General features: G+C 63.3%; 221 protein-coding genes and 2 tRNA genes (1 of these 223 running past the window's edge). 136 read left to right on the top strand and 87 right to left on the bottom strand.

What is annotated here, in order from left to right; translation table 11 throughout:
* Positions 1-687, bottom strand: partial view of an undecaprenyl-diphosphate phosphatase gene (locus E4M07_RS07635; RefSeq protein WP_136657723.1) — the 5' portion only. Its footprint begins 120 nt before the window's first position; the window shows 687 of its 807 coding nt (coding positions 1-687); the start codon lies at positions 685-687; the stop codon falls past the left edge of the window.
* A 181-nt stretch (positions 688-868) separates the two neighbouring features.
* Here E4M07_RS07635 and E4M07_RS07630 point away from each other — a divergent pair, with 181 nt between their 5' ends.
* From E4M07_RS07630 to E4M07_RS07615, 4 genes are all read left to right on the top strand, one after another.
* A complete protein-coding gene (locus E4M07_RS07630) occupies positions 869-1,561 on the top strand; it encodes a glutathione S-transferase family protein (protein ID WP_136657722.1) in 693 nt (230 codons plus the stop codon).
* 3 nt (positions 1,562-1,564) lie between these two features.
* The gene (queG, locus tag E4M07_RS07625) at positions 1,565-2,716 is read left to right on the top strand and encodes a tRNA epoxyqueuosine(34) reductase QueG (RefSeq protein ID WP_136657721.1); all 1,152 of its coding nucleotides are present in this window, start codon (positions 1,565-1,567) and stop codon (positions 2,714-2,716) included.
* A 15-nt stretch (positions 2,717-2,731) separates the two neighbouring features.
* Positions 2,732-3,616, top strand: coding sequence for an SDR family oxidoreductase (locus E4M07_RS07620; RefSeq protein ID WP_136657720.1), 885 nt, complete (start codon positions 2,732-2,734; stop codon positions 3,614-3,616).
* A gap of 80 nt (positions 3,617-3,696) precedes the next feature.
* Positions 3,697-4,599, top strand: a complete 903-nt coding sequence (locus tag E4M07_RS07615) for an alpha/beta fold hydrolase (protein ID WP_136657719.1) — start codon at positions 3,697-3,699, stop codon at positions 4,597-4,599.
* Positions 4,600-4,612: 13 nt separating this feature from the next.
* Here the strand turns inward: E4M07_RS07615 and E4M07_RS07610 are convergent, their stop codons facing one another.
* Entirely contained in the window at positions 4,613-5,191 is a 579-nt protein-coding gene (locus E4M07_RS07610; protein WP_206057198.1) for a LuxR C-terminal-related transcriptional regulator, read from the bottom strand.
* Positions 5,192-5,285: 94 nt separating this feature from the next.
* On the opposite strand from E4M07_RS07610, the gene E4M07_RS07605 reads away from it, so the two are divergent.
* From E4M07_RS07605 to E4M07_RS07560, 10 genes are all read left to right on the top strand, one after another.
* The gene (locus E4M07_RS07605; protein WP_136657718.1) at positions 5,286-6,578 is read left to right on the top strand and encodes an acetylornithine deacetylase/succinyl-diaminopimelate desuccinylase family protein; all 1,293 of its coding nucleotides are present in this window, start codon (positions 5,286-5,288) and stop codon (positions 6,576-6,578) included.
* A gap of 64 nt (positions 6,579-6,642) precedes the next feature.
* Positions 6,643-8,133, top strand: a complete 1,491-nt coding sequence (locus E4M07_RS07600; protein ID WP_136657717.1) for an ABC transporter substrate-binding protein — start codon at positions 6,643-6,645, stop codon at positions 8,131-8,133.
* Between the two features lie 65 nt (positions 8,134-8,198).
* The gene (locus E4M07_RS07595; protein ID WP_136657716.1) at positions 8,199-9,149 is read left to right on the top strand and encodes an ABC transporter permease; all 951 of its coding nucleotides are present in this window, start codon (positions 8,199-8,201) and stop codon (positions 9,147-9,149) included.
* A gap of 29 nt (positions 9,150-9,178) precedes the next feature.
* Positions 9,179-10,015: an ABC transporter permease gene (locus tag E4M07_RS07590; protein ID WP_169054175.1), complete on the top strand. Its 837-nt coding sequence runs from the start codon at positions 9,179-9,181 to the stop codon at positions 10,013-10,015.
* Complete coding sequence (locus tag E4M07_RS07585; RefSeq protein WP_136657715.1) at positions 10,015-11,661, top strand: dipeptide ABC transporter ATP-binding protein; 1,647 nt, start codon at positions 10,015-10,017, stop codon at positions 11,659-11,661. Before E4M07_RS07590 ends, E4M07_RS07585 begins: the two co-directional genes overlap by 1 nt.
* Entirely contained in the window at positions 11,658-13,121 is a 1,464-nt protein-coding gene (locus E4M07_RS07580; protein WP_136657714.1) for an aldehyde dehydrogenase family protein, read from the top strand. The genes E4M07_RS07585 and E4M07_RS07580 overlap by 4 nt, the downstream gene beginning before the upstream one ends.
* Positions 13,122-13,142: 21 nt before the next feature.
* Positions 13,143-13,889, top strand: coding sequence for an SDR family oxidoreductase (locus tag E4M07_RS07575; RefSeq protein ID WP_136657713.1), 747 nt, complete (start codon positions 13,143-13,145; stop codon positions 13,887-13,889).
* 285 nt (positions 13,890-14,174) lie between these two features.
* The gene (locus tag E4M07_RS07570; protein WP_136657712.1) at positions 14,175-14,663 is read left to right on the top strand and encodes a (2Fe-2S)-binding protein; all 489 of its coding nucleotides are present in this window, start codon (positions 14,175-14,177) and stop codon (positions 14,661-14,663) included.
* A 112-nt stretch (positions 14,664-14,775) separates the two neighbouring features.
* Complete coding sequence (locus tag E4M07_RS07565; protein ID WP_136657711.1) at positions 14,776-17,118, top strand: xanthine dehydrogenase family protein molybdopterin-binding subunit; 2,343 nt, start codon at positions 14,776-14,778, stop codon at positions 17,116-17,118.
* Positions 17,119-17,142: 24 nt separating this feature from the next.
* Positions 17,143-17,940 (top strand): xanthine dehydrogenase family protein subunit M, encoded by a 798-nt coding sequence (locus tag E4M07_RS07560; protein WP_136657710.1) that lies wholly within the window; start codon positions 17,143-17,145, stop codon positions 17,938-17,940.
* Positions 17,941-18,009: 69 nt separating this feature from the next.
* Here E4M07_RS07560 and E4M07_RS07555 read toward each other — a convergent pair whose 3' ends face one another.
* Positions 18,010-18,654: a L,D-transpeptidase gene (locus E4M07_RS07555; protein WP_136657709.1), complete on the bottom strand. Its 645-nt coding sequence runs from the start codon at positions 18,652-18,654 to the stop codon at positions 18,010-18,012.
* A gap of 236 nt (positions 18,655-18,890) precedes the next feature.
* Here E4M07_RS07555 and E4M07_RS07550 point away from each other — a divergent pair, with 236 nt between their 5' ends.
* Entirely contained in the window at positions 18,891-19,385 is a 495-nt protein-coding gene (locus tag E4M07_RS07550; RefSeq protein ID WP_136657708.1) for an MmcB family DNA repair protein, read from the top strand.
* A gap of 6 nt (positions 19,386-19,391) precedes the next feature.
* Here the strand turns inward: E4M07_RS07550 and E4M07_RS07545 are convergent, their stop codons facing one another.
* Entirely contained in the window at positions 19,392-21,197 is a 1,806-nt protein-coding gene (locus E4M07_RS07545) for an acyl-CoA dehydrogenase family protein (RefSeq protein WP_136657707.1), read from the bottom strand.
* A 188-nt stretch (positions 21,198-21,385) separates the two neighbouring features.
* Here E4M07_RS07545 and E4M07_RS07540 point away from each other — a divergent pair, with 188 nt between their 5' ends.
* On the top strand, positions 21,386-22,354 hold the full coding sequence (locus E4M07_RS07540; RefSeq protein ID WP_169054125.1) for a helix-turn-helix domain-containing protein: 969 nt from the start codon (positions 21,386-21,388) through the stop codon (positions 22,352-22,354).
* Here E4M07_RS07540 and E4M07_RS07535 read toward each other — a convergent pair.
* The 3 genes from E4M07_RS07535 to hrpB all read right to left on the bottom strand — a co-directional run bounded on the left by E4M07_RS07535 (position 22,351) and on the right by hrpB (position 26,811).
* Entirely contained in the window at positions 22,351-22,917 is a 567-nt protein-coding gene (locus E4M07_RS07535; RefSeq protein ID WP_136657705.1) for an ActR/PrrA/RegA family redox response regulator transcription factor, read from the bottom strand. The genes E4M07_RS07540 and E4M07_RS07535 overlap by 4 nt on opposite strands.
* 74 nt (positions 22,918-22,991) lie before the next feature.
* Positions 22,992-24,305, bottom strand: a complete 1,314-nt coding sequence (locus E4M07_RS07530) for an ActS/PrrB/RegB family redox-sensitive histidine kinase (protein WP_281404977.1) — start codon at positions 24,303-24,305, stop codon at positions 22,992-22,994.
* Positions 24,306-24,324: 19 nt separating this feature from the next.
* The gene (hrpB, locus tag E4M07_RS07525; RefSeq protein ID WP_136657704.1) at positions 24,325-26,811 is read right to left on the bottom strand and encodes an ATP-dependent helicase HrpB; all 2,487 of its coding nucleotides are present in this window, start codon (positions 26,809-26,811) and stop codon (positions 24,325-24,327) included.
* A 125-nt stretch (positions 26,812-26,936) separates the two neighbouring features.
* On the opposite strand from hrpB, the gene E4M07_RS07520 reads away from it, so the two are divergent.
* From E4M07_RS07520 to E4M07_RS07500, 5 genes are all read left to right on the top strand, one after another.
* Positions 26,937-27,686: an SDR family oxidoreductase gene (locus tag E4M07_RS07520; RefSeq protein ID WP_136657703.1), complete on the top strand. Its 750-nt coding sequence runs from the start codon at positions 26,937-26,939 to the stop codon at positions 27,684-27,686.
* 6 nt (positions 27,687-27,692) lie between these two features.
* Positions 27,693-28,319 (top strand): LysE family translocator, encoded by a 627-nt coding sequence (locus E4M07_RS07515; protein ID WP_136657702.1) that lies wholly within the window; start codon positions 27,693-27,695, stop codon positions 28,317-28,319.
* Positions 28,320-28,358: 39 nt separating this feature from the next.
* Complete coding sequence (locus E4M07_RS07510; RefSeq protein WP_136657701.1) at positions 28,359-28,916, top strand: hypothetical protein; 558 nt, start codon at positions 28,359-28,361, stop codon at positions 28,914-28,916.
* Positions 28,917-29,118: 202 nt separating this feature from the next.
* Complete coding sequence (locus E4M07_RS07505; protein WP_136657700.1) at positions 29,119-29,574, top strand: carboxymuconolactone decarboxylase family protein; 456 nt, start codon at positions 29,119-29,121, stop codon at positions 29,572-29,574.
* A complete protein-coding gene (locus tag E4M07_RS07500) occupies positions 29,564-30,478 on the top strand; it encodes a sigma-70 family RNA polymerase sigma factor (RefSeq protein WP_136657699.1) in 915 nt (304 codons plus the stop codon). The genes E4M07_RS07505 and E4M07_RS07500 overlap by 11 nt, the downstream gene beginning before the upstream one ends.
* 1 nt (position 30,479) lies before the next feature.
* On the opposite strand, the gene E4M07_RS07495 is transcribed toward E4M07_RS07500, so the two are convergent.
* Positions 30,480-32,012: a SulP family inorganic anion transporter gene (locus E4M07_RS07495; RefSeq protein WP_136658455.1), complete on the bottom strand. Its 1,533-nt coding sequence runs from the start codon at positions 32,010-32,012 to the stop codon at positions 30,480-30,482.
* A gap of 313 nt (positions 32,013-32,325) precedes the next feature.
* Between E4M07_RS07495 and deoC the strand changes: the two genes are divergently transcribed.
* The 5 genes from deoC to E4M07_RS07470 all read left to right on the top strand — a co-directional run bounded on the left by deoC (position 32,326) and on the right by E4M07_RS07470 (position 37,903).
* Complete coding sequence (deoC, locus tag E4M07_RS07490; protein ID WP_136658454.1) at positions 32,326-33,318, top strand: deoxyribose-phosphate aldolase; 993 nt, start codon at positions 32,326-32,328, stop codon at positions 33,316-33,318.
* Positions 33,319-33,333: 15 nt separating this feature from the next.
* The gene (locus E4M07_RS07485) at positions 33,334-35,718 is read left to right on the top strand and encodes an aldehyde dehydrogenase family protein (protein ID WP_136657698.1); all 2,385 of its coding nucleotides are present in this window, start codon (positions 33,334-33,336) and stop codon (positions 35,716-35,718) included.
* Positions 35,708-36,421, top strand: a complete 714-nt coding sequence (locus tag E4M07_RS07480) for a GntR family transcriptional regulator (RefSeq protein WP_136657697.1) — start codon at positions 35,708-35,710, stop codon at positions 36,419-36,421. The genes E4M07_RS07485 and E4M07_RS07480 overlap by 11 nt, the downstream gene beginning before the upstream one ends.
* 42 nt (positions 36,422-36,463) lie before the next feature.
* On the top strand, positions 36,464-36,982 hold the full coding sequence (locus E4M07_RS07475; protein WP_136657696.1) for a CAP domain-containing protein: 519 nt from the start codon (positions 36,464-36,466) through the stop codon (positions 36,980-36,982).
* 96 nt (positions 36,983-37,078) lie between these two features.
* Entirely contained in the window at positions 37,079-37,903 is an 825-nt protein-coding gene (locus tag E4M07_RS07470) for an aspartyl/asparaginyl beta-hydroxylase domain-containing protein (RefSeq protein ID WP_246660388.1), read from the top strand.
* On the opposite strand, the gene E4M07_RS07465 is transcribed toward E4M07_RS07470, so the two are convergent.
* The 3 genes from E4M07_RS07465 to E4M07_RS07455 are packed head-to-tail and all read right to left on the bottom strand — an operon-like array spanning position 37,904 to position 40,691.
* Positions 37,904-39,259, bottom strand: coding sequence for an aminotransferase class III-fold pyridoxal phosphate-dependent enzyme (locus tag E4M07_RS07465; protein ID WP_136657695.1), 1,356 nt, complete (start codon positions 39,257-39,259; stop codon positions 37,904-37,906).
* Positions 39,256-39,915 carry an HAD-IA family hydrolase gene (locus tag E4M07_RS07460; protein ID WP_136657694.1) on the bottom strand — a complete coding sequence of 220 codons (660 nt, stop codon included), beginning with the start codon at positions 39,913-39,915 and terminating at the stop codon, positions 39,256-39,258. The genes E4M07_RS07465 and E4M07_RS07460 overlap by 4 nt, the downstream gene beginning before the upstream one ends.
* The gene (locus E4M07_RS07455; RefSeq protein ID WP_136657693.1) at positions 39,912-40,691 is read right to left on the bottom strand and encodes an IclR family transcriptional regulator; all 780 of its coding nucleotides are present in this window, start codon (positions 40,689-40,691) and stop codon (positions 39,912-39,914) included. Before E4M07_RS07455 ends, E4M07_RS07460 begins: the two co-directional genes overlap by 4 nt.
* 140 nt (positions 40,692-40,831) lie before the next feature.
* Here E4M07_RS07455 and E4M07_RS07450 point away from each other — a divergent pair, with 140 nt between their 5' ends.
* The 5 genes from E4M07_RS07450 to E4M07_RS07430 are packed head-to-tail and all read left to right on the top strand — an operon-like array spanning position 40,832 to position 46,618.
* On the top strand, positions 40,832-41,767 hold the full coding sequence (locus E4M07_RS07450) for a tripartite tricarboxylate transporter substrate-binding protein (RefSeq protein ID WP_136657692.1): 936 nt from the start codon (positions 40,832-40,834) through the stop codon (positions 41,765-41,767).
* 58 nt (positions 41,768-41,825) lie between these two features.
* Positions 41,826-42,371, top strand: a complete 546-nt coding sequence (locus E4M07_RS07445) for a tripartite tricarboxylate transporter TctB family protein (protein WP_136657691.1) — start codon at positions 41,826-41,828, stop codon at positions 42,369-42,371.
* A gap of 9 nt (positions 42,372-42,380) precedes the next feature.
* Complete coding sequence (locus E4M07_RS07440; protein WP_136657690.1) at positions 42,381-43,871, top strand: tripartite tricarboxylate transporter permease; 1,491 nt, start codon at positions 42,381-42,383, stop codon at positions 43,869-43,871.
* Positions 43,864-45,348 (top strand): aldehyde dehydrogenase, encoded by a 1,485-nt coding sequence (locus tag E4M07_RS07435; protein WP_136657689.1) that lies wholly within the window; start codon positions 43,864-43,866, stop codon positions 45,346-45,348. The genes E4M07_RS07440 and E4M07_RS07435 overlap by 8 nt, the downstream gene beginning before the upstream one ends.
* A 10-nt stretch (positions 45,349-45,358) precedes the next feature.
* Positions 45,359-46,618: a Tm-1-like ATP-binding domain-containing protein gene (locus tag E4M07_RS07430; RefSeq protein WP_136657688.1), complete on the top strand. Its 1,260-nt coding sequence runs from the start codon at positions 45,359-45,361 to the stop codon at positions 46,616-46,618.
* Here E4M07_RS07430 and E4M07_RS07425 read toward each other — a convergent pair.
* The 3 genes from E4M07_RS07425 to E4M07_RS07415 all read right to left on the bottom strand — a co-directional run bounded on the left by E4M07_RS07425 (position 46,615) and on the right by E4M07_RS07415 (position 48,573).
* Positions 46,615-47,331: a pentapeptide repeat-containing protein gene (locus tag E4M07_RS07425; RefSeq protein WP_169054123.1), complete on the bottom strand. Its 717-nt coding sequence runs from the start codon at positions 47,329-47,331 to the stop codon at positions 46,615-46,617. The two genes, E4M07_RS07430 and E4M07_RS07425, sit on opposite strands and share 4 nt — an antisense overlap.
* Before the next feature lie 110 nt (positions 47,332-47,441).
* Positions 47,442-48,119: a L,D-transpeptidase gene (locus E4M07_RS07420; protein WP_136657686.1), complete on the bottom strand. Its 678-nt coding sequence runs from the start codon at positions 48,117-48,119 to the stop codon at positions 47,442-47,444.
* A 4-nt stretch (positions 48,120-48,123) separates the two neighbouring features.
* On the bottom strand, positions 48,124-48,573 hold the full coding sequence (locus tag E4M07_RS07415; protein ID WP_136657685.1) for a DUF411 domain-containing protein: 450 nt from the start codon (positions 48,571-48,573) through the stop codon (positions 48,124-48,126).
* 263 nt (positions 48,574-48,836) lie between these two features.
* On the opposite strand from E4M07_RS07415, the gene E4M07_RS07410 reads away from it, so the two are divergent.
* The 6 genes from E4M07_RS07410 (at position 48,837) to E4M07_RS07385 (ending at position 53,285) form a co-directional block, all read left to right on the top strand.
* Positions 48,837-49,091 (top strand): hypothetical protein, encoded by a 255-nt coding sequence (locus E4M07_RS07410; protein WP_136657684.1) that lies wholly within the window; start codon positions 48,837-48,839, stop codon positions 49,089-49,091.
* A gap of 182 nt (positions 49,092-49,273) precedes the next feature.
* On the top strand, positions 49,274-49,858 hold the full coding sequence (locus E4M07_RS07405) for a DedA family protein (protein ID WP_136657683.1): 585 nt from the start codon (positions 49,274-49,276) through the stop codon (positions 49,856-49,858).
* 134 nt (positions 49,859-49,992) lie between these two features.
* Entirely contained in the window at positions 49,993-50,376 is a 384-nt protein-coding gene (locus E4M07_RS07400) for a phasin family protein (RefSeq protein WP_136657682.1), read from the top strand.
* An 83-nt stretch (positions 50,377-50,459) separates the two neighbouring features.
* The gene (locus E4M07_RS29305; protein ID WP_206057197.1) at positions 50,460-50,702 is read left to right on the top strand and encodes an SDR family oxidoreductase; all 243 of its coding nucleotides are present in this window, start codon (positions 50,460-50,462) and stop codon (positions 50,700-50,702) included.
* A 13-nt stretch (positions 50,703-50,715) separates the two neighbouring features.
* Positions 50,716-52,107: a bifunctional enoyl-CoA hydratase/phosphate acetyltransferase gene (locus tag E4M07_RS07390; RefSeq protein ID WP_136657680.1), complete on the top strand. Its 1,392-nt coding sequence runs from the start codon at positions 50,716-50,718 to the stop codon at positions 52,105-52,107.
* The gene (locus E4M07_RS07385; RefSeq protein WP_136657679.1) at positions 52,107-53,285 is read left to right on the top strand and encodes an acetate/propionate family kinase; all 1,179 of its coding nucleotides are present in this window, start codon (positions 52,107-52,109) and stop codon (positions 53,283-53,285) included. Before E4M07_RS07390 ends, E4M07_RS07385 begins: the two co-directional genes overlap by 1 nt.
* 57 nt (positions 53,286-53,342) lie before the next feature.
* Here the strand turns inward: E4M07_RS07385 and E4M07_RS07380 are convergent, their stop codons facing one another.
* The 9 genes from E4M07_RS07380 to E4M07_RS07340 form a co-directional block, all read right to left on the bottom strand.
* On the bottom strand, positions 53,343-54,239 hold the full coding sequence (locus E4M07_RS07380) for an RDD family protein (RefSeq protein ID WP_136657678.1): 897 nt from the start codon (positions 54,237-54,239) through the stop codon (positions 53,343-53,345).
* On the bottom strand, positions 54,236-55,267 hold the full coding sequence (locus E4M07_RS07375; RefSeq protein ID WP_136657677.1) for a stage II sporulation protein M: 1,032 nt from the start codon (positions 55,265-55,267) through the stop codon (positions 54,236-54,238). The genes E4M07_RS07380 and E4M07_RS07375 overlap by 4 nt, the downstream gene beginning before the upstream one ends.
* Entirely contained in the window at positions 55,264-56,577 is a 1,314-nt protein-coding gene (locus E4M07_RS07370; RefSeq protein WP_136657676.1) for a DUF58 domain-containing protein, read from the bottom strand. Before E4M07_RS07370 ends, E4M07_RS07375 begins: the two co-directional genes overlap by 4 nt.
* A gap of 1 nt (position 56,578) precedes the next feature.
* Positions 56,579-57,535 carry a MoxR family ATPase gene (locus tag E4M07_RS07365; protein ID WP_136657675.1) on the bottom strand — a complete coding sequence of 319 codons (957 nt, stop codon included), beginning with the start codon at positions 57,533-57,535 and terminating at the stop codon, positions 56,579-56,581.
* Positions 57,504-58,823, bottom strand: coding sequence for a hypothetical protein (locus E4M07_RS07360; protein WP_136657674.1), 1,320 nt, complete (start codon positions 58,821-58,823; stop codon positions 57,504-57,506). The genes E4M07_RS07365 and E4M07_RS07360 overlap by 32 nt, the downstream gene beginning before the upstream one ends.
* Positions 58,813-59,604: a hypothetical protein gene (locus E4M07_RS07355; RefSeq protein WP_136657673.1), complete on the bottom strand. Its 792-nt coding sequence runs from the start codon at positions 59,602-59,604 to the stop codon at positions 58,813-58,815. Before E4M07_RS07355 ends, E4M07_RS07360 begins: the two co-directional genes overlap by 11 nt.
* Complete coding sequence (locus E4M07_RS07350; RefSeq protein WP_136657672.1) at positions 59,591-60,052, bottom strand: DUF805 domain-containing protein; 462 nt, start codon at positions 60,050-60,052, stop codon at positions 59,591-59,593. The genes E4M07_RS07355 and E4M07_RS07350 overlap by 14 nt, the downstream gene beginning before the upstream one ends.
* Positions 60,053-60,490: 438 nt before the next feature.
* A complete protein-coding gene (locus tag E4M07_RS07345) occupies positions 60,491-61,390 on the bottom strand; it encodes a hypothetical protein (protein WP_136657671.1) in 900 nt (299 codons plus the stop codon).
* Positions 61,391-61,667: 277 nt separating this feature from the next.
* Entirely contained in the window at positions 61,668-62,342 is a 675-nt protein-coding gene (locus tag E4M07_RS07340) for a hypothetical protein (RefSeq protein WP_136657670.1), read from the bottom strand.
* A gap of 182 nt (positions 62,343-62,524) precedes the next feature.
* Between E4M07_RS07340 and E4M07_RS07335 the strand changes: the two genes are divergently transcribed.
* On the top strand, positions 62,525-63,454 hold the full coding sequence (locus tag E4M07_RS07335; protein ID WP_136657669.1) for a hypothetical protein: 930 nt from the start codon (positions 62,525-62,527) through the stop codon (positions 63,452-63,454).
* 329 nt (positions 63,455-63,783) lie between these two features.
* On the opposite strand, the gene E4M07_RS07330 is transcribed toward E4M07_RS07335, so the two are convergent.
* Both E4M07_RS07330 and E4M07_RS07325 read right to left on the bottom strand, forming a co-directional pair.
* Positions 63,784-63,859 (bottom strand) — tRNA-Ala (locus E4M07_RS07330).
* Positions 63,860-63,980: 121 nt separating this feature from the next.
* Positions 63,981-64,379 carry a TIGR02300 family protein gene (locus tag E4M07_RS07325; RefSeq protein ID WP_136657668.1) on the bottom strand — a complete coding sequence of 133 codons (399 nt, stop codon included), beginning with the start codon at positions 64,377-64,379 and terminating at the stop codon, positions 63,981-63,983.
* A 348-nt stretch (positions 64,380-64,727) separates the two neighbouring features.
* Between E4M07_RS07325 and aroA the strand changes: the two genes are divergently transcribed.
* The 3 genes from aroA (at position 64,728) to rpsA (ending at position 68,591) form a co-directional block, all read left to right on the top strand.
* Positions 64,728-66,095 carry a 3-phosphoshikimate 1-carboxyvinyltransferase gene (gene aroA, locus E4M07_RS07320; protein WP_136657667.1) on the top strand — a complete coding sequence of 456 codons (1,368 nt, stop codon included), beginning with the start codon at positions 64,728-64,730 and terminating at the stop codon, positions 66,093-66,095.
* Positions 66,095-66,742 (top strand): (d)CMP kinase, encoded by a 648-nt coding sequence (gene cmk / locus E4M07_RS07315; protein ID WP_136657666.1) that lies wholly within the window; start codon positions 66,095-66,097, stop codon positions 66,740-66,742. The genes aroA and cmk overlap by 1 nt, the downstream gene beginning before the upstream one ends.
* Positions 66,743-66,884: 142 nt before the next feature.
* A complete protein-coding gene (gene rpsA / locus E4M07_RS07310; protein WP_136657665.1) occupies positions 66,885-68,591 on the top strand; it encodes a 30S ribosomal protein S1 in 1,707 nt (568 codons plus the stop codon).
* A gap of 79 nt (positions 68,592-68,670) precedes the next feature.
* Here the strand turns inward: rpsA and E4M07_RS07305 are convergent, their stop codons facing one another.
* Entirely contained in the window at positions 68,671-69,513 is an 843-nt protein-coding gene (locus E4M07_RS07305; RefSeq protein ID WP_136657664.1) for a LysR substrate-binding domain-containing protein, read from the bottom strand.
* Positions 69,514-69,604: 91 nt separating this feature from the next.
* Here E4M07_RS07305 and E4M07_RS07300 point away from each other — a divergent pair, with 91 nt between their 5' ends.
* The 3 genes from E4M07_RS07300 (at position 69,605) to E4M07_RS07290 (ending at position 72,789) form a co-directional block, all read left to right on the top strand.
* Positions 69,605-70,624 carry a permease gene (locus E4M07_RS07300; RefSeq protein WP_136657663.1) on the top strand — a complete coding sequence of 340 codons (1,020 nt, stop codon included), beginning with the start codon at positions 69,605-69,607 and terminating at the stop codon, positions 70,622-70,624.
* Positions 70,625-70,716: 92 nt separating this feature from the next.
* Positions 70,717-71,049, top strand: coding sequence for a DUF6665 family protein (locus E4M07_RS07295; RefSeq protein WP_136657662.1), 333 nt, complete (start codon positions 70,717-70,719; stop codon positions 71,047-71,049).
* A 102-nt stretch (positions 71,050-71,151) separates the two neighbouring features.
* On the top strand, positions 71,152-72,789 hold the full coding sequence (locus E4M07_RS07290) for a tetratricopeptide repeat protein (RefSeq protein ID WP_136657661.1): 1,638 nt from the start codon (positions 71,152-71,154) through the stop codon (positions 72,787-72,789).
* 3 nt (positions 72,790-72,792) lie between these two features.
* Here the strand turns inward: E4M07_RS07290 and E4M07_RS07285 are convergent, their stop codons facing one another.
* Together E4M07_RS07285 and aspT are read right to left on the bottom strand one after the other, a co-directional pair.
* Positions 72,793-74,388 carry a bifunctional aspartate transaminase/aspartate 4-decarboxylase gene (locus E4M07_RS07285; protein WP_136657660.1) on the bottom strand — a complete coding sequence of 532 codons (1,596 nt, stop codon included), beginning with the start codon at positions 74,386-74,388 and terminating at the stop codon, positions 72,793-72,795.
* A 17-nt stretch (positions 74,389-74,405) separates the two neighbouring features.
* Positions 74,406-76,118 (bottom strand): aspartate-alanine antiporter, encoded by a 1,713-nt coding sequence (gene aspT / locus E4M07_RS07280; protein ID WP_206057196.1) that lies wholly within the window; start codon positions 76,116-76,118, stop codon positions 74,406-74,408.
* A gap of 288 nt (positions 76,119-76,406) precedes the next feature.
* On the opposite strand from aspT, the gene E4M07_RS07275 reads away from it, so the two are divergent.
* From E4M07_RS07275 to E4M07_RS07260, 4 genes are all read left to right on the top strand, one after another.
* On the top strand, positions 76,407-77,636 hold the full coding sequence (locus E4M07_RS07275) for a YcaO-like family protein (RefSeq protein WP_206057195.1): 1,230 nt from the start codon (positions 76,407-76,409) through the stop codon (positions 77,634-77,636).
* A complete protein-coding gene (locus tag E4M07_RS07270) occupies positions 77,633-78,436 on the top strand; it encodes a TfuA-like protein (protein ID WP_136657658.1) in 804 nt (267 codons plus the stop codon). The genes E4M07_RS07275 and E4M07_RS07270 overlap by 4 nt, the downstream gene beginning before the upstream one ends.
* Before the next feature lie 32 nt (positions 78,437-78,468).
* Positions 78,469-79,734 (top strand): hypothetical protein, encoded by a 1,266-nt coding sequence (locus tag E4M07_RS07265; protein WP_136657657.1) that lies wholly within the window; start codon positions 78,469-78,471, stop codon positions 79,732-79,734.
* 96 nt (positions 79,735-79,830) lie between these two features.
* Positions 79,831-80,427, top strand: coding sequence for a pentapeptide repeat-containing protein (locus tag E4M07_RS07260; protein WP_136657656.1), 597 nt, complete (start codon positions 79,831-79,833; stop codon positions 80,425-80,427).
* 21 nt (positions 80,428-80,448) lie between these two features.
* Here E4M07_RS07260 and E4M07_RS07255 read toward each other — a convergent pair whose 3' ends face one another.
* Positions 80,449-82,224 carry a tetratricopeptide repeat protein gene (locus tag E4M07_RS07255; RefSeq protein WP_136657655.1) on the bottom strand — a complete coding sequence of 592 codons (1,776 nt, stop codon included), beginning with the start codon at positions 82,222-82,224 and terminating at the stop codon, positions 80,449-80,451.
* A 13-nt stretch (positions 82,225-82,237) separates the two neighbouring features.
* Entirely contained in the window at positions 82,238-82,810 is a 573-nt protein-coding gene (locus E4M07_RS07250; RefSeq protein WP_169054122.1) for a GNAT family protein, read from the bottom strand.
* A gap of 266 nt (positions 82,811-83,076) precedes the next feature.
* On the opposite strand from E4M07_RS07250, the gene E4M07_RS07245 reads away from it, so the two are divergent.
* Complete coding sequence (locus tag E4M07_RS07245) at positions 83,077-84,414, top strand: adenylate/guanylate cyclase domain-containing protein (protein ID WP_136657653.1); 1,338 nt, start codon at positions 83,077-83,079, stop codon at positions 84,412-84,414.
* Positions 84,415-84,641: 227 nt separating this feature from the next.
* Positions 84,642-85,472 carry a class I SAM-dependent methyltransferase gene (locus tag E4M07_RS07240; RefSeq protein ID WP_136657652.1) on the top strand — a complete coding sequence of 277 codons (831 nt, stop codon included), beginning with the start codon at positions 84,642-84,644 and terminating at the stop codon, positions 85,470-85,472.
* Here the strand turns inward: E4M07_RS07240 and E4M07_RS07235 are convergent.
* The 3 genes from E4M07_RS07235 to E4M07_RS07225 all read right to left on the bottom strand — a co-directional run bounded on the left by E4M07_RS07235 (position 85,469) and on the right by E4M07_RS07225 (position 87,942).
* On the bottom strand, positions 85,469-86,644 hold the full coding sequence (locus E4M07_RS07235) for an adenylate/guanylate cyclase domain-containing protein (protein ID WP_136657651.1): 1,176 nt from the start codon (positions 86,642-86,644) through the stop codon (positions 85,469-85,471). The two genes, E4M07_RS07240 and E4M07_RS07235, sit on opposite strands and share 4 nt — an antisense overlap.
* Positions 86,645-86,827: 183 nt before the next feature.
* The gene (locus E4M07_RS07230) at positions 86,828-87,157 is read right to left on the bottom strand and encodes a GYD domain-containing protein (RefSeq protein ID WP_169054121.1); all 330 of its coding nucleotides are present in this window, start codon (positions 87,155-87,157) and stop codon (positions 86,828-86,830) included.
* A gap of 164 nt (positions 87,158-87,321) precedes the next feature.
* Positions 87,322-87,942, bottom strand: a complete 621-nt coding sequence (locus E4M07_RS07225) for a ribonuclease D (RefSeq protein ID WP_136657649.1) — start codon at positions 87,940-87,942, stop codon at positions 87,322-87,324.
* A 228-nt stretch (positions 87,943-88,170) separates the two neighbouring features.
* Here E4M07_RS07225 and E4M07_RS07220 point away from each other — a divergent pair, with 228 nt between their 5' ends.
* The 3 genes from E4M07_RS07220 (at position 88,171) to E4M07_RS07210 (ending at position 91,994) form a co-directional block, all read left to right on the top strand.
* The gene (locus tag E4M07_RS07220) at positions 88,171-89,697 is read left to right on the top strand and encodes a YifB family Mg chelatase-like AAA ATPase (RefSeq protein WP_136657648.1); all 1,527 of its coding nucleotides are present in this window, start codon (positions 88,171-88,173) and stop codon (positions 89,695-89,697) included.
* A gap of 189 nt (positions 89,698-89,886) precedes the next feature.
* Positions 89,887-90,903, top strand: coding sequence for a hypothetical protein (locus tag E4M07_RS07215; protein WP_136657647.1), 1,017 nt, complete (start codon positions 89,887-89,889; stop codon positions 90,901-90,903).
* Positions 90,904-91,178: 275 nt separating this feature from the next.
* Positions 91,179-91,994: an EF-hand domain-containing protein gene (locus E4M07_RS07210; protein WP_136657646.1), complete on the top strand. Its 816-nt coding sequence runs from the start codon at positions 91,179-91,181 to the stop codon at positions 91,992-91,994.
* Positions 91,995-92,123: 129 nt separating this feature from the next.
* Here the strand turns inward: E4M07_RS07210 and E4M07_RS07205 are convergent, their stop codons facing one another.
* The 3 genes from E4M07_RS07205 to dut form a co-directional block, all read right to left on the bottom strand.
* Positions 92,124-92,381: a YjhX family toxin gene (locus E4M07_RS07205; RefSeq protein ID WP_136657645.1), complete on the bottom strand. Its 258-nt coding sequence runs from the start codon at positions 92,379-92,381 to the stop codon at positions 92,124-92,126.
* Between the two features lie 215 nt (positions 92,382-92,596).
* Positions 92,597-93,571 carry a cysteine synthase A gene (cysK, locus tag E4M07_RS07200; RefSeq protein WP_136657644.1) on the bottom strand — a complete coding sequence of 325 codons (975 nt, stop codon included), beginning with the start codon at positions 93,569-93,571 and terminating at the stop codon, positions 92,597-92,599.
* Between the two features lie 197 nt (positions 93,572-93,768).
* Positions 93,769-94,248 carry a dUTP diphosphatase gene (dut, locus tag E4M07_RS07195; RefSeq protein WP_136657643.1) on the bottom strand — a complete coding sequence of 160 codons (480 nt, stop codon included), beginning with the start codon at positions 94,246-94,248 and terminating at the stop codon, positions 93,769-93,771.
* A 93-nt stretch (positions 94,249-94,341) separates the two neighbouring features.
* On the opposite strand from dut, the gene E4M07_RS07190 reads away from it, so the two are divergent.
* Both E4M07_RS07190 and E4M07_RS07185 read left to right on the top strand, forming a co-directional pair.
* A complete protein-coding gene (locus tag E4M07_RS07190; RefSeq protein ID WP_136657642.1) occupies positions 94,342-95,931 on the top strand; it encodes a peptide chain release factor 3 in 1,590 nt (529 codons plus the stop codon).
* 23 nt (positions 95,932-95,954) lie between these two features.
* Complete coding sequence (locus E4M07_RS07185) at positions 95,955-97,043, top strand: DUF2855 family protein (RefSeq protein ID WP_136657641.1); 1,089 nt, start codon at positions 95,955-95,957, stop codon at positions 97,041-97,043.
* On the opposite strand, the gene E4M07_RS07180 is transcribed toward E4M07_RS07185, so the two are convergent.
* Together E4M07_RS07180 and E4M07_RS07175 are read right to left on the bottom strand one after the other, a co-directional pair.
* Positions 97,033-97,938 carry a pirin family protein gene (locus tag E4M07_RS07180; protein WP_136657640.1) on the bottom strand — a complete coding sequence of 302 codons (906 nt, stop codon included), beginning with the start codon at positions 97,936-97,938 and terminating at the stop codon, positions 97,033-97,035. The genes E4M07_RS07185 and E4M07_RS07180 overlap by 11 nt on opposite strands.
* Positions 97,939-98,056: 118 nt before the next feature.
* Positions 98,057-98,527 carry an Lrp/AsnC family transcriptional regulator gene (locus tag E4M07_RS07175; protein WP_136657639.1) on the bottom strand — a complete coding sequence of 157 codons (471 nt, stop codon included), beginning with the start codon at positions 98,525-98,527 and terminating at the stop codon, positions 98,057-98,059.
* Positions 98,528-98,656: 129 nt separating this feature from the next.
* Here E4M07_RS07175 and E4M07_RS07170 point away from each other — a divergent pair, with 129 nt between their 5' ends.
* Positions 98,657-98,872: a DUF6356 family protein gene (locus E4M07_RS07170; protein WP_136657638.1), complete on the top strand. Its 216-nt coding sequence runs from the start codon at positions 98,657-98,659 to the stop codon at positions 98,870-98,872.
* A gap of 287 nt (positions 98,873-99,159) precedes the next feature.
* Entirely contained in the window at positions 99,160-99,966 is an 807-nt protein-coding gene (locus tag E4M07_RS07165; protein ID WP_136657637.1) for a class II glutamine amidotransferase, read from the top strand.
* On the opposite strand, the gene coaBC is transcribed toward E4M07_RS07165, so the two are convergent.
* From coaBC to ubiE, 3 genes are read right to left on the bottom strand one after another with little or no spacing between them, the layout of a single operon-like run.
* Positions 99,948-101,336, bottom strand: coding sequence for a bifunctional phosphopantothenoylcysteine decarboxylase/phosphopantothenate--cysteine ligase CoaBC (gene coaBC / locus E4M07_RS07160; protein ID WP_136657636.1), 1,389 nt, complete (start codon positions 101,334-101,336; stop codon positions 99,948-99,950). The two genes, E4M07_RS07165 and coaBC, sit on opposite strands and share 19 nt — an antisense overlap.
* Before the next feature lie 51 nt (positions 101,337-101,387).
* On the bottom strand, positions 101,388-102,959 hold the full coding sequence (gene ubiB / locus E4M07_RS07155) for a 2-polyprenylphenol 6-hydroxylase (protein ID WP_136657635.1): 1,572 nt from the start codon (positions 102,957-102,959) through the stop codon (positions 101,388-101,390).
* Positions 102,960-102,996: 37 nt separating this feature from the next.
* Entirely contained in the window at positions 102,997-103,773 is a 777-nt protein-coding gene (gene ubiE, locus E4M07_RS07150; protein ID WP_136657634.1) for a bifunctional demethylmenaquinone methyltransferase/2-methoxy-6-polyprenyl-1,4-benzoquinol methylase UbiE, read from the bottom strand.
* Positions 103,774-103,916: 143 nt separating this feature from the next.
* Here ubiE and mutM point away from each other — a divergent pair, with 143 nt between their 5' ends.
* From mutM to E4M07_RS07115, 7 genes are all read left to right on the top strand, one after another.
* Positions 103,917-104,807: a bifunctional DNA-formamidopyrimidine glycosylase/DNA-(apurinic or apyrimidinic site) lyase gene (mutM, locus tag E4M07_RS07145; protein ID WP_136657633.1), complete on the top strand. Its 891-nt coding sequence runs from the start codon at positions 103,917-103,919 to the stop codon at positions 104,805-104,807.
* A 38-nt stretch (positions 104,808-104,845) separates the two neighbouring features.
* Positions 104,846-105,619 carry an enoyl-CoA hydratase gene (locus E4M07_RS07140; RefSeq protein WP_136657632.1) on the top strand — a complete coding sequence of 258 codons (774 nt, stop codon included), beginning with the start codon at positions 104,846-104,848 and terminating at the stop codon, positions 105,617-105,619.
* Between the two features lie 148 nt (positions 105,620-105,767).
* The gene (gene rpsT, locus E4M07_RS07135; protein ID WP_136657631.1) at positions 105,768-106,034 is read left to right on the top strand and encodes a 30S ribosomal protein S20; all 267 of its coding nucleotides are present in this window, start codon (positions 105,768-105,770) and stop codon (positions 106,032-106,034) included.
* A gap of 866 nt (positions 106,035-106,900) precedes the next feature.
* The gene (gene dnaA, locus E4M07_RS07130; protein WP_136657630.1) at positions 106,901-108,340 is read left to right on the top strand and encodes a chromosomal replication initiator protein DnaA; all 1,440 of its coding nucleotides are present in this window, start codon (positions 106,901-106,903) and stop codon (positions 108,338-108,340) included.
* A 294-nt stretch (positions 108,341-108,634) separates the two neighbouring features.
* A complete protein-coding gene (gene dnaN, locus E4M07_RS07125) occupies positions 108,635-109,753 on the top strand; it encodes a DNA polymerase III subunit beta (RefSeq protein ID WP_136657629.1) in 1,119 nt (372 codons plus the stop codon).
* 10 nt (positions 109,754-109,763) lie between these two features.
* The gene (gene recF / locus E4M07_RS07120; protein ID WP_136657628.1) at positions 109,764-110,909 is read left to right on the top strand and encodes a DNA replication/repair protein RecF; all 1,146 of its coding nucleotides are present in this window, start codon (positions 109,764-109,766) and stop codon (positions 110,907-110,909) included.
* 27 nt (positions 110,910-110,936) lie between these two features.
* Complete coding sequence (locus E4M07_RS07115; RefSeq protein ID WP_136657627.1) at positions 110,937-111,701, top strand: molybdopterin-synthase adenylyltransferase MoeB; 765 nt, start codon at positions 110,937-110,939, stop codon at positions 111,699-111,701.
* A 22-nt stretch (positions 111,702-111,723) separates the two neighbouring features.
* On the opposite strand, the gene E4M07_RS07110 is transcribed toward E4M07_RS07115, so the two are convergent.
* Positions 111,724-112,725, bottom strand: a complete 1,002-nt coding sequence (locus E4M07_RS07110) for a D-glycerate dehydrogenase (protein ID WP_136657626.1) — start codon at positions 112,723-112,725, stop codon at positions 111,724-111,726.
* A gap of 252 nt (positions 112,726-112,977) precedes the next feature.
* Here E4M07_RS07110 and E4M07_RS07105 point away from each other — a divergent pair, with 252 nt between their 5' ends.
* Positions 112,978-113,478: an SH3 domain-containing protein gene (locus E4M07_RS07105; protein WP_246660421.1), complete on the top strand. Its 501-nt coding sequence runs from the start codon at positions 112,978-112,980 to the stop codon at positions 113,476-113,478.
* Between the two features lie 34 nt (positions 113,479-113,512).
* Here E4M07_RS07105 and E4M07_RS07100 read toward each other — a convergent pair whose 3' ends face one another.
* From E4M07_RS07100 to E4M07_RS07080, 5 genes are read right to left on the bottom strand one after another with little or no spacing between them, the layout of a single operon-like run.
* On the bottom strand, positions 113,513-114,850 hold the full coding sequence (locus tag E4M07_RS07100) for an FAD-binding oxidoreductase (protein ID WP_169054120.1): 1,338 nt from the start codon (positions 114,848-114,850) through the stop codon (positions 113,513-113,515).
* Positions 114,851-114,856: 6 nt separating this feature from the next.
* Positions 114,857-116,416 carry a trimethylamine methyltransferase family protein gene (locus tag E4M07_RS07095; RefSeq protein WP_136657624.1) on the bottom strand — a complete coding sequence of 520 codons (1,560 nt, stop codon included), beginning with the start codon at positions 116,414-116,416 and terminating at the stop codon, positions 114,857-114,859.
* Positions 116,413-117,906 (bottom strand): aldehyde dehydrogenase, encoded by a 1,494-nt coding sequence (locus tag E4M07_RS07090; RefSeq protein WP_136657623.1) that lies wholly within the window; start codon positions 117,904-117,906, stop codon positions 116,413-116,415. The genes E4M07_RS07095 and E4M07_RS07090 overlap by 4 nt, the downstream gene beginning before the upstream one ends.
* The gene (locus tag E4M07_RS07085; RefSeq protein WP_136657622.1) at positions 117,903-118,811 is read right to left on the bottom strand and encodes a dihydrodipicolinate synthase family protein; all 909 of its coding nucleotides are present in this window, start codon (positions 118,809-118,811) and stop codon (positions 117,903-117,905) included. Before E4M07_RS07085 ends, E4M07_RS07090 begins: the two co-directional genes overlap by 4 nt.
* Positions 118,812-118,818: 7 nt before the next feature.
* Positions 118,819-119,520, bottom strand: coding sequence for a GntR family transcriptional regulator (locus tag E4M07_RS07080; protein WP_136657621.1), 702 nt, complete (start codon positions 119,518-119,520; stop codon positions 118,819-118,821).
* A gap of 147 nt (positions 119,521-119,667) precedes the next feature.
* Between E4M07_RS07080 and E4M07_RS07075 the strand changes: the two genes are divergently transcribed.
* From E4M07_RS07075 to E4M07_RS07045, 7 genes are all read left to right on the top strand, one after another.
* On the top strand, positions 119,668-120,402 hold the full coding sequence (locus E4M07_RS07075; protein ID WP_136657620.1) for an SDR family oxidoreductase: 735 nt from the start codon (positions 119,668-119,670) through the stop codon (positions 120,400-120,402).
* Positions 120,399-121,133 (top strand): SDR family oxidoreductase, encoded by a 735-nt coding sequence (locus E4M07_RS07070; protein WP_136657619.1) that lies wholly within the window; start codon positions 120,399-120,401, stop codon positions 121,131-121,133. Before E4M07_RS07075 ends, E4M07_RS07070 begins: the two co-directional genes overlap by 4 nt.
* Before the next feature lie 121 nt (positions 121,134-121,254).
* Entirely contained in the window at positions 121,255-121,989 is a 735-nt protein-coding gene (locus E4M07_RS07065) for a hypothetical protein (RefSeq protein ID WP_136657618.1), read from the top strand.
* Between the two features lie 115 nt (positions 121,990-122,104).
* Complete coding sequence (locus E4M07_RS07060) at positions 122,105-122,602, top strand: MarR family transcriptional regulator (protein ID WP_136657617.1); 498 nt, start codon at positions 122,105-122,107, stop codon at positions 122,600-122,602.
* A 66-nt stretch (positions 122,603-122,668) separates the two neighbouring features.
* On the top strand, positions 122,669-123,676 hold the full coding sequence (locus tag E4M07_RS07055) for a TAXI family TRAP transporter solute-binding subunit (RefSeq protein WP_136657616.1): 1,008 nt from the start codon (positions 122,669-122,671) through the stop codon (positions 123,674-123,676).
* A gap of 104 nt (positions 123,677-123,780) precedes the next feature.
* Positions 123,781-125,751: a TRAP transporter fused permease subunit gene (locus E4M07_RS07050; protein ID WP_136657615.1), complete on the top strand. Its 1,971-nt coding sequence runs from the start codon at positions 123,781-123,783 to the stop codon at positions 125,749-125,751.
* Positions 125,748-127,304, top strand: coding sequence for a sulfatase-like hydrolase/transferase (locus E4M07_RS07045; protein ID WP_136657614.1), 1,557 nt, complete (start codon positions 125,748-125,750; stop codon positions 127,302-127,304). Before E4M07_RS07050 ends, E4M07_RS07045 begins: the two co-directional genes overlap by 4 nt.
* Positions 127,305-127,310: 6 nt before the next feature.
* Here the strand turns inward: E4M07_RS07045 and E4M07_RS07040 are convergent, their stop codons facing one another.
* From E4M07_RS07040 to E4M07_RS07010, 7 genes are all read right to left on the bottom strand, one after another.
* Positions 127,311-127,889: a TetR family transcriptional regulator gene (locus tag E4M07_RS07040; protein WP_136657613.1), complete on the bottom strand. Its 579-nt coding sequence runs from the start codon at positions 127,887-127,889 to the stop codon at positions 127,311-127,313.
* Positions 127,890-128,004: 115 nt separating this feature from the next.
* Positions 128,005-129,216: a cytochrome P450 gene (locus E4M07_RS07035; protein ID WP_136657612.1), complete on the bottom strand. Its 1,212-nt coding sequence runs from the start codon at positions 129,214-129,216 to the stop codon at positions 128,005-128,007.
* Positions 129,217-129,335: 119 nt separating this feature from the next.
* On the bottom strand, positions 129,336-129,749 hold the full coding sequence (locus tag E4M07_RS07030; RefSeq protein ID WP_136657611.1) for a hypothetical protein: 414 nt from the start codon (positions 129,747-129,749) through the stop codon (positions 129,336-129,338).
* Positions 129,746-130,003 carry a hypothetical protein gene (locus E4M07_RS07025; RefSeq protein WP_136657610.1) on the bottom strand — a complete coding sequence of 86 codons (258 nt, stop codon included), beginning with the start codon at positions 130,001-130,003 and terminating at the stop codon, positions 129,746-129,748. The genes E4M07_RS07030 and E4M07_RS07025 overlap by 4 nt, the downstream gene beginning before the upstream one ends.
* A gap of 79 nt (positions 130,004-130,082) precedes the next feature.
* The gene (locus E4M07_RS07020; protein WP_136657609.1) at positions 130,083-131,357 is read right to left on the bottom strand and encodes a glycosyltransferase; all 1,275 of its coding nucleotides are present in this window, start codon (positions 131,355-131,357) and stop codon (positions 130,083-130,085) included.
* Positions 131,354-132,325 carry an NAD-dependent epimerase/dehydratase family protein gene (locus E4M07_RS07015; protein ID WP_136657608.1) on the bottom strand — a complete coding sequence of 324 codons (972 nt, stop codon included), beginning with the start codon at positions 132,323-132,325 and terminating at the stop codon, positions 131,354-131,356. Before E4M07_RS07015 ends, E4M07_RS07020 begins: the two co-directional genes overlap by 4 nt.
* Positions 132,326-132,558: 233 nt before the next feature.
* Positions 132,559-133,029, bottom strand: a complete 471-nt coding sequence (locus E4M07_RS07010) for a hypothetical protein (protein WP_136657607.1) — start codon at positions 133,027-133,029, stop codon at positions 132,559-132,561.
* 188 nt (positions 133,030-133,217) lie between these two features.
* Between E4M07_RS07010 and E4M07_RS07005 the strand changes: the two genes are divergently transcribed.
* Positions 133,218-134,084 carry a cation diffusion facilitator family transporter gene (locus E4M07_RS07005; RefSeq protein WP_136657606.1) on the top strand — a complete coding sequence of 289 codons (867 nt, stop codon included), beginning with the start codon at positions 133,218-133,220 and terminating at the stop codon, positions 134,082-134,084.
* A gap of 40 nt (positions 134,085-134,124) precedes the next feature.
* Here E4M07_RS07005 and E4M07_RS07000 read toward each other — a convergent pair whose 3' ends face one another.
* Entirely contained in the window at positions 134,125-135,156 is a 1,032-nt protein-coding gene (locus tag E4M07_RS07000) for a LacI family DNA-binding transcriptional regulator (RefSeq protein WP_136657605.1), read from the bottom strand.
* A gap of 85 nt (positions 135,157-135,241) precedes the next feature.
* Between E4M07_RS07000 and E4M07_RS06995 the strand changes: the two genes are divergently transcribed.
* Positions 135,242-136,423, top strand: a complete 1,182-nt coding sequence (locus E4M07_RS06995) for a phytanoyl-CoA dioxygenase family protein (RefSeq protein ID WP_136657604.1) — start codon at positions 135,242-135,244, stop codon at positions 136,421-136,423.
* A 23-nt stretch (positions 136,424-136,446) separates the two neighbouring features.
* Here the strand turns inward: E4M07_RS06995 and E4M07_RS06990 are convergent, their stop codons facing one another.
* Positions 136,447-136,920, bottom strand: a complete 474-nt coding sequence (locus E4M07_RS06990) for an SRPBCC family protein (protein ID WP_136657603.1) — start codon at positions 136,918-136,920, stop codon at positions 136,447-136,449.
* A 237-nt stretch (positions 136,921-137,157) separates the two neighbouring features.
* On the opposite strand from E4M07_RS06990, the gene E4M07_RS06985 reads away from it, so the two are divergent.
* Entirely contained in the window at positions 137,158-138,408 is a 1,251-nt protein-coding gene (locus E4M07_RS06985) for an adenylate/guanylate cyclase domain-containing protein (RefSeq protein WP_206057193.1), read from the top strand.
* A 33-nt stretch (positions 138,409-138,441) separates the two neighbouring features.
* On the opposite strand, the gene mutS is transcribed toward E4M07_RS06985, so the two are convergent.
* Positions 138,442-141,165, bottom strand: coding sequence for a DNA mismatch repair protein MutS (gene mutS / locus E4M07_RS06980; RefSeq protein WP_136657602.1), 2,724 nt, complete (start codon positions 141,163-141,165; stop codon positions 138,442-138,444).
* A 304-nt stretch (positions 141,166-141,469) separates the two neighbouring features.
* On the opposite strand from mutS, the gene E4M07_RS06975 reads away from it, so the two are divergent.
* A complete protein-coding gene (locus E4M07_RS06975; RefSeq protein ID WP_136657601.1) occupies positions 141,470-143,755 on the top strand; it encodes an NADP-dependent malic enzyme in 2,286 nt (761 codons plus the stop codon).
* A gap of 77 nt (positions 143,756-143,832) precedes the next feature.
* Here E4M07_RS06975 and E4M07_RS06970 read toward each other — a convergent pair whose 3' ends face one another.
* From E4M07_RS06970 to E4M07_RS06950, 5 genes are all read right to left on the bottom strand, one after another.
* The gene (locus E4M07_RS06970; protein ID WP_246660420.1) at positions 143,833-144,645 is read right to left on the bottom strand and encodes a GNAT family N-acetyltransferase; all 813 of its coding nucleotides are present in this window, start codon (positions 144,643-144,645) and stop codon (positions 143,833-143,835) included.
* Positions 144,646-144,839: 194 nt separating this feature from the next.
* Positions 144,840-145,835 (bottom strand): MDR family oxidoreductase, encoded by a 996-nt coding sequence (locus tag E4M07_RS06965; RefSeq protein ID WP_136657599.1) that lies wholly within the window; start codon positions 145,833-145,835, stop codon positions 144,840-144,842.
* A gap of 38 nt (positions 145,836-145,873) precedes the next feature.
* Positions 145,874-146,389, bottom strand: a complete 516-nt coding sequence (lspA, locus tag E4M07_RS06960; RefSeq protein ID WP_136657598.1) for a signal peptidase II — start codon at positions 146,387-146,389, stop codon at positions 145,874-145,876.
* 2 nt (positions 146,390-146,391) lie between these two features.
* Positions 146,392-147,228: an RNA methyltransferase gene (locus E4M07_RS06955; RefSeq protein WP_136657597.1), complete on the bottom strand. Its 837-nt coding sequence runs from the start codon at positions 147,226-147,228 to the stop codon at positions 146,392-146,394.
* On the bottom strand, positions 147,225-148,307 hold the full coding sequence (locus E4M07_RS06950; protein WP_136657596.1) for a class I SAM-dependent methyltransferase: 1,083 nt from the start codon (positions 148,305-148,307) through the stop codon (positions 147,225-147,227). The genes E4M07_RS06955 and E4M07_RS06950 overlap by 4 nt, the downstream gene beginning before the upstream one ends.
* Before the next feature lie 146 nt (positions 148,308-148,453).
* Between E4M07_RS06950 and E4M07_RS06945 the strand changes: the two genes are divergently transcribed.
* Complete coding sequence (locus E4M07_RS06945) at positions 148,454-148,903, top strand: carbon monoxide dehydrogenase subunit G (RefSeq protein ID WP_136657595.1); 450 nt, start codon at positions 148,454-148,456, stop codon at positions 148,901-148,903.
* Here the strand turns inward: E4M07_RS06945 and E4M07_RS06940 are convergent.
* The 4 genes from E4M07_RS06940 to sppA all read right to left on the bottom strand — a co-directional run bounded on the left by E4M07_RS06940 (position 148,900) and on the right by sppA (position 151,645).
* Entirely contained in the window at positions 148,900-149,868 is a 969-nt protein-coding gene (locus E4M07_RS06940) for an ornithine cyclodeaminase family protein (protein WP_136657594.1), read from the bottom strand. The two genes, E4M07_RS06945 and E4M07_RS06940, sit on opposite strands and share 4 nt — an antisense overlap.
* A gap of 20 nt (positions 149,869-149,888) precedes the next feature.
* Complete coding sequence (locus tag E4M07_RS06935; RefSeq protein ID WP_136657593.1) at positions 149,889-150,230, bottom strand: DUF1049 domain-containing protein; 342 nt, start codon at positions 150,228-150,230, stop codon at positions 149,889-149,891.
* A gap of 141 nt (positions 150,231-150,371) precedes the next feature.
* Positions 150,372-150,656 carry an integration host factor subunit beta gene (locus E4M07_RS06930; RefSeq protein ID WP_136658449.1) on the bottom strand — a complete coding sequence of 95 codons (285 nt, stop codon included), beginning with the start codon at positions 150,654-150,656 and terminating at the stop codon, positions 150,372-150,374.
* Positions 150,657-150,676: 20 nt separating this feature from the next.
* Entirely contained in the window at positions 150,677-151,645 is a 969-nt protein-coding gene (gene sppA, locus E4M07_RS06925; protein ID WP_136657592.1) for a signal peptide peptidase SppA, read from the bottom strand.
* 246 nt (positions 151,646-151,891) lie between these two features.
* Here sppA and lptC point away from each other — a divergent pair, with 246 nt between their 5' ends.
* The 6 genes from lptC (at position 151,892) to ptsN (ending at position 157,146) form a co-directional block, all read left to right on the top strand.
* Positions 151,892-152,560 (top strand): LPS export ABC transporter periplasmic protein LptC, encoded by a 669-nt coding sequence (gene lptC / locus E4M07_RS06920; RefSeq protein WP_136657591.1) that lies wholly within the window; start codon positions 151,892-151,894, stop codon positions 152,558-152,560.
* A gap of 60 nt (positions 152,561-152,620) precedes the next feature.
* On the top strand, positions 152,621-153,145 hold the full coding sequence (locus E4M07_RS06915) for an LptA/OstA family protein (protein WP_246660386.1): 525 nt from the start codon (positions 152,621-152,623) through the stop codon (positions 153,143-153,145).
* Positions 153,146-153,275: 130 nt separating this feature from the next.
* Positions 153,276-154,103: an LPS export ABC transporter ATP-binding protein gene (gene lptB / locus E4M07_RS06910; protein ID WP_246660385.1), complete on the top strand. Its 828-nt coding sequence runs from the start codon at positions 153,276-153,278 to the stop codon at positions 154,101-154,103.
* A gap of 142 nt (positions 154,104-154,245) precedes the next feature.
* Positions 154,246-155,766, top strand: a complete 1,521-nt coding sequence (rpoN, locus tag E4M07_RS06905; RefSeq protein ID WP_136657589.1) for an RNA polymerase factor sigma-54 — start codon at positions 154,246-154,248, stop codon at positions 155,764-155,766.
* 269 nt (positions 155,767-156,035) lie between these two features.
* Positions 156,036-156,608, top strand: a complete 573-nt coding sequence (raiA, locus tag E4M07_RS06900; protein ID WP_136657588.1) for a ribosome-associated translation inhibitor RaiA — start codon at positions 156,036-156,038, stop codon at positions 156,606-156,608.
* A gap of 73 nt (positions 156,609-156,681) precedes the next feature.
* Entirely contained in the window at positions 156,682-157,146 is a 465-nt protein-coding gene (ptsN, locus tag E4M07_RS06895; protein ID WP_136657587.1) for a PTS IIA-like nitrogen regulatory protein PtsN, read from the top strand.
* A gap of 67 nt (positions 157,147-157,213) precedes the next feature.
* Here ptsN and E4M07_RS06890 read toward each other — a convergent pair whose 3' ends face one another.
* Both E4M07_RS06890 and E4M07_RS06885 read right to left on the bottom strand, forming a co-directional pair.
* On the bottom strand, positions 157,214-157,468 hold the full coding sequence (locus tag E4M07_RS06890; protein WP_136657586.1) for a DUF1150 family protein: 255 nt from the start codon (positions 157,466-157,468) through the stop codon (positions 157,214-157,216).
* A gap of 86 nt (positions 157,469-157,554) precedes the next feature.
* Positions 157,555-157,980: an Hsp20 family protein gene (locus E4M07_RS06885; RefSeq protein WP_136657585.1), complete on the bottom strand. Its 426-nt coding sequence runs from the start codon at positions 157,978-157,980 to the stop codon at positions 157,555-157,557.
* Between the two features lie 149 nt (positions 157,981-158,129).
* Here E4M07_RS06885 and E4M07_RS06880 point away from each other — a divergent pair, with 149 nt between their 5' ends.
* On the top strand, positions 158,130-159,083 hold the full coding sequence (locus E4M07_RS06880; protein WP_136657584.1) for a nucleoside hydrolase: 954 nt from the start codon (positions 158,130-158,132) through the stop codon (positions 159,081-159,083).
* A 6-nt stretch (positions 159,084-159,089) separates the two neighbouring features.
* Here the strand turns inward: E4M07_RS06880 and E4M07_RS06875 are convergent, their stop codons facing one another.
* Positions 159,090-159,995, bottom strand: a complete 906-nt coding sequence (locus E4M07_RS06875) for a ribokinase (RefSeq protein ID WP_136657583.1) — start codon at positions 159,993-159,995, stop codon at positions 159,090-159,092.
* A 99-nt stretch (positions 159,996-160,094) separates the two neighbouring features.
* Between E4M07_RS06875 and E4M07_RS06870 the strand changes: the two genes are divergently transcribed.
* The 27 genes from E4M07_RS06870 to pnp all read left to right on the top strand — a co-directional run bounded on the left by E4M07_RS06870 (position 160,095) and on the right by pnp (position 189,504).
* Positions 160,095-162,929, top strand: a complete 2,835-nt coding sequence (locus tag E4M07_RS06870; RefSeq protein WP_136657582.1) for a [protein-PII] uridylyltransferase — start codon at positions 160,095-160,097, stop codon at positions 162,927-162,929.
* Complete coding sequence (gene murJ, locus E4M07_RS06865) at positions 162,926-164,497, top strand: murein biosynthesis integral membrane protein MurJ (RefSeq protein WP_136657581.1); 1,572 nt, start codon at positions 162,926-162,928, stop codon at positions 164,495-164,497. The genes E4M07_RS06870 and murJ overlap by 4 nt, the downstream gene beginning before the upstream one ends.
* A 1-nt stretch (position 164,498) precedes the next feature.
* Positions 164,499-164,888: a VOC family protein gene (locus E4M07_RS06860; protein ID WP_136657580.1), complete on the top strand. Its 390-nt coding sequence runs from the start codon at positions 164,499-164,501 to the stop codon at positions 164,886-164,888.
* A gap of 79 nt (positions 164,889-164,967) precedes the next feature.
* Positions 164,968-166,032: a tryptophan--tRNA ligase gene (trpS, locus tag E4M07_RS06855; protein ID WP_136657579.1), complete on the top strand. Its 1,065-nt coding sequence runs from the start codon at positions 164,968-164,970 to the stop codon at positions 166,030-166,032.
* 77 nt (positions 166,033-166,109) lie between these two features.
* Positions 166,110-166,601 carry a universal stress protein gene (locus tag E4M07_RS06850; protein WP_136657578.1) on the top strand — a complete coding sequence of 164 codons (492 nt, stop codon included), beginning with the start codon at positions 166,110-166,112 and terminating at the stop codon, positions 166,599-166,601.
* Positions 166,602-166,728: 127 nt separating this feature from the next.
* Positions 166,729-167,295, top strand: coding sequence for a NifU family protein (locus E4M07_RS06845; protein ID WP_136657577.1), 567 nt, complete (start codon positions 166,729-166,731; stop codon positions 167,293-167,295).
* 27 nt (positions 167,296-167,322) lie between these two features.
* Positions 167,323-168,168 (top strand): alpha/beta hydrolase, encoded by an 846-nt coding sequence (locus tag E4M07_RS06840; protein WP_169054119.1) that lies wholly within the window; start codon positions 167,323-167,325, stop codon positions 168,166-168,168.
* Positions 168,149-168,829: a tRNA (adenosine(37)-N6)-threonylcarbamoyltransferase complex dimerization subunit type 1 TsaB gene (gene tsaB / locus E4M07_RS06835; RefSeq protein ID WP_136657575.1), complete on the top strand. Its 681-nt coding sequence runs from the start codon at positions 168,149-168,151 to the stop codon at positions 168,827-168,829. The genes E4M07_RS06840 and tsaB overlap by 20 nt, the downstream gene beginning before the upstream one ends.
* A gap of 47 nt (positions 168,830-168,876) precedes the next feature.
* Positions 168,877-169,317 carry a GNAT family N-acetyltransferase gene (locus tag E4M07_RS06830; protein WP_246660419.1) on the top strand — a complete coding sequence of 147 codons (441 nt, stop codon included), beginning with the start codon at positions 168,877-168,879 and terminating at the stop codon, positions 169,315-169,317.
* Between the two features lie 41 nt (positions 169,318-169,358).
* The gene (locus E4M07_RS06825; protein ID WP_136657573.1) at positions 169,359-169,787 is read left to right on the top strand and encodes a Fur family transcriptional regulator; all 429 of its coding nucleotides are present in this window, start codon (positions 169,359-169,361) and stop codon (positions 169,785-169,787) included.
* Positions 169,788-169,840: 53 nt separating this feature from the next.
* Positions 169,841-170,644 carry a lysophospholipid acyltransferase family protein gene (locus E4M07_RS06820; protein ID WP_136657572.1) on the top strand — a complete coding sequence of 268 codons (804 nt, stop codon included), beginning with the start codon at positions 169,841-169,843 and terminating at the stop codon, positions 170,642-170,644.
* Positions 170,645-170,824: 180 nt separating this feature from the next.
* A complete protein-coding gene (gene miaB / locus E4M07_RS06815; RefSeq protein ID WP_136657571.1) occupies positions 170,825-172,249 on the top strand; it encodes a tRNA (N6-isopentenyl adenosine(37)-C2)-methylthiotransferase MiaB in 1,425 nt (474 codons plus the stop codon).
* Entirely contained in the window at positions 172,246-173,304 is a 1,059-nt protein-coding gene (locus E4M07_RS06810) for a PhoH family protein (protein ID WP_136657570.1), read from the top strand. The genes miaB and E4M07_RS06810 overlap by 4 nt, the downstream gene beginning before the upstream one ends.
* 8 nt (positions 173,305-173,312) lie before the next feature.
* Positions 173,313-173,828, top strand: coding sequence for an rRNA maturation RNase YbeY (gene ybeY / locus E4M07_RS06805; protein WP_136657569.1), 516 nt, complete (start codon positions 173,313-173,315; stop codon positions 173,826-173,828).
* Between the two features lie 6 nt (positions 173,829-173,834).
* Positions 173,835-175,010, top strand: coding sequence for a hemolysin family protein (locus E4M07_RS06800; RefSeq protein ID WP_136657568.1), 1,176 nt, complete (start codon positions 173,835-173,837; stop codon positions 175,008-175,010).
* Positions 175,011-175,157: 147 nt separating this feature from the next.
* Positions 175,158-176,744, top strand: a complete 1,587-nt coding sequence (lnt, locus tag E4M07_RS06795) for an apolipoprotein N-acyltransferase (protein WP_136657567.1) — start codon at positions 175,158-175,160, stop codon at positions 176,742-176,744.
* Between the two features lie 163 nt (positions 176,745-176,907).
* Complete coding sequence (locus E4M07_RS06790; RefSeq protein WP_136657566.1) at positions 176,908-177,327, top strand: helix-turn-helix domain-containing protein; 420 nt, start codon at positions 176,908-176,910, stop codon at positions 177,325-177,327.
* Positions 177,328-177,552: 225 nt separating this feature from the next.
* Positions 177,553-178,833 (top strand): methionine adenosyltransferase, encoded by a 1,281-nt coding sequence (gene metK, locus E4M07_RS06785; RefSeq protein WP_136657565.1) that lies wholly within the window; start codon positions 177,553-177,555, stop codon positions 178,831-178,833.
* Between the two features lie 41 nt (positions 178,834-178,874).
* On the top strand, positions 178,875-179,579 hold the full coding sequence (locus E4M07_RS06780; protein WP_136657564.1) for a tRNA (guanine(46)-N(7))-methyltransferase TrmB: 705 nt from the start codon (positions 178,875-178,877) through the stop codon (positions 179,577-179,579).
* A gap of 164 nt (positions 179,580-179,743) precedes the next feature.
* Positions 179,744-180,355 (top strand): ribosome maturation factor RimP, encoded by a 612-nt coding sequence (gene rimP / locus E4M07_RS06775; protein ID WP_246660384.1) that lies wholly within the window; start codon positions 179,744-179,746, stop codon positions 180,353-180,355.
* Between the two features lie 43 nt (positions 180,356-180,398).
* Positions 180,399-182,042: a transcription termination factor NusA gene (nusA, locus tag E4M07_RS06770; protein WP_136657562.1), complete on the top strand. Its 1,644-nt coding sequence runs from the start codon at positions 180,399-180,401 to the stop codon at positions 182,040-182,042.
* A 19-nt stretch (positions 182,043-182,061) separates the two neighbouring features.
* Positions 182,062-182,715 (top strand): RNA-binding protein, encoded by a 654-nt coding sequence (locus tag E4M07_RS06765; protein WP_136657561.1) that lies wholly within the window; start codon positions 182,062-182,064, stop codon positions 182,713-182,715.
* Complete coding sequence (infB, locus tag E4M07_RS06760; RefSeq protein ID WP_136657560.1) at positions 182,712-185,279, top strand: translation initiation factor IF-2; 2,568 nt, start codon at positions 182,712-182,714, stop codon at positions 185,277-185,279. The genes E4M07_RS06765 and infB overlap by 4 nt, the downstream gene beginning before the upstream one ends.
* Before the next feature lie 110 nt (positions 185,280-185,389).
* On the top strand, positions 185,390-185,803 hold the full coding sequence (gene rbfA / locus E4M07_RS06755; protein WP_136657559.1) for a 30S ribosome-binding factor RbfA: 414 nt from the start codon (positions 185,390-185,392) through the stop codon (positions 185,801-185,803).
* On the top strand, positions 185,803-186,738 hold the full coding sequence (truB, locus tag E4M07_RS06750; protein WP_136657558.1) for a tRNA pseudouridine(55) synthase TruB: 936 nt from the start codon (positions 185,803-185,805) through the stop codon (positions 186,736-186,738). The genes rbfA and truB overlap by 1 nt, the downstream gene beginning before the upstream one ends.
* Before the next feature lie 136 nt (positions 186,739-186,874).
* Positions 186,875-187,144: a 30S ribosomal protein S15 gene (rpsO, locus tag E4M07_RS06745; protein WP_136657557.1), complete on the top strand. Its 270-nt coding sequence runs from the start codon at positions 186,875-186,877 to the stop codon at positions 187,142-187,144.
* 233 nt (positions 187,145-187,377) lie between these two features.
* Positions 187,378-189,504 carry a polyribonucleotide nucleotidyltransferase gene (gene pnp, locus E4M07_RS06740; protein WP_136657556.1) on the top strand — a complete coding sequence of 709 codons (2,127 nt, stop codon included), beginning with the start codon at positions 187,378-187,380 and terminating at the stop codon, positions 189,502-189,504.
* 75 nt (positions 189,505-189,579) lie between these two features.
* Here the strand turns inward: pnp and fabI are convergent, their stop codons facing one another.
* The 3 genes from fabI to fabA all read right to left on the bottom strand — a co-directional run bounded on the left by fabI (position 189,580) and on the right by fabA (position 192,208).
* The gene (gene fabI / locus E4M07_RS06735; RefSeq protein ID WP_136657555.1) at positions 189,580-190,392 is read right to left on the bottom strand and encodes an enoyl-ACP reductase FabI; all 813 of its coding nucleotides are present in this window, start codon (positions 190,390-190,392) and stop codon (positions 189,580-189,582) included.
* Between the two features lie 9 nt (positions 190,393-190,401).
* Complete coding sequence (gene fabB, locus E4M07_RS06730) at positions 190,402-191,625, bottom strand: beta-ketoacyl-ACP synthase I (protein ID WP_136657554.1); 1,224 nt, start codon at positions 191,623-191,625, stop codon at positions 190,402-190,404.
* 73 nt (positions 191,626-191,698) lie between these two features.
* Positions 191,699-192,208: a 3-hydroxyacyl-[acyl-carrier-protein] dehydratase FabA gene (fabA, locus tag E4M07_RS06725; RefSeq protein ID WP_136657553.1), complete on the bottom strand. Its 510-nt coding sequence runs from the start codon at positions 192,206-192,208 to the stop codon at positions 191,699-191,701.
* 260 nt (positions 192,209-192,468) lie between these two features.
* Here fabA and irrA point away from each other — a divergent pair, with 260 nt between their 5' ends.
* The gene (gene irrA / locus E4M07_RS06720) at positions 192,469-192,906 is read left to right on the top strand and encodes an iron response transcriptional regulator IrrA (RefSeq protein ID WP_136657552.1); all 438 of its coding nucleotides are present in this window, start codon (positions 192,469-192,471) and stop codon (positions 192,904-192,906) included.
* A 15-nt stretch (positions 192,907-192,921) separates the two neighbouring features.
* On the opposite strand, the gene E4M07_RS06715 is transcribed toward irrA, so the two are convergent.
* Positions 192,922-194,166 carry a DNA recombination protein RmuC gene (locus E4M07_RS06715; RefSeq protein ID WP_136657551.1) on the bottom strand — a complete coding sequence of 415 codons (1,245 nt, stop codon included), beginning with the start codon at positions 194,164-194,166 and terminating at the stop codon, positions 192,922-192,924.
* Positions 194,167-194,267: 101 nt separating this feature from the next.
* Here E4M07_RS06715 and def point away from each other — a divergent pair, with 101 nt between their 5' ends.
* The 5 genes from def to E4M07_RS06690 all read left to right on the top strand — a co-directional run bounded on the left by def (position 194,268) and on the right by E4M07_RS06690 (position 197,833).
* Positions 194,268-194,792 carry a peptide deformylase gene (gene def, locus E4M07_RS06710; RefSeq protein WP_136657550.1) on the top strand — a complete coding sequence of 175 codons (525 nt, stop codon included), beginning with the start codon at positions 194,268-194,270 and terminating at the stop codon, positions 194,790-194,792.
* Positions 194,793-194,846: 54 nt separating this feature from the next.
* Positions 194,847-195,761, top strand: a complete 915-nt coding sequence (gene fmt / locus E4M07_RS06705) for a methionyl-tRNA formyltransferase (protein WP_136658447.1) — start codon at positions 194,847-194,849, stop codon at positions 195,759-195,761.
* Positions 195,706-196,518 carry a tRNA pseudouridine(38-40) synthase TruA gene (gene truA / locus E4M07_RS06700; protein ID WP_169054118.1) on the top strand — a complete coding sequence of 271 codons (813 nt, stop codon included), beginning with the start codon at positions 195,706-195,708 and terminating at the stop codon, positions 196,516-196,518. The genes fmt and truA overlap by 56 nt, the downstream gene beginning before the upstream one ends.
* 1 nt (position 196,519) lies before the next feature.
* Entirely contained in the window at positions 196,520-196,924 is a 405-nt protein-coding gene (gene arsC, locus E4M07_RS06695) for an arsenate reductase (glutaredoxin) (protein ID WP_136658445.1), read from the top strand.
* Positions 196,925-197,074: 150 nt separating this feature from the next.
* Positions 197,075-197,833: a TerC family protein gene (locus tag E4M07_RS06690; RefSeq protein WP_136657549.1), complete on the top strand. Its 759-nt coding sequence runs from the start codon at positions 197,075-197,077 to the stop codon at positions 197,831-197,833.
* On the opposite strand, the gene E4M07_RS06685 is transcribed toward E4M07_RS06690, so the two are convergent.
* Positions 197,815-199,029 (bottom strand): serine hydrolase domain-containing protein, encoded by a 1,215-nt coding sequence (locus E4M07_RS06685; protein ID WP_136657548.1) that lies wholly within the window; start codon positions 199,027-199,029, stop codon positions 197,815-197,817. The two genes, E4M07_RS06690 and E4M07_RS06685, sit on opposite strands and share 19 nt — an antisense overlap.
* Positions 199,026-200,522, bottom strand: coding sequence for an NAD(P)/FAD-dependent oxidoreductase (locus tag E4M07_RS06680; protein WP_136657547.1), 1,497 nt, complete (start codon positions 200,520-200,522; stop codon positions 199,026-199,028). Before E4M07_RS06680 ends, E4M07_RS06685 begins: the two co-directional genes overlap by 4 nt.
* A gap of 182 nt (positions 200,523-200,704) precedes the next feature.
* Between E4M07_RS06680 and E4M07_RS06675 the strand changes: the two genes are divergently transcribed.
* Entirely contained in the window at positions 200,705-201,064 is a 360-nt protein-coding gene (locus E4M07_RS06675; protein WP_136657546.1) for a DUF1801 domain-containing protein, read from the top strand.
* 6 nt (positions 201,065-201,070) lie between these two features.
* On the opposite strand, the gene E4M07_RS06670 is transcribed toward E4M07_RS06675, so the two are convergent.
* The 4 genes from E4M07_RS06670 to dapD form a co-directional block, all read right to left on the bottom strand.
* On the bottom strand, positions 201,071-201,640 hold the full coding sequence (locus E4M07_RS06670) for a hypothetical protein (protein WP_136657545.1): 570 nt from the start codon (positions 201,638-201,640) through the stop codon (positions 201,071-201,073).
* The gene (gene dapE / locus E4M07_RS06665) at positions 201,637-202,818 is read right to left on the bottom strand and encodes a succinyl-diaminopimelate desuccinylase (RefSeq protein WP_136657544.1); all 1,182 of its coding nucleotides are present in this window, start codon (positions 202,816-202,818) and stop codon (positions 201,637-201,639) included. Before dapE ends, E4M07_RS06670 begins: the two co-directional genes overlap by 4 nt.
* A gap of 77 nt (positions 202,819-202,895) precedes the next feature.
* Entirely contained in the window at positions 202,896-203,297 is a 402-nt protein-coding gene (locus E4M07_RS06660) for a DUF805 domain-containing protein (RefSeq protein ID WP_136657543.1), read from the bottom strand.
* A 17-nt stretch (positions 203,298-203,314) separates the two neighbouring features.
* Positions 203,315-204,172 (bottom strand): 2,3,4,5-tetrahydropyridine-2,6-dicarboxylate N-succinyltransferase, encoded by an 858-nt coding sequence (gene dapD / locus E4M07_RS06655; protein ID WP_136657542.1) that lies wholly within the window; start codon positions 204,170-204,172, stop codon positions 203,315-203,317.
* A gap of 238 nt (positions 204,173-204,410) precedes the next feature.
* On the opposite strand from dapD, the gene E4M07_RS06650 reads away from it, so the two are divergent.
* The 3 genes from E4M07_RS06650 (at position 204,411) to E4M07_RS06640 (ending at position 206,307) form a co-directional block, all read left to right on the top strand.
* Entirely contained in the window at positions 204,411-205,253 is an 843-nt protein-coding gene (locus tag E4M07_RS06650) for an LOG family protein (RefSeq protein WP_136657541.1), read from the top strand.
* Between the two features lie 83 nt (positions 205,254-205,336).
* Entirely contained in the window at positions 205,337-205,708 is a 372-nt protein-coding gene (locus E4M07_RS06645) for a hypothetical protein (RefSeq protein ID WP_206057192.1), read from the top strand.
* A 62-nt stretch (positions 205,709-205,770) separates the two neighbouring features.
* Complete coding sequence (locus tag E4M07_RS06640) at positions 205,771-206,307, top strand: copper chaperone PCu(A)C (RefSeq protein ID WP_136657539.1); 537 nt, start codon at positions 205,771-205,773, stop codon at positions 206,305-206,307.
* Between the two features lie 48 nt (positions 206,308-206,355).
* On the opposite strand, the gene E4M07_RS06635 is transcribed toward E4M07_RS06640, so the two are convergent.
* Positions 206,356-207,063, bottom strand: coding sequence for a pyrimidine 5'-nucleotidase (locus E4M07_RS06635; RefSeq protein WP_136657538.1), 708 nt, complete (start codon positions 207,061-207,063; stop codon positions 206,356-206,358).
* An 81-nt stretch (positions 207,064-207,144) separates the two neighbouring features.
* Here E4M07_RS06635 and E4M07_RS06630 point away from each other — a divergent pair, with 81 nt between their 5' ends.
* From E4M07_RS06630 to E4M07_RS06620, 3 genes are all read left to right on the top strand, one after another.
* On the top strand, positions 207,145-208,050 hold the full coding sequence (locus tag E4M07_RS06630; RefSeq protein ID WP_136657537.1) for a DMT family transporter: 906 nt from the start codon (positions 207,145-207,147) through the stop codon (positions 208,048-208,050).
* Between the two features lie 75 nt (positions 208,051-208,125).
* A complete protein-coding gene (locus E4M07_RS06625; RefSeq protein ID WP_136657536.1) occupies positions 208,126-208,557 on the top strand; it encodes a MarR family transcriptional regulator in 432 nt (143 codons plus the stop codon).
* Between the two features lie 54 nt (positions 208,558-208,611).
* Complete coding sequence (locus tag E4M07_RS06620) at positions 208,612-209,043, top strand: hypothetical protein (protein WP_136657535.1); 432 nt, start codon at positions 208,612-208,614, stop codon at positions 209,041-209,043.
* 24 nt (positions 209,044-209,067) lie between these two features.
* On the opposite strand, the gene E4M07_RS06615 is transcribed toward E4M07_RS06620, so the two are convergent.
* Together E4M07_RS06615 and argB are read right to left on the bottom strand one after the other, a co-directional pair.
* Entirely contained in the window at positions 209,068-209,616 is a 549-nt protein-coding gene (locus E4M07_RS06615) for a GNAT family N-acetyltransferase (protein ID WP_136657534.1), read from the bottom strand.
* A gap of 6 nt (positions 209,617-209,622) precedes the next feature.
* The gene (gene argB / locus E4M07_RS06610) at positions 209,623-210,528 is read right to left on the bottom strand and encodes an acetylglutamate kinase (protein WP_136657533.1); all 906 of its coding nucleotides are present in this window, start codon (positions 210,526-210,528) and stop codon (positions 209,623-209,625) included.
* Positions 210,529-210,777: 249 nt separating this feature from the next.
* Here argB and E4M07_RS06605 point away from each other — a divergent pair, with 249 nt between their 5' ends.
* Together E4M07_RS06605 and msrB are read left to right on the top strand one after the other, a co-directional pair.
* Complete coding sequence (locus E4M07_RS06605; protein ID WP_136657532.1) at positions 210,778-212,190, top strand: MFS transporter; 1,413 nt, start codon at positions 210,778-210,780, stop codon at positions 212,188-212,190.
* 110 nt (positions 212,191-212,300) lie between these two features.
* Complete coding sequence (msrB, locus tag E4M07_RS06600; RefSeq protein WP_136657531.1) at positions 212,301-212,798, top strand: peptide-methionine (R)-S-oxide reductase MsrB; 498 nt, start codon at positions 212,301-212,303, stop codon at positions 212,796-212,798.
* On the opposite strand, the gene E4M07_RS06595 is transcribed toward msrB, so the two are convergent.
* The 5 genes from E4M07_RS06595 to rpmH all read right to left on the bottom strand — a co-directional run bounded on the left by E4M07_RS06595 (position 212,786) and on the right by rpmH (position 216,678).
* Positions 212,786-213,529: a CDP-alcohol phosphatidyltransferase family protein gene (locus E4M07_RS06595; RefSeq protein ID WP_136657530.1), complete on the bottom strand. Its 744-nt coding sequence runs from the start codon at positions 213,527-213,529 to the stop codon at positions 212,786-212,788. The genes msrB and E4M07_RS06595 overlap by 13 nt on opposite strands.
* A 64-nt stretch (positions 213,530-213,593) precedes the next feature.
* Positions 213,594-214,253, bottom strand: a complete 660-nt coding sequence (gene yihA, locus E4M07_RS06590) for a ribosome biogenesis GTP-binding protein YihA/YsxC (RefSeq protein WP_136657529.1) — start codon at positions 214,251-214,253, stop codon at positions 213,594-213,596.
* A 16-nt stretch (positions 214,254-214,269) separates the two neighbouring features.
* Positions 214,270-216,111 (bottom strand): membrane protein insertase YidC, encoded by a 1,842-nt coding sequence (yidC, locus tag E4M07_RS06585; RefSeq protein WP_169054117.1) that lies wholly within the window; start codon positions 216,109-216,111, stop codon positions 214,270-214,272.
* A complete protein-coding gene (gene rnpA / locus E4M07_RS06580; RefSeq protein ID WP_136657527.1) occupies positions 216,111-216,512 on the bottom strand; it encodes a ribonuclease P protein component in 402 nt (133 codons plus the stop codon). The genes yidC and rnpA overlap by 1 nt, the downstream gene beginning before the upstream one ends.
* A gap of 28 nt (positions 216,513-216,540) precedes the next feature.
* On the bottom strand, positions 216,541-216,678 hold the full coding sequence (gene rpmH, locus E4M07_RS06575) for a 50S ribosomal protein L34 (protein WP_136657526.1): 138 nt from the start codon (positions 216,676-216,678) through the stop codon (positions 216,541-216,543).
* Positions 216,679-217,021: 343 nt separating this feature from the next.
* Here rpmH and E4M07_RS06570 point away from each other — a divergent pair, with 343 nt between their 5' ends.
* From E4M07_RS06570 to E4M07_RS29040, 10 genes are all read left to right on the top strand, one after another.
* Positions 217,022-217,855: a DUF547 domain-containing protein gene (locus E4M07_RS06570; RefSeq protein ID WP_136657525.1), complete on the top strand. Its 834-nt coding sequence runs from the start codon at positions 217,022-217,024 to the stop codon at positions 217,853-217,855.
* Positions 217,856-218,026: 171 nt separating this feature from the next.
* Positions 218,027-218,839 carry a TVP38/TMEM64 family protein gene (locus E4M07_RS06565; protein ID WP_246660383.1) on the top strand — a complete coding sequence of 271 codons (813 nt, stop codon included), beginning with the start codon at positions 218,027-218,029 and terminating at the stop codon, positions 218,837-218,839.
* 82 nt (positions 218,840-218,921) lie between these two features.
* A complete protein-coding gene (locus E4M07_RS06560; protein WP_136657524.1) occupies positions 218,922-220,349 on the top strand; it encodes an FAD-dependent oxidoreductase in 1,428 nt (475 codons plus the stop codon).
* A 107-nt stretch (positions 220,350-220,456) separates the two neighbouring features.
* On the top strand, positions 220,457-221,995 hold the full coding sequence (locus E4M07_RS06555) for a HAMP domain-containing sensor histidine kinase (protein ID WP_136657523.1): 1,539 nt from the start codon (positions 220,457-220,459) through the stop codon (positions 221,993-221,995).
* Positions 221,996-222,091: 96 nt separating this feature from the next.
* Positions 222,092-222,168, top strand: a tRNA-Arg gene (locus E4M07_RS06550).
* A gap of 965 nt (positions 222,169-223,133) precedes the next feature.
* Positions 223,134-223,400: a transposase gene (locus tag E4M07_RS06540; protein ID WP_136657522.1), complete on the top strand. Its 267-nt coding sequence runs from the start codon at positions 223,134-223,136 to the stop codon at positions 223,398-223,400.
* 434 nt (positions 223,401-223,834) lie between these two features.
* Positions 223,835-224,179, top strand: a complete 345-nt coding sequence (locus E4M07_RS06535; RefSeq protein ID WP_136657521.1) for a protease inhibitor Inh/omp19 family protein — start codon at positions 223,835-223,837, stop codon at positions 224,177-224,179.
* 212 nt (positions 224,180-224,391) lie between these two features.
* Positions 224,392-224,544 carry a hypothetical protein gene (locus E4M07_RS29045; protein WP_169054116.1) on the top strand — a complete coding sequence of 51 codons (153 nt, stop codon included), beginning with the start codon at positions 224,392-224,394 and terminating at the stop codon, positions 224,542-224,544.
* 60 nt (positions 224,545-224,604) lie between these two features.
* Positions 224,605-224,808, top strand: coding sequence for a hypothetical protein (locus tag E4M07_RS06530; RefSeq protein WP_136657520.1), 204 nt, complete (start codon positions 224,605-224,607; stop codon positions 224,806-224,808).
* 10 nt (positions 224,809-224,818) lie between these two features.
* Positions 224,819-224,989: a hypothetical protein gene (locus tag E4M07_RS29040; protein WP_169054115.1), complete on the top strand. Its 171-nt coding sequence runs from the start codon at positions 224,819-224,821 to the stop codon at positions 224,987-224,989.
* Positions 224,990-225,308: the final 319 nt, after the last annotated feature.

Raw genomic sequence — 225,308 nt, 5'->3', positions numbered from 1 at the left:
GGTGATAAACGCCGCGACAAAGCCAACCGCGATCACCGTCACGTCGTCGGCCGAGAGCTGATTGTAGTTCCTGTAAAGGTCATAGGTGAAGGCGCCGGCCATGGTCGGCATGGCCAGAAAGAACGAGAACTCCGCCGCCGAGCGCTTGTCGGTGCCGAGCAGCAGCGCGCCGGCGATGGTGGCGCCCGACCGCGAGGTACCGGGGATCATCGCCAGACACTGGATGAGGCCGATCTTGAAGGCGAGCGCCAGCGGAAAGTCCATCACGTCCGTGTAGCGCGCCGGCCTCTTGATGCGGTCCACCGCCATCAGCACGAAACCGCCGATGATCAGCACGATGCAGATCAGCAGCGGCGTTTCGAAGAGCACCGTTTTGATGAAACTGTAGGCGATGACGCCGATCACGGCCGCCGGCAGGAAGGCGAGCACGATCGCGAAGACGAACCGCCGTGCCCGGCGGTCGGTCGGGAAGGCCAGAAGAAGCTGCCAGAGCCGTGTGAAATAGACAGAAAGGATCGCCAGGATCGCGCCGAGCTGGATCAGCACCTCGAACGTCTTGCCGGTCGATTCGAAGCCCAGGAAATGGCCCGCGAGCAGCAGGTGGCCGGTGGAGGAAACGGGCAGGAATTCGGTCAGGCCCTCGATCAGGCCGAGCAAGAGAGCGCCGATGATCGTCTGTTCAGCCATCCATACCCCTGTGCTCAGCCCCGATTTTGCGATGAAACCGCGCCGGACCGGCGCCGTGCGACTCTCCGCTGCGCATCTTGTTCAAACGCTTTCATTTGAACAAGATGCGCTCTATAGCTTTTTCGCCCGTTTTTGCCAGATATTTTTAGCGAATCAGCTTTGCAGACGAGATTGAGAAGGCATGCCGACCCTTTATCACCACCCGATGTCCGCCGCATCCCGATTCGTCAGGCTGGTGCTCAGCGAATATGATCTTGAGGCCGACCTGGTCGAGGAGCGCCCCTGGGAGCAGCGGCCGGATTTCCTGGCCCTCAATCCGGCGGCGACATTGCCCGTCTATGTCGACGATTCGCTGCAGGCGGTCTGCGGCGCCACGGTCATTTCCGAGTTCATCGACGAGGTTTTCGGGGTCTTCAAGCGCGACCGGCGGCTCCTTCCGGACGAACCGTTCCGGCGCGCCGAGGTGCGCCGCCTGACCGAGTGGTTCCTCGTCAAGATGGAGCAGGACGTCACCCGCTACCTGGTGCGCGAGCGCGTCTTCAAGCTGCTCATGCCGAAGGAGAACGGCGGCGGCGCGCCCGATTCCAAGGCACTGCGCGCCGCACGCGCCAACATACACCAGCATATGCGCTATCTCGACTGGCTGACCGCCAGCCGCGACTGGCTCGCCGGAAACACGATGAGCTACGCCGATTTCGCCGCCGCCGGCGCGCTTTCCGCGCTCGACTATCTCGGCGAGATCAAGTGGGGCGAGACCGCCAATGCCAAGGAGTGGTACCAGCGCATGAAGTCGCGCCCCTGCATGCGCCCGCTGCTGGCCGATCGCGTTTCCAGGATCGCCCCGGTTTCGCAATATGCGGATCTGGATTTTTGAACAATGTCGGCGCATCCCCAAACCCCGTCAAAGGCGGAAAGGCTGAAGGCCTTTCTGGTCGGGGAAGCGCGCGCCGCCGGCTTTGATATCGCCCGTATCGTCGCGCCGGATGCCATCGGGGACTTCGCACCTTCCGGCCTCGATGCCTATCTGGAGGCCGGCCGCCACGGCACCATGACGTGGATGGAGGAGACGCGGGACCGGCGCTGCGATCCGCGGGTCCTGTGGCCGCATACCCGTTCCATCCTGATGCTCGGCATGAATTACGGGCCCGATCGCGATCCGCTGGAGGTGCTGGCGCGGCGCGACAGGGCGGCGATTTCGGTCTATGCGCAGAACCGCGACTATCACGACCTGATCAAGGGCAGGCTGAAGGGCATTGCCGGCCGCTTTGCGGCGCGTGCCGGGGCCGACGTCAAGGTGTTCGTCGATACCGCGCCGGTGATGGAAAAGCCGCTTGCCGAGAAGGCCGGTGTCGGCTGGCAGGGCAAGCACAGCAACCTCGTCAGCCGCGACTTCGGGTCCTGGCTCTTCCTCGGCTCCATATTCACCACAAAGGTACTGCCGCCCGATCCGCCTGAGAGCGACCATTGCGGGTCCTGCCGCGCATGCCTCGATATCTGCCCGACGGACGCCTTCCCGGCGCCCTATCAGCTCGATGCGCGGCGCTGCATCTCGTATCTGACAATCGAGCACAAGGGGCCGATCCCGCATGAATTCCGCGCCGCCATGGGCAACCGCATCTTCGGCTGTGACGACTGTCTTGCCGTGTGCCCCTGGAACAAGTTCGCCAGCGACGCGCGCGAGGCCAAGCTGCGGGCGCGCGACGATCTGAAGGCGCCGCGGCTTGCCGACCTCGCCGGGCTTGACGATGCCGCATTCCGTGCGCTGTTTTCCGGCTCGCCGGTCAAGCGTATCGGACGTAACCGGTTCATCCGCAATGTGCTGATCGCCTGTGGAAACTCCGCCGACCCGTCGCTGGCGGACATCTGTCGCCGAAACCTCGACGACGACAGCCCCGAGGTGCGCGGTGCCGCGGTCTGGGCGCTTTCGCGCCTTCTCGGCCCCGATGCTCTTGCGTCCCTGAGAGCCCGTGCGGCCGATGAATCGGATGACACGGTGCGCGACGAATGGCATAGAGCCCTGGCAATGTAACAGGAAGTCGAGGCGATGCGTCTTTTCATCTTCGGCGCCGGCTATTCCGGCCGGGCGATTGCAAAGGAACTGGCCGGCCGGGCCGAATGGACGGGCGGGACCAGCCGCAGTGCGGACAATTTTCCCGCACTCGACGCAATCGGCATCGACCCGTTCCTGTTTGATGGAAAGGACCTGGCCAAAGACCTTGAGACCGCGCTTGCCGGCGTCACCCACCTGATCCAGTCCATCGCGCCGGACGAGGACGGTGATCCGCTGCTGCGGCTGGCCGGATCCGGTCTGCGGCGGCTGATGCCGGAACTCGAATGGGCGGGCTATTTGTCGACGGTCGGCGTCTACGGCGATCACGGCGGGGCCTGGGTTGACGAGCAAACCGACTGCAAGCCGGTGTCGCGCCGCTCTCTCGACCGTCTCGACGCCGAAAGGGCATGGCAATCCGCACTGCGCGAAACCGGCGTTCCGGCGGCTGTCCTGCGGCTCTCCGGGATTTACGGCCCGGGCCGCAACGCCTTCGTCAATATAGACCGTGGAAAGGCCCGCCGCCTGGTCAAGCCCGGCCAGGTCTTCAACCGCATCCACGTCGCCGACATTGCCGGCGCGACCGCGCATCTGATCGATCAGCGCGCCGGCGGCATCTGGAACGTCACCGATGATCTGCCGGCCCCGCCGCAGGACGTGGTCGTTTATGCCTGCCGGAAAATGGGCGTCGAACCGCCGCCCGAAATCGATTTCGAGACCGCCGATCTGTCGCCGATGGCGCGGTCCTTCTATGGCGAATGCAAGAGGGTCTCCAACCGCAAGGTGAAAGGCAGCGGTTATGGCCTGCGCTATGCAGACTACCGCGCGGCCCTGGATGCGCTCTGGCGGGACGGCAACTGGGCCGGGTCGAGCGAGTCGTGATGTTCTCTTGGCCGGGCGGGTGCTTTGTGCGACCATCGCCGCAAAGCCGTTGGGAAATCATGAATTGGGGAGGATCCGCGATGCTTGGATGGCTGAGACACCTTGCGACCGTTTTTGCTGCAGTGCTCCTGGTGGCGGTTGCGTACGGCACCGTGCACGCCGCCGAAAAGACCATACTTTTCCGGGTTGACGGCAAGTCGGTCGTCGGAACCCTCGAAACGCCGGACAATGCGACCGGACCGGCTCCTGTCGTCCTGATGCTGCACGGCTTTACCGGCTCGCGCGACGAGCTTCCCGTCAAGGACACCGATGAGGGTGTGTTTGCGCGCACGGCCCGCCAGTTGGCGGAAAACGGCTATGCCAGCCTGCGTATCGATTTCCGCGGCTCGGGCGAGAGCCAGGGCGCCTGGGAAGACACCACATTCTCCGGCCAGATTGCCGACGCCGTGGCGGCGATCGACTGGCTGAAGAACAGCCGGGATGTGGACGGCGACAACATCTCGATCCTCGGCTGGAGCCAGGGCGGGCTGATCGCCGCGCACGCCGCGGCCGAGCGGCCTGAAGTCAAATCGGTCGTCCTTTGGGCGCCGGTGACCAATCCGCTCGCCACCTATACGGGCCTGCTCGGCAGCGACACCGTGATGAAGGCCATTGCCGGGGAGCCCGAGACGCCGCATACCGTGAAGCTGCCCTGGGGCGTCGACACGACGCTCAAGGGTGCCTTCTACCAGGAGCTGCCGGTCACCAGCCCGGCGGCCGCCATCTCGGCCTATGAAGGCCCCCTGATGGTCATCGTCGGCACGAAGGACACGCTGGTCGTGCCGCAGCCGGCGGCCGGTCAGGTCCTGTTGAACTATCATCCCGGCAAGCAGCAGCTCGTCGTCTTCGAGACCGACCATGTCTGGGACGCCTTTTCCGGCCCGGTGACGCTCGACGGCCAGATGATACCGACGACGCTGAAATGGCTCGAGGAAAACCGCTAGACCGCGGCCCGCTCTAAACGGGCGCACCGCCCAGATGCGCCAGCAGCTCGGTCACGTTGCTGGCGTTGAACTTCTTCAACAGCCGTGAGCGGTAATATTCGACGGTGCGCGGCGATATGCCGATGAGGCGGGCGATCTCCTTGCTCGTCTTGCCGCCCAACAGGTGCGTGACGATCTGTCGCTCGCGCGCCGACAACTCCAGCAAGGGCCTGTGTTCCGAGATATCGGCATAGCTCAAAATCGCCCTTTGCAGCGGCTCGTCCGGGGTAAGACTGTGGGCCCTGAAGCGGCACCAGAACAGGCTGCCGTCCTTGCGCGGCATGATCCGCTCGTCGGTGTACTGGCCGCCGACCTTCAGGGTCTGCAGGCCGATATCGCGGATCTGCTCGAAGTCGTCATTGGACGCGTATAGCACCCGGAAGGACTGGCCGATCAGCTCGTCCTTCTCGTAGCCGAAAATGTCGGCGAAGGTCCGGTTGCAGGCGCGGATGATACGGTTTTCCGTCAACACGAGCCCGATCGGCGCGTTGTCGAACGCCAGGTCGCACAAGGTGCGGTAATCGGGGTCATCCGGTTTCGGACTGTTCGGCACTTCGTAATCCTACGGTATTGCGGCAACCGGCATCTGCCGGAAATATTTGTTTCTTGTACTGAAATTCAACGGGTTTGCGTAGGGGTACGATGTCATGAGCGAGGCCGGTGTGGCGGTGGCAGCCTTTACGGATGAGATCACGGCGCGTCGCGACGAGCTGATCGCGCTGACCCAGGACCTCATCCGCATTCCCACGCTCAATCCGCCCGGCGAGGCCTATCTCGAAATCTGCGAGTATCTTGCCGCCCGCCTGCGGGCGCGCCGCTTCGAGATCGAGATGGTCAGGGCCTTCGGTACGCCCGGCGACAGCGACAAGTATCCGCGCTGGAACGTCGTCGCCCGCCGCGAGGGCCGGATGCCGGGTGCCTGCGTGCATTTCAACTCGCACATCGATGTCGTCGAGGTCGGCCACGGCTGGACCACCGATCCCTTCGGCGGCGAGCTGATCGACGGCAAGATCTACGGGCGCGGCTCCTGCGACATGAAGGGCGGGCTTGCCGCATCGATCATTGCCGCCGAGGTGTTCATCGACACCCATCCGGATTTTGCCGGCGCCGTCGAGATCTCCGGCACCGCAGACGAGGAAACCGGCGGTTACGGCGGTGTCGCCTATCTCGCGGAAAAGGGTTTCTTCGACCCGGAACGGGTCCAGCACGTCATCATCCCGGAGCCGCTCAACAAGGACCGTGTCTGCCTCGGTCACCGCGGTGTGTGGTGGGCGGAAATCGAGACCAAGGGCCACATCGCCCACGGCTCCATGCCGTTCCTCGGCGATTGCGCGGTGCGTCACATGGGCGCCGTTCTTCAGGAGTTCGAGACCAGCCTCTATCCGGCGCTGGCCCAGAAGCGCACCGCCATGCCCGTGGTCCCGGAAGGGGCGCGGCAGTCGACGATGAACATCAACTCGATGCATGGCGGACAGGCCGAGCCGGAACCCGACTTTACCGGATATCCCTCGGCCTGCGTCCCCGATTCCTGCCGCATGATCATCGACCGGCGCTATATCATCGAGGAGAACTCCGACGAGGTCCGCCAGGAGATGATTGATCTTCTGGACAAGGTCAGCGCCGAGCGCGAAGGATTTTCCTACGATTTGCGGGAATTGTGGCATGTCAGCCCGACCATGACCGACGAGAATGCGCCGGTTGTCCGCTCGGTATCCAAATCAATCGAGAAGGTGCTCGACAAGAGCCCCGAATACGTCGTTTCACCGGGAACCTACGATCAAAAACACATCGATCGCATCGGCCGGCTGAAGGATTGCATCGCCTACGGGCCGGGAATTCTGGATCTGGCGCACCAGCCGGACGAATATGTCGGCGTCGACGATATGATCGATTCGGCCAAGGTCATGGCCTTGTCGTTGAAGGACCTGCTCGGCGCTTGATGTGCCGCAGTGCAAAAACTATGGTCGCGGTGAATAACAGGGAACCGTAACTGGAGGAAAAACGATGACATCAGCTTTTAAGGCGCTGGCTTTCGCGGGAGCACTCGCGGTCTCGACCGCGCTTTCGCCGGCCGCTTTCGCGGCCAAGACGGACATCACGGTCGGCGCCCAGCTCGAGCCGCCGAATCTCGATCCGACATCCGGCGCGGCGGGAGCGATCGACACGGTCACCTATTCCAACATCTTCGAAGGCCTGACCCGATTCGGCCCCGACGGCAGCATCAATCCGGGGCTTGCCGAATCCTGGACGATTTCCGACGACGGCAAGGTCTACACATTCAACCTGCGCAAGGGCGTTAAGTTCCATGACGGGTCGGACATGACCGCCGACGACGTCAAATTCTCACTTGAGCGCATCGGCGCGGAAGAATCGACCAATGCGCAAAAGGCGCTCTATGCCGATATTGAATCGGTGGAAGTCGTCGATCCGCACACCGTCAAGGTGACGCTGTCCAAGCCGAACGGCAGCATGCTCTTCAACCTGGCCTGGGGCGATGCCGTGGTCGTCGCGCCCGAGACCATCGCCAACAACGCCACCAACCCGGTCGGGACCGGCGCCTTCGTCTTCAAGGACTGGGTCCAGGGCGACCGCGTCGAACTGGAGCGCAATCCCGATTACTGGGGCGAGCCGGCGAAGCTTGAAAAGGTGACGTTCAAGTTCATTTCCGACCCGAACGCGGCCTTCGCCGCCGTCATGGCCGGCGATGTCGATGCCTTCATGCCGTTCCCGGCGCCCGAGAACCTGCCGCAATTTGCAGCCGATCCCCGCTTCCGGGTGATCGCCGGTTCGACGGAAGGCGAGACCATCCTGTCGACCAACAACAAGATGCCGCCGCTGGACAATCCCAAGGTGCGCGAGGCCATCGCCCACGCGATCGACCGCCAGGCGATCATCGACGGAGCCATGTTCGGATACGGGACGCCGATCGGCACCCATTTCGCGCCGCACCACCCGTCCTATCTCGACCTGACGGCGCAGTCGAACTACGACCCGGAAAAGGCCAAGGCACTGCTCGCCGAGGCCGGCCATCCGGACGGCTTCAAGACGACGCTGAAGCTGCCGCCGCCGTCCTATGCGCGCCGTGGCGGCGAGATCATCGCCTCGCAGCTGCGCGATATCGGCATCGAGACCGAGATCAGCAACCTGGAATGGGCGCAGTGGCTTGAGCAGGTGTTCAAGGGCAAGGACTACGGGCTGACAATCGTCTCCCACACCGAGCCTTTCGACATCGGCATCTACGCCCGTCCGGAATACTACTTCCAGTATGACAGCCCGGAGTTCCAGAAGATCATCGAGGATCTCAACAACACGGCCGACCCGGAAGAGCGCGACCGGCTGGTCAAGGAAGCCCAGAAGAAGATCGCCGACGACTATGTCAACGGCTACCTCTTCCAGCTTGCCAATACCGGCGTCGTCAACGCCAAGCTGCAAGGCGTCTGGGAAAATGCCCCGACCCAGGCAGCCGACATGACCTCGGTCTACTGGGAAGACTGATCCGCAACAGACCGGGAGCCGCGCTGCGGCTCCCGTCGCCATCGTGACGAATTCGAACCGGTTCCATGCTTCCCTACACGATCAAACGGCTGGTCTCGCTGACCATCAGTCTCATGGCTGCGAGCCTGGTGATCTTTTTCGTCATAGAGGTGGTGCCGGGCGACCCGGCATCCTTCATGCTCGGGCTCAACGCGTCGCCGGAAACGGTCGCGGCGCTTCGTGACAGCCTCGGACTGAACGCGCCGGCGCCGGTCCGCTACTGGCAATGGATCACCGGCCTCGTGCAGGGCGAGTTCGGCATCAGCTACACCTACAAGGTGCCGGTAAGCGAACTGATTGCCGACCGGTTCTGGGTGTCGATGCCACTGGCCATCTATGCGCTGGTCCTGTCGACGGCGATTGCCTTCCCGGTGGGCGTTATTGCCGCCGCCAAGCGCAATTCACCGACCGATGTCTCGATCATGGGCGTGACCCAGCTCGGCGTTGCGGTCCCGAACTTCTGGTTCGCGATGCTTCTCGTCCTCTTGTTCGCGATTTCGCTGCGCTGGTTTTCCGCAGGCGGCTTTCCGGGGTGGGAGGCCGGATTCCTCGCCTGCATGAAGGCGCTGACCCTGCCGGCTATCGCGCTCGCCCTGCCGCAGGCGTCGATCCTTGCCCGCGTCATGCGCTCCTCGCTGCTCGACACGCTCGGCGAGGATTTCGTCCGCACCGCAAGGGCCAAGGGGCTGACCCGGCGCCAGGCGCTCTGGCGCCACGCGCTCAGGAACGCGCTGATCCCGGTCCTGACCATCATCGGGCTGCAGTTTTCCTTCCTGCTCGCCGGCGCGATCATCATCGAGAACGTATTCTTCCTGCCCGGGCTCGGCCGGCTGGTGTTCCAGAGCATCACCCAGCGTGATCTCATCGTCGTCAAGAGCGTCATCTTCCTTCTCGTCTTCGCGGTCATCCTCGTCACCTTCATCGTCGACGTCACCTACGCCATCGTCGATCCGAGGCTGCGGAGGGCGCGCACGTGAGCGATCTCAAAGTCGAGCCCTCGCTGCGCATGGGCATGGTGCTTGCCGCGTTGCGCACCCCGAGCTTCCTGATCGGGCTGGCGCTGACGCTCGTCTTCCTGTCCGCCGCGCTGCTTTCCTTCGTCTGGACGCCCTATGACGTCACCGACCTCGAAATCGCCAACAAGCTGAAGACGCCTTCGGCAACCCACTGGTTCGGAACCGACGCCTTCGGCCGCGATATCTTCTCCATGGTCATGATCGGCGCGCGGACCTCCATTGCCGTCGCCCTGATCGCCGTCGGCATCGGCATCGTGATCGGCGTGCCGCTCGGCCTGCTGGCGGCGGCCCGGCACGGCGCGCTGATCGACGAGGTCGTCATGCGCGCCAACGATCTCGTCTTCGCCTTCCCGGCGCTTCTGATGGCGATCATGATCACCGCCGTGTTCGGCCCGAGCGCCGTCAACGCGATCATCGCCATCGGGATTTTCAACATTCCCGTCTTCGCCAGGCTGTCGCGCGGCGCCGCCCTGTCGCTCTGGCAGCGTGACTATGTGCTCGCCGCCCGTGTTTCCGGCAAGGGCCGCACGCTCATCTCCGCCGAGCACATCCTGCCCAACATCACCAATCTCCTGATCGTCCAGGGCACGATCCAGTTCTCCCTCGGCATCCTCGCCGAGGCGGGCCTTGCCTATGTCGGCCTCGGCACGCAGCCGCCACTGCCGAGCTGGGGCCGCATGCTCTCCGAAGCGCAGACGATGATCTATATCGCGCCGCACCTGGCGATCTTTCCGGGCCTTGCCATTGTCTTCACCGTTCTCGGGCTCAACCTGATGGGCGACGGGCTGCGCGATATCTTCGATCCAAAGCTCAGGCGGGCGCGCTGATGGCCTTGCTGGAAATCGAAAAGCTGAATCTTTCGATCAAGGGCACACCTATTTTGCGTGACGTCGGCCTCGGCGTTGATTCGGGTGAGGTGCTGGGCGTCGTCGGCGAATCGGGATCGGGCAAGTCGATGACCGCCATGGCGATCATGCAGCTGCTTCCGGTCGGCACCGAATGGAGCGGCGCCATCCGCCTCGGCGGAAAGGCGCTGGAGACCTTCGGCGAGAAGGACATGTGCGCTTTGCGCGGCAACGATATCGGCATGGTCTTCCAGGAACCGATGACGGCGCTCAACCCGGTGCAGACCATCGGCGACCAGGTGGCCGAGACGATCCTGGTGCATTCCGGCAAGTCGCGGCGCGAGGCCCGGCGCATCGCCCGTGAAGCGCTCAACCGAGTCGGTCTTCCCGAGGACCGGTTCCCGCTCAGCCGCTACCCGCACGACCTTTCGGGCGGCCAGCGCCAGCGCGTGGTCATCGCCATGGCCATAGCCCTGCGGCCCAAGCTGCTGATCGCCGACGAGCCGACGACGGCGCTGGATGTGACGACGCAGGCGCAGATACTCAAGCTCTTGAAGAAGCTGGTCGACGAGGACGGCATGGGGCTTATCCTGATTACCCATGATCTGGCGGTCGTGGCCGACATGGCGGACCACATCGCCATCATGAAGGACGGCGAGGTGGTCGAGGCCGGAGACACGCTGACCCTGTTCCGCAAGATGAGCCACCCTTACACAAAATCGCTGTTCGAGGCATCGAGCCACGTTCCCTCGCGCAGCCCGGTGCATGTGCCGGGGCGCGGCAAGCCGGTCATCGAGGTTTCCGGCGTCGTGCGCGACTATCCGCTGCCGCGCCGTTCGCTGTTCGCCGCGCCCGGCCATTTTCGCGCGGTCGACCATGTCTCGCTGGCCATCCGGCGGGGCGAGAATGTCGGTCTGGTCGGCGAGAGCGGCTGCGGGAAGTCGACTCTGACGCGCGCCATCCTGGCACTGGACCCGGTCCAGTCCGGAGAGATCAGGCTGAACGGCGGTGTCTTCTCGACCCATGGACACGGGCCGGATCGCGATATGCGCCGCCGGGTCCAGGTGGTTTTCCAGGATCCCTACAGCTCGTTCAATCCGCGCCACCGGGTCGACCGGCTGATCACCGAGCCGTTCTTCCTGCTCGACGAGCAGCCGGATCCGCCGGAACGGCGCCGCCGCATCAACGAGGCCCTCGTCAATGTCGGGCTCCAGCCATCCGATTCGCAAAAATACATCCATGAGTTCTCCGGCGGCCAGCGCCAGCGCATCGCGATCGCCCGCGCCTTGATCATCGAGCCGTCATTGATCGTCCTCGACGAGGCCGTTTCGGCGCTCGATGTATCGATCAGGGCGCAGATCCTGGATCTTCTGGCCGATCTGTCCGACCGCCTCGCTATTTCCTATCTTTTCATATCGCATGACCTGTCGGTGGTGCGCGCCATCACCGACCGGGTTTTGGTCATGAAATCGGGTAAGGTGGTCGAGGAGGGCCTGACGGAGGACGTGTTCCGCAATCCGCGGCATCCCTACACCCAGGAACTGCTGGCGGCGACGCCGGTGCTCGACGAGGCGCTGAAGGCCCGCGAGGCGCGCGCTGCGGCAAACGGATCGGGAGCATCCTCATGAATTTGCGCGAAAGGCTGGGTTTCGATCCGGCCAGTGTCTTTATCGCAGGCGAATGGGCCGCGCCGGCCGGCGGACGCACGCTGGCGCTGGAAAATCCGTCCACCGGCGAAACCGTCGGTGAAATCGCCCGCGGCGAAGCCGCCGACATCGACCGGGCGGTCGGTGCGGCGCAAGCCGCCCTCAACGGTGAGTGGGGCGCGCTGACCGCGCTGGAGCGCGGCCGCATCCTGACCCGCATGGGCCAGCTTGTCCTTGAGAATGTCGAGCTTTTGACCGAGCTTGAGGCCGCGGACGTCGGCAAGCCGCTTTCCCAGGCCCGCAATGACGCGATCGCTCTGGCCCGTTACCTGGAGTTCTACGGCGGCGCGGCCGACAAGGTGCACGGACAGACGATCCCCTATCTCGACGGCTACACGGTCTACACGCTGCGCGAGCCGCATGGCGTCACCGGGCACATCGTGCCGTGGAACTACCCGATGCAGATCATCGGCCGCTCTGTGGGCGGGGCGCTCGCCATGGGCAATGCCGCCGTTCTCAAGCCGGCCGAGGAGGCCTGCCTGACGGCGCTCGCCTTCGCCCAGATCGCAAACGAGGCCGGATTGCCGAAGGGCGCGCTCAACGTCGTGCCCGGGCTGGGCGAGGAGGCCGGCGCGGCTCTGACGGCCCATGCGGGCGTCAACCACATCTCGTTTACCGGATCGGTCGGCGTCGGATCGCTGGTCCAGGCCGCCGCTGCGGCGAATGTGGTTCCCGTCACGCTCGAGCTCGGCGGCAAGTCGCCGCAGCTTGTCTTCGACGATGCCGATATCGACAAGGCGCTGCCGTTTCTCGTCAATGCCGGCATCCAGAACGCCGGCCAGACCTGCTCGGCGTCGTCGCGTATTCTCGTGCAGCGGGGCGTCTACGACGACGTTGTCGCGCGCATGGCCGAACGCTATGCCGGCCTGCGTGTCGGGCCGGCCGCCGGGGACCTGGATGTCGGGCCGCTGATCTCCGCCCGCCAGAAGGAGATCGTCACCGGTTTTCTGGACCTCGCCCGGCAGGACGGCCTGACGATCGCTGCGCGCGGCAGCCTGGCCGGTGACGCGCCCGCCGGAGGGCATTATGTCGAGCCGACGCTGGTCGCCGGTGTTTCGCCCGGTCACCGGCTTGCCCGGGATGAGATCTTCGGCCCGGTTCAGGTGGTCATTCCGTTTGACGACGAGGACGAGGCCGTTGCCATTGCAAACGGCACCGACTACGGCCTTGTCGCGGGCGTTTGGACGTGCGACGGCGGCCGCCAGATGCGCCTTGCCAGGAAAATCCATGCCGGACAGGTGTTCATCAACAATTACGGTGCCGGCGGCGGCGTCGAGCTGCCTTTCGGCGGCATGGCGAAATCCGGCCACGGCCGGGAAAAGGGATTCGAGGCGCTGTACGGGTTTTCCGTCTTGAAGACCGTCGCCGCCCATCACGGATAGGAAGTTCGCGGAGGAAACGACATGAGACTGGACGGCAAGACCGCCATTGTGACCGGCGGTGCCTCGGGGTTCGGTGCCGGCATCGCCAGCAAGTTCATTGCCGAAGGCGCCCGCGTCATGGTTGCCGACATCAATGGTGAAGCAGCGGACAGCTTTGCCGGGGAACTGGGCGGCGGTGCCGTCGCCCAGGCCGTCGACGTCTCGGATTCGATCAGCGTCGAAGCGATGGCGGATGCGGCACTCGCAGCCTTCGGCCACGTCGACATTCTGGTCAACAATGCCGGCATCACCCATCTTCCGACGCCGCTCGAAGAGGTCACCGAAGAGGAATTCGACCGCGTGCTCGCCGTCAACGTCAAATCCGTCTACCTGACGGCCCGGTCCATCGTGCCGCAAATGAAGCAGCGCGGCAGTGGCGCCATATTGAACGTGGCATCGACGGCCGGTGTGAGCCCGCGCCCGAAGCTCAACTGGTACAACGCCTCGAAGGGCTGGATGATCACCGCCTCCAAGACCATGGCGGTCGAACTCGCGCCGCACGGCATCCGCGTCAACGCAATCTGTCCGGTTGCCGGCGAGACGCCGCTGCTGAAGAGCTTTCTCGGCGAGGACACGCCCGAGATGCGGGCGAAATTCCTGTCGACCATTCCCATCGGCCGCTTCTCGACCCCCGAGGATATGGGCAATGCCGCCTGTTACCTGTGTTCGGACGAAGCATCCATGGTCACCGGCGTTGCGATGGAAGTCGACGGCGGCCGCTGCATCTGACGGACGGGCGCCGGTCGGCTGACCGGCGTCCTTTAGCCTTTAGTCCAATAGACGACTGTTCGGTCACCTTTTTCGAGCCGGCTATCCTGTTCAGGCTTGACACAATGTGGCTGTGCTGGCTCCATTGAATTAGACGAATTCAAAATTGGTGCCGCGGGATCCCCGCGCGTGCCCAATGATTGCATACCGGTCCGGTGCACACGGCTCTTGTCAAACGGCCGCACCGCCGTAAATGCAAATCCAACGGCATAAGATCCATGCCGAAGCGTATCTGGGAGGAGTTAGATGGCAAGCATATCGATGACTGTGAACGGTCGCGAGGTCAGCGGCGATGCCGAGGACCGAACGCTACTGGTTGAGTTTCTGCGGAACAATCTTGGTCTGACCGGAACGCATGTCGGATGCGACACGTCGCAATGCGGCGCCTGCGTCGTTCATGTCGACGGCGAGGCGGTCAAGTCGTGCACGATGCTGGCCGCCCAGGCCGCGGGATCGGCAGTCACTACAATCGAGGGTCTTGCGGCCGGCGGTGAACTGCACCCGGTTCAAAAGGCGTTCCATGAGAATCACGGCCTGCAATGCGGTTTCTGCACGCCGGGAATGATCATGGCGGCGACGGACATGATCCGCCGTCACGGCGCGTCCCTTGACGAAAAGACCGTGCGCGAAGAGCTCGAGGGCAATATCTGCCGCTGCACCGGTTACCACAATATCGTCAAGTCCATCCTGGCCGCCGCCAACGAAATGGGCGGCGCGCAGCAGGCTGCCGAATAAGGTCAATTTACGCGGAGCGGCCGGCCGGTCTTCAGGGTAGACCCCTGGAAATGCGCGGGGGAGCGCGCATCGCCCGGATCCGGCAACGCCCGCCGAACGGAGGAATTTTCCAATGGGTGCTGAAGGAATTGGCGCAAGGATTGCGCGCAAGGAAGACAAGCGTTTCATCACCGGCAAGGGCCGCTATACGGACGACATGGTGGTTCCGGGCATGAAGCACGCGATGTTCGTGCGCAGCCCGCACGCGCATGCGAAGATCAACGGCATCGACAAGAGTGCGGCGCTTGCCGTGCCCGGTGTCATCGACGTCCTGGACGGACAACAGCTGACGGAAGACGGCATCGGCAGCCTCATCTGCGGTTGGGCGATCACTTCCAAGGACGGCTCGCCGATGAATATGGGCGACTGGCGTCCGCTGGCAACCGGCAAGGTCCGTTACGTCGGCGATGCCGTCGCGATCGTCGTTGCCGACACACGGGCCCAGGCCCGCGAGGGCGCCGAAAAGGTGGAAGTGGACTACGAAGAGCTGCCGTCGGTCACCGATTCCACGGCGGCGATTGCCGAGGGCGCACCGCAGATCCATGAAAACGCGCCCGGAAACCAGATCTTTGACTGGGAACTCGGTGACAGCACGACGGTGGATGCTGCACTTGCCAGTGCGGCGCATATCACCGAGATGGACGTCGTCAACAACCGGCTGATCCCCAACGCCATGGAGCCGCGTGCGGCGCTCGGCCACTACAATTCGGCCGAAGATCACTACACCTGCTGGACGACATCGCAGAACCCGCATGTCGCCCGCCTTGTGATGAGCGCCTTCTACAACGTCGCGCCGGAAAACAAGCTGCGGGTGATCGCGCCGGATGTGGGCGGCGGCTTTGGTTCCAAGATCTACATCTATCCCGAGGAAATCGTCTGTCTCTGGGCGTCCAAGCGCACCGATGTGCCGGTCAAATGGGTGGCAGACCGGACCGAATCCTTCATGTGCGATGCCCACGGCCGCGACCACGTGTCGAACATCAAGATCGCCTTTGATTCGGAAAACCGCATCACGGCCATCAAGGTCGATACGCTGGCCAATATCGGCGCTTATATGTCGCTGTTTTCATCGGCCACGCCAACCTATCTGTACGCGACCCTGTTGTCGGGCCAGTACAACGTTGCGAACATTCATGCGAATGTCCGAACGGTCTACACCAACACCGCACCGGTCGATGCCTATCGCGGCGCGGGACGTCCTGAAGCCTGTTATCTGATCGAGCGGGCGATGGAGACGGCGGCGCGCGAACTTGGCGTCGACCCGGCGGAACTGCGGCGCAAGAACTTCATCACGGAGTTTCCGCACCAGACCCCGGTCATCATGGCCTATGACGCCGGCGATTTCGGAGCCTCTCTCGATGCCGCGATGCAGGCGGCCGATTACAGCGGCTTTGCCGCCCGCAAGGCGGAAGCGGCGGGACGCGGCAAGCTGCGCGGCATCGGCTTGAGTTGCTATATCGAGGCTTGCGGCATCGCACCGTCCCAGGCGGTCGGATCGCTGGGCGCCGGCGTCGGCCTGTGGGAATCGGCCGAGGTCCGGGTCAACGCGGTCGGCACGATCGAGGTGCTGACCGGCTCGCACAGCCACGGCCAGGGCCATGAGACAACCTTCGCACAGCTTGTCGCGGACCGGCTCGGTGTGGGCATCGACACGGTCTCCATTGTCCATGGCGACACCGACAAGGTGCAGATGGGCATGGGAACCTACGGCTCCCGTTCCGGCGCCGTGGGCATGTCCGCGATCTCGGTCGCGCTCGACAGGGTCGAGGCGAAGGCCAAGAAGATCGCCGCACATCTTCTCGAGGCCGATGAGGCGGATATCGTCATTGAGGGCGGTGAACTGAAAGTGGCGGGAACCGACAAGACCCTGCCCTGGTTCCAGATGGCGCTTGCCGCCTACACGGCGCACAATCTGCCCGAAGGAATGGAACCCGGACTGAAGGAGACGGCGTTTTTCGACCCGGCCAACTTCACGTTCCCGGCCGGCTGTTACATCTGCGAGGTGGAGGTCGACCCCGACACCGGCGTGACGGACGTCATCCAGTTCGTCGCCGCGGATGATTTCGGCACCATCATCAATCCGATGATTGTCGAAGGGCAGGTGCATGGCGGCGTGGCCCAGGGTATCGGCCAGGCGCTGCTCGAGGGCTGCGCTTACGATCCGCAGTCCGGGCAGTTGCTGACCGCCAGCTACATGGACTACACCATGCCACGGGCCGACGACCTTCCGTCCATTGACGTATCGACCACCAAGACCGAGAGCCCGTCGAACCCGCTGGGCATGAAAGGTTGCGGCGAGGCCGGAGCCATCGGTTCTCCGCCGGCGGTGATCAACGCCATCACGGATGCGATCGGCAACAACGATCTGACCATGCCCGCGACGCCGCAGGCGGTGTGGGCGGCGATCAACGGCTGAGTTCGCAGAGGAAAGGACACTGACATGTACAAGACAAATTACCATCGTGCTTCCTCTGTCGAAGAAGCCGCAAGCCTGATCGCCGGCGCCGACGACGGCAAGCTTCTTGCTGGCGGCCAGACGCTCATCCCCACGATGAAGCAGCGCCTTGCGGCGCCCAGCGACGTCGTGGACCTGCGCCACATCGCCGACCTGAAGGGCATCTCGGTTGCAGGCAGTCAGGTGACCATCGGCGCGGGCACCACCCACGCGGATGTCGCCAACTCGGCGGAAATCCGCAGCGCCTGTCCGGCGCTCGCCGACCTTGCTTCGCATATCGGCGATCCGCATGTCCGCAACATGGGAACCATCGGCGGCTCCATCGCCAACAACGATCCGGCGGCGGACTATCCGGCGGCCATGGTTGCGCTTGGCGCCACCATCCACACCAATAGCCGCGAAATCAGTGCCGACGATTTCTTTGTCGGCATGTTCGAGACGGCGCTGAACGACGGCGAAATCATCACGGCCGTGAGCTTCAATGCTCCGGAAAAGGCGGCCTACCAGAAGTTCCCGAATCCGGCTTCCCGCTACGCGATGACCGGTGTTTTCGTGGCTAAGGGGGCCGGCGGTGTCCGGGTCGGCGTCACCGGTGCCGGCAGCGACGGGGTCTTCCGCGCTACCGATATGGAAGCGGCGCTGGGCGCCAATTTCTCGGGCGGCGCGCTCGATGCAACGTCGGTCGATTCTTCCGGTATGCTGTCGGATCTGCACGGCTCGTCCGACTACCGTGCCAATCTGGTCAAGGTCATGGCGCGCCGCGCCGTGGAAGCGGCGGGCTGACCGGACAAACCGCAAACGAAAACCGCCCGGATCGTCCGGGCGGTTTTTTCATGCCGGAAAGGCCGCGGCCTACTGGATGACGACGACCTTGGAGTCCTTGCCGGGCTTTACCCGTGAATAAAGGTCGATGACATCCTGGTTCATCAGCCGGATGCAACCGGACGAAGCCGCCGTGCCGATCGACTTCCATTCCGGCGAGCCGTGCAGGCGGTACAGCGTATCCTTGCCGTTGTTGTCGAACAGGTAGAGCGCCCGTGCACCCAGTGGATTTCTCAGACCCGGCGCCTGCCCGCCATCGGCGTATTTCTTCAGCCGCGGCTCGCGGGCGATCATTTCCTTTGGCGGATGCCAGCGCGGCCAGGGCTGCTTCCATTTGATGTAGGCCTCGCCCTCCCAGGCAAAACCGGCGCGGCCGACGCCGATTCCGTAACGCACCGCCCGGTTGCCCGGCAGGATGAAGTAGAGGTGGCGCTGCTTGGTGTTGACGATGATGGTCCCCGGCTTTTCCTTGGAGAAATAGCTGACGATCTGGCGATGGTACTTTTTCGGCACCCTGTCGATCGGGACCGCCGGGATCGTGTAGCCGCCGTCCTGAACGGAACCGTATTCGCTGGTGTATATCTGTCGTGAGATTTCAGGCCCGCCGCTTACGCATCCGGAAAGAACGAGCAATGCCGCCACGCTCAGTCCTGAAATAGTCTTGCGAAATCTCATCGTTGCCCCTCTGCGATCTATTTCGCCGGAATGTGAACCGGACGATTTACAATTATGGTTTATTTTTTATTACACTCGTCAATTCAAGGTCTGCAGGCACGTAAATATTTCGTGAGCGCGCACTTGCCGGGCGATTATGGCATTCGTGCAACGGCCCGCCGGGCTTGCCAAGCAGCACGCGCCGTGCCAGCCTGCACCGTGAACATTGACAGAACATCCGCAAGGCCACCCGTAACATGCCGATCGTCTCACCCCATCCGGAACCGACCCTGGTCGACGGCCGCCAGTCGGAGCGCGCATTGCTCGTGCGCCGGGGCGTTCAGCGCCTGTTCGTCGAGCTGAGGCACGCCGTATTGCCGGAACTCGGTCTGGCAAGCGGCCGGCGCGCCGATTTGATCGCGCTGTCGGACAAGGGCGAGTTCTGGATTGTCGAGATCAAGTCGTCGGTCGAGGATCTGAGAGCCGACAGTAAATGGCCGGATTACCGCCGGCATTGCGACCGGCTTTTCTTTGCCACCCATCCGGGCGTCCCGCTGGACATCTTCCCGCAGGATTGCGGCATGATCCTGTCGGACGGTTACGGCGCCGAGATCGTCCGCGACGCGCCGCTGCACAAGCTCGCGCCGGCGACGCGCAAGGCGTTGACGCTGCGTTTCGCCAGGACCGGTGCCGACCGCCTGCTGATCGCCGAGCAAACGGCTTATCAACAGGCGGACGGCGCCGCCGATTAGCAGTCCTCAGACCGCAACGACCCGGGCGATCCGCCCAAGATAGTCATCGTCCCAGGTCACCGGCCGGTCGGCCAGCCGTTTGAGGTGGAAGAACGCCGCCGCTTCGAGCTTGCTCTCGCTGCCCGTGTCGCTCTTCTGGTGGTCGCCCTCACGCAACGCGCAAAGATAGTAGAAGATGTCGCACATGCGCTCGCCGACACCCTGTATCTTCAGCGTCTGCAGGTCGTGCGACGATGCCTTGAGGTCCGCCACCGATTCCCTGAGCTCGGCGAGCAGTGACTTCACCGTGCGCTTTTCCGCCGTAAGGCGCTCGGGCAGTTTCTCGACCTCTTCGCCAAGCACTGCGAAATAGGCCTCGTCATGGGCATATTTGTGGATGTCGCGCAGGACCTGCATGTAGAGCGTGTTGTGCGAACCTTCCCAGTTCTCGAGGATGACGCTCTCGCGGAACAGGCGCGGCAGGTGCGAAGTCGTCTCGATCGCGCCGTTGCCGCCCATCGTGTCGATGGCGTGGTGGGTGCAGTCGACGACGCGCCGCGAGATGACGCTCTTGCCGAGATTCGACATCAGCCGCACGAAGGCGGCGCGCGCCGGATCGGTCGTCTTGCCGAGATCGATGGCATCCTGCATAGCGATCAGCGCGTAGGTTCCGGCGAGATCGGCGACGATCTCGGCCTTGATCGTCGCTAGGTTTTCCCGGACAAGCGGGTAGTTGATGATCCGCTCGCCGAAGGCGTGGCGGGTGTCCGCATAGGCGCGGGCGATCTGGTAGGCGCGGTTGGCGAAGCCGAGCACCGCGGTCGCAAGCGCGATGCGCGAGTGGTGGATGACCATTTCCATCAGCCGGTTGAAACCGCGCTCCACCGGTCCCAGCGCGATGGCGTAGGCATCGTGGAAATCGATTTCCGACGAGGCGAGGGGCCGTGTGCCCATCTTCTCCTTCAGGCGGCGGAACGTGTAGTCGTTGCGGCTGCCGTCCGGCTTGCGCTCCGGCACCATGAAGACTGCAAGCCCCCGGGTTCCGGGCTGGTCCGTATCGTAGCGGGCGCTGATGACGAGCAGATCCGCATCGGCATTCGAGCAGAACCATTTCTCGCCGCGGATCCGCCAGTGGCCGTCCTCGTCCTGCCAGGCAAGCGTCGCGTTGGCGCCGACATCGGAGCCGCCCTGGACCTCGGTCAGGAACTGTGAGGCCGTCAGGTTCTCGTCGTAGCCCAGCGCCTCGAGCCCGGCGACATAGGCGTCCCGGCCGGGAAAGTCGTCGATCGCGCGCAGCAATCGGGCGGTCTCGAAATTGCAGATCACCGGGCAGTTGTGGCCAGCCTCGCCGGCATGGTTGGACAGGAAGTAGAAGCTCATGCCCTCGCGCAGTCCGCCGGTCCGGGCAAGACGAGCAACGAGGTCCGTGCCGTAGATGATGTTGCCGGAACGCGCGTAGCTCGGATGGTGGAGAACCTTGTCCTCCCGTTCGCCGATACCGTTGTAGTGCTGCAGGGTCGGATTGTTGAAACGGGCATCGTTTTCGGCGACCGCCGGCTCCAGCTCCGTCGGGATGCGCGCACCGAAGGCGCACAGGTCCTCGTGGACGGCGGCGTAGTCCATGCCGAGGTGATAGCGCACGGTGTGCTGAAAGTCCGTGTCGGCGAGATAGACGTTTTCGGCAATCCGCTCCATCCACAGGCGCATGTTGCCACGCCCGAAATCATGGCCGGGTTGCGTTTCCGACAGCGTTTGCTTCGGCTCCCCGGCCGGCTTTCCGCCACCCGGTGTCGGTCCGCTGTCAAACGCCTTGCGCGCGCTGCTGCTCATCATGTCTCCAATCCGGTTAAGATGGCTGTTGGACAATCCTCCCGCCGGACGCGCCTGCCCTCAATGGCCGCAACGGACAAAGCAATGGGCAAAACCGCCAGGCACGCCCCTTTGCAGCCGCGACTTGTCCGTGGATGGCTTGCCGTGCAAGATCGGTCCATGGACGCATCGGCGCCGGCCTGCGGGTCGGCATGAAGAAAATCGTTGTTTACGCGCCGCAGAACGCCGTCGGCATGAGCATCATGCTGATTGCGGAAATGTGCTGGTATGCGGCCCAGAAAGCTGGGGCATCCGGCGGCGGGTCCGCCAGCGTCGACGTGGTCAGCCCGGCGGGCGCGGACCTAGTCTGCGCCAACGCGATGCGACTGCCGGTTTCGGACGACCTGTCGATGCTGAGCAGCGCCGATGCGGTCTTTATTGCAGCGTTCTGGGGCGACGCGGCGGCGGCGGCAGGCGCCAATCGCGCGCTCACGCCTTTGCTCGAGGCTGCCGCGGACCATGAGGTGCCGATCGCGGCCGTCAGCACCGGCACGATCCTGCTCGCCGAATCCGGCCTTCTCGACGGCAAGGTCGCGACCACCTATCCGCCCTACCGGGATGTCTTCGAGAAGCGGTTTCCCGCCGTCCGTCTGCGGCCTCAGCGCGCCATGACCGATGCCGGCGGGCTTTACTGCGCCAACGGTATACCCGCAGGCTGCGACGTGACGATCTCGATCATCGAGCTGCTGTTCGGCCCGGATGTGGCCCGTGACACGGCACAGGCGTTCCTCACCGGCTTCAGCCGCAACTATTCGGTCGCCAATATCGCCTTCGACGGCCAGAAATATCACGGCGACCGGCAGGTGCTGACGGCGCAGCAATGGATGGAGCGCAATTACGGCGGGCCGGTGCGGCTGGAGGCCCTGGCCGCGGATGTCGGCATGAGCCCGCGCAACTTTACCCGCCGTTTTAAAAAGGCGACCGGCGAGAGCCCGCACGATTATCTTCGGAGAGTCCGCATCGAGGCGGCCAAGGACCTGTTCCGCGACCGCGACCTGTCGATCTCCGAGATTGCAGACCGGGTCGGCTACCGCGATCCCGGCTCGTTCCAGAAGGCCTTTCGCGCGCAGACCGGTCAGACACCCGGCGAATTCCGCGAGCGTCTGAAGCAAGCCGTCTAGCGCGGCGCTCGTTTGGCGAGGATCCGCTGCAGGGTGCGCCGATGCATGTTGAGCCGGCGCGCCGTTTCCGACACGTTGCGGTCGCACATCTCGTAAACCCGCTGGATGTGCTCCCAGCGCACGCGGTCGGCCGACATCGGGTTTTCCGGCGGCTCGACCTTCTCGCCCGGCTTGCGGGTCAGCGCCGCGAAAACCTCGTCGGCGTCGGCGGGCTTTGCAAGATAGTCTATGGCGCCCAGCTTCACGGCGTTGACGGCGGTCGCGATATTGCCGTAGCCGGTCAGCATGACGATGCGCGTGTCGTCTCGCGCCGCGCGGATCTCCTCGATCAGCTCCAGGCCGTTGCCGTCGCCCAGGCGCAGGTCCACGACCGCGAATTTCGGCGGCTGCGACTTGATCGCGGCGCGGCCGGCGGCGACCGATTCGGCAAGTTCCACCGCAAAACCCCGGCTCTCCATCGCGCGGCCGAGGCGGCGCAGGAACGGTCCGTCGTCATCGACGATCAGCAGCGTCGCATCCTCGCCGATCAGTTCATTGTCGTTGTTGTTCGGTTGCGTAGTCATGGCTGGAGCGATCCCTCAACTCAAATCACGCTACCACATAAGGCCCCCGGCAAAAAAAGCCAATATGGCCGCCCTCAGCCGGCGGGATGCTCCATGGCTGCGCGGGGCCAGGTCACGGTCACCGTCGCGCCTTTCCCGCTTTCGCGATTGGCGAAATTCAGCGTCGCACCGGAACGCTCCAGCAGCGTTTTTGCGATGAACAGCCCCAGTCCGAGACCGCCGGCGCTCGGCTCGCTCGAATGACCGCGCTGGCTGACATAGGGATCGCCGATACGCGACAGCACGTCCTGCGGAAAACCCGGCCCGTCGTCGCGAATCCGGATGACCACCCGTTCGGGGTCGCATTCGCTCTCGACTTCGACCGTGGTCCTGGCGAAATCGACGGCGTTTTCCAGAAGGTTCCCGAGGCCGTGGATGATCCCCGGATTGCGCTTTCCGACCGGTTCACCCTCGGATCCCACCTTGCGCGAGACCTTGATGTCGACGCCGAATTCGCGGTGCGGCGCGATCACTTCCTCGATCAGCGACGACAGCGGCAGTCGGCTCATATGCGCCTCGTCGGACGAGGAGAGTGTCGCGAGCCGGCGCATGATGTCGCGGCAGCGTTCGCTCTGGGAGCGTAGCAATTGCACGTCTTCGCCGAAGCGCTCGTCGCCGCCCAGTGCACGCTCCATCTCCCGGGCGACGACGGTGATCGTCGCCAGCGGCGTCCCGAGTTCATGTGCTGCAGCGGCCGCCAGCCCGTCGAGCGCCGACAGGTGCTGCTCGCGCTGCAAGGTGAACTCGGTCGCCATCAGCGCGTCGGCGAGTTCCTCGGCCTCCGCCGAGACCCGGTAGGCATAAAACGCCGCAAACGCCGCCGTCGAGACGATGGCGATCCAGTTGCCGGCGATCAGCACCAGCGGCGCCTCGAACCGCTCGCCCGGATACCAGGGCAGCGGCCGGTGGTAGAAGGCAAGCACGGTGACCGCCGCCACCGCGATGACGCCGAGCGCCACGATGTTGCGCACCGGCAGCGAGGCGGAGGCGACGATGACCGGAACGCAGATCAGCACCGAGAACGGGTTGGCAAGCCCGCCGGTGATGAACAGCAGGCCGAAGAGCTGCAGGATGTCGAGGCCGAGGATCACCGTCGACGTCGCCGGGCTGAGACGATGTGTCGCGGGATATCTTATGCGCAGGGCGATGTTGAGCAGCGCCAGGCAGGCGATCAGCAGAAAGCACGACGCCACCGGCAGCGGAAAGCCGAATCCGTAGGCGACGCCGAGAACGGTGACGCTCTGGCCGATGATCGCCAGCGTGCGCAGGCGGATGAGTGTGCGCATCCGCAGGTGGTTGGCGTGGCGGGTTTCCGCCGGATGGTCCGTGTAGCTCATGTTGGCCTGCATTCCGTGGTTTTCCTAGACCTTAGCGCTTGCGCGGATGATTGACACGGCGGGTCGCCTCGGCCGCAGCCGGGTCTTCCGGCCATGGGTGCTTCGGATAGCGGCCGCGCATCTCGGCGCGCACATCCGCCCAGGAGCCCTTCCAGAAGCCCGGAAGGTCGCGCGTCGTCTGGATCGGCCGTTGCGCCGGCGACAGCAGTTCAAGCACCAGGGGCACGTCGCCGCCGGCCAGCATGGGGTGCCGCGACTGTCCGAAAAGCTCCTGAACCCGGACGGCGAGCACCGGCTCGTCGCCGTCATAGCGGATCGGCAGATTCGAGCCCGCGGGTGTCTCGAAGTGGGTCGGCGCGAGCCTGTCGAGTTCCCGGTGCAGTTCGAACGGCACCAGCGCCATCAGGCCGTTGGACAGATTCGCCGCCTCGATCTGGGAAAACCCGGTGACACCGGCAAGGAACGGCGCGAACCAGGCGTCGGCGGTTTCAAGCAACGCCGCGTCCGACACGTCCGGCCATGGCGCGCCCTTCTGACGGTACAGCCAGCCAAGGCGGCTGCGCAGCTGTTGTGTCGCCCTGGACCAGGGAAGGGCGTCGATGCCGAGTGTCCGCAGCCCCGAGACAAGGGCTTCGCAGACCGCGGCCTGCGGCGGGTTCGCGAGGGGACGTTCCTCCAGCACGAGTTCGCCGAGCTTGCGCGAGCGTCGGGCTTTGACACGGCGCGTCTTGCGGTCGAATGAAACCGTGTCCGTTTCCGCGATGCGATCACCCAGCACGGCCTCGATGGTTTCCGCGTCGATCCGCGCCGCCGAGAGGATGCGCTGTGAAGCCGCCGGACCGGTCAGTTCCGGCACGACGATGTAACGCTCCCTTGCAAGGTTGGAATGGTCCTCCACAAAGGCGCCGCGGCCATTGGCAAGGCCGAAGCGTGCCCGTCCATCGGACGATCCCCGGCCGCGCGCCACGCGGTCGGCGAACCCGGCAAGCAGCAGCGGCCCGGCCTCCGGCGGCGGGCCGTCGGTGGATTTGCCGGGGTCGTCTCCGGTTGCCGCCCTGGCAATACGCCGTGCCAACGCCCGGGCGCTTTGCGCCCGCTTGCCGCGGTCGTCGCGCAATCGCCGCCAGCGCTCGTCGAGATCGATAGCGTTGCCGCCGAGGCCCTGCTCGCCCATCAGCACGGCGAGTTCGGCCGCGTCCGCGGACATGTTCCGTTCGGCGGCGGCAACCACCATGGCGGCGTCGCGCACCGGCAGACCGAGCCCGCGCATGGTCTCGCCGGTCTTGGTCAGCCGGCTGTCTCCGTCCAGCGCGCCGAGCGACTGCAGCAGCGCGCGCGCCTCGGCGACGGCTGGCGCGGGAGGCGGGTCGATAAAGCGCAGGCTCGCGGGGTCCGTCACGCCCCAGGCGGCACAGTCGAGGATCAGATTGCTGAGATCGCTGGCGAGGATCTGCGGCGGCGTGAAGGCCGGCAGTGCCGTCGTCTGCTCCGCCCGCCAAAGCCGAATGGCGACACCCGGCTCGGTCCGTCCGGCGCGGCCGGCCCTTTGGTCCGCGGAGGCGCGCGACACCCGCACGGTCTCGAGCCTGGTGATGCCGGTGGACGGCTCGAACACCGGCAGTCGCTGCCGGCCGCTGTCGATCACGATGCGCACCCCGTCGATGGTGATCGAGGTCTCGGCGATCGACGTCGCGAGAACCACTTTTCGGGTGCCGGGCTCCGGCGGGCGTATCGCCGCATCCTGCTCCTTGCCGCTGAGGTCTCCGAAGAGCGGCGCGATGACCGCATCCCCCGGACCGGCTTCCCGCAGCAGCTCCGCCGTGCGGCTTATTTCGCGCCGGCCCGGCAGGAAGGCGAGGATCGATCCACCTTCGCTTTCCAGCGATCCGATGATGGCGTCCCGCATCGCCTCTTCGATCCGCTCGCCCTGGCGGCGGTCGCGGTAACGGACATCCACGGGGTAGGCGCGGCCCTCGCTTCGGATGACTGGCGCGCCGCCCAACAGTTCACGCACGCGATCGACGTCCAGCGTCGCGGACATGACAAGGATGCGCAGATCCTCGCGCAGCGCCGACTGGACGTCGAGCGCCAGCGCGAGGCCGAGATCGGCGTCGACGGAGCGCTCGTGGAATTCGTCGAACAGCACCGCCGCGATGCCCGGCAGGTCCGGATCGGCGAGGATCATGCGGGTGAAGATGCCCTCGGTGACGACTTCGATGCGGGTCCTGCCTGAGATCCGCGTGTCGAGCCGCGTCCGGTAGCCGACGGTGGCGCCGACCTCCTCGCCGATCAGCCGCGCCATCTGGCGGGCGCTCGCTCTGGCGGCGAGACGCCGGGGCTCGAGGACAATGATCTTCCCGTCGCCCCGCCAGTCCGCCGACAAAAGGTGCAGCGGAACCAGCGTCGTCTTGCCGGCGCCCGGCGGCGCGGCGAGCACCGCCGACGCGTGTTTATCGAGCGCCGCCATCAACGCCGGCACGGCCTCGCTGACGGGAAGTTCGGGCAGGGTCCACTTCATCGGCCTGCTCTAGCAGCAGGACCGTCAACCGGCAATCGCGGTGCCACAATTCGGACCCGACCCTCGCTATCGCGCGCCTTGTGCGTTACATAGGAACCAAACTGCAATACCCCTCGGAGAAGACGATGAGCGAACAGCCCGGCCGCAAGACACTCGTCCTGACCGGCGCAAGCCGTGGCATCGGCCACGCGACCGTCAAACGGTTCTCGGCCGACGGCTGGCGCGTGATCACCTGCTCGCGGCAGGATTTTGCCGAGAACTGCCCCTGGCCCGCGGGCCCCGAGGATCACATCAAGATTGATCTCTCGGACCCCGAGGATGTCGGCAGCGCGGTCGCCGAGATCCGTCACCGGCTGGACCGGGAGGGCGGGCAGCTCCATGCGCTGGTCAACAATGCCGGCATCTCGCCGAAAACACCCGAAGGCGCGCGGCTCAATTCGATGGAAACGCCGATGCACACCTGGCGCGACGTGTTCCAGGTGAACTTCTTCGCGCCGATCCTGCTCGCGCGCGGCCTGTTCAAGGAACTCGCGGCGGCCAGGGGATCGGTCGTCAACGTCACCTCGATCGCCGGTTCGAGGGTGCACCCCTTCGCCGGCACCGCCTACGCGACCTCGAAGGCGGCGCTCGCCTCGCTGACGCGCGAAATGGCCGCCGATTTCGGCCCGCACGGCATCCGTGTCAACGCCATCGCGCCGGGCGAGATCGAAACGGCCATCCTGTCGCCCGGAACCGAGAAGATCGTCGAGAACATCCCGCTGCGCCGCCTGGGCTCCACCGACGAAGTGGCCGAAACCATCTTTTTCCTGTGTTCCGATGCCTCGTCCTACGTGTCGGGCAGCGAGATCCACATCAATGGCGGCCAGCACGTCTGACGCACGATGATCGACCAGACGACCCTCATAACCTATCTCGCCGTCCTGCTCGGCTTCGTCTTCATTCCGGGACCGGCGGTCCTGTTGACCCTGGCGCGCGCTTCGAGCGGCGGCACGCGGGTCGGCATCGCCACCGGCCTCGGCATCGCGGTCGGCGACATCATCCACACGGCGATGGTCGTTCTGGGTCTCTCGGCGGTGATCCTCGCCTCGGCGTTCCTGTTCAACCTCGTCAAGTATCTCGGCGCCGCCTACCTGATCTATCTTGGCATTCGCGCGATCCTTGAAAGGCCGCACGATCCGCACCTTTCCGCCGCGCCGCGCATGACGCCCGCCCGGGCGCTGCGCCAGGCGATCCTCGCCGAGGTGCTCAATCCGAAATCCGCGATGTTCTTCCTCGCCTTCCTGCCGCAATTCGTGAACCCCGCGAACGGTGCGGTTGCCCTGCAACTGACGATCCTCGGCGTGCTCTTCGTCGCCTTGGGGCTGTTGAGCACCGTCGTCGTTGCCGTCAGCGCCGGCAGCGTCGGTTCGTTCCTGCGCCGCAACCCCGGCATCTTCCGCTGGCAGGGCAAGTTCACCGGCACGATCTTCTGCGCCCTGGGCGTGCGGCTGGCGCTGCAGGAGAAGTAGCGCACAAAAGGTGCCGATTCAGAGCGGAGCTTTGATAGCGTGGGTGTTTCGGAAATTGATTTCACCGTCACAATGCGCAAGGGAAGCGCGATTGTAGGCCTTGTTGTCTCCCTGGCGTTGTCATGGTTTTCGTTTGCACAATGGGCTCCTGATTTAGGGCTGGGCGCGGTCTATTTGACGCTGGAGCCATCCGATCGGAAGTACGAGACTGCAAGATGGATAAGTTTGTTTGGCGCTCCTTTTTTTGTCTGGAGCATTTTGCACTATCTGATGAGAGCCTATAAGCCTTTCATTTATCTACATATATCCAAAGATGGAATTCGATTGCCAAAAGACTTCATCCCCTGGTCGGATTATGTTTCGCACAAAGTTGTCTACCGTGAGCGCCGCTTCTTAAGTAAAATGCCTGAATTCAACTGGGTAGGATTTGAAGTCAAAAATCCCTCCAATTACAGAAAACGGGATGGTGCATTCATCAGCAGGAAGTTGGCGAAGGACTACCCCGTCCATTTGATGCTTGCATGGCCCGATCGCACGGTATCTGAAATCGATTTTGCTATTTCTAGACTTCATCGACGGTTCAATGCCGAAACCTGACATTGTCGTATGGCGACCGCTATCCACTGGCTAATTCAGAGGCAGTATGCACGTCTGGCTGACAGCGGTTCTGGCTGGCGTTGCAGGAGAAGAAAAGTGCCGCAGGCACCGGCTAACGATTTTCGAAAAATATTCCATCCGATGTCACACGCGGCCCTGCTGTCTCGTCTATCTCCGCACAACCCGAAAATGGAGATTTTTGATGCAGGAACGATTTGACTATTTTAGAGCCGCGCCGGAGCCCATGAAGGCCATGGTGGCGTTTGAAAACGCGGTCAGCGGCAGCGGACTGGAGCGCAGCCTCATCGAACTGGTCAAGACCCGGGCGTCCCAGATCAACGGCTGCGCCTATTGCATTCACATGCACACCAAGGACGCGCGGGCAGACGGCGAGAGCGAGGAACGGCTCTATCTGCTGTCGGCCTGGCGGGAATCGTCCCTCTACACGTTGCGCGAGCGGGCGGCCCTCGAATGGACCGAAGCGCTCACGCTGATAGCCGAGACGGCGGCGCCCGATGACGTCTATGAGCGCCTGCGCGCGCAATTTGCCGAAGAGGAGACGGTGAAGCTGACGCTGCTGATTGGCGCGATCAACGTCTGGAACCGGATCGCCGTCGGCTTTCGCAGCCAGCATCCGGTCGTGTCCGATGCCGCCTGAGACCGATCCGCCGGATCGCGCCGCCGCCTTCGAGGCGGAGCGTGGCCGGCTGACCGGTCTTGCCTATCGCATGCTGGGCTCGATGACCGACGCGGAGGACGTCGTTCAGGATGCCTGGCTGCGCTGGGACGGGGCGACGCGGCAGGATATCAGCAAACCCGGCGCCTATCTTTCGAGGATCGTGACCCGGCTGTGTCTCGACCGGCTCAAGCAGGCCCGGCACCGCCGCGAGGTCTATGTCGGTCCCTGGTTGCCGGAGCCGGTCCTTTCCGATCCGGCTGCCGCCGGTGAACCGGACCTGATGGTCGAAAAGGACATTTCCTATGCGCTGATGTTGGCGCTCGAACGTTTGTCGCCGCTCGAGCGTGCCGCTTTCATCCTCTACGATATCTTCGACATGCCCTTTGGCGAGATCGCTACCGTGCTCGGCCGCGGTGAGCAGGCCTGCCGGCAACTGGCCAGCAGGGCGCGCGCCCATATCCGCAAGTCCCGCCCGCGCTTCAAGGTGCCGCCTGACGAGGCCGACAGCGTTGCCGCCGCCTTTTTCGCCGCGTCGAAGAGCGGTGACCTGAACGCGCTTGGCCGTCTGCTGGCGGAAAACGCGGAGCTGCATTCCGACGGCGGCGGCCGCAAGCTCGCCGCGCTGAACGTTATTTACGGTGCGCGAAAGGTGGCGCGCTTTTACGCCGGTCTGGCCCGCAAACCGGCCTACAGGCCTCCATTGTGGTCGCGGCGCATGCGCATCAACGGCCTGCCGGCGAACCTGACAATCGAGGCCGACGGCTCGCGGCAGGTGACCCTCGTCGAACTGGACGGTTCCACGGTGGTTTCCGTTTACCTGGTCTGCAATCCCGACAAGATCGAACCGCTTTGGCGGCAGCTGGGCGAGCCCGGAGCCGGCTAGACTAATGCGCGCCGCCGAAGCGGCCGATGCGCACCCCGTAATGCACGGCGATGCCGTAGTCGGGATCGTCGTCCGAATCGACCATCAACTGGCCGGCGCGGGCGAGCAGCATGTGGCAGTCGCGCGACAGGTGTTTCAGCTCCAGCCGGGTGCCGTGTTCCTGGTAGCGGGCCGCCAGCGCATCGATGGCCTGCAGAGCCGACTGGTCTACGATCCGCGATTCCATGAAATCGACGACGACGCGTTCCGGGTCCGTTTTCGGATCGAAAAGTTCGAGAAAGCCGGTGGCGGAGCCGAAGAACAGCGGGCCCTCGATGCGGTAGGTCTTGGTGTCGTCGGCAGTTTCCGTCTTGGCGCGGATGCGCGTCGCATTGTTCCAGGCATAGGCGAGGGCGGAAATGATCACGCCGGCAACGACAGCGATGGCAAGGTCGGTGGCGACCGTGATGATGGTGACCAGCACGATCACCGCAGCATCGGTGCGCGGCACCCGCGCGATGATGGTGAAGCTCTTCCAGGCGAAGGTGCCGATCACCACCATGAACATGACGCCGATGAGCGCTGCGAGCGGGATCTGCTCGATCAGCGACGAGGCGAACAGGATGAAGCTGAGCAGCAGGAGCGCCGCGGTGACGCCGGAAAGGCGCGTGCGTGCGCCGGAGCCGACATTGATCATCGACTGGCCGATCATGGCGCAGCCGCCCATGCCGCCGAAGAAGCCGGTGACGACATTGGCCGAGCCCTGCGCCATGCATTCCTGCGACGCGCCGCCGCGCGTGCCGGTTTTCTCGCCGACAAGGTTGAAGGTCAAAAGGCTCTCGATCAGGCCGATGGCGGCGAAGATCACGGCGTAGGGAAAGATGATCTTCAGCGTCTCCAGATTCATCGGCACGGCCGGTATCGAGAAGGTCGGCAGGCTGCCGCTGATCGATGCCATGTCGTCAACCCGCGGCACCGGAATGTCGAAGGCGATGACGAGGCCGGCGACCACGAGGATGGCGGCAAGCGGTGCCGGCACGATCTTCGTTACCTTCGGAACCACGTGGATAACCAGCATGGTCAGCGCGACAAGGCCGAGCATGTAGACGAGCGGCAGGCCGCCGATCCACTGCTTGACGCCGTCCGGGCCGGTCACCTTGAACTGCTCGAACTGCGCCAGGAAGATAACGATCGCCAGGCCGTTGACGAAGCCCAGCATGACCGGATGCGGCACCAGCCGGATGAACTTGCCGAGTTGGAGGATGCCGGCGGCGATCTGCAGGATGCCCATCAATACGACCGCGGCAAAGAGATATTCGACCCCGTGCGTGGCGACCAGCGACACCATGACGACGGCAAGCGCGCCGGTGGCGCCCGAGATCATACCGGGCCGGCCGCCGAACAGCGACGTGATCAGGCAGACGATGAAGGCGGCGTAAAGCCCGGTCAGCGGGTGGACGCCGGCAACGAAGGCGAAGGCCACCGCCTCCGGCACCAGCGCCAGCGCCACGGTCAGCCCCGAAAGGGTCTCGATGCGGATGCGGTCCGGCGTCATGGGCACGCGGAATTCGCTGGACGAGCGGACGAGGGGCAGCGCTTGGCTGAGCGCCGCGTAAGCGGGTTTGAACAAGGGATCGGGTCCGTTATTGGTGTTCGTATGGGCGAGTATCGAGTCTCTTATTGCACTGCACAATAGAAATGGCCAGCCCAAAAAGAGCCGCGCATGGCTGCCGTGCGCCGGGCGCTTAAATCGATTTAGGCCGATTGAGGCGCGGCGGCGGAGTTCAAGCCGGAAAAAAGCACGGCACAAGCCCCTTGACTCTAAGTGTGATCACACATATCACTTGCCCATGTCTGAAATTATCCCCATGGGCGAAACCGGAACCTCAGCCCCCGGTCTCCACGGCAATGCGATTGCCCGCAATCCCGGCCAGGCGCTCGAGCTCGACTGGGTCAACGAGATCCAGGTCAACCGCTCGGCGGTCGAGCGCCGCTGCACAACGCTCGGCGGGCGCCGCTCGGTCAAGAAGGACGCGCAGGCCGGCTGGCTGCTGAAAGCCATCACCTGCATGGATCTCACCACGCTGAACGGCGACGACACTGCGGCGCGGGTGCGACGGCTTTGCGCCAAGGCGCGGCAGCCGGTCAGGCCGGACCTGCTCGAGGCGCTCGGCGTTGCCGATCGCGGCATCACCACCGGTGCGGTCTGCGTCTATCACCGCTTCGTCGCCGAGGCCGTCGACGCGCTCGACGGCACCTTCATTCCCGTCGCCGCCGTATCGACCGGCTTTCCTGCCGGTCTCTCGCCGCACGACACCAAGCTGCGCGAGATCGAGGCATCGGTCGCCGACGGCGCCAGGGAGATCGACATTGTCGTCACCCGCGAACACGTGCTGACCGGCAACTGGCAGGCGCTTTACGACGAGATGCGCGATTTCCGCGCCGCCTGCGGCGAGGCCCATGTCAAGGCGATCCTCGCCACCGGCGACCTTCGCACCCTGCGCAATGTCGCCCGCGCGTCGATGGTCTGCATGATGGCCGGCGCCGATTTCATCAAGACCTCGACGGGCAAGGAAACCGCAAACGCGACCCTTCCCGTCAGCCTCGTCATGCTGCGCATGATCCGCCACTACCAGGAGCGCACTGGCCACCTGGTCGGCTTCAAGCCGGCCGGCGGCATATCGACGGCCAAGGACGTGCTTGCCTACCAGGTGCTGATGAAGGAGGAGCTGGGGCGGCGCTGGCTCGAGCCGGATCTGCTGCGCTTCGGCGCATCGTCCCTGCTTGCCGATATCGAGCGCCAGCTCGAACACCACGTGACCGGCCGCTACTCGGCCTATAACCGCCATCCGATGGCCTGATACGAGGCACGCGATATGTCTGTTGCGAACTATTTCGAATCCCTGGATTACGGCCCGGCGCCCGAGGCCGACACCAACGTCCGCGACTGGCTGAAGAGCCACGACGCGTCCTTCGGCCATTTCATCGACGGCGCGTTTCGTCCGTCGAAAGACGGAAAGACACTTTCCACCCATGAGCCGGCGACCGGCGACGAACTGGCGAAGATCGCTCAAGGGTCGGCGGAGGACGTCGATGACGCTGTTGCGGCCGCTGCAAAGGCGCAAGAGCCCTGGGAAGCGCTTGGCGGCAAGGGCCGCGCCCGCCATATCTACGCGCTGGCCCGCATGGTGCAGCGTCACGCCCGCCTCTTTGCCGTGCTCGAGGCGCTCGACAACGGCAAGCCGATCCGCGAGACCCGCGACCTCGACATTCCGCTGGTCGCCCGCCATTTTTACCACCATGCCGGCTGGGCCGAATTGCAGGATACCGAGCTTGCCGACCACAAGCCCATCGGGGTCGTCGGCCAGATCATCCCGTGGAACTTTCCGCTGCTGATGCTCGCCTGGAAGGTGGCGCCGGCGCTGGCGCTGGGCAACACGGTTGTCCTGAAGCCGGCCGAGGCGACGCCGCTGACGGCGCTGCTCTTCGCCGAGCTCGCTGCCCGTTCCGGCCTGCCTGCCGGCGTCCTCAACGTCATTACCGGCGACGGATCGACCGGTGCCGCCCTCGTCAAGCATGACGGCGTCGGCAAGATCGCCTTCACCGGCTCGACCGAGGTCGGCCGCATCATCCGTGCCGAGACCGCCGGCAGCGGCAAGTCGCTGACCCTGGAACTCGGCGGCAAGTCGCCCTTCATCGTCTTCGATGACGCCGACATGGAAAGCGCCGTCGAGGGGGTCGTCGACGCCATCTGGTTCAACCAGGGCCAGGTCTGCTGCGCCGGCTCGCGCCTTCTGGTCCATGAGGGCATCCACGACCGTTTCATCGCGCGCCTGAAGGAGCGCATGAATTCGTTGCGCGTCGGACACCCGCTCGACAAGGCGATCGACATGGGCGCGATCATCGAGCAGAGCCAGCTCGAGCGCATCAGCGCCCTCGTCGGCAAGGGTGTCGAGGAGGGCGCCGAAGCCTATGTGCCGGACATCGCGACGCCCGACAGGGGCTGCTTCTACCCGCCGACCCTTCTGACCGGCGTCGAGCCGGCGTCGACGGTGGCGACGGAGGAGATCTTCGGCCCGGTCATGGTGGCGATGTCCTTCCGCACGCCCGACGAGGCGGTGGAGCTCGCCAACAACACCCGCTACGGGCTGGCGGCCAGCGTCTGGAGCGAGAACATGAACCTGGCGCTCGACATCGCGCCGCAATTGAAGGCCGGTGTTGTGTGGGTCAATGCAACAAACCTCTTCGACGCCGGTGTCGGGTTCGGCGGCTACCGCGAATCCGGCTATGGCCGCGAGGGCGGTCTGGAGGGCGCCTATGAATACCTCAAGCCCAAGGCCTGGGCGGCGCGCAAGCCGCGCAAGCCGGCGCCGCCCGTGCCCGTGGTCGAGGCGACGGACAGTTTCGAGCCGATGGCCGTCGACCGCACCGCCAAGCTCTATGTCGGCGGCAAGCAGGTGCGGCCGGACGGCAACTATTCGCTGACCGTCATTTCGCCCAAGGGCAAGGTGATCGGCGAGATGGGCGAGGGCAACCGCAAGGATATCCGCAACGCCGTCCAGGCGGCCCGCAAGGCATCCGGCTGGGCCACGGCCTCGACACATCTGCGGGCGCAGATTCTTTATTATCTCGGCGAGAATCTCTCGGCCCGCACCGGCGAGTTCGTCGCCCGCCTGTCCGCCATGACCGGCGTCAAGAAAAGCGATGCCGAGCGGGAAGTCGAAACCGCGATCGACCGGTTCTTCACCTATGCCGCCTGGGCCGACAAGTTCGACGGCGCCGTCCACAGTCCGCCCCTGCGCGGCGTTGCGCTCGCCATGAACGAGCCGATCGGCGTTGCCGGCGTGATCTGCCCGGACGAGGCCCCGCTCCTGAGCTTCGTCAGTCTCGTCGCGCCATTGATGGCGATGGGCAACCGCGTCGTCGCCGTTCCGAGCGAGCGCTACGGCCTGATCGCCGCCGACTTCTACCAGGTGCTGGAGACCTCCGACGTGCCGGCCGGCGTCATCAACATCGTTACCGGCTACACGAAGGAGCTTGCCAAGACGCTCGCCGACCATGACGACGTCGACGCGATCTGGGCTTTCGGCGGTTCCGACGTCTCGGAGATGGCCGAGGCCCGGTCGGTCGGCAATATGAAGCGCACCTTCGTCGACAACGGCCTGGCCACCAACTGGTACGACCCGAAGGTTGCCGAAGGCCGGCTTTTCCTGCGCAACGCCGTCCAGGTCAAGAACATCTGGATTCCCTATGGCGAATAGGATGGAATGGCCGGCGCAATCCGGCAGTCTCGAGACGGTCGAACGCGCCACGCTGCAGGAGCAGATCTACCGGCAGCTTCGCGACCGCATCATGTCCGGCTTCTTCCAGCCGGGACAGGCCCTGAGCACTCGCTCGGTGGCGGAAGCCGTCGGGGTGTCTGTCATGCCCGTGCGCGACGCCCTGCGCCGGCTCGAGGTGGAGAACGCGCTGGTCGTCGGCCACAACCGCGCCCTGGAAATTCCCCGTCTCGATATCGCGACGCTGAGCGAGATCAGCGCCACGCGGATCGCACTGGAGGGACTCGCCGTCGAGCGCGCGCAGCCGGCGTTTGTGGCAGCCGATATCGGCGCACTCAAAGATCATTGCGAAACGATGAGCGGCAGCATCGACGCCGGCGACATCGACGGCTATCTCGGCGCCAACTGGGCGTTCCACAGCCACATATACCGCCGCGCCTCGGATGGCATACTTCTGTCATTCATCGAGAGCCTCTGGCTGCGCATGGGTCCCTATTTCCGCCTGACTGCCGGCGATCGGGAGCATCTGGACAATGCGATGATAATCCATCATGACATTGTCGGTGCACTGGAGAAGGGAGATGCGGCTTCCGCCCGTTCCGGAATTGTCGCCGATATCGAGGCGGCGACCGGCGACCTGACCGATTGGCTTGCCAAAGACACCGGCAGCGCGGCGGCCTCTTAGGAACCGATGATATCACGGGATGCGAACTGTTCATCCGGGCGGATGGCTGTCCGGCGTGCGGCTGTTGCAGCGGTTGCCGGCCTGTTGCTGGCGGTCCTGTCCGGCTGCAGCCTCACCGGCGACAATAGCGCCGAGGTGACGGATGTTCCGGTCAACCGCGGTGCGGCCCTCACCGAGATCAACGCCTACCGGTCGAGCAACGGACTGCCGCCCGTCGTGCTCGACCCGCAGCTCGACGCCCTGTCGCAGGACATGGCGCGCACCATCGCCCGCAACGACAGCATGAACACACGCCTGCACAGCGCCAGGGGACTGTCCGGCCGGCTCGATCGCGGCGGCTATCCGACCTATGCGGGCGCGGAAAACCTCGGTGCCGGATACCGGACCTTCGACGAGGCGATGGTCGGCTGGAAGGGGTCCGCCGATCACGACAAGAACCTTTTGAACAAATACGTCACCCGCATCGGTATCGCCCGGACCCAGCGGCCGGACGGCAAGTACCGCAATTTCTGGGTGTTGATCCTCGCCAGGCCCGTGGCAGACGGGCGTCCGGTTCTTTAGCTATCCGCCAATTGTGAACTTGGATCCGAATGGGCGTGACTCCCATCCGACAATCCGTTAGACGAACTGCGTCGAGAACGTATCGGTTGCCGTTTCATGCAAGAAATTTCAGAAGAAGAAGTGATCCCCATGCGCAAGCGCGTCTCCCGCGTCCTGAGGATCGTCCTCCCGCTTGCCATTCTCCTTTATTTCATCCCCGTCCTGACCATTTTATTCCTGGTTTGCGGGCTGCTCGATATCAGTCGGCACCGCCGCATCACCAAGCCGATCGCGAAGCTGTATTTCACCGGAAACGGCATTCCGACCTGGCTGTTGTCGCCGCTCAATCTGTTCTTCGACCTGATTTCCTGGCGCAACAAATATGTCTACAGCCTCGAGGACTTTCCGCCAGAGGAGCGGGCGGAAATCGAGAGCGTGCTGAACACGTTCAAGGACAAGAAGGAAGCGATTATCGCCGACGTCCGGCAGAGGATGGGCGACAAGAAGCGCGGCATGCTGTTTTACAAATGGTATGACAAGAACACCGATGACGCGGTGCCGGAATTCAACGAGGATTTCACCTATGTGAAAACCATCGGCCTTTCCGCATTCAGCGAAAAGGAATTCACGTCGCGCCATTTCGGTCCGTTGCGCCTGACCGTGCGGGTCCTCTACAACCTGTCTGCTTTCAAGAGCGACAAGGTCTATATCGAGGTCGACGGCAAGAAGCACTTCTGGCACGACGACCCGCTCTTTATCTTTGACGACACACTCGAACATTGCTCGATAAACGACGAGGACCGGGAGCGGTACTGCGTGTTTGTCGATGTCCTGCGCCCGTCCAGCTTCACCGGGCTGCAAAACGCGATGATGCGCGTCCTGCAGACGATCCTCATCAATTTCAACGGCATCTTCTACAAGAACTGGTCGTTCCTGAAATAGCTAGCCGGCCGCCGCAAGACCGGCATCGAGGCCCGCCAGAATGCGATCGACATCCTCGGCGCCGATAATCAGCGGCGGCGACATCAGGATGTTGTGGCCGGACACACGCACCATGACGCCGTTTTCATAGGCCGTCTGGGCAACGCTCGCCGCGATGGCCTTGTCGACCGGTTTCTTGCTCGCACGGTCGCCGACCAGCTCCACCGCCGTCATCAGCCCGTGGCCGCCGCGCACGTCGCCGACAAGCGCGTGTTTCTCCTTCAGCTTCAGAACGCCGGCAAACATCTGGTCGCCGCGTGCCGCGGCGTTTTCCGCGACATTGAGCCGCTTGGTCTCTGCAAGGCAGGCGATTGCCGCCGCGGCGCCGACCGGGTGGGCGGAATAGGTGTAGCCGTGGCCGATATTGGCGGTGCCGGTGGTGTCGTCCTCGAAGGTCTCCGCAATGGCCTCCGAGATCATCACCGCGCCGAACGGGAAGTAGCCGTTGGTGATTGCCTTGGCCAGGCACATCATGTCCGGCTTGACGCCCCAGTGGCGGGAACCCGACCAGTCGCCGGTGCGGCCGAAGCCGGTGATGACCTCGTCGGCGATCAGCAGGATGCCGTTTTTCGAGCAGATCTCGCGCACCCGCGGCATGAAGCTCTCATGCGGCGGGATGATGCCGCCTGCGCCGAGAACCGGCTCCATGATGAAAGCGGCGATGGTCTCCGGTCCCTGGAAGGCGATCTCGTCCTCCAGCGCCTGCGCGCACAGTTCGGCGAGCCGCGCCGGGTCGCTCTCGTTGAACGGGTTGCGATAGGTGTAGGGCGACGGGATGTGGAAACAACCCGGCAGCATCGGCTCATAGGCGGTGCGGAACCGCGCGTTGCCGTTCACCGATGCGCCGCCTGTATGGGTGCCGTGATAGCCCTTTTTCAGCGACAGGAACTTGGTGCGCCCCGCTTCGCCCCGGACCTTGTGATACTGGCGCGACAGGCGCAGCGCCGTTTCCACCGAGTCGGAGCCGCCCGAGGTGAAGAAGGCGCGGCCGAGGCCGTCGGCGCCGAACCACTCCTGCAGTTCCCAGGAAAGCTCGATGGCGGCGTTGTTGGAGGTGCCGGCGAAGGCCGAATAGTAGGGCAGCGCGTCGAGCTGGCCGGCAATCGCCTGTTTGACCGGCTCGCACGAATAGCCGAGATTGACGTTCCACAGGCCGCCGACCGCGTCGATGGTCTCGTGCCCGTCGATATCGGCGATGCGCACCCCCGACGCGCCGGTGATGATCTTCGGCGTCTTAGCCCTGAGCTGTCCCGGATGGCCCATCGGATGCCACAGGAACTTGGCATTGTTTTCCTTCAGGAAATTCGAGTCCTTCATGAGATCTCTCCGGTGATGTCGAGCAGGCCGAGCGCTTGTGCATAGCCGGCTGCGGGCTTCGATACGTCGAAATGAACTGTTTTCATGCCGACCGCCCTGGCGCCGGCAATGTTGCGGGCCTGGTCGTCGACGAAGACGCAGTTCTCGGCCGCCGTTTGCAACGCCGCGATGCAATCCTCATAGGCACGGCGGTCGGGCTTGAGGATGTGGGTGTAGGTGGCGTCGTGGATAACGTCGAACGTCTGCAGGAACGGCAGTTTCTTGCGGAAATCCGCGCCGTAGAACAGGTCGAGCTCGTTCGAGAGGATGGCGAGCGCGACACCCGCCCGATGGGCCGCATCGATGGCGGCGATCGCTTCGGGCCTGATGACCGCAAGGGGATCGGCGCCGCGTGCCGCGATGACGAACTGCGCCATATCGGTCCAGTCTTCACCCGCCAGTTCCGCCACTTCGCGCGTGCGCTGCTGCCAGTATTGCCGTTCGGTGATTTCATCGGCCTGCATCGACTTCCAGAGCGGGTCGCCGTCCGGGTCGAACGGGCCGCGCCAGGTCAGCGTTCCTTCCGCCAGGCCGAGCGCCTGTTCCGTCAGCCGGTGCGTTTCGAATAGCGTCCGGGTGACGACACCGCCGAAATCGAGAACCAGCGCCTTTTTCATGCCGCCGTCCCCGCGACCTGGCCCTCGGGCGCCACGCCGCCCCAGGCCCGGGTGATGTCGTTCGCCGCCTGCCGGATGATCGCGTGCGCCGTTTGCCGGAATGCAGCCGTCACCCGCGAACAGGGGGTCGCGATCCCGACCGCACCGGTCACACGGCCATCCGACGCGAACACCGGCGCCGCCATGCCGTAGACATCGTCCTCGAAGCCGCGGTCTATTTCCGCAATGCCGGTTTCGCGGATGTCGTCGAGACGCGAGAGGATTTCGGCGGGATCGGTAATGGTATGATCGGTATAACTCTTCAGCGCACCCGACAGCGCCCGTTCGGCATCCCTTGCCGGCATATGGGCGAGGCAGGCGAGGCCCGATGCCGAGGCGTGCAGCGGGATCCGCTCGCCGGCATCCATATAGACGCGCATCGCGTGCGCGCTGGTTTCGATGAAATCGATCGTTTCGAGATGATTCCTGCCGAGCAGCAGCAGGTGCACCGTCTCGCCGCTTTCCTGCGACATGCGTTCCAGGATCGGCCGGGCAGAGGCGCGCTGCGGAAGCGTCGCTTCCCTTATGTGCGCGAGCCGCAGCAACGCGGGACCGAGGCGGAAATCGCGGGTCTTCACATTTTGCTCAACGAAGCCGCGATCGGCCAGTGCCGTCATCAATCGCAGCACGGTCGCCTTGTCGTAACCGGCCATGCGCGCCAGATCGCTCAACCCGATCTCGGACTGCGACTCCGAGAAAAAATCCAATAAAGACAGTGCTTTATCAATCGTTCCCATGGTTTTGAGACTGCGCCTCCTCAAGCTTCGTCTGTTTTTTCTTGACAGATTAACGGATTCAATTCAAGCTAAAAATAAACCAGCGGTTCAAATATTAAACCGAACAACGAATGACAGGATGCTTTTCCAGGGAGGATGATATGCGCAGACTGATTTCGACCGCCGCGATCGCGGCACTCACTGTTACGGGCCTCGGGGTGACAACGGCGATGGCCGAATATCCGGAAAAGCCGGTGTCCTTTGTGGTGCCGTTCCCGCCGGGCGACCTCGAGGACGTCATCACGCGGATGATCGCCGAGGATTTCCAGGAGAAATACGGCGTCGCCGCGGCCGTCATAAACAAGCCGTCCGATGGCGGGCCGTTCCCCGGCGCCGCCGAAGTGGCGGTCGCGCCTGCCGACGGTTACACGATCGGCTCCTTCGTCGTCGGCATCCCGGTGGTCGGACCGCAGGTCGGCATTCCCGAACTCAACCCGGACCCGTTCGAGCCGCTCGGCATCTTTGTCACCTATCCCTTCGTCATGGCGTCGGCCAAGAACAGCGGCATCGACACCGTCGAGGACCTGAAGGGCACCGACGATAAGGTGCTCGGTCATTTCGGCTCCTTCCTCATTCCCACCCAGGTCTCCTTCGCACTTGCCAAGCAGATGGGATTCGAATGGGGCTCCGAGGCGGCCTTTGACGCGCTGGACTGCAACACGCTGGCATCCGGCGACGTCGATGTGATCAACACCACGCTGCAACTCATCCTGCCGTGCCTCGAGGACGTCAACGTCATTGCCTCGATCACCGGCGACCGCATCTCCAAGACGCCTGATACGCCGACTGTCGGCGAACTCGAGCCGAGCCTTGCAATCGCGCTCTGGAACGGCCTGTTCGTCCACAAGGACACGCCCCAGGATGTGCGCGACAAGATCATCGCCGTCGCCAGCGAGACCGTGATGTCCGACCGGGCCCAGGAGGTCGCCAAGAACACCGGCGCCCAGATCTACTGGCTCGGGGCCGATGAATCGGCGGCGCAGATCCAGAAGGATATCGCCACCACGGCTGCCATCGAAAAGATGCTGGCCAACTAAGTCCCGTGCGGCCGTTGCGCAAGCAGCGGCCGCCGCCCGGCTCAGTGGAGCGATTGCCATGACGGACCGGACGCCCGACGTCGACGACATTGCCGCCTCCGAACGGCTTGGCGGCGACCGCTACTTTGCCATTGCCATACTGGTGATTTCGGCCGGCCTGCTCGCCCTGATCGGCGACCAGACGCAGTGGAAGGCCGGCAAGGGCCTGTTGAATCAGCCTGCGTTCTGGCCCGGAATAGGCCTGATCGGCATGACCGCCTGCGCCGCGCTCTATTTGGCCCAGTCCCTGGCCGCCCGGCGCATAGCCGCCTGGGACAGGCGCGAGTTCTTCGTGTGGATCCGCTGTCTCGAATACCCGCTCTGGTTCATGGCCTATGTGTTCATCGTGCCGGTCGTCGGCTACCTGCCGACTACGGTCCTCTTCTGTCCGCTGCTGGCACGCCGCGCGGGCTACCGCTCGGCGCGGGCGCTTTTGTCCGCGGCGCTGATGGGTGCCGTCATCGTCGTCCTCTTCAAGGCGTTGCTGCAGGTTCGTGTTCCGGGCGGCGCGCTTTACGAGGTCCTGCCCGACGGGCTGCGCAATTTCATGATCCTTTACCTGTGAGCAACGGCCATGGACGTTATTCTTGACGGACTTTCGATCTTGGCCCGCTGGGATGTCGTCGCGGCGCTGCTGATCGGCTCGATCGGCGGTGTCATAATAGGCGCGATCCCGGGCGTGGGCGCAGCCGTTGCCATCGCGATACTGCTGCCCGCCACCTTCTCCTTCGATCCGATCGTCGGGCTGACGGTGCTGCTCGGCATCTATGGATCGTCCATGTATGGCGGCTCGATCCCGGCGGTCCTGATCAATACGCCGGGGACCGCGGTCAACGCGCTCACCACCTATGACGGCTATCCGATGACCAGGCGCGGAGAGGGGCGCCGCGCCCTCAGCCTCGCCTATTCGGCCTCGTTCTTCGGCGGCATCTTTTCGGTCCTGTGCCTCATCATTTTGTCGCCGCTGCTGGCGTCCATCGCCCCGCATTTCGGCTCGCGCGAGATATTCCTGGCGGCGCTTCTGGGCCTTGTCCTGGCCGTGGTCGTGCACCGCGGCCAGACGGTGATCGCCGCCTTTCTGGTGTTCTTCGGCATCTTCATCAACACCATCGGCCTGCATACGGCGACGCTCACGCGCCGCTTCACGTTCGACCTGAATTTCCTCGCCTCAGGCATCGACCTCATCGTCGTCGTCCTCGGCCTCTTTGCGCTCAGCCAGGCGTTCGTCCTGCTTGTCGGACGCGACGACAGCCCCAAGGCCGCGCCGGTCAGCGGCGGACTTTTCCAGGGATTGGGCGAACTGTTCAAATATCCGGGCACCGCCTCGGCATCGTCCGGCTTCGGCGTCGTGATGGGCATGATCCCCGGCGTCGGCGAATTCATGGCCCAGTTCCTTTCCTACACGTTCGCGCAGCGCCGCTCGAAGACGCCGGAGAAGTTCGGCGACGGCGCGCCCGAGGGACTGATTGCCTCAGAGGCCGCGAACAATGCCGTTCCGGGCGCGGCGATGATCCCGCTGCTGGCGCTCGGTGTTCCGGGCGAGGCGCTGACCGCGATGATGTTGTCCGTCTTCTACGTCCACAATGTCGTGCCCGGACCGCAGCTCTTCCAGAACCAGATGGACTTCGTCATGGCGCTCTATCTGGCGCTCTTGATCCTCAACGTGATGGTGCTGGTCTTCCTTCTGTTTTCCACCAACACGCTGCTGCAGGTCATTCGCATCCCGACACGGTTCCTCGGCGTCATGATCCTGACGCTCGCTTTCGTCGGCGTCTACTCGCTGCGCAACAGCGTCTGGGACTGCGCCATCGCGGCGGTGTTCGGGTTCATCGGCTTTGTTCTGAAGCGGCTGCAATTGCCCATCGTCCCGATCATCCTCGGCATGGTGCTCGGCCGCATCATGGAGGTGAAGCTGCGTGCCTCCATGGCACGGGTCAAGACACCGCTCGATTTCATCGACCGGCCGATCGCCTTCATCCTCTTCTGCGCCATCGTGATTATCATCGCCATGCATGTCCGCGGTCTGTTGAAGAACCGCAAACAGGAAAGAACCGAAAATGCTTGACCAGCAACGCATCGACGCCCTGCGTCAGGAACCCGTTGCCGCGCAGAAGCTGTTTATCGACGGCAAGTGGCAGGGCGGGAGCGGCGGTGCGCTCGAGGTGCTGAGCCCGATTGACGGCACGGTGCTGACCACGATCGAGCGCGCCACGGCCGATGACATGACGCGGGCGGTGGCCGCCGCGCGCAGCGCCTTCGATGACGGGCGCTGGTCGCGCCTGGCGCCGGCCGCCCGCAAGAAGGTGCTGCACCGGCTGGCCGATCTCATCGAGCGCGAGGCGCTCGCCCTGTCGGTGCTCGGCGTGCGCGACAACGGCACCGAAATCAACATGGCCTTCAAGGCCGAGAGCGGGTCGGCCGCCGGCACCTTCCGCTACTATGCCGAGGCCATCGACAAGGTCTACGGCGAGATCGCGCCGACGGATGAGAACATCCTGGCGCTGGTCCACAGGGAGCCGGTCGGCGTGGTCGGCGCCATCGTGCCGTGGAACTTCCCGCTGATGATCGGCGCCTGGAAGATCGCCCCGGCGCTGGCGGCCGGCAACAGCATTGTGCTGAAGCCGGCGGAAACCGCGTCGCTGTCGCTGCTGCGGCTGGCCGAGCTCGCCTCGGAGGCCGGCCTGCCCGATGGCGTTTTCAATGTCGTGACCGGCAAGGGCTCCGTCGTCGGCGAGGCGCTTGCCCTTTCCATGGATGTCGATGTCCTGGCCTTCACCGGCTCCGGCGCCACCGGCCGGCGCCTGCTCGAATACGCGGCGCGCTCGAACCTGAAGCGCTGCTATCTGGAACTCGGCGGCAAGTCGCCCAACATCGTCTTTGCCGATGCGCCGGATCTCGACAAGGCCGCCAATATCTCCGCCTCCGGCATCTTCCGCAATTCGGGCCAGGTCTGCGTTGCCGGTTCGCGCCTGCTGGTGCAGCGCGACATCCACGACGATTTCGTTGCGGCTCTTGCGCAAAGGGCCGAGGCCTTCAGGGTCGGCGACCCGCTCGACCTTCAAAGCGACATCGGTGCCGTCAACAGCCTTGCCCAGCTCGAGGGCGATCTCGAATTCGTCGCTACGGCCGAAAAGGAGGGTGCCCGCCGCGTCACCGGGGGCGACAGGATCCTGGAGGAAACGGGCGGATACTACATGCAGCCGACGATCCTCACCGGCGTCGGCCGCCGCGATACGATCGCCCAGGAGGAGGTGTTCGGTCCGGTGCTTGCGGTGATTCCCTTCGATACCGAGGAAGAGGCCGTCGCCATTGCCAATGACAGCAATTTCGGCCTGGCCGGCGCGGTCTGGACCTCCGACCTTTCCCGTGCCCACCGCATGGTGCGGTGCGTCAAGACGGGCGTCATTCACGTCAACACCTACGGCGGCGCCGACGCGACCGTTCCGCTCGGCGGCGTCAGGCAGTCGGGCAACGGGCATGACAAGTCGCTGCATGCGCTGGATAAATATATTGATCTCAAGACTGCCTGGATCCAGCTTTAGGGGGTTTCCCATGTCGGACAAGACGATCCTCATCATAGGAACCTATGACACCAAGGATGACGAGCTGAACTATGTGGCGTCCCGCATCAAGGCGCAGGGCGGCCAGGTTCTGACCATGGATGTCAGCGTGCTCGGCGATCCGTCGACGCCGACGGACTATTCCAAGCATGCGGTCGCCGAGGCCGGCGGATCGACGATCCAGGCAGCGATCGATTCCGGCGACGAGAACACCGCCATGCAGATCATGGCCGAGGGCTGCGCCGCCCTGTGCCTGAGGCTCTGGCACGATCGCATGTTCGACGGCCTGATCATGCTCGGCGGATCGATGGGCACGGACCTGGCGCTCGACGTGACCGCCGCCCTGCCGGTGGGTGTTCCGAAGTATATCGTCTCGACGGTCTCGTTCTCGCCGATGCTGCCGCCGGAACGCCTGGCTCCGGATGTGCAGATGATCCTGTGGGCCGGCGGCCTCTACGGGCTCAATGCCATTTGCAGATCCTCCCTTTCGCAGGCCGCTGGCGCTGTGCTCGGCGCCGCGCGTGCGGTCGAATATCCGCCGCGGGACCGCCCCCTTGTCGGCATGACAAGCCTTGGCTCGAGCGCGTTGCGCTACATGCTGCGCCTGAAGCCGGCGCTGGAGGAGCGCGGCTTCGATCTCGCCGTGTTCCACGCGACAGGCATGGGCGGGCGCGCCTTCGAGGGCCTTGCCGCCCAGGGCGCCTTCGCCTGCGTGATGGACTTCTGCACCCAGGAGGTCGGCAACCACATCCACGGCTCGAACATCTCCGCCGGCCCGGACCGACTGACGGCGGCCGGGCGCCGGGGCGTGCCGCAGATCGTCTCCGCCGGCTGTTACGACCTTGTCGATATCGTCGCCTGGCAGGGCGTGCCGGAAAAATGGTCCGGCCATCCGAGCCACACGCATAACCGGCTCATTAATTCGGTGGTGCTGAACGAGGAGGAGCGCCGCGCCGTTGCCCGCGCCCATTGCGAGCGCCTTGCCTCGGCGCAGGGTCCGACGGCCTTCGTGATGCCGAACAAGGGGTTCGGCGAATGGGACCGGGAAGGCGCCGACCTGCACGATCCGCAGGGGCTTGACGCCTTCCTGGCTGAAATGCGCAGCCAGGTGCCGTCAAATGTCGACTTCCGTGAACTGGACTGCCACATCAATGACGACGCATTCGCCGACACGGTCCTTGAGATATTCGACGGCTGGCGCGATGCGGGTGTCGTCGCGAATTCTTCAAACGGGGAAGGGCCGGCGCCCTAGTTCACCGCCTCGTCGTCGCACGGCCAGCTTTCCGGCCGCTTGAGACCATCCGGCAGGGTCGTTTCGGCATCGCCGCAGCTCAGTTCGAGCTGGGCATCGGAAAGACCCAGCGCGTCGCTCAGGTCCTGGCCTTCGAAGCGCGCCAGGAACAGATAGGCCGAATCGAAATTGATTCCGCTTCCCAGGTCGGCGTCGCGGAAATCCGCACGGGCCAGGATCGCAAAATCGAAATCGACATTTTCCAGACTTGCGCCGGCAAACTGAGCCCGGCCGAGTTCAGCCTTGGAGAAATTGACATTGGTCATGGTGGATCCCGAAAAATCCGCCCTTTGCATCTCGGCTTTCTCGAAATTGCTGTCGGTGAGGTTCGTCTTGTGGAAGCGCGTCCGGTATCCCAGCGCGCCGTTCAAATTGGTGCCGACAAGGCTGGCGCTGTCCAGATGCGATCGGACCAGGTTGGCCTTTGTCATATTCGCGCCATCGAGATTGGAGTCGCGCAGATCCGTGGTTGAAAGGTCGGTGCCGGTCATGTTCGCGCCGGACAGGTTGGTGCCGCGGAGAATGAGATTTTGTTTCCGGCAACCCGTCCAGTCGACGCCCGGGCCAGGATTGTCCGAACACCCGGCCACTGCCGGCGTGGAAATTCCCGTCAGCGCGGCAAGCGCCGCCGTGGCAACGAAAGTGGGGACGAGGCTGTGGCGTGAGACGGACATGGGATCGCTCCAAGGGGTCTGCGGCAAGTATACAGACCGGTTTGATGGCATCATAATGAAAGATATGTGTGCGGAGCCGGCTGTTGCAAGCCGGTTCCGCACACGGTCTTTCAGATAACTAGTATTTTTGCGTCCTTCGGCACCCGGCCGTAGAGATGAATGACGTCCTGATTCATCATCCGTACGCAGCCGCTCGACACCGCCTTGCCGATCGTCCAGAACTCCGGCGTGCCGTGGATGCGGTAGAGCGTGTCGACATTGCCCTGGAAGATGTAGAGCGCCCGTGCTCCCAGAGGGTTGTTGAGGCCCGGCGGCATGCCGCCGTTCCGGACGCTCCAGCGCTCGAGCTCCGGCTGGCGCCGGATCATGCTGTCCGGCGGGGTCCACTTCGGCCATGCCTGTTTCCAGGCGACGCGTGCCCGCCCGGACCATTCGAATCCGGCGCGCCCGAGCCCGACCCCGTAGCGTGTGGCGCGCCCGTTGCTTTCCACCAGGAAGAGGTAGAACGAACGCGTGTCGACGACGATGGTGCCCGGCGTTTCGGGCCCCCGATAGGCCACCTGCCGGCGGTAATACTGTTTGGGCACGCGGCTTATGTCGACCGCCGGAATGGGAAAGCGCTCGTCGCGGACCGGTCCGTACATCAGCGTATAGTTGCCGCTGGCGCGCGGCAGCACGACATCGCCGTCCGGCTCCGCCGTCGTTGTGCACCCGGCAAGGGCCAGCCCGCAAAGACTGGCCGAGCCCGCGAGGAACCGTCTGCGGCCGGGATCCGTTGCAGTGTTCATGGCCCTACTTCCCGACTTCGAGATAGACCTGCGGCGGTTTGCCCTGGTCGTGGCTGAATGAGTAGACCGTGTAGCGCGCCGACGGCTCGTCGCCCATCCCGGGCGAGCCGGCGGGCATGCCCGGGACCGAAATGCCGCGGACGGCCGGTCGCTCGCTCAGCAGCTTGTCGACCGCTGCCGGCGGTACGTGACCCTCGATGACATAGTCGCCCGCAACGGCCGTGTGGCAGCTCTGCAGCTGGTCGGCCACGCCGGCCTGTTTCTTGACCGGGTCGAGGTCCTCTACGTCGCGGACAGTCACGTCGAAACCTTCCGCGCGCATGATTTCGGTCCAGGCGTGGCAGCAGCCGCACCACGGCGTCTTGAAGACGGTCATCGGTGTCCTGTCGGAAGCCGCGGCAGCGCCGGTAAAGCCGATTGCGGCGGCGAGTATTGTGATCTGGATGGCTTTCATCGTATTTCCCTGACCGGCTTGAGCACCGGTCTGTTGTCTGGCGAGGAATACGCGAACCCGTTCAGCGGTGAGCGGATGCCCGTCCGGGTTGGTCCCGGAAGTGGGGCCGGTATTCTTCGGATTGCACTTGGGTGGAGCCGGCGGTGAGCCGGCCGATGACGGCGGATCAGATGATGGGAGGCCGTAGCTCCGCTTCCACCGCAAACCAGCGTGGGAAGGGCGTTTCGGCCCCGCCGTGACCCGGCCGGGGGGTCGGAATGTTTATGTCGCAGCTTGCAGGCAGGAAGGAGCAGTCGACCGAACACGGCATCGCGGCACCTGGCTTCGACGCCGTCTCGGGACAACAGGGCGCCGTGACCATGGCTTCCATGGCGCCGGCACTGACGAAGACGGCGTCCTGGACCGCCACGGACTTGGCCAGTGGCGGCATGGGCGGCGCATGCGCCGCCGAGGCGACGGTCGCCGAAAAGACCAGAAGCATGAGCGCGCAAAGCCACTTCATCATGGCTGGTTCTTAGCGCAGTGAACGTTCAAATGCCACCGCGTCAGGATCACGCAGTTGTGAAGACCGTCTGTGCCTGAACCGCTCCGGTGGAGCGGGGATGCGCCCTGTGCTACCTCTAAAACCTGGAACGCGGCGGTTGACCGACAGGAAAGACGGAAATCAGTGCCTTCATGGTTGTCACATGTGGAACCGCTTGTGCGCGAGTTTGGATTGCCCGGTCTTTTTGTCGACGTGATGCTGGAGGCGCTCGGCCTGCCGCTGCCCGGCGAGACGCTGATCATCGTCGCCTCAGGTCTTGCGGCGGTGGGCCAGATGAACATCTTCGCGGTCGCCGCGACGGCCTTTGCGGCCGCCGTGGTCGGCGACAATATCGGCTATCTGATCGGACGCAAGCTTGGCCGGCCGCTGATCGTGCGTCACGGAAGCCGCTTCGGCATTACCCATGAACGGCTGGCCGCTGCCGAGGACCTGATCCAGAAGCGCGGTCCGATCGTCGTAGCCTTCGCGCGCTTTTTTGTTCTTCTGCGGCAGTTGAACGGCATCGCCGCCGGCACCGCCGGGATGCACTGGCTGCGGTTCCTCGCCGCGAACATGGTCGGGGCGGCGCTGTGGGTCGGCCTGTGGTCGTCGCTCGCCTACCATTTCGGCAAGGACGCCTCGATCCTGCCGCGCCTGTGGCACCAGCTGTCAACGATCGCGATGTTCGCGGTGCCGGCCATCATCATTGCGCTCGCCGTCGCGGCGCTGTTTGTCTGGCGGCGAAAGGGCGGATCCGCATAGCCGTCCGCGGACGCGGTCTGTCATTTCGCTGCTTCATATTGAGGAAGGTCAAAAAGCGGTCGCCTTCGGCTGGTATGTTGAAAGCGGCCGGGAAGCCGGCCCGACATCAACGACAAGGCAGGGCGGAACTGATCATGGCACAGCACACACAGTCAACAAACCCGTTCGGATCGGGCTTCGACGGAATGATGAAGGCCAACGCGCACAATATGGAAAGCCTTGCGCAGTCATACGGAGCTTTCCTTCATAGGCTCGGCAGGCTGAATGCCGACACGATGAGCTTTTGCGCCGAAAGGTGGAAGGAGGATGTGGAGGTCTCTGCGAGGATCGCGCGCTCGAAGGCGCCCGAGGACGTCGCCGAGGTCTGCTCCGGCTTCTTTCTCAAAATGTTCACTGACTACAGCGAACAGGCGCAAAGGGTTATCGACACGATGGGCGAACTGGGTCCCGAGAAGGACGTGACCGTCGAATCGGACGCGCCGGCGGAACCATCCAACGCCGCCAGGAAGACCCGGTAAGTCAGACGGACCGGCCCGCCGGTCCCCTTGCGGCGCACTGCGATCCCCGCTGCCGCGCATCGCGGAAACGCGGGCGTGTCCTATTGCGCCGCACAATTTCATGCATATCTAACCCTCATGGTACTGAATTCCTTCAGACCCGCGCCGTCTCCGGAATCGCCTTTTTCGACAAGCTCTTCGACGATGCGCGCGATCCCGCGCCGTCCCGCCGCCTTGTCACGATCGAGGATGTCGGCAATATGGCGGTCGGCCTTGTCAGCGACGCCGCACGCAACGCGACCGGCAACACTTCTTATGTCGATGCCGGCTGTCACGTGATTGCCTGAACGGGAAACACACATGCAATACATCGAGAACCGGACATTTGAAGAGATCAGGGTCGGCGACAGCGCCGAACTGACCCGGGTGCTGCGCACGGAGGACATCGAGTTGTTCGCGGTCATGTCCGGCGACGTCAATCCCGCGCATGTGGATGCGGAATTTGCGAAGTCCGACCGCTTTCACCAGGTTATCGCGCACGGCATGTGGGGCGGCTCCCTGATCTCGGCGGTGCTCGGCACGGAACTGCCGGGCCCGGGAACGATCTACCTCAACCAGTCGCTGCATTTCAGCAAGCCCGTCGGTCTCGGCGATACCGTCACCGTGCGCGTGACGGTCAAGGAGAAGAACGAGCAGAACAAGCGCCTGAAGATCGACTGCCTGTGCCTCAATCAGGACGGAGAACCGGTGATCACGGGCGAGGCGGAGGTCATCGCGCCGACGGAAAAGGTGCGCCGGCCGCGGGTGGTGCTGCCGGAAGTGCATCTGCACGAGCGCGGCGCCCGCTACCAGGAACTGGTCAACGAAGCCCACGATCTCGAACCCATCCGCGTCGCCGTTGTGCACCCGTGTGACGAAAAATCCCTCACCGGCGCGCTGGAAGCGATGAACCAGGGCATGATCGAGCCTGTCCTCATCGGCCCGCAGGCAAAGATCGAGGCGGCCGCCGCCGGGATCGGGCGCGGTCTCGACGGCGTCGAGGTCATCGCCGTCCCGCACAGCCATGCCGCCGCCGAAACCGCTGTCGAGGTTGTCCGCAGCGGCAGGGCGGATGCCATCATGAAGGGCAAGCTGCACACCGACGAGCTGATCGAGCCGGTCCTCGACCGGCAAAAGGGGCTGCGCACGGAGCGGCGCCTCAGCCACATATTCGTGCTCGATGTCCCGCACTACCCGAAGCCCCTTTTTATCACCGATGCGGCCATCAACATCTACCCCGGCATCGAGGACAAGCGCGACATCATCCAGAACGCCATCGATCTGGCCGCCGCGCTGGGCGTCGAACAGCCGAAGGTCGCGATTCTCTCGGCGATCGAGACCGTTCATCCGAAGATATCGTCGACCGTGGACGCGGCGGCGCTGTGCAAGATGGCCGACCGCGGCCAGATCACCGGCGGCCGGCTCGACGGCCCGCTGGCGTTCGACAACGCGATTTCGGCGAGTGCCGCCGAAACCAAGGGGATTGTCTCCGAGGTGGCCGGCGATGCCGACATCCTGATGGCGCCCGACCTCGAAGCCGGCAATATGATCGCCAAGCAGCTGATCTATCTTGCCGGGGCTGAGTCGGCGGGGATTGTGCTCGGCGCGCGCGTGCCGATCATCCTGACGAGCAGGGCCGATGGAACCCTGTCGCGGATCGCTTCCTGCACCCTGGCGCAGCTCTATGTGCACAACAAACGGCGCTCGAACTGATGACCGACCTGATCCTGGTCCTGAATGCCGGCTCCTCCAGCATCAAGTTTGCGCTCCATCCGGCGTCACCCGAGGAGGGAGGCCCGACCCTTGCCGGCGAGATCGGCGGCATCGGCAGCGCGCCGGATTTCAGGGCGGCGGACGCCGGCGGCGCTCCGCTGGACGTGAACATCCTCGAAGGAATGGATGGCTCGGCCGATCACGGCGGGCTGGTCTCGCGCCTCCTGGACTGGCTGCTTGCCGGCGATTGGGGCGGCTGCATCGCGGCCGCCGGTCACCGTGTCGTTCATGGCGGCCGGCGGTTCGACCGGCCGGTCCTGATCGATGACACGGTCATGACATCGCTCGAGGAACTGGTACCGCTGGCGCCGCAGCACCAGCCACACAGCCTTGCCGCGATCCGCGCCGTTGCCGCGCGCTTGCCCGATCTTCGGCAGGTCGCCTGTTTCGACACCGCTATCCATCGCACCCAGCCGCGCCTCGCCCAGCTCTTCGCGCTGCCGCGTCATCTCAGCGACGCGGGAATCATCCGCTACGGCTTCCACGGCCTTTCCTATCGCTACATCGCAAAGGTCCTGCCCGACCACCTGGGTGACCGGGCCGATGGCCGGGTGATCGTCGCCCATCTCGGCAACGGCGCCAGTATGTGCGCCATGAAAGCGCGCCAAAGCGTTGCCACCAGCATGGGTTTCACGCCGCTCGACGGCCTGATGATGGGACGCCGCAGCGGTTCGATTGATCCGGGTGTGCTGTTTCACCTCCAGGAGAGCAACGGCATGGATGTCGCGGCCGTGCGGCAGATGCTGTACCGCGAATCCGGTCTCCTAGGGGTCTCCGGCATCAGCAACGACATGCGCGTTCTGGAAGCGAGCGACGACGCCAACGCGAAGGAGGCGATCGACCTCTTCTGCTACCGCGCCGCGCTGGAACTCGGTTCGCTCGTTGCCGCCCTGGGCGGGCTTGACGCGATCGTCTTCACCGCCGGTATCGGACAGCACTCGCAAACCGTGCGCCGGCTGATCTGCGATCGTCTCGGCTGGCTCGGGGTCGAGATCGATCAGGCCGCCAACGATGGCCACTCCGCAAGAATCAGCACGCCCGGTTCGAAGATCGACGTCCTCGTCATCCCGACGGACGAGGAAGCCGTCATTGCCGAGGCCGCGCGCACCCTGATTTGAGCCGGCTGCGATACGGCATGCTTGATGCCCGCAACGGCGGTCGCACAGGCGCCGGTTTCAACCGTCCGGGTCGGAGTTTTTCTGCCTGTCGGCATGAAACTTGTCCCGCCGGCTGTCTCCGAAGAGGTGGCGGTTCTCCAGGAATCCGCGCTGCTGCTTGTAGAATTCCAGGAGGAACTTCCATTCGTCGATCTGCGGGACCGGGTCGGTGTAACCGATCTTCTTGATGATCATGCGGGAGACTTCGCGGACGCGGTCGTATCCTTCTTGCGATTTCGGCGGCTCGCGCAGGATCGATTCCAGCACCTGGAGCTCGTATTGCCCGTAAATCTCGAGATGCTCCGGATTGAAGACGAACTGGCTGCTTTCGTTCTTCGGCGACTCCGAAAGGTCACGCAACAGAACCGCCTGCGGCATCTCAACCACCAGCGTGTCGGCGATCATGTCGCCGAAACGCTGGCGTTTCCTGTTGAAGAACGGAACCAGAAGAACAAGGATCATCCAGACTGCGATGGCAATGCCTACCCAGGTGTTCAGGTCCGCCGCGGCAAAAAGCGTGGTGATCGGCAGGAAGACCTCCACTTCCTTCATCAGGTTGCGTGCAACGATCTGATGCGGCGTGAGCCGGCGTCCGTCGGCGCTGATGACGCGGATCCGGACGATCCGCTTTCCGAGGGTCCGCCCGTTCCAGACCAGTTCGGCGAAGATGTAATAGGGAATGCGGATGAAGAAGGTCAGCAGCAGGTAAAGCGCCATCAGCGGCGCGAGGCCGAGAACCCCGCTCCACGCCAGAAGCAGGATGAAGGCCAGCGTGCCGCCGAAGGTGATGATAATGTCGAGCACCTGGGCACCCACGCGGGCGCCGCGCGATGCCAGAACAAAGGTGATGGGAACGCCTTCCGGCGGGATGAAGTTCTCAATTTGCCCGTTTCGGGCGACCGTCACGCCGTTCATCGCGCCGCCCCGGTCCTGCCGGCGAGGGTCAACCAGCCAAGCCACATCAGCCCCAGACCCCAACCGATGATCAGGCGCCATTCGGTCGCCTGGATGAGCTGCCGCAGGAAGCCTTCGACAAGTCCCGCGACGATCAGCATCAGTCCCGCAAGGATCAGGAGCTTGACGGCGTCCCGGCCATTGTCGCGCAGCGCTGCGCGGCGGCTTAGCCGCCCCGGCAGCAGCACGGCAAGGCCGAGGCGCGCTCCGCCCGCGCACGCGATGCAGATCGCTGCCAGCTCCGTCACGCCGTGGATCGACAGCCAGCCGAAGAGGTCGAACCCGAGACCGGCATTGACGAAAATCGCCACGAAGGGCCCGAGCAGCAGGCCGTTGTAGAATGTCAGTATGAAGCTAGGCAGCGCCGCAAAAATACCGAGCGCAAAGATCAGGATCGCGATCTGGGTGTTGTGCGAAAACAGAAACGACGCGAATACGCTCAGCGCCGCACCCGACCGGTTCGACGTATCGTAGAGCGTTTCCCGAAGATACGCCGCCGATGCTTCCGGGGTCCGGCCGGCGGCGAGTTCGGCCGGAACGAATGTAAAGAACCAGGACGGATCCCGTTGGAAGAGCGTATAGCCGAGCAGCGCACCGAGGCCCATCGCCAGGAAGCCGACGAGCAGTGCCACGCCCGAGCGGCGAACCGCCTGCGGAATGCCCTGCGCAAAAAGGCGCCAGACCGCATCGCCAATGCTCTCCTGGGGGGCGTAAACGACGAGATATGCGCGCGCGCACAGCCGGTCGAGATAGGTCAGGAGCGCCTTGTCGAGGGAAATCGCCCGTGCGGCGCTCAGCGAGTTCACGGCCTGGCGGTAAAGGCCGCTCAATTCCAGCGTTTCCCGATAGGTCAGACGGCGGATTCCGGACTTTTCGGCGACTGCGATGAGTTTTTCCAGCCGTTTCCATCCGGCTTCGCGCTCCTTGCGGAATCGGGCCGACCGCAGCGTCGCCGTTTCCGCGTCCCGGTCCTGTGGCAACGCGCTCATATCAACTCCTGCGCCTTGATATCCATGTAGCGGGAAACCAGCGTCGGGGTCAGCGCGCCGGGCTCGGTATCCAGGCACAGTATGCCCAGGCGCCGCAGCCGGTCGAAGACCTGCTGGCGCTCCCGCAGGATCTGCCGGGCCGAGACGGAGCGCGACACCGCGTCCAGCGAAATGGCGTCCGGATGGGTCAGCTCCTGGAGTGCGGGATCGCGGATGGCGACATAAAGGATCAGATGCTTGCGGGTCATCACCGCAAGGTTCTCGACGAGCAGCTCCGCCGTCACGCTGTCGACGAAGTCGGAGAAGATCACGATCAGCGAACGCCGCGCCAGTTTTGCGTTCAGATTGGACAGGCCGAGCGTGTGATTGGTCTCGGCGCTGTCGTGCCGCAGCGCGGCGCTGACCCCCTGAATGCGCGAGAACGCCATGCGCCCGGGACGTGGCGGTATGAACTGATGCGGCCGGCTGTTGAAACTGTAGAACCCGACAAGGTCGCCGCCGAGACCGCCGGCCCAGGCCAGCGCCAGCGCGGCATTGATCGACCGGTCAAGCTTCGAAAGGTTTCCCAGCCGCTCGCCCATCAGGTGACCGGTATCCAGGCACAGGACGATCTGATGATTGCGTTCGGCGCGCGTTTCGCGCGCTGTCAGCCGCAGCATGCGCGCAGACCGTTTCCAGTCGATGGTCCTCGGGTCCATGCCCGCCACGAAGTCGCGCAATTGATGAAACTCGGAGCCGTCGCCGCGGATCTGCATGTCCTTGGCGCCATCCAGCAATGGCAGCATCTGCGTCTGGATCGTGCCGTTCAGGATGGGAGCGATATTCGGCATTACAGAGATTTTCCGGTCCAGCGGCCAGTTTGCGATGATCTCGAACAGCCGCAGGCGGGACCGGTATCGCATCGCCAGTCCGGTGAGAGCCTTTTCGCCGCGGTCGCCCAGCATCATCGCGGTTTCAAGCCGGGTCGCGCTCGTGTTCCCTTCGAGCCGGATCGCCTCATCCCAGTCCGCATCCAGGCCGTCGTCCATGTTCAGCCGGATTTCAAACTGTTGCGGAAGGTGGCCACGACGCGCCGAAAGATCGACGACGAGGGGAACGTCCGTGCCGCAAAACCCGCTTTTGGGCAAGTCGATCAGGGCAGCGATGTTGCGGCGCGACGGGGTTACAAACAGATCGGCCACCGACAGCAGGACCAGCCCGCCCCAAAGGGTCGCCACGGCCGTTGTGACGTCGCGCCCGATCAAGACGAGCAGCACGGAAAGCCCGGTGAGCACCAGCACAAGTGCCAGGAATGGGCGCGACGGACGCATTTTATCTCGGCGCTTCCATGCGGTTGACGATGGCGTTCAGCACGTCGTCCGGGGTGCGGCCTTCGATCTCGGCCGTGGGGCCAAGCACGATGCGGTGGCGGAATGCCGGAACCACGAGCGCCTGGACGTCGTCGGGAATGGCATAGTCCCTGCCGTCGAGCGCCGCGTGGGCGCGCACGGCGGTGGCCAGAGCGTCCGCTGCGCGGGTGGACACGCCATGCAGTATTTCCCCGTCGTCGCGCGTGGCGCGTGCAAGGCTGACGATGTACTCGACAATCGAGCGGTCCAGGCGGATGCTGTCGACGATCCGGTGGCCCGCGTTGAGATCCTCGCGCGTCATCACCTGCTTGATGGTCGCCGGGCCGCGGCCGGATTGCAGCGGTTGGCTGGCATGCCGGGTGAGGATGTTGATCTCCGTGTCGCGATCGGGAAAGTCCACAAGGAGCTTGAACAGGAAACGGTCCAGTTGCGCTTCCGGGAGCGGGTAGGTTCCGTGCTGCTCGATCGGGTTCTGCGTGGCCACGACGAAGAATTCCTCGCCGAGCGGATAGCTGGTCCCGTCAATCGTCACCTCGCGTTCGTTCATTGCCTGAAGCAGGGCCGACTGCGTCTTCGGCGGGGCGCGGTTGATTTCGTCGGCAAGCAGGATGTCGGTAAAGACCGGCCCCTTCGTCAACCGGAATTCGTTGGTCTGGAAATTGAACAGGTTGACGCCGAGAACGTCCCCCGGCATCAGGTCGGGCGTGAACTGAATACGCCCGAATGCCAGGCTTGTCGCCTGTGTCAGGCAGCGCGCCAGCAGCGTTTTGGCGGTGCCGGGCGGCCCCTCGAGCAGGCAATGGCCGCGGGCAAACAGCGAAACCATCAGGAAATCGATCAACCGGTCCTGCCCTTGCACGACCGATCCGATTTCCTTGCGGACACTTTCAGCGAGTTTTTGGAATTCCTGGAGATCCATTGAGACGGGTTACCTTTTCCAGCAGGTTTCTGTAGCGTTCCAGACCTTTGGACAGTTCGGTCTGGGTCATTATGTCGGCGTGCAGGGTCAGCCTTTCCGAAATATCCCGGAACGCTGCCGCCAGTTCCGCATCCTTGCGCGACAAATGCTCAAAGAAGCGCTTCAGACCGGTGTCGCCCAGGTCGGGCCCGAGGGTCTGCGCTGTCAGCTCCGACAGCTGGTGCCGGACGAAATCGGACACCATCTCGCCGTCGCTTTCCGACAGGCGCAAAAGCCTCGCCTTGGTGGCAATGGCGACTGTTTTTGCCTGATTGATCGACGGGTCGTCCTCGCGCTCGAGCGGCCCGAACCGTATCGCGCCCCGCCAGAAAAGCACGGCGAGGACGATGAGCATGACGGCCCAGAGGATCGACAGGGGATAGGCAAAGAACCGTGCCAGATCGGATCCGGATCTCTTATAGTCCCGGCGCTGTTCCTCGACCGCCTCGTATCGTGTCAGCAATTGCGGGCTCGTATCGATATAGATCTGCTTGGTTGTTTCCGGTTTCAGTTGCGACAGGAAGGCGATGGCGTGGTCGGCGTTTTCACCGAGCGACAGCCCGTGATTGTTCAACAGGTCCGGGTCGGACACGAAATAGGTGGCGTGATCGTGCTCCTCGAATTCGCAGGCGATGACAAGCAGACCGCCGTCAAGTTCGAGATGGCGCGCGCAAAAATCGGGCAGGCTGTCCGGCGCGAAGGTCTGGGCGTGGAACAGCGTCACCTCATTCGCGCCGCCAGGTCCCGGACGGGCCGAAGTGAACGCCGCGCCGCGCCGCCGCAGCTGTAGCCCGTTCAGGCCCATCTGTGCGAAAAGGAGCGGGTAGCTGCCGACACCGATCAGCGTCCGCTCGTGGGCGATGCCGGTCTCGATGAAACCCGTCGTCCATTTCGGCAGCAGCACGACGGACGGCAATTCGAGAATCTTGCTGTTGAAATCCTCGACATCGATGTCGCTCTGCGTTTTCTGACCGATGAGGTCGGCGGAATTCTCCGGCTCGGCGGCCTCTCTGGAAAGGTCCACATCGTAAAGCGGCAGGACGCGCAGCGTGAATTCCTCCACATCCGGTGACAGGCGCGGGTGGGATTTCCTGGCGGCGACGCCGTTCTCCTCGAGCCATGCCGCCAGCCCGTTCATGCCGATGATCGAGTTGTCGAGGCGGCGGTCGCCGCCGCTGAGGAACAACAGGGCGATTGCCCCTGCGAACAACAGGACGACAACAATGATCAGTGGAACGTTATTGCGCATGACGCCCTGCCTCCTGCCTGATCAGCAAGAGGCGCCCCACTTGAAGGTTGCGGTCAAAAACCGCGTCGCTGACCGGCCGGCCGCCATAGTGCGCCAGCTCGGCGTCGTGGAGCAGCGCCTTGAGGGCGTCGTGGTATCTGAAGGCGGGCGGCAGGCGGGCGAATGCCTCGCGTTCGGTATCGGATCTTGCAAAGCGGGTATCGCAGTCCGTCCCGGCCGACAAAAGGCAGTGACGCAGGAGCCGCGCCAGCGCCTCGCGTCGGTCCTTCATGGCGGCCAGATGGCGCAGCAGCGTCGTGGCGTCCATGTCCGCCTCGTCCCCGGCGATGTTCCACATCTCCGGCGGTGCCTCGGCTTTCCTGCTTTCGCGCACCGGGCGCGAGAACAGGGTGCTGCTGCCGCCGAACTTGAGCCACAGGAACAACAGAGCGAGGATCGCCAGGACAGCGGCGGCGACACTCCACCCGCCATCCGCAATGGGGCCGGTGCTTATCCGCCGCATCTCCCTTCGCTCGCGAATGGCCCTTTCCCGGGTCACCGGTCCGGAGATCTCGTCGGCGTAGGTGGCATCGGAGGAAATGTTGCGCGGCCGCGCAACATTGTCATAGGCCTTCGATGCCTGTGTTCGGGGCGGGTCCACCGTCGAAATGACCAGCGGACCATCGGCCGTTTCCTGCGCCGCGGCCGGCAGGCCGCAACCTGGAAACAGCAGGACAAAGGCCGTTACGTAAAGCGCACCCGCCCGGCTGCGCCTCCTTCGCCTGGGATCAGGCGAATACATCCGCGGCGTGCCGCTCGACCAGCGGATCCGGGCCGTATTTGTTGTCGCCTTCCGTGCCCTTGATGACCGCGATCACGTAGGGCGCGAGCGTGGCCAGAAAGCCGACATAGGGAATGAACCCGCCGACAACGCAGCCAAGATACCACCATCCCGAGATATTGACGTCGTGAAAGCGGCGCACGACGACCGCGATGGATGGCAGGATAACCGCCAGCCAGTACAGAAAGAACAATACGCCGATGATCGCAATTCCGCCGGAAAACAGCGCATTCGTATCGCCGCTCACCAGGGAACCGAACCCGCCGAACACCAATACCAGGACAAAAAATGCGAGCATCACGAGCAAATTGAACAGCATGAAGTACCAAAATTCCGACCGCGGGGCGCGGCCCGAGAATGTGATGTACTTTTCACGCAGACAGACCCTTACCGCATCCTGGAATCCCATGAGAATTCTCCCTGCTTAGTTGATGGTCAATGTGTTAAGTGATCTGATTTGTATTGGCAACGTGACGCGCACTCAAAGTTGTAAAGGTCGGAACTTATTGGCAAATGTGCCTAATGCTTCGTTCACCCGGAGTGTCCGTGTGCAGGTATTTTGCAGGTTTTGACCAGGTTTCGAATCACAGCCGCGCGCTTGTCGCGGGAATATTGTGAAGTGCTGAAGCGTGAGCGCGCCGCAAACGGCAACAGCCGGTAGTGTTGAAAGGTGTGGATTTTGGTGGAGCCAAGGGGAACCATCTATTTCAGATAAGAATCGAAAATAAAACAAAAAAATGACTTCAAAAACTCATCAGTCTTTCAATATTTCATTTCAATGAAACGCCCTGGTGGCTCCTTTATAGCTGATCGTGGCCGGCCTCTAATTGATTTTGGCCAATCTAACCTACAAGAATTGTTCGATTCTTGGCTCAAAAAGCTCTAAGAGCAAACGCTCGAAAACGATTAGGGAAGAAGAGAAAACTGTAATGAATATTGCTAACGACAAGAGGGTTTTCAACCATCGCCGATACGCATCCATGACAGGATAGTTCAAACTCCTATTCTTGAATAGATATAGGATGTAGCCGACGAGCTTGACGTATCCCAACATAAGTGCTCCGGCGATAGTGTAAGCAAGGTTCCTGAAGATGCTTGTGGCAAACCTGTTATCTACACCAGTGAGTCTAAGAGGCAGCGTTAAAATGAACGGAAAAATCTTTTCCTCCGTTACATTGATCAGCGTCCAGTAGAAACGCCTATTGATTTCGTCGGTAAAAAACCAAGGCCATACAAGGAATGGATTGCCGGTATCCTTTAAGATGCGCTGATCGGCATCGGGCATAGATTCCCGGAGTTCCCCTCTTAGTTCGGTCGGGACGATTTCATCACATATTTTGAATAGGCGCGTCAGGAGGATCGATGGAACAGCTAATTTGCCGTACCAAACAGGTAAAGAGAAATTTGGAAAATATGGGGTGATTTTTGAAACGTAGCTTGCGAGTAACGTGCATAAAAAAACAAAATAATCCAATGGAATTAGAAATAAGTTAAGTAAAAGAATCGTCACATTTGATAGTAGGTCATATATAAAACTAGTTGCGCTCTTCAGCGGACCATAGGCGTCAAACCAAGGCAACAAGTCGGTAATATCGTATATAAAGTTGCTAACAATAATAACTGAAAATAGAATAGTGAATATTGCGATGGCATCATTGCGTGAGGCCAAGCAAACCTCACAGGTATCCCGTGGGAACACGGCGCAAAAATAGCCAGTTACTCGATAGTAATGTCGGATAAAACTCATTTAATGTTCCAGTCCAATTGTTGATGTATCAGATGATTGGGGAGAACACAGCGCGGTATCTGGGAAACTGTCGCTGCCCATAACTCAGAGGCAGTGCTGGGCAACGATGAGGCAAGCGAAGTGCTTGGAGCAAACCGGGCGGTGCAAATCCGCCTCGCTATCCGAATGATATCAGCACAGACGTGGTTTTATAGAGTTTTGTGAAGTGTTGGAGCTGCGCGGATCTACGAATTGATGTCAACAATCACAATATACTGAGTAATGTCGTAGGTATTTACTAATTTTCTAATAGATTTATCTGCATCTTCAACGCAATGAAATGCTTAGCCGGATTGTAATCTTTTCCATCCACAGTGACCGAAACCTTTTTGCGGAGGAACTCCTGAAATTTATGCATTCCCTCAACCGCCTTGCCAAGGTCGTGATACACCTCTCCGTAGATGTAGCAGAATTCAGACGTGTGTTTTCCCTCATGAGTGTCGAAGATCAATCCAGGCGATGAGCGTTTTCGAGAAACGTCGGTGAGCGCAGCCATATATTGAGTGTTGCCTTTTGCCCAGCCAACTGCACCCAGAAGCGGGCCCGAGTTTTCGTTTTCAATGTCCATGTTTATGTGCTGCAGCTGATTACGCGCATCCTTCAATTCACCCATTGTGGTGTTGAGCGCACGGCATTCCGCCGATTTCTGGCTGATGACTGGAAACGAGAAAACGATTTTCTGGTATCGGACTAGATGGTCTATCAAAGCGAACACGTAATTGAAGACGCTGAGAACATTAGTCAAATCCTGCCTATTCTCACCCATCGCGTTTTCGAATTTGTCTAGTGCTGTACCAGATGTCTGAATAAGATGGCGTGTCAGTTCGTATTGGCGATCAAGCAATACAAACGCTTCAACCACTTTTTCCTTCTGACCGCTGGGTATATCTGACGGCGGGGTTTCTGTTTCCATTTCGGAAAGATAGCCCGAAAAGGAAGTGTTCTCAAACTAATGGAAAACACCGTCACCTTCGTTCAGGTGGCATATTCTTACGGGCCCCATTTCATGACTGCTTGGTCATTTATCTCGCCTTGCGCTGGACTTGGCGTTTCAACCTGTGCTTGGTGCTTTAGGGGCGATTGCAGGGGGAGATTATGTTACTAAAAACAAAGTTTTTGGGTCCATCTGGTAACCCGGTCGAATTCGAATTGGATATAGACCAGGAGGAGGACGACGAGCAACTTATCGAGCGGCTGCTTCCCGCTCATGCTGAACACCAAAAGGGCTTTAGCCGGATACTTATTTTCGTCGCAACTCTAATATTCGTAACCCTTTTGGCCGACCCCGGCGACATTTTAACGGGCGAAGGAGCTAAGACCTTTAGTCTCCTTGGAGTGAATCTTCCTTACGAGAGGTATTTGATATGTTTCATTGTGTTGATGACATTTCTATCCGTACCCTATTCCTCAGCACGTTTGCGAACATCTGAAACATTCAACATGATAACCGGTTTGTCATTGCGTTTGGACAACGGCAAAAATCCGTTTCTCACGATTCCCATACCCAACAAAGAGGACAAAAAATTCAATCGGCACAATTTTGTGTCCGCTCTAATGCACGGCGGTTTTCACTCAGTAAAGGCGTTGAGCGATAACGTAGGAGAAATGGGAAGAGATGTGTCTAGGTGCATCAACACCTGGATATTTCACCTGGTTTTGTGCTTCCTTCCCGTGATCGGAATTGTAATTGCGACTGTTAAATTACTGTGTTCGCAAACTCGCGTCACCGAGCTTCATGGTTACCCTATTTGGTACGGGAACACTGGCACGGCTGGCACTGATGTTCCCTTACTGCAGTATCATTTCCAGACACTAGAGTGGTGGCAGTTGCTTCTACTGGGATTATTTATTGCAGGCTGCCTGATTCTATCCGGGTGGTACAGTCGGCACTCATTCGGGAGTATTCGAGCCGGAATTCGTTTGCACATTATGGTCGTCGATCCAACGGCTACCAATGAAGACGCCTGCTGGAGACTAATTCGACGGATTTCCGATCACATTAAACGAAAGTTCGGGCGCGACTAGGAAAAGGGTAGGTACGCGTTTTCGTAGTATGGACGGCTGTTTTTAGTGGCTCTGAAAAAGCGAAAACCCCAACTAGACGTGGCCGCATCCTTCTTCCATTAGCTATACGATAGGCCTCAATGACTCTTTCTTTCGACCCTTGGCTTTCCGCTTTTCAACGGCAGCGACTGTGAGGCGGTGACGCACTTTTGCCATTGTCCCCGTCAGTGTCTTCCAACAAAAATATGCCATTTGCTGAACGCTGTAAGGCCATGACACAGTAATGCCCGGAAAAATAAGGCAAACGCCAATTCTATGAATGGCGCTGAACGTCTATGAAAGAGAAATTTTGGTGGAGCCAAGGGGAGTCGAACCCCTGACCTCTTGCATGCCATGCAAGCGCTCTCCCAACTGAGCTATGGCCCCAACAGGTGCGGCTTTCTAATGCCGCTGGTCGCGCAGATCAAGATGAAAATGGATTCGCGCGCCGGAAATTTTTCCAGCCCCCGCGCCGCGCCCGCCCGGGCCGGGTGCGAGGGGCTGCCGGTCAGGTTTCCTCTTCGTCTTCGGAAACCGCGATGATGCCGCTGACATCGTCGTCATCGTCGTCGTCGGTTTCGAGGAAAGTGTCGTCGTCATCATCGCCGATATCGACGTCGTCGTCGTCCGAATCGATATCCGGAATGGTTTCACCCGTATCGGATGCCTCCTCGTCGGCATCTTCCAGGGAAACAATTTCGACGTTCGCGCTTTCCTTCTCCACTTCGGTGCTCTCGGCCTGAACATCCGCCTCCTCCGTTTCGGGTTCGGTCTCGCCACCCTCGAAATAGGACAGCGGATAACTTTGTCCGGTGTAGGGCGAAACGATCGGATCGCGATTGAGATCGTAGAATTTGCGGCCGGTTTCGGGACAGACGCGCTTGGTTCCGAGTTCAGGCTTTGTCACTTTGATGGCCTCTTGGTCTTCGATATCGCCGGTCCGGGACGGTCGCCGGAGCCGATTATGGTCCGCCGCGCTTCCTCGCGTAGCGGTCTTCCGTGTTCAGCCCATCAAACAAGCCGACCGCCGATGGCTGCCCGTTCTGGCGCCGTTGCGCAGCGTCGCCGGTATTTGATGTGCCGGACCCCATACCCATCTTGGCAGCGTCTGTCAAAGCCTATCTTGCGAAAAACGGCACACCGGCGGGCCATAGAGGATGACGGCGTTTTTTCGGTGTGCTAGACGGTGCGCGAATGACTGAAAAAGCCCGCCCGGGCCCGGTTTCGGTCCCCGGCATTCAAGGACAACACTATAATGACACACGGCGCTTCCCTGACACCCGCGGTCGCGCGCAAATCCGAAAGCCTCAACGGCACTGTCCGCATACCGGGCGACAAGTCGATCTCGCACCGCTCCTTCATGCTCGGCGGCCTGGCCAGCGGCCGCACCCGGATTACAGGTCTGCTCGAAGGCGAGGACGTGCTGGCCACCGGTCGGGCCATGCAGGCCATGGGTGCGCGCATCGTCAAGCAAGACGATACGTGGATCATCGACGGTGTCGGCAACGGCCTGTTGCTGGAACCCGAGGCGCCGCTCGACTTCGGCAACGCCGGCACCGGCGTTCGCCTGACCATGGGCCTGGTCGGGACCTACGCCTTCGAGGCGACCTTCATCGGCGACGAGTCGCTGTCGCGGCGGCCGATGGGCCGGGTGCTCGACCCGCTGCGCCAGATGGGCGTGCAGGTGAACGCCGCGGAGGGCGACCGCCTTCCGGTCACGCTGCGCGGCCCCGATCTTGCGGTTCCGATCCGCTATCGCGTGCCGATGGCCTCTGCCCAGGTCAAATCCGCCGTCCTCTTGGCCGGGCTCAACGCGCCGGGCACGACGACGGTGATCGAGCCGGTGATGACCCGCGACCACACTGAAAAGATGCTGGCCGGCTTCGGCGCCGAGCTTTCCGTCGACACCGGCGCGGGCGGCGTGCGCACCATCGTGCTGGCCGGTCAGGGCAAGCTCGCCGGCCAGGTGATCGACGTGCCGGGCGACCCGTCCTCGACCGCCTTTCCTCTGGTCGCGGCCCTGCTGGTGCCCGGGTCGCGCGTCACGATCGAGAATGTCCTGATGAACCCGACGCGCACCGGGCTCGTCACCACGCTTTTGGAAATGGGCGCCGATATCGGGATCGTCAATCAACGCTCCGCCGGCGGCGAGGATGTCGCCGACCTCGTGGTCGGCGCATCCGAACTCAAGGGCGTGCGCGTGCCGGCCGAGCGCGCACCGTCGATGATCGACGAGTACCCGGTTTTGGCGATTGCCGCATCCTTCGCCGAGGGCGAGACCGTCATGGAGGGTCTCGGGGAACTGCGCGTCAAGGAATCCGATCGCCTGTCCGCCGTTGCGGAAGGGCTGCGGCGCAACGGTGTCGATTGCGACGAGGGCAGGGACTCGTTGCGGGTGCGCGGCGTGCCCGGCGGCGCCGGGCTCGGCGCCGTCGCCGAGGATGCCGTCGTCACGACCCATCTCGATCACCGCATCGCCATGGCTTTCCTGGTCATGGGTCTGGCGGCCGAAAAGCCGGTTTCGGTCGACGACAGCGCCATCATCGCCACCAGCTTTCCCGAGTTCATGGACATGATGACCGGCCTCGGCGCCACGATAGAACCAGTCCGGAAGGCCGCCTGATGGCTGGCTTCACGGTCGCCATCGACGGCCCGGCCGCATCCGGCAAGGGAACGCTGGCCCGGCACATCGCAGATGAATACGGCTTCCACCATCTCGACACCGGGTTGACCTACCGGGCCGTCGCCAAGGCGCTGCTCGATGCCGGCGCCCCGCTGGATGACGAGAGCAGGGCCGCGGCGGTTGCAGCAGACCTCGACTTTTCCGGGCTCGACCGCGCGACACTGTCGGCACACGGCATCGGCGAGGCGGCCTCGCGCGTCGCGGTGATGCCTCAGGTGCGCGCAGCACTGGTTGAGGTGCAGCGGCGTTTCGCGGCCCGCCCGCCGGGCGCCGTGCTGGACGGCCGGGACATCGGCACCGTGGTATGCCCCGATGCGCCGGTGAAACTTTATGTGACGGCGACGCCCGAGGTGCGCGCCCGCCGCCGCTTTGCCGAGATCGAGGCCGCCGGAAACGGGCTTTCCTACGACGCGGTTCTCGAGGATCTGAAGAAACGCGACGCCCGGGACAGCGCCCGCGCCGACTCGCCCCTGCGCCCCGCCGAAGATGCCCACTTGCTAGATACGAGCGAAATGGATATAGAAGCGGCGTTCCGCGCCGCCAAACGGCTGATCGATGCCGCCAATACGGACGGAACCCGCAAATGAACCACCGCTTTTGATGCGGCCTCGCGCCGAACGGGCAGTCTCAGGGACTGCCGGCCTGCATCGAAAGTGAAAGCAACACCAACCGTCGGCGCATCCAGTCCGGCCGTCGAGGCACTCCGGTCCGGACCGTTCAGGAGTATTCATGTCTGCACAATCGTCTACGGAGGACTTTGCGTCCCTCCTCGAGGAATCTTTTGCCACCCAGGATCTCGCCGAAGGCTATGTCGCCAAGGGCATCATCACGGCCATCGAAAAAGACGTCGCCATCGTCGATGTCGGCCTCAAGGTCGAGGGCCGCGTTCCGCTGAAGGAATTCGGCGCCAAGTCGAAGGACGGTTCGCTGAAGCCGGGCGACGAGGTCGAGGTCTATGTCGAGCGCATCGAGAACGCGCTGGGCGAGGCGGTCCTGTCGCGCGAAAAGGCGCGCCGCGAGGAAAGCTGGGTTCGCCTCGAAGCCAAGTTCGAGGCCAATGAGCGGGTCGAGGGCATCATCTTCAACCAGGTCAAGGGCGGCTTCACCGTCGATCTCGACGGCGCCGTGGCGTTCCTGCCGCGCTCCCAGGTCGATATCCGGCCGATCCGCGACGTCACCCCGCTGATGCACAACCCGCAGCCCTTCGAAATCCTCAAGATGGACAAGCGCCGCGGCAACATCGTTGTCTCGCGCCGCACGGTGCTTGAGGAAAGCCGCGCCGAACAGCGCTCCGAGATCGTCCAGAACCTCGAGGAAGGCCAGGTGGTCGAGGGCGTCGTCAAGAACATCACCGATTACGGTGCGTTCGTCGACCTCGGCGGCATTGACGGCCTGCTGCACGTCACCGACATGGCCTGGCGCCGCGTCAACCATCCGACCGAGATCCTGTCGATCGGCCAGACCGTCAAGGTCCAGATCATCCGCATCAACCAGGAAACGCATCGCATTTCGCTCGGCATGAAGCAGCTCGAGGCCGATCCGTGGGACGGCATCGGCGTCAAGTATCCGGAAGGCAAGAAGATCAAGGGCACGGTCACGAACATCACCGACTACGGCGCGTTCGTCGAGCTGGAGCCGGGCATCGAGGGCCTCATCCACATCTCGGAAATGTCCTGGACCAAGAAGAACGTCCATCCGGGCAAGATCCTGTCGACCAGCCAGGAAGTCGAGGTCGTCGTCCTGGAAGTCGATCCGAGCAAGCGCCGCATCTCGCTCGGCCTCAAGCAGACGCTCGACAATCCGTGGGAAGTCTTCGCGCAGAACCACGCTGTCGGCTCCGAGGTCGAGGGCGAGGTCAAGAACAAGACCGAGTTCGGCCTGTTCATCGGCCTCGAAGGCGATGTCGACGGCATGGTGCACCTGTCCGACCTCGACTGGAACCGTCCCGGCGAGCAGGTCATCGAGGAATTCAACAAGGGCGACGTGGTGAAAGCCGTGGTCCTTGATGTGGACGTCGAGAAGGAGCGCATTTCGCTCGGCATCAAGCAGCTTGGCAAGGACGCGGTCGGCGAGGCCGCCGCTTCGGGCGAACTGCGCAAGAATGCCGTCGTTTCCGCCGAAGTCACCGGCATCACCGATGGCGGCATCGAGGTCAAACTGGTCGATCACCCGGATGTGTCGTCCTTTGTCCGCCGCTCCGACCTGTCGCGCGACCGCGACGAGCAGCGTCCCGAGCGCTTCTCGGTCGGCCAGACGATCGACGCGCGTGTCACCAACTTCTCCAAGAAGGACCGCAAGATCAGCCTGTCGATCAAGGCGCTGGAAATCGCCGAGGAAAAGGAAGCCGTCGCCCAGTTCGGATCGTCCGACAGCGGCGCATCGCTCGGCGACATCCTTGGCGCGGCCCTGAAAAAGCAGAACGGCGACGAGAAGTAAGCCGTCCTGCATTAACGAACAGCGACCCGCGGCGGAAACGCCGCGGGTTTTTTTGTTGCCCGCCGGTACGGGCGGTCGGTCAGGCCGAAAAGGCGTCCCTGATGGCCGCCGCCATCGCCCGGCGGGTTTCCGTTTCGGCGCCGCTGCCATATTCGATCACCAGATTCGATGGCGGAATGGCGCCGAGTTCCTCGACAGGTTCCAGCCGCCCCGTCATCGCAGACGCGCCGAGCACGCCGGCGGCGATGCCCGCTTCGAGCGCCGCCACGATGCCGATCGTGCTTTCGCTCGAATAGACGATGCGGTATGCGCGGCCGGAACTTTCAAGGGACCTGAGGGCGACATCGCGCCACCAGCAGGCGCGGTCGTAAAGCGCGATCGGCAACGGGCTGCCGGCATCATGTTCAAACATGCGCGAGGCCGCCCAGAACAGGGGCTCGCGGCGCAGCAGCGTCATGTCTGGGCGGACGGTGGCCACCTCATGCACCGCGATATCGAGCGTATCGGTGGCCAGCGATTTTGAGAAACCGCTCGAAAGCGCGCAGTGAACCGACAGTTCGACATTCGGATGCTGCTGCGAAAAGTCCGCGATGATCCGCGACAGGACATCGCGGCTGTGATCGTCCGGAATGCCGATACGCAGCGCGCCCGTGAGCCCGTCGTCCCGCAATTGGGCGAGCGTCGTGTCCATCAGCCGCACCGCCTGCCGCGCCGCCGGCTCAAGCGTCTCGCCGACCGGTGTCAGGCGAATGCCGCGCCCGTGGCGCTCGAAAACCGGCGCGCCGATCAGTTCTTCGAGCTTCTTGATCTGGATGCTGGCCGCCGACTGCGAGCGGTAGATGCGTGCCGCTCCGCCGACGAAGCTGCCGGCGTCGGCGATGGCCAGGAACGTGCGAAGCAGGTCGGTATCGAGGGTGTTCATCGTTCAATTTTTTCAATAGCTGCTGTTTATAATATTCGTTTTTCTAATTTCTCGCCAGCCCCATACTGCGCCCGATCAATCGGAGCCCGACATGTCTGATTTTGCCGCTGGACACAGACCAATCGTCTCCCGGAATGTGCTCCTGGCCCTGGCCGCCGTGGCATTGGCCACGGCGGCGCTTTTGCGGCCCGGCCAGACGCTCGACACCGCCCGTTTCGTCGCACTCAGCCTGGTCGAGGTCGCGCCGCTCATCATTCCCGGCATATTGCTTGCGGCCTGGGTCGCGGCAAGCGGCGCCGGCGACCGGGTCGCCGGCCTGTTCGGCCGCCGCATGCTGCCGGCCGTTGTTGCGGCGTCCGCCATCGGCGCCGTCACGCCCGTGTGCGGCGTCACCGTGCTGCCGCTCATGGCGGGTCTGCTGGCGGCCGGTGTTCCGCTGGCGCCGGTCATGGCCTTCTGGCTTTCTTCGCCCGTCACCGATCCCGCCATGCTCGCCGCCACCGCCGCAACGCTAGGCCTCTCCTTCGCGGTCGGAAAGACGCTGGCCGCATTCGGCCTCGGCATTCTCGGCGGATCGGCGACATGGCTCGTGGCGCGCCGCCCCTGGATCGAACGACCGCTGCGCAAAAACGCGATCGTCGGCAGCGCCGGGTCCGGTTGCTGTGACGACGGTGGCTTTGACTGGGCCGTCTGGACCGATCCGGCGCGGCGCCGGCGGTTCGGAAGCGAATGCCGCGCCACCGGGCGGCTGGTTCTGATCTGCCTCATTCCGGCCTTTGCCGCCGAACATGTTCTAAACGGCCTGCTGCATCCCGAAGCGCTGTCGGCCTATGTCGGCGAGGACAGCTGGTGGGCGGTGCCGTTGGCGGTCTTCGTCGGCGCGCCGGCCTATGTGGACGGTTATGCGGCGCTGCCACTGACGCGCGCCCTGATCGATCATGGAATGGCGCCCGGCGCCGCGATGGCCTTCCTGGTGTCCGGGAGCGCGGTCAGCATCTGGGGCGCCCTGGCAATTTTCCCGGTCCTCAAGGCAAAACCGTTTCTCCTGTTCGTCGCGCTGGCGGTCATCGGTTCGCTGGCGTCGGGCTGGCTGTTCCAGATTGCCGTTTGACAATCGGTAGAACCGGCGACAGATAGGTCTGGAAATTGTCCGGCGGCTGTGCCGGCGGGCAGGAAGCCGATCCGCAGACGGGATGACAGGGCATGGCCGTCAGGGCACCGATATTCTTCCGCAGGCGTCGCGGTCCGGAGACCGGCGCGGGCATCCTTGACGGGGAGCTCCTAGCGGAGATGGCGGCTTCCATCGGCCGCGCGGGCCGCGGGATGGAAAAGGCGCTTGCCGAGCTGCGCGATTTTGATGCGCAGGCACCCGGGACCGGGACCGACGAGCGGCGGCAGGAGCTTGTTCAGAATGCGGCCAACCGGGCCTGGGTGCTTTTCGTACAGTATGAAATGGCCGGCCTTTCCTCGCAGTCACAGCTTGTAAAGCGCTATGCAATCCCGGCGGAAGTACTTGTCCGCGTCGGTATTCGCTGATCGGCGCCGGCCGCGTTGCTTTAAAACAAATTGAAATTGCACGGATCGGTGTCCGTGTTACTCTTTCGGCAGTGCGGCGAAGCGAACACTCCCGGAGGGGTTATGGATTACTACGATCTCGGAACCTATCGCCGCGAGATTACCACCACGTCAAAAGACGCGCAGCGCTGGTTCAACCGCGGCCTGATATGGACCTATGCCTATAACCACGAAGAGGCGATCGCCTGTTTCAACAAGGCGCTTCAGCACGATCCCGGCTGCGCCATGGCCCATTGGGGTATCGCCTACGCCATCGGACCGAATTACAACAAGCCCTGGGAGGCCTTCGAGCCGGAGGAAAAGCCCGAGGCCATTGCCCTGGCGCAGTCGGCACTGGCGGCAGCCGCCGAGTTCGCACCGCAGGCGCTGCCCGCCGAGCGGGCGTTGATCAAGGCGCTGCGCGCGCGCTATCCCGAGACCGGTGATGTCGAGGATTTTTCACCCTTCAACGACGCCTATGCCGACGAGATGCGGCTCGTCAACGGCTCGTTCCCCGGCGATCTCGACCTGTCGGCCCTGTTTGCCGAGGCGATCATGAACCGCACGCCCTGGCAGCTCTGGGACCTTGAGACCGGCGCGCCGGCGAAGGGCGCCGACACCACGGAGGCGATCCGCGTGCTGGAAAACGCCTTCGACACGATCGACGGCGCGTGGGACCATCCGGGCCTGTTGCACATGTATATCCACCTGATGGAGATGTCGCCGCATCCGGAGCGGGCATTGCGGCAGGGCGACCGGCTGGTGACGCTCGTGCCGGATGCCGGTCACCTCATCCACATGCCGACGCATATCGACGTTTTGTGCGGCGACTACGAGAATGTCGTGGCGCGCAACTCGAGGGCCATCGAAGCCGACTACATGTTCCTGCAGGAGGCCGGCGCGGACAATTTCTACACGCTCTACCGCTGCCACAATTTCCATTTCAAGATTTACGGCGCGATGTTTCTCGGCCAGGCCGCGACGGCGCTGCGGACAGCCGACGAACTGGTCGGGAACCTGCCGGAATCGGTGGTCCGCCCGCTCGCCGATTGGTTCGAGGGATTCGTACCGATGAAGCAGCACGCGCTGGTGCGCTTCGGGCTTTGGGACGCAATCCTGGCGCAGCCGCTTCCGGACGATCGGGAGCTGTTCTGCGTGACCACTGCGATGCTGCATTACGCGAGAACCGTCGCCCTTTCCAACACCGACCAACTCAGTGCGGCCGATGCCGAGCGCGACCTGTTCTTCGCGGCGCGCGACAAGGTTCCCGAAACCCGCATGGTGTTCAACAACACCTGCGTCGACATCCTCAAGGTGGGCGAGCAGATGATGCTCGGCGAGCTGGAGTACCGCAAGGGCAATATCGACACCGCCTTCGAACATCTGGGCAAATCCATCGAGCTCGACGATACGCTGCCCTATGACGAGCCGTGGGGATGGATGCAGCCGACCCGTCACGCGCTCGGTGCGCTGCTCTTGGAGCAGGAACGGTACGAAGAGGCCGAGGCGGTCTACCGCGCCGATCTCGGGCTCGATTCGACGCTGTCCCGCGCCTGTCAGCACCCGGGCAACGTGTGGAGCCTGCATGGTCTCCACGAGTGCCTGGCGCACCGTGGCGAGGAGGCGGAGCGGCTGCACGTCAAGCTGCAGCTCGACAAGGCGCAGGCCCGAGCCGAGGTTCCGGTGCGCGCCTCCTGCTTCTGCCGGCGCAACGCCGCTTGAGGGCTACTTCTTGCCCGACGTGAACTCCTGGTGGAGCTCGTCGAGCACTCGCCGGGTGAAGGCGCCGATTTCGGCATATTCGGCCTCGGTCAGGTTGGCGAGCGAGACGCGCGCCGATGAATCGACCACCTCGAAACCCTTGCCGGGCAACAACACGACGCCGGTCTCGCGCGCCAGCCGGAACAGGAAATCGGTGCCGCGCTCGCCCGAGGCGAACCATTTGGCGAACTGTTTTCCATAGAGCTGTGCGCCAAGCTGCTGCAGGTCGATCAGCGTGTAGTAGTTGACACCGTTCGGGCCGATGCGCGGCTCGATGCCCATCTCCTGGCAGAGCGTGCGGTACCGGTGTCGGATCAGGTGTTTGGCCGCCGCCTTGTAGCTGCCGTCAAGGTCCATCAGCCCGTTGAGCGCCAGCAGTGTCATCTGCAATTGCTGGGGCGTGGAAAGACCCGCCGTGTGGTTGAGCGCCACGGCGCGGCTGTCGGCGACCAGCCGGTCGATGAAGCGCAGCCCCGCAACGTCCGTGGTCAGCGAGGAATAGCGCTGATCGAGCTTCTTCTTGACGGAGGCGGGCAGGCCGGCGAGGGCCTCGTCGAGCACGTTGTCCTCATGCAGCGCGATGACGCCGAGCCGCCAGCCGGTGGCGCCGAAATATTTCGAGAAGGAATAGACGCAAAGCGTGTTGTGCGGACAGGTGGCGAACAGCGACACGAAGTCGTCCGCGAAGGTGCCGTAAACATCGTCGGTCACGACGATCAGGTCGCGGCGCTTGGTGTTGATCAGGTCCGAGAGCTGCTTGAGGCAGGCGTCCGACAGCTTGTAGGAGGGCGGGTTGCTCGGATTGACGAGGCAGAACACCTTGATCGCCGGATCCTCGAGCTTGGCAATCTCTTCCTTCGGGAACTGCCAGTCATTGTCCTCGTCCATGCGGATATCGACGATGTCCATCGCGTATTCGGGCAGCGGCGGAATTTCCAGGTAGGGCGAGAAGATGGGCGTGCCCAGCGCCACCTTGTCGCCAGGGGCAATCAGGCCGTTGTTCTTCAGCGTCTGGAAAATATAGGTCATCGCGGCGGTGCCGCCTTCGGTGGCGAAAAGCGAATAGTCGCCGGACTTCGGAACATTGCCGAACATTTCCTGGCCGATATAGGCACCGACGATTTCCTCGGCATGCTCGAGCATGCGCGGCGGCACCGGGTAGACGCAGCCGAGGAAGGCCTGGACCATTTCGAAGATGAAGTCCTCGCGTTGCAGTTCCAGCTGGTCGCGCACGAAAGAGATCGAGGCGCGCAGGAAAGTAACGCCCGGATCGTCGGGGAACCGGCCGGCAAAGGATTCGAACCGCTCGATCATGCCGTCCTTTTCCGGAAGGCCGCCGAAGCCGCTGTTGAGATAGGAATAGGAGCGTTCCGCCTCGAGAACCGCGAACTCGCCGAGCCTGAGGAAGGCCCGGCGCGGCTGGGTTGCCAGGAAATTCGGATTGCCGCGCCCGGCGTTGAGCATCACCTTCTGCGACTCGGTCCTGGCGACGGCAATCAGCTTGTCCTTCAGTTCGAAGGGGCTGAGATCGGCGAATTCGCTGAAATCCTGGTCCTGCATGATGACCTCATCTCAAGTTAGGGCGAAGGGTTCTTGGCGATGATCCCGACAATCAGGGGACCCCAGATCGTCAGGAAGACATTGGCGACCGCATAGGTGACCGTGAACGTGACCACCGGCGTCGCATTGCCGGCCTTGGCCAGCAACGCGGCAAAGCCGGGATTGGCGCTGCGGCCGCCGACGACGCAGGCCAGCGCCTCGATCGGGTTGCGGATGCGCAGCACGTAGTAGGAGAAATAGAAAACCACAATCTGCGGGATGATGGTGACACCGACGCCGAGGAAAAACAGCGTCAGGCCGTATTGCTGCATCGTGGTCACCGCCTGCGGCCCGGCCGAGATGCCGACGATGGCGACAAAGACCGCGAGGCCGAAATCCCTCAGGAAGTTGGACGCGCCGGTGGGCAGCGCCGCGAACTGCGGATGCGTGCTGCGCAGCCATCCGAACAACAGCCCCGACAGCAGGCAGCCGCCGCCGGTTCCGATGGTCACCGGAATGCCGGCAACCCGGAACTCGATCATGCCGACGAGAATGCCGAGCGCCATGCCGATGCCGAAGAACACGAAATCGGTCACCGCCGCGGCGGTGATCTTGTAGCCGATCAGGCCTTGCACCCTGTCCAGATCCTTGGGCGCGCCGGTGAACAGCAGTTCGTCTCCCTTGTGCAGTTCGAGACCGTGCAGGTTCGGCAGGTCGCGGCCCATGCGCCGGGCGGCGACGAGATAGACGCCGTGCCGCGTCTGCACGCTGAGTTCGTCGTGCATTTCGCCGATCGTCTTGCCGATGAACTGCGGCTTGGTGACGATGACCTCGCGCTGCTCCTCGACCAGTTGATACTGGTCGGGCGCGGTGCGTTCGGGGCCGAAATAGTCCGACACGCCCTTCATGACCGTAACCACACCGGTGACGGCGATTTGATCGCCCGCCTGCACCACGGTGTCGTCGTTGACGGCTAGTTCCTCGCCGTTGCGCAAAACGGATTCGACCGCGGCGTCCGAAAGGTCCTGGTCGATGGCAAGGGCGGTCTTGCCGGCCGCCCTGCTGTCGGCCGATACTTCGTAAAGGCGGGTGTTGACCTGGCGTATGGCATTGAACTGGCCGGGTTCCAGTTCGGCCTTGCCGCCGGACAGTTCCCGGGCGAGCTTGACTGCTTCCTTGCGCACGTCCCAACCCATCACCATGGGCAGGAACCACGTCACCACGATGATCGGGCCGAGATTGCCGAAGATGTAGCAGACCGCGTAGCCGACGGCGACATTGGTCTGCATGATCTTGATCTGCTCCGCCGAGACGCCGAGCTTGGCGATGGCGTCGCCCGCCGTTCCGATGATCGCCGATTGCGTCAGTCCGCCCGCCGCAAGACCGGCAGCGGTGCCCCGGTCGAGGTCGAATGTCCAGGCGCTGACAAGCACGCAGATCAGGCCGACGAGACACATGACGAAGGCGGATACGAGCTGGTTCAGCGACCGCCGGTTGAGCGACCGGAAGAATTGCGGTCCGCCCTGATAGCCGACCGCGTAGATGAAAAGCGCGAAGAAGACCGACTTCATCGCCGTGTCCAGATGGATTCCCAGCTGGCCGATGATCACCCCGACGATCAGCGATCCGGCAATGCCGCCGAGAACGAACTGTCCGATTTTCAGTTTGCCGACCACATAGCCGAGGGAAATGGTGATGAACAGCGCCAAAAGGGGCGCTGCATCGAACAGCCGGTCGAGCATTTCAATCATGGACAGCTCCACGGTTCTGAGAAGCGGCGATGCACGGGCAATGTGCAACACGTTTGCCGGGAGATACAAGACGCAATTCGGGTGGCGCGCAACCTGGTCGGCGGCATGATTCCCGCGGTTTTCGGAATTGAATGCAGATAATGCCGGCTGATACGGTTCGGCGGTCAGTATGAATGTATTGCTATTAAGTCTGTTGCCAGTAAAAATCTGGATCAATCCGCCCAAGAGAAGTAACAATAGGCGCAGATGTTTCAGGTGTTGAGGGAAAGCAGCGACCCGGTGGACATTTTGTCTGCAGATCCCGGACTGAAAGACTGCTCGCGCGGGCTGCAGAGGGTTTGCGCGGCGGAAGACACACTGGCGCGCATATTGCCGCAGAAGCACCGGTTCGGCATCACCCGCATCGCCAATGTCACAGGCCTGGACCGGATCGGCCTGCCAGTCTTCCTGGCGACACGGCCCAATGCGCGGTCCGTTGCGGTTTCGCAGGGCAAGGGCATGCGCGATTCGGAAGCCCGCGCCTCGGCCCTGATGGAAGCCGTCGAAATCTGGCATGCCGAGCACTACGACCGGCCCATGCGCTTTTCCAGTGCCCGTGAACTCGCCTGTTCCCACCGGCTGATCGACGTCGGGCGGCTGCCGGCCATCGCCGACGGCCGTTTTAACGCCTCCTTGCGCATGCTTTGGGCCGAGGCCGTCGATCTGATGAGCGGCGACGCTTTGCTGGTGCCTTTCGAAATGGTCCACGCCGACTACACCCATCCGGTCCAGCCCGGCCACGGCTGCTTTCCGGCAAGCACCAACGGCCTTGCCTCCGGCAATCATCCGCTGGAAGCGATCTGCCACGGCATTTGCGAGGTGATCGAGCGCGACGCGCTTTCGATCTGGCACCACGCGCCGCCTGAGCAGCAGGCAGGGCGCGGGGTCGATCCCGAAAGCGTCGACGATCCCGACTGCAAAGCGGCGATCGGGAAGATAGCGGCAGCGGGTCTTGAAATGGGGGTCTGGGACATCACCACCGATATCGGCGTGGCGACGTTCCTTTGCGTCATCCGGGATGGCGCGGCGGAGCCCGGGCATATCGGCATCGGATCGGGAACCCATCTCAGCCAGGGTGTTGCGCTGCGCCGGTCGCTGACGGAGGCGGCCCAGACGCGGCTGAACTACATCAGCGGCTCGCGCGACGACCTGATGCTGTCCGAGTTCACAGCCCGCGGCCGCGGCGAGAAAGCCGGTGCGGTGGGCCGGATGCTCGCGGAAAACGGCCGGGCCCGAAGGTTCGCCGACGCGCCTTCGGCCGAGAACGACACATTGCAGGCCGACCTGGCCGACTTGCTGGACGGATTGCGGAAAGCAGGGATCGATGAGGTCGCTGCCGTGGATCTCAGCCGCTCCGAATTCGGCATTCCCGTCATGCGCATCATCATTCCGGGTCTCGAGGCACCCCATGACGATGTCACCTATGTCGCCGGCGACCGCGCGTTTCAGGGCCTCGATGCCGGGGAGGCGTTGCCGTGATCGTCGTGTTCGCCGGCCCGTCGCTCCACGGAGAGCCACTCGAACGCTATGACGGCATGGAGTTCCGGCCGCCCGTCAAGCAGGGCGATCTCTTCCGGGCGAGCCTGGACCGGCCGGACGCCATCGGCGTCATCGACGGTGTTTTCGACGGTGTGCCGTCCGTCTGGCACAAGGAAATCCTGTGGGCACTGACGCAGGGCATACCGGTCTTCGGCGCCGCCAGCATGGGCGCGCTGCGCGCCGCCGAACTCGATGCTTTCGGCATGACCGGCATCGGCCGCGTCTATGAAGCCTATCGCGATGGCGAACTGGAAGACGATGATGAGGTCGCCCTGCAGCACGGCCCGGCGGATGCGGGTTACGCGCCGCTGACGCTTGCCATGGTCAACATCCGCGCGACCCTCGATGAAGCGCTGCGAACGGGCCGGGCGAGCGCGGACCAGTGCCGGTCGCTCGCGGGGGTGGCGAAGGCCATCCATTTCAAGGCGCGGACCTGGGAGGCCTTGCTGCAGGCCATCGGGAACGACTGCGATACCGCCACTCGCGAATGCGGCGCGTGGATGCGCAAAAACCACTTCGACCAGAAGAAGCGCGACGCGCTGGCGCTGCTGCAGTGCCTGGAAGACAAGGGGTCCTGGCCGGACCGACCGGTCGGATTCCATTTCGAGCACACCGAATTATGGCGCCGGGGCGTCGAGGAATGGCGCGCGCGCCGCGATCCTTCGGAACGGGCGCGTGACGGTTCCCGTCGCCCCGTTGAGCCGGAGCGGCTGTTCCGGATTGTCGGCGGCGACGAGTGAACAAGGCCGATCCTGGAAGGGGAAGGACAGAAATGGAAGGGACCCGCTTCAGACTCTATCCGCAGCCGCGGTTTCTGGACGATTTCGAGGAACCCGAGACCGTCTACGTTTCCTCACCGGCCGGTTCGCTTTCGCCGGGGCCCGCCGATGACCGCATGTATACGATCTTCCCGGTCGGCAAGCCGTCGCCCTACGGCATCAGTCCCGATCCGGAGCAGGGCGACGATGCGCTGATGCCGCCCTGGACCGGCGACATCCATGATCCGGCATTGCCGGATGCACAGGGCCATTTCGACCATCTGGAACCCGGCACACCGCAGTTCGAGGCGGCGCACCTGTTCGGCACGGTGCGCTTCGTAATGGATATCTGGGAGGGCTATTTCGACCGACCCATTCCCTGGCACAGCCGCAAACATTACGACCGTCTCGAACTCACCATATTGCCGTCACTGGAAAACGCTTATTCCGGCTACGGCTTCCTGGAGATGGGCGGTGACCGCAAGCACGGTCGCTACAAGCCGTTCAGTCTCAATTTCGACGTGATCGCCCACGAGGTTGGGCACGCGATCATCTATTCCGAGGTCGGCGTTCCCGATCCGTCCGGCGCGACCGGCGAATATTACGGTTTCCACGAAAGCGCTGCCGACCTGGTCGCTCTGATCTCGTCGCTGCATTTCAATTCGCTCATCGATCGGCTGCTCGTCAACACCAGCGGCAATCTCTACCGCCTGAATTCGATTACCCGCATGGCGGAGCTGTCGGAAAACGCGCAGATCCGCATCGCAGCCAATGATGTGCGGCTGTCTGAGTTCGCGCGCGGCTGGATCAAGGAGCACAAGCTGTCGCAGCCCCTGACGGGCGCTTTCTTCGATATTCTTGTCGACCTGTTCCACGAGTGCCTGCTCGACTATGGCGCGATCGATCCGGACGTGGAGAATTTATCCGACGAACTTCTGGCCACACCCGATTATGAGCCGGTTATGCAAACGCTGTTCGACGGTGCATTCGCGGCCAATCCGGACGGTTTCAAGATGGCGCTGATCGATGCCCGCGACATACTCGGCACCTATCTTGCCGACACCTGGCAGCGGCTCGACCGCAACGACCTGAATTTCGTCGATGTGGCGCGGGCGTTCGAGAGGGTCGACAAGCAGCATACGGGCGGGCGTTTCCGCACCTTGATCAGGGGCAACTTCGAAATGCGCGATATCGGAAAGGTCCGGGTCGGGCCGCAGCTGGCCCCGCTGCAGAAGGATAGTCATGCAAATTCCGTGCGCACGCTGACGCCTATGGACTGACAATCGCATGTGGTTTAATAATATTTGGATGAAATAAGAAAAACCAAATAAAACGATAGAACATAACCAAGCGGTCACAAGGTTTAGGGGAAGCCAATGCCGGAAACACTGTTAAGCGCATCGAATGTTGTTTTGTTCGGACGTGTCGTTGAAGACCTGAATATTGTCACGCCGAAGGGAAACAAAGCGCATAGCCCGTCCATGGCCACCTCGAAGGGGAACTCGTCCGGACTGCAGCAACAGCTGACCCGCAGGGATTGGGGTGATTTTTCCGCCGGTTCGGGCGGTGGCCTTGCACGCTTTGCCCGCATTTACGGGTTCAGCTACGAAGGCGCCTATTTCGAGGTCGGTGTGCCGGTGCTGTTCCTGGTTCACGGCGAGGGCGCGCCGCTGTCGGCCATCAAGGTTCCCGGACCCGACAAGGACGACAAGAATTTCTTCGAGGATTTGCGCGCATGGGCCTATGACCGCGGCGACGACACCATGCGGCTCGACATCGATTCCGGCTCCTTCGAGGAAGTGCTGCTGTCGACGATCGGCGAAGGCGGTCCCGGCGTTTCGGGCGCCCGCGTGTCCGGTGCCCGTGTTTCCGGGGCGCGTGTCTCCGGAGCCCGCGTCTCGGGCGCGCGCGTTTCGGGCGCCCGTGTGTCCGGCGCTCGCATCAGCGGCGCCCGTGGTGACGCCGGCGACTGATCGAAACCTCTTGTAACGTCTTTAGAGACCGGCCCGCTTCAGACCCTCGACGAAACGGGCGACGTCCTCCTCGTATTTGTCCGGCTGCACCGCGGCCCAGCTTTCGACGCTGAAATTGGGGTGCGCCTCGAGCACCTTCCGCGCTTCGGCGCGGGCCTCGGCCTCGCGGCCGAGATGGGCGTAGCTGGCGGCCAGCAGGCGTCGTCCCTCGGTCGGGTTTTGCATGGTCTGGATGGTGCGCACGGCGTCCTCGTAGCGCTCCAGGTTGAAATAGGCGCCGCCCAGGTGCCAGATATACTGGTCAGGATAGAACGGGTTGAGCCGCATCGCTTTTTGAAGCATGTCGATGGCTTCCTCGGACCGGCCGCAATGGGCCAGCGCATCGGCCATGTCCGACATCAGGTCAGCATCATTGGGATTGAGCCGGAGCGCCCGTTCATAGGCGCTGATCGCCGCCTCGTGCTCCTTGCGGTAGAGGTGGGCGAAGCCGAGCTCGCCGAAGCCGCGGGCATCGGTGCCGTCGAACTCCACGGCCTTGCGCGCCAGGCTGAGCGCGTCGTCCAGGGCCCTGTCCGGATGCTCCGCCCAGTCATAGCGCCAGTCGATATTCAGGGTCCTTGATTTCGCCGCCAGCGCCCTGGCATAGCTCGGGTCGATCTTCAGGGCGCTGTCGTACAGCTCACGCGCCCGGCGGACATCGTCCTTCGTGTAGCGGAATATGTGGCCCTGTCCCTGGAGCACGTAACCATAGGCGGCTAAGTTGGTCGGCGGCTGCTGGCGCGACCGCTCCAGTTCCGACGCCTCGATCTGCGCCGCGGTGGCGGAGACGATCACCTGAGTGATCTCGTCCTGCAGCTCGAAAATGTCGTCGATCTCGCGGTTGTACTGCTCGCCCCAGATGGTGCGGTCGCGCTGCGCGTCGAGCAGCTGCAGCGCCACCCGGATTCGCGGACCCGCCTTGCGCACCGATCCGTCGACGACGTAGCGCACACCCAGTTCCCGTGCGACTTCCTTCGGCGCGATGGTCCGGTCGTTGTAGACATAGGCGGAGCCGCGGGCGATGACGAAAAAATCGTGGAAGCGCGACAGGTTCGTGGTCACGTCCTCGGCAAGTCCGTCGGCGAACCAGCTCTCGCTCGGATCGTTCCCCTGGAAGCCGAAGGGAAGGACGACGATGGATTGGTCCTTGGACTCGCTGCCACGGTCGTATTCCGATGCGCGCGCCGGCCGGCGCAGGCCGGTGGTCAGGGTTGCAGCCGCCGGGTCCTCGTGCACCTGGAAGACATCGACCAGTTCGCTGATGTTCTTGAATTCCTGGGCCCCGAGATACTCGTAACCGAATGCGAGCTTCTTGCTGACCTGGTCGTGCACGGCGCCGGAAATGCAGATTCTGCCGGGCTGCGCGAAGGCCTCGATCCGCGAGGCGATGTTGATGCTGTCGCCGTGCAGGTCGACATCGTCGATGATGATCTCGCCGACATTGATGCCGATGCGGAACAGTGTCTGCTTGTCTTCGCTGATGCCCTCGTTCTGGGCCTTTATCCTGTTCTGGATTTCCACGGCGAAGGAAACCGCGTCGACGGCGCTGTCGAAAATCAGGAAGACGCCGTCGCCATTGGTGCCCGTGACCTGGCCCGAGAAATCCGCGGCGAGCGCCGTGAACATCTCGATACAGGACTTGACCGCCATCGTGGTGGCGACCTCGTCGACCGCCATCATGCGGCTGTAGCCGACCATGTCGGCGAAAACGATCGCCGAAAGCCGCCGCCGCAACCGGCTGGAGGTTTGTTCCATCATGCCATGTCCGCCGTCACGCTTCGGTTCCCTCTAGCCTCAGTTGAACCCCCGAATTCGTTTTCAGGTCCGTCCGCAGCCTCTCGCATCCGTCGAGCCATTCGCTGCGCAGTATCCCCACCTGGACGACATCGTGGTGTTTCCCCCCGGCGAACCACGCCTGGCGGATGCGGCCTTCCTCGCGGAAACCGGCCTTGCCGACGACATTGGCCGTCGCGTCATGGTCGGCCCTGAAGAAGGTCGAGACCCGGTGAAGGCGCAATTGCCCGAAAGCAAGGTCGAGCAGGGTGATCGTCATGCCGGTCGCCAGGCCGTTGGTTCGCGCCGGACGGTCGACGAACATCGGCAGGACGGCATCGCCGTGAATGTAGTTGATCGCCTGCAGGCCGCCGATTCCCGCCGGATGTCCGTCCGCATCTTCGGCCACGAACCACAGGGATCGCGGCGGATCGGAATATTCGAGCGCCGGTCTCCAGCTTTCGCGCACAGCCTCCGGGCCGATCGGCACCGGCAGGTTCCGGTCGAAGAGGGCGATGTCCTCGAAATTTTCGAACCAGCGCGCAATGGTCGGAACATCGTCCAATCCCATGGGTCTCATGAAATATGCGACTTGCGCGGCACTATTCTTCATTGGCCGTTCCAGTAAATCACACCTTTAGTAAAACATATCATGCAATTAGATGCGGCGTAACAGTTTAGAGGTTGCGGAAAACCTTATAAACACTGAAAACCCGATCCGGCGCCGCCGCGTTTTTCTGTTCCGGCGCCCGATTGTCCACCCCGTCGGGCACTTGAAATTGCGGGGCACAGTTCATTTCTCTAAGAAACCAAGATTATTCAGGACCCGGGCGACGTATGAAGAACCAAGGCAATCCCGACACGGGTCACTCAGCGGCCGAAATGTCCTTCGCCGCCGAAGAGCTGGCGGCGCAGCGTTCGGCGCTGTCGGGGCGGGTCGTCGCGCTGCTGGTGATCGCGGCGCTTATTTCGGTGTTGACGCCGTGGCCCGGGCCGCTTTTCTACTACCCGCTGCTCGTTGTGTTCATGTTGCTCGGCTTCGGCGCCTATCTGGCGGAGGCACGCTGGCGCCGGGGCTGGCTCCGCTACGCTTTCGTGACCGCGGACTTTGCACTGCTGACATTCACGCTGCTCTATCCGAATCCGCTGGTACCCTACGATTTCCCCCCGCAATTCGCGCTGCGCTTCGGAACCTTCATCTACTTCTTCGTGCTGCTGGCGGGCCTTGCCTATGTCTACCGGCCGATGCTGGTCCTGTGGGGCGGCGTATCGGCGGCGGTAAGCTGGGCGATCGGCGTCGGCTGGCTTGCCAGCCTGCCCGAAACCGTCATTCAGCCGCCCACCGGTGAAAGCGGCGATCAGCTTCTTGGCGCACTGGTGTCCCCGTATTTTGTCGACCTCGGCATCAGGCTCCAGGAAATCATGGCGCTGCTGATCACGGCCGGGCTGCTGGCGCTTGCGGTCAACCGCGCCCGCGCCATTGCGCTGCGCCAGGCCGACCTCGCCAGCGAGAAGACCAACCTGTCGCGCTATTTCCCGCGCAAGACCGTCGAGTTGCTCGCCACGAAGACCAACCCGTTGTCGGAACCGCGCGAGCATAAGGCCGCAGTCCTGTTCGCCGATCTCGTTTCCTTCACGGGATGGGCGGAGAACCGTTCGCCCCGCGACACGATAGGGGTGCTGCGCGAGGTCCACGCAATGCTGGCCGAAACCGTCTTCCGGCACGACGGGACGCTGGACAAGTTCATCGGCGACGGCCTGATGGCGACCTTCGGAACGCCCGAACCGTCAGACCATGATGCCGTGAGCGCGCTGGCCGCCGCGGTCGAGATGGCGGATGCCTTCAGGAGCTGGAAACAGACGCGCGCGGGAAGCGAGGCAGGCGAGCTGGAGCTGGCGATCGGCGTCCACTACGGCCCGATCGTGCTTGGCGACATCGGCAACGACCGCCGCATGGAATTCGCGGTCCTCGGCGACACCGTCAACGTCGCAAGCCGGCTCGAGCAGGCGAACCGGGAGATCGGCTGCCGTTGCATCGTCAGCGTCGCCCTTGTGGATGCGGCCATGGCGGAGAACCCGACGGAGACGAAGATCGCGCTGGCGCGGCTGAAGAAGCACGGCCCGCTCAGCCTGCGCGGCCGAACCGCCAAGACGGACGTCCTGATGCTGCAGTGATGGCGTCCGGTTGCCGGCCGCATGGGCACGGCCGACGTGACGGTCGCTAGCAGACCGGTCGTCTGCACCGCAACCCTGTGCCCGGGGAACCCGCGGTCCGCATCGCCCGGTCACGCGCCGTGCGGGCAACAATTGAAACAATTTACGCCTTTTCCGCCGTTCGATTGAAACAGGTGCGCGCGATAGTTCAGCCGACCAGAATTGCTCTGGGGCCTGGAGGACGCGTCATGAACATCGCATTGAAAAAGGGCATCGCGCCGGATTACGAGAAATGGAACAGGCGGCTCAACGGCTCCTGGTCCTGCGCCGACTACGCGCGCTTCGGCGTCACCCTGCAGAAATCCGGCGAGGATCTGGCGGAGGCGGCCGATTTCACGCCCGGATCGCACATTCTCGACGTTGCGGCCGGCAACGGCAACGCCACGCTGGCGGTCGCCCGCCGCTTTTGCAGGGTGACTTCGACGGATTATGTCGAGTCGCTGCTCGATAGCGGCCGCCGGCGCGCCGAGGCGGAGGGCCTGGAAATCGATTTCGAGGTTGCGGACGCCCAGAACCTCCATTATCCGGACGACTCGTTCGACGGTGTGATTTCGACATTCGGCGTTATGTTCGCCCCCGACCAGCAGGCCGCCGCGAAGGAAATCGTCCGGGTCTGCAAGCCGGGCGGGAAGATCGCGCTGGCCAACTGGACGCCACGCGGCTTCATCGGCCGGATGTGCAGCATCATCGGCAGTCACATGTCGGCCTCGCCGGGCTTCAAGGCGCCGGCAAACTGGGGCCGCGAAGGCTGGATCAGGGATCACTTCGAGGACGCGGCAGCGTCGCTGTCGATCAGCCGCAGGACGTTCATCTACCGCTACCGTTCACCGCAACACTTTCTGGAATTTTTCAGGACCCACTACGGCCTGCTTCACAAGGCGTTCGAGAAGGCCGGACCGCGAGGCGAGAAGGCGCTCGCGGACGATATCCTGAATCTCGTCGACGCGTTCAACACGGCCGATGACGGCTCCATGCGTGTGCCGTCGAAATATACGCAAGTCGTGATGATCAAAGCCTAGAACCGCCAGATCGTCTGTTCGCCCGTAAAGCCCTTGAGCTCGGCGGAACCGGCATTATCGCACCGCCCCGGTGCGCGCGAGGCGATGTCGGAGGAGGCAACCTTGTCGCAGCCGAGCCCGGTGGCGGCCGAAAGCAGCCGTGCGGTGTAATTGACCGGCGGTCCGATCGCCGTGAAATCGAGCCGGTCGGCACCGCCGATATTGCCGTAATGGAAGGTGCCGCAATGCAGCGCCGCGCGGAATGAGACGCTGTCGCCGAGCGCATCCTTCGAAAGCGCCTCGGCGCCCTCGTCGACCGCGTCCATGGCCGCGGCCGCCATCTCGGCGAGGCCCTTCTCGTCGGAATACGGGAATATCGCGAAGAATCCGTCGCCCATGAACTTCAGAACCTCGCCGCCGCGGCTCGTCACCGATGGGACAAGGTGGTCGAACGTGTCGTTGAGCAGGCTGACGAGCTCGGAGCCGGCGATCTCGTTGGATAGCCGCGTGAAGTTCTTGAGGTCCACGAAGAGGATGACGGCGGTGATCTCCTCGCCGTCGCCGCGGTGCACCTTGCCGTCGCGGATCAGCGTGCCGCTGTTGCGCCCGACATAGGTGGACAGCAGCACCGCCGCATTGAGCCGCACCATGTATGTCTCGGTCAGCCGCGCCAGCGGCGCGTTGATCCGCTTCAATATGTCGAGGTCCCGGTCGCTGAAACCGCCTTCCTGCGCCGACGACCAGGTGCAGGCATGGGTCTCGCCGGTGGTAAAGATGAGCGGCAGGGCGATGTAGTCGGTAAAGCCCTGTTCGCGCAGCTCGCCGACGATGATGTAGTCGTCCGGGCAGTCCTCGCGCTCCAGGTGGCGGCGGATCGTCTCCTGCTGCTCGACCACCCGGGGTAGCGGATTGGACGTGTAGACCTCCTGGGAGAAGGTGCCCATCTTGGCGTGGGCGATGTCGACCCCTTCGCCCTTGATCCAGCGGAAGCGGCTTCCCTGCAGGTTCGGGTGCAGCGTGTAGATGAACAGCATGAAGCGGTCGACCGCGACGTCGAGACCGACCAGCCCATCGCAGATGCCGGTGACGATCTCGCGCGCGTCGGCGCTCGGGCGGGCGCCGTCGATCATCCAGTCGGTGAGTTCGGCAACTGTGGAAAAGCGCGGTTCCTGGGCTCCATCGGTACCAGTCATCGTCCCCTCGGCGCATCCGCATTGATCGTAGCCGGCAATATACGGCCCCGGCCGCCGGGTCGGCCAGTCAAAATTGCGTGCTGTCCTCGCCACCCGGCGTGCGAGTGGCTGGTTTTATGCTTGTGAAAGAAGGGCTTGCCCGAAAGTGGATTGGGACTTCCGTGGCAGCCGCCGCACCTCGCCCTAACCCGGCTTGCGGTACTTTCCGGCGATCTGTCCGGCCTTCGCCGCCACGGCCTTGAACTCCGCCGATGTCCATGCCTGGCGCGTCGATACGCTTGCCGCCGCACCTGAACCGCCCGCAACCATGGCCGCCGCAGCGACGGCCTCGAGACTGTCGGCTTCGATGATCATCAGCCAGTCCGTTTCTCCGCTGGTGAAGTAGTAGTCCTTCAAGGTCGCTCCGGCTTCCGCCAGGACGTCACTGACGGCCTGGAACCGGTCTTCCGGGTTCTCGATCAATCCCTGAAGCGTTTGCTCACTCATTCTGCCGGTTTGAATGTAGATAGGCATAAGCATCTCCCGTTTACTGCACGCCGATGTTATGGCCAATTCCGGGTTGCCGACATCCATCGGATGGACGGTCCCGCTGAGGCATGATGCGCCCATCTGTGGGTTCTGGCAACAGGTGCGCGCCGGCTCCATGTGGCAGCTGCGGAAGGCGTCGGCCGTGAGCTCTAGCTGTGCGCGAAGATGTCGGTGTCGTCCCAGCCGATCAGGTCGAGCTTGGCGCGCGTCGGCAGGAACCTGAAACAGGCCTCGGCGTGCTTTTCGCGCCCGTCGCGCTCCAGCCGTTCCTGCAGTTTTTCCCGCAGCGCATGCAGGTAAAGCACATCCGTTGCCGCATATTCGAGCTGCGCCTGGCTGAGCTCTTCCGCCGCCCAGTCCGAGGACTGCTGCTGCTTGGAGATGTCGATGTCCAGGAGTTCGCGCAGATTGTCCTTCAGGCCGTGCCGGTCGGTGTAGGTGCGCGTCAGCCGCGAGGCGATCTTGGTGCAGAAGACCGGCTCGCACGTGATGCCGAAATTGTGGAACAGGATGGCGATGTCGAAGCGGCCGAAATGGAAGATCTTGGTCTTCTTGCGGTCCTTGAGCAGCCGCGTCAGGTTGGGCGCCTTCTTCTGGCCCTTGGCGATCTGGATGACGTCGGCGGTGCCGTCGCCCGGCGAGAGCTGCACCACGCACAGCCTGTCGCGGTGCGGCTTGAGACCGAGCGTCTCGGTATCGATGGCGATATCCCCGTCGTAACGGGCCATGTCCCCTTCGCTGATATCGCCCTTGTGAAACCGGATCGTCATGGTTGGCACCTGCCCGTTCAGTATGGAAGTCGGCCGACCGCCCGCACAGGCGGGCGTGCAATGCACATACCGTCTCGGCGTTCGCGCGTCCAGCCGCTCGCGCGGTTTTCAACGGTCCGGGCCGTCACGCCATGTTCTATTTTTGTTCTTGTTGCTCGCGCGCCGATGGTGTATGGATGTATGTCGGGTTTTATGCAGCCGCAGCGTGCAGGCGGATGAGGTAGGCAGATGGTTTCGCGCGTCAGCACCGTTTCCTTTCAGGGCGTCAACGCCGTTCCGGTCGACGTCCAGGTCATGGTCGCGCCGGGCAAGATCGGCATGAATATCGTCGGCCTGCCGGACAAGGCGGTGGCCGAGAGCCGCGAGCGCGTGCAGGCGGCGCTGCACGCGTCGGGCCTTTCCCTGCCGGCCAAGAAGGTGACCGTCAATCTCGCCCCGGCCGACCTGCCGAAGGAAGGCAGCCATTTCGACCTGCCGATCGCGCTCGGGCTGATGGCGGCGCTCGGCGCCGTCCCGGCCGATGCGCTGTCGGGCTACGTGGTGCTCGGCGAATTGTCGCTCGACGGAACCATCGCGGCGGTCGCAGGCGCGCTGCCGGCGGCGATCGGCGCCAATAGCGAGGGCAAGGGGCTGATCTGCCCCGCCGCCTGCGGCCCGGAAGCCGCCTGGGCCAGTGCCGATCTCGACATCCTCGCGCCGCGCAGCCTCATTGCTATGGCCAACCATTTCAAGGGGACGCAGGTCCTGTCGCGTCCTCAGGCGGCGATCCGCGGCCCCTCGGACGGCCTGCCCGACCTTTCCGACATCAAGGGCCAGGAAACCGCCAAGCGGGCGCTCGAGGTGGCCGCGGCCGGCGGCCACAACCTGCTGATGTCCGGCCCGCCCGGCTCCGGCAAGTCGATGCTGGCCGCAAGGCTTCCCTCCATCCTTCCGCCGCTGTCGCCGGCCGAGCTCCTGGAAGTCTCCATGATCCATTCGATCGCCGGATTGCTGTCCGGCGGCGAACTGTCCGACCGTCGGCCCTATCGCGCGCCGCACCATTCGGCCTCCATGGCCGCGATGGTGGGCGGCGGCATGCGGGCGCGGCCGGGCGAGGTATCGCTCGCCCACAATGGCGTCCTGTTCCTTGACGAGTTTCCGGAGTTTTCGCCGCAGGTGCTCGATTCGCTGCGCCAGCCGCTGGAAAACGGCGAGTGCGTCATCGCCCGGGCCAATCACCATGTCAGCTATCCGGCCCGCATCCAGCTGGTCGCGGCAATGAACCCCTGCCGCTGCGGCATGGCCGGCGAGCCCGGGCACACTTGCGCCCGCGGCCCGCGCTGCCAGGCCGACTACCAGGCCCGCATATCCGGCCCGCTGCTCGACCGCATCGATCTCAGGATCACGGTGCCTGCCGTCACCGCGGCCGATCTGATCAAGCCCGGAACCAGCGAGCGGAGCGCCGATGTGGCGGAACGCGTGGCGCGGGCGCGGGAGCGCCAGAAGGAGCGCTTCGCCGGGATGCCGGGCGTCACCGCCAACGCGCTGTGCCCGACATCGCTCATCGAGACGGTTGCCGGCCCCGACGCCGCCGGAACGGCGCTGCTGCACGAGGCGGCCGAGCGGATGAAATTCTCGGCCCGCGCCTATCACCGGGTGCTCAAGGTCGCCCGCACGCTCGCCGATCTCGACGGCGCCGCCGAAGTCGGCCGCGTACACATCGCCGAGGCGATTTCCTATCGCCTGCCGGGCGAGGGCATGGCGGCCGCCGCCTGAAGTCTCGCGCGAATTGCGTGAAAATTCTATATCTGGTTGTATTTTCAGCGCGTTTGCGCTTACATGCTCGTGGTTGCCGCACGACCGCGACGCACAGGCGCCTTGGCTCCGGAATGTCGGCTTCACAGTGCTCAGGGCGCGTGAACGGTTGAAATAGCACGCGCCTGCAAGAAAGCGGGGATGCTAGACATGCTTGGCCGCCTGTTTCCCTTTATCGCGGCATTGTGCGCCCTTGTCGCGTTTCTGGCCGTACTGGCGATGATCCGCTGGCCGCCGCCGACACTCCAGGAATACCGCTATCTCCTGCCCGTGCTGATTGGCCTGGTCGCCTTTCCGATCCTGATCCTGTCGATCGTCTTCTGCGCCTGGGTCATGTCGAAACTGTCGATCGCCAACAGCACCCATGCCTTCGGCCTGCCGCAGGGTTCGATCCGCGCCGTCCTGGCCATAGCGTTCATCGTCCTCGTGCTGATCTTCGGCGTCTTCGTGCTGACCGAGGCGGGTGAGACCGGACGCATGCTCGTCGCGACCCAGAAAGTCGTCGGGCCGTTTCCCGGCCAGGCGATCCTGACCACCGTGTCGCAGGAGCTTGAGCGCTTGAAGGAGGCGTTCGGCCCGGAGCATATCTATGAGACAACAATAGACGGGACCGGCGACAAGGCGGTCGCCACGGTCAGTGTCTATACCGTTGTCGACAACAGCGCGGTCGTCCAACTGGCGCAGCAGATCCTGACCATGCTGGCGACGGCGCTGACGGCGATCGTCGGATTCTACTTCGGCAGCCGCTCGGCCGGCGCCGCGCAGGACACGGCCGACCAAAACCGGATAGTCAACGAGGCGGCGGAGAAGAAACTGGCCATCCAGGAGGCGATCACCCACACGGCCACGCTCCAAAAGACACTGCTCGACAAGCTCATGGAGCTTCGCGATGAGGCCGAAGAAGCCGACACGCGGGAAGAGGCGGACAAGCGCGAGAAAGCGGTCGACGCATTGATGGATCACGTCGAGGCCGAGGCGGGCAAGGTCGCGGACCAGTCCACCGCGCTGATGCTCAGCCACGAGGAAATCGACAATATCCGTACCGCCCACGCGTCCGCTCAGGCAGGACTCAAACGCCTCGCCGCCGTCGAGAACGCCGTGAAATCTGTCGTCGAAAGCGACCATTCGGACTGGAATGCAATAACCGGCTTCGAGATTCCGAAGTAAAGCCGTGGAGGTGCGATCCGCGGATCGGCGCGGGGTGCTGGCAAAACCGGTTCCGAGAGCAGCCGCAGCGCTCCGTTTCCGGGTTCGCCGAACCCGGCGCGAGCCGCGCGTTGTGCTTATATCTTCCTGTATTTAAATAAAAAAAATGTCCGGACAAAATAACTCTGTCAACCGGACACGAATAAGCCTGTGTCCTGTCACGAATTGTGTTGAGATAGGGCGCATCGGGAACCAACGTTCCATTGTGCAGGCCTGAACCCAGGGAGTTGTCCGGCATGAGCAAGAAGACGGAATCCATCGAGATTCGTGTTTCGCCCGAGCTGAAGGAACGCGTGAGCGTCGTGAGCGCGCGGCGCGGTCTGCCGACCAGCAGGCTCATCAGGCAACTCCTGGAAAGAGAGGTTTCAGCGCATGCGCAGTACGAAACGGACACGGGAGTTCCCCTCATGAAATCGATCAATCCGAACCGCGTGGCGACCTTTGGCGTCTCCGCCGCAGCGCTGCTGGCGCTTGCATTCGGCTGGAACATGGCCACCCAGAACAACGTTGCGGCGCAGGCCGACGTGCGCGTTGCCTTTGCCGAAATGGATGTCGACGGCGACGGCGTCATCAGCAGCGACGAGTTTTCCGAGTATCTCGGCATCGAGCAGGAAGACGATGTTACGGGCAGGGAAGACAAGGAGGTGTCCGAGGTCCGGGAGCCGGAAGACTGCGACGAGGAGCAAGACCTGTCGATGGACGGTCCCCTGCAGAATTTCGCAGCGTTCGATGGCGACGGCAACGGCAGGATCGACTACACGGAGTTGGAGAACGCCTTTGCATCGAGACATACCAAGACGTTCAAGGACTACGATACCGACAAGAGCGGCTACCTGATCCACACGGAGCTTGTGAAGGGTCTCGCCGCGGACGGCGTATTCGCAAGGCTCCAATGCGAGATAGCGCTTGATGCGCAAGCGGAAGAAGACGAGGAATTCGATGCGGAATACGAGGTCAAGGTGGCATTCGCGATCCTTGACGAGAACCGTGACAACAAGGTGTCGCTTCCCGAATACCTGAACAACCAGCCGCCGTTCGGAATCGAGTTCTGACACCCGCCGGACGGCGATCATTCGAACAGCTTCAGGAATTTATCTGGCCGGGCCACTCCCCGTGGCAACCCCTCGCTCGGGTTCGGCCGGATGGAGGCGGCGTGTGTGCGCCGCCTCCGTTGCTTGCGTTTATCGGTTGTTTGCCTGCGAGCGGACCCGTTTCAGGCCGAGTTGCGTGATCTGGTAGGGACCGCCACCTCTCGACGCGATGAGCCGTCGGCGTTTCAGCTTTCTGAACAGCTCCAGCGAGCAGCCGTTCCAGAACCAGCCGTCGCGCGTCACGCAGGAATTATCGACGATACGGCCGCGCTCGTCCTTGTCGACGAGGATGTGGCCGCCTTGAGCCAGCAGGTGCAGGACCCGCTGCTCGTGCCTAGAAATGTCCATTGATTATCCGGAATTTGATGCGTGTAACACAAGGCGTGCCGCAGCGGCACGGCCGGCGGCAGCGTTACGAATTTCGCCCGGTCTTCCCTGACCGGGCCTTACCGGGACTCTTTTCGTCCGCGCATCAAGACTCCGTTCGTTGACGGCGTTTAGTTAGGCAAGGCTGCGGCCGAATGCAAGGCCGCAGACTCTGCTTTGTGAACTTTCCGCAACGTTCAGGCGGCCAGCCCGTCGAACAGCGCCGTCGAAAGATACCGTTCCGCGAAGGACGGGATGATGACGACGATGGTCTTGCCTTCGTTTTCCGGACGCTGGCCGACCTTCACGGCGGCCGCCAGCGCTGCGCCGGAGGAGATGCCGACCGGCACGCCTTCCGTCCGCGCAACGAGCCGGGCGATCTCGAACGCCTCGTCGTTGGATACCGTGAGCACCTCGTCATAGATGCCGGTATCCAGGATGGCCGGCGCGAAGCCGGCACCGATCCCCTGGATCTTGTGTGGTCCGGGATCGCCGCCTGAAAGCACCGGCGAATCCGTCGGCTCGACCGCGACGATGGCCAGCTCCGGCTTGCGCGCCTTCAGCACCTGGCCGGCGCCGGTGATCGTGCCGCCCGTGCCGATGCCGGAAACGAAAATATCGATACCGCCATCGGTATCGTTCCAGATCTCCTCGGCCGTGGTTTCGCGGTGGATCTGCGGGTTCGCGGGATTCTCGAACTGTTGCGGGATGACGGCGTCCGGGATTTCGGCCGCCAGTTCCTCTGCCCGGGCGATCGCGCCTTTCATGCCTTTCGGCCCCTCCGTCAGCACGAGCTCGGCGCCGAGCAGGGCCAGCATCTTGCGCCGCTCGACCGACATGGTTTCCGGCATGGTCAGGATCAGCCGGTAGCCCTTCGCGGCCGCGGCGAATGCCAGCGCGATACCGGTGTTGCCGGAGGTCGGCTCGACGAGCACCGTCTTGCCGGGCGCGATCCGGCCGTCCTGTTCCATCGCCTCGATCATGGCGACGCCGATGCGGTCCTTGACGCTGGCGATCGGGTTGAAGAACTCCAGCTTGCCCAGCAGATGCGCCTTCACGCCGGTGGCCGCGGCAAGCTTGTCCAGCCGCACGATCGGCGTGTCGCCGATGGTTTCGGTAATCGAATTGAAGACGCGTCCGCGTCCGGGTTTACGGTCGGTCGGGTAAGACATGATCGGGCTCCAGTTGAATGCACGCCGAAAGGGGCGGCAGGTCGGGAAGATTAGCCGCGCCGGCAGCACTTCGCCAGCGGCGCGGCATCGAATTCGGGATATAATTTGGAATTCCGTTTCGCATTTGCAAGATGTGTAGGAAAATAGTCTAACAGAGACACCAAAAAACCCAGTCGGTTAGAAAAAATGCGCTGCCGCTAGTGGCCCGTGGAACCGAACCCGCCGCTGCCCCGCTCCGTCTCTTCGGCCAGGCTGCGCTCCTCGATCAGGGCCTGCGAGACCGGTGCGATCACCATCTGCGCAATGCGCATGCCGCGCTCGATGGTGAAGGCTTCCTCCCCATGGTTGATCAAGAGCACCTGCACCTCGCCGCGATAGTCGCTGTCGATCGTGCCGGGCGTGTTGAGGCAGGTCAGGCCGTGCTTGAAGGCGAGGCCCGAACGCGGCCGGATCTGCGCTTCGAACCCGTCCGGGATTTCGAAGATGAAACCGGTCGGCACGAGCACCCGTTCGCCCGGCGAAAGCACGATGGGCGCGCGGGCATCGTTGGCGGCGCGCAGGTCCATCCCGGCCGCGCCGTCGGTCTCGTAGGCGGGCAGGTCGAGACCGCCGCCGTGCGGCAGCCGCACGAGCCCGACAACGGGGGGCTGGATCTTGTGGTGCTGGTCGGCGGACATGCTGCACTCTTGCCGCCCCGTTCGGTTTTCGTCAATTGCAACGCTGCCGAACAGGCGCTAGAAGACGTCCAATTCAACAGGATTCTCACTTCCATGACCGACCACCTGGCCAAGGCCGTTGCCCGCCGGCGTACATTTGCCATCATCTCGCACCCGGATGCGGGCAAGACGACGCTGACAGAAAAGCTGTTGCTGTTCGGCGGTGCCATCCAGCTTGCCGGCGAGGTCAAGGCGAAGAAGGACCGCATGCAGACCCGCTCGGACTGGATGAAGATCGAACGCGAGCGCGGCATATCCGTCGTCACCTCGGTGATGACGTTCGAATATGGCGACCACGTCTTCAACCTCCTGGACACGCCCGGCCACGAGGATTTCGCCGACGACACATACCGCACGCTGACCGCCGTTGACGCCGCGATCATGGTCATCGACGCGGCCAAGGGCATCGAGCCGCGCACGCTCAAGCTCTTCGAGGTCTGCCGCCTGCGCGACATTCCCATCGTCACCTTCGTCAACAAGCTGGACCGGGAAAGCCGCGATCCGTTCGAGATCCTCGACGAGGTCGAGGAGAAGCTGGCGCTCGACACCGCACCGATGACCTGGCCGATCGGCCGGGGACGCACCTTTGCCGGCACCTATCACCTGGCCGACAACGCCGTGCGCCGCATGGACAGCGAGGAAGCGGTGACGAAGGTCAACGGCCCGGAGGCCGACAGCGCGGCCGGTCTTTTGCCAGAGAACGAGCATGACACCTTCATCGAAGAGACCAGCCTGGCGATCGAGGCGTGCCGCCCGTTCGATCTGGAGGCCTTCCGCGAGGGGCATCTGACGCCCGTCTATTTCGGCTCGGCCCTGCGGAATTACGGCGTGCGCGACCTCATCAACGCGCTTGGCAAATACGCCCCGCAGCCGCGCGCGCAAAAGGCCGGCGCCCGTCTCGTCAAGGCGACGGATCCGAAAATGACGGCCTTCGTCTTCAAGATCCAGGCCAACATGGACCCCAACCACCGCGACCGCATCGCCTTCGTGCGCGTCTGCTCGGGCCGCCTGCAGCGCGGCATGAAGGCGCGGCTGTCGCGCACCGGAAAGACGCTCGGCCTGTCGGCGCCGCAGTTCTTCTTCGCCCATCAGCGCCAGCTTGCAGACGATGCCTATGCCGGCGACGTGGTCGGCATACCGAACCACGGAACCTTGCGCATCGGCGACACGCTGACCGAGGGCGAGGACATCGTTTTCGAGGGCGTGCCGAACTTCGCGCCGGAAATCCTGCGCCGGCTGCGCCTGGAAGACGCCATGAAGGCCAAGAAGCTGAAGGAGGCGCTGCAGCAGATGGCGGAGGAGGGCGTCGTGCAGCTGTTCTCGCCCGAGGACGGTTCGCCCGCCATTGTCGGCGTCATCGGCGCGCTGCAGCTCGACGTGCTCAAGGAACGGCTGCGGGCCGAATACGGCCTGCCGGTCTCCTTCGAGGCGGCGCGGTTCAATGTCTGCCGCTGGATTTCGGCGGACAGCGAGGCCGATGTCGAAAAATTCATCAACGCCAAGCGCGGCGATATCGCCCGCGATCTCGACGGCGACGCGGTTTTCCTGGCTTCGGACGGCTTTTCGCTGAATTACGAAGCCGAGCGCTGGCCGGCGATCCGCTTCGCCCATGTCAAGGAATACCATCCGCAAAAGGCGGCCTGACAGCCGCAGCAAGGGAGGCGATCATGCAGCAGTTCCAGGTCCGCAAGGACGATCTGTCCGGGCACCGGCTGGCGGAGGCGGACACCCCGCAGCTCGGGGACGGTGAAGTGCTCGCGGCGATCGACCGCTTCGCATTGACCGCCAACAACGTCACCTATGGCGTGGTCGGCGAGAAGATCGGCTACTGGAATTTCTTTCCGCCCCTCGACAACGATGACGGCGGCTGGGGCATCATTCCGGTCTGGGGCTTTGCCGATGTTACCGCCTCGAACCATCCGGACGTGCCGGTCGGCGACCGCCTCTACGGCTATTTCCCGATGGCGAGCCATCTGGTGATGAAGCCGCAGAAGGTCGGCGGCACCAGGCTTTTCGACGGTGCCGGGCACCGCGCCGCGCTGCCGCCGGTCTATAACGCCTATGGCCGCGTGAACGGGCAGGCCGATTATGAGCCGGCTTATGATGATGCCCGCATGGTGCTTCACCCGCTCTACGCGACCTCGTTCTGCCTGCACGATTTCTTTTCCGACAATGCCTGGTTCGGGGCCGAGCAGGTCATCGTCGTCAGCGCTTCGAGCAAGACGGCCATCGGCGTTGCCTATGCCCTGGCGGATGACCAGAACGCCCCGGAGAGCATCGGCCTGACGTCGCCGCGCAACCTGGACGCGGTCCGGGCGCTCGGCCTCTACGGCGCGGTTCTCACCTATGACGAGATCGGCTCGGTCGACGCGGACCGGCCGACGGCCATCATCGACATGTCCGGTTCGGGCGCCGTGCTTTCGGCCCTGCACGCCCATCTCGGCGACAATATGCGCTACTGCTCGAATGTCGGCGTCACCCACTGGGACGACAACCAGATGGGGCCCGGCTTCATCCGCGAGCGTAGCGCCATGTTCTTCGCGCCCGGCCACATCCAGAAGCGGGCGTCCGATTGGGCGCCGGGTGTCTTTGAGGAAAAGGCATTCGCCTTCTGGCGCGCCGCTGCCGAAAAGAGCCGGTCCTGGCTGACCTACCGGACCGTCGAGGGGCTTTCCGGAGCCGGGGGCGTCTTCGACGATCTCGTCGCCGGCGCGGTCTCGCCGCACACCGGGCTTGTCTTCAAGCTCACCCCTTGATGAACGTGCCGGACTGCAGCTCGCGGATCGCCTGAGCCAGCTCCTCGCGCGTGTTCATGACGATGGGACCGTGCCAGGCGACCGGCTCCTCGATCGGTTTGCCGGCTACAAGAAGAAACCGGACGCCTTCCTCGCCCGCCTGCACGGTGACCTCGTCGCCGGTATCGAAGACCACCAGGGTCCTGTTGCCGGACTGGTCGCGCAGCAGGATCTCCTCGCCGCCGATCTCCTTCTCGGTCAGAACGCCATAGGGTTTCGACGCGCCCGAGAACTGTCCTGAGCCGGCAAAGATATAGGCGAAAGCCGACCGGTAGGTGTCGACCGGCAGGGTCTTGCGCTTGCCCGGTGGAACCGAGATATCGAGATAGAGCGGATCGGCCGACACGCCGTCGACCGGGCCGGACTTGCCCCAGAAATCGCCGCAGACGACGCGCACCACCGTGCCGTCATCGTCGATGACCTCCGGGATGTCGGCGCCCTTGATGTCCTGGTAGCGCGGATCGGTCATCTTCAGCGACGACGGCAGGTTGGCCCAGAGCTGGAAACCGTGCATGCGGCCGGCCGCGTCGCCCTTCGGCATTTCCTGGTGCATGATGCCGCTGCCGGCGGTCATCCACTGCACGTCTCCGGCGCCCAGCGTGCCGTGGTTGCCGAGGCTGTCGCCGTGGTCGACCGTGCCGGCCAGCACGTAGGTGATCGTTTCGATGCCCCGGTGCGGATGCCACGGAAAGCCGGCCAGATAGTCCTCGGGACGCTCATTGCGGAAATCGTCGAACAAGAGGAACGGGTCCGCGAGCGTCGGATCGGTGAAACCGAAGGCGCGATGCAGCTTGACGCCGGCGCCCTCCATGGTGGGAACGGCGGATGAGAGCTGCTTGACCGGGCGGATGGACATCGGTGTGTCTCCTGGAGCTGGACTGGTTGTTCCAGCATATAGCGATTGCCGCGGGCCGAATAAGCGGCACACGGAAGACGGACTGTTCAACGTATCCGCGACAATCGGTTCTGGTCGGTCACACAGTGCCGACAATCGGCAGTGCCGTCGTGTCCTTGATGTCCTCCATGACGAAGGAGGCGGTGACATCGGAGAGCGGCACTTTGGCGATCAGCCGCTGATAGAGCCGGTCATAGGATTTGACGTCCGCGACGCGGGCTTTCAGCACGTAGTCCAACTCGCCGCTGGTGCGGTGGACGCCGGTGATTTCCGGCAGGCTGACGACGGCCGTGCGGAACCGCTCCAGCCAGTCCGGATCGTGGTTTGCCGTGCGTATGAATATGAAGACCGACAGGCCGCAGCCGATCTGCTCGGGATCGACCAGCGCCACGCGGCCGGTGATCACGCCGCGTTCTTCCAGTGCCCGCAGCCGTCGCCAGCAGGCGTTGCGCGACAGGTGGACCTTGTCCGCCAGCGATTCGATGGAAAGACTGCCGTCCTGTTGCAGTTCTTCCAGAATCCTGCGATCGAATTCGTCAATTTTCTTCATATTTGGGACGTATATCCCAATATGAACCGAAAATACAGGAATTTCGGGAACATATCCCGCCATTTCCGCGATACGCTGCGTGAAAATTCAGAAGAACCTGCCCATAAGAACCTGCGAAGGGATATGACGATGACGACACGGGTCACAAGGCTGTTCACCGAACATCCGCAATCGGTCGACGAAACCTATTTCGAGCATCTGCGCTTTGCCGCGGGGTTCTCGGGGCGGCTCTTCCTGGCGGCTTGCGCGGCATGCGTGCACGCTATCCTGCCGTTCCTGTTCGAAAAGACGGCAAGCCGCATGATCGAGACGATGCACCATCGCATGCACAACCGGAATGGTTGAGGCTCCGCTGGAAAAAGGGGAGCATTTGATGGCGGATGACCCAAAGGTCGGCCCCGCGCGCCATTGGCGCAAACAAGGGCACAGGGCGGGCGCCGGGCTGACGAGCCGCCACCCGGGAGGACAACAAGAATTGACCACAAAATCCGAACGGGCCGGGCGCTTGCGCCGGTCGGCCGTGCCGGGCACAGGCGGTGGAGGGAGGAAGCCGCAACGCCCGATCCGCATGGTCGGTCAACGCATTCACACCGGTCAAATGTTCCCGTTTTTCCAGAAGGGCGGATGAAGCCATGTGCCGATGGGTTGCCTATCGCGGTCGCCGCCGTTTCCTCGAGGATCTGATCGCCTCACCCGCCCACTCCCTGATCGACCAGTCGCAATGCGCCACGGAGGCGAAGACGGCGACGAACGGCGACGGTTTCGGCATCGCCTGGTACGGCGAGCACAATGAGCCGGGTCATTACCGCGACATCCTGCCGGCCTGGTCGGACGACAATCTGCGCTCGCTCGCCCGGCAGATCGGCTCTTCGCTGTTTCTTGCCCATGTGCGCGCCTCCACGGCGGGCCGCACCACCAGGGACAATTGCCATCCCTTCGTGCACGGCCGCTGGTCGTTCATGCACAACGGTCAGCTCGGCGATTTCGACCGGCTGGAGCGGCGGCTCGAAACGCGGTTGGACGATGCGCTCTATGCGCAGCGAAAGGGTTCGACCGATTCGGAGCTGCTGTTTCTTCTGGCCCTGCAGTTCGGCCTCGAGGACGATCCGAAGGCGGCCCTGGAGGCGGCGCTCGGCTTCGTGCTTTGCGAAGCGATATCCCTCGGCCTGCGCCCGCTGATCCGCTTTACCGCCGCCCTCAGCGACGGTCAGGCGCTTCATTGCGTGCGCTATGCCACCGACCGCCACGCGCCGACGCTCTATTCCGGCACGATGTGTCCGCTGACCGGTGACGGGCATTGCCTGGTTTCAGAACCGTTCGACGAGGATACCGACCGCTGGTCCGAGATTCCGTCGGCCAGCTTCGTGACCGTGAGCGACGGTGGCGTGACGGTCGCACCGTTCGCGCCGTCGGGACAGGTTCAGGCCATCGCCGTCTGAAATCGAGCGGCGATCTCCTGCGCGAGACGCGCCGCGACCGACTGCTTGTCCATCTCCGGCCATTCTTCGACGCCCTTTGCCGAGACGATGCGCACGCGGTTCCTGTCGCCGCCCATGACACCCGTCTCTGGCGACACATCGTTGGCGACGATGAAGTCGGCGCCCTTGCGCTCCAGCTTGGCCCGCGCGTTGTCGATCAGGTTCTGGGTCTCGGCGGCGAACCCGACGACGAGTGACGGGCGCTTGCCGTAATGGCCGACCGTTTTCAGGATGTCCGGGTTTTCCGCCAGCTTCAGCGGCGGCGGTGCCTTGCCCGGCTTCTTCTTGATCTTCTCGCCCGATTCGCCTGCCGCGCGCCAGTCGGCGACGGCGGCGACCATGACGGCGATGTCGGCGGGCAGCAGCTGCTCGACCGCATCGAGCATCTCGCGGGCGCTTTCGACACGCACCGTCGACACGCCGTGCGGATCCGGAATGGTGACCGGGCCCGACACCAGCGTCACGCTGGCGCCGAGCGCCGCCAGTTCCGCGGCGATGGCGTGGCCCTGCTTGCCGGAGGAGCGGTTGGCGATATAGCGCACCGGATCGATCGGCTCATGGGTCGGGCCCGAGGTGACAATGGCGGTCTTGCCCGTCAGCGGTCTGGGCCGGTCGTCGAGCATGTGCGTGGCGGCAGCGACGATGTCGAGCGGCTCGGCCATGCGGCCAAGGCCCGCTTCACCGCTTTCGGCCATCTCGCCGCGCATCGGCCCGACGACCTGGACATCGTCCTCGCGCACCTGCCGCAGGTTGCGCTGCAGGGCCGGCGCGTTCCACATAACCGGGTTCATCGCCGGTGCGATCAGGATCGGCCGGTCGCTGGCAAGCACGATCGTCGAAGCCAGGTCGTCGGCATGGCCCTGCGCCATCTTGGCGATGAAATCGGCCGTCGCGGGCGCCACCAGCACGAGGTCGGCGCCGCGCGCCAGCCGGATATGGCCGACATCCTGCTCGTCCTCGCGCGAGAAGAGATCGGTGAAGACCCGGTCGGCGGCGAGCGCACCCGCCGCCAGCGGGGTGATGAACTCCATCGCGCCGCGCGTCATCACGGGCCGCACGGACGCGCCGCGCTCGCGCAGGCGGCGGATCAGGTCGAGCGATTTGTAGGCCGCGATCCCGCCGGTGATGATCAGCAGGATCTGCTTGCCGGCGAGCGCCGCGTCCCCGCCGCCTGGTTCCGGCCATGTCGGCTCGTCCACGGCCGCCGGTGCCGAGGTCTCGCGCAGCAGATGGCGCACTTCCTCTTCCATCGAGCGGCCGTTGCGCGCGGCGCGCTCGCGCAGCGACTGTTTGGTGGCATCGTCGAGATTGCGTATGGTGATGCTGGCCATGGCGGTCTCCCTCGCGGAAGAGCCTAGCAAATTGATTGCATTGAAATCAAATCACAATTGAAATGCAATGAAGATTGCAGTCAGTGCAATCACCCAAAGGGCGATGCGGCCCGATCGTGCGTAGCGCGCCTCCGCCTTGCCGATGGCCTCGGCCGTCTCCGGATCGAAACGCAGGCCCTTGCGGCCCATCGCGTCGATTTCCTGTGATAGGCGCTCCGCCCGCGCCGCCAGTTCCGGGGCCTGTTCGGCCAGCCGCACGGCGGCGCCGAGCCCGTCCTTGATGTCCGTGACCACGCGCGCCGGCCCGAGGTTGCGGGCGATCCAGTCGCCGACCACCGGTTCCGACGCCTTCCACATGTTGAAATGTGGGTTGAGCAGCCGCGCGACGCCCTCGACGACGACCATGGTCTTCTGCAGCATGATCAGTTCCGGCCGCGTCTGCATGTCGAACAGCTCCGTCACCTCGAACAGCAGCGTCAGCAGTTTCGCCATCGAGATGGTCTCGGCCGACTGGCCGTGGATCGGCTCGCCGATCGCCCGGATCGCCTGGGCGAAACTCGCCACGTCGTGATGCGCCGGAACATAGCCGGCCTCGAAATGCACCTCGGCGACCCGGCGGTAGTCGCGGCGGATGAACCCGTAGAGGATTTCGGCGAGGAACCTGCGCTCCTTTTTTCCGAGCCGTCCGACGATGCCCATGTCGACGGCGACGATGGTGCCGGTGGCGTCGACGAAAAGATTGCCCTGGTGCATGTCCGCGTGGAAGAAGCCGTCGCGCAGTGTGTGGCGCAGGAAGGACTGGATCAGGACTTCCGAAATCCGGTCGAGGTCGTGGCCGGCCGATTTGAGCGCCTCGATGTCGGCGATCTTGATGCCGTCGATCCACTCCATGGTAACGACGTCGCGCCCGGTGCGCTCCCAGTCGACGGCCGGCACCCGGAAGCCGGGATCGTCGCGCGTGTTTTCCGCCAGCTCCGACAGGGCGGCGGCCTCGAGGCGGAAGTCCATCTCGATCTTGGTTGTCTGCTCCAGGGTGCGCGCGACATCCACCGGCCGCAGCCGCCGCGATGCCGGCGACAGCCGCTCGGCCATGCGTGCGACGAGGAAGAAGGATTCGAGGTCGCGGTAGAACCGCTTGCGGATCCCCGGGCGCACCACCTTCACCGCGACCTTGCGCGTGCCGGCATCGTCGCTGATCTCGGCGGGATGCACCTGTGCGATGGAGGCGGCGGCGATCGGCTGTTCGAAGGTACTGTAGAGCTCGTCCACGGGCCGGCCGATGGATTCGACGATCCGCGCCTTGGCGGCGTCCATGGAAAACGTGTCCATGCGGTCCTGGAGCAGCGACAGGTCCTGCGCCAGCGACCGGCCGACGACATCCGGACGCGTCGCCAGGAACTGGCCGAGCTTGACATAGGATGGGCCGAGCCGCTCGACGGCGCGCGCCAGCCGCTCCGCCCGGTCGGCCTGCTGTGCCTTGCGCCGCGCCAGGAGCGTCGCCAGCCTGTAGGCAGCCAGCGCCGGTCCGTACAGCCCGTCGGACGGAAGCGAGGCGATCACCCCCTCGCGGGCCATCACCCAGCCGGCGCGCATCAGTCTGATATAGGCGATGAAACTGTTCATGATCGGCCGGCGTTCAGAGCGAGGAGCGGTTTGTGGTCTAGAGTTTCCAGGCGGAATGCAGCGCCGCGACGCCGCCGGTGTAGTTGGTCCACTTGACCCGGGAAAGCCCCGCCTGCGCGATCATCGCCGCAAAGTCGCTCTGGTTGGGGAATTTGCGGATCGATTCCACCAGGTAGCGGTAGGGCTCGCCGTCGCCGGTGATGGCCCGGCCGAATTGCGGGATCGCGTTGAAGGACCAGGCCTCGTAGGCCTTCTCGAACAGCGGCAGGTCGACATCGGAGAACTCCAGGCACAAAAAACGACCGCCGCGCCTGAGCACCCGCGCCGCTTCCCTCAGAGCCGCGTCGATGCGCGGCACGTTGCGGATACCGAAGGCGATCGTGTAGGCGTCGAAGCTGCCGTCATCGAAGGGCAGGTCCTCGGCATTGGCCTCGACAAAGGTCAGCTTGTCCGCAAGGTGGCGCTTGGCGGCCCGCTGGCGACCGACCTCCAGCATCGATCCGTTGATGTCGAGGATCGTCGCATGGGCGAGCCGGCGCGATTCCTCGATGATGCGAAACGCGATATCGCCGGTGCCGCCAGCGACATCGAGCACCCGATAGGCGCTGCTTTTTCTCGGGTTGAGGGCGCCGACCATGGCGTCCTTCCAGGCCCGGTGCATGCCGAGCGACATCACGTCATTCATGATGTCGTAGCGCCGCGCGACACCGTGGAATACATCGTTGACGAGGCCCTGCTTCTCGCCTTCGTCGACCTCCCTGAAGCCGTAGGAGGTTTCCATGCCGCCGGCTGCGGATGTACGCGTCTGAGACATCAAAATGAACTCCGGTACTCAATTCGGCGGGAACAATAGCCTAACGCACAAAGATGCGCTATCAGGCTCACTTGTATTGCGGTGCGGCAAAGTCGCGCCGCTTATAGGTGAAGTCGAAGCAAAAGCCAACGTGGCGGACACCCATGCCGGAATTGCCCGAAGTCGAAACCGTACGCCGCGGCCTGCTGCCGGCAATGGAGGGTGCGCTGGTGCGCCGCCTGGAGCAGCGCCGGCCGGATCTGCGCTTTCCGTTGCCGGAAAGGTTCGCTTCGCGGATCGAGGGCCGCCGGATCACCTCGCTGCAGCGGCGCGCCAAATATCTGCTGATCGGCTTTGACGACGGGTCCGTGCTGATTTCGCATCTCGGCATGTCCGGTTCCTATTATGTTGATCGCGGCGACCCGAAAGAAAGGCCGGGGCGTTTTCACCACGACCGCAGCAAGGATGAGAGGCACGACCATGTGGTTTTCCATTTGGAGGGGCCGCTGGGCTCCGCCCGTGTCGTTTACAACGACCCGCGGCGTTTCGGATTCATGCTGCTCACTGGCGATGGCGAACTGGACGGACATCCGCTGATCCGCGACCTCGGTGTCGAGCCGACGGGCAACGCGCTCAACGCGGAATACCTTGCGGGTCGTTTTGCCGGCAAGAAGGCACCGCTGAAGGCGGCCCTTCTGGACCAGCGCATCATAGCGGGCCTCGGCAATATCTATGTCTGCGAGGCGCTGTGGCTGGCGGGCCTTTCACCGCGCCGCGCCGCCGGCTCCCTTGTGGCGCGGTCGGGCGCGCCGGTGGCACGGCTCGAGCACCTGACCCGCGCGGTGCGCACCGTCATCGCCGCGGCGATCGACGCCGGTGGATCGTCCCTGCGCGACCATCGCCAGGCGGACGGCACGCTGGGCTATTTCCAGCACACGTTTAATACTTATGATCGAGAGAAAGAAGCTTGCCGGCGCGACGGTTGCGATGGAATGATCCGCCGCGTCGTGCAAAGCGGCCGCTCGACATTCTATTGCCCCGCCTGCCAGCGCTGAGCGGCCGGCATCAGATCACCAAAGGAAGGAATTCGAACATGGCATATGAGTGCATCAAGGTTGAAACCCGCGGCGGCGTCGGCCTCGTTACCCTCGACAGGCCGAAGGCGCTGAACGCGCTCAACGCGACGCTGATGGCCGAGCTGCTCGACGCGGTGCAGGCATTCGACGCGGATGCCAAGATCGGCGCCATGGTTATAACCGGATCGGAAAAGGCGTTCGCCGCCGGTGCCGATATCAAGGAAATGCAGAGCCTCGATTTCGTCGGCGCCTTTATGAGCGATTTCATCGGCGGCTGGGACAAGGTCGGCACCGTGCGCAAGCCGATGATCGCGGCGGTCGCCGGCTATGCGCTCGGCGGCGGATGCGAGCTTGCCATGATGTGCGATTTCATCATCGCCGCCGACACGGCGAAATTCGGCCAGCCGGAAATCACCCTCGGCACGATCCCCGGCATGGGCGGCACCCAGCGCCTGACGCGGGCGGTCGGCAAGGCCAAGGCCATGGACCTTTGCCTGACCGGACGCATGATGGACGCGGACGAGGCCGAACGGTCCGGACTTGTGGCGCGCGTGGTGCCGGCAACCGAGCTGATCGAGACGGCGATCAAGGCCGCCGAGAAGATCGCCGGTTTCTCGCAGCCGTCCGTGATCATGGCCAAGGAAAGCGTCAACCGGTCCTACGAGCTGACCCTTGCCGAGGGTATCCGCTTCGAGCGGTGCCTCTTCCATTCACTGTTCGCGACGGAAGACCAGAAGGAAGGCATGACCGCGTTTGCGGAGAAACGCCAGGCGCAGTTCAAGAACCGTTGACGGCACCGGACTTTCCGGCTATATGCCCGGCACGGATTTGGTGGCCCCGGTGGCCGCCGTAATTTTTTCTGCTCCTGTCGTTTCAATTGCGGGTTGGCAAACCTGGCGGTAGGATATGGGGCACGAACGTAGGCAAAGAGAGAACCAGATGGCCAATACAGTTTCGGCGAAAAAGGCGACCCGCAAGATCGCCCGGCGAACGGAAGTCAACAAGGCGCGCCGCTCGCGCATGCGCGGTTTTGTGCGCAAGGTCGAGGAGGCGATCGCGTCCGGAGACAAGGATGCGGCGGCCGAGGCGTTCAAGCAGGCACAGCCGGAATTGATGCGCGCTGCAACCAAAGGCGTTATTCATCGCAATTCCGCCTCCCGCAAAGTCTCCCGCCTGGCGCGGCGCGTGAAGGCAATCAGCGCCTAATTGCAAATATTTAGCGAGTATGCCCTTAGCCTGGCCGTCGGCCGGGCTTTCGCGATTCAATCAACTTGCTGTAACATGATTGTAATAATAGACCGGTCGTCTAGTAAAGGAAAAACAATTATTTACCAGAAAAAATAACGGCTTACGAGAGGATTAAAATTCTTTGGTAGACCGTTGGAAAACCCGCCGAACGATTTCCGAGTCAATAATTTTTTTTTGTTTTTTTGCAATCCTGCAACACCTGGCGGCCTTTCATCAACAAGCTGTTGATTCCAAATGCGTTACGGGAAGGCGCACAGGATGCACATTTGAGCCGTACCGCTCCCGCGGGCCAATCGCGCCGATTTCTCTCAAAAACCCGCCTTGACCTTCGCCTCTTAACGTTGCCTTAATGGGCTTGCATGGAGGTCGCAAACAGGTTGTTTTGAATTGTGAGACTACTGAACTCTTTGGCAGTTTTGATGTTTTCATCTTCAATGCAGTGCTCGCATTCTGCGGCACGATTCATCAAAATTTCCCGGTTGTGGTTCGGGCTTCAGCCCGGCCTTGGGGACGTTTGTGCGCTTAGCTCTGGGGGCGGCGCATGGTGCCGGGAAATGAATACGCATGGTGATCCGTAGCGCCGTGCGTATTCGGTCGGTCTGTCTGACGGAAACGAAAGGGGAAGCACTTCCAGTTGGGTTTGGGGTTTGTACGTAGAACAGTAAGTTCGGCCGCTCGGCCGACGCAATAATAACGATACAGGAGAAGGCCAGATGCAGGGACTATCAGGAGCGCAGGTGCGTACAAATGTGCGGCAAACACGGGATGATGCACCACCTCCTTCCGGCAAGGCCGATCCACCGACGGAGATGGGGAAATCAGGCATGGCGAATGACGTACTCTTCGGACGGGTTCAGACCCGGCTGAAGGCACAGGTCGGTCCCGACGTATTTTCTAGCTGGTTTGGCAGGCTAAAACTCGAATCCATTTCAAAGAGCATTGTTCGACTTTCGGTTCCCACGACTTTTCTGCGGTCGTGGATCAACAACAGGTATCTGGATCTTCTGACCCAGCTCTTTGCCGAGGAAAACGGCGACATCAACAAGGTCGAAATCGTTGTCCGCTCGGCCACGCGCGGCAACCGGCTCATCCAGTCCTCGGAGATTTCAGACGTCCAGCAGTCGACCGCATCGGGCGCACAGTCGGCGCGGCCCGCTGCGGTTCCGCACCCGGGATCCAAGTCCAAGAAGGCGCAGATGCGGCCGGTCGAAACCGGCTCGGTTTCCGGCTCGCCGCTCGACGGGCGCTACTCCTTCGCCTCCTTCGTCGAGGGGGCCTCCAATCGAGTCGCCCTGGCCGCGGCCAAGACCATTGCGGAAGCCGGCAGCAGTGCCGTGCGTTTCAATCCGCTCTTCATCCATTCCAATGTCGGTCTCGGCAAGACCCATCTTCTCCAGGCGATTGCCCTGGCGGCCAATGAGAGCGAGCGCAAACCGCGCGTCGTGTACCTCACGGCGGAGTATTTCATGTGGCGCTTTGCCACCGCGATCCGCGACAACGATGCGTTGTCCTTCAAGGAATCGCTGCGCAATATCGACCTGCTCGTCATTGATGACATGCAGTTCCTGCAGGGCAAGTCGATACAGCACGAGTTCTGCCATCTTCTCAACATGCTGCTGGATTCGGCCCGTCAGGTGGTCGTTGCGGCGGACCGTGCACCCTGGGAGCTGGAGTCGCTCGATGCGCGGGTCCGCTCCCGGTTGCAGGGCGGCGTCGCCATCGAGATCGAGGCGCCCGACTACGAGATGCGTCTCGAGATCCTCAAGCGCCGCCTTGCCGCCGCCCAGCAGGAAGACTACTCGCTGGACATTCCGACCGAGATTCTCGCCCACGTGGCGCGCCACGTGACGTCGAGCGGCCGCGAGCTGGAAGGCGCCTTCAACCAGCTGCTGTTCCGCCGGTCCTTCGAGCCGTCGCTGTCCATCGACCGGGTCGACGAGCTGCTCGGCCATCTCGTCAATGCGGGCGAGCCGAAGCGGGTGCGCATCGAGGACATCCAGCGCATCGTCTCGCGCCACTATAATGTCTCGCGTCAGGAGATGATCTCCAACCGGCGCACGCGCACCATCGTCAAGCCGCGCCAGATCGCCATGTTCCTGTCGAAGACCATGACGCCGCGGTCCTTCCCGGAAATCGGACGCCGCTTCGGCGGCCGCGATCACACGACCGTGCTGCACGCGGTCCGCAAGATCGAGGGCCTCCTGGAGGAAGACACCAAGCTGTCCCACGAGATCGAGCTCCTGCGCCGCCTGATCAGCGAGTGATCGGCAAGCACTCTTCGACGCATTTATCCGGAACGGGCTCCGCATTGTCGGGGCCCGAAACGCATGGGGCTTTGATATTTACTTTATCCCCAGAAAGCCGGTCCCTCTTGATCGCCATCCGTGCCATAAACTTGCCTAAGGGGCGGTGAATCTGTCATTTTGCTTGTCCCAGTGAAAAAGTCCCGCTATGGCCGGGCAGATCTTACGACGGGTGTTCCGGAAAGCCAGGCGCCGATCGCGGACCGGCGCATCGGATGACGGCGATCAGAACAACAGGATTTGGTGTACAGACCCATGCGTGTGACAATCGAGCGTTCGAACCTCCTGAAATCTCTGAACCACGTTCATCGGGTGGTTGAACGACGCAATACGATCCCGATCCTGTCCAACGTCCTTTTGAAGGCCGACGGCGCGACGCTCGACCTGAAGGCGACCGACCTTGATCTGGAGGTCACCGAAGCGACGGCGGCGAATGTCGAGCAGGCTGGCTCCACGACGGTCCCGGCGCATCTGCTTTACGATATTGTCCGCAAGCTGCCGGACGGCGCCGAGGTGCTGCTCGCGGTCGACCCGGAGGGCGGCAGCATGACCGTGGCTTCGGGCCGCTCGAAATTCTCGCTGCAATGCCTGCCGGAATCCGATTTCCCGGACCTGACGGCCGGCGACTTCAGCCACACTTTCCGGCTGCAGTCGACCGAACTGAAAATGCTGATCGACCGGACCCAGTTCGCCATTTCCACGGAAGAGACCCGCTATTATCTCAACGGCATCTTCATGCATACGATCGAGGAAGAGGGCGCCCTGAAACTGCGTGCCGTCGCCACCGACGGCCACCGTCTGGCGCGCGCCGACATCGAAGCGCCGTCCGGCTCTGAAGGCATGCCCGGCATCATCGTTCCGCGCAAAACAGTCGGCGAATTGCAGAAGCTGGTCGACGACCCCGATATCGCCGTCACGGTGGAAGTGTCCGAAGCCAAGATCCGCTTCACCATCGGCGGCGTGCTTTTGACTTCCAAGCTGATCGACGGAACCTTTCCGGACTACCAGCGGGTCATTCCCGCCGGCAACGACAAGGAGCTCAAGGTCGACTGCGTGCCCTTTGCCGCGGCCGTCGACCGGGTCTCGACGATTTCCTCGGAACGCGGACGTGCCGTGAAGCTGGCGCTCTCCGACGGGCTGCTGACACTGACCGTCAACAATCCCGATTCCGGCAGCGCCACGGAAGAGCTGGCGGTCGGCTACGAGAACGAGCCGCTCGAGATCGGCTTCAACGCCAAATACCTGCTCGATATCACCGGCCAGTTCAGCGGCACCGAAGCGATCTTCCTGTTCGCCGATCCAGGCTCGCCCACCCTGGTGCGTGACGTCGCCGAGGACAGCGCCCTTTACGTGCTGATGCCGATGCGCGTGTGAGGCAGGCGATATTGTGAACGCTGCCTATCTGACCCGTCTCAAACTGACGGATTTTCGGAACTACCGGCAGCTCGCACTCGATCTCGACAACCGCCACGTGGTCCTGACCGGCGAGAACGGTGCCGGCAAGACCAACCTCATGGAAGCCGTCTCGCTGCTGTCGCCGGGCCGCGGCCTGCGCCGCGCCGCCTACGCCGAAATCAGCCGGAAAGAATCGGAAACCGGATTTGCCGTCTTCGCGGTGCTCGAGGGCATGCAGGGGCCGGTCGAGATCGGCACCAGCGCCGGCGGTGACGCCGAGGCCGCGGGCGGCTCGGGCCGGCGGCTGCGGATCAACGCCACCAATGCGCGCAGCAACGACGAATTGCTTGAGCACCTTCGCATCGTCTGGCTGACCCCGGCAATGGACGGCCTGTTCACCGGTTCGGCTTCCGACCGGCGGCGTTTTCTCGACCGGCAGGTACTGGCCATCGATCCCGGCCACGGGCGGCGCGTGCTCGATTACGAGCGCGCCATGCGCAGCCGCAACAGGCTGCTTTCGGAAGGGCGCCTGGATCCCGCATGGCTGGAGGGCATCGAAACGCAGATGGCGGAACTCGGCGTCGCGATCGCGCTCGCGCGCCGCGAACTCATCGCCATGCTGACCAAGCTCATCGATGAGCGCCAGGACGAAGGGCCGTTCCCGCAGGCTGTCCTCCTGCTGGAGGATTTCCTCTCCGATATTGCCGGCGGCAATGCCGCGGAACTGGAAGAGGATTTCGCTATGCAGCTTGGCGCTTCCCGCGACCGCGACGCCGCCGCCGGCCGGACCCTGACCGGGCCGCACCGCTCGGATCTGAAAGTGCGCCATCGCGGCAAGGACATGGATGCGGCCCGCTGCTCCACCGGTGAGCAGAAGGCGCTGCTGGTGGGTCTGGTGCTCGCCCATGCCCGCCTGACGGGTGAGATTTGCGGGTGCGCTCCGCTCCTGCTGCTCGATGAAATCGCCGCCCATCTTGACGCCGGCCGTCGACAGGCGCTTTTTGATCTGGTGGACGCGCTCGGCGGGCAGGCCTTAATGACCGGAACCGATGCCGGCATGTTCTCCGCTCTCGGCGAGCGCGCCCGGTATCTGACGGTAAGTTCCGGCACCGTCGCCGACGCCGGTGCCGACTGAGGCGTTCAAAATGCCAGTGAGTGACCCATGACCGAAAATGCGCTGACATCGTCCGAACTGGAGCGTTACGCCCGCCACATCGTCCTGTCTGAAATCGGCGGCCCGGGGCAGCAGAAACTGAAGAGGGCACGGGTGCTGGTGATCGGCGCCGGCGGCCTCGGCTCGCCGCTGCTGCAGTACCTGGCCGCCGCCGGCGTCGGGGTGCTGGGCGTCGTCGATGACGATACGGTGTCGTTGTCCAACCTGCAGCGCCAGGTCCTGCACGACACGGCTGCGGTCGGTGTCCCCAAGACGGAAAGTGCCGGCGAGACCCTGCGGCGGATCAATCCGCATGTCGCCGTGGAGGCGCACGCCATGCGCATCGACGCGGCCAATGCGCCGGAGTTGATCGGCCGCTACGATATTGTCGCCGACGGCTCCGACAATTTTGCCACGCGCTATCTCGTCGCCGACCAGTGCGCCGCGCTGGAGCGTCCGCTGGTCACCGCCGCTGTCGGCCGTTTCGACGGATCGGTCACGGTGCTGGTCCCGTTCCGCAACGATGCCGACGGCCGCCCGAACCCGACCTATCGGGACCTTTTTCCCGCGCAGCCGCCCGACGGGTTGCTGCCGAGCTGCGCCGAGGCCGGCATCGTCGGCGCGCTGACCGGTGTTGTCGGCACGCTCCAGGCCATGGAAGTCATCAAGCTTATTACCGGCATCGGCGAGCCGCTGGTCGGCCGGCTGCTCTTATACGACGCCCTTGCCGCGCGCTTCGATACGATCAGCTACCGCTCGGCGGGCGGCCGATAGCAATGCTTGCAGATTGTCCCGATTAAAGTTGCCCGGGCAGGACGCGGTCCGGCGGCCGGTGTCCGTCGAACAGGGTTCGAATGTTGATGATCACCTTGTCGCCCATGTCGATCCGCCCCTCGATGGTGGCCGAACCCATATGCGGCAGGATCACCACTCGCCCGCTCTGCGCCAGCTTGACGAGCTTCGGATTGACGGCCGGCTCGTGTTCGAAGACGTCGAGACCGGCTCCGGCGATCTTGTCCTCCTGGAGGTTCTTGATCAGGGCGGCCTCGTCGATGATGCCGCCGCGCGCCGTGTTGACGATGTAGGCCTCGGGGCGCAGCAGGTCGAGCCTGCGTGCCGAAAGCAGGTGGAAGGTCGCTGGCGTCGACGGGCAATTGACCGAGACGATATCGACGCGCGCCAGCATCTGGTCGAGGCTTTCCCAGAAGGTCGCCTCCAGGTCTTCCTCGGTGACCGGATCGACCCGGTTGCGGTTGTGATAATGGATGGAAAGGCCGAAGGCCTTTGCCCGGCGGGCGACGGCGGTGCCGATGCGCCCCATGCCGACAATGCCCAGCCGCTTGCCCCAGATCCGGTGGCCGAGCATCCAGGTCGGCGACCAGCCGTTCCACACACCGTCGCCCATCAGCACGTTGGCGCCCTGGGCAAGGCGCCGGGGCACTGCCAGGATCAGCGCCATGGTCATATCGGCGGTGTCCTCGTTCAGCACATTCGGCGTGTTGGTGACGGTGATGCCTTTTCGGGCGGCCGCGTCGATGTCGATATTGTCGACGCCGTTGCCGAAATTGGCGATCAGCTTGAGGTTGTCCCCGGCCTGTTCGATCATCGCGGCATCGATGCGATCGGTGACCGTCGGCACCAGGACGTCGAAGGTTTTCATGGCCTCCACCAGCTCGTGCTGGGAACGGGCCGTATCCTCGATATTCAACTCCGTATCAAACAGCTCGCACATCCGGGTTTCCACAGATTCGGGCAGTTTGCGGGTGATGAACACCGTCGGTCGCTTTTTATTCGGCATTTCCTCGATCGGCCCCTTGTTGAGAGCTCTTTAACCATGGTGTGATAGTCCCGGTTAAGTCCGGCCACACGGGTCGTTTTTATCAGACGAAAGCGGGAAGACAAAGCAATCTCGCTCGGTGCCGGAATGAAAATTATCGATTGCGCCAACCGGCGTCAAAGTGGCAATGACAGCCGGCGGAGAACATCGATGGAGGTTGCAATGAATGCCGCTACCGTCTCGCGTAACCTGAGTGCCGTTCTTGCGGCGGCAATGCTGTTGGTGACGGCGCCGGCATACAGTCCTCCGGCCCAGGCACAGAGTGCGGCCAAGGGGGCCAGCGGCCTGCCTTTGCCCCGGTTCGTCAGTCTCAAGGCGCGGCGCGTCAATCTTCGCATCGGCCCGAGCCGCGACTATGCCGTCGAATGGCTCTACACCCGTTCCGGCATTCCCATGGAAATCATCCAGGAATACGACCACTGGCGGCGGGTGCGCGATCCGGACGGAACCGAAGGCTGGATCCACAAATCGCTGCTCACCGGCGAGCGGACCGCCATCGTCGCGCCGTGGAAGCGCGGCGAGGCGCGCGTCTATGTGCTGCTGCGGGCAAAGCCGCAAAAGGGTGCCGATCTGGTTGCCAAGCTGGAGCCCGGTGTCGTTGTCAGTATCGACGAATGCAACGGCAAATGGTGCCGCGGCGAGGTTAGGGGCACGAAAGGCTGGGTCGCGCAGGACGAAATCTGGGGCGCCTATCCGGGTGAGGCCTTCAAGTAGCATCCGGACTTTTCCGAACGGCGGACGTGCTTGGTCAGAGCTCCTTGCCGGCCCGCATCTCGCCCCACCGCATAGTGGCATTGGCGCCGATCGACGCGAACGGCTCCGGCGGCAGGCGCCTCGGTGCCGGAAGCGCCTGCATGGCCGCAAGTGACTCCGATGCGTGCCCGCAAATCTGTTCGGCGATCAGCTTGCCCGACAGCGTGCCGGCGGCGGTGCCAAGGCCGTTCTGGCAGCAGGCGCTGAAAAGGCCGGGTTCAAGCTCGCCGAAGGCTGGCGCCGTATTCAGGCTGAGGCACAGCAGCCCGCCCCACCGGTATTCCATGTCGGCACCGGTGAGCACCGGAAACCGCGCCGCGAACGAGCGGTCATGGACATGCGCTACCGAGCGCAGCCTTTGCGGCTCGACACTGCGTCCCGGCGCCCAGGTGAAACGGTTGCGCACGACGATGCGCGCGCCGCCGGTGCCGGAGATACGGCGGACGGTGGTTCCCAGCGGATCGGCCGGCGTGAAGCCCCATCGCTCCTGACCGCCCAGCGCCGCCGTTTCCTGCGCCGTCAGCCGGCGGGTCATGGACGCATAAAGGTAAATGTGCATCAGCCGGCGCTTGAAGAATCCGAAACTCTCCGCGTGGCCGTTGACGCACAGGACGACCGAACCGGTCGAGATCGCGCCGGCGGGTGTCGCCGCGCGCCACGTATTGCTTTGCCGGCTCAATGACGTGACCGGCGTGTTCTCGAACAGCGCGACGCCGGCGTCAGCTAGACCTTCGGCAATCCCGCGAACATAGAGCGCCGGCTGCAGCATGGCCGTGCCGGGCGTATAGAGACCGCCGCGATAGTAGTCACAGCCGCTGATGTCCCGCATGGCCTTCTCGTCCAGCAATTCGTGCGCTTCGCCCATCCGTTCGAGATGCGCCGCATAGTCGCGATTGTGGGCGGTGCCGCGTTCCGTTGCCGCAGCGTTGATCTTGCCGCTCGGACTGAAGGCCTCTTCCGGCATGCCGTATTCCCCGGCCGCCTCGGCCGCGAAGGCGATCGCTTCCCGGTTCAATGCCGTTTGCGAGCGGTCCCGCACCGCATCGCCGGCATAATCCTTAGACGCCAAATTATGCGGCAAATCGATCATGAAGCCCGAATTGCGGCCTGCCGGTCCCTCGGCGATGCGGCGCGCATCGACGAGCGCGATCGCCGCATCCGGCTCAAGCTGCTTCAGGCGTCTGGCCGCCGACAATCCGGCGAACCCGCCGCCGATAACCAGGAAATCCGCCTTGATATCCCGGTCCAGGGCGGGATGCGCCGTGGCGGCTGGCAGGATCTCGTTCCATGCCGCCGGTCCCGGGTCGAAGGGCTGTTTCGTCACCGTGATCATGGCCGGTCAGTATTCGTCGTTCAGCGCATCGACGGCCGGAATCTCACGCTCGCGCCGGGCGATGTAATCGCGCAGCGCCTCGTCGATGCCGGCGTCGAGCCGGGGCTCCTCGTAATTGTTTAGAAGGTTGCGGGTGTACTGGAGCGCCCGCTCCGTGATCTCATGGCTGCCCTCGGCCATCCACTGCTCAATCGAGTTGTTGTCGAACAGTTCGGGCATGAAAAAGGCGTCCTGGAACTTTGCCTGGGTGTGGGGGTGGCCGAGATAGTGCCCGCCGGGACCGATGTCGCGCACCGCTGCGAGGGCCTCGTCGAAATCGTCCCACTTGATCCCCTCGGTCATGCGGTATCCCATGGCGCATTGCTCGGCGTCGACGACGAACTTGGCCATGGAGCAGTGCATGCCCGCCTCGTTCCAGCCGGCCGAATGCCAGACATAGTTGGCGCCCGCCATCAGCGCCGCCATCATGGTCGAGGCGCTCTCGTAGCCGGCCTGGGCGTCGAAGGTCTTGGCGCCGCCGAGCGTGTTCGACGTACGCCAGGGAATGCGGTAATGCCGGGCCATCTGCCCGATCATGAAGTTCATCAGGCTGATTTCCGGCGTGCCGGCCATCGGCGCGCCGGATTTCATCGAGACGGTCGAGAGGTAATGGCCGTAGATCGCCGGGCAGCCCTTGCGCACGACCTGCGTATAGGCGAGCGCCGACAGCGCCTCGGCATTGAGCTGTGCCACCGCCGCGGCCGTCGATGCCGGCGTGTTGGCGCCGCCGAGCACGAAAGGCGAGCACAGCACCGGCTGGTTCCTGCGGCAGAAGGCGCGCATGGCGCCGAGCATCACCTCGTCCCACACCAGCGGCGAGTTGCCGTTGCAGTTGCCGGTGACCACCGGATGGTCTTCCATGAAGTCGGCGCCGAACAGGATGGCGCACATCTCCATCACGTCCTCTGCGTTCCTCGGGCTCGTCGTCATGCCCATGAACGTCTTGTCCGAGTGCTTCATTGACGAATAGGTGATGCGCAGATGCCGGTGTGCGACCACGTGGTCCATGGGTTCGACGATGTGATGCGCCGAGGAATGCAGCGCCGGCAGCATGTGCGCCAGCTTGTGGAAATTCGCCAGGTCCTCAAGCGTCGGCCCGCGGCGCTTGTCGTCGAGATCGCGCAGATAGGGCGCGCCGGTCATCGGCACGAAGATCGAATGATCCCCGCCGAAGGGCAGATTGTTAGCCGGATTACGGGCGTGATAGGTGAAGCTCTCCGGAATTGTCGCGATCAATGTGCGCACCAGGCCGCGGTCGAGATGCACCCGGTCGCCGTCGCGGATATCGGCGCCGGCGGCGCGCCAGTCGGCGATCGCCTGCGGATCGCGAAAGACGACGCCGACATCCTCCAAAATGGCCATCGAGGCATCGTCGATGCGGGCGATCTGTTCTGCGTCCATCGGTTCGACCAGCGGCAGCCTGCGCTCGAGCGCCGGCAGCATCTTCGTATCGATGGCGGTGCGGATTTCGCGCCGCGCGCCGCGGCCGCCCCGGCGTGACCGGGGTGCTTCATTGACTGCGTTCATCCGACATCATCCTGTGCGGCGGGATCGGAAAGATCGATCCAGATGGTCTTGATTTCCGTGTACTGGTCATAGGCGTGGAGGCCGTTGTCGCGCCCGCCGAAGCCCGATTGCTTGTAGCCGCCGAAGGGCGTCGTGATGTCGCCCTCGCCATAGCAGTTGACGGTCACGGTTCCCGCGCGCACGGCCCGCGCGGCGGAGAGTGCCTTGCGGCCGTTAGCCGTAAAAATACTGGCTGCCAGCCCGTATTCGGTGTCGTTGGCGATCTCCAGTGCCTCGTCCGCCGTTGCGACGGTGATGACGGACAGGATCGGCCCGAAGACCTCTTCGCGCGCCAGCCGGTGGTGGCGGTCTGTCTCCACCAGCGTCGGTTCGAGATAGGCGCCGGAAAGGCTGCCGCCGGCCAGCGCTTCAATGCCGTCCAGGTACGAGGCGACCTTCTGGCAGTGCTCGCCGTCGATCAGGGCGCCGAGATGGTTTTGCGGATCGAGCGGATCGCCCGTCTTCCAGTCGCGCAGCCGTGCCTGGATACGCTCCAACAGCGCATCCTTGACGCCGGCGTGGACGATCAGCCGCGAATTCGCGGAGCAGTTCTCGCCCATGTTCCAGAAGGCGGCATTGACCACGTGGCCGGCCACGAGATCGAGGTTCTCGGCATCGTCCAGCACGATGGCCGGGTTCTTGCCGCCGCATTCGAGCACCACTTTCTTCAGGTTCGAATCCGCCGCGTAGCGCAGGAACCGCCGCCCCGTTTCAGTGGAGCCGGTGAAGCTCACCATGTCGACGCCCATGTGCCGCCCGAGCGGCTCGCCGACACCCGGCCCGTCGCCGGGAAGCACCTGTAGAACGCCGCGCGGAAGGCCGGCCTCCATGGCAAGTTCCGCAACCCTGAGCGCCGTCAGCGAGGTCTGCTCCGCCGGCTTGACGATGACCGAGTTGCCGGCCGCCAGCGCCGGGCCGATCTTCCAGGCGAGCATCAGCAAGGGGAAGTTCCACGGCAGGACGGCAGCGACCACGCCGACCGGTTCGCGCACGATCATCGCCACCGCGTCCTCGCCGGAAGGTGCCGTCTGGTCGTAGATCTTGTCGGCGGCTTCCGCATGCCACTTGATCGTGTGGATGGTCTCCGGAATGTCGATCGTCACGCAGTCGCGGATCGGCTTTCCGGAATCGAGGCTCTCCATCACCGCCAGTTCCCGTGCATTGCGGGTGATCAGCTTGCACAGGCGAATGAGGATATCCTTGCGCTCGGCCGGATGCAGCTTCGACCAGCGGCCTTCCTCGAAGGCCTCGCGCGCCCTGGTTACGGCGAGGTCGACATCCTCGCCGCTGCAGGCCCCGATGGTGCAGATCGTCTCGCCCGTCGCCGGGTTCAAGGTGGCGAATTCGCCGCCGCCTCCCGAATGGAAGCGCCCGTCGATGAAAGGCGAGCGCGGAAAGTCGAGGCCGGCCGCGATCGCGGCGTATTCGTCCCGGGTCAGCAACTCGCTCATCTGCTTTCCTCCTCGATTTGTGCAATGGCGCGGTCCATGGTGCGGATCACCTCCGCCAGCGCCCGCTTGTCGTCCTTGTTGAGCGGCTGCAGCGGCCGGCGCGGCGGCCCGCAGTCGATGCCGCGCAGCGTCACGCCGTGCTTGATGCACTGGACGAACTTGCCACCCTGTTCGAGCACCCGCATCAGCGGCAGCATCGCCGACATGATGCGTCGGCCCCTGGTGAAATCGCCATCGACGGCGCAGGCGCGGTAAAGCGCGAGATGCGCTTCCGGCGCGAAGTTGGAGCCGGCGCAGACCCAGGACCTCGCGCCCCAGGCGAAGAATTCCAGCGCCTGGTCGTCCATGCCGCAGGACAGCTGGATATTGGGATAGTCGCGGGCCAGCATGTGCAGCCGGTTCGGATCGCCCGACGATTCCTTGATGGCGCAGAAATTCGGGCTGCGGCCGAGCCGGTCGAGGGTCTCCTCGTCCATATTGACGCTCATGCGTCCGGGATAATTGTAGAGCATGACCGGAAGGTTCGCCTCGCGGTCGATGGCAAGCGCGTGCAGCGCGATCTCGCGGCCGGTCGGATAGGCATAGGGCGGCGTCGCGACGAGTAGCGCATTTGCGCCGGCCTTCTTCGCTTCGCGCGCGAACAGGACGGAATCCTCGGTGCGGATGGCGCCGGTGCCGACGATCAGTGGCTGCCGGCCGCCGATGATCTCGGCGGCAAGTCCCATCAGCCGGATGCGTTCCTCGCTTGTCTGCGCGTAATATTCGCCGGTCGTGCCGGCAACGATCAGACCGTGGACACCGGCCGCGATCAGGTGCTCGATAACGGCGGCGAAGGCTGTCTCATCGATCGCGTGATCGCTGTCATAGGGTGTGACGACGGGCGTATAGATACCTTCGAACTTCATGACGGCCTCATCGCGCCCTGGCCACGTCGAGCGGAATGTCGAGGCCGGCCGGTGTGACATAGAGCTCGATCTGGTTGCGGGACAGTTCCCAGTGCTCGACGGCGAGCCGGCCCGCCGCTTCCGCGTCGCCTGCCTCGATGAAGGCGATGAACTGATCGTGCTGCTCGGCGGCAACTGTCAGGTTCTCGGCCATCCGCGCGGAACGCGGCTGGTAGAAGGTCATGCCGATGCGGGCGTGGTCGATCAGCAGCCGGGTAAGGCTCGGCTGCAGGTAGATGTTGTCGGCCATCTCGCCGATGATCGCGTGGAACCGCTCATTGTTCAGCGCCCGGCCTGCGACATCGCCGCTGGCGATTGCGGCGCGGAACTGCCGCTGCGTTTCCTTCAGCTTCTGGATCTGCAGGTCGGTCGCGTTCTGTGCCGCCAGTTGCGAGACCGCCGAGTAGATCATCGGCGCGGCGACGAAGAAATCGCGCAGCGTCTTGTGGTTCATCGCCGAGACCTTGGCGCCACGGTTTTCCACCAGCGCAACGTAGCCTTCGCCGGCGAGCTGACGCAGCACCTCGCGGAACGGCGGCCGCGAAATCTCGTAGGCCTGGCTGAGCGCGGCCTCGTCGATATCGCTGCCGGGCTCCATCGCCATGGTCAGGATCCTGCGTTTCAGATCCGCATAACAGCGCGCCTTTCGTGCCCTCGCTTCGTCCTTCATTCGGCTTTCCCTGGTTTCTTGGTTTCTGCACCAATTGTGCCGGTGAGGCGGTATTATAAAAAAATTCATATTGAATTCAATAATAATTTATGGTGCAATCCAAGCTGTGACTGGCGGCCTCGAGCCGCGACCGCAGAGGGTGACGGAATGACCGGTTTAGAAGGGAAATGCGCGCTTGTGACCGGCGCTGCCGGCGGCATCGGAAGGGCGGTGGTGCGGCAGTTGCGCGAAGCCGGCGCCAGCGTGGCCGCGGCGGATCGGGACCTCGCCGGACTGGACGCGGATGCCTGCCTGCCGGGCGATCTCACCGATCCCGCCTATGCCGACTATCTGCCGGCGGCGGCGGCCGGGGAGCTCGGCGGTCTCGATATCGTCGTCAACAATGCAGGCATCATTCGCCGCGGACCGGTGACAGGCTGCAGCGATGCCGATTTCACGCTTTCCATGGCCGTCAATGTCGAGGCGCCGTTCAGAATCTGCCGGTCGGCAATCCCTTTGATGGCGGGAGCCGGCGGCGGCGCGATCGTCAATGTCGCATCCTGCTGGGGTGTTCGTCCCGGGCCGGACCATGCCGTCTACTGCATGACCAAGGCAGCGCTCGCCTCGCTGACGCAGTGCATGGGCCGCGACCATGCCCGTGAAGGCGTGCGGGTCAATGCCGTCTGCCCCAACGAGGTGGACACGGCAATGCTGCGATCCGGCTTCGCGCGGCGCGGCTTCGATCCCGAAACCGCTGTAGCCGAGCTCGGTGAAACGGTTCCGCTCGGGCGGTTGGCGCAGCCTCACGACATTGCCGATGTCGTCCTTTTCCTCGCTTCCGACCGGGCACGCTATATGTGCGGCGCGCTGGTCGAAGTCAATGGCGGGAAGCCGGTCTCATGAAAAGGTTCGAGAACAGGGTCGCGCTTGTTACCGGCGGCGCCGGCGGCATCGGCCGGGCGGTGGCGGAGCGGCTGGCCGGGGAGGGCGCCCGGGTCTTCACCGCGCAGCGTACCGCGGACGAGGCCTTCGAACATGTCGTGGCGGATCTCGCGGATCCCGAAAGCCCGCAACGCATTGTTTCAGAAATCGTTGCAAGAGCGGGACGGCTCGATGCCCTGATCAACAATGCCGGCATGATGCGGCAGTCGCGGATCGAGGACCTTGCCCTCGATGACTGGAACCGCACCTTGGAGGTCAATCTCACTGCGCCCTTCCTGATGATCAAAGCCGCCCTGCCACACCTTCGCGCCGTCCGTGGTGCCATCGTCAATATCGGATCCATCGAGGGCCTCGGCTCCAACCCGATGCAGGCCGCCTACGGCGCCTCGAAGGCTGGGCTTCACGGCCTCACCCGCGCCGTCGCCGTCGATCACGGCGCCGACGGCATCCGCTGCAACGCGGTGGCGCCCGGCTGGATCGATACGGAACTCAACCGCGAATTCGTCGACAACATGGACGATCCGGCTGCCTTCCGCCGCGACATCGGCAAGATCCACCCGGTCGGGCGCACCGGCAGGCCCGAGGAGGTCGCCGCGCTGGTGGCGTTTCTTGCCGCCGAGGAAAACGGCTTCGTCACCGGGCAAGTCTACACGGTCGACGGCGGCCGGATGGCGCGTCTCAGTCTGCCCTGACCGGTTCATGGCCTCCGGTTGCCATTCCACGAATATGGACAACCTTGCCGCTGGACCGTAGCCTGAAGATGTGAAGCGGGAAGGCATCCTCGGCAAATCCGGCCGGAAGCACTGCGAAACCATGCTCACTGTTGTTCTCATAGCGATCTCTACAATCTGCACCGCGGCGGCGGGTATTGCCGGAATCGTGTTCGGCGGCCAGCGATATGCAAAGGCCTTCGCCGTCGTCGTTATCTGCATTTCGGCCGGCATAACGGTTATTCTCGCCGTTCAGAACGAGCGAACCACCCGGGCAGCGCTGCGGGCGCAGGAAAACATCGTCCGTTCCATTGAGTTGGGAGAAAGCGTCAAGGAAGCCGTCGCGCAAAAGGTTCACCGGATTGCCCGCCGGAACGGTTTTCTGATCGCGAGTGAATTCAGCTTCCCGGACCACACCATCATGGTCTTTCGCGACCGCGGCTTTACGACAACCGTGGGCTATTTTTCCGTTGGCGAGGACCTGGTCGCCCGGTTGTCGCTGATGGAAGACGGCCGTGCGGACCGCGAAATCGAACGGCTGCTGATTGCGAAATATGACGGGCGGTCGCTGGAAGAAAGCATCACCGAGATTCAGGAAGAGATTGATGGCCTGTTGCGGCTTGTGCTCTCCCAGGCCGACATTTCAAACGCCAGAATCGGCTTTGAATACGGACCCGACCAGGACTTCATCCGTGTCACGGTGGAGCCGTCGCAATCGACGGCGGATGCGGAAAAGAAGGCAGTCTTCGACAAGGCCCTGCTTACGCGGCTGATACGCGAAAGCGGGCCGGCGCGCGGAAAGATCATCCACGACACGCTGACCCAGGCCATGAACTGAAACTGCGGATACGCGCATCGGCTCGCGGAATGGCTTGTGTAAATATATGTGTTGTCATATTATGACTTAACATGTAAATTAGTTTGCAGATTTGAGAAGAGGTGGCATCCGGTCCATGACGAAGACATTGCTCGAGCTCGAAAAAATCCCTGCAAGCGCCAGCCTCATCGCCGTCGCGACCCATCGGCTGTCCAGATTGCTTCGCGCCCAGTTGGGCAAGGTACTGGCGCAATGCGGCGGCATGAGCATTGCGGAGTGGCGCATCCTGGCCGGGCTCGACCAGCAGGACGGGATCACCCAGAAGCACCTCATAGAATTCACCAAGATCGAACAGGGACAGCTCAGCCGGGCGCTGGCGGCCATGGAGGAGCGCAAGCTGATCAGCTCGACACGCAGCGACGAGGACCGGCGCGCCAGGATATTTTCAATGACCGACAAGGGCCGGATTTTCTTCGAACAGATCCTGCCCAGCGTGACCGCGCACAACCGGGCGCTGGATGCGGCCTTTTCCCGGGAGGAGAAGGCGTTGTTCCTGGAGATGGTCGCGCGGCTCGCCGAAACGTCGCAACAGTCGCTGGAGGAGCACGCCTACGCACTGCGCGAAACGTCATAAAGGCGGCCGGTCGGGAGCCGGCGCCGGAAACGAGGGACACATACCCACAACGACAGGGAGAAAGAAATGCTCAAGAAACTGACCGCGGTCGCAGCGTCCGCTGCCATATCCGTCATGGCGTCGTCCGCCATGGCGCAGATTTACAAGGGAGAGACTTCGGCGCCCGGCGGCGCGACGCACGCGGCGATGGTGGCGATCGCCAAAATCGCCAATGACGAGGCCGATATCGACATCCAGATCAATGACGGCCAGACGCTGACCAGCGCGGCGATCAAGAACGCCCAGGGCAGGATTGACTTCTCCATCGTCCCGCCGGCGGTCTACGTCTTCATGACCAAGGGCCAGGCGATGTACAAGAAGATGGGCCAGGACGCCATCGACGCATCGAAGAACCTGCGCTCGATCTTCGCCTTCACCGGCGGTGCGTTCCACCCGATGACCTACGCCGATTCCGGCATCATGTCGCTGGCCGATCTCGAGGGCAAGAAGGTCTTCACCGGCCCGCCTTCGGGGGCGGCGTCCAAGAATGTCGAAGAGGTCATCAAGATCGAGACCGGGCTTGAGGCCGGCAAGGACTACGAAGCCATTCACCTGAACTGGGGCGCCGGTACGCAGGCCATGATGGACGGCAAGCTCGATGCCATGTTCAACGCCACCACCGTCGGCAGCGCCAATGTCGAGCAGATCGGGCTGACCAACAAGATCCGTTTCCTCGGTATCGATCCGAAGCGGCTCGAATCGCCCGAATACCAGGAATATCTCAAGGTCCCGGGCCGGGCCTTCGGTGAAATTCCGGCCAATACCTATTCCGGCCAGGTCAACGACGGCGCGGTGACTGTGCCGATGTATGTCATGGTTGCCGCGACGCGCGCCGACCTCTCGGATGATCTTGTCTACAATATCACCAAGGCATTCTGGGAAAATCTCGATGCCGTTCACGACAGCTCCGCGCTGCTCAAGGCGATCAACAAGGAATCGGCCTTTAACGCCTTGAACATTCCCCTGCACAAGGGCGCCTACCGCTACTACGTCGAGGCCGGATTCGACGTTCCGGACGCGGTCAAGCCTGAGTGACGGCCGCCCGGCGGGCATGAAGGATACGGGCGCGGCCCGCCGCGTCCGTGCCACCGCCGACACCAGGCGCAACAGGGTAATCACAGGATTCGGGGAGGCGGCCGATGCAGGACGGTCCATCCACATCTGATGCGCTGCCGCGCTGGACAGTGGCGGCCGCCGGCCTGTGCGCCGCCTCCATGGCCGTCTTCGGGATTGCCAACGCTTTGCCCACCTGGGGTTTCCTGCCCCGGATCGGGCCGTTCCCGAGCGAACTCGTGCGCCCGATCATGTTCGGTCTGGCCATTGCGACGGTGATCCTGCTCAACCCGTTTGCGCGAAGTTTCTCCCGCTACGGCCGCAAGGGCATCGCAGCCGGCGCGACAATCGATGCCCTCCTTTTGATCGCGGCCGCCGTCCCGCTGGTGCTCTACTACACCGAAATCAAGGCGCTGAACGAGGGACTGTTCTTCTTTGACCCGTTTCACGCGGTCGCAGCCCTCGTTGCCGCATTCGTCATCATCGTTCTGTGCTGGCGCGAATGGGGCGCGCCGCTGTCGGTCTTCGGCCTCGTTTGCCTGTTCTATTTCTATACCGGGCAGTACTGGCCGGGCATTTTCGAGACGGCGCCGGTGGAACTGGTCGAATCGACGGCCAGCGATCTCTGGTTCAACCTCAATGACGGGATACTCGGCACCATCGCCGGCATCGTCATCTTTACGGTTCTGCCCTTCATTCTCCTGGGGAGCATGCTGGAGGGCAGCGGTGCCGGCCTGTCGCTGATCAAGCTCTCCTACAACGCCATGCGGCGGTTCCGCGGCGGTCCGGCGCATGCGGCAATCGTGGCGTCGGCCCTCTTCGGCACCATGTCCGGCGGCGCCGTCGCCAATGTCGTCGGAACCGGCGTATTGACCATACCGATGATCAGGAAACGCGGCTTCAGCCCGGCCTTTTCCGGCGGCGTCGAGGCGACGGCCTCGTCAGGCGGCCAGATCATGCCCCCGATCATGGGCGCGGCAGCGCTGGTGATGGCCGATTTCACCGGCATATCCTACCTTACGGTCATCGTTGCCGCGCTTGTTCCGGCGCTCGCCTACTACGCCAGCCTTTTTGCGACCGTCATCTTCGAAGCCCGCCGCCTCGGGGTCGAATCGGTGGAGGCCGACGGCATCGAGGCGGACATGGTCCTGGTGCCGCAGGACTACAGGAACATGATCCTGATTTTCGCGCCGGTGGTCACGGTGATCGCGGCGCTATTGAGCGGGCTTTCGCCGGCCGGCTCGGGCATCACGGCCCTGTTCCTGCTCGTTGCGTTGAGCTTCCTCAATCCACAGGTCCGCAGAAAGCCCTGGCGGCTGGTCGATTCGCTCATCAAGGGCGGGATCAACTTCGCCCGCGTCATCGTTGCCGTCGGCGTCATCGGCATCATCACCGCGGTCCTCGGCGCAACCGACCTCCCGGGGGACTTTGCACAGGTCATCGCCAAGGCGGCGGACCACTGGTTGCTCCTGACGCTGATCCTGGCGATGCTGTCGGCGCTGCTTCTGGGCATGGGCATGCCGACCCTGCCGGCCTACCTCACCATCATCCTGATCCTCGGCCCGTCCCTACAGCGCCTCGGCCTGGAAACGCTGGCGGCGCACATGTTCGTTTTCTACTACGGCGTGGCATCCAACATTACGCCGCCCGTTGCTCTGGCCGCGTTCGCGGCTGCGGCGATTGCCCAGGCATCGCCGCTCCAGACGGCGGTCAAGGCGATGCGCATCGGGGCGGTGATGTTCGTGATCCCCTTCGTCTTTGCCTATTACCCGGTTCTGCTCATTGTCGATGAAGCGGGTGCCGAGTTCTCGGCCGGTGCGTTCCTGTCCATTGTCTTGCGCATGGGCGTCATGATCTATCTGATGGCGAGTGCTGCCAGCGGCTTCGACAACAAGAGGATCGGCAAGGCCGAAACGGTCCTGCGCATTGCGCTGGCCATCGGTGTGCTCCATACCGATCCGCTCATTCACTGGCCGCTGACGGCTGCATCCGTGGCATTCGTGGCCTGGAGCCGCCGGAGACCGGACGAGGCACTTGCGCAAAGGAAACACGTGTGACGAAACGACCCAGTTTCATCTTCTTCATGACCGACCAGCACCGGGCGGACTGGCTGGGATGCTACGGACATCCCGTCGTCAGGACGCCGCATATCGACTCGCTTGCGGCCGGCGGGACGCGGTTCGAAAACTTCCATGTCGCTTCCCAGGTGTGCATGCCGAACCGCGGATCCTTCATGACCGGGCGATATCCGAGCCAGCACGGATTGCGGTACAACGGCTGCGTCCTGCCGGAACGCGCCAACACCTTCGTCGACGTGCTCGCTGCCGGCGGATATCACACGGCGGCCATTGGAAAGAGCCACCTGCAGCCGTTCATGGAGCCGCGGCCGGGCGTTCACGAACCGGACCCAGGTCCGTCGGACGAGGCGTGGAAGCGCGACGAGAGCGATTATCTTCAGGAACAGCCCGGCCGCTATCTGTCCGACGGCCGCTACGAATTCAGGACGCCCTATTACGGCTACCGGCATGTCGACATGGTGACGCTTCACGGCGACCGCTGTGGCGGGCACTACCAGCAATGGTTCCGCAGCCGTGCGAGCGACTGGCGTTCGCTGCAGGATGACCGCAATCAACTGCCGCACAATTATTCCTGCCCGCAGGCCTACCGCACACCCGTTCCCGAGGAGCTCTACCCGACCGCCTATATCCGCGACAGGGCGGTTGACTATCTTGAAAGCCGCAAGGGGAGCGACGCGCCGTTCTTCCTGTTTGTGTCGTTCCCCGATCCGCACCATCCGTTCAACCCGCCGGGGCGGTATTGGGACATGTACACGCCGGACGCCTTCGAGGTGGCGCTGCCCTACGAGGCGCATGTCAATCCGCCGCCGCCGATGCGGTACCTGCACGAGCGGTGGCAGAGCCGCGGCAGGCAGGCGACGCCGCAGGAAGCGATGATGCTGGATACGGACCATCTGCGCGAGGCCATGGCGCTGACCGCCGGGATGGTCTCGATGGTCGACGATGCCGTGGGTGCGGTGATGGACGGATTGCGGGCCAGCGGGCACTTTGACAACACCGTCGTGTGCTTCAACGCCGACCACGGCGACTATCTGGGCGACTTCAACATGCTGTTCAAGGGCGCCATGCCCTTCCGCGCGGTCACCCGCGTGCCGTTCATCTGGTCGGACCCGGCACGAAACACCGTCGCACGGTCCGACGCGCTGGGCTCGACGGTCGATCTGTCCGCCACGATCCTCGAGCGGGCCGGCCTTTCCCCCTACTTCGGCATGCAGGGCCGCAGTCTCCTGCCGTGCCTCGACGGTGAAGGTCGGCGCCGGGAGTTGCTGATGGAATACAATGACGCCGGCATTCGTCTCGGCTTCGAGGCGCCCGCCCGGGTGCGGACCCTCCTGACGGACCGCCATCGCTTCACGCTCTACCGCGACCAGGCGTGGGGCGAACTTTACGATCTGCAGGAGGACCCGAATGAAACAAACAACCGCTGGGACGATCCGGCCTATGCGGCCGTCAAGGCCGAGCTGTCATTGCGCCTCAACCACCATCTGACCGGCCTGATGGACGAAAGCCCCCGCGGTCAGCACCCCGCGTGACGGGGATTACAGCGCATCGTCCACATAGCCCTGCAGGACCTTGGCGAAGCGCTCGGTGATCGCCTCTTCATGTTCCGGCGACAGCGAATCGATGCCGACGACGCGGCGCAGCGTGTCGAAACCGGTCATGTGTGCAACGATCAGCGCGGCGCGCTGCTCCGCGTCCTTCCCGCCAAGCCAGCGGGCAAGCGGCAGCACCACCTGCCGGTGGATCGCCCGGCTCACCAGATCGCGGACATCCACGCTTCCGGCCGAGCGCACGAAGGCCAGCAGGGTCGGGCTGAGCTCCTCGCCCTCATGGGCGATCTTGGCGAAATGGGCGGCGGCGCGTTTGCCGAAGGTCGAACGCTCGCCGTCCAGAAGCACGTCGATGTTGAGCTCGGGAACGACCGCCTCCTCGAACAGGTTTTCCTTGGAGCCGAAATACCGGTTGACGAGGGCCGCGTTGACGCCCGCCGCCGCGGTGATCTCGCGCAGGCCGGCCGCGTCGAACCCCTTTTCCTTGAAGGCACGCCTGGCCGCGTCGAGGATGGCCTTGCGGGTCGTTGCCGCATTGCGTTTTTGTTCGTTGATCGCGGTCATCATGACTTCGGTCCAAAAGTGGTCGGCGCTTTATCCGGTAAACAGCATAACACAGCCTTGTACACAATCGGCCATGCTGCAACCGTAAGTCAAACGCTGGGTTTCACAGTTTTTTCATTCAGCGAATCCGGACGGGCAGGGCGTCGAGACAACGCATGTTGAAATTGGGCGTGTGCACCGGTTTGCCGCCGACGTGTTCGATGGCACCTGTTCGCTCGAGCAGCATTTCGAAGGCGATTTTCGCCTCGAAGCGTGCCAATTGGATTCCGGCGCACAGATGCGGGCCGGTGCCGAAGCTGAGCTGGTGCAAATGTTGGCGCGATACATCGGTCTCATCGGGCCGGTCGAAGACGGCCGGATCCCGGTTGGCTGCGGCCAGAACGGGAATGATCATGTCGCCCGCCGGAATTCGCGCGTCGCCGAGCGTGGTGTCTTGCGTGGCGATGCGGCCGATGAACTGGACGGGCCCTTCCAGGCGCAGGAATTCCTCGACGGCGTTCGGGATCAGCACCGGGTCGGCGCGCAGGGCGGCCATCTGATCGGGCGCCTGCAACAGCAGGCCGAGACCGTTGGCAAGCAGGCAGGTCGTCGTCTCGTTTCCCGCATTCAGCAACAACACGCAATTTGCGACAACCTCGTCATCGTCGAGCGCCTTCTCGCGGTCGGCGGCGACAACGAGCGAACTGATGAGGTCCGATCCGGGCGACCGCCGGGCTGCCGCCATCTTGTCCTTGAGATAGTCAGTGAACTCGGCGATCCGTGCGCTGCAATAATCCAGTTGCTCGTCGGTAACGTGGGTATAGAAGTTCAGTGCCACGGTCGAGAAGGCGTCGCACCAGATCTTGATCTGCTCCCGCTCCTCCGCCGGTATCCCGACGATTTCGGAAATCACCAGGATGGGAAGCGGCGCGGCGAACTCCGAGACGAATTCCATCTCTCCGCGTTCCAGGCCGGGTTCGAGAAGCGATTCGCAAAGCGCTCGAATGTTGTGTTCATAGGTCTCCACGGTCGTGCGCGTGAAGGCGTCGTGCACCAGGTCGCGCAGGACTTTGTGCCTCGGATCGTCGGTCTGCAGCATAATGTGCGAAAGCAGGTCAAAGACCGGCGCGTATTTGTCCTTGTAGCGGCGCCGGGCCTTTGTCACCCGGTCGGAGGAAAAGCGCCGGTCCTTCAGGACAGCACTCACATCCGCGTAACGCGTCAGGATCCAGCCATTGACCGACTTGTCGAAATAGACCGGGTCCGATTCGCGCAGCCGCGCATAGACCGGAAACGGATTTTCGAGCATGTCGGGCCCGAAGAGCCTGTTGTCGCCATTGCTTGAAGCCATGGATTCCTCCCGGATGGGCGCACGGTGGGATTACCGCACCGTAGCACGATTCCTGCCGGGAATGCTTCGAATTTTCTGCTCGGAATCAACACTTTGCGTGACCGAAATCGACCGGTCTACTATGGGGCGTCCTGTGTTGTCGCCCGGTCGGGCAGGAGAAATGCCCGCCGTGCCAGTTCGCAATTGAGCCGTTCGGGCGAATAAAAGCGAGAGAGCGCATCCCGTTCAAGAAGGTCGGGATTGGCATTGACAAAGGCGTCAAAACCCTCGTGGTTTCCGCAATGGATCCGCTCCGCGATCAGTGCCATGAAGGCAAAGGTAATCGTGGTGTTGAATTTCGTGTGCGCGCCGGCCCCGGTCGCAATTGTGCTGAGACACCTGGCATACTGCGCGGTCGCCTCCACGAAATCGAATTGCTGCAACAGGTGATAGGCGACCGCCACGTGGTCGCGGTGCCGGAACGTGCCCGCATCGATGTCGCAATTCAGGAAGTCCCGCGTCAGTCTTTCGTGGGAGGTTTCGGAGACAATCATTGTCCCGGCTCCGGTTCGCGCAGCCCGTGGCTGTCGGAGGCGTCCAGGTCAAGATCGTAAACCGCCTTGAGCTGTCCGATCTTTGTCAGCGTTTCATCGCCAAAGGGCGGTTTGTTCTCGAAGCAGTGAAGGGCCATGCCCTCCACCAGGTCCCCGACCGAAATGTCCAGATGCTCGGCAAGGCCCTTGAGCACCTTCAGCAGCCGTTTCTCGATCCGGATTCCTGTCTGCACGCGTTCCACTGTCTTGGTCATATGTTATATATGTACCAAGGTACAAAGGTTGTCAATGGACGCGAAGTCATGTCGCGCCAATACCGGCCGGTCGGTCGCTCTATTCCAGCGTTTCCAGTCTCGTCTGCGCCGCATCAAGGTCGCACCGCACGTTCATGACCAGGTCATTCGTGCGCCACGCGTCCGCCAGCTGCGTCGATGCGCGGGCCGCTCCGGCCTTGTAGGTTCCGATGTCGGAGACGATCTTGACGATAGCGTCGGCAAAGGCCTCGTCGCTCCCGGCGACGATCCCGGCATCGGCGCTCACGAACTCCATGAGCCCATTCACCGGAGCGCAGACAACCGGCACTCCGTTTATCACCGCGTCGATCACGATGCCGGAACCGATCACGAGCTCGTTTTTTTCCGTCTCATAGGGGAGTATAACGACATCGCAGCCGGCAATAAGGGCGGAAAATCCTTCCATGTCGACGACTTCGTCCACGAACCGGAAACGATCCGGCGAGACCCCCGGCACCGCAAGCAGTTCCTCCCGCAATGCCGAACTGGTGTCGTCCTTTTGCAGCTGGACGACAAACCATACTTTGTCCTGAAACGCGGTTCCGGCGATTTTTCGCTCGGTTCTGCCGACGATATCCGGTAGCCGATGGTAGCCCTTGTCCCTGCGCAGGCGCCCGCCGAGATAGCCGATGCTGATCTTGTCCGTGGCCGGTCGTTTCTCCGCGGCGGGCGGCTGAAGAATGGCGCTGCCGATCTCCTTGAAACCGAACCGCTCCGCCAAATGCCGGCGCAGGGTTTCCGTCTCGGTGTAGACCTTCAACCGCTCGAAACCGTCGGCGAAATTCGCCAGTCCCCGGAAGCCCGAATTGGCCAGTTCGCGGTCCGGCGGCGATGCGAACTCGAGCAGGCGCACGTGCATATGCGGCAGGTGCGCAGCCGGGCGCCGCGCGGCCGCCGTCAGCAGGGAGCAAAGCACATCCGCCCTGGCGGTCGGAAGAATCAGGTGATCCGAAGGGCCGTACATGTCGATCACGCGCAGCAGGTCCTGGACATAGCAGCTCCCGTCGAGCACATCGGCCGGCTTTCCGCTCAACAGGCGCACCGTTTGCGATACGCGCCATCGCGCGATGTTCGCCTTGCGCTTGGCGCGTTGAACGGTCAGCCGGTGTTGACCGGTGGCAAATTCGAACCGCACGTCGTCCAGCACATCCAGGACCTGCGGCGATGAATGACGCTCGATGAAGAAGGTCGTGCGATGCGGGTGGAGCGCCCTTTGCAGAAGCTCCAGGCTGGTCAAGTGGTGGCCGCCATTCTCCAGGTGCGTTGGATCGACGACTGCGATTCCTGCGGCCTTCGCCTGTCCTGCCGCGGTCATGACTTGCCCTTCGCCTGGTCGTATATCCAGCGATACGTGGCCTCGATTCCCTTGGCCAGATGGTCGTCCGGCGCCCAGCCCAGTCTCTCGCGGATTAGCCGGTTGTCCGAATTGCGGCCCCTGACGCCGAGCGGGCCGGGCACATGCCGGATTGCGAGCTTCTTGCCGGCGATTTCCATGATCAGCCGCGCCAGCTGATTGATCGTCACCATCTCCTCCGAGCCGATATTGACCGGCCCCTCGAAGTCTGAGTCCGCCAGGCGCAGCGTGCCCTCGATGCACTCGTCGATGTAGAGAAACGACCGCGTCTGTTCGCCATCGCCCCATATTTCTATCGTTCCGCCGTCCGGCGCTTCGGCGATCTTGCGGCAAAGGGCCGCCGGCGCCTTTTCGCGCCCCCCCTTCCAGGTGCCTTCGGGACCGAAGATATTGTGATAGCGGGCAATGCGGTTGTTCATGCCGGCGTTGCGGTTGAAGGCGAGGTACAGGCGCTCGCCGAAGAGTTTCTCCCATCCGTATTCGCTGTCCGGGGCCGCCGGATAGACGCTGTCCTCGCTGGTGACCGTGTTTTCCGGATCCAGTTGATTGTGTTCGGGGTAAACGCAGGCAGAGGAGGAATAGAAGATCCTGTCGATGCCGTGGCGCGTTGCCGATTCGAGCACGTTCAGATTGATCGATGCCGAGCTGTGCATGACATTTGCGTCATTGTCGCCGGTGAATATGTACCCGGCCCCGCCCATGTCCGCCGCCAGCTGAAAAACGCAATCGAAGTGCCGGTCAAAGACGCCGGCGCACTCATCCTGGCGGCTGAGATCGGCAATCCGGAAGTCATCCGCCGCGGTCACACTGAACTCGGGGCGTTTCAGGTCGACGCCGCGAACCCAGCTACCGTTCCGCTTGAGATGCCTGACGAGATGGGCGCCGATGAAACCGCCCGCACCGCATACCAGAACTTTCCTTGGTGCCATATACGCTGCCCCACACGGAACTTCGAAGAGTATCAACTGTTCCCGCAAGCACGGGCAGGCGATGTTGCCGGCCCGCCGATGCAAATTGCAAGTAGAAACGCGCCTTCAACAGGATGAAATTCGCTATTCCCGCTTCATCTATACTGAAATCAGAGCGATATCCAAAACACCGGGGCAACATAATGGCCCGGTAACTTGACCGGTGCGCCAGTGCGTGATTGTCGCGTGTTCGGTTATTCCAGCGGCCAGGCGCAGCTCTGTTCGCCGACATCCTTGCACGGCTCGTAGACGGCGACCGCGCTTTCGCTGCCGTCCTCCCAGACCACCTGGACAGCAATGGTCTGCGCGGTGCCGGCGGGAAGCTTGAGCGCGATGGCGTCGGGGCCGGCCTCAGGCGGCAGCGCCATCGGGTTCTGCGGGTTGCACGCGACGAGGTCGAACCGCTGGTCCAGCGCCTTGGAATTAATCGAGTAGCGGATTTCGGACAGCCGGCAATGCAGGGTCTGCAGCGCGGTGAAATAGATCCACTGCGCGCCGTCGAAATCGCGGAACTGCACCCATCCCGTCTGGCGGTTGGCGTCGAGCATCGTGCGGTAGAGCGACTGCGGCGGGACTCGCGATTCGTCCTGTGCCGCGGCCATCGAGGCGACAGCCGCCATTCCGGCCGCAATGGCCGTCCGCCAGAATTTTAACGAACCGGTCATGGTTTTCTCCGCGCGCTGTTTTCTCAGGCTATCGGCTGTCGCCGCCAAATGGAACCCATATCAAGGCCAAATGACATTGCGGTTAATGGCCGTCGAAAGACTGGAATATCAATGATTTGCGCACTCCAAGGTCGAAATCCGCCACCATCGGTTTAAACTCGGGCCGTCTTGCTGATTCGGGAACTGCCATGAGCCACGATCACACGCACCGGGCCAACAGGACCCGCGTTCTTTGGGCGCTGATCATAACCGCCGGTTTCATGGTGACGGAGGCGGTCGGCGGCCTGCTCGCCGGTTCGCTGGCGCTGCTGGCCGACGCCGGCCACATGCTGACCGACTGCGTGTCACTGGCGCTCGCATGGTTTGCCTTCAGGATCGCCGACCGCAAGCCCGACCTGCAGCGCTCCTATGGCTATGACCGCTTCCAGGTTCTGGCCGCCTTCGTCAACGGTCTGAGCCTCTTCGTCATCGCCATCTGGATCACCATCGAGGCCGTCGGGCGCATCCGCGAGCCGGTCCATGTCCTGGCGACGCCGATGCTGGTGATCGCCGTGCTCGGGCTCATCGCCAATATCGTGTCCTTCTGGATCCTGCAGTCGGGTGACCGGAAAAACCTCAATATCCGCGGTGCGGCGCTGCATGTGCTCGGCGACATGCTGGGTTCGCTCGCCGCCATCATCGCCGCCGTTGTCATCATGGCGACCGGCTGGATGCCGATCGATCCGATCCTTTCGATCGTAGTCGCCTTGCTGGTGCTGCGCGCTGCCTGGACCATCATCCGCAAGTCCGGTCATATCCTGCTCGAGGGAACACCCGAGAATGTCGATCCGAAACATCTTGTCGAAACGCTGCAAAGGGAGGTGCCCGGTGTGAAGGACATCCATCACGTCCACATCTGGTCGCTGACCGGCGACCGGCCGGTGCTGACCATGCATGCGGTCCTGGCGGACGGCGCGGACGGGGACACGGTGCTCAAAGAGCTTCAGGCGGCGCTTGCGAAGAACCACGGCATCGCCCATGCGACGATCCAGCTGGAATCGCAGCGCCTTGACTGAGCGGCGGTTAACGAACGGTTTGCCGGGTGTGTGGCGCGGCTTACCAGTCGCCCGTCACGGGAAAATTGTGCGGCGTGATGATCTGCACATCGCTGAACAGGGCGAGATCGGTCGGCGGAAGCAGGCCGTGCCGCGCTGAAAGGGCGCCAAAGGCGCGGCGCATGTCCAGCTTGAGGTCGTGGTGCAGCACGAAACCGATTGCCCCGGTCCGCAGCAGGTCGGTGTTTTCCGCGTCAAGATCGTGGGCAATGAAATGCCGGGGCGCCTTTCCCTCGGCTTCCAGAACGTCAAGGATCGCGCGATTGCCGCCGCCCATCGAGTAGACGGCGTCGACGGACGGCACGCCGGTGAGTTCGGCATTCAATAGCCGTATCGTGTCCCCCGGCAGCCCCGCGCCGCCGGCTATTTCAACGATCCGGTATTGCGGGCGCAGCGTCAGAAACAAGGCACGGAACTCCACGTAGCGTTCCTCCTCTCCCCGAAACGCCTCCTGGCTGCGCGAGGTCAGGATGGTGCCGCGCTCGCTCGCCAGAACGGTGTGCAGGAGATAGGCCGCCGTTCGCCCCGCCTTTTCGTTGTCGATGCCCACATAGGACGAACGGCTTGATCCGGGAATGTCCGTGACCAGCGTTATGACCGGGATGCCCGCCGCTTCAAGCATGTCCACCATGTCCCGGACCACGGGGATATCGCGCGCCTTCAGGAAAACGCCGTGGCTGCCGCGTTTCCTGATCCGCTTCAGGCAAGCCACGATTTCGTCTTCGGTCATGACTTCCTGAAGCATGAACCGCGGACGGAAAACGGCCTCGGACCGGGTGTGCAGGACCGCCTCGCATGCCGTTTTGATCTGCCGGCTGAACCGGCGGGGCGCTTCCACGACGACGTCCACGAACATGCGCCGCCCGCGCGCGGACAGTTGCTGTTCCTGCGCCTCGAGCTCTTCCAGCGCGGCAAGCACCCGCGCGCGGGTCTGCGGGCTGACATGGGCGCGGTTGTTCAGCACGCGGTCCACCGTGGCCGTGCCGAGTCCGGACTGCCTGGCGATTTCCTTGATTGGGAACCTGTGGGTCATTTGATGGTTTATTGATGTATTTTCGCCTGCAATCAAGCTCCGATTGCGGGTAGCGTGTCTGCTCGACGAAAGAGGAGACGGTGTCATGGACAATCCGGCGACGGAGCAGGACGGCTACTATGCGGCCGAGCGTTGCGATCTCAGCGAGTTCGCATCCCTTGTGGCAAGGCAATTGACCTCGGCCGAGGTGCCCCATGCCGACGCCATCGAGAAAAACATCCCGGTTTACAACGTGCCGGCCCTGGCGGACCGTCTTGCCGAGGCGAATGCCCGCCGGGCGCTTATGGCGGAATGGGCCAGGATCCTCAGCAGCGGCGCCGGTGTATTTGTCCTCAAGCAGGCGCTGCCGGATCACGGCGTCATCGACGAGGCGACAGCCGTCTACGAGCAGATCATCGCGCGGGAGTCGGCGGACGGGGCCGAGGGTGCCGATCATTTTGCCGCTGCGGGCAGCAACGACCGGATCTGGAATTCGCTTCAGAAACTGTGCATCGCCGCCCCCTACACCTTCATCCGGTATTTCGCTTCACCTGCCATCGACGCGGCCGCCGAAGCCTGGCTCGGCCCGAACTACCAGATAACGGCGCAGGTCAACCTGGTTCATCCTGGCGGCAAGGCGCAACAGGCCCACCGCGACTATCATCTCGGCTTTCAGACCGCCGAGGTCAGCGCCACATACCCCGCCCATGTGCATGACCTGTCGCCATTGATGACCCTTCAGGGGGGCATCGCCCATTGCGACATGCCGATAGAATCCGGCACGACGAAACTGCTTCCCTATTCCCAGCTCTATCGCCCGGGCTATGCGGCCTGGCGGCGCGAGGATTTCCGGGCCCATTTCGAGGCGTATTGCCTGCAATTGCCGCTGGACAAGGGAGACGCGATTTTTTTCAATCCGGCGCTCCTGCACGCCGCCGGGGAGAACCGCAGCGCCGACGTGCATCGCATGGTGAATCTGTTGCAGGTGTCCTCCGCATTCGGACGCGCGATGGAAAGTGTCGACCGCCTGAACATGTGCAAGGCGCTCTACCACCCGCTGCGCGCCGCCTGGAATGCCGGATGGCTTTCAGATGCGGAGCTCAATGCGGTGATTGCCGCCGCCGCCGAGGGCTATTCCTTCCCGACCAATCTCGACAGGGATCCGCCGACCGGCGGACTTGCGCCCGAAACCCAGGCCGCACTGCTGAAGGCGTCGGTGGTATCGCAGATATCCGAGGACGACCTGATCGTGCGTCTCGATGGGCAGGCGGCGCGAAGACGCCCCTAGCGCGAACGGGGCGGCGCCGTCGTTTAGGCCGCTTCCCCGGTCGCGGCCTGGTTCGAGCGGACCTTGTCGGCAAGCCCTTTCAGGTTGCCGTCCAGGACCTTGCCCATCATGCTTTTCATCATGGTCTGGCCCAGCAACCACCCGACGGGTCCGAACTTCACGCGATAGTCCATGGACCACGTCACCTTCGATCGGTCGTTGCCCACCGGTTCCACCGACAGTTCGGCAAGTGCTTCGTGCAGCGGCATCGGCTCCATTTCCGACAGGCGGACGCGGTAACCGCGATTGGGTTCCCACCTGATCACCTCTTCGACCAACGAGTTTCCGTTGTCGAAATGGCAGCGGCGTTTCGAGCCCATGCCGTCCTCGCCTTCCGTCAGCGCGTCCACCGATTTCACCTGCGGCGCGAAGTCGTCAATATGCATGAACCGCCCGATCACCGCCCAAACGGCGTCCGGCGTGGCTTCGAGTTCAAGGGTTCTTTCGTGGTGTATCATCTCATTTGTCCCGGATCGGTTTCGCAGTCACTCTAACAGACATCTCCTGACAACTGTCTGTCAGGAGTGCCCGCCATTCGATCGGCGTCGGCACGACCGCGCCGTGACATTCACCGCGTATCTGGATCGGAACATGCATGTGAGGCGTGTCGTTCCGGCGGGCCGGCCGGCGTTGCTTTGCTCGCCGCCCGATGCCAGATTGAGGCCGGGGGGAACCGTTCCGGCAGGGAAAGAGCATTGACGGTATTGAAGCGGATTCTTGATTGGTACGTCTACGTGCCGTCAGATTTGCCGGCCGGCGAGGCCCGCATTTTTGCCGGCGCCAAGATCGGCTACAGCGTCTGGATCGTCGTCCAGGGTGTAACGGCCTATATCTTCCTGCAGCTCGGGCAGAACGTCCTCGCCGCCTACACCGCGGCGGGCTCCGTTCTGACGTTATTCTGCTGTTACTGCCTGGTTTTCGGCCGGCCCGGCACCGGATTCCAGCTGGTGAACGGCCAGAACATCGTCGGCATCATCCTGGTCACGCTCTATATCGGGCTGAAGCCCGGCTTCTTTCTCTTCGGCCTGGTCGGCCTGGTCTATTGCCCCTTGAGCGAATGGGTCAGCCGCCGGACCCAGGCGGTCCTCATGGGCGCCAACGCAGCGGCGTTCCTCTGCGCGATCGCCGTCGGCCTGACGCTGCCGCCCATCGCCGAACTGCCGCCGGTGTGGAATTTGATCTTTGCCATGGTCAACGGCGCGTCTACGGCGGCATTGTTGCTGATGGTGGTGCTGACCTATCGCCATGCGGTGGATGTGGCGGAAGCGGCGCTGGCGACCGAATACCGGAAATCCGAGGGGCTTTTACACAACATCATGCCCCCCGCGGTCGCCGACCGGCTGAAACAGAACCCCAAGGTCATTGCCGACAGCCACAAGCAGGTGACGATCCTGTTTGCCGACATCGTCGGCTTTACCGAGATGGCCGGCCGGTCCTCGCCGGAAACACTGGTAACCCTGTTGAACCGGATATTCAGCCGGTTCGATTCCCTGGTCGATGCCCTCGATCTGGAAAAGATCAAGACGATCGGCGACGCCTATATGGTGGTGGCCGGTCTGCCGGCTGCACGGCCGGACCACGCACAGGCGATCGCCCGGCTCGCCCTGGAAATGATGGTCGCGACCGAGCAGGAAGCGCGGGAAACCGGCAAGGACCTTGAGATCCGCGTCGGCATTCACTCCGGGCCGGTCGTCGCCGGCGTGATCGGCCAGAAGAAGTTCGCCTACGACCTGTGGGGCGACACGGTCAATATCGCCGCGCGCATGGAAAGTCATGGCGAGGCCGGGAAAATCCAGATCAGTGACGACACCGCCGGATTGTTGGGCGACGGCTTTGAGCTGGAGCCGCGCGGCGCCATCGAAATCAAGGGCAAGGGCCAAATGGCGACCTATTTCCTGACGGGCGAGCGCGTGGCAACGAGGCGCGATACCCGAGGGCACGCGTGACACATTCGTTTCGCAAAAATTAGGACGCGCGGCCTAACCGCTACCGTTTCCGTCAAGCTTTGCCTTCAGCGCGTAGAGCGCCTCTAGCGCCTCGCGCGGGGTCATGTCGTCCGGGTTGATTTCCAGGAGCGCCGCTTCCGCCTCGGACGGGCCTTTTGCCTGTGCCGGTTCGCGCCGCACCTCCGCGGAAAACAGCGGCAGGTCGTCGATCAGCTGGTGCGCCGGGCTCTTGCGCTCGCCTTCTTCCAGTTGGCTCAGGACATCGCGGGCGCGGGCGACGACGGATTCCGGCAGGCCGGCGAGGCGCGCCACCTGGATGCCGTAGGAGCGATCGGCGGCGCCGGGCCCCACCTCGTGCAGGAAGATGACGTCACCCTCCCACTCCTTGACCCGCATCGTCGCATTGGCGAGCCGGTCGAGTTTCTCCGACAGCGCTGTCAGTTCGTGGAAATGGGTGGCAAAGAGCGCCCGGCAGCGATTGACCGCGTGCAGGTGCTCGACCGCCGCCCAGGCGATGGAAAGCCCGTCGAAGGTCGCCGTGCCGCGGCCGATCTCGTCGAGGATCACCAGCGAACGCTCGCTCGCCTGGTTGAGGATCGCCGCCGTTTCCACCATCTCGACCATGAAGGTCGAGCGGCCGCGGGCGAGGTCGTCCGAGGCGCCGACACGGCTGAACAGCCGGTCGACAACGCCGATACGGGCGCTGCCGGCGGGAACGAAGGACCCCATCTGCGCCATCACGGCGATCAGCGCGTTCTGCCGCAGGAAGGTGGATTTGCCGCCCATGTTCGGCCCGGTCAGCAGCCAGATGGCGCCGCCCTCAGCGTCTTCCCCCGGCGACAGGTCGCAGTCATTGGCGACGAACGGCCCCTCCGCCTGCCGCCGCAGCGCCTGTTCTACCACCGGATGGCGCCCCGCCACCACGTGAAACATCGTCGAACCATCGATAACCGGCCGGCAGTAGCCCTGTTCCTCGGCGAGAACCGCGAGCGCCGCCGACACATCGAGCACGGCCAGCGCCTGCGCCGCCGCGGAAATCGCCTCCGCTGCCGCCACCACGGCAGCGGTCAGCCGGTGTTGGATGTCGAACTCGATGGTCAGCGCCCGGTCGGCGGCGTTGGCGATGCGGCTTTCCAGATCGGCGAGTTCCGTCGTCGTGAACCGCATCGCATTGGCCATGGTCTGGCGGTGGATGAACCGCGCCTTTGCGTCGTCGCCCTCCGTCAGCGCCGCCGAATTGTTGGCCGTCACCTCGATGAAATAGCCGAGCACATTGTTGTGCTTGATCTTCAGCGACTTGACGCCGGTCTCATTGGCATATTGCGCCTGCAGGCCGGCGATCACCTTGCGCGACTGGTCGCGCAGCGCCCGCATCTCGTCCAGTTCTCCGTGATATCCGGCGCGCACGAAGCCGCCGTCGCGGCGCAGCAGCGGCAACTCGTCGGCCAGCGCAGCACCGAGCAGGTCGAAAAGGTCCGCGGGCAGATTGCGAAGGCTGTCCACCGCCGCCCCGATCTCTTCAGTCGGGTCGCCGCCGTCGAAGAGAGCGGCAATCCGGCCCGCTGTCTCGAGACCCTGGCGTATGGCGCCGAGATCCCGCGGCCCGCCGCGATTGAGCGCCAGCCGCGACAGGGCGCGCGGCATATCGGGCGCTTGCTTCAACACCTCGCGCAAATCCTCACGTCCGCGACCCTCGGCCAGGAACCAGGAGACGGCGTCGAGGCGTGTGCCGATGGCGTCCGGGTCGGTCAGCGGGGACATCAGCCGCTCTGCTAGCAGGCGCGCGCCGCCGCCGGTCACCGTGCGGTCGATTGCGGCCAGCAGGCCGCCCTTGCGATCGCCGGAAAGGGTGCGCAGCAGTTCCAGGTTGGTGCGCGTCGCCGGGTCGATGAAGAGATTGGCACCGTCCGCCTCACGCTGCGGGCGCTGCAGGGGCGGCCGCTCCGAAAGCTGGGTTTTCTCAACATAGGCGATTACCGCGGCTGCCGCGGCGTGTTCCGTGCGGGAATAGCTCCCGAACCCGTCGAGCGTGGCAACATCGAAGAAGCGCTTGATGCGCCCCTCGGCGCTGGAACTGTCGAATAACACCGATGGCTGCGGCGAGACGATTGCGCCGAGCAGGTCGAAGACCGGCCGCAGTTCCTCGTCGTGGAAGACGCGGTCCGAGACGATCAGTTCCTTCGGTTCGATCCGCATCACATCGGCGGCGAGGCGCGCGGCGGTCGTCTCGCCAAGCCGGAAAGCGCCGGTCGAAATATCCGCCCACGCGAGCGCGAAACCGCCCTGGCCGGCGCCTTTGACGCGGGCAAGGGCCATCAGATAGTTGGATTCGGACGGTGAAAGCAGTTTTTCTTCGGTCAGAGTGCCGGGCGTCACCAGTCGGATGACCTCGCGCCGGACCACCGCTTTCGAGCCGCGTTTCTTGGCCTCTGCCGGATCTTCCGTCTGCTCGCACACGGCGACGCGGTAGCCCTTGGCGATCAGCTTCTGCAGGTAGTCGTCCGCGGCGTGAACGGGAACCCCGCACATCGGGATGTCCTGGCCGAGATGCTGGCCGCGCTTGGTCAGCGTGATGCCCAGCGCCCGGGCGGCTTCCACCGCGTCGTCGAAGAACAGCTCGTAGAAATCGCCCATGCGGTAAAAGAGCAGCGCATCGGGATGCGACGCCTTGATCGCGATGAACTGTTCCATCATCGGCGTGGCAGCCGCCCGGCTTTCCGCCGAGGCAAGCTTTGCGGTGGTCAGCATCTTGTTCATTTCCGGCGGCCGTTCCGGCACGCGGATTGCCGGTTTTCGACCCTCATTCTCCCCGTTTTTGGCTCCGGTTGCAGGACGTTCCGCAGACGATCCTTTTCGCTTTTGTTGTTCCTCCGTCATAATGGCGGGCCGTTGCGAGGCGGCTTTTGCGGCGATTGGCTGTTGGCACTTTCAACCATTTCGCTAAGCTGCATCACCGCCGGCGAGCTTTACAGGCGGCCACCGGCACCCTAACGGTGCCGGTGTGGAAAAAACAACCGGGCAGGCGCCCAGAACGCGCTTCGCCCACAACAGGTTAGGAAATATGCCCGAGTCCGATAACGAGTCCCGGTCAATGTCGACCATCACCGAGCAGGAAGCCCTGGAGTTCCACGCGCGCGGCCGGCCGGGCAAGCTGGAGATCAACGCCACCAAACCGATGGCAACCCAGCGGGACCTGTCGCTGGCCTACTCGCCCGGCGTTGCCGTTCCGGTCAAGGCCATTGCCGATGACCCGTCCCGGGCCTTCGATTACACGGCCCGCGGTAACCTCGTTGGCGTCATCTCCAACGGGACCGCGATCCTCGGGCTCGGCAATCTCGGCGCGCTGGCGTCGAAACCGGTGATGGAGGGAAAGGCGGTCCTGTTCAAGCGCTTCGCCGATGTCGACTCGATCGATCTCGAGGTCGGCACCGACGATATCGACGAATTCGTCAATTGCGTGAAGCATCTCGGGCCGTCTTTCGGCGGCATCAACCTGGAAGACATCAAGGCGCCGGACTGCTTCATCATCGAGCAGCGCCTGCGCGAGGTGATGGACATTCCGGTGTTCCATGACGACCAGCACGGAACGGCGATCATCGCCGTTGCCGGGCTGATCAACGCACTGCACCTGACCGGCCGCGACATGAAGACGACGAAGCTGGTCTGCAACGGCGCGGGGGCCGCGGCCATTGCTTGCATCGAGCTGATCAAGTCGATGGGCTTCACCCCTGAGAACGTCACGCTTTGCGACACCAAGGGCGTGATCTATCAGGGCCGCGAAGAGGGCATGAACCAGTGGAAGTCCGCCCACGCGGTCAAGACGTCGGACCGCACGCTCGCCGAGGCCGTGGACGGCGCCGACGTCTTCTTCGGGCTGTCCGTGAAGGGTGCGCTGACCGACGACATGGTCCGCTCGATGGCGGACAATCCGATCATCTTCGCCATGGCCAATCCGGATCCGGAGATCACGCCGGAAGAGGTCGCCCGCATCCGCGACGATGCGATCATGGCGACGGGCCGCTCCGACTATCCCAACCAGGTCAACAACGTTCTCGGCTTTCCCTATATCTTCCGCGGCGCGCTCGACGTGCGCGCCTCGACGATCAACGACGCCATGAAGATCGCCGCCGCCGAATCGCTCGCCAATCTGGCGCGCGAGAACGTGCCGGACGAGGTGGCGGCCGCCTATCGCGGCAACCGTCCGCGTTTCGGCCCGCACTATATCATCCCCGTGCCTTTCGATCCGCGCCTGTTGTCCGATGTCCCCCGGGCCGTCGCCCGCGCGGCGATGGATTCCGGTGTCGCGCAGCGCCCGATCGTCGATCTCGAGGCCTATGGCCGCGAGCTTTCCGCGCGGCGCGATCCGATCGCCTCGACGCTGCAGCGCATCTATCAGCGCGTGCGGCGCCAGCCGCGCCGGGTGGTCTTCGCCGAGGGCGAGGAAGAGCACGTCATGCGCGCCGCCGTGTCCTATGCCAACCAGCAGCTCGGCACGGCGATCCTGCTGGGGCGCATCGAGCAGATGGAGGAGATGGCGACGCAGGCGGGCATCGATCTGGAAAAACCCGGTATCGAACTCGTCAATGCGCGCGTGTCGCGCCGCGTCGAGGCCTATACGGAGTATCTATACGCGCGCCTGCAGCGCAGCGGCTATCTCTACCGGGACTGTCAGCGGCTGATCAACACCGACCGCAACCACTTCGGCTCCTGCATGGTGGCGCTCGGCGACGCCGATGCCATGGTGACCGGCACGACCCGCAACTATTCGACCGCGCTCGAGGACGTGCGCCGTTGTGTCGACGTCAAGCCCGGTCACCGGGTGATCGGCGTCTCACTGGCGCTGTGCCGGGGCCGCACGGTCCTGGTCGCCGACACGGCGGTGATCGATATGCCCGATTCGGAGGAACTCGCGGACATCGCGGAAGAGGCGGCGGGCGTGGCGCGCCGGCTCGGTTACGAGCCGCGCGTGGCGATGCTTGCCTATTCGACCTTCGGGCATCCGCCCGGAGAGCGCGCGGAGCGGGTGCGCGAGGCGGTCAATATACTCGACAAGCGGCGGGTGGATTTCGAGTATGACGGCGAGATGGCGGCCGATGTGGCGCTGAATATCGATGTCATGCGGCAATATCCGTTCTGCCGCCTTTCGGGGCCCGCGAATGTGCTCGTCATGCCGGCGTTTCACTCGGCCTCGATTTCCACGAAGATGCTGCAGGAACTGGGCGGCTCGACCGTCATCGGTCCGTTGCTCGTCGGGCTCGACAAGTCGATCCAGATCGTGTCGATGGGCGCCCGCGATTCCGACATCGTCAACATGGCGGCCATCGCCGCCTACAATGTCGGCAGCTAGATCGATCTCGCCCGAAAGAAGAAGGGCGGACCTCGATGTCCGCCCTTTCCGGTTTTCGTTGAGCTGGGCCGGATCGGCTAGGAAGCGAACCGGCTGGCGTCGGCGCCGTAATAGTTGAGGTAACGGTCGCTGATCTTGGAGATCGGCAGCACCACCATCACGTCCGTGGTGCCGAACCCCCGGTCGATGACGGCGCCGTCGCCGATCATCGCGCCGAGGCGCAGATAGCCCTTCAGCAGCGGCGGCAGGGCGGAGATCGCGCTGCGCGTGTCGACCGCCTCCTTCGGCATCAGGTCCATGTTGTTGTAGAGTTCCGGCCGTGCGCTGACCGACCACGATCCGGTCGCCAGGCAGTTGTGATAGAGGAAGGACAACGGCAGGGCGTGCGCTTCGGGCTGTACGCCCGGCATCGATGCGCAGCCGAACATGGCGTCGATCCCGTGCTCCAGCGAATAGGCCCAGTTGCCCTGCCAAAGCAATTCAACGGTCCTGCGGGTGCGGTACTTGGGCAGGACGCAGGAACGCCCGAGTTCCAGGAACCGTTTCTCGGGGTGCCGTGCCAGCATGTCGGCAATGGCGAATTCCGACGTCGAGTAGAACCCGTTATTGGCGCGCGCGACCTCCTGGCGCAACAGGCGGTAGGTGCCGACGATCTGTTCCTCCGAACTTCCGACGATGGTCCGGTCGAACACCAGAAGGTGGTCGCAGACAGCATCGAATGCGTCCATGTCGCGGCCCATCTGCATCGATTCGGGCGGCAGCACGGCACCCATTTCCTTGACAAAAACCTCGAAACGGACGGCCTGGGCCGCTTCCACCTCGGCCTGCGTGCAGGCGAGACGCGTCTCCAGGTGGCCGATTCGGCCGAGTATCGCGGTTTCCTCGCCCATCGCTTCAAGCGCCGGATTCGATGCCGCGCGCTTGGCCGGCGGTGTTTGGCGCAAGTTCAGTGTCATGGCATTTCAATCCTGTGGTAATGTCTTGAAGCCCATTAAGCAGAACAATACGACAATGCGGTGACATCGCGTCACCGTCCTGCGACGTAGAGTTGTCCGCGCCCGTATAGTTCACCCTCGTGCAGCAATCACTTTTTCATGTCAACAACGACCCGGCCCCTGATCTTGCCGTCGATCAGCGCCGTCGCGGTGTCGATGATATCATCAAACCCGATGGTTTTCGATAGAGCGTGAAGCTTGCCGATGTCGAGGTCCTGGGTCAGCCGGCGCCAGGCCTCCTCGCGCCGTTGTTTCGGAGCCATGACGGAATCGACGCCCAGAAGCGCCACCCCGCGCAGGATAAACGGCATGACCGTCGCCGGCAGGTCCATGCCCTGGGCAAGGCCGCAGGCTGCCACAGCCCCGCCGTAGCGGGTCATCGACAACACATTGGCGAGCGTGTTGCTGCCGACGGAATCGATGCCGCCCGCCCAGCGTTCCTTGCCCAGCGGGCGTCCCGGCTCGGACAGTTCCGAACGGTCGATGATCTCGGTGGCGCCGAGAGACCTGAGGAAATCCGCCTCGTCCGGCCGGCCCGTCGAGGCAATGATCTCGTATCCGAGCTTCGAGAGGATCGAAATGGCCACCGTTCCGACACCGCCATTGGCGCCGGTCACGACGACCGGCCCGGAATCGGGCATGATCCCGTAGCGTTCCAGCGCCATGACGCACAGCATCGACGTATATCCGGCCGTGCCGACGGCCATGGCGTCGAGCGCGCTCATGCCGGACGGCCGGGAAATCAGCCAGTCGCCATTGAGCCGTACGTAGCGCGCATAGGCGCCCGTATGGGTCTCGCCGACGCCCCAGCCGTTGAGGATGACCTGGTCGCCCTCCTTGTAGCCGTCGTGGTCCGACTGAACGACGGTTCCGGCGCAGTCGATGCCGGGCACCATCGGCCACTGCCGCACCACCGGCGCCTTTCCGGTGATCGCAAGCCCGTCCTTGTAGTTGACCGTCGTCGCCTCGACCTCGACGACGACATCGCCATCCATCAGGTCGCCAAGGCCGATTTCGCGCGTTTCGACGCTCTGAACCTTGTTTTCATCGCGCGTGATTAGGATGGCCTTGAACGGTTCCTGCATGTCTGTTCCTCCGGTCGCTGGCGGTTCGCCGCCTGGTTTCAAGATTTTTCCGTTTTCGCGGGATCGCTTTTGTAGATCCATTTTCCGAACAGCTCGTCGATGATGATCGCCGCCGCGCCGACGGTGATGAAAGCATCCGCCAGGTTGAACACCGCGAAGTACCAGGTTTCGGTATGTACCAGAATGTAATCAATGACATAGCCGTTAACCGACCGGTCAATTAGATTGCCGATAGCGCCGGCGACGATGAACGCGAAACCCGTCTGGCTCATCCACCGCCCCGGACTGCTCTTCGCCCACAGCACGGCGACGAAGGCGATCACCAGCAGCATCAGGGCGATAAGCCATTTCTCGCCCACGAAGGAGAGCATGGAAAAGGCGATGCCCGGATTTTGCGTGTGGTACAGCGCCAGCACCGGCAGCACGTCCACCATCTCCTGGAGGGGCAGGTACTTCTCCACCGCCCATTTGGCGGTCTGGTCGACCGCCACCAGCACGGCGACGAGCCCCATAGCGAAGCGGGGGCGTGAAAAGAGCGACCGTACGGCTTTCATGTTCAGACCTCCAGCAGGTGTCGGCGGGCTTCAAACAGCATAACAGCCGTGGCCACCGCAAGGTTCAGCGAATCGGCGCGGCCGCTTTGCGGGATGCGCGCCAGCCGGTCGCAGCGTTCAGCCAGCGCCGGCGGCAGGCCGGCCTGCTCGTTACCCATCAGCAGAATGGCCGGCGACGCCGTATAGTCAATCATCCGATAGTCGACCGCTCCCTCCAGATGCGTGCCGACGAGCAGCGCGTCCTTGCCGTCGCGCCACTTCAGGAAACCCGCGATGTCCGATCGCGCCACCGGCACGGCGAAGATCGAGCCCATGGTCGCGCGGATCGTCTCCAGCGAAAAAGGGTCCGTGGAGTCGCCGATCAGGATCACGCCGCTGGCGCCCGCCGCGTCGGCCGTGCGGATGATCGTTCCAAGGTTTCCGGGATCGCGGACCCGGTCCAGCGCCACATAGGTCTCGCCCGCTTTCGGATGCAGGTCCTTCAGCGCCGCATAGCGCTGTTCGAACACGCCGCAGACCATTTGCGGATTGTCGCGGCGGGTGATGGCGCCCAGCACCTTTTGCGGCACTTCAAGAACCAGCCCGCCGGCCGCGACCGTGCGAGCCGCGACGCTGTCCACGTTGGCGCTGCCCTTGGCGTCCTTGGCGTAGACGAGCGTCTGGATCCGCCAGCCCTGGTCGAGCGCGTCGATAATCAGCTTCAGTCCCTCGGCCATGAAGCTTGAGGACCGGTCGCGGTTCTTCTTCTGGCCAAGCGCCCGGATGTCCTTGATCACCGGGTTGCTGAGGCTGGTGATTTCCTTGACCTGTCCGACGCGGCCGATCGTGCTTTGCGTCATGAGGCCACCCAGCGGCTGAACAGGGAAGTCGACAGCGCACGACCGGCCGATTGCTCGCGCAGGATCAGTTCGCCCGATTCGACGGTGCCGCCGGCGCCGCGCATGGTCTCGCGCATCAGCTCGTGGATCGAATAGAACGAGGCGCGGATCGAATAGGCGGTCAGCACGAGTGCGGCCGGGCGGTCGCTGAGGATCGAGCGGCAGATGTCGAGCATGGCAGGCAGGTGTTCGAAGAGCTGCCAGACCTCGCCATTCGGGCCGCGGCCGAATTTCGGCGGATCGGTCAGAATGATGTCGTAGCCCTTGCCGCGCCGTTCCTCGCGGGCGATGAACTTCATCGCGTCGTCGCAGATCCAGCGGACAGGCTTGTCCTCCAGCCCGGCCAGCGCCTGGCTCTCGCGCGCCCAGCCGATAGCCTTCTTCGATGCGTCGACATGGGTGACCTCGGCGCCGGCGGCGGCCGCAATCAGCGAGGCGACGCCGGTATAGCCGAAGAGGTTGAGAACCTTCATCGGCCGGCCGGCGGCGGCGATGGTGTCGCGCATCCAGCGCCAGTGGGCGATTTGCTCCGGGAACACCCCGACATGCCTGAACGAGGTGAAGCGCCCGTGGAAATCGATGTCCATCAGCCGCATCGGCCATGTCTCGCCCAGCGGGGCCGCCGGAAAACGCCAGCGCCCCATGCCGTCCTCGTCGGTATCGCCGGTGAAGATCGCGTCGGCCGACTGCCACGTCTCCTTTTGCAGCGCCCGTGGCCACAAGGCCTGCGATTCAGGCCGGATGATCCGGTAGGGCCCGTATTGCTCAAGCTTGGCGCCGTGGCCGCTGTCGATCAGGCTATAGCCGTCCGTGGCGGGGGTTTCCAGTATGACCGGGGCTTTCTCGGCGGGCCTTTCGCCCTTGCGCTGCGGGCGCTCCGGCGGCGATGCGGCCGGCGGCCCGCTGTCCCAGGGGTTGGTTTTTGCGGGACGGCCGGCACGCTCGCCTGCGCGCCGGGCCGGCGGCCGTCCGCCCGGCCGATCGGATTTTCCATCCGGTCGGCGTCGCTGCCGCGTGTTTCCGCGTTGTTTTTCCTTCAAGAAACCCGTCCGCCTCTATTCGGTGCACAAGCCTGCCAATGATTGCAAATAGCACTTGAACACCCCTTGGCAAAGGCGTTTTGTGACGCATAGTTTAAGCGTGGCAGTTTGTTTCAGCCCCGGCTTCCGGGAGGAAAGGACAAAAAATGGAAATGCAAGGCGAAGAACGGATCGCGGCTTCACGGGACGCGGTTTGGGCGGCGCTCAACGATCCGGAAATCCTCAAGCAGTGCATTCCCGGATGCCAGTCGCTGGAAATGACCGGCGACAACGAAATGACGGCGTCGGTGAAGCTGAAGATCGGGCCGGTTTCGGCCAACTTCAAAGGCGCCGTGACGCTGGAGAACATCAAGGCGCCGGAAAGCTACACCATCACCGGCGAAGGCAAGGGCGGGATCGCCGGGTTCGCCAAGGGCGGGGCCGATGTGGCGCTGCGCGAGGACGGCGCCGAAACGGTGCTGACCTACGACGTCAAGGCACAGGTCGGCGGCAAGCTTGCCCAGCTCGGGTCGCGACTGATCGATTCGACATCGAAGAAACTCGCCGGCCAGTTTTTCGAAAGCTTCGGGCAGATCGTCGGGGGCGAGGGGGCTTAGCCGCTCTGGCACCTTTGCCACACCAGGCAGCCGGCGGCAAAATCCTCCAGCGACGCCCCGGTCGACTTGAACAGGGTGATTTCGTCGGCGGCGGTCCGGCCGGGGTGTTCGTCCCGGCAAAGGCTCGCCAGTTCCGCCACCACGTCATCGCGGGTGATCAGGCCCGATTCCAGCGGCTGGACGAGATCGCCGCCTTCCTTCAAGGCGCCGCCGAACGTATCGGCGAAAAGTGTGGCGCGCCGCACCGCCTCGTCGTCGCTCTCACGCAGCGCCGGCGTGTATGCCCCGACCAGATCGACATGCGTGCCGGGTGAAAGCCAGGCGCCCTCGATCAGCGGCTCGGCAGTGATCGTTGCCGCCGAGACGATATCGGCATCCGCGATTGCAGCGGCCCGGTCGTCCGTCACCGAGACGTCGAATGCCTCGCCGGAGAGCTCCTGCGCCAGCCGCTCCGCGTTATCACGATTGCGGTTCCACAGGACGACCGTCCCGATCGGCCGCACCGAGGCGTGGGCGCGGATGAGATAGGGCGCCAGTTTTCCCGCCCCGATCATCACCAGTTTTTCGGCCTTCTCCGGTGCCAGGTAACCGGCGGCCAGCGCCGAGGCGGCCGCGGTTCGCCACAGGGTCAGCTTCTGCCCGTCGATCAGCGCCAGCGGCTCGCAGGTCGTGCCGTCGGAGAGCAGGTAGACGCCCATCACCGCGGGCAGTCCGACGGCGTTGTTGTCCGGACTGACGGAGACGATTTTCACGCCGGTATAACCGTTGCCCTCTATGTGGCCGGAGGCAAAGTCGCTCCATGCGGGCATGAGCAGCATGGTGCTGTCGCTGCCCTGCCTGCGCTCGATTGTGTGGTGATGGCGCACGGGCGCGTGCACCCCGCCGGTGAAGGCATCGCGCAGGGCCTCGATCAGCGCCGGGAAGTCCAGCAGACTGTCGACCTCTTGCGCGGAGACGATCTTCAAGATGGCAGTCCTTGCTCGTGTCAGGCGGAGGTGAGCGAATTGCCGCTGCCGGAAACGGCCTCGGCCCGTTCCCGCTGGCGGTCGGCCTCGGTGTGCCAGCGCACGGCCTCCTTGGCCTCCTGCCGGGCTTTCTTGCGGTACTTGCCCTGCTTGAACCAGGTCGCAGCCGAGCCGATGACCATGCCGATCATCAGGGCAAGGAACAGGAACACGAAGAACGGCGCGTTGACCGAAAGCACCGTGTCGCCGGGATCGAACGGATTGAGCGCCAGCGTGACGGCTCCCCGATTGGCGACCGACAGCACGATCAGAATAATCGCGACCGGTACGAGAATGACGATGTTGATCAGTTTTCTGGCCATGGCGTGCGAACCTGTCTAGAGCGTGTCTGGTCAGCCGGTACGGATTTGGGACTGGATGCAGCCGATGTCAATGATCGGACCGCGACCGGGTGCGGGCACGAATAACACCGCAATCGGCGGTGCGCCAGAGCGGGCCATCGATCAGTTGTCGGGATTGAGCCTTTCGCGCAGCTCCTTGCCGGTCTTGAAGAACGGCACCCACTTTTCCTCGACGAAGACCGCTTCTCCGGTGCGCGGGTTGCGGCCCGAGCGCGAAGGGCGGTTCTTGACGGAAAAGGCGCCGAATCCTCGCAGTTCCACCCGGTTTCCGTCCGCCAGCGCGTCGGTGATCTCGTCAAGGATCGCATTGACGATATTCTCCACGTCGCGATGGTAGAGATGCGGATTGCGGGCGGCAATTATATGCACTAACTCCGACTTGATCACGGCTGTTCCCCTCATCCGTGCTAATCTTCTGCCGGGCCAAATTGCCAAACGGAAACAAGGCCGTCAAGGAACAACTTGCGATCAATGAGTTGCTGAAACTGATCGGCAAACGGAATGGCGTCGCCCTGCCACGCGGTGAGCAGTCGGATGACGGCGTTGCCGAACAGGAGTTCGCCGCGCGATTTACGCCTTTCCCAATCGACGATCTTCAGTGATTCCGGCACGCCCTTGCCGCTCAGATAGTCGCGAATTTCGGTGTCGCCGCCGATGATATCGACAAGGCCGTTGTCGGCCGCCTGCCTGCCTGTGAAAATACTGCCGTCCGCGAGTTCGAGTGTGTCGGTCCGCGACAGTCCCCGGCACTCGGCCACGATGTCCACGAACCAGTCGTAGGAATCGTTGACCATGGAACGGATCATCGCTCTGGCCTGCGGGCTGGCCTGGTGGAATGGCGACGGCTCCGCCTTCAGCGGCGCCGATTTGATCTCCTGCACCGAGACCCCCACCTTTTCCAGCAGATCCGCGACCTGGGCATATTGGAAGATGACGCCGATCGAGCCGACGATCGAGGTATCGCCGGCGATGATGTAGTCGCTGCCGCAGGCGATCATGTACGCCGCCGAAGCCGCCAATGTGCGGATCTCCGCGACCACCGGCTTTTCGGCTGCGACGGCGCGGACCGCCTTGTAGAGCGTTTCGCCGCCATAGGACGTTCCGCCGGGGGACTGCAGCCGCACGATCAGCGCCTTTGCCCGGTCGCTCTGGCGAATGGTGTCCAGCCGCTCGATCAGTTCCGCGTTGTCGGTGATCACGCCCGAGATCGTCACCCGGGCCACATGCGCCGTCGATTTGCCGCCGATCGGGTCGGACGGGCCGGCGCTCATGACCAGCCAGACAACGCCGGCGATCACGACGGCGAAGGCGACGATGCGCCAGAAAGTCAGTTTGCGCCTCAGGCGGCGGCGGTCGGCGATCCCACTTTGATCCATGTCTATTCCGTTTTTTCGTGCAGGCACATCTTGATATTGGACCAATGAAATAGCAGATTGATGCTAATCGGCGTAACAACAATTTGCAGTTTGAAAAAAATCGTAATTTTAACGTTTCGGCTGCACATTAAGACCACATTGGGTCTATAAGCGCACAGAACCATGTGGTAAGTTTTGTCCGACGCTGATTTGGGCAATGTTGTGTGAGCGTTGGTCGGGAATCCGGCCGGGGGACTACGGGCTTTTATGGGCAATGTGAAGGCAAAACCGGATCGGCGTGATCGGGCCGCGAGCGACTATGCTGCAGCGATCCGGCATTCGCGCCGCGTCAAGATGCTGAAAGTGGCGTTTCCCGCCGCGACGCTTCTTGCGGTCGTGGCATTTGTCGGTTCGACCATGATTTCGCGCGCCCTGCCGGAAGGCGCCACCATCGACAAGGCCGCATTCTCCGGCGGCAAGATCATCATGAGCAATCCGGTCATGACCGGCCAGGTCGGCGAGAACCAGAGCTATTCGGTAGCCGCCAGCCGTGCGGTGCAGGACGTTTCCGCGCCGTCGGTCATCCGGCTCGAGGATATAGTCGCCGACTTTCCGTTCGGCGAATCGGAAACCGCCGTGCTCAGTGCCCTGAGCGGCATCTACAATCGCGACGAGGAAATGCTGACCTTCGATCAGCCTTTTTCGGTGACCACCGAATCGGGCGTGACGGCGGAACTCAACTCGGCCAACATCGATATCCGGGCAGACAGCCTGAAGTCGGACAAACAGGTCAAGATCGAGACGGAAGGGGCGTCGCTCGTTGCGCAGTCGCTGACAATGACCGATAAGGGAGCGACGATCATCTTTGACAATGGTGTTCAAATGACGATCAAACCTGGTGCCGTCCAGTCCGCCGCCGATGCAAGCGGCGGCTGATTCGCGCTATTGACGATGGTATCGCCGATGTGTCCAACGATCCGATCCGGATTGCTCAGCATGTTCCTCGCCGGTGTATTGGCCGCCGCGGCCGTCTCCGCCGTTCCGGCGCAGGACGCGGCAGGCAGCCGTCTTGAGGGGCTGGCCCTGTCGGGCGATCAGCCGATCCAGATCGAAAGCGACCAACTGAAGGTCCAGGACGAGAAGGGCACGGCCACATTCACCGGGAACGTCAAGGTGGTGCAGGGTCAGACCATGATGCAGTCCGGCCACATGACGGTCTACTACGCAAAGGACGGCGGCTCCCCGACGACGGGAACGTCCCGCATCGACCGCATCGATGTCGGCGGCAAGATCTACATCCGGTCCGAGAACCAGGAGGCCACGGCCGATCGCGGCACCTTCAACATGAAGACCGAGGTCGTCGAACTGACCGGCGATCGCGTCATTCTGTCGGAGGGCAACAACGTGTTCGTCGGATGCAAGCTGACGGTTTTCATGAAATCCGGCGAGGCGAAACTGGAAAGCTGCGGAAATCGCGTGCGGATCCAGCTGGACCCGAAATCGAGACAGCGGGGCCAATGAGGCGCGCGGCCCTCGCGCGAACGACATCGGCGAGGTTTTCAGCCTGGAAATCCGATGGTAAATGGATTGCCGTTGGGGATTGCGCTTCACGGCACCATTCCCCACGTTCCTTCTTCTAGGGCAACAGCTATTGGCTAATATTTCGGCGATGTTCAGAGGCAAGACCGACGATGCGGACGCCAAGGCCGGTGTGGCGAAACAAAGCCGGCAGGCGGCGGTCGATGACGACCGCTTTGAAGGCACGCTGATCGCCCGCAATCTGACCAAGACCTACAAGTCACGACGCGTTGTCAACGGCGTGTCCCTGGGCGTTCGCCGCGGCGAGGCGGTGGGGCTTCTCGGGCCGAACGGCGCGGGCAAGACCACCTGTTTCTACATGATCACGGGCCTGGTGCCGGTCGACGAGGGAACGATCCGCATCGACGGCAACGACGTGACCCATATGCCGATGTACCGCCGCGCCCGTCTCGGCGTCGGTTATCTGCCGCAGGAGGCGTCGATCTTTCGCGGCCTGAGCGTTGAAGCCAATATCCGGGCCGTGCTGGAGGTCGTCGAGCCGAAGAAGGACGAGCGGGAGAAGAAACTCGACGAACTGCTGAACGAATTCGGCATCGGGCATCTGCGCAAGGCGCCATCGATATCGCTGTCGGGCGGCGAACGCCGGCGGCTCGAGATCGCCCGCGCGCTCGCATCCGATCCCACATTCATGCTGCTTGACGAGCCGTTTGCCGGCGTCGACCCGATCGCCGTCGCCGATATTCAGGCGCTGGTGCGCCATTTGACCCAGCGCGGCATCGGCGTCCTGATCACCGATCACAACGTCCGCGAAACCCTCAAGCTCATCGATCGCGCCTATATTATCCACACCGGCAAGGTTCTCACCCACGGGCGGCCGAAGGACATCATCGAGAACGCCGACGTGCGCCGGCTGTATCTGGGCGAGGAGTTCAGTCTCTGATCCCGCAAACACGGATCCGGGCGGCCCGCAAATAAATACACCTTGACATTTCCGCGCAATAAGCAATTTTTGGGCCAGTTTTTTGGCCACGGTCACGAATGCGATAAATTTGGGTATTTAAGTCAAGGGTATTTCGGGTTTCATGGCGTTATCCGCTACGCTGCAAACGCGGCAAAATCAGTCGCTTGTCATGACACCGCAGCTCATGCAGTCGATCCGGCTGCTGCAGCTGACCCATTCCGAACTCATGCAGTATGTCGAGCGCGAGATCGAGAAGAACCCGCTGCTCGAGCGCGCCGGCAGCGACGATGCACCGGTCGCCGGTCCTGCGGAGAGCGAGCCGGCAGCGGAGCAGGCCGATGCCGACTGGTTTCGCTCCGAACTGGACGAAAATGGCGGCGAGATATCCGCCCGGCTGGATGCGTCCCAGGAGGACGTGTTCCCCGAGGACAGCGGCGCGGCGGCTCCGGATTCGCCCGAACTTGCCGCGCAATGGAAATCGATGCCGGGCGCGGCCGCGAACGGTACCGACCATTTTCACGACCTGGACGGATTTTCTGCCCGGCCGCCGACATTGCGCGAACATGTGAACGAACAGATTGTCTATTCCTTTCAGAGCGTTGCGGACAGACTGATCGCTGCCGACATCGCCGATCATCTCGACGCGGCGGGGTACGTGAATCTCGATCCCGCAGTCGTTTCCGAGCGGCTCGAAGTGGACATTGCCGCGATCGAAAGGGTCTTGTCGGCCCTTCAGGAGTTCGATCCGCCGGGGCTGTTCGCGCGCTCGCTGTCCGAATGCCTTGCCATCCAGCTGCGCCGCAGGAACCGGCTTGATCCGGCCATGCAGGCGCTGGTCGGTAATCTTGAATTGCTTGCGCGCCGCGACTTCAAGGCCCTGAAACCGCTGTGCGGCGTGGACGAGGCGGACCTTGTCGACATGCTTGCCGAGATCAGGGCGCTCGATCCGAAACCCGGCAACCGCTTCGATTCGGCCCATGTGCACACGATTGTCGCGGATGTGATCGTGCGGCCGTCGGGCGGCGACTGGTCCGTCGAACTCAATCCCGAAACGCTGCCGCGTGTTTTGATCGACCGGACCTATTTCACAAAGATCTCTTCCGATGCCGGCAACAGCGCCGTTGACCGCGACTATCTCAACGAGTGCATGAAAAATGCCAACTGGCTGGCCAGGAGCCTCGACCAGCGTGCCAAGACGATCCTCAAGGTGGCCGGCGAGATTGTATTGCGCCAGAGCGAGTTCCTCGCACGGGGCGTTGAATATCTGCGTCCTTTGACCCTGAAATCGGTTGCCGACGCAATAGGCATGCATGAATCGACGGTCAGCCGCGTAACATCCAACAAATATATGGCGACGCCGCGCGGGATATTCGAACTGAAGTTCTTTTTTACCGCCTCCATCGCCGCGTCCGGCGATGGTGCGGAACACTCCTCGGAGGCCGTGCGGCATCGCATACGACAGATGATCGACGGCGAAAAGCCCGAAAAGGTACTTTCGGACGACGTGATCGTCGGCCTTCTGAAGGGCGAAGGTGTTGATATCGCGCGCCGCACGGTCGCGAAATACCGCGAAGCGATGAATATCGCCTCGTCCGTGCAAAGGCGGCGCGAAAAGAAGGCGCTGGCGCGCGCGGGCCGGTAATTCAAACACCGCTCACCCGGCGTCCGGGTGACGCATTGTGTCGGTCTTGCCGGCATTTCCTGTCCGGCGGTGCATTGACATTTCGGTCGGCTGGCCTTAAAGCCGCCGCGTCCGCGGGCCAGAACAATCGCGGGGTCCGAGAGGTTTCGGACGTTTTGCACAGCCGCGTCCCACAAGCGTCAAATTGAACGCCGTCCGTCTTGGATGGTGTGGCAGACTCGCATAGACTGACAGCAACAGTTAAAAAATAGAAAAAGAAGGGTTGTAGAATGAGCGTACGCGTATCGGGCAAGCACATGGAAATCGGAGAGACTTTCCGTACGCGCATTGAGGACCGCATAGGGGATGCGGTTTCGAAATATTTCGACGGCGGCTACTCAAGCCAGGTGACTGTCGAAAAGTCCGGCTCGCGCTTTTCTACCGACTGTCTTGTGCATCTCGATACCGGCGCGTCGCTGCAGGCGACCGGGCAGGCACAGGAACCACAGGCAAGCTTCGATGCGGCCGCCGAGCGGGTCGAGAAAAGGTTGCGGCGCTACAAGCGCCGGCTGAAGGATCACCACGCGGGCAACCACGCCAACAGCGCCGAAGTGGCCTATCGGGTGATGGATGCGGGCCCGGGCGACGAAGATGAACTTCCTGAGGACTACGCACCGGCCATTGTCGCCGAGTCCTCGAAAGTCGTGAAGACCATGACGGTTGCCAGCGCCGTCATGGCGCTGGATATGACGGACAATCCGGTTCTGGTTTTTCGCAATGCCGGCAACAACGAGGTAAACGTTGTTTATCGTCGAAACGACGGCAATATCGGCTGGATCGATACTGCCGATATCAAGTCTTAGACCCAATTCAGGATTCCGGGCGGCCCGTCACGCCGCCTGCGGTAACGATTATTCGACACTCGAGGAACAGGCAATGTCACTTGCGGATTTGATTGTACAGGACGCAATTCTTCCCGCGCTCAAGATCAATTCGAAAAAACAGCTTCTCCAGGAATTGTCGGCCAAAGCGGCACAGGTGACCGGCCTTTCCGAACGTGAGGTGTTCGATGTGATCTTGCAGCGCGAGCGTCTCGGCTCGACCGGTGTCGGCAACGGCATAGCGATCCCGCACGGCAAGCTGACATCGATCAACAACATCGTTGGCGTTTTTGCGCGTCTGTCCGAGCCGGTGGATTTCGAGGCGCTTGACGATCAGCCGGTTGATCTTGTCTTCCTGCTGTTGGCGCCCGAGGGCGCCGGAGCAGATCATCTCAAGGCGCTGTCGCGCATCGCCCGCGTGCTGCGCGACGGCGACATGGTCACCAAGCTTCGCGAGACGGAATCGGCGGCGGCGATCTATGCCTTCCTGACCGATTCGCCTGCCTCCAACGCCGCCTGAAAAGCCGCGGAAATCCTGTCCGCGGCCCGATACAGTTCAATAATGGGATGGGGTGATGGCGCCCCGGTCAGTGGACGCTGACCGGGCTGATTTCGTCTTCCGCGGCCTTGATATAGGCCGTCGACTGATCGTCGCTTAAAAACAGCGGGGTGCCGTCGGCGCTGAACAGCGCCCAAAGGTCGATGCCGGATTCCATCTTGGGCACGCCCGGAAAGCGCTCCTGAACCTCGTCGGACGTCATTTTGCGGATATAGCCGACCTGGCCGGCGCCCAGATGCGCCAGTTCGTCCTTGCTGATTTGTATCTTGCTCTCAAATGTCATGATCGATTCCTCCTTCGGAAGATCACGCCCGCGCGGTTCGCCGCCGCGGGTGAAAAATAGGCGAAACGGATGTGCCGAACGGTCCGCTATTCGCTGACGGAGATGTTGATCCGCTTTGCCGCCCGCTCCGGTTCCGGCTTGACCAAGTCTATGGCCAGGAGGCCGTTCCTCAGATCGGCATTCAGAACGCGCATGCCGTCCGCTAGCATGAACGTGCGCTGGAACTGACGCGCCGCAATGCCCCGGTGCAGGTATTCGCGGTCTTCCGAATCGACCTGCCGGCCGCGGATGATCAGCTGGTTGTCCTGGACGGTCACCTCGAGATCGGCCTGCGAGAAACCGGCCACCGCGAGCGTTATGCGCAGCGTTTCGGCCTTTGAATCGTCGGCCGCTATGCGTTCGATATTGTAAGGTGGATATCCGTCACTGCCCTTGGCGATGCGCTCAAGGGTCTTTTCCATGGTATCGAAGCCGAGCAAAAGCGGGCTCGAAAAGGGGGTCATGCGCGACATTTTTCCATCCTGTCCTTGTTTTCAAGCGACATGCGGACGGGCCTGATAACCAGCGCCCGTCGCCGCTTTTATATGGGGTTTGAATTTGATTTCGCAACCATATTGCGGTTGCAGCGCACAGGGCGCATAGTTTTGAAATGGATAGGAAAATGGTCGACGACAGCGAAGAACCCATAAAAATTATTATCGATACCGACCCCGGACAGGACGACGCGGTCGCCATCCTGCTGGCGCTCGCCAGTGAACGGCTGGACGTTCTCGGCATAACGGCGGTGGCAGGAAACGTGCCACTCGACCTTACGGAAAAAAATGCACGCAAGATCTGCGAGCTTGCCAGGAAACCCGGCACCCGCGTTTACGCAGGCGCCAAGTCGCCCATGGAACGCCCGCTCGTGACGGCCGAATACGTCCACGGCAAGACCGGGCTTGACGGCCCCAGGCTGCCGGAGCCCGATATGCCCCTGCAGCCGCTGCACGGCGTCGATTTCCTCGTCGAGACGCTGGTCAACGAGCCGGCCGGCGAGATCACCCTTTGCACCCTCGGGCCGCTGACCAATATCGGACTGGCGCTTCAGCAGGCGCCGCAGATCGCCGACAGGATCAAGCAGATCGTCATGATGGGCGGCGGTTTCTTCGAGGGCGGCAACGTGACGCCGGCTGCGGAGTTTAACATTTTCGTGGATCCGGAGGCCGCGCGGGCGGTCTTTGCCTCCGGCATCCCGATCGTCATGATGCCGCTGGACGTCACCCACAAGGTGCTGACGACGCGCAGCCGCCTCGACCGTATCGCCACGATCGGCACCCCCGTCGCGCGGGCCGTCGTCGAGCTGCTCGAGTTCTTCGAGCGCTATGACGAACACAAATACGGCACCGATGGCGGGCCGTTGCACGATCCGACGGTGATCGCCTGGCTGCTCAGGCCCGAGCTGTTTACCGGCCGCTACTGCAATGTCGAGATCGAAACGGAATCACCGCTGACGGAGGGCATGACGGTCATCGACTGGTGGCAGGTGACCGACCGGCCACACAACGCCCTGGTGATCCACGAGGTCGATGCCAACGGCTTTTTCGACCTGCTGTTCGAGCACCTGCAGAAACTCTAAGGCACTCTAGCCGTTCAGGGCCGCCTCGACATCGGACCGGTGCGGAATCGCCGGCTGCGCGCCTGATTTCAGGCAGGCCAGGCTGCCGGCCACCGCGGCGTGCCGCAACGCTGTTTCGAACGGCTCGCCCCTGTCGAGACCGGCAGCCAGGTAACCGCAGAACGTGTCACCCGCCCCCACGGTATCCACCGGATCGACCGGCAGGCTGGCGGCCCGCACCAGCGCACCCTCGCGGGCGGCGATCACGCCGTCGGCGCCAAGCGTCACGATAATCGTCTGACGCGATTTGCGGTGCAGTTCCAGGAGCGCGTCCTCGCGCGCGGATTTGTCCATGCCCTGAGCGCCGGCAAGCCGCTCGAATTCTGTCTCGTTGGCAATGACGATGTCCGCGTCCGCCGCAAGGTCCACGGCGTCGTCCGTCAGCGGCGCGATGTTGAGCACCGAGGCAACGCCGCCTTCGCGGGCCGCCTTCAAAGCGGCTCTCGTTGCCTTTGACGGGATTTCGAGTTGCAGGAGGAGATGATCGCCCGCCGCCATCGCGCCGAGCGCGCGGGCGGCGTCCGTCTCCCCGATTTCGCCGTTGGCGCCAGGGACCACGGCGATCGCATTCTCGCCGCCGCTGTCGACGAGGATCAGCGCCGTGCCGGTCGGCCCCTCGACCGTGCGGACCGCGGAAAGATCGACGCCCGCCGCGGTGAGATGGGCAAGCGCCGGCTCGGCAAAGTGATCGCTGCCGACCGCGCCGACCATGCGCACCGTGCCGCCGCCCCGGCCGGCCGCAAGCGCCTGGTTGGCGCCCTTGCCGCCCGCAGCTGTTGCAAATGCATTTCCGGACACGGTTTCGCCGGGTGCCGGCAGGCGTTGGACGGTGGCGATCAGATCCATATTGATCGATCCAAGCACGGTGATCATGAAGCGGTTTCCTCGCGGCTATTTGCTGTGGTTCTTTCACGGAAAAAGCGCTACAGCAAGGCCATTGACATTCGCGGAACGCATGAACACCGGACCTGCATGACTTCCAAAGACCTGCAATTTGAGAGGATTCTCAATACAGCCGCCCTGCGCGACCGGTGTGATTCTATCGCCGCCACGAACACGGACGCGTCTTCGCAGGAGGCGCGCGGCAAGCTGTTTGCCCTGTTGAAGGAGACGGTGACGGAAGGCCGGCGCACCATTGCCGAAATGCTGCGCGAGGACGGCAGCGGTCTCGATTGCGCCCGCCGCCTTTCGCTGCTCCAGGACGAGGTCATCCGGGCGCTGTTCTCCTACGCCACCACCCACGCCTATCCGGTGCTCAATCCCTCGACTTCCGAGCATTTGGCCCTGGCGGCCGTCGGCGGCTATGGCCGCGGCACGCTGGCGCCGGGATCCGACATCGACCTGCTGATCATCCTGCCCTACAAGGCAACGCCGTGGACGGAGCAGGTGGTCGAATACGTGCTCTACATGCTCTGGGACATGGGCTTCAAGGTCGGCCACGCGACCCGCAACATCGACGAGTGCATCCGCCTTTCGCAAAGCGACATGACGATCCGCACCGCGCTACTGGACGCGCGTTTCATCTGCGGTGCCAAGCAGCTTTACGAGGGCATGGAAAAGCGCTACGACGCGGAGGTCGTGCGCAACAGCGCCCGCGCGTTCATCGCCGCCAAGCTGGCGGAACGCGACGTGCGTCACCAGAAGGCCGGCGATACGCGCTACCTGGTGGAGCCGAACGTCAAGGAAGGCAAGGGCGGGCTGCGTGACCTGCAGACTCTCTTCTGGCTGGTCAAATACTACTACCGCGTCCGAACGTCCCGCGATCTTGTCAAGCTCGGCGTGCTGTCGCGGCGCGAGGCCAAGCGCTTCGAGAAGTCCGCGGATTTTCTCTGGGCGGTCCGCTGCCACATGCACTTCCTGACCGGGAAGGCCGAGGAGCGGCTGTCGTTCGACATCCAGCGCGAGATCGCCGCCGATCTCGGCTATCACGATCACCCGGGCCTGTCCGCCGTCGAGCGCTTCATGAAGCACTATTTCCTCGTCGCCAAGGATGTCGGCGACCTGACCCGCATCCTGTGCGCCGCGCTGGAGGACGAGCAGGCCAAGGAGGCGCCCGGGTTTTCGCGTGTTTTCCGTCGGCTTGCCAACCGCCCGCGCAAGGTTCCCGGCACGCTGGAGTTCCTCCAGGATCACGGCCGCATCACCATCGTCGATCTCGATGTTTTCCGGCGCGATCCGGTCAACATCATCCGGCTCTTTCACCTGGCAGACATCCACGACCTGGAGTTTCACCCGGACGCGCTCAAGCTGGCGACGCGCTCGCTGTCGCTTATCAATGCCGAATTGCGCAGGAACGAGGAGGCGAACCGGCTGTTCCTGTCGATCCTGACATCGCGCCGCCGCCCGGCCCTGATCCTGCGCCGCATGAACGAGGCCGGCGTTCTCGGCCGCTTCATCCCCGAATTCGGCCGCATCGTGTCGATGATGCAGTTCAGCATGTACCATCACTACACGGTCGACGAGCATCTCCTGCGCGCCGTCGAGGTGCTGTCGCGCATCGAGCAGGGGCTGGAGGAAGAGGCGCATCCACTGGCCGTGAGCATTCTGCCCGACATCGAGGACCGCGAGGTGCTCTATGTCGCACTGCTCCTCCATGACATCGCCAAGGGCCGGCCCGAGGACCATTCGGTCGCCGGTGCCGAGGTGGCGCGCAAGCTGTGCCCGCGTTTCGGCTTCACGCCGGAGCAGACGGACACCGTCGCCTGGCTCGTCCGCGAGCATCTGGCAATGTCGATGATCGCCCAGTCGCGCGACCTCCACGACCGCAAGACCATTGAGGATTTCGCCGAGACGGTCCAGTCGCTCGACCGGTTGCGCCTGCTCCTTGTGCTGACCGTCTGCGACATCCGCGCCGTCGGACCGGGCGTGTGGAACGGTTGGAAGGGTCAGCTCCTGCGTACGCTCTATGGCGAAACCGAGCTGATGCTGTCGGGCGGATTTTCAGCCGTTTCCGGGCGGGAGCGGGCCGAGGAAGCGCGCGCGCTGCTCGGCGAGGCGCTTTCCGGCTGGCCGGACGACGAGCGCGAGGACTATCTCAAGCTCCACTACATTCCCTACCTCCTGACCGTCGAACTGGATGACCAGGTCCGCCACGCGGAGTTCATCTGTCGCACCAGCAAGGCAGGCAAGCCGCTCGCCACCATGGTGCGCACGCATTCGTTCCACGCCATCACGGAGATCACCGTCTTCGCGCCCGACCATCCGCGGTTGCTTTCGATCGTCACCGGCGCCTGCGCGGCCGCCGGCGCCAACATCGCCGACGCGCAGGTCTACACCACGGCCGACGGGCGGGCGCTCGATACGATTTTGATCAACCGCGCCTTTGACGAGGACGAGGATGAACTGCGCCGCGCCGAGCGGATCGGCGCCATGATCGAGGCGGTACTGGCCGGCCAGAAACACCTTCCCGAGGTCATTGCCCACCGCACCAAGACCCGCCGCAAATCCCGGCCCTTCACCGTTACGCCCAAGGTCAGCGTCAACAACAACCTGTCGAACTTCTTCACCGTGATCGAACTCGAGGGCCTCGACCGCACCGGCCTTTTGTCGGAAATCACCGAGGTCCTTTCGGATCTGTCGCTGGACATCGCGTCCGCCCATATCACGACGTTCGGCGAGAAGGTCATCGATACCTTCTATGTGACCGACCTTTTCGGCCACAAAATCACCAATGAAAACAGGCACGCCAACATTATTGCGCGGCTGAAGGCCGTGCTCGCGGGCATCGAGGAGGATGTGCGCCACAAGATGCCGCAGGGAATCATCGCCCCGCCGACGGAAAAGAGCAGGCGGGTCAGTCAGAAATGAGCCTGTTCAGGAAATTCGCCAGTGTCGGATCGGCGACCATGGCGAGCCGGGTGCTCGGTTTCGTCCGCGAGGCGCTGATCGCCTTCGCGCTCGGCGCGGGCCCCGTGTCCGATGCCTTCTACGCCGCCTTCCGCTTCCCGAACCTGTTCCGCAGGCTGTTCGCCGAGGGCGCATTCAACTCGGCCTTCATCCCGCTCTTTGCCAAGGAGCTGGAGGGCGGCGGCACGGCGGCGGCCGAGGAATTCGCCCGCCAGGTCCTTTCGGTGCTGCTCTTCATCCTCATCGCTTTGTCCGCCGTGGCGATGATTTTCATGCCGTTCCTGGTCGCCACGGTCATCGCGCGGGAATTCACGCTGATCCCGGAAAAATTCGAGCTGACCGTCTACCTGACGCGGATCATGTTCCCTTACCTCGCGGCCATGTCCCTGGTGGCGATGCTGTCGGGCATCTTGAACTCCTACCGCAAGTTCTTCCTGGCCGCGATCAGCCCGGTGCTGCTCAATATCGTTTTGGTCGGCGTGTTGCTTGTCGCGGTGGGTCGCGGCTTCGAGTCGCGGACGATCGGCATTGCAATGTCCGTCGGTGTCACGGTCTCCGGCCTGCTGCAGTTGGCGCTCCTCTTCTATGGCGTCCGCGCTACCGGCTTTCACATCCGCATCGGCCGCCCGCGCCTGTCGGCGCCGGTCCGGCGGCTTTTGTGGCTGGCGCTTCCGGCCGCCATTACCGGCGGCATCACACAGCTCAACCTGCTGGTCGGCCAGAACATCGTCTCCGGTGAGAACGGTGCCATTTCCATGGTCAACTTCGCCGACAGGATCATTCAGTTGCCGCTTGGCGTCATCGGCATTGCCGTCGGCGTGGTGCTGTTGCCGGAACTGGCGCGCGCGCTCAAGGACGACGACACGCAATCGGTCCACCACCTGCAGAACAGCAGCCTGGAATTCGGGCTCGGCCTGACCGTCCCGGCGGCCGTTGCCCTAGTGATCATCCCCGCCCCGATCGTGGCGCTCTTGTTCGAGCGCGGCGAGTTCACGCGCGAGACAACGCTGATCACGGCCGGCGTGCTTGCCGCCTTCGCCGTCGGCCTGCCGGCCTTCGTCCTCAACAAGATCTTCACGCCGTCCTTCTACGCCCGCGAGAACATGCGCGCGCCCATGTGGTTCGCCGGCGCCAACGCGGCGGTCAATGTCGCCGGCAGCCTGATCCTGTTCCCCCTGATCGGCGTCATGGGCGTTGCCGTCGCGACCTCGGTCGCCGGTTGGGTGAACGTGGCCCTGCTCGGCGGCGCATTGTTCCTTCAGGGGCAGTTCCGCATCGCCGCTATCACCGCCCGGCGCATCGCTCTCATCATTGCCGGCAGCGCGGTCATGGGCGTGGCCCTGCACCTGGCGATGCTGACGATCGGGCCGCTATTGATGGACGGAGGCCTGCTGCTGCGCGTCGCCTTGATGCTTGCCGTCGTCGTCGCCGGCGCCTTCATCTATTTCGCATTCGTGCTGTTCACCGGTGCGATGGACCGCCGGCAGTTGCTGTCGCTGGTTTCGCGCACCCAGAATACGGGAGGCTGAGATGCCGACGATCGCCAACGTCACCCTGCTTGTGCCGAGCTACGACGAGGGCCTCGCCTTCTATGTCGACGCGCTCGGCTTCGATCTGGTCGCGGACACCGATCTCGGTGACGGCAAGCGCTGGGTTCTCGTCCGTCCCGCGGGCGGCAGCGGTCCTGCGCTGCTCCTGGCCGAGCCGGCAAACGAGCGGCAGGCGGCCCGCATCGGCGACCAGACCGGCGGCCGGGTCGGGTTTTTCCTGTTCACCGAGGACTTTGCCGGCGACCACGCGAAGATGACGGACAGGGGCGTCGTCTTCCTCGAGGCGCCGCGCACCGAGAGCTACGGCACGGTCGCGGTGTTCATGGATCCGTTCGGCAACAAATGGGACCTGCTGCAGCCGGCCGGCTGAATTTCCTTGATAACGCGGCGGTGCCGGTGCATAACCCGCCGCGTCATCCAGACTTCGAACACGATTTTCAGGAAAACCCATGTCCGCGTTCAAGCCGCTCGTCTTTTCTGGGGTGCAGCCGACAGGCAATCTCCATCTCGGCAACTATCTGGGCGCCATCCGCAAATTCGTGGCGCTGCAGGAAAGCCACAACTGCATTTACTGCGTTGTCGACCTGCATGCGCTGACGGCACAGCTCGTGCACGACGATCTGGCCGGCCAGACACGCGCGATCACCGCCGCCTTCCTCGCCGCCGGCATCGACCCGAAGGCGCACATCGTCTTCAACCAGAGCCGCGTTCCCGGCCATGCGGAACTGGCCTGGATCTTCAACTGCGTTGCCCGCATCGGCTGGATGAACCGCATGACGCAGTTCAAGGACAAGGCCGGCAAGGACCGCGAGAACGCGTCGCTCGGCCTGCTCGCCTATCCGAGCCTGATGGCCGCCGATATCCTGCTTTACCGCGCCACCCACGTGCCGGTCGGCGACGACCAGAAACAGCATCTGGAACTCACCCGCGACATCGCCCAGAAGTTCAATATCGACTTCTCGGCCCGCATCGCGGAAACCGGCCTCGGCGTCGACATGCTGGTGGGCGAGGAGCGCGTCAACGGCTATTTCCCGCTGACCGAGCCGCTGATCGAGGGCCCCGCGCCGCGTGTCATGAGCCTGCGGGACGGGACCAAGAAAATGTCCAAATCCGACGTTTCGGACCTGTCGCGCATCAACCTGACTGACGACGCCGAAACGATCGCCAAGAAGATCCGCAAGGCGAAGACCGATCCGGAGCCTCTGCCCGGCGATATCGAGGGACTCGAGGGTCGGCCCGAGGCGGAGAACCTCGTCGGCATCTACGCCGCGCTTTCCGACACGACGCGCGAGGCGGTGATCGCCGAGTTCGGCGGCCAGCAGTTCTCGGCCTTCAAGCCGGCGCTGGCCGAGCTTGCCATCAGCGTCATGTCGCCGATCAACGAGGAGATGCGCCGCCTCATGGACGATCCGTCCTACATAGACAGCGTGCTTCAGGACGGCGGCGAACGGGCCGGTGCCATTGCCGACAAGACCATGAAAGAAGTCAAGGAAATCATCGGTCTGCTTGGCTGAATCGCCGAAACGGACGGCTGGGGAGCCCGGCAAAGTAACGCTTGCCCAGCCGCGAGGCGAATGGCAAACTCCGCACCATGGTATCGAAGCGACTGTCCAGGGAAGAAGGTCACCGCCGCAAGTTCTTGGCGGTGATCGACGATACGCCCGAATGCGAGCGCGCCGTGCACTACGCGGCCTCCCGGGCCAAGCGTACCAATGGCGTGCTGGTGCTGATCTTCGTTATCGAGCCCGGCGATTTCCAGCACTGGCTGGGCGTCGAGGAGATCATGAAGGCGGAGGCGCGCGAGGAAGCCGACGCGGCGCTGGAGCGTTTCGCGGCGCAGGTGCGTGAAACGGTCGGCATCGAGCCAGAGCTCAAGATCCGTTCCGGAAAGACGACGGACGAGATCCACGCCCTTATCGAGGAAGATCAGGACATCGCCATCCTGGTGCTGGCCTCCGGTTCGGCGAAGGAAGGGCCGGGTCCGCTGGTGTCGTCGATTGCCGGACGCGGCGCCGCCTTTCCGATTCCGGTAACGGTGATTCCCGACGCCCTGAGCGACCAGGATATCGAAGCGCTCAGCTGACGGGCGCCGACACTGGTGAACCGGCCAGAGCCCCGGCGCTTGAAGTCGCCCGTTATGTGCCTTATTTTCCAACCAGATTTCAGGCGGTTCGCACGCGTGGCCGCGCCGCCGCCAAGGAGCACTTTTCATGTTTATCCAGACCGAAGCCACACCCAATCCGGCGACCTTGAAATTCTTGCCTGGCAAGGTGGTTTTTGAAGGCGGATCCGCCGATTTCCGTGATGCGGAGAGCGCAGCCGAGGCCTCGCCGCTGGCCGAGAGGCTCTTCGCCATACAGGGCGTCACCGGCGTATTCTTCGGCTATGATTTCATCACCGTGACCAAGGACGGTGCCGAGTGGCAGCATTTGAAGCCGGCGATCCTCGGAACCATCATGGAACACTTCATGTCGGGCGCGCCGGTCATGAACAGCGCCGCCGCCGATTCGGGTTTCGATGATGAAGGCGAGTTCTATGACGAGGCCGACGAACCGATCGTTGCCACGATCAAGGAACTTCTGGATACCCGTGTCCGGCCGGCCGTCGCCCAGGACGGCGGCGACATCACGTTCAAGGGATACCGCGACGGCCGCGTGTTCCTGCACATGAAGGGCGCCTGTGCCGGTTGCCCCTCGTCCACGGCGACGCTCAAGCACGGCATCCAGAACCTGCTGCGCCATTTCATTCCGGAAGTTCAGGAAGTTGAGGCGGTCTGACGGTCCCGTCCCACGATGAATCCGGGCATGGATGATCCTGCAAACGACAACGGGCCGCGGCAGCTGACGCTGGACATTGGCGGCGAACGCATATTCGTTGCCGACAGCGGCGGCGATCTGCCGGCTATCCTGTTCGTTCACGGCACGATGATGGACGGAACCGTCTGGCACAAGCAGGTGGCGGAACTCAGCCGCCGTTACCGCTGTGTTTGCCCGGATCTGCGCGGCCACGGCCGCTCCACCGCAGCATCCCCCGATATCAGTTTCGAGGACCATTGCGACGACCTCGCCGAACTGGCCGACCGCCTCGCGCTCAAGGACGTAACGCTGGTCGGCTGGTCCATGGGCGGCTGCATCACGCAGGTCTTTGTCACCCGGTATCCGGGCAGGGCGGCGCGCCTCGTTCTCGTGGACACGATCCCGCAGCGGCTTTCCGACGACCGGTTTCCCTATGGCCAGGATGCCGAAAGCACTCCGAAAACCAGGCATGCCCTCGAAACGGACTTCGTCGCGACGGCGAGGGGCTTCGGCAAGCGCATCGCGCCGGAAGACGAAGCCGTGGCAGCCTATATCTCGGATCTCGCCTCCAAGGCGCGCCAGGATGTCACCATCAACGATTACGTCAGCACCGATGCCCGATCGCAGATCGATCTTCTGCCCGAAATAACGCTCCCGACGACGATTATCTGCGGTGAAAAAGACCTCGTCTGCAAACCGGGCGCCAGCACCTTCATGGCCGAGCATATTCCCGGCTGCACCGGCGGCGTATCCGTCATCGCGGGCGCCGGCCATGCGCCGTTCCTGACCCGTCCCGGAGAATTCAACGCCCTCTTGCGCGAAGCGATCGACGCCGATGATCACGCTGGCGATTGACACATCTGCGCGACTTTGCGCGGCCTGCGTCTACGACGCGGCGAATTCCGCTGTGCTCGGAAGGGCCGTCGAGGATATCGGCCGCGGCCACGCGGAACGCCTGTTTCCGGTCATCGGGGCGGCGCTGCACGAGGCCGGCGTTTCCTACCGCGATCTGCGGCGCCTCGGCGTTTCCGTCGGCCCCGGCTCCTTCACCGGTGTGCGGGTTGGCGTATCTGCGATGCGCGGACTGGCGCTTGCCCTTTCGTGTCCGATCGTGGGCATCACCGCTTTCGAGGCGCTGATCCTGGACGTACCGAAGGGGCGTCCGGTCCTGATCATTCAAGATGCCAGGCGCGGCGAGGTCTTCGTGCAGCTTTTCGATGACGAGGGACGGGCGGCAAACGCGCCGGCCGCCTTGTCTTTCGAGGCCGCCGCGGCCCTTGCACAATCGGCCGGGGCGGGCCTGTACGGCTCCGGCGCGCCGCTTGTCGCCGACACCGCCAACGGTGCCGACCTCGAGATTCTGGGTGACGTCGCGGCCGCCGATATCGCCAGCTACGCGCGATGCGCGGCCTCCAAGCCGCCTGCCGGTGAGGCGCCCAAGCCGCTTTATCTGAGAGCCGCCGATGCCAAGCCGCAGGCCGGATTCGCGTTGCCGCGCAAGGTGCCGGCGCCATGACCGCGGCTTCGCTGTTCCGCCGCAGTGGCGGTTTCGAGATCGTACAGATGACCGCGGCGGACTGCGCCGAGGCGGCGGCCCTGCACGGAACCGGCTTCTCGCGCGCCTGGACCGATGGCGAGATCGGCGCCCTTCTGGCGCAGGAGCCGGTTTTCGGCTTCATGGCGCGTCGGCCCGGCAAACGCGCGCGGCCCGGCGGTTTCGTCCTGGCGCGCCTTGTCGAGGGCGAAGCCGAAATCCTGACGATTGCCGTGCGGCCCAAGCATCGCCAGTCGGGGATCGGCTGGCGGCTGATGGGTGCGGTGCTGCGGCACCTGCGATCGGAGGGTGCGCAAAGACTCTTCCTTGAAGTTGACGAGGGCAACGACGCCGCCCTCGCCCTTTACCGGAAAATCGGATTTTCGAAAGTGGCCGAGCGGGCCGCCTACTACAACGATGGCGGTGGAGCGAAGTCCGCCGCGCTTGTCATGCGGCTCGATCTTGGGTAGGCCAGTCCGTAAAATGCGAACGGACGGCTGTGAGGTGGCGCGTGGCAGATGAAGTAAAGACCCTGGAGCAGCAATGCGTCGAGCGCGGCATGCGCATGACGGAGCAAAGACGCGTCATTGCCCGGGTGCTGGAAAGTTCCGCCGACCACCCGGATGTCGAGGAGCTCTATCGCCGTTCTGCCGAAGTTGATCCGAATATCTCGATCTCGACGGTCTATCGGACCGTGAAGCTGTTCGAGGATACGGGCATCATCGAGCGCCACGATTTCCGCGACGGCCGCTCGCGCTACGAGACGGTTCCCGATGAGCACCATGACCATCTCATCGATCTCAAGAGCGGCAGGGTGATCGAGTTCCAGTCGGAGGAAATCGAGGCGCTGCAGGAAAAAATCGCACGCAAATACGGTTTCCGGCTGGTCGATCACCGTCTCGAGCTTTACGGAATACCGCTCGACAAGACGAAAGACTGATCCGCAATGATGATTCGCTGCAACACCGGGTGCCGTGAGGGCCGCCGCCGCTGATGATCGCGTGGATCCGCATAGTCATTGTCCTGGTGCTTGTCGTCCTGTGGACGCTCCTTCTGTTGCCCGTCCAGTTGACATCCAACCGCTTCAACTGGCGGCTGTCCTGGTATCTCCCGCGCTGGTGGCACCGCGTTGCCGCACGGCTGATGGGTCTGCGTGTCATCACGCACGGCGAACTCGACACGCACCGCCCGCTGCTGATTGCCGCCAACCACAGCAGCTGGAAGGACATCGTGGTGCTTTCCTCCGTCGCGGACGTCGTCTTCATCGCCAAGTCCGAGGTCCGGGACTGGCCGATTTTCGGCTGGCTGGCCCGGTGGCAGCGCACCGTCTTCATAGAGCGGGAACGACGGCGTCAGACCGGGGAGCAGGTCAACGAGGTCGCCAGGCGCCTCGCCGATGGCGAGATCGTTGTGCTTTTCGCCGAGGGCACAACCTCGGACGGCAACCGGATACTGGAGTTCAAGAGTTCGCTCTTCGGTGCCGCCGCTTCGGCGCTTGAGGCTTCGCCGACCGGCAGCGTCTCGATCCAGCCGGTCGCGATTGCCTATACGCATGCCAACGGCGTGCCGCTCGGCCGCTACGGCCGGCCGCTGGCGGCCTGGCCGGGCGATACCGAGCTGTCGCCGCACCTGAAGGGCGTTCTCAAGGAGGGCGCCTTCGATGTTCAGGTGTGCTTTGGCGAGCCGGTGAAATACGGCGTGAACAGCAACCGCAAGCAGGTGACGCGCGAGATCGAGGGCCAGGTCCGCAGGATGCACCAGGAGCAGCTCTACGGGGGCGGGGCGGCGGCGAACTAGGCCGGGCTGCCGCGTCCACGGGTTCCGCCGATCGCTGATTCTAAGGCCCTCGCAACCGGTTTTGGCTTGACTCTGCATGAAACAGCCGCGATTGCGTGTCCGGAACACTATATATTTGGCTGGATCGCGCGTATGAAGCCCGATCGGACTCGGCCACCGGCATCGGCAAACGGATATTGAATGCAGATTGACGCACAGAAGGACGAATCGTCCGCCGCCTATGCGGATACGGCATCGAAAGCCCGCAAGGTCTTCGTCAAGACCTATGGCTGCCAGATGAACGTCTATGATTCGGAGCGCATGGCCGATGCGCTGGCCAGCGACGGCTACCGGGTGACCGACAATCCCGAGGACGCCGATCTGCTGCTTCTCAACACCTGCCATATCCGCGAAAAGGCTGCCGAAAAGGTGTATTCGGAACTCGGCCGTATCCGTCAGCTCAAGGAGGCGCGCGCCGCCAACGGCGAGGACCTGATGGTCGGTGTCGCCGGCTGCGTTGCCCAGGCGGAGGGTCAGGAGATCATCCGCCGTGCGCCGGTCGTCGACCTGGTCATCGGCCCGCAAACCTATCACCGTCTGCCCGAGGCGCTGGCAAGGGCGCGCGGCGGCGAGAAGGTGGTCGAGACGGACTATGCGATCGAGGATAAGTTCGAGCACCTGCCGAGGCCGGAAAAGGAGGTCATAGCCGCGCGCGGCGTGACCGCGTTTCTCACCGTCCAGGAGGGTTGCGACAAGTTCTGCACATTCTGTGTGGTGCCTTACACCCGTGGATCGGAAGTCTCGCGCCCGGTCGGGCAGATCGTCCGCGAGGCCGAGAACCTTGTTTCCGCAGGCGTCCGCGAGATCACGCTTCTGGGACAGAACGTCAATGCCTGGCACGGCGCCGGGCCGGACGGCCGTGAATGGGGGCTTGGAGAACTGCTCCGGCGTCTGTCCGATATCGATGGCCTGGAGCGCCTGCGCTACACGACGAGCCATCCGCGCGACATGGACGACGCCCTGATCGCGGCGCATCGCGATCTTGAAAAGCTGATGCCCTATCTGCACCTGCCCGTCCAGGCCGGTTCGGACAGCGTGCTCAAGGCCATGAACAGGCGGCACACGGCGCAGGATTATCTGCGCCTTGTCGACCGCATCCGCGCGGCCCGCCCCGATATCGCACTATCAGGCGACTTCATTGTCGGCTTTCCGGGTGAAAGCGACGCCGATTTCGAGGCAACGCTGCAGCTTGTGGAAAAAGTGCGTTACGCACAGGCTTTCTCTTTCAAGTATTCGCCGCGACCCGGCACGCCGGGCGCCGAACGGGACGACCAGGTGCCTGAGGATGTGAAATCGAAACGGCTCGATCGCCTGCAGGCACTGTTGCGCAAGCACCAGTCCGAGTTCGCCGATAGCTGTATCGGCACGGAAATCGACCTGCTGCTCGAAAAGCCGGGGCGCCTTGCCGGACAGCTGATCGGACGTTCGCCCTGGCTTCAGCCGGTGATAGTTGATGCAAATCCGTCGCAAATCGGTGAAATTATACGTGTGAGAATCACACGGGCTGGAGCGAACGCGCTTTTTGCCGATAAAATACAGGGCGAATCCGGGAGTTCGACCATTTGAGCAAAACCGCGGCGATCAAGAAGAAATCCGGCGCCAGCAAGTCCGGAGCCTCTGATACGACCCATATCGTCCTGACCTTTGAGAACAATCGCCTCGCCAGCGAACTGTTCGGCCAGTTTGACCAGAATCTCGCACTGATCGAGCAGAAGCTCGGGGTCGACGCGCGTGCGCGCGGCAACCAGGTGTCGATTCAGGGCGACGAAACGGCGATCAATCAGGCGCGCCGGGCCCTGGACTATCTCTATGACCGTCTGCAGGACGGCGAGGAGGTCCAGGCCTCCGACGTCGAGGGCGCCTTGCGCATGGCAGTCGCGGCGGACGATCAGTTGACGCTGCCGACCATGGAAAACAAAGGCAAGATGGCATTCGCCCAGGTTGCGACACGCAAGAAGACAATCACCGCCCGCACGCCCAATCAGGACGCCTATATCCGCGCCATGGACCGCGCCGAGCTGCTGTTCGGCATCGGACCGGCCGGAACCGGCAAGACCTATCTGGCGGTCGCCCATGCGGCACAGCTTCTCGAACGCGGCCTCATCGAGAAGATCATCCTTTCGCGCCCGGCCGTCGAAGCAGGCGAACGGCTCGGATACCTGCCGGGCGACATGAAGGAAAAGGTCGATCCGTATCTGCGCCCTCTCTACGACGCGCTCTACGACATGATCCCGGGCGAGAAGGTCGAGCGCGCCATCACCGCCGGTGTCATCGAGATCGCACCGCTGGCCTTCATGCGCGGCCGCACGCTCGCCAACGCCGCCGTCATCCTCGACGAGGCGCAGAATACCACCTCCATGCAGATGAAGATGTTCCTGACGCGGCTGGGCGAGAACGCTCGCATGATCGTCACCGGCGATCCGAGCCAGATCGATCTTCCGCGCGGCGTCAAGTCGGGCCTGGTCGAGGCGCTGCACATCCTGCGCGGTGTCGAGGGCGTCATCACCGTGCGGTTCCGCGATACCGATGTCGTGCGCCATCCGCTGGTCGCAAGGATCGTCGCCGCCTATGACGCTGAAAACGCCGTGATCGCCGACAGCGACCAGTCCGGGGCCGAGTGAACCGGACCATGCCGGCGGGCAGCACCATAGACATCCAGATTGCCGTCGAAGCGCCGGGCTGGCCGGACAAGGGCGAACTCGAGGCGCGGTGCGGGACCGTGATTTCGACGGCTGCCGGTTATCTGGCGCGCCATGCGGGCCAGCCCTTTCCCGATTCGGGATGTGAGCTGTCGCTGCTGTTTGCCGACGACCGGGCCGTCCGCGAAATCAACAATCAGTGGCGCGCGCAGGACAAGCCGACGAATGTCCTGTCCTTTCCGGCGACACCGCTGGAACCCGGGCAGATGCCGGGGCCGATGCTCGGCGACGTGCTGTTCGCGCGTGAAACTGTGGCCCGCGAGTCGCAGGCGATGGATATCCCTTTCGATAACCATCTGACACATTTGCTCGTGCATGGATTTTTGCATCTGTTAGGATATGATCACATCGACGATGACGATGCTGAGGCAATGGAAGCCCTTGAGACTCGCATTTTGGCGGCCCTCGACCTATCTGACCCCTATGAAAACACATTTCCAGCCTGACGAGAGATGAGCGAGCAAACCAGCAACGCCGCACCGGCCGACACGTCAGCCGGTTCGCAGGAATCCGACAGCGGCGAAGACCCCGGAAGTAGGCAGCTTCCGGTTGTCGTCCAGCCGCACGAGCGCAACGGCCACAGCTGGTGGTCGCGCATCCTTCGGCTTTTCAGAACCTCGGATGAGCACAGCCTGCGCGAGGATCTGACCGACGCGCTGTCGGCGGATGGCGTCTTCGGCGCTGCCTTTACCCCGGAAGAGCGGGCGATGCTGCACAACATCCTGCGGCTGCGCGAAGTGCGTGTCGAGGATGTCATGATACCGCGCGCCGAGATCACGGCCGTGGACTGCAATATCGCGCTCGATGAACTGATGGCCCTGTTCGAGGAGTCGGGCCACTCGCGCATGCCCGTTTACGGCGATACGCTCGACGACCCCCGGGGCATGGTCCACATTCGCGACCTTGTCGCCCACATCACTAGGCAGGCCCGCAACAAGCGGCGTTCCTCCCGAAACGGGGCGGCCGCGAAGGCCGCCAACGGCAATGGTCCGGCAAAGAAGGACAAATCCGCCAAGCCCGCCGAGTTCGACCTTACACGCGTCGACCTGGCCAGGACCGTCGAGGAGGCCGGCATCATCCGCAACGTCCTGTTCGTGCCGCCGTCCATGCTTGCCTCCGACCTGATGCAGCGGATGCAGGCCATGCGCACGCAGATGGCGCTGGTGATCGATGAATATGGCGGAACGGACGGCCTCGTGTCGCTCGAGGATATCGTCGAGATGGTGGTCGGCGACATCGAGGACGAACACGATGACGAGGCTGACATGATTACCCAGGTGTCGGAGGATGTGTTCGTCGCCGACGCCCGTGTCGAGCTCGAGGACATTGTCGAGATGATCGGCAGCGATTTCGACGTCGGGGACAAGGCGGAGGACGTCGACACGCTCGGCGGCCTCATCTTCTCCGCCATCGGCCGCATTCCGGCCCGGGGTGAAGTTGTTCGCGCATTGCCGCAATTCGAGTTCCACGTCCTGGATGCCGATCCCCGCCGCATCAAGCGGGTTCGCATCGTGCGCCGCCGCATGGTCGAGCGCCGCCGCAGGCCGCAGCGGACCGACTCGGAAAAACCCGTTGCTCAGAAACAAAAGGCAAAACCTGTCGAACCGGCCGGAACCGACGCCTCCTGACGGTTTCGCGCTGCCACGGGGCGGGTAACCGCTCGCTTACTCTGATATAAATTCGCTGTTGGCTGATTCGCCGGGCCGAACCCGTATGGCTGGCGGAACGGATCGGGAGCGACAATTCCCGACCTCATCTTGCTCTAGGGAGGGGACATGGAGCGCTTGGCCGGGAAAATCATGCTGCTTTGGGGGCCGAGGCGGTGGATTGTTTCCTTTTGCGCCGGCGGCCTGGGCGTCCTGTCCCTGCCGCCCTTCGATTTCTTTGCCGCCCTGTTCATCTCATTCACGGTGCTTGTCTGGCTGCTTGACGGCGCCAGCGGCGACCCGGAAGCCGGGGCGCTCGGCCGCCTGTCGCCGGCCTTCTGGACCGGCTGGTGGTTTGGATTCGGCTATTTCGTCGCCGGCCTCTGGTGGCTTGGAAGCGCGCTGTTGGTCGAGGCCGAGCAGTTTGCCTGGGCGCTGCCGCTCGCAGTGCTCGGATTGCCGGCCCTGCTGGCGGTTTTTTACGGCCTGGCCACGGCCTTTGCGCGGCTGTTGTGGTCGGACGGCCTTGGAAGGCTTTGCGCGCTGGCCTGCGGCTTCGGCCTCGCGGAGTGGCTGCGCAGCTTCCTGCTGACGGGTTTTCCCTGGAACGCCGTCGGTTACGGCCTGATGCCGGTTCCGGTCATGATGCAGGCCTCGGCGCTGGTCGGCATATTCGGCATGTCCGCCCTGGCCGTGTTCGTTTTTTCGGTGCCGGCTCTCGTCGCCACCCGGCGCGGCCTGGTTCCGGCATTGGCGATCGCCGTCTTGCTTCTCGTCGCCCAGGTGGGGTTCGGTGTGTGGCGGCTTGCCCAACCGGAACCCGCCGCCGAGGCGGAAATCGTTATCCGCATTGTCCAGCCGTCGGTGGACCAGTCGGAGAAATGGGAGGACGGCGAACGCCTCGAGATATTCGAAACGCTGTTGTCGCTGACCAGGAGCGAGAGCCAGTCCGGCAAAATGCCGACACACGTCGTGTGGCCCGAAACATCTGTCCCGTTTATCCTGACTAGCAATCCGGCGGCCCTGACGATGATCGGGGAGGCGCTTGAGGACGGTCAGACGCTGATCACCGGCGCGGTGCGCGAGGAACGCGATGCAAGCGGTGAAACGGCGCGCTACTACAACTCGATTTACGTTATTGACGACAACGGGCAGATCGTCGCGGCCGCCGACAAGATCCACCTGGTGCCGTTCGGGGAGTACCTGCCTTTTGCCGGCCTGCTGCAAAGCGCCGGCCTTCAGACGATTGCCCATACGCCGGGCGCGTTTTCCGCCGGCAGCCGCCGGCATTCGGTCGAGGTGCCGGGCGGGCGGCGGTTTCTGCCGCTTATCTGCTATGAAGTCATTTTTCCGGCGGAACTGGAGGTTGAAGGTCCGCCGGCGGACTTTATACTAAATGTAACCAACGATGCCTGGTATGGCCGCACACCCGGTCCGTATCAGCATTTCCGGCAGGCGCAACTGCGCGCGGTAGAGACAGGAATGCCGCTCGTGCGTGCCGCCAACAACGGGATCTCCGCGGTAACGGACGCAAAAGGACGTGTATTAGACGGAATGTCACAAAACGTGATTGGTGTTGTTGATATTGCGCTACCCGGGAATTTACACGCAAAAAGGGGCACTTGGTCTTCGAGCATAGCCTTCTGGTTGATTATCGCTTTGCTTTTGGTGGTTGCGCTAGTTTCTCGTTACAGTTTTGCAAGAACGGACAATTGACGTAAATCCACTAAAATTGCATAGATAGTATTTGTGAAAATAGAACCGCTGGTGTTGCAGCGTAGTACAGTCTTCCAATAGGGGTGGCGGAGGTCAATACTTCAAGGGCGCCGGTGTCATCAAACACGAGGCAGTTGTAATTGCAGCTGCAGGAAATATGACCATGACAACAATCGTAAATAAAAAGAAACCAAATCCCATCGACATACACGTTGGCAGCCGCATCAGGCTGCGCCGCACAATGCTCGGCATGAGCCAGGAGAAACTCGGCGAAAGCCTGGGCATTACGTTCCAGCAGATTCAGAAATACGAGAAGGGTACAAACCGTGTCGGCGCCAGCCGGCTGCAGAACATTTCATCGATACTGAATGTTCCGGTCTCCTTTTTCTTCGAGGATGCACCGGGCGATCCGTCAACCGGCCAGCCGGGCGCATCCGAATCGTCCAGCTCGAACTACGTCGTCGACTTTCTTTCGTCGTCGGAGGGACTGCAGCTGAACCGGGCATTCGTCAAGATTGACGATCCGAAGGTCCGCCGCAAGATCGTTGATCTTGTCAAGGCGCTGGCTGCTGATTCCGAATAGCGCATTGGTTCGGGAAAAGGCCAAATTCCATTTGGCCGCGCGCCTTTCCCGACACCGCGCCGTTATAATCCTCAGCTTTTCCTGACAGCCGTGATACTGCCGTAAATTCCTGCCTGCTGGCCTTCGACGGGTCATATCAAGATATATTTATATCGTTCTGCGCTTGTATTTGCCGCCTGTTTTGCATAACAAGTCGGCATTACGCAGCAGTTCTGAGAGGCGGGCATGGCGCGAAGCAACTATCTCTTCACAAGTGAATCGGTTTCGGAAGGACACCCGGACAAGGTGTGCGACCGCATCTCCGACGAGATCGTCGACCTGATTTACAAGGAAGCGCGCAAGACCGGCACCGATCCGTGGAGTGTGCGTGTCGCCGCCGAGACGCTGGCCACCACCAACCGCGTGGTGATCGCCGGCGAGGTCCGGGTTCCGCCGACGCTGATGAAAAGGGACAAGCACGGAAACGACGTGATCAATCCGTCCCGTTTCCGCTCCGCCGCACGGCGCGCCATCCGTGACATCGGTTACGAACAGGACGGCTTTCACTGGAAGAAGGCACGCGTGGACGTGCTGTTGCACTCCCAGTCTGCCGACATCGCGCAAGGAGTCGACAACGCCGCCGACCAGCAGGGCGACGAGGGGGCCGGCGACCAGGGCATCATGTTCGGTTACGCCTGTAACGAAACGCCCGATCTCATGCCCGCCCCGATCTATTACTCGCACCAGATCCTGCGCTTGCTTTCCGAGGCGCGAAAGAAGGGCGAGGGCGACGCCGCGCATCTCGGGCCGGACAGCAAGAGCCAGGTAACGGTCCGTTATGTCGACGGCCAGCCTCACGAGGTCACGCAGATCGTGCTTTCCACCCAGCACCTCAAGGATGACTGGGATTCGGACAAGGTCCGCCAGGTGGTCGAACCCTATATCCGCGAGGCGCTTGGCGACCTGCCGGTCGCTGACGACTGCAACTGGTACATCAATCCGACGGGCAAGTTCGTCATCGGCGGACCGGATGGCGATGCCGGCCTTACCGGCCGCAAGATCATCGTCGATACCTATGGCGGCGCCGCGCCCCACGGCGGCGGTGCCTTCTCGGGCAAGGACACGACCAAGGTCGATCGCTCGGCCGCCTACATGGCCCGCTATCTTGCCAAGAACATTGTCGCGGCCAAGCTGGCCGAGCGCTGCACGATTCAGCTTTCCTACGCGATCGGCGTTGCACAGCCGCTCTCGATCTATCTGAATTTTCACGAGACCGGAAAGGTCTCGGAGGAAATGGTCGAGGACATCCTGCCGCATCTGGTCGACCTTTCGCCGACCGGCATCCGCCGCCATCTCGACCTGAACAGGCCGATCTACGCCAAGACATCGGCCTATGGCCATTTTGGCCGCAAGAGCGCCCGCGACGGTTCCTTCTCCTGGGAGAAGACGGATCTGGTTAAGGCGCTGAAGCAGGCGGTCCGGACCAAGTCGACCAACGGAACGCGCGCCGCCGCGGCAGTGGTTTAGGCCCGCCGGCAAGCAGTTCCCATCAGGCGCGGTGAGCAATTATGGCGCGTGAGCATCCGAAGCGGGCGGCCGGGGCGTTTTTCGGCCGCCGCCGGGGAAAGGCGTTGCGCCCCGTTCAGGCCCGGGCGCTTGAGACCCTTTTGCCGGCGCTGCGTCTCGACACCGACGGCCCGCCCTTGCGGGACTTGGCGCAGGCCTTTGGCACCCGGTACGAAACCCATCGCCTCGAGATCGGATTTGGCGGCGGCGAGCATCTGCTGCACAGGGCACGCACAAATCCGCAGACCGGATTCATCGGCGTCGAGCCCTTCGTCAACGGGCTGGCCAAGTGTGTCGCGGCGCTCAAGGCGAACCCGCTGCCGAATATCCGCCTGTATGACGACGACGCCACCCGGCTGCTGGACTGGCTGCCCGCCGGCGGGCTCGATCAGGTGGACCTTCTCTATCCGGATCCCTGGCCGAAGAAGCGGCACTGGAAGCGCCGTTTCGTCTCGGATGCGAACCTCGACCGGATTGCCCGGGTATTGAAGCCCGGCGGACGGTTCTGCTTTGCCTCCGATATCGACAGCTATGTCAACTGGACATTGCTGCACTGCCGGCGGCATCCGGCCTTCTCCTGGGAGGCGGCCCGGGCCGACGACTGGCAAAACCCGTTCCCGGACTGGCCCGGAACCCGCTATGAGGCCAAGGCCTTGCGGGAGGGGCGCGTGGCTGCCTATCTGACATTCCGTCGCACGGGCGGCTGACTCGCGTCGTCATTGTGGCCGCGGTGCGCATATGGACCTTGCAATCGGCCGTCTTGGGGAGTATATCAGGCCGAAATCTTGATCATCTGAGCAAGAGTGGGCCGGCCGGACCCGCTCTTTTTTGTTAGATGGGCCCGAAAGGGCCCGCGCATGAGAGGCAGAACTTGTCGCAAGACGCGCTATCGCCAAGCAGCACCGAAGGCCGGTTGATCGCCGAGACGGGACTTGACGCCCGCATTGCGGCAATCGTGGAGCCGGTTCTGGAATCCATGGATTTTCGGCTCGTTCGCGTGCGCCTGTCCGGTCAGAACGGCATGACGCTGCAGATCATGGCCGAACGCAACGACGGCACCATGACCGTTGAGGACTGCGAAACCCTGTCTCGTTCCCTGTCGCCCTTGCTTGACGTTGAAGACCCGATCGACCGGGCGTATCATCTGGAGATCTCGTCGCCGGGAATTGACCGACCCATGGTGCGCAAATCGGATTTCGAGCGCTGGTCCGGTCATCTGATCAAATGCGAGACATCGGTGCCGGTCGCCGGCCGCAAACGCTTCCGCGGAACGATTTCCGAAGTCGACGCCGGCGGCTTTGTCGTCGAACGGGACCAGGCCAGTTACGGCGACGAACCGACCGTGCGCATACCCTTCGAGGCCCTGAGCGAGGCCAAACTGATTTTGACGGATGAGCTCATCCGTGACGCCCTGGAAGCCGACAAGGCCGCCCGCGCCGCCCGTGAAGGGCAGGCATCGGACGACAGCGGCGACAACAACTGAAATCCGCGGTCAAGGCCGCGCATGCCATCGTATGGAGAGCAATATGGCAGTTAGTGCAAACAGGCTCGAACTTCTTCAGATCGCGGACGCCGTGGCCCGCGAGAAGGCGATCGACCGGGAAATCGTCATAGAAGCGATGGCCGATGCCATCCAGAAGGCGGCCCGCTCGCGCTACGGTTCGGAGTCCAACATTCGCGCCGATATCAATCCGAAGACCGGTGAGATCAAGCTGCAGCGCCTCCTGGAGGTGGTTGAGGAGGTCGAGGACTATTCGACGCAGATCGCGCTGGAACTGGCGCGCGACCGCAACCCGGAAGCCCAGCTCGGCGACTTCATCGCTGAGCCGCTGCCGCCGATGGATTTCGGCCGCATCGCCGCCCAGTCCGCAAAGCAGGTCATCGTCCAGAAAGTCCGCGAGGCCGAACGCGACCGCCAGTACGAGGAGTTCAAGGACCGCGTCGGCGAGATCGTCAACGGCACCGTCAAGCGGGTCGAATATGGCAACGTCATCGTCGATCTCGGGCGCGGCGAGGCGATCATCCGACGCGACGAGCTGATCCCGCGCGAGAACTTCCGCTACGGCGACCGCGTCCGCGCCTTTGTCTACGACGTGCGCCGCGAGCAGCGCGGTCCGCAGATCTTCCTGTCCCGCACGCATCCGCAATTCATGGTCAAGCTGTTCACCATGGAAGTGCCGGAAATCTATGACGGCATCATCGAAATCCGCTCGGTTGCCCGCGATCCGGGATCGCGCGCCAAGATCGCGGTGATCTCGAACGACAGTTCGATCGATCCGGTCGGCGCCTGTGTCGGCATGCGCGGCAGCCGCGTTCAGGCGGTCGTCGGCGAACTGCAGGGCGAGAAGATCGACATCATCCCCTGGTCGATGGATCCGGCTTCCTTCATCGTCAACGCGCTGCAGCCGGCCGAGGTGGCCAAGGTGGTTCTCGACGAGGATGCCGAGCGCATCGAGGTGGTTGTTCCGGACGACCAGCTGTCGCTGGCGATCGGCCGCCGCGGGCAGAATGTGCGCCTTGCTTCGCAGCTCACCGGATGGGACATCGACATCCTGACGGAGCAGGAGGAATCGGAGCGCCGCCAGAAGGAATTCAACGAACGCACCGAACTCTTCATGAACGCGCTCAACGTCGACGAGATGGTCGGCCAGGTCCTGGCGTCGGAGGGCTTCTCGCAGGTCGAGGAAGTCGCCTATGTCGATCTGGAGGAGATTGCGGCCATCGAAGGATTTGACGAGGAGACGGCCGAAGAGATCCAGAGCCGCGCCCGCGAGTATCTGGAGGCGATCGAGGCCGAACTCGAGGCAAAACGGCTGGAACTTGGCGTGACCGATGAGTTGCGCGCCGTTCCCGGCATGACGACGGCGATGATGGTGGCGCTGGGAGAAGACGGCATCAAGACCATGGACGACTTCGCCGGATGCGCCGCCGACGACCTGGTCGGCTGGACCGAGCGCAAGGACGGCGAGACCGTCAAATACGAGGGTCTGTTCTCAAACCTCGACGTGTCGCGCGCCGACGCGGAGGAGATGGTCGTCGCGGCGCGGCTCGCGGCCGGCTGGATAACCGAGGAGGACCTGGCGGCGCAGGCAGCGGAGAACGAGGAAGGCGAGGCCGAGGAAGGCGAAGCCGAGGCGGCTGAAACCGCCGACGAGGTAGCGCAGGCCTGACCTGCCCGGGGCTCTGCTGATGGGGCTGGGGGCGGACATGAACGACCGGACCTGCATCGTCACGCGGCAAAGCGGGCCGGCGGACCGGATGATCCGCTTCGTCGCCGATCCGGACGGCGTCGTTGTCCCCGATCTGAAGGCGCGGTTGCCGGGCCGCGGATGCTGGGTGACGGCCGAACGGCGCCAGCTGCGCAAGGCGATGGAAAAGAACCTGTTCGCCCGTGCGCTGAAGGCCAAGGTAACGGTGCCCGAGACGCTGGACGAGACGGTCGATTCGCTGCTTGTTTCTGCGCTCACCGGAATGATCGCCATGGCCCGCAAGGCCGGGCAGGTCGTGACCGGTTCCGGCAAGGTTGAGGCGGCGATACGGTCCGGCCGGGCCATCGCCGTCATGCATGCGAGCGACGCCGCGCCCGACGGCGTCCGCAAGATGGACCAGGCGCGGCGCGCCGCGGCCGCTTCCGGGAGCACCGGCATCGGCTCCTTTCGCCTTCTTTCGGCCGACGAAATGGCGATTGTGATGGCCGGCGGCAATGTAATACACCTCGCGGTGCTTGCAGGGCAGGCCGGTGAGGGTGTAGTGAAACGCGCAAAGATGCTTGACCGATACCGCAATGGAGCGGAAAACGGTCATACAGCGGGGGTTCCCGCACAGGAAACGGAAACGGAATGAGCGAAACCAAGGACGACAAGACCATCAGTGTGTCGAGCAAGAAGACTCTGACGCTCAAGCGCTCCGGTGTGGAGCAGGGGACGGTGCGCCAGGATATGGGTCGTGGCCGGACCAAGGCGGTGGTTGTCGAAACGCGCAAGCGGCGGATATCGCGGCCGGAAGACGACAAGTCCGGATCGCTGGCCGGCGGCATCAAGCCGAAGCCAGCGGCCGGTGAAAGATCGGCGGCGAAGCCGAAGGCCGAGCCGGCACGTGAAGCCGCGAAATCGACGGTTCTGAAGGAACTGTCCGCCAGCGAGATGGATGCCCGCAAGCGCGCGCTGGAAAATGCCAAGATCCGCGACGCCGAAGAGCGCAAGCAGGCCGAAGAGGACGCCAAGCGCCGCGAGGCCGAAGAGGCGCAGCGCAAGGTCGAGGAAGAAGCGCGCCTGAAAGCGGAAGAGGAAGCGCGCGCAAAGGCCGAGGCAGAAGGCACCACGGCCGAAGCGGCGCCCGCCCAGGCGGAGCCGGAGCCGGCCGCGCCGGTCGAGCCGCCCGCCGTCGATCGCCCGTCGCGCGCAGCGCGCCATGAGGAGTCCGCCGACGATTCCCGCGCCAAGCCGGCGCAGCAGCGCGGCAAGCCGTCCCGTCCCGAAACGCCGCGTCCGTCGCGGCCGCGCGGCGACGATTCGCGCCGCCGCGGCAAACTCACGCTCAACACCGCCCTCAACGAGGACGGCAACCAGCGCGGCCGCTCCCTTTCGGCGATGCGCCGCCGCCAGGAGAAGATGAAGCGTGCCCTGGTCCAGGAGCCGCGCGAGAAGATCGCACGCGAGGTCACCCTGCCGGAAACCATCACCATCCAGGAGCTTTCGCAGCGCATGGCCGAGCGTTCGGTCGACGTCATCAAGTATCTGATGAAGGAAGGCCAGATGATGAAGCCCGGCGACGTGATCGACGCCGACCTGGCCGAGCTGATCGCTGGCGAGTTCGGCCACACGGTCAAGCGCGTTGCCGAATCCGACATCGAGGAAGGCATCTTCGACATCAAGGACGACGAGAGCACCCTCAAGCAGCGGCCCCCGGTGGTCACGATCATGGGCCATGTCGACCACGGCAAGACGTCGCTGCTCGATGCCATCCGCAACGCCAATGTGGTGGCCGGCGAAGCTGGCGGCATCACCCAGCATATCGGCGCCTATCAGGTTGAGCAGAACGGCCAGAAGATCACCTTTATCGACACGCCGGGCCACGCCGCCTTCACGGCGATGCGCGCCCGCGGCGCGCAGGCCACCGACATCGCGATCCTGGTCGTCGCCGCCGACGACAGCGTCATGCCGCAGACCATCGAGTCCATCAACCACGCCAAGGCGGCCGAGGTGCCGATCATCGTTGCCATCAACAAGATCGACAAGCCGGAAGCCGATGCGAACAAGGTGCGCACCGAGCTGCTCCAGCATGAGGTTTTCGTCGAATCCATGGGCGGCGAGGTCCTCGACGTCGAGGTGTCGGCGACCAAGGGCACCAATCTCGACAAGCTTCTCGAGGCGATCCTGCTGCAGGCGGAGATTCTCGACCTCAAGGCCAATCCGGACCGGACGGCCGAGGGCGCGGTGATCGAGGCGCAGCTCGATCGTGGACGCGGCTCCGTGGCCACGGTCCTCGTCGAAGCGGGAACGCTGCACACCGGCGACATTGTCGTGGCCGGCAACGAGTGGGGCCGCGTGCGCGCGCTCGTCGACGACCGCGGCAAGCAGGTCAAGGAAGCGGGGCCCGCCACGCCTGTCGAGGTTCTCGGCCTCCAGGGCACGCCGCAGGCCGGCGACCGGTTTGCCGTTGTCGAAAACGAGGCCCGGGCCCGTGAGATCTCTGAGTACCGCCAGCGGATCGCCCGCGAGAAGGCGGTTGCCCGCCAGGCCGGAACCCGCGGTTCGCTCGAACAGATGATGACGCAGCTCCAGGACAGCGGCGTCAAGGAGTTCCCGCTGGTCATCAAGGGCGACGTGCAGGGCTCGATCGAGGCGATCGCCGGCGCGCTGGAAAAACTCGGCACCGACGAAGTGCGCGCCCGCATCGTCCATTCGGGCGCCGGCGGGATCACCGAATCGGATATCTCGCTGGCCGAGGCCTCGGACGCAGCCATCATCGGCTTCAACGTCCGCGCCAACAGCCAGGCACGCGACGCGGCCGCGGCCGCCGGCATCGAGATCCGCTACTACAACATCATCTACGATCTCGTGGATGACGTGAAGGCGGCGATGTCCGGCATGCTGTCGCCCGAGCGCCGCGAGACCTTCCTCGGCAATGCCGAGATCCTCGAGGTGTTCAACATCACCAAGGTCGGCAAGGTCGCCGGGTGCCGCGTCACCGAAGGCAAGGTCGAGCGCGGTGTCGGCGTACGCCTGATCCGCGACAGCGTGGTCATCCACGAGGGCAGCCTGAAGACGCTCAAGCGCTTCAAGGACGAAGTCGCGGAAGTCAACGCCGGGCAGGAATGCGGCATGGCCTTCGAGAACTACGAAGACATCCGCGCCGGCGACGTCATCGAGTGCTTCCGCGTCGAGCACGTATCGCGCACGCTCTAGGAGCCGACAGGCGGTTATAATTCAGATCGGGCGCCGGAAACGGCGCCCGTAACCATATTTCATTCGCGTGCGGTCCTATCCCGCCGCAAATGGTTGAAAAGGTTTAATAAATGTCACGCTTTTCGTCCTCCGGGCCCTCGCAGCGGCAGCTGCGCGTCGGTGAACAGGTCCGTGCTGCCATCACCACGGTGCTGCAGCGCGGCGAGGTGCGCGATCCCCTGATTGAAAACACGGTGATCGCCGTTTCGGAAGTGCGCATGTCGCCGGATCTGAAAATCGCCACGGCCTATGTGACGCCGCTTGGCGAAGCCGATCACGATCCGGTCGTCGAGGCGCTCAACCGCAATGCCCGGTACATTCGCAAGCGCGTGACCCCGGCGCTGAGGCAGATGAAATACATGCCCGATATCAGGTTCCGCGACGATACGAGCTTCGACAACTATCAGAAGATCGACGACCTCCTGCGCTCCCCCGAGGTCCAGCGCGATCTCGATCACGACGACGAAGGCGGGGATCGCGGCTGATGGCGAGGCAACGCAAGAAGAAGGGGCGGGCGGTCTCCGGCTGGCTCATCCTCGACAAGCCGGTCGATTTCGGTTCGACCGAGGCGGTTTCGAAGATCCGCTGGCTGTTCAAGGCGCAAAAAGCCGGCCATGCGGGAACGCTCGATCCGCTCGCTTCGGGAATGCTGCCGATCGCGTTGGGAGAGGCCACGAAGACGGTTCCCTATGTGATGGACGGGCGCAAGGTCTACCGGTTCACGGTGCGCTGGGGCGAGGAACGCACCACAGACGACCTGGAAGGGGCGGTCGCCCGCTCCAGCGACGAGCGTCCGGCTGAAGACGATATCCGGGCTCTTCTGCCGCAATACACCGGCGTGATCGAACAGACGCCGCCGCAGTTTTCCGCCGTCAAGATCGAAGGCAACCGCGCCTATGACCTGGCACGCGAAGGCGAGGCTGTGGAAATTCCGCCGCGCGAGGTGGAGATCCACCGGCTTGACCTTGTGGCCTGCCCGGATGCGGACACCGCCGTGTTCGACGTCGAGTGCGGCAAGGGCACCTATGTGCGCGCCCTGGCGCGGGACATGGGCCGCGATCTCGGCTGCTTCGGCCATATCGCCGCGCTTCGCCGCACCTATGTCGCGCCTTTCGATGAAGACGAGATGGTGCCGCTCGACGATCTGGTGGCGCTGGAGGCCATCGAGGACGAAGGTGAACGCCTCGCCGCGCTCGACGAATACCTGATCGATACGGGCGAGGCGCTGGCCGTTCTTCCGACCTTTGCGGTCAGCGAGCAGCAGGCGCAGCGCCTGCGCTGCGGCAACCCGATCCTGCTGCGCGGACGCGACGCGCCGCTGCCGGCTGATGAAGCCTGCGCGACGCAGAACGGAAAGCTGGTCGCCATCGGCGAGATCGCGCAGGGCGAGTTTCGCCCGCGCCGGGTTTTCGGCGGTTGAAATAAAACTGGCATTTTGTGGATTTCTGACTTATATGCACCGCGATACGGCGCAAATGCAGCCGTTAAACGCGGCCCTGGCTGGACGACATCCCGGCCAAGGGCGTCTCATCCCTCCAAAGTGAAAGGAAGGCACGATGTCGATTACTGCTGAACGCAAAGCAGAACTGATGAATGAATACGCAACGAAGAAGGGCGACACCGGTTCCCCCGAGGTCCAGGTGGCCATTCTGACCGAGCGTATCAACAATCTTACGGAACATTTCAAGGGCCACAAGAAGGACAACCATTCCCGCCGTGGCCTGCTGAAGATGGTTTCAAGCCGCCGTTCGCTCCTCGACTATCTGAAGAGGAAGGACGAAGAGCGGTACAAAAAGCTTATCGCGAGTCTCGGTATTCGCCGTTAGGTTTTTCCGGCGGGAGCCTTGCGCGCCCGCCGGTTTTCGTTTCAGGGCGCCAACCGCGCCCGTTGGAACGGTCACGGGGCAGGATTGCAGGTTGCTTGATGCCCGCCGAGTACAAGCCACCCGTTGTCTTGCCCGTGACGATACCGACCGAACGGCCCGGTGTTCGGGCCATGTACGTTATCGAAGGGGCGCCGTGATATCCGATCACGCCGCCCGCACACGAAGGACAAGATATGTTCAATACCCACAAGGTAGAAATCGAATGGGGCGGACGTCCGCTCATTCTCGAAACGGGCAAGATCGCTCGCCAGGCCGACGGCGCCGTGATGGCGACCTACGGCGAGAGCGTCGTTCTGGCGACGGTCGTCTCCGAAAAACAGCCGACGCCGGGACGGGACTTCTTCCCGCTGACCGTCAACTACCAGGAAAAAACCTATGCTGCCGGCAAGATCCCCGGCGGTTACTTCAAGCGGGAAGGCCGCCCGAGCGAAAACGAAACGCTCACCTGCCGGCTCATCGACCGGCCGATCCGCCCGCTGTTTCCGAACGGCTACAAGAACGACACGCAGATCATCATCACCGTGATGCAGCACGACCTGGAGAACAATCCGGACGTCTTGGCGATGATCGCCACTTCCGCGGCGCTGACCCTGTCGGGCGTGCCCTTCATGGGCCCGATCGGCGGTGCGCGCGTCGGCTACATCAACGGCGAGTACATCCTCAACCCGCATATCGACGAGATGGACGAATCCAGCCTCGATCTGGTGGTCGCCGGCACGCAGGACGCGGTCCTGATGGTGGAATCCGAGGCCAGCGAGCTGCCGGAAGATGTCATGCTCGGCGCCGTCATGTTCGGCCACAAGGGCTTCCAGCCGGTCATCGATGCCATCATCAAGCTGGCGGAGGTTGCCGCGAAGGAGCCGCGCGAATTCGAGCCGGAAGACCTGTCCGCGCTTGAGGACGCCATGCTGAAAGTGGCGGAAACCGAACTGCGCGACGCTTACAAGATCACCGACAAGGCGGAGCGTTACGACGCCGTCGATGCCGTCAAGGCCAAGGTGGTGGCGCATTTCCTCCCCGAGGACGTGGAAGAGCCTGAATACACGGCCGAACAGATCGGCGCTGTCTTCAAGTCGCTGCAGGCCAAGATCGTGCGCTGGAACATCCTCGATACGAAAAGCCGCATCGACGGCCGCGAACTGGACACGGTCCGCGCCATTTCGGCCGAAGTCGGCGTTCTTCCGCGCACCCACGGTTCCTCCGTGTTTACCCGCGGCGAGACCCAGGCCATCGTCGTGGCGACGCTCGGCACCGGTGAGGACGAGCAGTATGTCGATCATCTGACCGGCATGTACAAAGAAAACTTCATGCTGCACTACAACTTCCCGCCCTTCTCGGTCGGCGAGACGGGCCGCATCGGTTCGCCCGGCCGCCGCGAGATCGGACACGGCAAGCTTGCCTGGCGGGCCATCCACCCGATGCTGCCGACCGGCGAGCAGTTCCCCTACACGCTGCGTGTCGTCTCGGAAATCACCGAGTCGAACGGTTCGTCCTCCATGGCAACCGTCTGCGGCACCTCGCTTGCGCTGATGGATGCCGGCGTGCCGCTGGCCAAGCCGGTTGCCGGTATCGCCATGGGCCTGATCAAGGAAGAGGAGCGCTTCGCCGTCCTTTCCGACATCCTCGGCGACGAGGACCATCTCGGCGACATGGACTTCAAGGTCGCCGGCACCAAGGACGGCATCACGTCGTTGCAGATGGATATCAAGATCACCGGCATCACCGAGGAGATCATGCAGATCGCCCTCGACCAGGCCAAGGGCGGCCGCATGCACATCCTCGGCGAGATGGGCAAGGCCATCAACGAGAGCCGCGAGGAACTCGGCGAGTACGCGCCGCGCATCGAAGTGATGAACATCCCGGTCGACAAGATCCGCGATGTCATCGGCTCCGGCGGCAAGGTGATCCGCGAGATCGTCGAGAAGACAGGCGCCAAGATCAATATCGACGACGACGGCACCATCAAGTTCGCCTCCTCCTCCGCCAAGGAGATCGAGGCGGCCAAGAAGTGGGTCCATTCGATCGTTGCCGAACCGGAAGTCGGCGTCATCTATCAGGGCACCGTCGTCAAGGTCGCCGATTTCGGCGCCTTCGTGAACTTCTTCGGGCCTCGCGATGGCCTCGTTCACATTTCCCAGCTCGCCAAGGAGCGCGTCGGCAAGACCTCGGACGTCGTCAAGGAAGGCGACAAGGTCTTCGTGAAGCTTCTCGGCTTCGACGACCGCGGCAAGGTTCGCCTTTCCATGAAGGTCGTCGACCAGGAGACCGGCCAGGAAATCCCGCGCGAGCCGGCCGACTGATCGCCGGACGCACAGACAACAAAAAACCCGCTGCGTTTGCAGCGGGTTTTTTTGTTTGCGCGGCTGTGTTCGCGGCTATTTGCCGTTCGACCACTGCGCCTTGAGTTCCTCGAGCACCGGCATCGACGTGATGTGGTAGCCCGAATCGACGAAATGGACCTCGCCGGTGACGCCCTTCGACAGGTGCGACAAAAGATAGACGGCCGATCCGCCGACATCGTCGATGGTGACGTTGCGGCGCATCGGCGAATTGCGCTGCTGGTAGTTGTACATCTCGCGCGCCCCCGATATGCCGGCGCCGGCGAGTGTCCGTACGGGCCCGGCCGAGATCGCGTTGACGCGGATGTTACGCGGACCGTAATCGGCCGCGAGATAGCGAACGCTGGCCTCGAGGCCCGCCTTGGCGACGCCCATCACGTTGTAATTGGGCATGACGCGGGTCGATCCCCCATAGGTCAGGGTGATCATCGACCCGCCGTCGGGCATCAGCGCCGCGGCGCGCTTGGCGATTTCGGTAAACGAGAAACACGAGATGATCATCGTGTGCGTGAAGTTCGCGCGCGTCGTGTCGGCGTAGAGGCCCCTCAGCTCATTGCGGTCGGAAAAGCCGATCGCGTGCACGACGAAATCAATGCTGCCCCACCGGTCGGCAAGTTCGCCGAACGCCGCATCGACGGTTTCGATGTCCTCGACATCGCACGGCATGATGAATTCCGAATCGACCGATTTGGCCAGCGGCTCTAGGCGCCGTCCGAATGCCTCGCCCTGGTATGTGAAGGCAAGTTCCGCGCCCTCGGCGTGCAGCGCCTGGGCAATGCCCCAGGCGATCGAGTGATCGTTGGCGACCCCCATGATAAGGCCGCGCTTCCCCTTCATCAGTTCACCCATCTGTACAACCTACCCCTCGTGGCGCCTGAATATCAGTGTTGCGTTGGTCCCGCCGAACCCGAAGGAATTGGACAGGACCGTGTCGATCTTTGCATTGTCGATCCGCTCGCGGACGATCGGCACGCCTTCGAACTCCGGATCGAGGGTCTGGATATGCGCGCTCTCGCCGATGAATCCCTCCTTCATCATCAAGAGCGAATAGATCGATTCCTGGACCCCGGTCGCACCGAGCGAATGCCCGGTCAGCGATTTCGTCGAGGCGATATGCGGTATCGTGTCGCCGAACACCTCGCGGATGGCGCCGATCTCGCGGCTGTCTCCAATCGGCGTCGAGGTACCGTGCGTATTGATGTAGTCGACCGTGCCGTCGATGGTCGAAAGCGCCAGCTTCATGCAGCGGATGGCACCCTCTCCGGACGGCTGCACCATGTCGTAGCCGTCCGAGGTCGCGCCGTAGCCGATGATTTCGCCGTAGATCTTCGCGCCCCTTGCCTTGGCGTGTTCGAGCTCTTCCAGGACAAGCACGCCGGCGCCGCCGGCAATCACGAAGCCGTCCCGGTCGGCGTCATAGGCACGCGACGCGGTTTCCGGGCCGTTGTCGTTGTACTTTGACGACATCGCGCCCATCGCGTCGAACAGGTTCGACATGGTCCAGTCGAGATCCTCGTGCCCGCCGGCAAAGACGATCGACTGCTTGCCCATCTGGATCAGCTCGTAGGCGTTTCCGATGCAGTGCGCCGATGTCGAGCAGGCGGACGAGATCGTGTAGTTGACGCCGTGGATCTTGAACCATGTGGCGAGCGTCGCGGATGCCGTCGACGACATCGCCTTGGGAACGGCGAAGGGTCCGATGCGTTTCGGGCTGCCGCGCTCGCGCGTGATGTCCGCGGCATCGACGATGGTGCGGGTCGACGGTCCGCCCGAACCCATGACGATGCCGGTGCGCTCGTTCGAGATATCGTCTTCCTCAAGCCCAGAGTCGGCGATCGCCTGCTGCATCGCAACGTGGTTCCACGCACCGCCCTTGCTGAGGAACCGCATGGCGCGCCTGTCCACCAGGTCCGTCGGATCGAGCGTCGGCGCGCCCCAGACCTGGCAGCGGAATCCGTGTTCTGCGAAATCCTCGGAGAATGTGATGCCGGACCTGGCCTCGCGTAGGGAATCTGTGACTTCCTGCGCGTTGTTGCCGATGGAGGACACGATCCCCATCCCGGTGACTACAACACGTTTCATACGGTTTCCTTTCCACAGAAACTGCGGTTTTGAGACACTGGCGACGAGTGCGCCGATATCGTCGGATGCGGTGCTACTTTTCCTGGAACAGCCCCACCCGGAGGTCGGTCGCCTTGTAGGACGGCTCACCGTCCGCCTTGGCCCAGCCGTCGCCGATGCCGAGCACCAGCCGGCCGCGCATGACGCGCTTGAAATCGACACCGAACTCGACGAGTTTCGTCTCGGGCGTCACCATTCCGGTCAGCTTGACCTCGCCGACGGAGATCGCACGGCCCTTGCCGGGCTCTCCAAGCCAGCCGAGGTAAAATCCGGTCATCTGCCACAGCGCGTCGAGTCCCAGGCATCCCGGCATCACCGGATCGCCCTCGAAGTGGCAGGCAAAAAACCAAAGGTCGGGCGTGACGTCGAATTCCGCGCGCATATAGCCCTTGCCGTATTCGCCGCCGGTTTCCGATATCTCGGTGATGCGGTGGAACATCAGCATGGGCGGCAGCGGGAGTTGCGCGTTGCCGGGCCCGAACATGGCGCCGTGTGCGCAGGTCAATATGTCATCATAGCTGAAGCTTGACGGCCGATCATTCATGTAAAAACCTTACTCCCGAATACAAGACGCCCCCGGACGCCGGTGCCCCGTGACCCTAACACAGCTTGTTTGCTGGCGAAAAGCATCGCAAGTCAATTATGGGGATCGGCCCCGACTTGCAACCGCAAACGCCCTTTTTCTGACCGCGCCGTGCGGCGCAAATCAAAAATGGACCTTCAAACTCCACTATTGAAAGATGTCCCGTCTGAAGTTATATAACGTCCAATTGCTCAAATGCGGGTTTCAGTCAAGATAAAGCGATGGAAAGCAAGCAGGAACACACACCTTGTCCGACACGTCTGGCCGGCGATCGTCTCCGGTCCGTGGGCTTGCGTCCGACGCGCCAGAGGATCGCGCTCGCCGGGCTCCTGTTCGCCAAGGGCGACCGTCACCTGACGGCCGAGGAGCTGCACGAGGAAGCCGTCAGCGCCGGTGTGCCGGTTTCGCTGGCAACGGTCTACAACACGCTGCACCAATTCACCGACGCGGGCATGCTGCGGGTATTGGCGGTGGAGTCTTCGAAGACCTATTTCGACACCAACACGTCCGATCACCAGCACTTCTTCATCGAGGGCGACAACGAGGTCATGGATATTCCGACGGGCGGAATCTCCATCGACGGACTGCCGGACGTGCCGGAGGGCATGGAAGTCGCCCATATCGACGTGATCGTGCGCCTGCGCCGCAAATCGTCCTGACCGGCACACGGGTCATCATTCACTGACGTGAAGTTTCAGCCGTCCCCCGTGATCCGGGACGGAGACCACTTTCGGCTTGTCCTTTTCCGCCGGTGCCTCGCCTTCCGCCTCGATCTCGAGCGCCTCGATCTTGGCGCCGCGCTTGGTGACCTTGTCCGCTGAGGTCAGGATCTGGTCGATATCGCGCTGCGCCTGTCCGAAATGTGTCTGCAGTTTGCGCACCCGCTCGTCGAGGCGCAGCACATCGTCCATCAGCCGCACGACCTCGCCCTGGATCAGGTGCGCCTGCTCGCGCATGCGCGCATCCTTTAAAACCGCCTGGACCACCTGCAGCGACAGCATCAGCAGCGATGGCGAGACGATGACGACGCGCGCCCGGTGCGCCTTCTGCACCAGCGCCTCGAAATTCTCATGGATCTCGGCGAAGATCGATTCCGACGGCACGAACATGAACGCCGTGTCCTGCGTTTCGCCCTTCAAGAGGTATTTGTCGGAAATGTCCTTGATATGCACCTCGACGTCGCGGCGGAACCGCTGCGTCGCCTGCTTCTGCGCCTCCGGCTCGCCCGCGTCGCGGATGGCGTTCCACGCCTCGAGCGGGAATTTCGCATCGATCACGAGGCCTGGGGCGTCGTTGGGCATGTGGACGATGCAGTCGGGGCGCACGCCGTTCGGGAGCGTCGGCTGGAAGGCATAGCCGTTCGAGGGCAGGGCGTCAGCGATGATGGTTTCCATGCGCGCCTGTCCGAAGGCGCCGCGGGTCTGCTTGTCCGACAGGATCGCCTGCAGGCCGACGACGTCCTTGGCCAGCGCCTGGATGTTGTTCTGCGCCGTGTCGATGACGGCGAGCCGCTCCTGCAGGCGGCTCAGGTTCTCGTGCGTTGCCTTTGTCTGCTGGCTGATCGTGTTGCCGAGCCGCTGGCTCATGCCGTCGAGCCGCTCGTTGATCGACTTGTTGATCTCGCTCTGGCGCGATCCGAAGACCTCGGCGATCGTCGCCATGCGGCCCTGCATCTCGGCCTGCGCGCCCATGATCTCGGCAAACCGCGCCTCCATTTCACGGGCGCGTTCGCCGGCCGCCGCTTCCGCCGCAACCCGCGCTTCCTCCTGCCGCCTGTGCGAACGGCGCCGGCTGGCAACGGCCGCGATCACGACGAGGCACGCCAGTGCGGCAAGGCCGATTGAAAGGCCGCCCAGTGTGACGATCGTATCGCCGATCTGCACGACCGGCGTCTCAAAGGAAAGTTGAACCGCATCCATGCGCCAAGCTTATACGATTCTTGAATTTATGCCAGATCAAAACAGGAACATGGACAAAGTGCCGAATTGACCTGCCGCCGCCGAATGCGTAGATGCATGCCATGACCATAAAACCGCTTGTCCTTCTTCCCGATCCGGTCCTGCGCGACAAATCCGAGCCGGTCGAACGTGTCGACGATGAGGTCCGCACGCTCGCCGACGACATGCTGGAAACCATGTATGACGCTCCCGGAATCGGGCTGGCGGCCATCCAGCTCGGCATTCCGCGCCGCCTTCTCGTGGTCGATTGCTCCAAGGAGGACGAGGAGAAGAACCCGATCGTGGTGATCAACCCGGAGATCGTCGCAAGTTCCGACGAGCGCTCCACCTACGAGGAAGGGTGCCTTTCGATCCCCGACTATTATGCCGAGGTCGAGCGGCCGGCGCAGGTGACCGTCGACTATGTCGACCGCGACGGCAAGAAGCAGCAGATCGAGGCGGACGGCCTGCTCGCGACCTGCCTGCAGCACGAGATCGACCACCTGAACGGGGTCCTCTTCATCGATCATATTTCCAAGCTGAAACGGGACATGGTGATCAGGAAATTCACCAAGCTGGCGAAGAGCCGCGGCGGCACGCGGCTCTGACCGCCGCATTGCGCGGCGGCAACACGCGGGAGACAGACCTTGCGTATCATCTTCATGGGAACGCCGGAATTCGCGGTGCCGACGCTGGCGGCGCTGGCCGGGTACGGCCATGAGATTGCCGCCGTCTACACCCAGCCGCCGCGCCCGGCCGGGCGCCGCGGCCTGGAAGTCGTCAAGTCGCCCGTCCACCGGCAGTCCGAGATCCTCGGCTTTCCGGTCCATACGCCTCAAAGCCTGAAGAATGAGGCCGAGCAGCAGGCGTTCCGCGATCTCGGCGCCGACGTCGCCGTCGTCGTTGCCTACGGCCAGTTGCTGCCGCCGGCGATCCTCGCCGGCACACGCCTCGGCTGCTACAACGGCCACGCTTCGCTGCTGCCGCGCTGGCGCGGCGCCGCGCCCATCCAGCGCGCCATCATGGCGGGCGACGAGGAAACCGGCGTCATGGTCATGAAGATGGACGAGGGGCTCGACACCGGTCCCGTCGCCATGGAAGAACGGGTCGCCATCGGCCCCGACATGACCGCCGGCGAACTGCACGACAAGCTGATGCTGATCGGCGGCGATCTCATGCAAAGGGCGATGGCCGCGCTGGAGCGTGACTCCTTGACCCTGACGCGGCAGCCGGATGCGGGCGTCACCTACGCCGCCAAGATCAGCAAGGACGAGACCCGCATCGATTTTTCGGGCGATGCCGTCACGGTGCACAACCACATACGCGGCCTGTCGCCCTTTCCCGGCGCCTGGTGCGAGATGCCGCTTGGCGGAAAGTCGGAGCGCGTGAAGATCCTGCGCTCGACGACAGCCGACGGGGAAGGCACGGCCGGAACGCTGCTCGATGACCGCCTCACCGTTGCCTGCGGCCGCGGAGCGGTCCGGCTGCTGAGGTTGCAGAAGGCGGGCGGCAAGGCGCTCAATGCCGACGACTTCCTGCGCGGCCACGACCTGCCGGCCGGAACGGTCCTTTCCTGATATGCGCTACAAGCTGACAATCGAATATGACGGCACGCCCTATGTCGGCTGGCAGCGCCAGAACAACGGCCCCTCCGTCCAGGGCGCCATCGAGGCCGCGGGGAAGAAGTTCTGCGGCCATGACCTCATCGTACGCGGCGCCGGGCGCACCGATGCCGGCGTTCATGCCATGGGGCAGGTGGCCCATGCGGATTTCGAGCGGGAGTGGCCCGCCGAGACGGTGCGCAACGCCATCAATTCCTATCTCGGCCAGGCGGGCGAGCGCATTGTCATACTTTCGGCCGAAGCGGTCGATGACGGCTTCGATGCGCGTTTCTCGGCCCTGCGGCGCCACTATTGCTACCGCATCATCAACCGCCGCGTTCCGCTGGCGCTTAAAAAAAACAGGGCGCTGTGGGTGCAGAAACCGCTCGATGCCGATGCCATGCGCGCGGCCGCCCAGCGCCTCGTCGGCCGGCACGATTTTACCACTTTCCGGTCGGTCCACTGCCAGGCGAAGAACCCGGTGCGCACGCTCGACCGGCTCGACGTGCGTCGCACCGGCGAACTGGTCGAAATATTCGCCACGGCGAAATCATTCCTGCACAACCAGATCCGCTCTTTCGCCGGAACCCTGCGCCTCGTTGGCGAGGGCGACTGGAGCGCCGACGATGTCGCTGCGGCGCTGGAAGCCAGGGACCGCGCCGCCTGCGGTCCGGTCGCCGGGCCCGAAGGGCTCTATTTCATGAATGTCGAATACGAAGAAGGCGAAGGTTGAGATGAAGGTCACGATCTACCACAATCCGAATTGCGGCACCTCGCGCAACACGCTGGCGATGATCCGCCAGGCGGGAATCGAACCCGAGGTCGTCGAATACCTGAAGTCCCCGCCCGGGCGTGAGAAACTGGTCGCGCTGATCGCCGCCATGGACATTCCGTTGCGCGACCTGCTGCGCCGCAAGGGAACGCCCTATGACGAGCTCGGCCTCGATGACGAAAAGTGGACCGACGACGAACTGATCGATTTCATGGTCGAACATCCGATCCTGATGAACCGGCCCGTCGTCGAGACCGAAGAGGGCACGGCGCTCTGCCGCCCGTCGGAGAAGGTGCTGGACCTGCTCGGCGACATCGAAATCGGGGCCTTCACCAAGGAAGACGGCGAGGTCGTAAAGGGCCGCTGAGCGGCAGATATTCCGTATCTTCTCGCGAAGACAGTCACGCGGAAGTGAAGATCCGCCCGTTCGAACCCATTGCAACGGTGGCCGCTGCTCCCCACATGGGCCGGCGTGCCCGGCTCGATGCCGGGTGCAATTGTTTTGACCGAAACTGCAATGGAAGAACTCGTAACCCTTTTCCAGGATCCGGTATCCTGGGCTGCACTGGCGACGCTGATCGTCATGGAAGTCGTACTCGGTATCGACAACCTGGTATTCGTCGCAATCCTCACCAACAGGCTGCCGAAGCGGCAAAGGCCGCGCGCCCGCCGGGTCGGAATCGGCCTGGCGCTGGTCTTCCGGCTGGTTCTGTTGACGATGATTGCCGCGATCGTGCGGCTGACGCAGCCGGTTTTCGAGATTGCCGGCAACGCGCTCTCCTGGCGGGATATCATCCTGATTTCCGGCGGATTGTTCCTGGTCTGGAAGGCAACCCGCGAGATCCATCATATCGTCGATCCCAACCCGGCGCCGAGTCTATACGGTGCGGTCGCAATGGGTTTTGCCGCGGCGATCGTCCAGATCCTCGCGCTGGACCTGGTGTTTTCGATCGACAGCATCATTACGGCCGTCGGCATGACGCCTCATATACCGATCATGATGGTCGCCGTCGTGGTGGCCGTCGGTGCCATGTTGCTGGCAGCCGATCCGCTGTCCGATTTCGTACAGCGCAATCCGACCGTGATCATGCTCGCGCTGGGTTTCCTGCTGCTGATCGGTACCGCGCTGATCGCCGATGGCTTCGGCGTCCACATTCCGCGCGGCTACATCTATGCCGCGATGGGCTTCTCGGCGCTGATCGAGATGCTCAACATGCTGGCGCGACGGGCAAGGCGCAACCGCGCGCGTTCATCCCTCTATGGCGAGGACGACTGACCGATACAGGCATAGGCGGCATCCACCAGCCCCTGTCCCCGCTCGTTGAGCAAAATGCCGCCGCCGAGCCGGTTCATCGTATAGCCGAAGGCAAGGCCGGCGTCCGGATCGGCGAAGCCGATGCTGCCGCCCATGCCGACATGCCCGAAGGCGCCGGGCCCGATGACCACGGAATTGCCGGACGGCAGGTCGCGATTGTCCATCGACAGCATGAATCCCTGGCTGAAGCGTGTCGGGATGAGCAGGGTCTCGTCGCGGTCGGTCTCGGCGGACGGCCGCGCCATGTCGGCTGTGCGTTCACGGGAGAGCAATGCCGGCCCGTTCGCGCCGCCCCGGGCGGCGAGCGGCCGGTACATCGCGGCGAGCGCCCTTGCATTGGCTATGCCGCCGGCGCCGCCGATCTCGGCCGCGTGGGCTTCGGGACTGTTGGCGTCGTGGCGGCCGTTGTTGAGATAGGCAAGGTGCGAGGTCGATTGCCTGTCGGTGATGAGGGCGGTTACGAAATCCGTCAGCACATCGTCCGGCTCCGGCCTGTAGGGGATCACCGGCGCGATCGCCGGTTTCGCATCCGCCGGCAGCCCGATCCAGAAATCGAGACCCAGTGGATCGGCGATCTCGTCCCGGAAGAAGGCGCCGAGCGATTTCCCGGACACCCGCCGGACCAGTTCGCCGACGGTCCAACCGAACGAGAACATGTGGTAGCCGGTCTTCGTGCCTGGCTTCCAGAACGGCGGTTCCGCAGCGAGACGACCGGTCACATAGTCCCAGTCGTTGAAGCCGCCGCGTTTGACCGGTTCGCGCAGCGCCGGCACACCGGCCGTGTGGTCCAGTGCCATGCGGACGGTGGCGTCCTCCTTGCCGGCGGCAGCGAATTCCGGCCAGTAATGCGACATTGTCCGGTCGAGATCGAGCGCGCCGCGGTCGATCAGGATGTGCGCGCAAAGCGCCGTCGCCGCCTTGGTGCAGGAATAGACGACGCTGACGGTGTCCCGGTCCCAGGTCTGCTTCTGCTCCTGGTCTTGAAAGCCGCCCCACAAATCGACGACGACGCGGCCTCCGGCATGCATGCACACACTGGCGCCGACTTCCCGGCGGCGCTCGAAATTCTCCGTGAACCGGTCGAGCACCGGCTCGAAACCGGGTTCGCAGTACCCTTCGATCCGTGTGGAACCTTCCAGGGATCGCGAGACATTCATTTGGCGGCCTGCAGTGTCGGGCGGGTTGCTTCGGCGACCGGCGTGAAAAGCACGTGCTGGCGGTCGACGCGCTTCATCTGCCGGCGGTACGAGCGGGCATCATGCGGGTAGAGGATCTCGATCCGCCCGTCGGGCTTGCGGTACCAGCTCTGGCAGCCGGAGGTCCACACGGTGTCCGGAAACGCCGCCTGGATCCGGCTGTTATAGGCCGCCGTCGCCTCCGGCGTGACGGACACCACCTTGTCGGCACCGGCCCTGCGGATGCATTTCATGATCCAGCCGATGCTCTGCTCGATCATGTAGACGACGGAGGCCGTGCCGACGCCCGTATTGGGACCGGTTGCCATGAAATAGTTGGGAAAGCCGGGCGCCATCACGCCGCGATAGGCTTGGGCGCCGTCGTTCCAGGCCCGTCTGAGCGTGATGCCGTTCTCTCCGGTGATGTCGATGCCGAAGAGATGGCCCTCCATGTCGAAACCGGTGGCGTAGACAATCGCGTCGAATGGCCGCTCGCCCCCGTCCGAGGAGATGATCCCCGTCTCGGTGATCTCCTCGATCGGCTGCGGCACCAGTTCGACATTATCCGCATTGAGCGCATCGAAGAAATCATCGGAGATCAGCATGCGCTTGCAGCCCATCTCGTAGTCCGGGACCATCGCCGCACGGACTTTGCGGCCGCGTGTCATCACCTTGATGTAGCGCCTGGCCTCCTCCATGCGTTTGGCCCGGTATTCGCCCCTGGTGATGATCGGATAAACGAACAATTCGAGGCGGTAGAAGATCATCAGCCGGTGCAGCCGGTTGAGCAACGGAAACCGTCTGAACAGGCGCTTCCAGCGGTCGGAATAGGCAAAATCGTTGCGCGGCAGGATGTAGTTGGGCGTGCGCTGGTAAAGGCTGATGGATTTCGCCCTGTCGGCGATTGCCGGCAGCACCTGGATGGCGCTCGCGGCGCTGCCGATAATGGCGATGTCCTTTCCCGTCGGATCGAAATCGCGGTCCCATTCGGCGGTATGCATGGTGATGCCGCGGAAGCGTTCGGCGCCCTTGAATTGCGGCGTGGAGGGCCTGTGGAGGCCGCCCGATCCGTTGATGACAAAGCGCGCATGCACCCGCTCGCCGTCGGTGAATTCGGCTTCCCAGGTGGCGGTTTCGTCGTCGTAGCGCAGGGCGCGGATCTCGCGGCCGAGGCTGAGGTGCGGTCGCAAGCCGTACTTGTCGGCGCAGCCCTCGATATAGGCCTGGATCTCGTCCTGCGGCGAATAGAGCCGCGACCAGTGCGGATTGGGTTCGAACGAGTAGCAGTAGAGATGCGAGGGGATATCGCAGGCCGCGCCCGGATAGACGTTGTTCCACCAGGTACCGCCGATGCCGTCGGCCTTGTCGTAGATGCGGAACCGTTCGATGCCCGCCTGCCTGAGCTTGATGCCGGCGCAGATGCCGGCAAAGCCCGCGCCGATGATCAGAACGTCAAGCATGGGTTTGTTGGCCATCGGGGTTCCCGTTGCGGATGGTTGAGGCGGAACGACGCACGGTCCGTACCGGCCCGCCGGTTACATAGCACAGGAGTTGCGCGGTTGCGTACGCGAATTATTGTCGCGACGGTTGCCCCGCCAGGCATGGTGACGGCGGGTGTGCGTGCTATAAAGCGGGGGCAACGGTCCGGGAGCGAACCATGAGCAGGAATCCGGAGGTCGATCGCTGGCTGGAGGCGTACGACAATCCCATGAAGCCGGTCGTCGCGGCGATGCGCGAACTGATCCTGGCGCATGACGCGCGCATTGACGAGGCGATCAAGTGGCAGGCGCCGACCTTCATCTACAAGGGCAATATTGCGAGTTTCTTCCCCAAGGCGAAGAAACACGCCAGCCTGATGTTCCACAAGGGCGCGGAGATTCCCGGCACATTTCCCAATCTTCAGGGCGACGGCAGGGAAACCCGCTCCTTCAAGGTGCACGACCTTGGAGATCTCGAGGAAAAGGCCGATGAACTGAAGTCCGTGTTCACCGCATGGTGCACGATGCGGGACGGGTAACAAGTTCTATCCCAGGGCAACCGTCGTCAGCACGAAGACAATCTGGGTCAGGACGAGAATCCCGAAGGCCAGCAGCCCGTCGCCGTCAAGCGCGACACGGTAGACGCGCCAGCTGATGACAAGAGCGGCAATGAAGACAATCACCAGGATAAACGAGCCGTCAAATCCGAAAAGACCAAGCGAAAACAGCGTGATGGCGGCCATCACATAGTTCAGCGGCAGCGAAAGCCAGTTGCCCGCAACGACCCACTGCACGAACCGGTCCGAGATGCCGATGGGCCGCGCGATGACCGCAACGGCAAGCAGCGCAGCGGCGATGCCGGCAAGGTCCGTCACGGCGGACCGGAGGAAGAATCCCACGCCAAGCTCCGCCTCCGGGTTTTCGGTCAGTTGCGCAAGCCGGTCGGTCGTCCAGAAGACCAGGTAGGCGGGCAGGGAGTAGACGATCGCCCAGAAGGACCGCCAGAAGCCTTCCGCCGACAGGTCGAGCAGTTGCAGACCCTCGGGTTCGTCCCGGATCATGCGCACGACCCCGGTCACATAGGCCGTGACCTCGTTGATCGAGGGAGGTGTCACGCCGCGAACCAGCGCTGCAGGAACGCCTCGTAGATGCCGGTCAGCGCCTCGAGATCGGCGAGCGCGGCGTGTTCGTCGACCATGTGCATCGTCTGTCCGACGAGGCCGAACTCGACGACCGGGCAGTAATCCTTGATGAAGCGGGCGTCAGACGTGCCGCCTGTGGTGGACAGTTCCGGTCGGCGCCCCGTGCACGATTCGACGGCGGCGGCGAGCGTCTCGATAAGTTTATCGTCGCGGGTCAAAAACACCGGCGAAGGCCGGTCGCGCCATGTGAGCTGGTAGTCGGCCTTGCCGCGCCCCGGCCGCAGGCGGTCGTCCTGCGCGGCCCGGTCGAGCCGGCGTTCGATTTCCGCCCGCAGGCTGTCGGGCGACCACGTGTCGTTGAAGCGGACATTGAAATTGGCGCTTGCCCTCGCCGGGATCACGTTGAGCGCGGGATTGCCGACATCGACCGTCGTGATTTCCAGGTTGGTCGGCGGGAAACGTTCCGTGCCGCCGTCGAACACCGGGTTGATCAGGCTCTCAAGCATGGGAATGAGCGCACGGACCGGGTTGTCGGCAAGGTGCGGATAGGCGGCGTGCCCCTGCACGCCGTTGACCGTGAGTGTCCCGCTCATCGATCCGCGCCGGCCGATCTTGATCATGTCGCCGAGCGCTTCCGGATTGGTCGGCTCGCCGACGACGCAGGCGTCCCAGCGCTCGCCCCTTTGCGCCGCCCATTCGACCAGCTTGACGGTTCCATTGACCGCCGGTCCCTCCTCATCGCCGGTGATCAGAAGGGAGACGGACCCCTTGGGCGGGCCGTCGACCTTGAGATGGCGGGCGAGGGCCGCCACGAAACAGGCGATTCCGCCCTTCATGTCGACGGCGCCGCGGCCGTAGAGCATGCCGTCGGCAATCTCCGCCGCGAAGGGCGGGTGGGTCCAGTCGGACGCGTTGCCGGCGGGCACCACATCGGTATGGCCGGCAAACATAAGGTGCGGCCCCTCTTTGCCGAGGCGCGCGTAGAGATTGTCGACCGGTTCTGTGCCATCGTCCTCGAAGGTCGCCCGGTCGACCGTAAATCCGAGCGGCTCCAGCATGGACGCCAGCACATCGAGCGCGCCCTCGTCCTTCGGCGTGACGGAGGCGCAGCGGATCAGGGCGGCGAGATTCTCAACGGGGTTGTCGGTCATGTTCGAGGCTTAGAGCAAGTGGGGCCGAGATGGAAGCGGTTGACGATGCAAATTGCATGTCGGGGAAGTTGCATACGTTATGACGCCGGACGGTTCTCATTCTTGCCGAACCGGTTCGGGCCGGCGCTCCCCGGCCACAGGCACATCACGAAAACCGCAACGATCGAAATCGCCGGAACGAACAGACACAGCGCGAGTGCTCCCGGCAGGATCATATCGTGCAGCCGCTTGACCGAAAGCGCCACCATGGCCCAGATCGAGGCAATGCCGAATACAAGCGAGACCAGGCTCCAGAACGCAAAGGCAGTGCTTTCCTCCGGGGTCGACGCCAGTCGACTGACGATGAGCCCGCTGACGGCAACCAGGAACAGAATTCCCAGAAGGTAGGGGAGGCGGCCGATCCTTCCGGACAGGCCGAGGAAGAACCAGCGCATCGTCGGCGCCGGTGTTCCTGGCTGTGCCGGTTGGGTGTCGGTCATTTTCCCTCGTAATTGTGCTAGTCGCGCAGCAGTTCGTTGATGCCGGTCTTCGCCCGCGTCCTTTCGTCGACGCGCTTGACGATCACGGCGCAATAAAGATGGAGTGCTGTATTGCTGTCCGCCATCGCCTTGCTGCCCGGCATCGAGCCGGCGACAACGACCGAATAGGGCGGCACTTCGCCATAGAAGACCTCACCGGTCGCGCGGTCGACGATCTTGGTGGACTGACCGATATAGACGCCCATGCCGAGCACCGATCCCTCGCGAACGATGCAGCCTTCGACGACCTCGGACCGCGCGCCGATGAAGCAATTGTCTTCAATGACCACGGGTCCGGCCTGCAGCGGCTCCAGTACGCCGCCGATCCCGACGCCGCCGGACAGGTGCACGTGCTTGCCGATCTGCGCACAGGAGCCGACGGTCGCCCAGGTGTCCACCATGGTGCCTTCGTCGACATAGGCGCCGAGATTGACGAAAGACGGCATCAGGACGACGTTCGGCGCAATATAGGCGGACCGGCGTACCGTGCAGTTCGGCACGGCGCGAAATCCGGCCTTTTCGAATTCATGGGTGCTCCAGCCGTCGAATTTCGACGGCACCTTGTCCCACCAGCTCGCTTCTCCCGGGCCGCCCCTGATCACGTCCATCGGATTCAGGCGGAACGAAAGCAGAACCGCCTTTTTTAACCATTGATTTACCTTCCAATTGCCGTCGTCGCCCTTTTCGGCCACCCTGACCTTGCCGTGATCGAGAAGGTTGAGGGCCTCATCGACTGCTTCGCGGATTTCGCCGCGTGTTCCGGTGCTGACGCTGTCGCGGTCGTCGAAAGCGGCGTCGATGGTGGTTTCCAGGGCGGCAAGGTCGGTCGTACTCATGGGTTTGTCCTTGGAGTTTTTCCTTAACGGTCACGCATTATTGTTGGCGGCAGCCATTGTTGGCCCCCGGCAATGTCATATTCTGTAGTACTGCGCCGAATTTGCTAGCGCATTTGCGGCGTGGCAGCGGTCCGGATAAGCCTTACGATTTATCCGGTCATGCTCTAAGCGAGTAAGGACGGGCCGTCAATCGGTCCGCGGCGCCGCATGAGGCGCCAAAACGAGTGAAAGTGAAGCAATGGGTGCAAAACGCAGCGATGAAGTCTGGGATCCCCTGTTCGACAACCGGACGGACCGCAGGCGGGCGGCGGAGGTTCCGCAAACGCCGCAGACGGAGGCCCCGGCCTATCGTCTGGCCTTTGCCGACGATGACTTTCTGTGCCGCGAGGAATTGCGCCCGGTCCGGCTCCAGCTCGAGCTCCTGAAACCGGAGATCCTGCTCAGCGAGCGCGGTATCCGCTCGACCGTCGTCATGTTCGGCGGAGCGCGGATTCCGGCGCCCGGCACGAAGGCCTGGGCGGCCAGGAACGAGACGCAGCAGCGCAACCTGACCGCCGCGTCGAAATACTACGAGGAAGCCCGCAAGTTCGCCCGGATCTGCTCGCGTCATTCGGCGGAGACCGGCAACCGCGAGTTCGTCATCGTCACCGGCGGCGGCCCCGGGGTGATGGAGGCCGGCAATCTCGGCGCGTCCGAGGAGGACGCTCCGTCGATCGGCCTGAACATCATATTGCCGCACGAGCAGGCGCCCAACGAACACGTGACGCCGGAGCTCTGCTTCAATTTCCACTATTTCGCCGTCCGCAAGATGCATTTTCTGATGCGGGCCAAGGCGATATCCGTCTTTCCGGGCGGTTTCGGCACGCTCGACGAGATGTTCGAGGCGCTGACGCTGATCCAGACAGGGCGCATGGAGCCGCTGCCGTTTATCCTGTTCGGCGCCGATTTCTGGCACAAGGTGATCGATTTCCAGGAACTGGCCGATTTCGGCACCATCTCCCCCGACGATCTGAAGCTCTTCAATTTCGTTGAAACCGCTGACGAGGCCTGGGACATCATCGCAAGCCATTACGGGCTCTGACGCGCCGCTGCTGCAATTTGTCCTTTGGCAAGCGCACTTCCTGCCGCTATACCGGACGCATGACCGGATCGCGCCGAATTGCCGTGATAAGCGCGCTGCGCACCGAACTGGCGACTTTCGCCGTTCTGTGCCTGATGATCCTCGCCCTGCCGACGATGCTGCCCCTGGCGCAGGCGCTGGCGGGTGAGCCGGGGCAGGTCATCTGCACACAGGAAGGTGCGGTCGAAGGCGCCGGCAGCGGAATGCCCGCCGGCATGCCGGGTGCCTGCCCCTGCATCGTATCCTGCATGGCGGGCGCGGCATGCGGCGCGTTCAAGGCTCTGCAGTCTGTAACGGTCGCGTTCATCGCCGAGCCCACCGGTCATGGCTGGCTCCTTGCCGACGGGCGCGAAGCAAATAACCCTCCGCCGGCCCTTGGCGGGCACGGCATTCGCGCGCCGCCGTCCACGGTCTGATCCGACAACGCCAGCGCCGCCCTGGCGGCGCATCCCATGATCTGACCTAACGGACAAGAACAATGAATTCAGTAAAGACCTTTTTTGCGGCTGCCGCATTCGGCGCAGCCGTGCTCGGCGCGCCATTCGCCGCCACCGAAAGCCACGCCACGGACAAGGCAAAGCCGGGCATGGTGATGGCCGGCGACCTCCACGTATCACAGCCATGGACGCGTGCCATGCTTCCCGGCCAGAAGGTCGGCGGCGGCTTCGTGATCATCGAAAACAAGGGCGCCGACGACGACCGGCTTTTGTCCGTGTCGTCGCCCGTCACCGACCGTGTCGAGGTGCACGAGATGGCCGTCGTCGACGATGTCATGCGCATGCGCCCGCTTCCAGACGGCCTCGCCATCCTCGCTGGCGCCACGGTGGAACTGAAGCCGGGCGGCTATCACCTGATGTTCATGGGGGTCGAGGATGCCTTCGAGGAAGGCGACATGGTGCCCGTCGTGCTGTCGTTCGAAAAGGCCGGAGACGTGGAGCTGATGCTTTCCGTCATGCCGGCCGGAACCAAGGCCATGGACCACGGCAAGATGGACCACGGCCACAAGACCAACTGACCGCCTTGCAAAACAGCCGCCGGCGGACCGTGTTCGCCGGCCGGCACCCTAGCGCGTGTCGAGATAGTGCTTCAGGAAGGCGGCGAGGTCGTCCGTCACGTAGTCGATATGCGCGCCGTCGTGGCCATCATGTTCCCACGTCTCGCCCATCGCTTCGTCGAAATTGTGCGGAACGATCAGCACGGTGCGCATGCCAAGCGTCTTCGGCACGGTCAGGTTGCGCGGCAGGTCCTCGAACATCACCGCATGGCTGCTGTCGATCTTGTGTCGCGACAGGAACCGGTCATAGGTCTCGGCCGCCGGCTTGGGCGTGAGGTCGGCGGCCAGGATGTCGAAAATCTCGTCGAAATGGTCGAGGATCCCGAGCGCCGTCGCGGTGCGCTCCGCATGGCCGACATCGCCATTGGTGAAGATATATTTGCGGCCGGGCAGGGCGCGGATCGCCTCGCCGAGTTCCGGATGCGGCTCGACCCAGGAATAGTCGATGTCGTGGACCTTCTCGAGAAAGTCGTTGGCATCGATCCCGTGACGGTTCATCAGCCCGTTCAGTGTCGTGCCGTAATCCCGGTAATACTCTTTCTGGACCTTGCGCGCTTCGTCGCGCGGCAGGCTGAGCAGCTTTGCCACATAGGACGTCATGTTCTTGTCGATCTGCGAGAACAGGTCCGTGTGGCGCGGATAGAGCGTGTTGTCGAGGTCGAAGACCCATTCACGGACGCTTTCGAACTCTTCGGCGATCGGCAGGTTGTTGCGCATGGCCGCCTTATTGCACGTTTGTCGCCGCTGCGCATCTGTAAACGCGTTGGACATTGGACCGCAGCGTGATAAATCGCGGCCATGGAATTGTGGATTCCCATCACCATTGCCGCGGCCTTCCTTCAAAATGTGCGTTCCGCAATGCAAAAACACCTCAAGGGTGTTATGGGCACGACCGGGGCGACCTTCGTGCGCTTCGGCTTCGGCTTTCCGTTCGCGCTCCTGTTCGTAGCCGTTTTGCACCTCGGTTTCGGCATGGCGCTGCCCGCCTGGCACGCCACCTTTTTATTCTGGGCGGTGGTGGGCGGCCTCGCGCAGATCGCCGGAACGCAACTGCTCGTCTACCTGTTTTCCTTCCGCAATTTCACCGTCGGCACCGCCTATTCGCGCACCGAACCCGCTCAGGCGGCCCTGTTCGGCCTCGTCTTCCTCGGCGAGACGGTCGGCATCGGCAGCCTGTTCGCCATCGCCATTTCGGTCGTCGGCGTGATGCTCCTTTCCGTCGCCCACAGCGCGGTGAACTGGAAGAACCTCTTTACCTCGGTCCTCAGCCGTACGGCGCTGATCGGGCTCGCCTCGGGCATGGCATTCGGTATCGCGGCCGTCGCATACCGGGCCGCGTCGCTGTCGCTCGGCGGGCCGAACTTCATGATGCAGGCGGCGGTCACGCTGGCCTTCGTCATCGTCCTGCAGACCGTCCTGATGCTGGTCTGGATGGTGCTGCGCGAACCCGCCGAACTGGCACGGGTCGCCGCTGCCTGGAAACCATCGCTCGTCGTTGGAATGGCCGGCGCGACCGCCTCGTTCGGCTGGTTCATGGCGATGACGCTGCAGCAGGCCGCCTATGTGAAGGTCCTGGCGCAGGTGGAAATCATCTTCACCATCGCCTCGTCGGTCTTCATCTTCCGCGAGACCGTCACGCGGCTGGAAATCACCGGAACCGCGCTGATCGTCGCCGGTGTGATCGTTCTCGTCCTGCTGACCTGAAAGCCGCCCATCGAAGGGCTTGACTCCGGTGCGGCATTTATTTAGTTAGGAAGACTAACTAAATGGTGTAAACCAATGAACCTCGCCAGATCGCTCGAAGACATCCATCGCCTCATCAATCGCCAGTGGGCGATCGACAGCGCCCGGCTCGGCATCAGCCACAGCGAATTCGAATACCTGAGGGCGGTCAGGGATCACGAGACGGACAGGGTGTGCCAGGACGAGCACAGCCAGCATCTGCAGGATATCGTTGAAGTCATGGGCATCAGGAAGGCATCGGCCAGCGCCATGATCGCCAAGCTTGAAAAGCGTGGCTTTGTGAAACGCGTTCCCTGCCGCCTTGACGCCCGCGCCCAGCACATCCTGCTGACCGGAAAGGGAAGCGAAGCGCTGCGGGCGGGTGAAGACGTCTACCGCGCGGCGGCGCGCGCGCTGCGGGCGCAGATCGGCGGCGAAAGCCTTTCGAGGCTGGAGGCAGCTCTCGATACGGAAAATGCAAACCGCTGATTTCGGTTTGCCCGAAATAGTTAGTCAACCGAACAAACATTATGGAGAAAATACATGTCCCTCGAACTCGTCATCATCGGTGTTTCGGTGCACCTCCTGATTTGGGAAAAACTGCCCGAGTGGGGCACCTGGTTCAACGCCCTCTTGAAAAGCCTGCCGCAGCCGCTTCAGACCCTCTACGAGCAGTGGCGCTGTCCCTATTGCGCCGGTTTCTGGATTGCGCTCGCACTGCACGGCATGACCGGATTCTGGACGCTGCCGGCACTCGCCGAGCTTCCTTCCTATTGGGGACCGCTCACGCCTTACATCGGCTGGTTCCTCGACGCGCTCGCATCGGCAGTGCTGATCGCTGTTGGAATCCTGATCGTCAACGGTCTGCGGCTTCCGGCGATGAAATCCTACCTGATGAAAGAGGACTTCATGAAATCCTTCGGCAAGGAGAAGCAGGACGAACAGGCGGCGGAAAGCCCGGCCGGCGCACAATAGGGCGCCGGCGCCGTCCCGGAATAACTAGGCGACCGACAGTTCGAAGACATCCGTCTCGTCATCGGACAGAGCCTTCGATTTGGCAAACCCCGCCTTCTCCAGGACCCGCGCCGAGGCTTGGTTTCCGTGTCCGACACCGCCGATCAGGCGCACCGGAAAGGGCTGGTCCGCGCACCAGCGGACCAGCGCCGAGACGAGTTCGGTGGCAAAACCCTTGCCCCAGCATTCGGCGGAAAAGAGGTATCCGATGTGGATCACGAGGTCTTCGCCCGCTTCTTCGAACGGCGCCAGGATCAGCAGGCCGAGCAGCCTGCCGGTCTGGGAGGAACGGACTGTCTGGACCTCGCTTTCGGCCCGCCGGTCGCTGATCCAGGCGGCGACCGCATCGGGCCCGTTACCGCATTGCAGCGGGGCCGGAAGGTGCTGCAGGACCTCGGGAACCAGGAGCGCGCGCAGGTCACGGGTCAATTGCGCGCGCAACGCCGTATCGCCCAGATCCCGGTCCCATGATGCGACGGTGAGACGCTGCGTTGAAAATCGGCAGTCGATGCGGTGCGCGCGCGAATTGCCCATCTTGCTCTAGCGCACGATGAGCGTGCCGGCGCCGTGCCTGGTGAAGATTTCGAGAAGCACCGCGTGGGCCGTCTTGCCGTTGAGAATGACGACGCCCTCGACACCCGCCTCGATGGCATGGATGCAGGTCTCGACCTTCGGGATCATGCCGCCGGAAATCGTGCCGTCGGCGATCATCGCCTTGGCCTCGGCCACCGAGAGCTGCTTGATCAGATTGCCGTCGCCGTCGAGCACGCCCGGAACGTCGGTGAGGAACAGGAGGCGGGTCGCGGAAAGCGCGCCCGCGATGGCGCCGGCGAAGGTGTCGGCGTTGATGTTGTAGGTATGGCCGTCGCGGCCCGGCGCAACCGGCGCGATCACCGGGATCATTTCCGACTTGGCGAGCAGGTCGAGCAGCGTCCGGTCGACCTCGACGATGTCGCCGACAAAACCAAGGTCCAGGATGCGCTCAATATTTGAATCGGGATCGACGACGGTCTTGTGCGCCTTCTCGGCGAAAACCATGTTGCCGTCCTTGCCGCACAGGCCGATGGCCCATTCGCCCTCGGCATTGATCATGGCGACGATTTCCTTGTTGATCGAACCTGCCAGCACCATTTCGACGATCTCGACAGTGCGCTCGTCGGTGACGCGCAATCCGCCCTCGAATTTCGATTCGATGCCGATCTCCGTCAGCATCCGGCCGATCTGCGGGCCGCCGCCATGCACGACGATCGGGTTGACGCCCGACTGTTTCAACAGGGCGATGTCCCGCGCGAAGGCCTGTCCAAGTTCCGGGTCGCCCATGGCGTTGCCGCCATATTTGACGACGATGGTGCAGTCCTCGTAGCGCTGCATGTAGGGCAGTGCCTGGGAAAGCAGTTTTGCCTGTTGCTGGCTGTCTTCTTTGGTGTCGTGATCTTTGTCGGCCATGGCTGCCTCTTTGAAATCGCAGACGTTCTAGCCCTAAAGGCAGGCGAGGGCAATTGTCGTTTGCCGGGGCTTTCAGCGGCACGGCAACGGTTGCCCCCGGAACCGTGGCAACCCGGTCGGTAGACCCTGAAGTTGCAGCATTTGTCATTAAACAAACTTGCAGGTGTGCGATTGCCGGGCCGTTTAAAAAGCTGTTTGATGAAGTTTATGCGGTAATTTCCGGCAGGCAATGGAACAGGAGACTGATCTATGGAAGTCGAGAGGCTCGACAGGAACACCATAATCGGGCTTTTCGCCATGGCCGTCGGCACCTTTGTCGTGGCCAATGATTTCACGGCCCTGTCCGTTGCCATTCCGGCGATCGAAAAATACTTCAATACCGATCTCACCACGGCGCAGTGGGTCATCAACAGCTACGCCATGGTCTTCGGCGTTGTCATCGTGACCGGCGGCAGGCTTGCCGACATCTTCGGAAGACGCCGCATATTCCTCATCGGTGCCGCCATATTTGCCGTCTCGTCCGTCATCGGCGGACTGGTGCCGGACGTTCGCATGCTGCTTGTCTGCCGCGGCATCATGGGTATCGGCGGTGCGCTGATGTGGCCGGCCGTGCTCGGCATGACCTACGAAATCGTGCCCGACAGCCGGGCCGGTCTGGCCGGCGGCCTCGTGGTCGGCGTCGCCGGCATCGGCAATGCGATGGGACCGCTGATCGGTGGCGCGCTGACCGATACGCTCGGCTGGCAATGGATCTTCTTCATCAACGGGCCCGTCGCCCTTTTGGGCATATCGACAGTGCTGCTGGTTGTGCCGCGGGACAAGCCGACCGGGCCGAACGAGCGCATCGACTACGGCGGTATCGCGATCCTGACGGTGGGGCTGCTCGCCTGGCTGCTGGCGCTTGACTGGGGCGTGGATCGCGGCTGGACGGACCCGGTGATCCTGTTCCTGTTTGCCCTAGGAGCCGTTTCAGTGATCGGCTTCGGCCTCTACGAGAACAGGATGGGCGACACGGCCCTGGTCCCCGATGCGGTGATCCGCAACCTGACATTCGCGGTAGCCACCATCACGACGCTGATGATCGCGGCCGTCTTTTTCGGGGCGCTTCTGTACCTGCCGCAATACATGACCAAGGCGCTCGGCTTCTCGGCCGCCGGCGCCGGCGCCGGCCTGTTGCCGATGATGCTGACCTTCGCGCTCGTCTCCTTCGTCGCCGGCCATGTCCACGAGTTGCTGGGCGCCAAGCTGATCGTCTCGGTCGGCGCGGCGTGCCTCGCCGGCGGCATGTTCCTGTTGTCGGCCGTGCATGCGGGCACCACCTATGGCGGGCTCGTTCCGGGCATGGTGGTCCTCGGCATCGGGATCGGGCTCTTCTATTCATCCGTGACGACGGCCGGCGTCACCGCGCTGGACCCGTCCCGCGCCAGCCTGGCGGGCGCCATCATCTACATGGTCAATGTCGCCGGCGGTGCCATCGGGCTTGGCCTGAACACGGCGATCGTCGCATCGTCCAGCACCCTCATCGAGGGCATCCGGACCGCCTTCATCGTCAACGGCTCGCTTGCCGTCGTAGGACTGGTGATCGCCGCGCTGTTCATCGGCGGACCGATCGACAAGGACCGTCTGCGGTCCCTGCGGCATCATCACCGGGCGCACAACTGACAGTAAAACGGAACATGGCAGTTCCGCGGGCATGCGGCGCTCGCGAAAAGTTCATGGGCAGTTCAACGCTGCAAACGCTATATTACCGGCGGAAATAGAGGGAATTCGTTATGAACCGCCGAACCTTTTTGCTGTCAGGAGCCGCGGTTGCAGCCATGGGCGGCCTGTACGCGCTCAAACCGTCCCCGACGCCGGCCGTTGCCGGAGAAGGCGAGTTCGAGGTCACCTACAGCGAGGCCGAATGGCGCAGTATGCTGACGCCCGACCAGTATGCCGTGTTGCGCCAGGAGGCGACGGAGCGGCCCTACACCAGCCCGCTTTTGTACGAAAAGCGGGAGGGGACCTTCAATTGCGCCGGTTGCGATCTGCCGCTCTACGCCTCGGAAACCAAGTATGACAGCGGAACCGGCTGGCCGAGCTTCTACGATTCGCTCCCTGACGCCGTCGGCACGAAGCGCGATTTCAAACTGGTCTTGCCGCGCACGGAGGTCCACTGCCGGCGCTGCGGCGGTCATCTCGGCCATGTCTTCAACGACGGCCCGCCGCCGACGGGCCTGCGCCACTGCATCAACGGTGTCGCATTGACCTTTGAGGCTCAGTCGGCCTGATCGCCGTCCGGCTCCGGCTGGAACGAGCGCCACAGCGACAGGCCGGCGAAATAGAGCGTCGCCAGCACCCACAGCCAGAAGATCAGCGACGAGGCCTTCTGCGCCGTCGTCACATCCGGCGGGATCAGCACGAGCCGCATTGTCGTCGCCGCCCACAGCACCGTCATCGGGATGGTCACGCCGCGCCAGTCGGTGACCCGGAACGGGTGCACATATTTGAGCGGAATGAAGGTCAGCACCGCGCAGATGGCGATGACCACCAGGTTGGTCCACGGACTGGTCTGCAAGATATAGAAATAGAGGACGACCACGTTCCAAAGCGCCGGGAAACCGGAGAAATAGTAGTCCGACGTCTTCATCCCCGTATTGGCGAATGTGTAGCAGGAAACGGCCATGATCGTCGCGGCGGTCACGGTCTCCCAGCCTTCCGGCACAAGGCCGAACCAGTAGACCATCATCGCCGGCACGGCGACATAATTGAAATAGTCGATGACGTTGTCGAGCGTTGTTCCGTCGAGATTGGGCGTGACCTCGCTGACGCGGATCTTGCGGGCGAGGGTTCCGTCGATGGCGTCCACGAACAGCGCCAGGCCCAGCCACATGAAGACGGCGGTCCTGTCATTGTCCAGTATGGCGACGAAGGCGAGGAAGCCGAGCACAATGCCCGATGCCGTGAAGGCATGAACGGCCCACGCCATGGCCACCTGCTGCCGTTCCGGTTTGTCGCCCATCCCGTGTCTTCCCTACGCAACGCTTGCCGGACAATAGCACAGATATTGTAAATGAAATCGAGCCTTACGCAGCAACGGCTTCGGCGATCGCCCACCGCAATTCGTCGATGCCCGAACCCTTCTCGGACGAGGTCGCGATGATCTGCGGGAAGGCGGCCGGGCGCCGCCGGATCTGTTCGTCGGTGCGATCGAGCAGGCGCGGCACGCCCGCCGCCTTGATCTTGTCGGTCTTGGTCAGCACGATCTGGTAGGAGACGGCCGCGACATCGAGCAGCTTGAGTACGTCCTCGTCATTGGCCTTGATGCCGTGGCGTGCGTCGATCAGCACATAGACGCGCTTCAGCGTCGACCGGCCGCGCAGATAGTCGAAGACGAGCTTTGTCCACTGGTCGACCTGCGCCTTCGGCGCCTTTGCGAAGCCGTAGCCCGGCATGTCGACAAGCGCCAGCGGCGGCAGATTGCCCTTTTCTCCCGAATAGCCGTCGGGAACGAAATAGTTGAGCTCCTGTGTGCGGCCGGGCGTGTTGGACGTGCGTGCCAGGCCCTTCTGTCCGACCAGGGCGTTGATCAGGGAAGATTTGCCCACATTGGAGCGCCCGGCAAAGGCGATCTCCGGCGGGCCTTCCGGCGGCAGGAACTTCATCGCCGGCACGCCGCGAATGAACACCCAGGGGCGTGCAAAAAGGGTCTTTGCGTCCGGCACGGGGCTCTGATCCGAAGACATTGCGGCGATAAGGCGGCTACTCGGCCGCCTTCGGTTTCTTCTTGATCAGGTTGACCAGGTTGTCCCACAGCTCGATCTTGACGCCCTGGCGCTTCATGATGACGCCCTGCTGGAGGATCGAAAGGAAGTTGTTCCACGCCCAGTAGATGACGAGGCCGGCCGGGAAGGTCGCCAGCATGAAGGTGAAGATCACCGGCATCCAGTTGAAGATCATCGCCTGTGTCGGATCGGGCGGCGTCGGGTTCATCCGCATCTGCAGGAACATGGTGATGCCCATCAGAAGCGGCCATACGCCGATCATCAGGAAGGTCGGCGGATCGAACGGGATCAGGCCGAACAGGTTGAACATGGACGTCGGATCCGGCGCCGAAAGGTCCTGGATCCAGCCGAAGAACGGCGCATGCCGCATTTCGATGGTGACGTAAAGCACCTTGTAGAGCGCGAAGAAGACGGGGATCTGCAAGAGGACCGGCCAGCAGCCCGCCACCGGATTGACCTTTTCCTTCTTGTACAGCTCCATCATCGCCTTTTGCATGGCCTGACGGTCCTCGCCGTGTTTCTGCTTGATCTCCTCCATCTTCGGCTGGACCTTCTTCATATTGGCCATCGACTTGTAGGACTTGTTGGCCAGCGGGAAGAAGAACAGCTTGAGAAGAACTGTGGTCGCCAGGATCGCCAGCCCGAAATTGCCCAAGATCCGGTAGAAGAAATCGAGCACGTAAAACATCGGCTTGGTGATGAAGTGGAACCAGCCCCAGTCGATCATCAAGTCGAACCGGTCGATGTTGAAGGCCTCTCCATAGGCATTGATGATCGGCACCTGCTTGGCGCCGGCGAAGAGATGCGTCTCCAGCGTCTGCGTCTGGCCCGCCTGCACCGTAATGGCATCGCTAAGAAAGTCCGTCTGATAGCGCGGACGACCATCGTCGAAATAGGAGAACCGCGCCTGGAAAGGCTGGTCGGGCGCCGGGATCAGGGCCGTTGCCCAATATTTGTCGGTGATGCCCATCCAGCCGTTGCTGGCCTTGGCCGGCGTGATCGTGCGGTCGTCCTCGACGTCGTCATAGTCGATCTCCTGCAGGCCGTCCTCGCCGAAGACGCCGAGCAGCCCCTCATGCAGGACGAAGATGCCGGTCAGCTGCGGCTTGTACAAACGGGTAATGCGGCCGTAGGGCGAGATGGAGACGGCGCTTTCGGAATTGTTCGTCACGGCATCGGCGATCTCGAACATGAAATGCTCGTCGACACTGACGGTGCGCTGGAAGGTCAGGCCCTTGTCATTGGTCCACGCAAGCACGACGGGCGAAGACGGCGTCAGCGTCGGTGTGCCGTCGACCGTCCAGACTGTATTGGGGCCCGGAACATCGCCGCTGATGTCGTTGCCGGCGAAACCGAATTCGGCGAAATAGCCTTCCTGCATGGAAGCCGGCGACAAGAGCTCGATGATCGGGCTCGAGGGGTTCACCGTCTCGTGGTAGTTCTTCAGTTTCAGGTCGTCGAAGCGCGCGCCCTTGAGGTTGATCGACCCCGTCAGCGCAGGCGTGTCGATGCTGATACGCTCCGACTGACCGAGCGATGCTTCGCGGCTGACACTCGTGGCGTCGCCGGATACCGAACCGGGAAGGCCCGTCGTGGCGGTTTCCGCCTGCGGCAGGTCGGAGGTCGCGGTCGGCGCGTTCGCCGCCGGTTCACCGCTCTGTCCGGCAAGCGGTGTCTGCTGCTGTGCCTGCTGTTGTTGGAAGGCTTCCTGGGCGGCGCGTTCGCGTTCGATCTTCGGATTGACGTACAGAAACTGCCAGGCGATCAGGATCAGCACCGATAGGCCAATGGCAATGAAATAGTTTTTGTTCTGTTCCATCATTCGGTCCTGTCTTTCGGCGTTGGGCCGCAACGCCTGCCGCGCTTTTTGTCCGCCGGCCCGCCGATGCGCCGGGCAAGTGAATCGCTCAGCTCCGCGAACGGTGCCTCAAGCGCATCGCGCCGGGCAACCACCACATAGTCATGGCCCGGCCTCATATCAAATGCGGCCTTCAGGCGGACGGCCTCCCTCAGCCGGCGCCTGATGCGGTTGCGCTCGACCGCGTTGCCCTGCCGTTTGGTGACCGTATAGCCGATGCGCGGTGCCTCGCCCGCCGAGCCGCGGTCGAGCACTTCGAGCACGAAAAAGGGACCCTTTCGCCGTTCACCCTTGCGAACGGCCAGAAAATCGGAGCGTTTCTTCAGCCTTCCGATAACCGGCGATTGCCTGATAGGCGGCATGGGTCCTGCTTTGTCTAAGAAGTCCGTCCTAAGCCGAAAGACGCTTGCGTCCGCGCGCCCGACGCGCGGCGATTACCCTGCGGCCACCCTTGGTTGCGGTGCGTGCGCGGAAGCCGTGCCGGCGCTTGCGCACGAGTTTTGACGGTTGATAGGTACGCTTGGTCATTTATTTAAACACCGCGGTGTGCGGCCCTTCTTCGGACTGTCGGAAAACAGTAGCGTTGCGATTGCCGTCAGGGTGGCGAACGCACAAAATAACATGCGCCGGACGGCCAAACCCGAACGTGCGCGGCTTATACGCAGAAAGGCCCCCGCAAGTCAATCGCGCGGCCCCGAACGTGATCGTTCCCCTTGAGCAATATGCAAACGCCGTTCGTGCGGCGTCGCCATCACCTTCAATCACATGGCGGTGAGATCGGCCGCCGGTCCATTGCCTGTCGGTGCCGGGGGCGCGATTTTGTTCGCACCGGCTTCTGGCCGGACGAGCCGAACTTCGATGGGAGAAGACAATGACCGCACTGACCCGACGCGCCCTGCTGACCGGAGCCACCACAATGGGCTTTGCGGCCATGATCCATGCGCGTCCGGTTCATGCCGCAAGCGCCATAACCGCCCTGAGGCCGCGCGGCGCCGGATCGGTCAACCATGGCGCCTTCAATGCCTTGCTCGGCGCCTATGTCGTCAGCGACGCCCAGGCCTATACCAGGATCGACTACCGCCGACTGAAGGCGAACGGCCATGGGGAACTGAAATCCTACCTCGTCGCCCTGCAGGCTGTGCGTCCCACAACGCTTTCGGTCGCCGAGGCCCATGCCTACTGGATCAACCTCTACAACGCCGCGACGCTGGACGTGGTGGCCGACCACTATCCGGTCACGTCGATCAAGAAGATCAGGCTGGGCGGCGGCGGTCTGTTCGGAGCCGGCCCCTGGTCCCGAAAACTCCTGACCGTCGAAGGAACGCAATTGTCGCTCGACGATATCGAGCACCGGATCGTCCGGCCGCTGTTTGCCGATCCGATGTCGCACTACGGACTGAACTGCGCCTCCTATTCGTGTCCCAATCTCGTCACCGAGGCCTATGCGGGCAGGAATGTCGACCGTCTGCTGGCCAGGAACGCGCGTGACTACGTCAATCACCCGCGCGGCGTGTCGGTGAAGTCCGGGCGCATCACCGCGTCCAAGATCTATTCCTGGTACGCCGGCGATTTCGGCGGCAAGTCGCGCCTCAAGCAGCACTGGAGCGCCTTTGCCGAACCGCAGCACAAGGCGGCGATCGGGGCTGCGTCCCTCGGCCGTTTCGTCTATGACTGGTCCCTGAACGACGTGAATCCGGGTTCGTAATCCGCGAGTTCGGGTTCACGGCATTGTGAGTGCCGCGGGGTCGAAGGTCACATACACTTTCGAAAATGGGAGTGGAATTCATTGGAAGGTTGCGTGCGCGTTGCTTAGGTTCGCAGCACCGGGATGTGCCTGAGGTGCGCCCGATTCGAGAGAACGAACCAGGAGCGCGCCATGACCTCTGACAGCAAATCCGTCGATCAGGACACGGCACAGGAGCTGGACCGGCAGTCGGCCATGGAAAAGAACGGCGCAGTCGAGAATGCGGGCACCGGCGCAAAGCTGAAACGTTTTGCTCCGATCGTCGTCATCGCCTGCGGTCTGGTCATCGGCTACCTGTTCGGTCTGCACGAATATCTGACGCTTGAATCGCTCATCGAGCACCGCGACACGCTCAAGGCCCACGTGATGGAAAACATCGTGATGGCGAGCGCCGTCTATTTTGCCGTCTATGTCCTTGCGGTCGCCTTTTCCTTCCCTGCCGCTTCCCTGCTCACCATCCTCGGCGGTTTCGTCTTCGGCTGGTTCCTGGCCGGAACGCTGACCGCGTTCGCGGCAACGATCGGCGCCTCCGTCATTTTCCTCGCCGCCCGTACGGCGCTTGGCGATTTTCTCGAAAGGATGGCGGGCCCCGGTGTCGCCAAGCTGGCCCACAGCTTTGAGCGGAACGCTTTCGGCTTTCTGCTGGTGCTGCGGCTGGCACCGGTCTTTCCGTTTTTCGTCATCAATATCGCGCCGGCCCTGTTCAATGTGCCGCTGCGCGTCTATGTGACTGCCACCTTCTTGGGCATCCTTCCGGGCACCTATGCCTATTCCTATCTGGGCCAGGGCCTGGACAGCGTCATCCAATCGGCCAAGGAGGCCGGCCGGGATGTGTCGCTGGCGGACCTCGTCACCGCTGAACTGACCATTGCCTTTGCGGTCCTGGCCGCTGTCGCCGCCATTCCCTTTATCATCAAAAAATTCCGCGCCGGACGCGAATTCTGATTATTCTGCCAGCGTCCCGCTGTTTTTCTGCGCCGCGCGGACGTGCGACGCGCACCGAAGATACTGTCCTTGGAGAACGTTCATGACCACCACGCTTCGCCCCGACATCTGCGTTATCGGCGCCGGGTCCGGCGGCCTCACGGTTGCCGCCGCGGCCGCCGCCTTCGGCGTCGACGTGGTGCTCATCGAAAAGGGCAAGATGGGAGGCGATTGCCTGAACTACGGCTGCGTGCCCTCGAAGGCGATCATCGCCGCCGGCAAGCATGCGCACGCCATTGCCGAGGCGCCGCATTTCGGGGTCAATGCCGGCGAGGTGAAGATCGACTACAAGAAGGTCCACGAACACATCCACTCGGTCATCGGTGCCATTGCGCCGAACGATTCAGTCGAGCGTTTCACGGCCCTCGGCGTCAAGGTGATCGAGGATACGGGCGCCTTTACCGATCCGGACACGGTGGTCGCCGGCGACTATGAGATCAAGGCGCGGCGCTACGTCGTGGCGACAGGCTCGTCGCCCTTCGTTCCGCCTATTCCAGGCCTCGACACGGTCGAATACCTCACCAATGAGACGCTGTTCGACCGCTCGCAAAGGGCGCGCCATCTGATCATCATCGGCGGCGGTCCGATTGGCATGGAAATGGCACAGGCGCACCGCAGGCTGGGGTCCGAGGTAACGGTCATCGAGGGCCTCAAGGCGCTCGGCAAGGACGACCCGGAACTCGCCGCCATCGTGCTCGACCGGATCCGCTCGGAAGGCGTAACGATCCTGGAAGGCACGACCGTGACCGCTGTCAAGAAATTCGGCCGCGCCGGCGTGCGTGTCACCGTTGAGTCGGAGGACGGCGAACGGACCGTCGACGGGTCGCACATCCTGGTCGCCACCGGCCGGGCCGCCAATGTCGAGGGCATCGGCCTGACCGAGGCGGGCATCGACTACGACCGCGGCGGCATCAAGGTACAGCCCAACCTGAAGACCACCAATCGGCGTGTCTTCGCCATCGGCGATGTCGCCGGCGGGCTGCAGTTCACCCATGTCGCCGGATATCACGCGGGTCTCGTCGTGCAGCAGATCCTCTTCCGGGCGCCGGCAAGGGAAAACAGCGGCATCGTGCCCTGGGCCACCTATACCGACCCGGAACTCGCCCATGTCGGGCTCGGCGAGGAGGATGCGCGCAAGCGGTTCGGCGATATTCACGTGCTTCGCTGGCCCTATGCGGAGAACGACCGGGCGCTTGCCGAGCGCAAGACCGACGGTCTGATCAAGCTCGTCACGGACAAGAAGGGCAGGGTGGTCGGCGTGTCGATCGCCGGCGCCGGTGCCGGCGAGATGATCAATATGTGGGCCTTGGCGATCGCCAACAAGATGCGGCTTTCCAACGTCCGCGGCTACGTCCCGCCCTATCCGACAATGGCCGAGATTGGAAAGCGGGCCGTGATTACCTATTATAGTCCGATGACACGCAAACCGTTCATCCGCCGCATCATCGGGCTCATGCGTCGATTTGGATAGGCAGGCCCTGCCCTTTGGTGTAGCAATGCCCGACGAAACAGCGGCAGATGAAGGGCTTGCTCCGATATGAGCAGGTCCTGGCGGTTAGGGATGATCCGGGAATTGTGATGGATTCGGGCGACGGCACGGACATACGCGAGACGCTAGGCGCGAACGGCAAGCAGAAGCCATGGCACAGCCTGTCGGGCAAGCTGCTTTTGCTGACGGTGCTGTTCGTCATGGCCGCGGAGGTGCTGATCTTCGTGCCGTCCGTTGCCAATATGCGCATGCGCTGGCTGGAGGACCGGCTGCGCACCGCCGCCGCGGCAAGCCTGGTCGTCGAGGGCTGGGAGGACATGGAACTGCCGCGTCCGATCCAGAACGACGCGCTCATGGCCACCGGCACCAAGTCGATTGCCCTGAAGACCGGCGACATGAGCCGGCTGATCGCCGCGTCCGACATGCCGCCGCAGGTCGACCGGCAATACGATCTTTCCTCCGTTTCGCCCTTTGCCGCGATCCGGGACGCCTTCGTGACGCTGTTTTCCGACGACCGGATCATCCGTGTCTACGGCCCGGTCGAGGGCAGTTCCATGATGATCGATATCGTCATGGAGGAAGATCCGCTGCGCAATGCGATGCTCGTCTACGGGCGCAACGTGTTCTTCCTTTCGGTGCTGATTTCGCTGTTCACCGCGGGACTGGTCTTCATTGCCATCAACGCCATGATGATACGCCCGATCCGCCGCATGACGACGAGCATGCAGGCATTCTCGCGTGATCCCGACGATCCGGCGCGGGTGATCGAGCCACGGGAGATCGATGACGAGATCGGTATCGCCGAGCGCCATCTGCAGGCCATGCAGCAGGAGCTTCAGGGAACGCTGAAGAAACAGCGGCACCTCGCCAATCTCGGCCTCGCCGTTTCCAAGATCAACCACGACATGCGCAACATCCTTGCCTCCGCGCAGCTCATGTCGGACCGGCTTTCAATGGTCGACGACCCGGTCGTCAAGCGCTTCGCGCCGAAGCTGATCCGCACCATGGACCGGGCGGTCGACTACACCCGCGAGGTGCTCGATTACGGCCGTGCCAACGAGGCCGAGCCGAACCGGCGACTGGTCGATTTCGCCGCCCTTGTGACCGATGTGCGCGACATGCTGATTGTCGACGCGGATCTGCGCTCGGACGGCGAGCCGGCGCCCGACGGGTCGCCCATCGATTTCGTCATCGACGTGCCGGAGGGCCTGGAGATCGAGGCGGACAGCGAGCAGCTCTTCCGCGTCATCCACAATCTGTGCCGCAATGCGATCCAGGCGCTGTCCGCCGACGGCGCCGACGACCTGGCGATCGTGCGGCGCATCACCGTTTCCGCCGCCGTCGCGGACGGGACCGCGACCATCGATATCGACGACACCGGCCCCGGCATGCCGCCGAAGGCGCGCGAGAACCTGTTTACCGCCTTTCGCGGCTCGGCCCGATCCGGCGGAACCGGCCTTGGCCTGGCGATCGCCAGCGAACTGGTGCGCGCCCATGGCGGGACGATCACGCTGGTCGACAAGCCGGGCACCGGGACCCGCTTCCGCATCACCCTGCCGAACCAGCCGGACGCACAGGCGTGCCGCGAGGCAGCCGCGCCGGTGCCGATCAAGGAGGTCGGCGAATAGGGCGGTGTCCGGTCAAAAATTTCGTCGCATGGCGCTTGCATTCCGGCGGCGAAAGGATTAGTTACACGCCTCGCGGACAGGCAACGCCGCCGCCGCGCGCTCGTAGCTCAGCTGGATAGAGCACCAGACTACGAATCTGGGGGTCGGGAGTTCGAATCTTCCCGAGCGCGCCATAAAATCAATAACTTAGAAAATTTGCTCGGAGGCGATTTTGAAATGGCGTCCAAATGGCGTCCAAATTGGGTTAATTTCTGTCCACAGGTTTTGCTCCAATTCATTTTGGTTTGACACCCGGATGCCGCCAATGGCTAGAAGCGGCCGAAATTGGCACAAAAGCCCTGCACTCCGAAGATAGAGGTCTCAGGTTCGAATCCTGATGGATGCGCCACCAAACCTGTGGTCAGCAACTGTGCCTGGACGCAGAATGGAAATGACGTCCAATTTGGGTGGTTTTCCGCCCACAGGAATTTGTGGTCTAGTTCATTTGACCTCTGTCGAACTGTAAGCTGCCGGTGGTTAGGGTTGGCAGTTATTGAAAAGCAGACCACCCTTCGAAGGTAAAGATCATAGGATCGAATCCTGTTGGGCGCATTGGGAGACCTGTCCACGAACCGCCTGTGAACACTGAGTGGGATTTGTTTCGTGCGGGGTTGAGTATGTTGAGGGTTGGTTTGAGGTTGTAGGCGATTGCGGTGAGATGGGTTTGCAGCAAGGCATTGGCGAGCCCCCGCCACCGCACGCGGCAAAAGCCATAGGAGCGTTTCCAGGTCGGAGCGGTTTTTGGCAGACGACTAGGCATTCTCCACCCGAGATCTAAGCGAGTATGAAATTGCCTGTCTGTTTGTTGATGGCATTGCCGAGCGCATCAGGCCGACCCAAAGATGCGAGCCGGTGCCTGCTGCCTGAGATTCTCACAGCACGGCAGAAAGATTCTGCTGCATCTCATGGCCGGATCGAAGGAAGACAGCGAAACGATCTCGGCATTCTTCCGGGAGGCCGCGGTCCTGGCGATCCGCTGCGCGTCGCCTTGGACGGTCGCCCTGTGGGGGGCTAACTCCATGAGCGCGGTGGAGCCGGTCGCAGGGTTGGAGCACGCCGATCGACGGTTCTTTGTTGATGAGAGCGAGGCGCCCACCACATGCCAGTGGTGCTGGTGCTCGACGACGGCACGATTCACGCCAGCAAGCTGACCCGAGCAGCACTCGCCGATTGCGCCCTTTGGCTCACGGTTGAGTGGCTGCCGAAATACGCCCGGGAACTCAACGACATCGTACCGTCCTGGAAAACGCTTAAACAGACCGAACTGGCACACCAGACTTTCGCCGACGCAGACGAACTCGAAAGAGCAATCTGCAAAGCCGTGCAGAAAACGGCGGTCCAGTGCGGCAATGCTCTATGGAAATGATGCTTCGACAGATGCGCACCCAGTGCCATGATCTGCTGGCGGTATTTTTGGACTGCGTGAAGGCGAGCCGGTGAAGAAGGGGATGGGATCGCGTATGCAATCGTCCGAGATCGCGCTGGTATGGTTTGCCTTGGTGCTGGCGCAATCGGCAAATGCTGAAACGCGGACATGTGAACCTCCGGGGAAAGAACACGTAATTGTACTTGAAGCCGACCATGAAGGCAGCTCCGGATTCGGCATTTGGAGATGAACTGATGCATGATGGAACAATCGTGATCGCACTGTATGCGGCGATCGCCTTGGCGGGATGCCAGGGAACGGGTTTGCGCACCGGATACGGGCAGCCGCAAACACAGTCACGACCGCCGTTCGGCGATACCCGGAGCGGGCAGTTGCCGCCGGCGGGGTAGAACGAGTTCCCAAAGGCGCCGACAATGCAGGGTCAGAGTGAGCATGAATTGCCTGTGCCCGCGGCAGATGCGCCACAGGTGACGCGCGAATCGATACTCGGGCGCTGGACGATCTCGACTGGCGGCGGCAGTTGCGACATCTTTTTGGCGCTGACGAAGTGGACCGGTGGTTACCGCGCCGCCTCGCGCGGCTGTAGCGGCCAGGCGGCGTTGATCTGGGCCTGGGACGTTGAGGGAAACCAGGTGATCCTCAACAATTCCTCCGGCAACCGATTCGCGTCGCTTTATCCGTCTGGTGAACAACGGTTCGACGGAGCGACGGCGATGGGCCAGCCGGTCCGCCTCTATAGGTACGCGCGCAAGCCGTGAGGCGCGCTGGGGCGCCCCTCCCGCGGACGGTCGAGATAACGCACAGGTCAGTCCGATTCTGGGCACATGCGCGATACCGGTTCTCCGGAGCGCGAAGAGGTTCTGCGGGCTGTGAAAATCGCGCGGCTGCCCGCGCGCTACGTTTGCGGCGGCAGAGGGGATCCGCCCACGTCTGTTGAATGGGAAACCGAACACAGGAAAGGATCCGCACAATGTCCGATGAATGGGACTCCGTGACCGTCAAGGGCCTGCCGCACGACGACAGCAAGTCGGCGAAGAAAATCGACTACCTGGCCGTCATCGCGAGCGACCGCGATGTGGCGCCTTTCTGCGCCTGCCGTTCGGGATTCGAGCGCGCCAGATGAGACGGTTACACGCTGACAGGCCTGCGCTACAGCGCGCGCGACGCCGAGGCCCCACCGGCCGTGCCGGTCGCGCCGGCGCACATCGTCCTGCACCGCGACGACTGCCTGCGAAAACCTGCGTCGATGATCTCCGCCACGGCGCTGTCGGCCGACACACTCAAGTCGCAGTGGCTGGACGGCTACCGCGCGGCAACACGCCCTGCGCGCCGCCCGGCGATCCGGATCGGGGCGAAGTTCCGCAATGAGGTCCTTCCCGATCCATAGGGACGCGGAGATGGAGTACTGCGGCGCCGGCAGCGGCTACGCGCGCATCGAGCGTGGCGCGGTGGTCGAGATCTACTACGACGATCCCGGTCCCGGCCGGCGGGCGCCGCCGCTCGACACCGGCGACCTGACCCGCGGACGATTTGCGGGATGGCATTTCATCCAGGACGATGGTTACTAGTCGCCCCCGCACGATGACCGCCATGCTGGGGAAATCCGCCACCCGCCGAAGCCGCAGGCCACGGTCATTCCGATGCGCAGAGAAACGCATGTTTAAATTGTTGTTGGTCTGAGCATCGCCTCAAGGGCAGCCGAAGACAGCAATCCTGAAGATGGAATCAATTTTGTAACGTTTTTGTCTTTGTCTCATGCGCGGCCTTGCCCAGCGGATGATATTCGCCTGCGGGGTTTGAGGTCTCTGTTCCTTGCGGATGACGTCGGGATCGCGGTCGGTTTGACACGGGTCGGTGTGCGGGGCCTCATAGGGGCGTCGGGATCAT

Origin of the sequence: Nitratireductor sp. XY-223 (assembly GCF_004959855.1) — a bacterium.
In the GTDB taxonomy this organism is placed as follows: domain Bacteria; phylum Pseudomonadota; class Alphaproteobacteria; order Rhizobiales; family Rhizobiaceae; genus Hoeflea_A.
This window is presented reverse-complemented; position numbering and strand designations above follow the sequence as displayed.

Excerpts from the sequence above, each read along its gene's own strand:
- E4M07_RS07500 (WP_136657699.1), top strand. The coding sequence starts at position 29,564 with ATGCCGCCTGAGACCGATCCGCCGGATCGCGCCGCCGCCTTCGAGGCG.
- E4M07_RS06885 (WP_136657585.1), bottom strand. The coding sequence starts at position 157,980 with ATGTCGCGCATGACCCCCTTTTCGAGCCCGCTTTTGCTCGGCTTCGAT.
- aroA (WP_136657667.1), top strand. The coding sequence starts at position 64,728 with ATGACACACGGCGCTTCCCTGACACCCGCGGTCGCGCGCAAATCCGAA.
- E4M07_RS07475 (WP_136657696.1), top strand. The coding sequence starts at position 36,464 with ATGGCTGTCCGGCGTGCGGCTGTTGCAGCGGTTGCCGGCCTGTTGCTG.
- E4M07_RS07005 (WP_136657606.1), top strand. The coding sequence starts at position 133,218 with ATGAGCCACGATCACACGCACCGGGCCAACAGGACCCGCGTTCTTTGG.
- E4M07_RS06800 (WP_136657568.1), top strand. The coding sequence starts at position 173,835 with ATGAGCGAGCAAACCAGCAACGCCGCACCGGCCGACACGTCAGCCGGT.
- E4M07_RS06675 (WP_136657546.1), top strand. The coding sequence starts at position 200,705 with ATGAGCAGGAATCCGGAGGTCGATCGCTGGCTGGAGGCGTACGACAAT.
- E4M07_RS07390 (WP_136657680.1), top strand. The coding sequence starts at position 50,716 with ATGCAATACATCGAGAACCGGACATTTGAAGAGATCAGGGTCGGCGAC.
- lnt (WP_136657567.1), top strand. The coding sequence starts at position 175,158 with ATGGAGCGCTTGGCCGGGAAAATCATGCTGCTTTGGGGGCCGAGGCGG.
- E4M07_RS07110 (WP_136657626.1), bottom strand. The coding sequence starts at position 112,725 with ATGCCGAATAAAAAGCGACCGACGGTGTTCATCACCCGCAAACTGCCC.
- E4M07_RS07540 (WP_169054125.1), top strand. The coding sequence starts at position 21,386 with ATGAAGAAAATCGTTGTTTACGCGCCGCAGAACGCCGTCGGCATGAGC.
- E4M07_RS07340 (WP_136657670.1), bottom strand. The coding sequence starts at position 62,342 with ATGGAAACAGAAACCCCGCCGTCAGATATACCCAGCGGTCAGAAGGAA.
- E4M07_RS07505 (WP_136657700.1), top strand. The coding sequence starts at position 29,119 with ATGCAGGAACGATTTGACTATTTTAGAGCCGCGCCGGAGCCCATGAAG.
- E4M07_RS06685 (WP_136657548.1), bottom strand. The coding sequence starts at position 199,029 with ATGAATGTCTCGCGATCCCTGGAAGGTTCCACACGGATCGAAGGGTAC.
- E4M07_RS06635 (WP_136657538.1), bottom strand. The coding sequence starts at position 207,063 with ATGCGCAACAACCTGCCGATCGCCGAAGAGTTCGAAAGCGTCCGTGAA.
- E4M07_RS07520 (WP_136657703.1), top strand. The coding sequence starts at position 26,937 with ATGAGCGAACAGCCCGGCCGCAAGACACTCGTCCTGACCGGCGCAAGC.
- E4M07_RS06845 (WP_136657577.1), top strand. The coding sequence starts at position 166,729 with ATGTTTATCCAGACCGAAGCCACACCCAATCCGGCGACCTTGAAATTC.
- E4M07_RS07105 (WP_246660421.1), top strand. The coding sequence starts at position 112,978 with ATGCTGTTGGTGACGGCGCCGGCATACAGTCCTCCGGCCCAGGCACAG.
- coaBC (WP_136657636.1), bottom strand. The coding sequence starts at position 101,336 with ATGGCCAGCATCACCATACGCAATCTCGACGATGCCACCAAACAGTCG.
- hrpB (WP_136657704.1), bottom strand. The coding sequence starts at position 26,811 with ATGAAGTGGACCCTGCCCGAACTTCCCGTCAGCGAGGCCGTGCCGGCG.
- E4M07_RS07575 (WP_136657713.1), top strand. The coding sequence starts at position 13,143 with ATGAGACTGGACGGCAAGACCGCCATTGTGACCGGCGGTGCCTCGGGG.
- E4M07_RS07400 (WP_136657682.1), top strand. The coding sequence starts at position 49,993 with ATGGCACAGCACACACAGTCAACAAACCCGTTCGGATCGGGCTTCGAC.
- E4M07_RS07285 (WP_136657660.1), bottom strand. The coding sequence starts at position 74,388 with ATGCAGGACCAGGATTTCAGCGAATTCGCCGATCTCAGCCCCTTCGAA.
- E4M07_RS06955 (WP_136657597.1), bottom strand. The coding sequence starts at position 147,228 with ATGACGCAAAGCACGATCGGCCGCGTCGGACAGGTCAAGGAAATCACC.
- E4M07_RS06630 (WP_136657537.1), top strand. The coding sequence starts at position 207,145 with ATGGAATTGTGGATTCCCATCACCATTGCCGCGGCCTTCCTTCAAAAT.
- E4M07_RS07460 (WP_136657694.1), bottom strand. The coding sequence starts at position 39,915 with ATGAAAAAGGCGCTGGTTCTCGATTTCGGCGGTGTCGTCACCCGGACG.
- E4M07_RS07495 (WP_136658455.1), bottom strand. The coding sequence starts at position 32,012 with ATGACGCCGGACCGCATCCGCATCGAGACCCTTTCGGGGCTGACCGTG.
- E4M07_RS07050 (WP_136657615.1), top strand. The coding sequence starts at position 123,781 with ATGCAGGACGGTCCATCCACATCTGATGCGCTGCCGCGCTGGACAGTG.
- E4M07_RS07055 (WP_136657616.1), top strand. The coding sequence starts at position 122,669 with ATGCTCAAGAAACTGACCGCGGTCGCAGCGTCCGCTGCCATATCCGTC.
- E4M07_RS07260 (WP_136657656.1), top strand. The coding sequence starts at position 79,831 with ATGCCGGAAACACTGTTAAGCGCATCGAATGTTGTTTTGTTCGGACGT.
- mutS (WP_136657602.1), bottom strand. The coding sequence starts at position 141,165 with ATGAACAAGATGCTGACCACCGCAAAGCTTGCCTCGGCGGAAAGCCGG.
- E4M07_RS07205 (WP_136657645.1), bottom strand. The coding sequence starts at position 92,381 with ATGGACATTTCTAGGCACGAGCAGCGGGTCCTGCACCTGCTGGCTCAA.
- rbfA (WP_136657559.1), top strand. The coding sequence starts at position 185,390 with ATGTCACGCTTTTCGTCCTCCGGGCCCTCGCAGCGGCAGCTGCGCGTC.
- E4M07_RS07030 (WP_136657611.1), bottom strand. The coding sequence starts at position 129,749 with ATGATTGTCTCCGAAACCTCCCACGAAAGACTGACGCGGGACTTCCTG.
- E4M07_RS06780 (WP_136657564.1), top strand. The coding sequence starts at position 178,875 with ATGGCGCGTGAGCATCCGAAGCGGGCGGCCGGGGCGTTTTTCGGCCGC.
- E4M07_RS07485 (WP_136657698.1), top strand. The coding sequence starts at position 33,334 with ATGTCTGTTGCGAACTATTTCGAATCCCTGGATTACGGCCCGGCGCCC.
- E4M07_RS06820 (WP_136657572.1), top strand. The coding sequence starts at position 169,841 with ATGATCGCGTGGATCCGCATAGTCATTGTCCTGGTGCTTGTCGTCCTG.
- E4M07_RS07180 (WP_136657640.1), bottom strand. The coding sequence starts at position 97,938 with ATGTCCATCCGCCCGGTCAAGCAGCTCTCATCCGCCGTTCCCACCATG.
- cmk (WP_136657666.1), top strand. The coding sequence starts at position 66,095 with ATGGCTGGCTTCACGGTCGCCATCGACGGCCCGGCCGCATCCGGCAAG.
- E4M07_RS07425 (WP_169054123.1), bottom strand. The coding sequence starts at position 47,331 with ATGTCCGTCTCACGCCACAGCCTCGTCCCCACTTTCGTTGCCACGGCG.
- E4M07_RS07450 (WP_136657692.1), top strand. The coding sequence starts at position 40,832 with ATGCGCAGACTGATTTCGACCGCCGCGATCGCGGCACTCACTGTTACG.
- E4M07_RS29045 (WP_169054116.1), top strand. The coding sequence starts at position 224,392 with ATGTCCGATGAATGGGACTCCGTGACCGTCAAGGGCCTGCCGCACGAC.
- E4M07_RS07530 (WP_281404977.1), bottom strand. The coding sequence starts at position 24,305 with ATGCAGGCCAACATGAGCTACACGGACCATCCGGCGGAAACCCGCCAC.
- E4M07_RS07595 (WP_136657716.1), top strand. The coding sequence starts at position 8,199 with ATGCTTCCCTACACGATCAAACGGCTGGTCTCGCTGACCATCAGTCTC.
- E4M07_RS06970 (WP_246660420.1), bottom strand. The coding sequence starts at position 144,645 with ATGGGCGAGGAAACCGCGATACTCGGCCGAATCGGCCACCTGGAGACG.
- lspA (WP_136657598.1), bottom strand. The coding sequence starts at position 146,389 with ATGAAAGCCGTACGGTCGCTCTTTTCACGCCCCCGCTTCGCTATGGGG.
- ubiB (WP_136657635.1), bottom strand. The coding sequence starts at position 102,959 with ATGAACAGTTTCATCGCCTATATCAGACTGATGCGCGCCGGCTGGGTG.
- trpS (WP_136657579.1), top strand. The coding sequence starts at position 164,968 with ATGTCCGCGTTCAAGCCGCTCGTCTTTTCTGGGGTGCAGCCGACAGGC.
- E4M07_RS07365 (WP_136657675.1), bottom strand. The coding sequence starts at position 57,535 with ATGGATCTCCAGGAATTCCAAAAACTCGCTGAAAGTGTCCGCAAGGAA.
- dapE (WP_136657544.1), bottom strand. The coding sequence starts at position 202,818 with ATGACCGACAACCCCGTTGAGAATCTCGCCGCCCTGATCCGCTGCGCC.
- E4M07_RS07620 (WP_136657720.1), top strand. The coding sequence starts at position 2,732 with ATGCGTCTTTTCATCTTCGGCGCCGGCTATTCCGGCCGGGCGATTGCA.
- E4M07_RS06945 (WP_136657595.1), top strand. The coding sequence starts at position 148,454 with ATGGAAATGCAAGGCGAAGAACGGATCGCGGCTTCACGGGACGCGGTT.
- nusA (WP_136657562.1), top strand. The coding sequence starts at position 180,399 with ATGGCAGTTAGTGCAAACAGGCTCGAACTTCTTCAGATCGCGGACGCC.
- E4M07_RS07535 (WP_136657705.1), bottom strand. The coding sequence starts at position 22,917 with ATGACTACGCAACCGAACAACAACGACAATGAACTGATCGGCGAGGAT.
- miaB (WP_136657571.1), top strand. The coding sequence starts at position 170,825 with ATGCAGATTGACGCACAGAAGGACGAATCGTCCGCCGCCTATGCGGAT.
- dnaA (WP_136657630.1), top strand. The coding sequence starts at position 106,901 with ATGGCGAATGACGTACTCTTCGGACGGGTTCAGACCCGGCTGAAGGCA.
- E4M07_RS06890 (WP_136657586.1), bottom strand. The coding sequence starts at position 157,468 with ATGACATTTGAGAGCAAGATACAAATCAGCAAGGACGAACTGGCGCAT.
- E4M07_RS06605 (WP_136657532.1), top strand. The coding sequence starts at position 210,778 with ATGGAAGTCGAGAGGCTCGACAGGAACACCATAATCGGGCTTTTCGCC.
- rpoN (WP_136657589.1), top strand. The coding sequence starts at position 154,246 with ATGGCGTTATCCGCTACGCTGCAAACGCGGCAAAATCAGTCGCTTGTC.
- E4M07_RS07175 (WP_136657639.1), bottom strand. The coding sequence starts at position 98,527 with ATGAAGAAAATTGACGAATTCGATCGCAGGATTCTGGAAGAACTGCAA.
- E4M07_RS07080 (WP_136657621.1), bottom strand. The coding sequence starts at position 119,520 with ATGAAGGACGAAGCGAGGGCACGAAAGGCGCGCTGTTATGCGGATCTG.
- E4M07_RS07545 (WP_136657707.1), bottom strand. The coding sequence starts at position 21,197 with ATGATGAGCAGCAGCGCGCGCAAGGCGTTTGACAGCGGACCGACACCG.
- E4M07_RS07215 (WP_136657647.1), top strand. The coding sequence starts at position 89,887 with ATGCTTGGCCGCCTGTTTCCCTTTATCGCGGCATTGTGCGCCCTTGTC.
- E4M07_RS07100 (WP_169054120.1), bottom strand. The coding sequence starts at position 114,850 with ATGATCACGGTGACGAAACAGCCCTTCGACCCGGGACCGGCGGCATGG.
- E4M07_RS07465 (WP_136657695.1), bottom strand. The coding sequence starts at position 39,259 with ATGAAGGACTCGAATTTCCTGAAGGAAAACAATGCCAAGTTCCTGTGG.
- E4M07_RS07550 (WP_136657708.1), top strand. The coding sequence starts at position 18,891 with ATGCCGATCGTCTCACCCCATCCGGAACCGACCCTGGTCGACGGCCGC.
- E4M07_RS07235 (WP_136657651.1), bottom strand. The coding sequence starts at position 86,644 with ATGACTGGTACCGATGGAGCCCAGGAACCGCGCTTTTCCACAGTTGCC.
- E4M07_RS07020 (WP_136657609.1), bottom strand. The coding sequence starts at position 131,357 with ATGACCGCGGCAGGACAGGCGAAGGCCGCAGGAATCGCAGTCGTCGAT.
- E4M07_RS06790 (WP_136657566.1), top strand. The coding sequence starts at position 176,908 with ATGACAACAATCGTAAATAAAAAGAAACCAAATCCCATCGACATACAC.
- E4M07_RS07015 (WP_136657608.1), bottom strand. The coding sequence starts at position 132,325 with ATGGCACCAAGGAAAGTTCTGGTATGCGGTGCGGGCGGTTTCATCGGC.
- E4M07_RS07185 (WP_136657641.1), top strand. The coding sequence starts at position 95,955 with ATGCAGCAGTTCCAGGTCCGCAAGGACGATCTGTCCGGGCACCGGCTG.
- E4M07_RS06620 (WP_136657535.1), top strand. The coding sequence starts at position 208,612 with ATGTCCCTCGAACTCGTCATCATCGGTGTTTCGGTGCACCTCCTGATT.
- E4M07_RS07305 (WP_136657664.1), bottom strand. The coding sequence starts at position 69,513 with ATGAACACCCTCGATACCGACCTGCTTCGCACGTTCCTGGCCATCGCC.
- E4M07_RS07440 (WP_136657690.1), top strand. The coding sequence starts at position 42,381 with ATGGACGTTATTCTTGACGGACTTTCGATCTTGGCCCGCTGGGATGTC.
- ptsN (WP_136657587.1), top strand. The coding sequence starts at position 156,682 with ATGTCACTTGCGGATTTGATTGTACAGGACGCAATTCTTCCCGCGCTC.
- E4M07_RS06995 (WP_136657604.1), top strand. The coding sequence starts at position 135,242 with ATGGACAATCCGGCGACGGAGCAGGACGGCTACTATGCGGCCGAGCGT.
- E4M07_RS07420 (WP_136657686.1), bottom strand. The coding sequence starts at position 48,119 with ATGAACACTGCAACGGATCCCGGCCGCAGACGGTTCCTCGCGGGCTCG.
- E4M07_RS07295 (WP_136657662.1), top strand. The coding sequence starts at position 70,717 with ATGGCCGTCAGGGCACCGATATTCTTCCGCAGGCGTCGCGGTCCGGAG.
- E4M07_RS06540 (WP_136657522.1), top strand. The coding sequence starts at position 223,134 with ATGCCAGTGGTGCTGGTGCTCGACGACGGCACGATTCACGCCAGCAAG.
- E4M07_RS07190 (WP_136657642.1), top strand. The coding sequence starts at position 94,342 with ATGACCGACCACCTGGCCAAGGCCGTTGCCCGCCGGCGTACATTTGCC.
- E4M07_RS06915 (WP_246660386.1), top strand. The coding sequence starts at position 152,621 with ATGTTCCTCGCCGGTGTATTGGCCGCCGCGGCCGTCTCCGCCGTTCCG.
- raiA (WP_136657588.1), top strand. The coding sequence starts at position 156,036 with ATGAGCGTACGCGTATCGGGCAAGCACATGGAAATCGGAGAGACTTTC.
- E4M07_RS07140 (WP_136657632.1), top strand. The coding sequence starts at position 104,846 with ATGGCATATGAGTGCATCAAGGTTGAAACCCGCGGCGGCGTCGGCCTC.
- E4M07_RS07560 (WP_136657710.1), top strand. The coding sequence starts at position 17,143 with ATGTACAAGACAAATTACCATCGTGCTTCCTCTGTCGAAGAAGCCGCA.
- E4M07_RS07630 (WP_136657722.1), top strand. The coding sequence starts at position 869 with ATGCCGACCCTTTATCACCACCCGATGTCCGCCGCATCCCGATTCGTC.
- dut (WP_136657643.1), bottom strand. The coding sequence starts at position 94,248 with ATGTCCGCCGACCAGCACCACAAGATCCAGCCCCCCGTTGTCGGGCTC.
- E4M07_RS06870 (WP_136657582.1), top strand. The coding sequence starts at position 160,095 with ATGACTTCCAAAGACCTGCAATTTGAGAGGATTCTCAATACAGCCGCC.
- E4M07_RS07435 (WP_136657689.1), top strand. The coding sequence starts at position 43,864 with ATGCTTGACCAGCAACGCATCGACGCCCTGCGTCAGGAACCCGTTGCC.
- fabI (WP_136657555.1), bottom strand. The coding sequence starts at position 190,392 with ATGGGTGAACTGATGAAGGGGAAGCGCGGCCTTATCATGGGGGTCGCC.
- E4M07_RS07000 (WP_136657605.1), bottom strand. The coding sequence starts at position 135,156 with ATGACCCACAGGTTCCCAATCAAGGAAATCGCCAGGCAGTCCGGACTC.
- def (WP_136657550.1), top strand. The coding sequence starts at position 194,268 with ATGACCATAAAACCGCTTGTCCTTCTTCCCGATCCGGTCCTGCGCGAC.
- E4M07_RS07335 (WP_136657669.1), top strand. The coding sequence starts at position 62,525 with ATGTTACTAAAAACAAAGTTTTTGGGTCCATCTGGTAACCCGGTCGAA.
- E4M07_RS06555 (WP_136657523.1), top strand. The coding sequence starts at position 220,457 with ATGGATTCGGGCGACGGCACGGACATACGCGAGACGCTAGGCGCGAAC.
- E4M07_RS07385 (WP_136657679.1), top strand. The coding sequence starts at position 52,107 with ATGACCGACCTGATCCTGGTCCTGAATGCCGGCTCCTCCAGCATCAAG.
- E4M07_RS07380 (WP_136657678.1), bottom strand. The coding sequence starts at position 54,239 with ATGAACGGCGTGACGGTCGCCCGAAACGGGCAAATTGAGAACTTCATC.
- E4M07_RS07060 (WP_136657617.1), top strand. The coding sequence starts at position 122,105 with ATGACGAAGACATTGCTCGAGCTCGAAAAAATCCCTGCAAGCGCCAGC.
- E4M07_RS29040 (WP_169054115.1), top strand. The coding sequence starts at position 224,819 with ATGGAGTACTGCGGCGCCGGCAGCGGCTACGCGCGCATCGAGCGTGGC.
- E4M07_RS07430 (WP_136657688.1), top strand. The coding sequence starts at position 45,359 with ATGTCGGACAAGACGATCCTCATCATAGGAACCTATGACACCAAGGAT.
- E4M07_RS06625 (WP_136657536.1), top strand. The coding sequence starts at position 208,126 with ATGAACCTCGCCAGATCGCTCGAAGACATCCATCGCCTCATCAATCGC.
- E4M07_RS06660 (WP_136657543.1), bottom strand. The coding sequence starts at position 203,297 with ATGACCGACACCCAACCGGCACAGCCAGGAACACCGGCGCCGACGATG.
- E4M07_RS06560 (WP_136657524.1), top strand. The coding sequence starts at position 218,922 with ATGACCACCACGCTTCGCCCCGACATCTGCGTTATCGGCGCCGGGTCC.
- E4M07_RS07115 (WP_136657627.1), top strand. The coding sequence starts at position 110,937 with ATGACCGAAAATGCGCTGACATCGTCCGAACTGGAGCGTTACGCCCGC.
- E4M07_RS07375 (WP_136657677.1), bottom strand. The coding sequence starts at position 55,267 with ATGAGCGCGTTGCCACAGGACCGGGACGCGGAAACGGCGACGCTGCGG.
- truB (WP_136657558.1), top strand. The coding sequence starts at position 185,803 with ATGGCGAGGCAACGCAAGAAGAAGGGGCGGGCGGTCTCCGGCTGGCTC.
- E4M07_RS07585 (WP_136657715.1), top strand. The coding sequence starts at position 10,015 with ATGGCCTTGCTGGAAATCGAAAAGCTGAATCTTTCGATCAAGGGCACA.
- E4M07_RS07570 (WP_136657712.1), top strand. The coding sequence starts at position 14,175 with ATGGCAAGCATATCGATGACTGTGAACGGTCGCGAGGTCAGCGGCGAT.
- E4M07_RS06715 (WP_136657551.1), bottom strand. The coding sequence starts at position 194,166 with ATGGATGCGGTTCAACTTTCCTTTGAGACGCCGGTCGTGCAGATCGGC.
- E4M07_RS06990 (WP_136657603.1), bottom strand. The coding sequence starts at position 136,920 with ATGATACACCACGAAAGAACCCTTGAACTCGAAGCCACGCCGGACGCC.
- E4M07_RS07350 (WP_136657672.1), bottom strand. The coding sequence starts at position 60,052 with ATGGGATTCCAGGATGCGGTAAGGGTCTGTCTGCGTGAAAAGTACATC.
- dapD (WP_136657542.1), bottom strand. The coding sequence starts at position 204,172 with ATGAGTACGACCGACCTTGCCGCCCTGGAAACCACCATCGACGCCGCT.
- rnpA (WP_136657527.1), bottom strand. The coding sequence starts at position 216,512 with ATGCCGCCTATCAGGCAATCGCCGGTTATCGGAAGGCTGAAGAAACGC.
- E4M07_RS07070 (WP_136657619.1), top strand. The coding sequence starts at position 120,399 with ATGAAAAGGTTCGAGAACAGGGTCGCGCTTGTTACCGGCGGCGCCGGC.
- fabB (WP_136657554.1), bottom strand. The coding sequence starts at position 191,625 with ATGAAACGTGTTGTAGTCACCGGGATGGGGATCGTGTCCTCCATCGGC.
- ybeY (WP_136657569.1), top strand. The coding sequence starts at position 173,313 with ATGCCGGCGGGCAGCACCATAGACATCCAGATTGCCGTCGAAGCGCCG.
- E4M07_RS06650 (WP_136657541.1), top strand. The coding sequence starts at position 204,411 with ATGGGTGCAAAACGCAGCGATGAAGTCTGGGATCCCCTGTTCGACAAC.
- E4M07_RS07415 (WP_136657685.1), bottom strand. The coding sequence starts at position 48,573 with ATGAAAGCCATCCAGATCACAATACTCGCCGCCGCAATCGGCTTTACC.
- E4M07_RS07345 (WP_136657671.1), bottom strand. The coding sequence starts at position 61,390 with ATGAGTTTTATCCGACATTACTATCGAGTAACTGGCTATTTTTGCGCC.
- E4M07_RS06570 (WP_136657525.1), top strand. The coding sequence starts at position 217,022 with ATGACCGCACTGACCCGACGCGCCCTGCTGACCGGAGCCACCACAATG.
- rpsO (WP_136657557.1), top strand. The coding sequence starts at position 186,875 with ATGTCGATTACTGCTGAACGCAAAGCAGAACTGATGAATGAATACGCA.
- queG (WP_136657721.1), top strand. The coding sequence starts at position 1,565 with ATGTCGGCGCATCCCCAAACCCCGTCAAAGGCGGAAAGGCTGAAGGCC.
- rpmH (WP_136657526.1), bottom strand. The coding sequence starts at position 216,678 with ATGACCAAGCGTACCTATCAACCGTCAAAACTCGTGCGCAAGCGCCGG.
- E4M07_RS07035 (WP_136657612.1), bottom strand. The coding sequence starts at position 129,216 with ATGGCTTCAAGCAATGGCGACAACAGGCTCTTCGGGCCCGACATGCTC.
- E4M07_RS07075 (WP_136657620.1), top strand. The coding sequence starts at position 119,668 with ATGACCGGTTTAGAAGGGAAATGCGCGCTTGTGACCGGCGCTGCCGGC.
- E4M07_RS07255 (WP_136657655.1), bottom strand. The coding sequence starts at position 82,224 with ATGATGGAACAAACCTCCAGCCGGTTGCGGCGGCGGCTTTCGGCGATC.
- E4M07_RS07615 (WP_136657719.1), top strand. The coding sequence starts at position 3,697 with ATGCTTGGATGGCTGAGACACCTTGCGACCGTTTTTGCTGCAGTGCTC.
- E4M07_RS07580 (WP_136657714.1), top strand. The coding sequence starts at position 11,658 with ATGAATTTGCGCGAAAGGCTGGGTTTCGATCCGGCCAGTGTCTTTATC.
- fabA (WP_136657553.1), bottom strand. The coding sequence starts at position 192,208 with ATGAATGATCGGCCGTCAAGCTTCAGCTATGATGACATATTGACCTGC.
- E4M07_RS06875 (WP_136657583.1), bottom strand. The coding sequence starts at position 159,995 with ATGATCACCGTGCTTGGATCGATCAATATGGATCTGATCGCCACCGTC.
- rpsA (WP_136657665.1), top strand. The coding sequence starts at position 66,885 with ATGTCTGCACAATCGTCTACGGAGGACTTTGCGTCCCTCCTCGAGGAA.
- murJ (WP_136657581.1), top strand. The coding sequence starts at position 162,926 with ATGAGCCTGTTCAGGAAATTCGCCAGTGTCGGATCGGCGACCATGGCG.
- E4M07_RS07410 (WP_136657684.1), top strand. The coding sequence starts at position 48,837 with ATGTCGCAGCTTGCAGGCAGGAAGGAGCAGTCGACCGAACACGGCATC.
- yihA (WP_136657529.1), bottom strand. The coding sequence starts at position 214,253 with ATGTCTTCGGATCAGAGCCCCGTGCCGGACGCAAAGACCCTTTTTGCA.
- cysK (WP_136657644.1), bottom strand. The coding sequence starts at position 93,571 with ATGTCTTACCCGACCGACCGTAAACCCGGACGCGGACGCGTCTTCAAT.
- E4M07_RS06615 (WP_136657534.1), bottom strand. The coding sequence starts at position 209,616 with ATGGGCAATTCGCGCGCGCACCGCATCGACTGCCGATTTTCAACGCAG.
- E4M07_RS07590 (WP_169054175.1), top strand. The coding sequence starts at position 9,179 with ATGGGCATGGTGCTTGCCGCGTTGCGCACCCCGAGCTTCCTGATCGGG.
- E4M07_RS06640 (WP_136657539.1), top strand. The coding sequence starts at position 205,771 with ATGAATTCAGTAAAGACCTTTTTTGCGGCTGCCGCATTCGGCGCAGCC.
- E4M07_RS06860 (WP_136657580.1), top strand. The coding sequence starts at position 164,499 with ATGCCGACGATCGCCAACGTCACCCTGCTTGTGCCGAGCTACGACGAG.
- E4M07_RS07455 (WP_136657693.1), bottom strand. The coding sequence starts at position 40,691 with ATGGGAACGATTGATAAAGCACTGTCTTTATTGGATTTTTTCTCGGAG.
- E4M07_RS07220 (WP_136657648.1), top strand. The coding sequence starts at position 88,171 with ATGGTTTCGCGCGTCAGCACCGTTTCCTTTCAGGGCGTCAACGCCGTT.
- metK (WP_136657565.1), top strand. The coding sequence starts at position 177,553 with ATGGCGCGAAGCAACTATCTCTTCACAAGTGAATCGGTTTCGGAAGGA.
- E4M07_RS07370 (WP_136657676.1), bottom strand. The coding sequence starts at position 56,577 with ATGCGTCCGTCGCGCCCATTCCTGGCACTTGTGCTGGTGCTCACCGGG.
- E4M07_RS06975 (WP_136657601.1), top strand. The coding sequence starts at position 141,470 with ATGCCCGAGTCCGATAACGAGTCCCGGTCAATGTCGACCATCACCGAG.
- E4M07_RS07170 (WP_136657638.1), top strand. The coding sequence starts at position 98,657 with ATGACGACACGGGTCACAAGGCTGTTCACCGAACATCCGCAATCGGTC.
- E4M07_RS07065 (WP_136657618.1), top strand. The coding sequence starts at position 121,255 with ATGCTCACTGTTGTTCTCATAGCGATCTCTACAATCTGCACCGCGGCG.
- dnaN (WP_136657629.1), top strand. The coding sequence starts at position 108,635 with ATGCGTGTGACAATCGAGCGTTCGAACCTCCTGAAATCTCTGAACCAC.
- E4M07_RS06535 (WP_136657521.1), top strand. The coding sequence starts at position 223,835 with ATGCAGGGTCAGAGTGAGCATGAATTGCCTGTGCCCGCGGCAGATGCG.
- E4M07_RS06830 (WP_246660419.1), top strand. The coding sequence starts at position 168,877 with ATGACCGCGGCGGACTGCGCCGAGGCGGCGGCCCTGCACGGAACCGGC.
- truA (WP_169054118.1), top strand. The coding sequence starts at position 195,706 with ATGCCGACGACTTCCTGCGCGGCCACGACCTGCCGGCCGGAACGGTCC.
- irrA (WP_136657552.1), top strand. The coding sequence starts at position 192,469 with ATGGAAAGCAAGCAGGAACACACACCTTGTCCGACACGTCTGGCCGGC.
- infB (WP_136657560.1), top strand. The coding sequence starts at position 182,712 with ATGAGCGAAACCAAGGACGACAAGACCATCAGTGTGTCGAGCAAGAAG.
- E4M07_RS06935 (WP_136657593.1), bottom strand. The coding sequence starts at position 150,230 with ATGGCCAGAAAACTGATCAACATCGTCATTCTCGTACCGGTCGCGATT.
- E4M07_RS07010 (WP_136657607.1), bottom strand. The coding sequence starts at position 133,029 with ATGACCGGTTCGTTAAAATTCTGGCGGACGGCCATTGCGGCCGGAATG.
- ubiE (WP_136657634.1), bottom strand. The coding sequence starts at position 103,773 with ATGTCTCAGACGCGTACATCCGCAGCCGGCGGCATGGAAACCTCCTAC.
- E4M07_RS06680 (WP_136657547.1), bottom strand. The coding sequence starts at position 200,522 with ATGGCCAACAAACCCATGCTTGACGTTCTGATCATCGGCGCGGGCTTT.
- E4M07_RS07230 (WP_169054121.1), bottom strand. The coding sequence starts at position 87,157 with ATGCCTATCTACATTCAAACCGGCAGAATGAGTGAGCAAACGCTTCAG.
- E4M07_RS06595 (WP_136657530.1), bottom strand. The coding sequence starts at position 213,529 with ATGGGCGACAAACCGGAACGGCAGCAGGTGGCCATGGCGTGGGCCGTT.
- E4M07_RS07555 (WP_136657709.1), bottom strand. The coding sequence starts at position 18,654 with ATGAGATTTCGCAAGACTATTTCAGGACTGAGCGTGGCGGCATTGCTC.
- E4M07_RS07605 (WP_136657718.1), top strand. The coding sequence starts at position 5,286 with ATGAGCGAGGCCGGTGTGGCGGTGGCAGCCTTTACGGATGAGATCACG.
- E4M07_RS07095 (WP_136657624.1), bottom strand. The coding sequence starts at position 116,416 with ATGAACGCAGTCAATGAAGCACCCCGGTCACGCCGGGGCGGCCGCGGC.
- E4M07_RS07480 (WP_136657697.1), top strand. The coding sequence starts at position 35,708 with ATGGCGAATAGGATGGAATGGCCGGCGCAATCCGGCAGTCTCGAGACG.
- deoC (WP_136658454.1), top strand. The coding sequence starts at position 32,326 with ATGGGCGAAACCGGAACCTCAGCCCCCGGTCTCCACGGCAATGCGATT.
- E4M07_RS06880 (WP_136657584.1), top strand. The coding sequence starts at position 158,130 with ATGGTCGACGACAGCGAAGAACCCATAAAAATTATTATCGATACCGAC.
- mutM (WP_136657633.1), top strand. The coding sequence starts at position 103,917 with ATGCCGGAATTGCCCGAAGTCGAAACCGTACGCCGCGGCCTGCTGCCG.
- E4M07_RS06850 (WP_136657578.1), top strand. The coding sequence starts at position 166,110 with ATGGTATCGAAGCGACTGTCCAGGGAAGAAGGTCACCGCCGCAAGTTC.
- E4M07_RS07245 (WP_136657653.1), top strand. The coding sequence starts at position 83,077 with ATGAAGAACCAAGGCAATCCCGACACGGGTCACTCAGCGGCCGAAATG.
- E4M07_RS07355 (WP_136657673.1), bottom strand. The coding sequence starts at position 59,604 with ATGTATTCGCCTGATCCCAGGCGAAGGAGGCGCAGCCGGGCGGGTGCG.
- E4M07_RS07025 (WP_136657610.1), bottom strand. The coding sequence starts at position 130,003 with ATGACCAAGACAGTGGAACGCGTGCAGACAGGAATCCGGATCGAGAAA.
- E4M07_RS07225 (WP_136657649.1), bottom strand. The coding sequence starts at position 87,942 with ATGACGATCCGGTTTCACAAGGGCGATATCAGCGAAGGGGACATGGCC.
- msrB (WP_136657531.1), top strand. The coding sequence starts at position 212,301 with ATGAACCGCCGAACCTTTTTGCTGTCAGGAGCCGCGGTTGCAGCCATG.
- E4M07_RS07600 (WP_136657717.1), top strand. The coding sequence starts at position 6,643 with ATGACATCAGCTTTTAAGGCGCTGGCTTTCGCGGGAGCACTCGCGGTC.
- E4M07_RS07515 (WP_136657702.1), top strand. The coding sequence starts at position 27,693 with ATGATCGACCAGACGACCCTCATAACCTATCTCGCCGTCCTGCTCGGC.
- E4M07_RS07360 (WP_136657674.1), bottom strand. The coding sequence starts at position 58,823 with ATGCGCAATAACGTTCCACTGATCATTGTTGTCGTCCTGTTGTTCGCA.
- pnp (WP_136657556.1), top strand. The coding sequence starts at position 187,378 with ATGTTCAATACCCACAAGGTAGAAATCGAATGGGGCGGACGTCCGCTC.
- E4M07_RS07165 (WP_136657637.1), top strand. The coding sequence starts at position 99,160 with ATGTGCCGATGGGTTGCCTATCGCGGTCGCCGCCGTTTCCTCGAGGAT.
- aspT (WP_206057196.1), bottom strand. The coding sequence starts at position 76,118 with ATGATTGAAATGCTCGACCGGCTGTTCGATGCAGCGCCCCTTTTGGCG.
- E4M07_RS07445 (WP_136657691.1), top strand. The coding sequence starts at position 41,826 with ATGACGGACCGGACGCCCGACGTCGACGACATTGCCGCCTCCGAACGG.
- tsaB (WP_136657575.1), top strand. The coding sequence starts at position 168,149 with ATGATCACGCTGGCGATTGACACATCTGCGCGACTTTGCGCGGCCTGC.
- E4M07_RS07470 (WP_246660388.1), top strand. The coding sequence starts at position 37,079 with ATGCAAGAAATTTCAGAAGAAGAAGTGATCCCCATGCGCAAGCGCGTC.
- E4M07_RS07240 (WP_136657652.1), top strand. The coding sequence starts at position 84,642 with ATGAACATCGCATTGAAAAAGGGCATCGCGCCGGATTACGAGAAATGG.
- arsC (WP_136658445.1), top strand. The coding sequence starts at position 196,520 with ATGAAGGTCACGATCTACCACAATCCGAATTGCGGCACCTCGCGCAAC.
- E4M07_RS07265 (WP_136657657.1), top strand. The coding sequence starts at position 78,469 with ATGGAAGGGACCCGCTTCAGACTCTATCCGCAGCCGCGGTTTCTGGAC.
- E4M07_RS07300 (WP_136657663.1), top strand. The coding sequence starts at position 69,605 with ATGTCTGATTTTGCCGCTGGACACAGACCAATCGTCTCCCGGAATGTG.
- E4M07_RS07250 (WP_169054122.1), bottom strand. The coding sequence starts at position 82,810 with ATGGGATTGGACGATGTTCCGACCATTGCGCGCTGGTTCGAAAATTTC.
- sppA (WP_136657592.1), bottom strand. The coding sequence starts at position 151,645 with ATGGATCAAAGTGGGATCGCCGACCGCCGCCGCCTGAGGCGCAAACTG.
- E4M07_RS06690 (WP_136657549.1), top strand. The coding sequence starts at position 197,075 with ATGGAAGAACTCGTAACCCTTTTCCAGGATCCGGTATCCTGGGCTGCA.
- argB (WP_136657533.1), bottom strand. The coding sequence starts at position 210,528 with ATGGCCGACAAAGATCACGACACCAAAGAAGACAGCCAGCAACAGGCA.
- rpsT (WP_136657631.1), top strand. The coding sequence starts at position 105,768 with ATGGCCAATACAGTTTCGGCGAAAAAGGCGACCCGCAAGATCGCCCGG.
- E4M07_RS07090 (WP_136657623.1), bottom strand. The coding sequence starts at position 117,906 with ATGAGCGAGTTGCTGACCCGGGACGAATACGCCGCGATCGCGGCCGGC.
- lptC (WP_136657591.1), top strand. The coding sequence starts at position 151,892 with ATGGGCAATGTGAAGGCAAAACCGGATCGGCGTGATCGGGCCGCGAGC.
- yidC (WP_169054117.1), bottom strand. The coding sequence starts at position 216,111 with ATGGAACAGAACAAAAACTATTTCATTGCCATTGGCCTATCGGTGCTG.
- E4M07_RS06840 (WP_169054119.1), top strand. The coding sequence starts at position 167,323 with ATGGATGATCCTGCAAACGACAACGGGCCGCGGCAGCTGACGCTGGAC.
- E4M07_RS07565 (WP_136657711.1), top strand. The coding sequence starts at position 14,776 with ATGGGTGCTGAAGGAATTGGCGCAAGGATTGCGCGCAAGGAAGACAAG.
- E4M07_RS07085 (WP_136657622.1), bottom strand. The coding sequence starts at position 118,811 with ATGAAGTTCGAAGGTATCTATACGCCCGTCGTCACACCCTATGACAGC.
- E4M07_RS07290 (WP_136657661.1), top strand. The coding sequence starts at position 71,152 with ATGGATTACTACGATCTCGGAACCTATCGCCGCGAGATTACCACCACG.
- E4M07_RS07040 (WP_136657613.1), bottom strand. The coding sequence starts at position 127,889 with ATGATGACCGCGATCAACGAACAAAAACGCAATGCGGCAACGACCCGC.
- E4M07_RS07210 (WP_136657646.1), top strand. The coding sequence starts at position 91,179 with ATGAGCAAGAAGACGGAATCCATCGAGATTCGTGTTTCGCCCGAGCTG.
- fmt (WP_136658447.1), top strand. The coding sequence starts at position 194,847 with ATGGGAACGCCGGAATTCGCGGTGCCGACGCTGGCGGCGCTGGCCGGG.
- E4M07_RS06765 (WP_136657561.1), top strand. The coding sequence starts at position 182,062 with ATGGGGCTGGGGGCGGACATGAACGACCGGACCTGCATCGTCACGCGG.
- E4M07_RS06565 (WP_246660383.1), top strand. The coding sequence starts at position 218,027 with ATGACCTCTGACAGCAAATCCGTCGATCAGGACACGGCACAGGAGCTG.
- E4M07_RS06965 (WP_136657599.1), bottom strand. The coding sequence starts at position 145,835 with ATGCAGGAACCGTTCAAGGCCATCCTAATCACGCGCGATGAAAACAAG.